The sequence below is a fragment of the Streptomyces sp. AM 4-1-1 genome (genome assembly GCF_029167625.1).
GTDB lineage: Bacteria > Actinomycetota > Actinomycetes > Streptomycetales > Streptomycetaceae > Streptomyces.
This window is the reverse complement of the sequence record NZ_CP119145.1, coordinates 2,583,680-2,814,365: the sequence shown is the minus strand read 5'-3', so window position 1 is coordinate 2,814,365 and position 230,686 is coordinate 2,583,680. Positions and strand designations below refer to the sequence as shown.

At 70.7% G+C, this 230,686-nt stretch carries 194 protein-coding genes, 3 tRNA genes, 5 pseudogenes, 1 CRISPR repeat array and 1 riboswitch (1 of these 204 only partly in view); of the genes and pseudogenes, 132 read left to right on the top strand and 70 right to left on the bottom strand.

The features are described from left to right. The 7 genes in view from PZB75_RS11875 to PZB75_RS11845 are tightly spaced (each overlapping or abutting the next) and all read left to right on the top strand, a layout consistent with a single transcriptional unit that may run on beyond the window. On the top strand, window positions 1-3,612 hold the 3' portion of the coding sequence (locus tag PZB75_RS11875; protein WP_275535275.1) for a non-ribosomal peptide synthetase/MFS transporter. The gene continues 2,613 nt to the left of window position 1, outside the view; only the last 3,612 of its 6,225 coding nucleotides appear in the window; its start codon lies beyond the left edge, outside the window; the stop codon is at window positions 3,610-3,612. Next, window positions 3,609-5,399: a class I adenylate-forming enzyme family protein gene (locus tag PZB75_RS11870; protein WP_275535274.1), complete on the top strand. Its 1,791-nt coding sequence runs from the start codon at window positions 3,609-3,611 to the stop codon at window positions 5,397-5,399. The genes PZB75_RS11875 and PZB75_RS11870 overlap by 4 nt, the downstream gene beginning before the upstream one ends. Next, on the top strand, window positions 5,396-8,653 hold the full coding sequence (locus tag PZB75_RS11865; RefSeq protein ID WP_275535273.1) for an amino acid adenylation domain-containing protein: 3,258 nt from the start codon (window positions 5,396-5,398) through the stop codon (window positions 8,651-8,653). The genes PZB75_RS11870 and PZB75_RS11865 overlap by 4 nt, the downstream gene beginning before the upstream one ends. After that, the gene (locus PZB75_RS11860) at window positions 8,650-8,856 is read left to right on the top strand and encodes an MbtH family NRPS accessory protein (RefSeq protein ID WP_275535272.1); all 207 of its coding nucleotides are present in this window, start codon (window positions 8,650-8,652) and stop codon (window positions 8,854-8,856) included. Before PZB75_RS11865 ends, PZB75_RS11860 begins: the two co-directional genes overlap by 4 nt. Beyond that, window positions 8,853-9,266 carry an acyl carrier protein gene (locus tag PZB75_RS11855; protein ID WP_275535271.1) on the top strand — a complete coding sequence of 138 codons (414 nt, stop codon included), beginning with the start codon at window positions 8,853-8,855 and terminating at the stop codon, window positions 9,264-9,266. The genes PZB75_RS11860 and PZB75_RS11855 overlap by 4 nt, the downstream gene beginning before the upstream one ends. Further along, the gene (locus PZB75_RS11850) at window positions 9,259-10,857 is read left to right on the top strand and encodes a condensation domain-containing protein (RefSeq protein WP_275535270.1); all 1,599 of its coding nucleotides are present in this window, start codon (window positions 9,259-9,261) and stop codon (window positions 10,855-10,857) included. Before PZB75_RS11855 ends, PZB75_RS11850 begins: the two co-directional genes overlap by 8 nt. Then, entirely contained in the window at window positions 10,854-12,896 is a 2,043-nt protein-coding gene (locus tag PZB75_RS11845; protein ID WP_275535269.1) for a N,N-dimethylformamidase beta subunit family domain-containing protein, read from the top strand. The genes PZB75_RS11850 and PZB75_RS11845 overlap by 4 nt, the downstream gene beginning before the upstream one ends. A 55-nt stretch (window positions 12,897-12,951) precedes the next feature. Here the strand turns inward: PZB75_RS11845 and PZB75_RS11840 are convergent, their stop codons facing one another. Continuing rightward, window positions 12,952-14,160 (bottom strand): hypothetical protein, encoded by a 1,209-nt coding sequence (locus PZB75_RS11840; RefSeq protein WP_275535268.1) that lies wholly within the window; start codon window positions 14,158-14,160, stop codon window positions 12,952-12,954. Window positions 14,161-14,524: 364 nt separating this feature from the next. Here PZB75_RS11840 and PZB75_RS11835 point away from each other — a divergent pair, with 364 nt between their 5' ends. The 4 genes from PZB75_RS11835 to PZB75_RS11820 all read left to right on the top strand — a co-directional run bounded on the left by PZB75_RS11835 (window position 14,525) and on the right by PZB75_RS11820 (window position 17,535). After that, a complete protein-coding gene (locus PZB75_RS11835; protein WP_275535267.1) occupies window positions 14,525-15,058 on the top strand; it encodes a hypothetical protein in 534 nt (177 codons plus the stop codon). Window positions 15,059-15,145: 87 nt separating this feature from the next. Next, window positions 15,146-15,676: a GNAT family protein gene (locus tag PZB75_RS11830; RefSeq protein WP_275535266.1), complete on the top strand. Its 531-nt coding sequence runs from the start codon at window positions 15,146-15,148 to the stop codon at window positions 15,674-15,676. 75 nt (window positions 15,677-15,751) lie between these two features. Continuing rightward, a complete protein-coding gene (locus tag PZB75_RS11825) occupies window positions 15,752-16,447 on the top strand; it encodes a formylglycine-generating enzyme family protein (protein ID WP_275535265.1) in 696 nt (231 codons plus the stop codon). 344 nt (window positions 16,448-16,791) lie between these two features. Next, window positions 16,792-17,535, top strand: a complete 744-nt coding sequence (locus tag PZB75_RS11820; protein ID WP_275535264.1) for an FCD domain-containing protein — start codon at window positions 16,792-16,794, stop codon at window positions 17,533-17,535. Window positions 17,536-17,542: 7 nt separating this feature from the next. Here the strand turns inward: PZB75_RS11820 and PZB75_RS11815 are convergent, their stop codons facing one another. Next, on the bottom strand, window positions 17,543-18,310 hold the full coding sequence (locus PZB75_RS11815) for an HAD family hydrolase (RefSeq protein ID WP_275538677.1): 768 nt from the start codon (window positions 18,308-18,310) through the stop codon (window positions 17,543-17,545). Between the two features lie 165 nt (window positions 18,311-18,475). Between PZB75_RS11815 and PZB75_RS11810 the strand changes: the two genes are divergently transcribed. After that, window positions 18,476-18,700: a hypothetical protein gene (locus PZB75_RS11810; RefSeq protein WP_275535263.1), complete on the top strand. Its 225-nt coding sequence runs from the start codon at window positions 18,476-18,478 to the stop codon at window positions 18,698-18,700. A 278-nt stretch (window positions 18,701-18,978) separates the two neighbouring features. Continuing rightward, window positions 18,979-21,561 (top strand): bifunctional FO biosynthesis protein CofGH, encoded by a 2,583-nt coding sequence (locus tag PZB75_RS11805; RefSeq protein ID WP_275535262.1) that lies wholly within the window; start codon window positions 18,979-18,981, stop codon window positions 21,559-21,561. 209 nt (window positions 21,562-21,770) lie between these two features. Here PZB75_RS11805 and PZB75_RS11800 read toward each other — a convergent pair whose 3' ends face one another. Both PZB75_RS11800 and PZB75_RS11795 read right to left on the bottom strand, forming a co-directional pair. Beyond that, complete coding sequence (locus tag PZB75_RS11800; RefSeq protein WP_275535261.1) at window positions 21,771-22,910, bottom strand: serine/threonine dehydratase; 1,140 nt, start codon at window positions 22,908-22,910, stop codon at window positions 21,771-21,773. Window positions 22,911-23,156: 246 nt separating this feature from the next. Next, window positions 23,157-23,609, bottom strand: a complete 453-nt coding sequence (locus tag PZB75_RS11795) for a MerR family transcriptional regulator (RefSeq protein ID WP_275535260.1) — start codon at window positions 23,607-23,609, stop codon at window positions 23,157-23,159. Window positions 23,610-23,766: 157 nt separating this feature from the next. Between PZB75_RS11795 and PZB75_RS11790 the strand changes: the two genes are divergently transcribed. Further along, window positions 23,767-25,104 carry an MFS transporter gene (locus PZB75_RS11790; RefSeq protein WP_275535259.1) on the top strand — a complete coding sequence of 446 codons (1,338 nt, stop codon included), beginning with the start codon at window positions 23,767-23,769 and terminating at the stop codon, window positions 25,102-25,104. A 756-nt stretch (window positions 25,105-25,860) separates the two neighbouring features. On the opposite strand, the gene PZB75_RS11785 is transcribed toward PZB75_RS11790, so the two are convergent. Both PZB75_RS11785 and PZB75_RS11780 read right to left on the bottom strand, forming a co-directional pair. After that, window positions 25,861-26,211, bottom strand: a complete 351-nt coding sequence (locus PZB75_RS11785; protein ID WP_275535258.1) for a hypothetical protein — start codon at window positions 26,209-26,211, stop codon at window positions 25,861-25,863. 504 nt (window positions 26,212-26,715) lie between these two features. Further along, a pseudogene (locus tag PZB75_RS11780) lies at window positions 26,716-26,838 on the bottom strand (sigma factor-like helix-turn-helix DNA-binding protein); the annotation flags it as partial. On the opposite strand from PZB75_RS11780, the gene PZB75_RS11775 reads away from it, so the two are divergent. Both PZB75_RS11775 and PZB75_RS11770 read left to right on the top strand, forming a co-directional pair. Next, window positions 26,806-27,192: a hypothetical protein gene (locus PZB75_RS11775; RefSeq protein WP_275538927.1), complete on the top strand. Its 387-nt coding sequence runs from the start codon at window positions 26,806-26,808 to the stop codon at window positions 27,190-27,192. The pseudogene PZB75_RS11780 and the gene PZB75_RS11775 sit on opposite strands and share 33 nt — an antisense overlap. Next, the gene (locus tag PZB75_RS11770; protein WP_275535257.1) at window positions 27,189-28,553 is read left to right on the top strand and encodes an MFS transporter; all 1,365 of its coding nucleotides are present in this window, start codon (window positions 27,189-27,191) and stop codon (window positions 28,551-28,553) included. Before PZB75_RS11775 ends, PZB75_RS11770 begins: the two co-directional genes overlap by 4 nt. Window positions 28,554-29,006: 453 nt before the next feature. On the opposite strand, the gene PZB75_RS11765 is transcribed toward PZB75_RS11770, so the two are convergent. Both PZB75_RS11765 and PZB75_RS11760 read right to left on the bottom strand, forming a co-directional pair. Next, complete coding sequence (locus PZB75_RS11765; protein ID WP_275535256.1) at window positions 29,007-29,780, bottom strand: calcium-binding protein; 774 nt, start codon at window positions 29,778-29,780, stop codon at window positions 29,007-29,009. A gap of 182 nt (window positions 29,781-29,962) precedes the next feature. After that, window positions 29,963-30,505 (bottom strand): DoxX family membrane protein, encoded by a 543-nt coding sequence (locus PZB75_RS11760; RefSeq protein WP_275535255.1) that lies wholly within the window; start codon window positions 30,503-30,505, stop codon window positions 29,963-29,965. A gap of 589 nt (window positions 30,506-31,094) precedes the next feature. Between PZB75_RS11760 and PZB75_RS11755 the strand changes: the two genes are divergently transcribed. Further along, window positions 31,095-32,126, top strand: a complete 1,032-nt coding sequence (locus tag PZB75_RS11755) for an IPT/TIG domain-containing protein (protein ID WP_275535254.1) — start codon at window positions 31,095-31,097, stop codon at window positions 32,124-32,126. 101 nt (window positions 32,127-32,227) lie between these two features. On the opposite strand, the gene PZB75_RS11750 is transcribed toward PZB75_RS11755, so the two are convergent. The 5 genes from PZB75_RS11750 to PZB75_RS11730 are packed head-to-tail and all read right to left on the bottom strand — an operon-like array spanning window position 32,228 to window position 33,834. Further along, on the bottom strand, window positions 32,228-32,419 hold the full coding sequence (locus PZB75_RS11750) for a DUF397 domain-containing protein (protein ID WP_275535253.1): 192 nt from the start codon (window positions 32,417-32,419) through the stop codon (window positions 32,228-32,230). After that, window positions 32,416-32,613 (bottom strand): DUF397 domain-containing protein, encoded by a 198-nt coding sequence (locus PZB75_RS11745; protein ID WP_275535252.1) that lies wholly within the window; start codon window positions 32,611-32,613, stop codon window positions 32,416-32,418. Before PZB75_RS11745 ends, PZB75_RS11750 begins: the two co-directional genes overlap by 4 nt. Further along, entirely contained in the window at window positions 32,610-32,807 is a 198-nt protein-coding gene (locus tag PZB75_RS11740; RefSeq protein WP_275535251.1) for a DUF397 domain-containing protein, read from the bottom strand. Before PZB75_RS11740 ends, PZB75_RS11745 begins: the two co-directional genes overlap by 4 nt. Continuing rightward, on the bottom strand, window positions 32,804-33,010 hold the full coding sequence (locus PZB75_RS11735; RefSeq protein ID WP_275535250.1) for a DUF397 domain-containing protein: 207 nt from the start codon (window positions 33,008-33,010) through the stop codon (window positions 32,804-32,806). Before PZB75_RS11735 ends, PZB75_RS11740 begins: the two co-directional genes overlap by 4 nt. Next, window positions 33,007-33,834, bottom strand: coding sequence for a helix-turn-helix transcriptional regulator (locus PZB75_RS11730; RefSeq protein ID WP_275535249.1), 828 nt, complete (start codon window positions 33,832-33,834; stop codon window positions 33,007-33,009). The genes PZB75_RS11735 and PZB75_RS11730 overlap by 4 nt, the downstream gene beginning before the upstream one ends. A 123-nt stretch (window positions 33,835-33,957) precedes the next feature. Between PZB75_RS11730 and PZB75_RS11725 the strand changes: the two genes are divergently transcribed. The 3 genes from PZB75_RS11725 (at window position 33,958) to PZB75_RS11715 (ending at window position 36,306) form a co-directional block, all read left to right on the top strand. Continuing rightward, entirely contained in the window at window positions 33,958-34,311 is a 354-nt protein-coding gene (locus PZB75_RS11725; RefSeq protein ID WP_275535248.1) for a hypothetical protein, read from the top strand. Between the two features lie 116 nt (window positions 34,312-34,427). Further along, a complete protein-coding gene (locus tag PZB75_RS11720; RefSeq protein ID WP_275535247.1) occupies window positions 34,428-34,817 on the top strand; it encodes a VOC family protein in 390 nt (129 codons plus the stop codon). A gap of 367 nt (window positions 34,818-35,184) precedes the next feature. Continuing rightward, on the top strand, window positions 35,185-36,306 hold the full coding sequence (locus PZB75_RS11715) for an ADP-ribosylglycohydrolase family protein (RefSeq protein ID WP_275535246.1): 1,122 nt from the start codon (window positions 35,185-35,187) through the stop codon (window positions 36,304-36,306). A 122-nt stretch (window positions 36,307-36,428) separates the two neighbouring features. On the opposite strand, the gene PZB75_RS11710 is transcribed toward PZB75_RS11715, so the two are convergent. The 3 genes from PZB75_RS11710 to PZB75_RS11700 form a co-directional block, all read right to left on the bottom strand. Then, window positions 36,429-36,635 (bottom strand): DUF397 domain-containing protein, encoded by a 207-nt coding sequence (locus tag PZB75_RS11710; RefSeq protein ID WP_275535245.1) that lies wholly within the window; start codon window positions 36,633-36,635, stop codon window positions 36,429-36,431. Between the two features lie 186 nt (window positions 36,636-36,821). Continuing rightward, window positions 36,822-37,691 carry a helix-turn-helix transcriptional regulator gene (locus PZB75_RS11705; RefSeq protein ID WP_275535244.1) on the bottom strand — a complete coding sequence of 290 codons (870 nt, stop codon included), beginning with the start codon at window positions 37,689-37,691 and terminating at the stop codon, window positions 36,822-36,824. A gap of 324 nt (window positions 37,692-38,015) precedes the next feature. After that, window positions 38,016-38,738 carry a GPP34 family phosphoprotein gene (locus PZB75_RS11700; RefSeq protein ID WP_275535243.1) on the bottom strand — a complete coding sequence of 241 codons (723 nt, stop codon included), beginning with the start codon at window positions 38,736-38,738 and terminating at the stop codon, window positions 38,016-38,018. Between the two features lie 179 nt (window positions 38,739-38,917). On the opposite strand from PZB75_RS11700, the gene PZB75_RS11695 reads away from it, so the two are divergent. Then, the gene (locus tag PZB75_RS11695) at window positions 38,918-41,812 is read left to right on the top strand and encodes a hypothetical protein (protein WP_275535242.1); all 2,895 of its coding nucleotides are present in this window, start codon (window positions 38,918-38,920) and stop codon (window positions 41,810-41,812) included. Between the two features lie 282 nt (window positions 41,813-42,094). Continuing rightward, window positions 42,095-44,038 carry an MFS transporter gene (locus PZB75_RS11690; RefSeq protein WP_275535241.1) on the top strand — a complete coding sequence of 648 codons (1,944 nt, stop codon included), beginning with the start codon at window positions 42,095-42,097 and terminating at the stop codon, window positions 44,036-44,038. A gap of 232 nt (window positions 44,039-44,270) precedes the next feature. Here the strand turns inward: PZB75_RS11690 and PZB75_RS11685 are convergent, their stop codons facing one another. Together PZB75_RS11685 and PZB75_RS11680 are read right to left on the bottom strand one after the other, a co-directional pair. Next, the gene (locus tag PZB75_RS11685; protein WP_275535240.1) at window positions 44,271-44,450 is read right to left on the bottom strand and encodes a hypothetical protein; all 180 of its coding nucleotides are present in this window, start codon (window positions 44,448-44,450) and stop codon (window positions 44,271-44,273) included. A gap of 369 nt (window positions 44,451-44,819) precedes the next feature. Further along, entirely contained in the window at window positions 44,820-45,647 is an 828-nt protein-coding gene (locus PZB75_RS11680) for an SAM-dependent methyltransferase (protein WP_275535239.1), read from the bottom strand. A 193-nt stretch (window positions 45,648-45,840) separates the two neighbouring features. On the opposite strand from PZB75_RS11680, the gene PZB75_RS11675 reads away from it, so the two are divergent. Beyond that, window positions 45,841-46,386 carry a hypothetical protein gene (locus tag PZB75_RS11675; protein WP_275535238.1) on the top strand — a complete coding sequence of 182 codons (546 nt, stop codon included), beginning with the start codon at window positions 45,841-45,843 and terminating at the stop codon, window positions 46,384-46,386. Window positions 46,387-46,558: 172 nt separating this feature from the next. Further along, a complete protein-coding gene (locus tag PZB75_RS11670; protein WP_275535237.1) occupies window positions 46,559-47,047 on the top strand; it encodes a hypothetical protein in 489 nt (162 codons plus the stop codon). A 467-nt stretch (window positions 47,048-47,514) separates the two neighbouring features. Here the strand turns inward: PZB75_RS11670 and PZB75_RS11665 are convergent. Beyond that, window positions 47,515-47,587, bottom strand: a tRNA-Arg gene (locus PZB75_RS11665). Window positions 47,588-48,006: 419 nt separating this feature from the next. Further along, window positions 48,007-48,396 carry a DUF4259 domain-containing protein gene (locus PZB75_RS11660; RefSeq protein ID WP_275535236.1) on the bottom strand — a complete coding sequence of 130 codons (390 nt, stop codon included), beginning with the start codon at window positions 48,394-48,396 and terminating at the stop codon, window positions 48,007-48,009. Window positions 48,397-48,660: 264 nt separating this feature from the next. Here PZB75_RS11660 and fxsA point away from each other — a divergent pair, with 264 nt between their 5' ends. The 5 genes from fxsA to fxsT all read left to right on the top strand — a co-directional run bounded on the left by fxsA (window position 48,661) and on the right by fxsT (window position 57,277). Continuing rightward, window positions 48,661-48,849 (top strand): FxSxx-COOH cyclophane-containing RiPP peptide, encoded by a 189-nt coding sequence (gene fxsA, locus PZB75_RS11655; protein WP_275535235.1) that lies wholly within the window; start codon window positions 48,661-48,663, stop codon window positions 48,847-48,849. A gap of 16 nt (window positions 48,850-48,865) precedes the next feature. Further along, window positions 48,866-50,143, top strand: a complete 1,278-nt coding sequence (locus PZB75_RS11650; protein WP_275535234.1) for a radical SAM protein — start codon at window positions 48,866-48,868, stop codon at window positions 50,141-50,143. Beyond that, window positions 50,140-51,201 carry an HEXXH motif-containing putative peptide modification protein gene (locus tag PZB75_RS11645; RefSeq protein WP_275535233.1) on the top strand — a complete coding sequence of 354 codons (1,062 nt, stop codon included), beginning with the start codon at window positions 50,140-50,142 and terminating at the stop codon, window positions 51,199-51,201. Before PZB75_RS11650 ends, PZB75_RS11645 begins: the two co-directional genes overlap by 4 nt. A gap of 107 nt (window positions 51,202-51,308) precedes the next feature. Beyond that, the gene (locus PZB75_RS11640) at window positions 51,309-52,700 is read left to right on the top strand and encodes a TIR-like protein FxsC (protein WP_275535232.1); all 1,392 of its coding nucleotides are present in this window, start codon (window positions 51,309-51,311) and stop codon (window positions 52,698-52,700) included. A gap of 545 nt (window positions 52,701-53,245) precedes the next feature. Beyond that, complete coding sequence (gene fxsT, locus PZB75_RS11635; protein ID WP_275535231.1) at window positions 53,246-57,277, top strand: FxSxx-COOH system tetratricopeptide repeat protein; 4,032 nt, start codon at window positions 53,246-53,248, stop codon at window positions 57,275-57,277. Window positions 57,278-57,370: 93 nt separating this feature from the next. On the opposite strand, the gene PZB75_RS11630 is transcribed toward fxsT, so the two are convergent. Next, window positions 57,371-58,648, bottom strand: a complete 1,278-nt coding sequence (locus tag PZB75_RS11630; RefSeq protein WP_275535230.1) for a M6 family metalloprotease domain-containing protein — start codon at window positions 58,646-58,648, stop codon at window positions 57,371-57,373. A 672-nt stretch (window positions 58,649-59,320) separates the two neighbouring features. Between PZB75_RS11630 and PZB75_RS11625 the strand changes: the two genes are divergently transcribed. After that, entirely contained in the window at window positions 59,321-59,989 is a 669-nt protein-coding gene (locus PZB75_RS11625) for a TetR/AcrR family transcriptional regulator (RefSeq protein WP_275535229.1), read from the top strand. Between the two features lie 234 nt (window positions 59,990-60,223). Continuing rightward, the gene (locus tag PZB75_RS11620; RefSeq protein WP_275535228.1) at window positions 60,224-61,768 is read left to right on the top strand and encodes an MFS transporter; all 1,545 of its coding nucleotides are present in this window, start codon (window positions 60,224-60,226) and stop codon (window positions 61,766-61,768) included. A 244-nt stretch (window positions 61,769-62,012) separates the two neighbouring features. Here the strand turns inward: PZB75_RS11620 and PZB75_RS11615 are convergent, their stop codons facing one another. Then, the gene (locus PZB75_RS11615; protein ID WP_275535227.1) at window positions 62,013-62,525 is read right to left on the bottom strand and encodes a MarR family transcriptional regulator; all 513 of its coding nucleotides are present in this window, start codon (window positions 62,523-62,525) and stop codon (window positions 62,013-62,015) included. A gap of 154 nt (window positions 62,526-62,679) precedes the next feature. Between PZB75_RS11615 and PZB75_RS11610 the strand changes: the two genes are divergently transcribed. After that, entirely contained in the window at window positions 62,680-63,462 is a 783-nt protein-coding gene (locus PZB75_RS11610) for a class III extradiol ring-cleavage dioxygenase (protein WP_275535226.1), read from the top strand. A gap of 412 nt (window positions 63,463-63,874) precedes the next feature. Then, entirely contained in the window at window positions 63,875-64,873 is a 999-nt protein-coding gene (locus PZB75_RS11605) for a sigma-70 family RNA polymerase sigma factor (RefSeq protein ID WP_275535225.1), read from the top strand. 365 nt (window positions 64,874-65,238) lie between these two features. Here the strand turns inward: PZB75_RS11605 and PZB75_RS11600 are convergent. Then, window positions 65,239-66,192: pseudogene (locus PZB75_RS11600) on the bottom strand (YafY family protein); the annotation flags it as partial. Between the two features lie 61 nt (window positions 66,193-66,253). Between PZB75_RS11600 and PZB75_RS11595 the strand changes: the two are divergent. Further along, window positions 66,254-67,915 (top strand): MFS transporter, encoded by a 1,662-nt coding sequence (locus PZB75_RS11595; protein ID WP_275535224.1) that lies wholly within the window; start codon window positions 66,254-66,256, stop codon window positions 67,913-67,915. Window positions 67,916-68,174: 259 nt separating this feature from the next. Here PZB75_RS11595 and PZB75_RS11590 read toward each other — a convergent pair whose 3' ends face one another. Both PZB75_RS11590 and PZB75_RS11585 read right to left on the bottom strand, forming a co-directional pair. Continuing rightward, window positions 68,175-68,945: a DUF6227 family protein gene (locus PZB75_RS11590; protein WP_275535223.1), complete on the bottom strand. Its 771-nt coding sequence runs from the start codon at window positions 68,943-68,945 to the stop codon at window positions 68,175-68,177. 260 nt (window positions 68,946-69,205) lie between these two features. Further along, on the bottom strand, window positions 69,206-70,354 hold the full coding sequence (locus PZB75_RS11585; protein ID WP_275535222.1) for a P1 family peptidase: 1,149 nt from the start codon (window positions 70,352-70,354) through the stop codon (window positions 69,206-69,208). 250 nt (window positions 70,355-70,604) lie between these two features. Here PZB75_RS11585 and PZB75_RS11580 point away from each other — a divergent pair, with 250 nt between their 5' ends. The 9 genes from PZB75_RS11580 to PZB75_RS11540 all read left to right on the top strand — a co-directional run bounded on the left by PZB75_RS11580 (window position 70,605) and on the right by PZB75_RS11540 (window position 78,495). Next, window positions 70,605-71,249 (top strand): sigma-70 family RNA polymerase sigma factor, encoded by a 645-nt coding sequence (locus tag PZB75_RS11580; RefSeq protein WP_275535221.1) that lies wholly within the window; start codon window positions 70,605-70,607, stop codon window positions 71,247-71,249. Between the two features lie 178 nt (window positions 71,250-71,427). Beyond that, window positions 71,428-71,637 (top strand): hypothetical protein, encoded by a 210-nt coding sequence (locus tag PZB75_RS11575; RefSeq protein WP_275535220.1) that lies wholly within the window; start codon window positions 71,428-71,430, stop codon window positions 71,635-71,637. 611 nt (window positions 71,638-72,248) lie between these two features. Further along, window positions 72,249-72,374 (top strand): hypothetical protein, encoded by a 126-nt coding sequence (locus tag PZB75_RS11570; protein ID WP_275535219.1) that lies wholly within the window; start codon window positions 72,249-72,251, stop codon window positions 72,372-72,374. 482 nt (window positions 72,375-72,856) lie between these two features. Continuing rightward, window positions 72,857-74,032 carry an MFS transporter gene (locus PZB75_RS11565; protein ID WP_275535218.1) on the top strand — a complete coding sequence of 392 codons (1,176 nt, stop codon included), beginning with the start codon at window positions 72,857-72,859 and terminating at the stop codon, window positions 74,030-74,032. Further along, a complete protein-coding gene (locus PZB75_RS11560; protein WP_275535217.1) occupies window positions 74,029-76,338 on the top strand; it encodes a molybdopterin oxidoreductase family protein in 2,310 nt (769 codons plus the stop codon). Before PZB75_RS11565 ends, PZB75_RS11560 begins: the two co-directional genes overlap by 4 nt. A gap of 6 nt (window positions 76,339-76,344) precedes the next feature. Beyond that, window positions 76,345-76,944, top strand: a complete 600-nt coding sequence (locus PZB75_RS11555) for a 4Fe-4S dicluster domain-containing protein (RefSeq protein ID WP_275535216.1) — start codon at window positions 76,345-76,347, stop codon at window positions 76,942-76,944. Further along, window positions 76,941-77,666 (top strand): Rieske (2Fe-2S) protein, encoded by a 726-nt coding sequence (locus PZB75_RS11550; protein ID WP_275535215.1) that lies wholly within the window; start codon window positions 76,941-76,943, stop codon window positions 77,664-77,666. Before PZB75_RS11555 ends, PZB75_RS11550 begins: the two co-directional genes overlap by 4 nt. Then, window positions 77,663-78,031, top strand: coding sequence for a DUF6755 family protein (locus PZB75_RS11545; protein ID WP_275535214.1), 369 nt, complete (start codon window positions 77,663-77,665; stop codon window positions 78,029-78,031). Before PZB75_RS11550 ends, PZB75_RS11545 begins: the two co-directional genes overlap by 4 nt. 236 nt (window positions 78,032-78,267) lie before the next feature. Then, window positions 78,268-78,495: a hypothetical protein gene (locus PZB75_RS11540; protein ID WP_275535213.1), complete on the top strand. Its 228-nt coding sequence runs from the start codon at window positions 78,268-78,270 to the stop codon at window positions 78,493-78,495. A 30-nt stretch (window positions 78,496-78,525) separates the two neighbouring features. Here PZB75_RS11540 and PZB75_RS11535 read toward each other — a convergent pair whose 3' ends face one another. Further along, window positions 78,526-79,056 (bottom strand): RcpC/CpaB family pilus assembly protein, encoded by a 531-nt coding sequence (locus PZB75_RS11535; protein WP_275535212.1) that lies wholly within the window; start codon window positions 79,054-79,056, stop codon window positions 78,526-78,528. Here PZB75_RS11535 and PZB75_RS11530 point away from each other — a divergent pair. Then, a complete protein-coding gene (locus tag PZB75_RS11530) occupies window positions 79,055-79,321 on the top strand; it encodes a hypothetical protein (protein ID WP_275535211.1) in 267 nt (88 codons plus the stop codon). The two genes, PZB75_RS11535 and PZB75_RS11530, sit on opposite strands and share 2 nt — an antisense overlap. Window positions 79,322-79,648: 327 nt before the next feature. On the opposite strand, the gene PZB75_RS11525 is transcribed toward PZB75_RS11530, so the two are convergent. The 4 genes from PZB75_RS11525 to PZB75_RS11510 form a co-directional block, all read right to left on the bottom strand. Next, window positions 79,649-80,530, bottom strand: a complete 882-nt coding sequence (locus tag PZB75_RS11525; protein WP_275535210.1) for an S-methyl-5'-thioadenosine phosphorylase — start codon at window positions 80,528-80,530, stop codon at window positions 79,649-79,651. 304 nt (window positions 80,531-80,834) lie between these two features. Next, a complete protein-coding gene (locus tag PZB75_RS11520) occupies window positions 80,835-81,212 on the bottom strand; it encodes an FmdB family zinc ribbon protein (protein WP_275535209.1) in 378 nt (125 codons plus the stop codon). A gap of 66 nt (window positions 81,213-81,278) precedes the next feature. Further along, entirely contained in the window at window positions 81,279-82,562 is a 1,284-nt protein-coding gene (locus PZB75_RS11515) for an MFS transporter (protein WP_275535208.1), read from the bottom strand. A gap of 716 nt (window positions 82,563-83,278) precedes the next feature. Continuing rightward, window positions 83,279-85,093, bottom strand: coding sequence for a potassium/proton antiporter (locus PZB75_RS11510; protein WP_275538676.1), 1,815 nt, complete (start codon window positions 85,091-85,093; stop codon window positions 83,279-83,281). A gap of 272 nt (window positions 85,094-85,365) precedes the next feature. Here PZB75_RS11510 and PZB75_RS11505 point away from each other — a divergent pair, with 272 nt between their 5' ends. Further along, window positions 85,366-88,113, top strand: coding sequence for a penicillin acylase family protein (locus PZB75_RS11505; RefSeq protein ID WP_275535207.1), 2,748 nt, complete (start codon window positions 85,366-85,368; stop codon window positions 88,111-88,113). Between the two features lie 93 nt (window positions 88,114-88,206). Here PZB75_RS11505 and PZB75_RS11500 read toward each other — a convergent pair whose 3' ends face one another. Then, a complete protein-coding gene (locus PZB75_RS11500) occupies window positions 88,207-88,788 on the bottom strand; it encodes a 5-formyltetrahydrofolate cyclo-ligase (RefSeq protein WP_275535206.1) in 582 nt (193 codons plus the stop codon). A 106-nt stretch (window positions 88,789-88,894) separates the two neighbouring features. Here PZB75_RS11500 and galU point away from each other — a divergent pair, with 106 nt between their 5' ends. The 7 genes from galU (at window position 88,895) to PZB75_RS11465 (ending at window position 94,425) form a co-directional block, all read left to right on the top strand. Beyond that, window positions 88,895-89,797 (top strand): UTP--glucose-1-phosphate uridylyltransferase GalU, encoded by a 903-nt coding sequence (gene galU / locus PZB75_RS11495; protein ID WP_275535205.1) that lies wholly within the window; start codon window positions 88,895-88,897, stop codon window positions 89,795-89,797. Window positions 89,798-89,800: 3 nt separating this feature from the next. Beyond that, entirely contained in the window at window positions 89,801-91,111 is a 1,311-nt protein-coding gene (glp, locus tag PZB75_RS11490; RefSeq protein ID WP_275535204.1) for a gephyrin-like molybdotransferase Glp, read from the top strand. A gap of 121 nt (window positions 91,112-91,232) precedes the next feature. Continuing rightward, window positions 91,233-91,730 carry a cyclic pyranopterin monophosphate synthase MoaC gene (moaC, locus tag PZB75_RS11485; RefSeq protein WP_275535203.1) on the top strand — a complete coding sequence of 166 codons (498 nt, stop codon included), beginning with the start codon at window positions 91,233-91,235 and terminating at the stop codon, window positions 91,728-91,730. Beyond that, on the top strand, window positions 91,727-92,287 hold the full coding sequence (locus tag PZB75_RS11480; RefSeq protein ID WP_275535202.1) for a MogA/MoaB family molybdenum cofactor biosynthesis protein: 561 nt from the start codon (window positions 91,727-91,729) through the stop codon (window positions 92,285-92,287). Before moaC ends, PZB75_RS11480 begins: the two co-directional genes overlap by 4 nt. A 17-nt stretch (window positions 92,288-92,304) precedes the next feature. Further along, the gene (locus PZB75_RS11475) at window positions 92,305-92,910 is read left to right on the top strand and encodes a GNAT family protein (protein ID WP_275535201.1); all 606 of its coding nucleotides are present in this window, start codon (window positions 92,305-92,307) and stop codon (window positions 92,908-92,910) included. A gap of 162 nt (window positions 92,911-93,072) precedes the next feature. Further along, entirely contained in the window at window positions 93,073-94,266 is a 1,194-nt protein-coding gene (gene glpR / locus PZB75_RS11470) for a gephyrin-like molybdotransferase receptor GlpR (RefSeq protein ID WP_275535200.1), read from the top strand. Between the two features lie 85 nt (window positions 94,267-94,351). Then, window positions 94,352-94,425 (top strand) — tRNA-Ala (locus tag PZB75_RS11465). A gap of 163 nt (window positions 94,426-94,588) precedes the next feature. Here the strand turns inward: PZB75_RS11465 and PZB75_RS11460 are convergent. From PZB75_RS11460 to PZB75_RS11450, 3 genes are all read right to left on the bottom strand, one after another. Next, window positions 94,589-95,053, bottom strand: a complete 465-nt coding sequence (locus tag PZB75_RS11460) for a hypothetical protein (RefSeq protein ID WP_275535199.1) — start codon at window positions 95,051-95,053, stop codon at window positions 94,589-94,591. 61 nt (window positions 95,054-95,114) lie between these two features. Then, window positions 95,115-96,944: an alpha/beta hydrolase gene (locus PZB75_RS11455; RefSeq protein WP_275535198.1), complete on the bottom strand. Its 1,830-nt coding sequence runs from the start codon at window positions 96,942-96,944 to the stop codon at window positions 95,115-95,117. A gap of 8 nt (window positions 96,945-96,952) precedes the next feature. Next, a complete protein-coding gene (locus PZB75_RS11450) occupies window positions 96,953-97,408 on the bottom strand; it encodes a hypothetical protein (RefSeq protein WP_275535197.1) in 456 nt (151 codons plus the stop codon). A 540-nt stretch (window positions 97,409-97,948) separates the two neighbouring features. On the opposite strand from PZB75_RS11450, the pseudogene PZB75_RS11445 reads away from it, so the two are divergent. Further along, window positions 97,949-98,593, top strand: a pseudogene (locus PZB75_RS11445) (acyltransferase family protein); the annotation flags it as partial. Between the two features lie 28 nt (window positions 98,594-98,621). After that, window positions 98,622-98,795, top strand: a complete 174-nt coding sequence (locus PZB75_RS11440; RefSeq protein ID WP_275535196.1) for a hypothetical protein — start codon at window positions 98,622-98,624, stop codon at window positions 98,793-98,795. Window positions 98,796-98,918: 123 nt separating this feature from the next. Here PZB75_RS11440 and PZB75_RS11435 read toward each other — a convergent pair whose 3' ends face one another. Next, entirely contained in the window at window positions 98,919-99,407 is a 489-nt protein-coding gene (locus tag PZB75_RS11435) for a GNAT family N-acetyltransferase (RefSeq protein WP_275535195.1), read from the bottom strand. Window positions 99,408-99,457: 50 nt separating this feature from the next. On the opposite strand from PZB75_RS11435, the gene PZB75_RS11430 reads away from it, so the two are divergent. After that, window positions 99,458-100,255 carry an exodeoxyribonuclease III gene (locus PZB75_RS11430; RefSeq protein ID WP_275535194.1) on the top strand — a complete coding sequence of 266 codons (798 nt, stop codon included), beginning with the start codon at window positions 99,458-99,460 and terminating at the stop codon, window positions 100,253-100,255. A gap of 90 nt (window positions 100,256-100,345) precedes the next feature. Here PZB75_RS11430 and PZB75_RS11425 read toward each other — a convergent pair whose 3' ends face one another. Further along, the gene (locus PZB75_RS11425) at window positions 100,346-100,978 is read right to left on the bottom strand and encodes a MerR family transcriptional regulator (RefSeq protein ID WP_275538675.1); all 633 of its coding nucleotides are present in this window, start codon (window positions 100,976-100,978) and stop codon (window positions 100,346-100,348) included. 167 nt (window positions 100,979-101,145) lie between these two features. Between PZB75_RS11425 and PZB75_RS11420 the strand changes: the two genes are divergently transcribed. From PZB75_RS11420 to PZB75_RS11405, 4 genes are all read left to right on the top strand, one after another. Beyond that, a complete protein-coding gene (locus PZB75_RS11420; protein WP_275535193.1) occupies window positions 101,146-102,699 on the top strand; it encodes an NAD(P)/FAD-dependent oxidoreductase in 1,554 nt (517 codons plus the stop codon). Further along, on the top strand, window positions 102,696-103,736 hold the full coding sequence (locus PZB75_RS11415; RefSeq protein WP_275535192.1) for an alpha/beta fold hydrolase: 1,041 nt from the start codon (window positions 102,696-102,698) through the stop codon (window positions 103,734-103,736). The genes PZB75_RS11420 and PZB75_RS11415 overlap by 4 nt, the downstream gene beginning before the upstream one ends. Further along, window positions 103,733-104,617 (top strand): SDR family oxidoreductase, encoded by an 885-nt coding sequence (locus PZB75_RS11410; protein WP_275535191.1) that lies wholly within the window; start codon window positions 103,733-103,735, stop codon window positions 104,615-104,617. Before PZB75_RS11415 ends, PZB75_RS11410 begins: the two co-directional genes overlap by 4 nt. Before the next feature lie 140 nt (window positions 104,618-104,757). Next, a complete protein-coding gene (locus tag PZB75_RS11405) occupies window positions 104,758-104,952 on the top strand; it encodes a hypothetical protein (RefSeq protein ID WP_275535190.1) in 195 nt (64 codons plus the stop codon). Window positions 104,953-105,133: 181 nt separating this feature from the next. Here the strand turns inward: PZB75_RS11405 and PZB75_RS11400 are convergent, their stop codons facing one another. After that, window positions 105,134-108,787 carry a S41 family peptidase gene (locus tag PZB75_RS11400; RefSeq protein WP_275535189.1) on the bottom strand — a complete coding sequence of 1,218 codons (3,654 nt, stop codon included), beginning with the start codon at window positions 108,785-108,787 and terminating at the stop codon, window positions 105,134-105,136. A 508-nt stretch (window positions 108,788-109,295) separates the two neighbouring features. Between PZB75_RS11400 and PZB75_RS11395 the strand changes: the two genes are divergently transcribed. Both PZB75_RS11395 and PZB75_RS11390 read left to right on the top strand, forming a co-directional pair. Next, window positions 109,296-109,868: a TetR/AcrR family transcriptional regulator gene (locus PZB75_RS11395; protein ID WP_275535188.1), complete on the top strand. Its 573-nt coding sequence runs from the start codon at window positions 109,296-109,298 to the stop codon at window positions 109,866-109,868. 123 nt (window positions 109,869-109,991) lie between these two features. Beyond that, on the top strand, window positions 109,992-112,226 hold the full coding sequence (locus PZB75_RS11390) for an MMPL family transporter (RefSeq protein ID WP_275535187.1): 2,235 nt from the start codon (window positions 109,992-109,994) through the stop codon (window positions 112,224-112,226). Window positions 112,227-112,505: 279 nt separating this feature from the next. Here the strand turns inward: PZB75_RS11390 and PZB75_RS32030 are convergent, their stop codons facing one another. Continuing rightward, window positions 112,506-112,847: an SsgA family sporulation/cell division regulator gene (locus PZB75_RS32030; protein WP_343286227.1), complete on the bottom strand. Its 342-nt coding sequence runs from the start codon at window positions 112,845-112,847 to the stop codon at window positions 112,506-112,508. Between the two features lie 190 nt (window positions 112,848-113,037). Here PZB75_RS32030 and PZB75_RS11380 point away from each other — a divergent pair, with 190 nt between their 5' ends. The 6 genes from PZB75_RS11380 (at window position 113,038) to PZB75_RS11355 (ending at window position 118,937) form a co-directional block, all read left to right on the top strand. Continuing rightward, window positions 113,038-114,111, top strand: coding sequence for an energy-coupling factor ABC transporter permease (locus PZB75_RS11380; RefSeq protein WP_275535186.1), 1,074 nt, complete (start codon window positions 113,038-113,040; stop codon window positions 114,109-114,111). A 1-nt stretch (window position 114,112) separates the two neighbouring features. Continuing rightward, window positions 114,113-114,877 carry a cobalt ECF transporter T component CbiQ gene (gene cbiQ / locus PZB75_RS11375; RefSeq protein ID WP_275535185.1) on the top strand — a complete coding sequence of 255 codons (765 nt, stop codon included), beginning with the start codon at window positions 114,113-114,115 and terminating at the stop codon, window positions 114,875-114,877. Beyond that, window positions 114,865-115,776, top strand: a complete 912-nt coding sequence (locus PZB75_RS11370; RefSeq protein WP_275535184.1) for an ABC transporter ATP-binding protein — start codon at window positions 114,865-114,867, stop codon at window positions 115,774-115,776. Before cbiQ ends, PZB75_RS11370 begins: the two co-directional genes overlap by 13 nt. A 156-nt stretch (window positions 115,777-115,932) precedes the next feature. Further along, window positions 115,933-117,093 (top strand): serine hydrolase domain-containing protein, encoded by a 1,161-nt coding sequence (locus tag PZB75_RS11365; RefSeq protein ID WP_275538674.1) that lies wholly within the window; start codon window positions 115,933-115,935, stop codon window positions 117,091-117,093. Then, complete coding sequence (locus PZB75_RS11360; protein WP_275535183.1) at window positions 117,090-117,884, top strand: SDR family NAD(P)-dependent oxidoreductase; 795 nt, start codon at window positions 117,090-117,092, stop codon at window positions 117,882-117,884. Before PZB75_RS11365 ends, PZB75_RS11360 begins: the two co-directional genes overlap by 4 nt. A 93-nt stretch (window positions 117,885-117,977) precedes the next feature. Further along, complete coding sequence (locus tag PZB75_RS11355) at window positions 117,978-118,937, top strand: D-2-hydroxyacid dehydrogenase family protein (protein WP_275535182.1); 960 nt, start codon at window positions 117,978-117,980, stop codon at window positions 118,935-118,937. A gap of 64 nt (window positions 118,938-119,001) precedes the next feature. Here PZB75_RS11355 and PZB75_RS11350 read toward each other — a convergent pair whose 3' ends face one another. The 10 genes from PZB75_RS11350 to PZB75_RS11300 all read right to left on the bottom strand — a co-directional run bounded on the left by PZB75_RS11350 (window position 119,002) and on the right by PZB75_RS11300 (window position 130,667). Further along, complete coding sequence (locus PZB75_RS11350) at window positions 119,002-119,487, bottom strand: EamA family transporter (protein WP_275535181.1); 486 nt, start codon at window positions 119,485-119,487, stop codon at window positions 119,002-119,004. A gap of 95 nt (window positions 119,488-119,582) precedes the next feature. Next, entirely contained in the window at window positions 119,583-119,834 is a 252-nt protein-coding gene (locus PZB75_RS11345; protein WP_275535180.1) for a hypothetical protein, read from the bottom strand. A 30-nt stretch (window positions 119,835-119,864) separates the two neighbouring features. Further along, window positions 119,865-120,266, bottom strand: coding sequence for a hypothetical protein (locus PZB75_RS11340; protein ID WP_343286226.1), 402 nt, complete (start codon window positions 120,264-120,266; stop codon window positions 119,865-119,867). A gap of 278 nt (window positions 120,267-120,544) precedes the next feature. Beyond that, a complete protein-coding gene (locus tag PZB75_RS11335) occupies window positions 120,545-120,718 on the bottom strand; it encodes a hypothetical protein (RefSeq protein ID WP_275535178.1) in 174 nt (57 codons plus the stop codon). 417 nt (window positions 120,719-121,135) lie between these two features. Further along, complete coding sequence (locus tag PZB75_RS11330) at window positions 121,136-122,377, bottom strand: helix-turn-helix transcriptional regulator (RefSeq protein WP_275535177.1); 1,242 nt, start codon at window positions 122,375-122,377, stop codon at window positions 121,136-121,138. 528 nt (window positions 122,378-122,905) lie between these two features. Beyond that, a CRISPR array of direct repeats spans window positions 122,906-123,299; the repeat unit is 28 nt; unit sequence GGACCACCCCCGCACGCGCGGGGATCAC. 119 nt (window positions 123,300-123,418) lie between these two features. After that, on the bottom strand, window positions 123,419-125,050 hold the full coding sequence (locus PZB75_RS11320; RefSeq protein ID WP_275535176.1) for a penicillin-binding transpeptidase domain-containing protein: 1,632 nt from the start codon (window positions 125,048-125,050) through the stop codon (window positions 123,419-123,421). Window positions 125,051-125,304: 254 nt separating this feature from the next. Next, window positions 125,305-125,793 (bottom strand): hypothetical protein, encoded by a 489-nt coding sequence (locus PZB75_RS11315; RefSeq protein WP_275535175.1) that lies wholly within the window; start codon window positions 125,791-125,793, stop codon window positions 125,305-125,307. A 181-nt stretch (window positions 125,794-125,974) separates the two neighbouring features. Continuing rightward, on the bottom strand, window positions 125,975-127,804 hold the full coding sequence (locus PZB75_RS11310) for an alpha/beta hydrolase (protein ID WP_275535174.1): 1,830 nt from the start codon (window positions 127,802-127,804) through the stop codon (window positions 125,975-125,977). A gap of 9 nt (window positions 127,805-127,813) precedes the next feature. After that, complete coding sequence (locus PZB75_RS11305; protein WP_275535173.1) at window positions 127,814-128,272, bottom strand: hypothetical protein; 459 nt, start codon at window positions 128,270-128,272, stop codon at window positions 127,814-127,816. Between the two features lie 628 nt (window positions 128,273-128,900). Further along, window positions 128,901-130,667, bottom strand: a complete 1,767-nt coding sequence (locus tag PZB75_RS11300) for a phospholipid carrier-dependent glycosyltransferase (protein ID WP_275535172.1) — start codon at window positions 130,665-130,667, stop codon at window positions 128,901-128,903. 53 nt (window positions 130,668-130,720) lie between these two features. Between PZB75_RS11300 and rsmI the strand changes: the two genes are divergently transcribed. From rsmI to PZB75_RS11275, 5 genes are all read left to right on the top strand, one after another. Beyond that, the gene (gene rsmI, locus PZB75_RS11295) at window positions 130,721-131,617 is read left to right on the top strand and encodes a 16S rRNA (cytidine(1402)-2'-O)-methyltransferase (protein ID WP_275535171.1); all 897 of its coding nucleotides are present in this window, start codon (window positions 130,721-130,723) and stop codon (window positions 131,615-131,617) included. A 158-nt stretch (window positions 131,618-131,775) separates the two neighbouring features. Next, window positions 131,776-132,156, top strand: a complete 381-nt coding sequence (locus PZB75_RS11290; protein WP_275535170.1) for a hypothetical protein — start codon at window positions 131,776-131,778, stop codon at window positions 132,154-132,156. A gap of 146 nt (window positions 132,157-132,302) precedes the next feature. Further along, entirely contained in the window at window positions 132,303-133,169 is an 867-nt protein-coding gene (locus PZB75_RS11285) for a TatD family hydrolase (protein WP_275535169.1), read from the top strand. A 292-nt stretch (window positions 133,170-133,461) separates the two neighbouring features. Then, a complete protein-coding gene (gene rsmA, locus PZB75_RS11280) occupies window positions 133,462-134,442 on the top strand; it encodes a 16S rRNA (adenine(1518)-N(6)/adenine(1519)-N(6))-dimethyltransferase RsmA (protein WP_275535168.1) in 981 nt (326 codons plus the stop codon). Then, window positions 134,439-135,353, top strand: a complete 915-nt coding sequence (locus PZB75_RS11275) for a 4-(cytidine 5'-diphospho)-2-C-methyl-D-erythritol kinase (RefSeq protein WP_275535167.1) — start codon at window positions 134,439-134,441, stop codon at window positions 135,351-135,353. The genes rsmA and PZB75_RS11275 overlap by 4 nt, the downstream gene beginning before the upstream one ends. A gap of 228 nt (window positions 135,354-135,581) precedes the next feature. Here PZB75_RS11275 and PZB75_RS11270 read toward each other — a convergent pair whose 3' ends face one another. After that, window positions 135,582-136,286: a lipoprotein gene (locus PZB75_RS11270; RefSeq protein WP_275535166.1), complete on the bottom strand. Its 705-nt coding sequence runs from the start codon at window positions 136,284-136,286 to the stop codon at window positions 135,582-135,584. Window positions 136,287-136,456: 170 nt separating this feature from the next. Between PZB75_RS11270 and PZB75_RS11265 the strand changes: the two genes are divergently transcribed. The 11 genes from PZB75_RS11265 (at window position 136,457) to PZB75_RS11215 (ending at window position 152,131) form a co-directional block, all read left to right on the top strand. Beyond that, the gene (locus PZB75_RS11265; RefSeq protein ID WP_275535165.1) at window positions 136,457-138,289 is read left to right on the top strand and encodes an ABC-F family ATP-binding cassette domain-containing protein; all 1,833 of its coding nucleotides are present in this window, start codon (window positions 136,457-136,459) and stop codon (window positions 138,287-138,289) included. Window positions 138,290-138,511: 222 nt separating this feature from the next. Next, a complete protein-coding gene (locus PZB75_RS11260; protein WP_275535164.1) occupies window positions 138,512-140,485 on the top strand; it encodes a PQQ-binding-like beta-propeller repeat protein in 1,974 nt (657 codons plus the stop codon). A gap of 121 nt (window positions 140,486-140,606) precedes the next feature. Continuing rightward, entirely contained in the window at window positions 140,607-142,517 is a 1,911-nt protein-coding gene (locus PZB75_RS11255) for a PQQ-binding-like beta-propeller repeat protein (protein WP_275535163.1), read from the top strand. A gap of 256 nt (window positions 142,518-142,773) precedes the next feature. After that, window positions 142,774-143,535, top strand: coding sequence for a LuxR C-terminal-related transcriptional regulator (locus tag PZB75_RS11250; protein ID WP_275535162.1), 762 nt, complete (start codon window positions 142,774-142,776; stop codon window positions 143,533-143,535). A gap of 306 nt (window positions 143,536-143,841) precedes the next feature. After that, a complete protein-coding gene (gene galT, locus PZB75_RS11245; RefSeq protein ID WP_275535161.1) occupies window positions 143,842-144,885 on the top strand; it encodes a galactose-1-phosphate uridylyltransferase in 1,044 nt (347 codons plus the stop codon). A gap of 83 nt (window positions 144,886-144,968) precedes the next feature. Next, window positions 144,969-145,925 carry a UDP-glucose 4-epimerase GalE gene (gene galE / locus PZB75_RS11240; protein WP_275538673.1) on the top strand — a complete coding sequence of 319 codons (957 nt, stop codon included), beginning with the start codon at window positions 144,969-144,971 and terminating at the stop codon, window positions 145,923-145,925. Beyond that, window positions 145,922-147,109 carry a galactokinase gene (gene galK / locus PZB75_RS11235; protein ID WP_275535160.1) on the top strand — a complete coding sequence of 396 codons (1,188 nt, stop codon included), beginning with the start codon at window positions 145,922-145,924 and terminating at the stop codon, window positions 147,107-147,109. Before galE ends, galK begins: the two co-directional genes overlap by 4 nt. Before the next feature lie 299 nt (window positions 147,110-147,408). Beyond that, a complete protein-coding gene (locus PZB75_RS11230) occupies window positions 147,409-148,212 on the top strand; it encodes a response regulator transcription factor (RefSeq protein WP_275538672.1) in 804 nt (267 codons plus the stop codon). A gap of 93 nt (window positions 148,213-148,305) precedes the next feature. Further along, entirely contained in the window at window positions 148,306-148,830 is a 525-nt protein-coding gene (locus PZB75_RS11225; RefSeq protein ID WP_275535159.1) for a PadR family transcriptional regulator, read from the top strand. Further along, a complete protein-coding gene (locus PZB75_RS11220) occupies window positions 148,827-149,507 on the top strand; it encodes an ABC transporter ATP-binding protein (RefSeq protein WP_275535158.1) in 681 nt (226 codons plus the stop codon). The genes PZB75_RS11225 and PZB75_RS11220 overlap by 4 nt, the downstream gene beginning before the upstream one ends. A gap of 206 nt (window positions 149,508-149,713) precedes the next feature. Continuing rightward, entirely contained in the window at window positions 149,714-152,131 is a 2,418-nt protein-coding gene (locus tag PZB75_RS11215; RefSeq protein ID WP_275535157.1) for an ABC transporter permease, read from the top strand. A 43-nt stretch (window positions 152,132-152,174) separates the two neighbouring features. On the opposite strand, the gene PZB75_RS11210 is transcribed toward PZB75_RS11215, so the two are convergent. Further along, window positions 152,175-152,672, bottom strand: coding sequence for a MarR family transcriptional regulator (locus tag PZB75_RS11210; protein ID WP_275535156.1), 498 nt, complete (start codon window positions 152,670-152,672; stop codon window positions 152,175-152,177). Between the two features lie 87 nt (window positions 152,673-152,759). On the opposite strand from PZB75_RS11210, the gene PZB75_RS11205 reads away from it, so the two are divergent. Beyond that, a complete protein-coding gene (locus PZB75_RS11205; RefSeq protein ID WP_275535155.1) occupies window positions 152,760-153,557 on the top strand; it encodes a trans-aconitate 2-methyltransferase in 798 nt (265 codons plus the stop codon). Window positions 153,558-153,569: 12 nt separating this feature from the next. On the opposite strand, the gene PZB75_RS11200 is transcribed toward PZB75_RS11205, so the two are convergent. The 3 genes from PZB75_RS11200 to PZB75_RS11190 form a co-directional block, all read right to left on the bottom strand. Then, window positions 153,570-154,172, bottom strand: coding sequence for a Uma2 family endonuclease (locus PZB75_RS11200; RefSeq protein ID WP_275538671.1), 603 nt, complete (start codon window positions 154,170-154,172; stop codon window positions 153,570-153,572). A 143-nt stretch (window positions 154,173-154,315) separates the two neighbouring features. Next, complete coding sequence (locus PZB75_RS11195; RefSeq protein WP_275535154.1) at window positions 154,316-155,005, bottom strand: TetR/AcrR family transcriptional regulator; 690 nt, start codon at window positions 155,003-155,005, stop codon at window positions 154,316-154,318. Then, complete coding sequence (locus PZB75_RS11190) at window positions 155,002-155,982, bottom strand: fatty acid desaturase (protein ID WP_275535153.1); 981 nt, start codon at window positions 155,980-155,982, stop codon at window positions 155,002-155,004. Before PZB75_RS11190 ends, PZB75_RS11195 begins: the two co-directional genes overlap by 4 nt. Before the next feature lie 253 nt (window positions 155,983-156,235). On the opposite strand from PZB75_RS11190, the gene ppc reads away from it, so the two are divergent. Further along, a complete protein-coding gene (gene ppc / locus PZB75_RS11185) occupies window positions 156,236-158,965 on the top strand; it encodes a phosphoenolpyruvate carboxylase (protein ID WP_275535152.1) in 2,730 nt (909 codons plus the stop codon). Window positions 158,966-158,998: 33 nt separating this feature from the next. Here ppc and PZB75_RS11180 read toward each other — a convergent pair whose 3' ends face one another. Then, on the bottom strand, window positions 158,999-159,469 hold the full coding sequence (locus PZB75_RS11180) for a hypothetical protein (RefSeq protein ID WP_275535151.1): 471 nt from the start codon (window positions 159,467-159,469) through the stop codon (window positions 158,999-159,001). 230 nt (window positions 159,470-159,699) lie between these two features. Here PZB75_RS11180 and PZB75_RS11175 point away from each other — a divergent pair, with 230 nt between their 5' ends. From PZB75_RS11175 to PZB75_RS11165, 3 genes and pseudogenes are all read left to right on the top strand, one after another. Continuing rightward, a complete protein-coding gene (locus PZB75_RS11175; protein WP_275535150.1) occupies window positions 159,700-160,539 on the top strand; it encodes a helix-turn-helix transcriptional regulator in 840 nt (279 codons plus the stop codon). Next, window positions 160,536-160,745 (top strand): DUF397 domain-containing protein, encoded by a 210-nt coding sequence (locus PZB75_RS11170; RefSeq protein ID WP_275535149.1) that lies wholly within the window; start codon window positions 160,536-160,538, stop codon window positions 160,743-160,745. The genes PZB75_RS11175 and PZB75_RS11170 overlap by 4 nt, the downstream gene beginning before the upstream one ends. Before the next feature lie 97 nt (window positions 160,746-160,842). Then, a pseudogene (locus PZB75_RS11165) lies at window positions 160,843-161,059 on the top strand (DUF397 domain-containing protein). A gap of 73 nt (window positions 161,060-161,132) precedes the next feature. Here the strand turns inward: PZB75_RS11165 and pth are convergent. The 5 genes from pth to PZB75_RS11140 all read right to left on the bottom strand — a co-directional run bounded on the left by pth (window position 161,133) and on the right by PZB75_RS11140 (window position 165,426). After that, window positions 161,133-161,726, bottom strand: coding sequence for an aminoacyl-tRNA hydrolase (pth, locus tag PZB75_RS11160; RefSeq protein ID WP_275535148.1), 594 nt, complete (start codon window positions 161,724-161,726; stop codon window positions 161,133-161,135). 121 nt (window positions 161,727-161,847) lie between these two features. Next, complete coding sequence (locus PZB75_RS11155; RefSeq protein ID WP_275535147.1) at window positions 161,848-162,435, bottom strand: 50S ribosomal protein L25/general stress protein Ctc; 588 nt, start codon at window positions 162,433-162,435, stop codon at window positions 161,848-161,850. 261 nt (window positions 162,436-162,696) lie between these two features. Continuing rightward, on the bottom strand, window positions 162,697-163,674 hold the full coding sequence (locus tag PZB75_RS11150; protein ID WP_275535146.1) for a ribose-phosphate diphosphokinase: 978 nt from the start codon (window positions 163,672-163,674) through the stop codon (window positions 162,697-162,699). A 122-nt stretch (window positions 163,675-163,796) separates the two neighbouring features. Then, complete coding sequence (glmU, locus tag PZB75_RS11145) at window positions 163,797-165,245, bottom strand: bifunctional UDP-N-acetylglucosamine diphosphorylase/glucosamine-1-phosphate N-acetyltransferase GlmU (RefSeq protein ID WP_275535145.1); 1,449 nt, start codon at window positions 165,243-165,245, stop codon at window positions 163,797-163,799. A gap of 110 nt (window positions 165,246-165,355) precedes the next feature. Further along, window positions 165,356-165,426, bottom strand: a tRNA-Gln gene (locus PZB75_RS11140). Between the two features lie 159 nt (window positions 165,427-165,585). On the opposite strand from PZB75_RS11140, the gene PZB75_RS11135 reads away from it, so the two are divergent. After that, complete coding sequence (locus PZB75_RS11135; protein ID WP_275535144.1) at window positions 165,586-166,932, top strand: histidine kinase; 1,347 nt, start codon at window positions 165,586-165,588, stop codon at window positions 166,930-166,932. Window positions 166,933-167,118: 186 nt separating this feature from the next. Here the strand turns inward: PZB75_RS11135 and PZB75_RS11130 are convergent, their stop codons facing one another. The 3 genes from PZB75_RS11130 to PZB75_RS11120 form a co-directional block, all read right to left on the bottom strand. Further along, complete coding sequence (locus PZB75_RS11130) at window positions 167,119-167,841, bottom strand: DUF981 family protein (protein WP_275535143.1); 723 nt, start codon at window positions 167,839-167,841, stop codon at window positions 167,119-167,121. Between the two features lie 438 nt (window positions 167,842-168,279). Next, on the bottom strand, window positions 168,280-168,783 hold the full coding sequence (locus PZB75_RS11125; protein WP_275538670.1) for an SUKH-3 domain-containing protein: 504 nt from the start codon (window positions 168,781-168,783) through the stop codon (window positions 168,280-168,282). Between the two features lie 184 nt (window positions 168,784-168,967). Continuing rightward, a complete protein-coding gene (locus tag PZB75_RS11120; RefSeq protein WP_275535142.1) occupies window positions 168,968-169,504 on the bottom strand; it encodes a YwqJ-related putative deaminase in 537 nt (178 codons plus the stop codon). A gap of 240 nt (window positions 169,505-169,744) precedes the next feature. Here PZB75_RS11120 and PZB75_RS11115 point away from each other — a divergent pair, with 240 nt between their 5' ends. From PZB75_RS11115 to mfd, 7 genes are all read left to right on the top strand, one after another. Next, a complete protein-coding gene (locus PZB75_RS11115) occupies window positions 169,745-170,722 on the top strand; it encodes an SMI1/KNR4 family protein (protein WP_275535141.1) in 978 nt (325 codons plus the stop codon). Window positions 170,723-170,729: 7 nt separating this feature from the next. Further along, entirely contained in the window at window positions 170,730-173,351 is a 2,622-nt protein-coding gene (locus PZB75_RS11110; RefSeq protein WP_275535140.1) for an SUKH-4 family immunity protein, read from the top strand. 318 nt (window positions 173,352-173,669) lie between these two features. Beyond that, complete coding sequence (locus PZB75_RS11105) at window positions 173,670-174,566, top strand: cellulose-binding protein (protein WP_275535139.1); 897 nt, start codon at window positions 173,670-173,672, stop codon at window positions 174,564-174,566. A gap of 254 nt (window positions 174,567-174,820) precedes the next feature. Further along, complete coding sequence (locus PZB75_RS11100; protein WP_275535138.1) at window positions 174,821-175,468, top strand: class I SAM-dependent methyltransferase; 648 nt, start codon at window positions 174,821-174,823, stop codon at window positions 175,466-175,468. A 505-nt stretch (window positions 175,469-175,973) separates the two neighbouring features. Beyond that, window positions 175,974-176,762, top strand: coding sequence for an ABC transporter ATP-binding protein (locus tag PZB75_RS11095; protein ID WP_275535137.1), 789 nt, complete (start codon window positions 175,974-175,976; stop codon window positions 176,760-176,762). Further along, window positions 176,759-179,335 (top strand): FtsX-like permease family protein, encoded by a 2,577-nt coding sequence (locus PZB75_RS11090; protein WP_275535136.1) that lies wholly within the window; start codon window positions 176,759-176,761, stop codon window positions 179,333-179,335. The genes PZB75_RS11095 and PZB75_RS11090 overlap by 4 nt, the downstream gene beginning before the upstream one ends. Before the next feature lie 531 nt (window positions 179,336-179,866). Further along, window positions 179,867-183,445, top strand: a complete 3,579-nt coding sequence (gene mfd / locus PZB75_RS11085; RefSeq protein ID WP_275535135.1) for a transcription-repair coupling factor — start codon at window positions 179,867-179,869, stop codon at window positions 183,443-183,445. Window positions 183,446-183,505: 60 nt separating this feature from the next. Here mfd and PZB75_RS11080 read toward each other — a convergent pair whose 3' ends face one another. Further along, window positions 183,506-183,955: an ATP-binding protein gene (locus PZB75_RS11080; RefSeq protein ID WP_275535134.1), complete on the bottom strand. Its 450-nt coding sequence runs from the start codon at window positions 183,953-183,955 to the stop codon at window positions 183,506-183,508. Window positions 183,956-184,112: 157 nt separating this feature from the next. Between PZB75_RS11080 and PZB75_RS11075 the strand changes: the two genes are divergently transcribed. The 3 genes from PZB75_RS11075 to PZB75_RS11065 all read left to right on the top strand — a co-directional run bounded on the left by PZB75_RS11075 (window position 184,113) and on the right by PZB75_RS11065 (window position 186,342). Continuing rightward, window positions 184,113-184,655: a UTRA domain-containing protein gene (locus PZB75_RS11075; protein WP_275535133.1), complete on the top strand. Its 543-nt coding sequence runs from the start codon at window positions 184,113-184,115 to the stop codon at window positions 184,653-184,655. Further along, on the top strand, window positions 184,652-185,428 hold the full coding sequence (locus PZB75_RS11070) for a GntR family transcriptional regulator (RefSeq protein ID WP_275535132.1): 777 nt from the start codon (window positions 184,652-184,654) through the stop codon (window positions 185,426-185,428). Before PZB75_RS11075 ends, PZB75_RS11070 begins: the two co-directional genes overlap by 4 nt. Window positions 185,429-185,553: 125 nt before the next feature. Next, window positions 185,554-186,342 carry an HNH endonuclease family protein gene (locus tag PZB75_RS11065; RefSeq protein WP_275535131.1) on the top strand — a complete coding sequence of 263 codons (789 nt, stop codon included), beginning with the start codon at window positions 185,554-185,556 and terminating at the stop codon, window positions 186,340-186,342. A gap of 160 nt (window positions 186,343-186,502) precedes the next feature. Here the strand turns inward: PZB75_RS11065 and PZB75_RS11060 are convergent, their stop codons facing one another. Continuing rightward, window positions 186,503-187,303: a hypothetical protein gene (locus PZB75_RS11060; RefSeq protein WP_275535130.1), complete on the bottom strand. Its 801-nt coding sequence runs from the start codon at window positions 187,301-187,303 to the stop codon at window positions 186,503-186,505. 125 nt (window positions 187,304-187,428) lie between these two features. Then, window positions 187,429-188,262 carry a DUF4190 domain-containing protein gene (locus PZB75_RS11055; RefSeq protein WP_275535129.1) on the bottom strand — a complete coding sequence of 278 codons (834 nt, stop codon included), beginning with the start codon at window positions 188,260-188,262 and terminating at the stop codon, window positions 187,429-187,431. A gap of 207 nt (window positions 188,263-188,469) precedes the next feature. Here PZB75_RS11055 and PZB75_RS11050 point away from each other — a divergent pair, with 207 nt between their 5' ends. The 3 genes from PZB75_RS11050 (at window position 188,470) to PZB75_RS11040 (ending at window position 193,189) form a co-directional block, all read left to right on the top strand. Beyond that, window positions 188,470-190,845 carry an N-6 DNA methylase gene (locus tag PZB75_RS11050; protein WP_275535128.1) on the top strand — a complete coding sequence of 792 codons (2,376 nt, stop codon included), beginning with the start codon at window positions 188,470-188,472 and terminating at the stop codon, window positions 190,843-190,845. Window positions 190,846-190,943: 98 nt separating this feature from the next. Next, window positions 190,944-191,654, top strand: a complete 711-nt coding sequence (locus PZB75_RS11045) for a hypothetical protein (protein ID WP_275535127.1) — start codon at window positions 190,944-190,946, stop codon at window positions 191,652-191,654. Beyond that, window positions 191,651-193,189, top strand: coding sequence for a serine/threonine-protein kinase (locus tag PZB75_RS11040; protein WP_275535126.1), 1,539 nt, complete (start codon window positions 191,651-191,653; stop codon window positions 193,187-193,189). Before PZB75_RS11045 ends, PZB75_RS11040 begins: the two co-directional genes overlap by 4 nt. Before the next feature lie 43 nt (window positions 193,190-193,232). Here PZB75_RS11040 and PZB75_RS11035 read toward each other — a convergent pair whose 3' ends face one another. Next, window positions 193,233-194,126 carry a class I SAM-dependent methyltransferase gene (locus PZB75_RS11035; RefSeq protein WP_275535125.1) on the bottom strand — a complete coding sequence of 298 codons (894 nt, stop codon included), beginning with the start codon at window positions 194,124-194,126 and terminating at the stop codon, window positions 193,233-193,235. A gap of 513 nt (window positions 194,127-194,639) precedes the next feature. On the opposite strand from PZB75_RS11035, the gene PZB75_RS11030 reads away from it, so the two are divergent. From PZB75_RS11030 to PZB75_RS10955, 16 genes are all read left to right on the top strand, one after another. Then, window positions 194,640-194,993: a Hint domain-containing protein gene (locus tag PZB75_RS11030; protein ID WP_275535124.1), complete on the top strand. Its 354-nt coding sequence runs from the start codon at window positions 194,640-194,642 to the stop codon at window positions 194,991-194,993. 15 nt (window positions 194,994-195,008) lie between these two features. Then, window positions 195,009-195,458, top strand: a complete 450-nt coding sequence (locus PZB75_RS11025; RefSeq protein ID WP_275535123.1) for a hypothetical protein — start codon at window positions 195,009-195,011, stop codon at window positions 195,456-195,458. An 8-nt stretch (window positions 195,459-195,466) separates the two neighbouring features. Further along, a complete protein-coding gene (locus tag PZB75_RS11020) occupies window positions 195,467-196,000 on the top strand; it encodes a HEAT repeat domain-containing protein (protein ID WP_275535122.1) in 534 nt (177 codons plus the stop codon). Window positions 196,001-196,640: 640 nt separating this feature from the next. Beyond that, window positions 196,641-197,297, top strand: coding sequence for a SurA N-terminal domain-containing protein (locus tag PZB75_RS11015; RefSeq protein ID WP_275535121.1), 657 nt, complete (start codon window positions 196,641-196,643; stop codon window positions 197,295-197,297). A gap of 35 nt (window positions 197,298-197,332) precedes the next feature. Continuing rightward, window positions 197,333-198,364, top strand: coding sequence for a nucleoside triphosphate pyrophosphohydrolase (locus tag PZB75_RS11010; RefSeq protein ID WP_275535120.1), 1,032 nt, complete (start codon window positions 197,333-197,335; stop codon window positions 198,362-198,364). 199 nt (window positions 198,365-198,563) lie between these two features. Next, window positions 198,564-199,316, top strand: a complete 753-nt coding sequence (locus PZB75_RS11005; protein WP_275535119.1) for a DUF6879 family protein — start codon at window positions 198,564-198,566, stop codon at window positions 199,314-199,316. Next, on the top strand, window positions 199,313-200,155 hold the full coding sequence (locus PZB75_RS11000; RefSeq protein ID WP_275535118.1) for a helix-turn-helix transcriptional regulator: 843 nt from the start codon (window positions 199,313-199,315) through the stop codon (window positions 200,153-200,155). The genes PZB75_RS11005 and PZB75_RS11000 overlap by 4 nt, the downstream gene beginning before the upstream one ends. Window positions 200,156-200,375: 220 nt before the next feature. Continuing rightward, the gene (locus PZB75_RS10995; protein ID WP_275535117.1) at window positions 200,376-200,519 is read left to right on the top strand and encodes a hypothetical protein; all 144 of its coding nucleotides are present in this window, start codon (window positions 200,376-200,378) and stop codon (window positions 200,517-200,519) included. Beyond that, a complete protein-coding gene (locus PZB75_RS10990; protein WP_275535116.1) occupies window positions 200,516-201,691 on the top strand; it encodes a methyltransferase domain-containing protein in 1,176 nt (391 codons plus the stop codon). Before PZB75_RS10995 ends, PZB75_RS10990 begins: the two co-directional genes overlap by 4 nt. Window positions 201,692-202,053: 362 nt before the next feature. Continuing rightward, window positions 202,054-203,346: a cytochrome P450 gene (locus tag PZB75_RS10985; protein WP_275538669.1), complete on the top strand. Its 1,293-nt coding sequence runs from the start codon at window positions 202,054-202,056 to the stop codon at window positions 203,344-203,346. Between the two features lie 211 nt (window positions 203,347-203,557). Further along, window positions 203,558-204,568, top strand: a complete 1,011-nt coding sequence (locus PZB75_RS10980) for a transglycosylase family protein (protein ID WP_275535115.1) — start codon at window positions 203,558-203,560, stop codon at window positions 204,566-204,568. A 320-nt stretch (window positions 204,569-204,888) separates the two neighbouring features. Further along, window positions 204,889-205,063, top strand: a riboswitch (cyclic di-AMP (ydaO/yuaA leader). 4 nt (window positions 205,064-205,067) lie between these two features. Beyond that, window positions 205,068-205,808 carry a transglycosylase family protein gene (locus PZB75_RS10975; protein WP_275535114.1) on the top strand — a complete coding sequence of 247 codons (741 nt, stop codon included), beginning with the start codon at window positions 205,068-205,070 and terminating at the stop codon, window positions 205,806-205,808. A gap of 435 nt (window positions 205,809-206,243) precedes the next feature. Continuing rightward, window positions 206,244-207,530 (top strand): phosphopyruvate hydratase, encoded by a 1,287-nt coding sequence (gene eno / locus PZB75_RS10970; protein WP_275535113.1) that lies wholly within the window; start codon window positions 206,244-206,246, stop codon window positions 207,528-207,530. 170 nt (window positions 207,531-207,700) lie between these two features. Then, a complete protein-coding gene (locus PZB75_RS10965; protein WP_275535112.1) occupies window positions 207,701-208,171 on the top strand; it encodes a septum formation initiator family protein in 471 nt (156 codons plus the stop codon). Between the two features lie 97 nt (window positions 208,172-208,268). Continuing rightward, window positions 208,269-208,802 (top strand): DUF501 domain-containing protein, encoded by a 534-nt coding sequence (locus PZB75_RS10960; RefSeq protein WP_275535111.1) that lies wholly within the window; start codon window positions 208,269-208,271, stop codon window positions 208,800-208,802. Continuing rightward, window positions 208,799-209,755 (top strand): Ppx/GppA phosphatase family protein, encoded by a 957-nt coding sequence (locus PZB75_RS10955; RefSeq protein ID WP_275535110.1) that lies wholly within the window; start codon window positions 208,799-208,801, stop codon window positions 209,753-209,755. Before PZB75_RS10960 ends, PZB75_RS10955 begins: the two co-directional genes overlap by 4 nt. A gap of 528 nt (window positions 209,756-210,283) precedes the next feature. Here the strand turns inward: PZB75_RS10955 and PZB75_RS10950 are convergent. Continuing rightward, window positions 210,284-211,132 carry a LysR family transcriptional regulator gene (locus PZB75_RS10950; RefSeq protein ID WP_275535109.1) on the bottom strand — a complete coding sequence of 283 codons (849 nt, stop codon included), beginning with the start codon at window positions 211,130-211,132 and terminating at the stop codon, window positions 210,284-210,286. Window positions 211,133-211,809: 677 nt separating this feature from the next. Here PZB75_RS10950 and PZB75_RS10945 point away from each other — a divergent pair. From PZB75_RS10945 to PZB75_RS10895, 11 genes and pseudogenes are all read left to right on the top strand, one after another. Beyond that, on the top strand, window positions 211,810-212,535 hold the full coding sequence (locus PZB75_RS10945; RefSeq protein ID WP_275535108.1) for an alpha/beta hydrolase: 726 nt from the start codon (window positions 211,810-211,812) through the stop codon (window positions 212,533-212,535). Further along, on the top strand, window positions 212,532-214,103 hold the full coding sequence (locus PZB75_RS10940) for an amino acid adenylation domain-containing protein (protein ID WP_275535107.1): 1,572 nt from the start codon (window positions 212,532-212,534) through the stop codon (window positions 214,101-214,103). Before PZB75_RS10945 ends, PZB75_RS10940 begins: the two co-directional genes overlap by 4 nt. Next, window positions 214,100-214,363 carry an acyl carrier protein gene (locus PZB75_RS10935; protein ID WP_275535106.1) on the top strand — a complete coding sequence of 88 codons (264 nt, stop codon included), beginning with the start codon at window positions 214,100-214,102 and terminating at the stop codon, window positions 214,361-214,363. The genes PZB75_RS10940 and PZB75_RS10935 overlap by 4 nt, the downstream gene beginning before the upstream one ends. Next, window positions 214,360-215,517: an acyl-CoA dehydrogenase gene (locus tag PZB75_RS10930; RefSeq protein WP_275535105.1), complete on the top strand. Its 1,158-nt coding sequence runs from the start codon at window positions 214,360-214,362 to the stop codon at window positions 215,515-215,517. The genes PZB75_RS10935 and PZB75_RS10930 overlap by 4 nt, the downstream gene beginning before the upstream one ends. Window positions 215,518-215,531: 14 nt before the next feature. After that, on the top strand, window positions 215,532-216,722 hold the full coding sequence (locus PZB75_RS10925) for an acyl-CoA dehydrogenase family protein (RefSeq protein WP_275535104.1): 1,191 nt from the start codon (window positions 215,532-215,534) through the stop codon (window positions 216,720-216,722). Further along, on the top strand, window positions 216,716-217,234 hold the full coding sequence (locus PZB75_RS10920; protein ID WP_275535103.1) for a flavin reductase family protein: 519 nt from the start codon (window positions 216,716-216,718) through the stop codon (window positions 217,232-217,234). The genes PZB75_RS10925 and PZB75_RS10920 overlap by 7 nt, the downstream gene beginning before the upstream one ends. A 43-nt stretch (window positions 217,235-217,277) precedes the next feature. Then, window positions 217,278-217,694 (top strand): aspartate 1-decarboxylase, encoded by a 417-nt coding sequence (panD, locus tag PZB75_RS10915; RefSeq protein WP_275535102.1) that lies wholly within the window; start codon window positions 217,278-217,280, stop codon window positions 217,692-217,694. Between the two features lie 26 nt (window positions 217,695-217,720). Continuing rightward, window positions 217,721-218,290: pseudogene (locus PZB75_RS10910) on the top strand (SDR family oxidoreductase); the annotation flags it as partial. Then, window positions 218,214-218,453 (top strand): SDR family oxidoreductase, encoded by a 240-nt coding sequence (locus PZB75_RS10905; protein ID WP_275535101.1) that lies wholly within the window; start codon window positions 218,214-218,216, stop codon window positions 218,451-218,453. The pseudogene PZB75_RS10910 and the gene PZB75_RS10905, both read left to right, overlap by 77 nt. A gap of 51 nt (window positions 218,454-218,504) precedes the next feature. Further along, window positions 218,505-219,317: a phytanoyl-CoA dioxygenase family protein gene (locus PZB75_RS10900; RefSeq protein WP_275535100.1), complete on the top strand. Its 813-nt coding sequence runs from the start codon at window positions 218,505-218,507 to the stop codon at window positions 219,315-219,317. Beyond that, entirely contained in the window at window positions 219,314-220,423 is a 1,110-nt protein-coding gene (locus PZB75_RS10895; RefSeq protein ID WP_275535099.1) for a zinc-binding dehydrogenase, read from the top strand. Before PZB75_RS10900 ends, PZB75_RS10895 begins: the two co-directional genes overlap by 4 nt. Before the next feature lie 82 nt (window positions 220,424-220,505). On the opposite strand, the gene PZB75_RS10890 is transcribed toward PZB75_RS10895, so the two are convergent. Next, entirely contained in the window at window positions 220,506-221,309 is an 804-nt protein-coding gene (locus tag PZB75_RS10890) for a helix-turn-helix transcriptional regulator (protein WP_275535098.1), read from the bottom strand. 247 nt (window positions 221,310-221,556) lie between these two features. Between PZB75_RS10890 and PZB75_RS10885 the strand changes: the two genes are divergently transcribed. The 3 genes from PZB75_RS10885 to PZB75_RS10875 all read left to right on the top strand — a co-directional run bounded on the left by PZB75_RS10885 (window position 221,557) and on the right by PZB75_RS10875 (window position 226,575). Next, window positions 221,557-222,750 carry an MFS transporter gene (locus tag PZB75_RS10885; RefSeq protein WP_275535097.1) on the top strand — a complete coding sequence of 398 codons (1,194 nt, stop codon included), beginning with the start codon at window positions 221,557-221,559 and terminating at the stop codon, window positions 222,748-222,750. An 808-nt stretch (window positions 222,751-223,558) separates the two neighbouring features. Further along, complete coding sequence (locus PZB75_RS10880) at window positions 223,559-224,950, top strand: NAD(P)/FAD-dependent oxidoreductase (protein WP_275535096.1); 1,392 nt, start codon at window positions 223,559-223,561, stop codon at window positions 224,948-224,950. Between the two features lie 320 nt (window positions 224,951-225,270). Next, window positions 225,271-226,575 (top strand): cyclopropane-fatty-acyl-phospholipid synthase family protein, encoded by a 1,305-nt coding sequence (locus tag PZB75_RS10875; RefSeq protein WP_275535095.1) that lies wholly within the window; start codon window positions 225,271-225,273, stop codon window positions 226,573-226,575. A gap of 166 nt (window positions 226,576-226,741) precedes the next feature. On the opposite strand, the gene PZB75_RS10870 is transcribed toward PZB75_RS10875, so the two are convergent. Further along, the gene (locus tag PZB75_RS10870; RefSeq protein ID WP_275535094.1) at window positions 226,742-229,267 is read right to left on the bottom strand and encodes an ABC transporter permease; all 2,526 of its coding nucleotides are present in this window, start codon (window positions 229,265-229,267) and stop codon (window positions 226,742-226,744) included. Between the two features lie 275 nt (window positions 229,268-229,542). Next, window positions 229,543-230,313, bottom strand: a complete 771-nt coding sequence (locus tag PZB75_RS10865) for an ABC transporter ATP-binding protein (RefSeq protein ID WP_275535093.1) — start codon at window positions 230,311-230,313, stop codon at window positions 229,543-229,545. Window positions 230,314-230,686 lie beyond the last annotated feature (373 nt).

Sequence of the window (230,686 nt, the reverse complement as noted above, 5' to 3'; positions counted from 1 at the left end):
TACGGGCCCACCGAGGCGGCCGTCGACGTCACCAGCTGGGAGTGCGTCGGGCCGCTGGACACCGTGCCGATCGGCATGCCCGTCGACAACACCCGGCTGTACGTCCTCGACGCCGACCTCAGGCCCGCCCCGGTGGGGACCCCCGGCGAACTCCACATCGGCGGGACGCAGGTCGCGCTCGGCTACCACCGCAGACCCGGACTGACCGCCGCCCGCTTCGTCCCCGACCCGTACGGCCCGCCGGGCTCCCGGCTCTACCGGACCGGCGACCTGGCCCGCCGCCGCGCAGACGGCCGGCTGGAGCACCTGGGGCGGATCGACCAGCAGGTGAAGATGCGCGGCCTGCGCATCGAACCCGGCGAGATCGAGGCCGCGTTGCGGGCCGAACCGTCGATCGCGGCCGCCGCCGTCGTCGTACGCGAGGACAACCCCGGCGACAAGCGGCTCGTGGCCTACCTGGTGACACGGCCGGAAGGGGAGCGGGCGGAGGGGGAACACGCGGGGGAGGACAGGCCCGTGGAGGGGGAGCACGCCGGGCCCGATCCCGCCGAGCTGCGTACCGCACTGCGGCGCACCCTGCCCGACTACATGGTCCCGACGGCCTTCGTCGTCCTGGACGCCCTGCCCCTCACCCCGAACGGCAAGCTCGACCGCCGCGCCCTGCCCGCGCCCCAGGCACGCCGAGCGATCGGCGGCGCCCTCGCCGCGCCCGGCACCGACACCGAGCGGGTGCTCGCGGACATCTGGGCCGAGGTGCTGAAGCTGCCCGAGGTCGGCATCGACGACGACTTCTTCGACCTCGGCGGTCACTCGCTGCTCGCCACCCAGGTCGTGGCCCGCGCCCGCAAGCGGCTGCCCGACGTGGGCGCCCGGCCGGTCAGCGTCATGGACCTCTTCACCTGCCGGACCGTCCGCGCGCTCTCCGCCCTGGCCGACCTGGACGAGTCCGAACGCGGCCCGAGCCGGTTGCTCCACCGCCTCACCCGGCCGGTGCCCGAGAGCGAACGCACCCTGTCCCTGGTCTGCGTGCCGTTCGGCGGCGGCAGCGCGGTCGTCTACCAGCCGCTCGCCGACGAACTGCCCGCCGGCTACGACCTGTGGTCGGTCGCCATCCCCGGCCACGACATCGGCGTCACCGAACGACATCTGCCGTTCGAGGAGTTGGCCGAGAGCATCGCGGCGGAGGTACGGGAGCGGGTCGGCGGGCCCGTCGTCCTGTACGGCCACTGCGGGGTCGGCAGCGCGCTCGCCATCGCGGTGTCCCGGCTCCTCGAAGCCTCGGGGCGGGAGCTGGAGGCCGTGTACATCGGGGCGCAGTTCCCGTTCGCCCGGCCGCGCAGCAAGCTCCTGGGCGCGCTCAGCCGCATCTCCGCGCTCGAACCGCTGCTGGGCGACCGGGTGTACGTCAACTGGCTGCGTTCCATGGGCGCGGAGGTGGGCGAACTCGACGAGACGCAGACCCGGTTCATCATCGGCAACATGCGACGCGACTCCAAGGCGGCCGAGGAGTACTTCACCACCGTGCTCGCCGAGGTGGAGGCGGGCGGGCCCCGGCTGCGGGCACCGGTCGTGTCGGTGATCGGCAACCGCGACCCGGCGACCGACTTCTACGAGGAGCGGTACCTGGAGTGGCGGATGCTCGCCGAGCGGTCCGCGCTGGCGGTGCTCGACGAAGGCGGGCACTTCTTCCTGAAGTACCGGGCCAAGGAACTCTCCGAGATCGTCACCCGCACCCACCCGGCCGTCCTGGCGGGGACCACGGCCACCGATCTGCCCCCGCAGGCGGACGACGGGCCGTGGTGGTTCCACGGGGTGAGCGACGAGGAGCCCCGGGAGGCTGTGGCGGAGGAGGAGGACACGACGGTCGCGGGGGACCCGGCCGGCGGTGACGGTCGTGACGACGGTGGCGGCGGTGACGACGGTGACGGGGGTACGGGCACGGCCACGGCTACGGAGGCGGACAGCGGCAGTGGCGGTGGGAAGCCGGGCCGCCGCCGGTCCGCCGGAGTGACCGGAGCGGCCGCCGGAGTGGGGAGAGGGTCGGCCGCCTCCGGGCCACCGCCCGGCATGGGCCGCTTCCTGGTGGTCGCGTTCGGCCAGTTGCTGTCCATCACGGGCTCGGCGCTCACCGAGTTCGCGCTGCCGGTGTGGATCTACATGGAGACCGGCTCCATGGGCAAGTACGCGCTGTACGCCGTCATCGGGATGCTGCCGGGCATCCTGGTGGGACCACTGGCCGGGGCGATCGTCGACCGGCTCGACCGGCGCCGTGTGATGCTCATCAGCGACCTGGTGGCGGGCGGCACCCAGGCCGCGCTGCTCTCCCTGCTGCTGTCCGGCAACCTCGCCTCGTGGCACATCTACACCCTGCTCGCCGTGCTGTCGGTCGCGCTCACCTTCCAACGGCTGGCGTACGCCTCCTCCGTACCGCAACTCGTACCGAAGCAGTATCTGGGGCACGCCAACGGCATCGTCCAGATGGCCTTCGGCGTATCGCAGTTCGTCGTGCCGCTGGCCGCCGTCGCCCTGATGGCCGCGGTCGGACTGCGCGGCGTCCTCATCCTCGACGTGGCCAGCTACGCCATCGCGATCGGTGTGCTGGCGTTCGTGAAGTTCCCGAAGACCCTGCCGTGGAAGCGGCGCGAGTCCCTGGTGACCGAGATCCGGCACGGCTTCTCCTACTCCTGGCGCAACCGGGGGTTCAGGGCGATGCTGCTCTGGTTCGCGGCGCTGAACATCTTCCTGTCGCCGCTCTTCCTGCTGATCACCCCGCTGGTGCTGTCCTTCGACACGCTCGCCGCCGTGGCCAGGGTCGCCGTCGCCGGAGGCGCGGGCGCCATCATCGGCGGCATCGCGATGGGTTTCTGGGGCGGGCCGAAGCGCCACCGGTTGCGCGGCATGCTCGGCCTGGCCGGTGCGCTGGCGGCGACCAGCGCGCTGGTCGGGGTGCACGCGAATCTGTGGGTGATCGGGGCGGGGGCGTTCGGGATGTCCTGCGCGCTCTCCATGGTCAACGGCGTCTACACGACGATCGTGCAGGTGAAGGTCCCGCAGCGGTTCCACGGCCGGGTGTTCGCGCTGAACACGTTGGTCGCGTGGTCGACCCTGCCGATCGGGCACGGCATCATCGCCCCGGCCGGCTCGGCGCTGTTCGGCCCGATGCTCGACGAGGGCGGGCCACTGGCCTCCACGGTCGGCGCCGTCATCGGGACCGGGCCGGGGCGCGGCATCGGCTTCATGTATCTGCTGTTCGGCGCGGCGATGCTCGTCCTCGTGGTGGTGGGGCTGCGGCTTCCGGTGCTGGCGAAGTTCGACGAGAACGTGCCGGACGCGCTGCCGGACGACCTGGTCGGGATACAGGAGCGCGAGCGCCGGATCGCGGAGGCGGGAGCGGGAGCGGGAGCTGGTTCGGGCTCGGGCTCGGGCTCGGGCTCGGGTACGGGTTCGGGAGCTGGTGCGCGTCCGGGTGTGGGCTCGGGTACGGGTACGGGTACGGGTGTGAAGCCGCTGGTGGCGGTCGGTGCCGGGCCCGGTGCCAGGACCAGGGCCGGGGCCGGGGCCGACCCTGGACCCGGTGGCGCAGTCGACACAGGCGAGGGGGACGGCGCATGACCCCGGCACCGCGCCGCCGCGCCCCGGCCGCGCCTCCCGCCCCGACCTGGCTCCCCGAGCTGCTGGCGCACCGGGCCGCCACCGATCCCGGGCGCACCGCGTTGATCTGCGGTCCGCACATCCTCACCTTCGGGGACTGGCGGGCCCGCTCCGACGCGCTCGCCGCCGGACTGCGTGCCCGGGGCCTGGTCCCGGGCGCACGGGTCGCGCTGCGATACGGAAGTGGTGACTGGGTCGACTACGCGGTGGCGTACTGCGGTGTGCTGCGCGCCGGTTGTGTCGCCGTACCGGTGTCCGACCGGCAGGCTCCGGCGGCACTGGACCATGTGCTCGCGGACAGCGGTGCGGTGGCGTTGCTCCACCGGGCGGGCTCGCCGCCGCCGTCGCGGGGTGGGGCGGAGGGCCCGGGAGCGGGGGAGACGCTGTGGACGGCCATCACGGAGGAGATCGAAGCGGCGGCCGGCGGTACCGGGCTGACGCCCACCACCGGCTCCGGCCCGTCCCACACGCCCGGTTCCGGCCCGGCTCAAGCGGCCGAGTCCGGCCCGTCCCACACGCCCGGTTCCGGCCCGGCTCAAGCGGCCGAGTCCGGCCCGTCCCACACGCCCGGTTCCGGCCTGGCTCAAGTGGCCGAGTCCGGCCTGTCCCACACGCCCGGTTCCGATCCCAGCTTGGCTCCCGCTCCCGCTCCCGCTCCCGCCCCCGCCCCCGTCCTCGCTCTCGCCCCCGTCCTCGCTCCCGACGGGCTCGCGCAGATCCTCTACACCTCGGGCACCACCGGCACCCCGAAGGGCGTCACCGCCACGCACGCGAATCTCGTGCACGGCTGCACCCTCGACGAACGCCGTCGGCCGCTGCGGCACTCCAGTCACTTCCTGCACGCGTTCCCGGTGGGCACCAACGCCGGACAGACCATGCTGATCAACGCCCTCAACGCGTCGGCGACCGCTGTGGTCGCGCACCGGTTCACGCCAGGACGCTTCGCACGGCTCATCGAGGAGTACGGGGTCGGCAGCGTCTTCGTCGTCCCGGCCATGGCCATCGAACTGCTCGGCTCCGAAGCCGCCCGCAGGTATTCCACCGACAGTGTGCGACTGGTCGGTTCGACGGCCGCCGCGCTGCCCCAAGCGGTCGCGGTCGGCCTCTCGCACGCCTTCCCGCAGGCCCAGATCGTCAACTACTACACCTCGACGGAGGCGGCCCCCGCGCAGATCACCCTGCTCTTCGACCCGGAGCGCCCGGAGTCACCCGGGCGTCCGGCCTCGTTGCGCGATCTGCGGATCACGGCGGCGGACGGAAGCCCGCTGCCGCCCGGCGAACCGGGCGAGGTCTGGCTCCGTACCCCCGCCTCCCCCCGCACCTACCTCGGGGACGACCGGGCCGGGGCGGAGGTGTTCCAGGGCCGTTGGGTCCGGATGGGCGACCTCGGGCGGCTCGACGAGGACGGCTATCTGCATCTGCTGGACCGGGAGCGCGATGTGGTCAAGTCCGGTGCGTACAAGGTCTCCACGCTCCAGGTCGAGAACGCCCTCCACGCCCATCCGGCGGTGGCCGACGCGGCGGCGTTCGGCATCCCGCACCCGGTCCTGGGGTCGGTCGTCGCCGCCGTGGTCGTGCCCTGCGGTGAGGTGACCGTACCGGACCTGCGGACGTTCCTCCTCGACCGGCTGGCCACCTACGAACTGCCCGCCCGACTGCTCTTCCGGCCCACCCTGCCGCGCAACGAGGGCGGCAAGATCCTCAAGCGCGAACTGCGCCAGCTCCTGGACGACGAGGCACCACGATGACCACGATCCCCCAAGACACGACGGCTGCCGTCCCGCTCAGCCCCGCCCAGCACGGCATGTGGGTCACCGAACGGGTGCTGCCCGCCGGTTCCGCGCACCATCTCGCCGTGACCGTACGGTTCGACGGGCCCCTGGACGGCGAGGCGGCCGACGCGCTGGCCGCCGCGTGCGCGCGGGTCGTCGCGCGTCACCCGGTGCTGACCGCTCGGGTGGACCCGGACGGCCCCGCGCTCGCCCCGGGCACCGGACCGTCGCCCGTCCTGGCGCGGCTCGCCCCCGTACCGGACCAGGAGCAGGAGGACACCGCGCTGCGGGCGGAGACCGTCCGCCCCTTCGACCTGAGCCGTGGCCCGCTGGTGCGGTTCGCCCTGGTCGGGACCGGACCCGAACGGCATGCGCTGCACGTGGTCGCGCACCACCTGGTGTTCGACGGCATGTCCAAGGACATCCTGGTCTCCGAACTCCGGGACGCGCTCGCGCAAACGCCGGGACACCCCGGGCCGATCGAGCCGGCCGCCGGACGCGGGGAAGAGGACGGGAACACCGCCGTCGAGGCCGCGGCCGCCTTCTGGGCCTCCCGCCCGTACGACCCCGCCCCCGCCGCACCGCCACTGCCCGGCCTCCGCGCCTCGGTGCGGGACACCACCGCCCCCGCCCCGGGCGACGCCGTGCCGTTCACCCTCGACCCCCAGCAGCACGCGCGTCTCTCCGAAACCGCCGAAGCGCTCGGCTTCACCCGCTTCGAACTCCTCCTCGCCGCCTGGCACACGCTGCTCCTGCGGTACGGCGATCCGGCGCCCGTGACGGCCCTTGAGCTGTCCACCCGACGTCCCGAGGACACCGGACGCATCGGTCTGTACGTCAACGAGCTGCCGGTCTTCACGCATCCCCGCGCCGACCGGCCGTTCGCGGAGTTCGCGCGGGAGGTACGGGCCGAGCTGCGCGCGCTGTACGCGCACCGGACCGTACCGCTCGGCCGTGCGGTACGCGGTCTGACCCCGCGTACCGCCGTCACACCCCTCTCGCTCAGCTACCGACGCCGCACCACCCCGGACGAGGGCCCACGGCTCCCGGGCGGCGCGGCGGCGACGGTCGAGTGGATCGCGTTCACGCACACCGCGCGCAACCTCGCACACCTCCAACTGGTCGACGAAACCCACGGATTGACCGGCTCGCTCCAGTACCGTACGGACGCCTTCGCGCCCGGTGCGCCCGACCGGATCGTGGATCACTTCCGTACGCTGCTCGGCGCCGCGCTCGCGGCCCCGGACACCGCCCTGGCCGAACTGCCGCTGCTCGCCGGGGCCGAGCTGGAGCGCGCGCTGGGGGCCGACCGCGTCACTGCGGCCGCCTGCTCACCGGACACCACCGTGGTCGGACTGTTCCTGGCACGGGCCGCCACGACGCCGGGGGCCGTGGCCGTCGTCGGAGTGGACGGCCAGGAGCTGACGTACGGGCGGCTGCGCGCGGACGTGGTCCGGTTCGCGGACCGGCTGACCGCGCTCGGGCTCGGCCCCGGTGATCTGGTCGGCATCGAACTCACCCGCTCGACGGACCAGTTGGTGGCCGTGCTGGGAGTCCTGGCGGCGGGGGCCGCCTATGTGCCGCTCGACCCGGAGTACCCGGCCGAGCGGCTGGCCTTCGTCCGCGCCGACGCGGGCCTCGCCGCTCTCGTCACCCCTCTCGGCACCCACCTGGTCACCCATGAGCCGGCCCCGGACGGGCTGATCGCGCTCGCCCCGGAACCGGTCGGCGGAATCCAGGACGGTACGGACGCCCCGCCGGGCGACGAGCCGGCCGCGCCGCCCGGCCCCGCGCCCGACGATCCCGCGTACGTCATCTACACCTCGGGCTCGACCGGTACGCCCAAGGGAGTCGAGGTGCCGCACAGCGCCCTCGCCAATCTCCTCGCCGCGATGAGCGACAAGCTGGGCACGGGGGCGGCCGACCGATGGCTCGGGCTGACCTCGCTCTCGTTCGACATCTCGACCGTGGAACTGCTGCTGCCGCTCACCACCGGAGCCCGGGTCGTGCTCGTCCCGGAGGCCCATCAGCGTGACGGGGCAGCCCTGTTGAAGCTGATCGACACGCAGGGCGTCACGCATGTGCAGGCCACGCCGAGCAGTTGGCGGCTGATGCTGGGAGCGGGGCTACGGCGACCCGAACTGGTCGCGGTCGCGGGCGGCGAGGCACTGCCCGGTCCGCTGGCCGAGGAACTGGGCGCGGCGACCGGCAGGCTCGTCAATGTGTACGGGCCGACCGAGACCACCGTGTGGTCGACCCTGACGGACCTCGCACCGGGCGCACCGGTCACCATCGGCCGCCCACTGGCCGCCACCCGCGCCCAGGTCCGCGACGCCCACGGGCAGCCGGTCCCGGACGGCATCACGGGCGAGCTGTGCCTGGGCGGCGCGGGGGTGGCGCACGGATACCGGGGACGGCCGGGGCTCACGGCCCGGCGCTTCGTCCCGGACCCGTACGGCCCGCCCGGATCGCGCCTCTACCGTACGGGCGATCTGGTACGCCGACTGCCGGACGGGCGACTGGAGTTCGTGGGACGGCTCGACACCCAGGTGAAGCTGCGCGGACACCGGATCGAACTCGGGGAGATCGAGGCCCGCCTCGGCGAACACCCCGGGGTGTCCCAGGCCGTCGTCGTACTCGACAACGGTCCCGAGGACGCGGACGAGGTCGCGGCCGTGGGCGGGAAGGGCGGTCCGTACGAGGACGGCCCGTACGGGGGCGGCGAGGACCAGGCCCGGCTGATCGCCTACACCGTGCCGTACACCGCCGACGGTCTCGCCACGGGTCCGTCCCCCGACGAACTCCGCGCGCATCTGGCCCGTACCCTGCCCACCGCCATGCTGCCCACCGCCTGGGTGTCACTGAGCGCCTTCCCGCTCACTCCCAACGGCAAGCTGGACCGGGCCGGTCTGCCCGAGCCGCCCCGCGTCCGGGTACCCGCCTCGGATCACCCAACTGCCGCACCACCGCAGCCGTTGGCGTCCGACACTCTGCTCGACGGCCCCACCGCCGTCGTGCGTGACATCTGGCAGCAGGTGCTGCGGCTCGACGACATCGGCCCCGACGAGGACCTGTTCGATCTCGGCGGTCACTCCCTGACGATCACCGCCATCGCCGCACGCATCCGCAAGCGACTGGGCGTCGAGGTACCGCTCGATGTCTTCTTCGACACTCCCACCATCAACGGCGTGGCCGCCGTGGTGACCGAACTCCAGCAGGAGGACCGATGAGCGATCCCACGCAGTACCAGGTGGTCGTCAACGACGAGGAACAGCACGCCCTCTGGTCGGCGAGGACCGAACCGCCCCCGGGCTGGCGGCCGGACGGTTTCACCGGTACGGAGGAGGAGTGCATGGCGCACGTGGACGAGGTGTGGCCCGACATCCGCCCGCTGAGCCTGCGCCGCCGGCTCGCCGAGGAGGCCGGACGATGACCGTGTGGCCGGGACTTGAGGACACCGACGTCCTGCGCAGCCGGGTCGCGGCGCTCATCGCGCGGGTCAGCGACGGCGAGCTGACCGAGACGGAGATCCTCGCGGCGGGCGGTTCGCTGACCGCGCTCGGGGTCACCTCGCTGACGTTCCTGCGGCTGATCGACGCGGTCGAGGAGGAGTTCGGGGTCATGTTCGACCTCGACGGGCCGACGCCGTTCATGGACGACCTCGACGGCCTGGTGAACCACCTGGAGGAGCAGGGGGTGGGCTCGGGTATGGGCTCAGGTACGGGACGGGCTGGTGGCGCGGGAGTGGGTTCGGGAGTGGGCACGGGTCCGGCCGGGGGAACGGGAGTGGGTACGGGTCCCGCCGGGGGCGCCGGTACGGGTCCGGGGGGCGGGGATGGCTGAGGCGGGCCCGGCGACGGCCGCCCGGCTCGCCGTGGGCTTCCACGGCGAACGGTCCGGGCGGGCCCCGCTGACCTGGGGGCAGCGCGCGATCTGGCACGCCGTCCTGCGTACCGCCCCCAACGACCACTACTTCAACATCGGTCGCGTACTGCCCCTGGCCGACCGGGGCCGACCGGCCACGGCCACCGAGGCGGCGCAGGCTCTGGCAGACCTGATGGGTCGTCACGAATCCCTGCGTACGCGCCTTTCGTCGTCCGGAGGCGACCTCGCGCAGGAGCTGTCGGCGAGCGGAACACTCTCCGTGACCGTCGTCGACGCGGCCGGTCCGGAGGCGGCGGAGCGCACCGCCGGTGAACTGCTCGACCGGCTGTCCGCCACCCGCTTCGACTACGCGGGGGAGTGGCCGTTGCGCGCCGCCCTGGTGACCAGCGGCGGCCGGGTCACCCATGCCGTGCTGGTGCTCTGCCATCTGGCCGCCGACGGACACGGCGTCGAAGTGCTCGTACGGGATCTGCGGCTGCTGGTCAGACGCGGCTCCGCCGGTCGCCCGCCCACCACCACGCCCCTGGAGCTGGCCCGCGAACAGCACGGCGAGACCGGGCGGCGGCGGGGGGCGGCGGCGCTGGCGCACTGGGAGTCCGGCTACCGGGCGGCGCCGCCGACGATGTTCCCGCAGCCCGTCGCCGAGCCGAGAAGTCCCCGGTTCTGGACGGGCCGCATCGAGTCCACCGCGCTGAACCGCGCGGTGGGCGCGGTCGCCGCCGCCCACCGGGTCAGCGGGTCCACGGTGCTGCTCGCCGCGTGCGCCGCCCTGGTCGCGGCCGGGGCGGGACACCGGACGGCGGCGGTCATGCCGATCGTAGGCAACCGGACCGCAGCCGCCCACCGGGACCTGGTGTCCACGCTCTCGCAGGACGGCCTGTTCCTGCTCGAACTCGGCCTCGCCGCCCCTGAAGACGGGCCGATGGATATCGCGAGGCTTCCGGGGCGGGAGCAAGTGCCGGGGGTCGCCGGGGAGTCGGCTCTCGGGCAGGAGACCGGAGCACGTATCCCGGGGGAGGCGGACGGCCTCCGGCCGTTCACCGATCTGCTGCCCGGCGCCTACCGCGCGGCCCTGCGCACCTACCGGTCCGCCGGGTACGACCCGGTGGAGTGGGACGCGCTCGGGGCGCGGATGCGGGACGAACGCGGCACCGAGGTGCACCCGTACTGCTGCTTCAACGACATGCGTCTCGTGGAACGCCCCGCGCCCTCGGGGCCCCCGCCCACCCGGGACGAACTGCGCGGGGCGATGCGGTCGACCCGGTTCGGTTTTCCCGCCACCCAGGAGTTGGTGGCGTGCCGCTACTGCCTCCACATCACGGAGGTGGGGCCCGCGCTGGCGGTCGCGCTCACCGCCGACACCGCGTATCTGCCGCCCGACACGATCCGTGCCCATCTGTACGCGATGGAGCGCCTGATCGTGGCGAGCGCGGTGGGGGACGCACCCCGTCTGGCCGACCTGCCGGGCCTGCTGACGGAGGCCCACTTCCCGGATTCGCCGGAGGAGAGGCGGTCCGGCCCGTCCCGGTCGGGAGAGGCCCGGTCATGACGGCCGGGGCGGGCGGGGCCGGGGCGGACAGGTCGGGGGCGGACGGGCCCGTACGAGCCTGGGCCGACCGCACCTCCTGCGTACAGGGCGGACGCCTGGCGTTCCAGCTGACCGGCGTCCGGTCCGGCACGGTGGTCGTCACCGACGCGGTCACCGACGAGGTACGTCTCTCGGCGCCGGTCACCGCGCCCACCTGGACCCTGGACGTCCCGGCCGACTGGCCCAGCTCCCTCTACCGCGCGACCTTCCACGGTCCCGGGGGACCATCACCCTTCACCACCCGCGTCCCCACCACCCCGATCCCGATCCCCACCCCCACCCCCACCCCCACCCCCGAGCCTGAGCACGAGGTCTGGTTCGTGGTGCGGGCCGCGCGTCCCGGCGCCGGTTCCCCGATCCTGGTCTCCGTCCCCTTCGCCACCTGGCGCGCCTACACCCACGCCGGGCAGCCCGGCCGGGGCCTCTACTACACCGAGCAGCCGGACCGGGCCGCCAGGGTCTCCTTCGCGTCACCGGGCGGCGGGCCGCCCCCCGAACGCTGGGAGGAGGGGCTGCTGCGCTGGCTCCCGGGGGCAGGCTACGACGTCGACTTCTGCTCCGGGCTCGACCTGCACGACGGAGACGAACTCCTCAGCCACTACCGGCTGTTGGTGGTCAACGGGCATGACGAGTACTGGTCCTCGGAGATGCGCGACAGCGTCGAGGCGTTCGCGCGGCGCGGCGGCAACCTGGCGTTCTTCGCCGCCAACACCGCCTGGTGGCAGATGCGCCTGGAGGACGACCGGCGCACGATGGTGTGCCACCGGGACGCCGTCACCGACCCGCTGACCGCGACCGATCCGCGCCGGGTGACCGTCGAATGGTCCAGCTCCCCCGTCGACCGCCCCGAGAACACCATGACCGGGGTGAGCTTCCGCCGGGGCGCGGGCGCGTGGGGCGAGGGCATGGCGGTGATGCGGAAGGACGCGTACACGGCACGTTTCACCGGGCACTGGGTGTTCGACGGCACGGGCCTGACGGACGGCGACTCTTTCGCGCGGGGTGCGTTGGGGTACGAGACGGACGCGTGCGCGCTGGAGTGGACCGGGGACGTGCCACGGGCGACCGGCACCGACGGGACACCGGCCTCGTTCGTCGTGCTCGCCACCGCGGATCTACGGCACTGGCGGGCGTACGGGCAGGGAGGCGCCGCCACGATGGGGGTGTTCCGGCTGGGCGCGGGGACCGTGTTCAACGCCGCCACCATCAACTGGGGCAGCGTCCTCGACGACGACCCCGTCGTGGACCGCATCACCCGCAACGTCCTCGACCGGCTGAGCGGGTCCACCCCCGGAGACGCGTGGGAGGTCGCGGGCGAACCCGACGACGTGCGTGCCCTGGCCGTCTGTGAGGGCGTGCTGTTCGGCGTGGACGGTGACGGCGCCCTGTTGTGCCGTGAACCCTCGGGCCAGAACCTCCCCTGGCGTCGGATCGGTCAGGCCCCGGGCGTGCGATGCCTCGCCTCCGCGCGGGAGGCGGCGGGCGCGCTGCCGCTGGAGCTGTACGCGGCCACGGACGACGGCAGGCTGCTGCGCCGCGACCCGGTGGCGGGCCCCGCCGAGTGGCACGAGGTCACCACCGTGCCGCCTGGCACGGCCGCGCTGGCGATCTGCGACGCCGGGGTGTTCGCCGTCACCCCGCACGACGACACCCTGTACCACCTGTCCGCGCTCGCCCCGTCCTCCCCGCCCGCCGCACCCGCCGCGCCTTTCGCGCTGGAACCTGCCTGGCCCTGGCGGGCGTTGGGTGACGCGGGCGGTGCGGTCGCGCTCACCACGATGAACAGCAGGCTGTGGGCGGTGACGGCGGACGGCCGGCTCCGCACCCGGCTCCCGTCGGCCGCGCCCTCCGGCGACGGGGAACCGGCGGGCACCGGCTTCACGGACTGCGCGTCGCCGGGCCCCCCGGGCGGCTGCCAGGCACTGGCCGCCCGCGCGGGCACGCTGTACGCGACGGGGAGCGGCGGCCCCCTGCGGTTGCGGAGGGGGCCGGTCCTGTGAGGGGCGGTCGGTCACCGGCGTACCCGCCCGGTGGCCGGCGCCCGGCAGTCGTTGGTCAGCCGGTGCGGATGTAGCAGACGAAGTCGCCCGTCAGATGGTTCGTCCCCGGGTTGGACGTCGGGTCACCGTCCGTCACGATGCTGAGCCCGGCCGAACTGGTGAGGAAGGTGTTCGCCGGACGGGCCTCCGCGCGCCAGGCCGCGGGCGCCTTGGCGAAGACGGCCTGGCACCCGTCCTCGCCCGACGCGAAGGCGTCCTCCGAGGTGATCGGGTCCGTGGTCGTTCTGTCCACCTTCGTGCTTCCGAGCACCCGCAGCGTGTGGGGTGAGCCGCAGTCCGTCCTGCGGATCAGGGAGTCGGAGTCGAGACCGGTGTCGGTGGTGCCGCAGTCGCCCGCCGCCGTCCTGTGCAGATCGGTCAGCACGGTGGTGGCCTTCGGCGCCTTTTGCGCGGAGGGGATCGTGTACGCGACCGGCTTGCCGTGGTCGGTGAGGGTGTACTCGGCCCGCAGCGTGCGTACATCCGCCAGGATGTGCTTCTTGTGCAGTGCGTCGAGCAGGGGGCCGAGATCGGCGCTCGCCCGGGTGATCCGGCCCTCCTCGTTCAGCACCACGCTCAACGGCAGGCGCTTGTCGACCTGAGTGGACGTCAACGTGTCGGCGTTGCGCACCGCGTGCGGGAGGAGCATTTCGGCGCTGCTGCCCGACATGGTGACGTCGTAGTGCCGGGACCCGTCGGCCTCCTTCTTCGGCTGCCCGGTGGGAATCGCACGGCCGACGGCGTCGGCGAGCGTACCGGCGTACGGAGTGGAGTCCCCCGCGTGATCGAGCACCGCTGCGGCCGATTCGGCGAAGTCGGAGGTCCCTTCGTAACGGAGCCAGTGACCCGGCGACACCTGGTACAGCACGTCGGACTTCTGGACCAGGACGGGCTGATGCCCGGTCGTGCCGGCCTTCCCGATCAGTTCGGCGGCCTTCGCCGGGAACCCGGCGGGGACGGTGGTGGCGATGTCCGCCTGGGCGGTGTGATGCGCGTAGTCCAGGCTGCCGACGGTACGTTGCACGGCCTCGCCCGCCGCTGATCCGTAGACCAGGGTGGAGACGAAGCGGGCCGTTCCGCTGTTCCGGGTGGCCGTGCTCGCGGCGATCAACTGCTTGGCCGGTGCCTGGCCGTAGACCTCCTGGGCCGCCGACTTCGTCGCGCCGTCCTCGTTCTCACCCCCGGCCGTGCAGGCCACCGCCCCCAGCAGCAACGGCGTCACCATCAGAACCGCACTTCGAACCACTGTCGTACGCAACGTCCCCACCCATTGTTCAGTTCCTGTACGCCGATTGTGCGGGCCGGCCGGGCGGGACACCAGCAACGGATGATCACGCTTGTGACATACGGCGGTGCCCCCGCCCGCCGACGCGCACGGTCCTCGGAACGCGTACCGGCGGCCCTGACGATCCCAGCCGCGCGGCCGCACGCACCCCGCACGCACCCCGCGCGCCCCACGCACCCCGCGCGCCCCACGCGCCCCATGCCGCCCACGCGGCCCCACGCCGTTCCGGCCTTCCCGGCGCCACCGCTCGTGCACCATGCTGACCCCTCGGCCACAAGGTCGCACCGCCACCCTTGGGGGAACCATGCACAGCCGCACCGCTACCACCTCCGCCACCTCCGCCACCTCCACCGCCGTCACCGCAACCGCCCTGCTCGTCGGCGCCGCGCTTCTCGCCCTCACGGGCTGCTCCAGTGACAGCTCGGATCACGCGTCCGGGCAGGCGTCCGACCACCCGGCGGGCCACACGTCCGACCCCACCCCGGACTCGAAGCCGTCGGTCACCGGTTCACCGGTCATCGAGTCACCGGCCACCGCCCCGTCGGCCACCGGGTCGGTGGACAAGGACAAGGCACGCCGGGCGGCCGGTGTACCGAAGGACCCGACGGGCGAGAACCGCACCGGCTACCTCGCCGCGGTCAAGGCCGTCGACCCGTGGTTCGTCACGGCCAAGGGAGACGAGGACGCGATCGACAACGGGGTGAACCAGTGCGCCGGGGTCCACGGCAGCAAAGCGGTCTGGTTGGCGCAGCAACGGTTCGGCACACCGGACCGACCGGTCACCGACGCCGAGGCGAAGAAGCTCAACGCGGCCGTGAAGAGGTACATCTGTCCCTGACCCGCTGCCCGCCCGGCCCGCCCCGCCACGTGCCCCGGCGGCGGTAACTCGGTTGCCGTGCGGCGAAGGGGCGGATAGGAACAGCGGATGCTGCGTGGAAACAAGATCGGGCTCCGGGCCCGGCACGAGTCGGACGTATCCGTCCTGCACACCGAGCTGTACGACGACGTGGCGACGCGTTCGAGGGCCGACTCGCGGCCCTGGCGTCCCATCCCCCGGGATTCGGCGGTGTCTCCGTACGTGGTGACCGGACCCGACGAAGACGCGGCCCGCTTCTCCGTGGTGACCCTGGACGGGGAGACACTGGCGGGGGAGGCGCTGTTGTGGGGGATCGACACCCACAACAGGAGCGCCCACCTCGGGATCGCGCTCCTGCCCGCGTTCCGGGGACAGGGATTCGGGGTGGACGTCGTCCGTGTGCTCTGCGACTACGGCTTCGCGGTGCGCGGCCTGCACCGGCTCCAGCTCGAAACACTGGCCGACAACGGGGCGATGATCGGCGCGGCGGAACGGGCCGGGTTCGGCAGGGAGGGAACACTGCGCCGTTCGGCGTGGGCCGGCGGCGAGTTCACCGACGAGGTGATCTACGGCCTGCTCGCCGACGACTGGCGGAAGTGAGGTGGCTCGGGCCCACGGGGCCCGTGATCGGTGTACTCGCCCACGTGGCGAGCCCGTTGGTGCGATCTTTGACTCATGGACGTGAGCGCGCACACCGGGATGATCCTCGTACCCGAGGGTCGGGTGACCCTGTCGGACCGGCGGACGCGCCGGAGTTGGACGGTCGAGCAGGCGTCGTACCGGCTCGGGGCCGTCCCGGTCACCCAGGAGCGGTACGAACAGGTCACCGGCCGACGGCCGAGCGACGCACGGGGTGATCTGCTGCCCGTCGAGGGTGTCTCCTGGCTGGACGCGGTCGAGTTCTGCAACTCCCTTTCGCACCAAGAGGGGTTGACGCCCGCTTACCACCACCGCACCGCCACGGCCGGTGTCGGCGCCACCGCCGAGGGCGTCGAGTGGGACCCGTCCGCCGACGGCTACCGGCTGCCGACCGAGGCCGAGTGGGAGCACGCCTGCCGGGCCGGTACGACCGGGGCGCGGTACGGGCAGCTCGACGAGATCGCCTGGCACCGCGGCAACTCGGGCGAACGCGTCCACGAGGTGGGCGGCAGGCGGCCCAACGCGTGGGGTGTGTACGACATGCTGGGCAACGTCTGGGAGTGGTGCTGGGACGTCTACGACGCCGAGGTCTACGGCACCTACCGGGTACTGCGCGGCGGTGGCTGGTTCGACGAGCACTGGAGCTGCCGGGCCTCGGTGCGCCGCCGCAGCCACCCGACCTTCCGGATCGACGACGTCGGTTTCCGAGTGGCGCGCTCCGTCCCCGGCTGAGCCCGCCCGACACCGAGCCCGACACCCCGCCCCACCCCGATCCGTCCCGACCCCCGGCCCGCCCGCCCGCCGAAGCCCGAACCCCGGCCCGGCCGAGCCCGCCGAAGCCTGATCCCTGCCCCATCCGCGCCCACCGGGCCCCGGCACCCCGATCCGTCCCGACCGGCCGCCCACGCCTGCTCACCCACCCTCCGACCACGTCCGGAGCGCGGCCGCCCCACCCCTCCGACCAGGCCCGGAGCGAGGCCCACCCACCGCTCCGACGAGCGGCCGACCCCGGCCGATGAGCGCGATTCGGTCGCCCGAGCCGTGTGCGACAGGTCCGGTCTGATGTACTGGACAACGTGTCCACGCAGCCCGAAGCGCCCGATTTCACCACCCTCCTGCGCCCTGTCGTACGGGAGTCCTCGGTCAGCGAGGTCGCCAGGCTGCTCCTCGACCACCTCGCCGAAGGCAACCTGAAGCCCGGCACCCGCCTCCCCGCCGAACGGCAGCTCGCGGACGCGCTCCACGTCGCCCGGTCGAGCGTTCGGGGCGCGCTCTCCGCGCTGGACGTGCTCGGCGTCATCGAGGTCCGGCCGGGCTCCGGCTCGTACGTCCGCGAGGGCACGTCGGAGTTCCTGCCGCGCGCCATTAGCTGGGGCATGATGCTCGGCACGCGCCACACCCGGGACCTGGCCGAGGTCCGTACGTTCCTGGAGGGCGTCTCCGCCCGACTGGCCGCCGACCGGGCCGACGCGGACGACGTCGAACGCCTCGAAGGCCATCTGAACCGGATGCGGGAGGCGGGCACGGACGTCAGGGCGTTCGTCGAGTCCGACCTCGCCTTCCACCTCGACCTGGCGGACATCAGCGGGAACGCCGTCCTCGGCGACATCCTGCACTCCGTCCGCGCTCTGCTCCAGGGGTGGACGGAACACGCCGGGGGCATCGAGGACGCGGTCGCCGAAACCCTGCGCGAGTACGGAGCGGTCCTCGACGCGATCCGCGCCCACGACGCCGAGGCGGCGGACGCGGCGATGGTCGAGCACATGCGCCGGGCGGGCGACCGGCTGAATCCGTCCCCGCGCGCCGACACGGAGAACTGACGCCCCGTCAGCGCACCTGGCGCGTGTCTCCCGCGTACGGGCCGAGCCCCGCACCCGTACCCGCCGCCGTACCCGTACCGGTATCGGGGGTACCCGCCTGTCCCGGTACCGTCGGCGTCACCACGTCCGCCTTCCGCTCCTCGCGCACCAGCGCCGCCAGCTCGGTCAGTGACCGAATCCGCCAGTCGGCGCCCGTCACCACGTCCGGGTGGTCCGCCCACCAGTGCCCCCACGGTCCCCGCCTGAGATGCGCCGTCCGCAGCCCCGCCGCCCGCGCCGGGAGCAGGTCCTCGCTCGGGTGGTCGCCGACGTACACCGTGTCGTGCGGACCGGCCCCGGACACCTCCTGTACGAGGTCGAAGAACGCCGCGTCCGGTTTGGCCACCCCCCACTCGCCGGAGGTGACGACCAGGTCCGCGGGCAGATCGAGCCCGCGCAGCAGCGCGCCCGCCCGGTCGGTCCCGTTCCCGGCGACCACCACGCGCACCCCGAGCCTCCGCAGCTCGGCGAGGCTGGGGCGGACATCCGGGTACAGGTCGGTCTCGTCCAGGTACTCACCGCGCGCCGCCGCCTCACGGGCGTGGCACGCCTCGCGGATGTCCATGTCGGGGCGGAGCACGCGCAACGCTTCGGTGTGGTCGCGGCCCTGGACGACCGCGGCGCCGACGAGGGCGCTGACGGTGTGCGACGGGACGCCCAGCCAGTCGGCCCAGGAGGACCAGTACCGGTCGTCGCGGATGAGTGTTTCGCCGATGTCGAAGACGATCGTTTCCATCACCGGGCCGAGCTTACGGGGACAAGGGCGACTTAACGGACAGGGCGGGGCTGTCGCGGAGCCGTTCTCCCCGTCCGGCCCCTCCGGCCTGCCCCACCCCCACGGCCCGCAGCCATCCGTGACCCACCGTGTGTTCGGGCGCGCGGCCCGGGGAAGGTGCCGGACATGGATACCGCCAAGCTCGAACTCGCGGCTCAGCGCTGCGTGGAAGCCGAAGAAGCACTCAAGGCCGCTCAGGAGGACCTCCGGGCCGAGGCCGTGTCCGCGTTGCGGCAGGACGGCGACCGCGCCGGACAGGAAGCGGAAGTGACTCGTATCACCGGGTGGACGAGCGAACAGCTGAACTCCCTGGAAGCGGCCGCCGCGCAGGACGTGCCGAACGGGCGGTAGCGGCCCCGGCCGGGGAGGCCGCCGGCCCCGGCCCGGAGGCTCGGCCATCGGCCTGCCGGGCCCGCCTCCCCGCCCGCGCTCAGCCTCCACCGCCGCCCCGCGCCCCGCCCCTGCCTCCGCCCGCGCACCCCCGCCACACCTCACGTACCGCCCGCCCCCGCGCCACCCACGCGCCGCGCCACACCCCACCCGCACTCCACCCACACCCCGCCCCCCGAGCCGCCCCGCCCACCGGAGTGCCTGGTCACAGGCCGGGGCCGCGCTCGTATGCTCGATCCATGACCGATCCTCAGCGCGGACGCCCCACCTCCAACGCCATGCGGCGTGCCCTCAGGCGGGCACGCGACGGTGTCGCTCTCGACCGGGAAGAGGCCGCCGTCCTGCTCCAGGCGCGCGGCGACGATCTGACCGACCTCGCCGGATCGGCGGCCCGGGTGCGGGACGCCGGTCTTGAGGCCGCGGGCCGGCCAGGTGTCATCACGTACTCCCGCAAGGTCTTCATCCCGCTGACCCGGCTCTGCCGTGACAAGTGCCACTACTGCACGTTCGTCACCGTGCCCGGCAAGCTCCGCAGGGACGGCCACGGCATGTTCCTGTCGCCCGACGAGGTCCTGGGCATCGCCCGCGAGGGCGCGGCGCTCGGCTGCAAGGAAGCCCTGTTCACGCTCGGCGACCGGCCGGAGGACCGCTGGCCCGAGGCGCGCGAGTGGCTGGAGGCCGAGGGGTACGACGACACACTCGCGTACGTACGGGCCATGGCCATCCGGGTCCTGGAGGAGACCGGCCTCCTCCCGCACCTCAACCCGGGTGTGCTGAGCTGGACCGACCTCCAGCGGCTGAAGCCCGTCGCCCCGTCCATGGGCATGATGCTGGAGACCACCGCGACCCGCCTGTGGTCCGAGCCCGGCGGCCCGCACCACGGCTCGCCCGACAAGGAGCCCGCCGTCCGGCTGCGGGTCCTGGAGGACGCGGGCCGCTCCAACGTCCCGTTCACCACCGGCATCCTCATCGGCATCGGCGAGTCGTACGAGGAACGCGCCGACTCCCTCTTCGAGCTGCGCCGGACGGCCCGCGCCTACCACGGCATCCAGGAAGTCATCGTCCAGAACTTCCGCGCCAAGCCCGACACGGCGATGCGCGGCATGCCCGACGCCGAGCTGGAGGAGCTGGCCGCCGCCATCGCCGTGGCCCGGCACATCCTCGGCCCCTCGGCCCGCATCCAGGCCCCGCCGAACCTCGTCGACGCCGAGTACGCCCTGCTCATCGGCGCCGGGATCGACGACTGGGGCGGGGTATCGCCGCTGACCCCCGACCACGTCAACCCCGAACGCCCCTGGCCGCACATCGACGAACTCGCCGCGAGGACCGCCGAGTCCGGCTTCACCCTGCGTGAACGCCTCACCATCTACCCGGAGTTCATCCAGCGCGGCGAACCCTGGCTCGACCCCCGCCTCCTCCCGCACGTCCGCGCGCTCGCCGACCCGGACACCGGCCTCGCCCGCGAGGACGTCGAACCGGTCGGCCTGCCCTGGCAGGAACCCGACGAGGGCTTCACCGCCACCGGCCGCACCGACCTGCACACCACCATCGACACCGAGGGCCGCACCTCCGACCGACGGGACGACTTCGACGAGGTGTACGGGGACTGGGAGGCGCTGCGCGAGGCCGCCGCGCCCGGCATGGTCCCGTCCCGGATCGACGGGGACGTACGGACCGCGCTCGCCACCGCCGCCGACGACCCGACGAAGCTCACCGACGACGAGGCACTGGCCCTGCTCCACGCCGACGGGCCCGCCCTCGACGCGCTCTGCCGGATCGCCGACGAACTGCGCCGTGACGTGGTCGGTGACGACGTCACGTACATCGTCACGCGGAACATCAACTTCACCAACGTCTGCTACACCGGCTGCCGGTTCTGCGCCTTCGCCCAGCGCCGCACCGACGCGGACGCGTACACGCTCTCCCTCGACCAGGTCGCCGACCGGGCCGCCCAGGCGTGGGACGTCGGCGCCGTCGAGGTCTGCATGCAGGGCGGAATCCACCCCGACCTGCCGGGCACCGCCTACTTCGACATCGCGCGGGCGGTGAAGGAGCGCGTCCCGGGCATGCACGTCCACGCGTTCTCGCCGATGGAGGTCGTCAACGGCGCCACCCGCACCGGCCTTTCCATCCGCGACTGGCTGATTTCCGCGAAGGAGGCCGGACTCGACTCCATCCCCGGCACCGCGGCGGAGATCCTGGACGACGAGGTCCGCTGGGTCCTCACCAAGGGCAAGCTCCCCACGGCCACGTGGCTGGAGGTCATCAGGACGGCGCACGAGGTGGGACTGCGCTCCTCGTCCACGATGATGTACGGGCACGTCGACCAGCCCCGCCACTGGCTCGGCCACCTGCGGACCCTGGCCCGGCTCCAGCAGGAGACCGGTGGTTTCACGGAGTTCGTGACCCTGCCGTTCATCCACACCAACGCCCCGGTCTACCTGGCGGGCATCGCCCGCCCCGGCCCGACCGACCGCGACAACCGGGCCGTCACCGCCATGGCCCGGCTCCTCCTGCACCCGCACATCACCAACATCCAGACCAGCTGGGTGAAGCTCGGTGCGGAGGGTGCGGCGGAGATGCTGCGCTCGGGTGCGAACGACCTCGGTGGCACGTTGATGGAGGAGACCATCTCCCGTATGGCGGGGTCGAGTTACGGCTCGTACCGCTCGGTCCGGGACCTCGTCGAGATCGCCGACCTGGCGGGCCGACCGGCCAAGCCGCGTACGACGCTGTACGGGGAGGTCCCGGCGGAACGGGTGGAGGCGGCACGGGCTTCGGACGGCCACCTTCCGGAGTTGCTGCCGGTGCTGGGGGACTGACGGGGACCGACCGCCTGGGCGGACAGGCCCGACCGGTCGGCGCGGTCGGTCCGGTCGGCCCGCCCGGCCCGGCCGGCCCGGTCGGTGAGTCCTGGCACCGACCGGCCGACAGCCTCCGAGACCGGTCGGTCAGCCGGTCAGCCGGTCAGCCGGTCAGCCGGACAGCTGGTCAGCCGGACAGCTGGCCAGTCGGTCAGTGGGTCAGTCGATCAGTTGCCGGGAGGAGCGACGAGCGTGGTCACGTCGGTGTTCGCGCCGCACACCACCACACAGACCTTCTCGCCGACGCCCGGCCGGTAGCCGTACCCGGCCGTGGCGGGGCGGTCAGCCGGACCCCGGTCGGCCGGACCCCGATCGGACAGATTCTGCTCGTACGGATTCTGCTCGGACAGATCCTGATCGGGCGCGCCCCGGTCGGGCACGTGCCGGTCCGCCCGGCCGATCGGCGCGGTGAGCGCGGCCAGAGCGGTCGCGGCGCCGTGCTCGGCCGCGATACGCCGCTGGTCCCACAGCGACCGGCGGGCGCGGACGATCTCGGCGTCCGGCACCAGCACGGAACGCACGCCGTCCTGCCGGGCCGCGTGCAGGGCCATGGCGGAGGTGCGACGGGCACCGAGGGAGTCGGCGGCGATCGAGTCCACGGTGACGTCGACCGGGCGGCCCACTTCCAGGGCGGCGTTGAGCGCGCGGCAGTTCTCCGGCTCGACGGCGACGGTCCGGATGCCGTGGTGCCGGGCGGCGGCGGCGACGCCGGCGAACAGCCCGCCGCCGCCGACCGCGACCACCACGGTGTCCAGGCCGGGAATCCGCTGGTGGATCTCCTCCAGCAGCGTTCCGGCCCCGGCGGCGATGAGCGGATGGTCGTACGCGTGCGAGGCGAGCGCGCCGGTCGCGGCGGTGAACTCCTCGCACGCCGCCAGGGCCTCGGCGTACTCCGTGCCGATCAGCCGTACCTCGGCGCCGTAGCCGCGGAGCCTGGCCACCTTCACCGCCGGGGCGGTGGTGGGGAGGAAGACCGTGGCGCGAACCCCCTGCTGCTGGGCGGCCCAGGCGCACGCCAGACCCGCGTTCCCACCGGAGGCGATGGTCACCCCGGCCTCGGGAAGGGTGCCGGCCTCGCGGTGGGCCTGGACGAAGTTCTGCGCGCCGCGAGCCTTGAACGATCCGGTGTGCTGCATGAACTCCAGTGCCAGCCACACCTCACCGGGCTGCCCGGCCCGGTCGTCGAGCGGGCCTTGGTGGGTGGTGCGGATGGCGCCGGGGTCCATCGGGGTCAGGGCGACGGGACGGACGCGTCCGGCGATCCGGTCGGTGGCCGACTTGATGTCGCCGTACGTGAGTTGGTGCATTGCGTCGCTCCTGCGATGAGAGGGCCCGGATGAAAGGACCGGATGAGAGGACCCGGAGGAAAGGGACGGGTGGGAGGGGCCGGATGAGAGGGCGGATGGGGGTGTCGTGACCGGACGACGCGGCGACCGGCCCGCCGGGGAAGGTTCCTCCCGTGTTCGCCATTCGTGCCGACCCACGTCCTGCCCCTGCCCCTGCCACATCCCGCCCCCCACCTCTGCTGCCCACCCCTCCCCGTCCCCTGCCGCTCACTCGCCCCGTCCCGGCGGCGGCAGGAAGTCCGTCGTGTGCGGGGTGCCGCTGAGCGCGGCGTCGACCCGCCCCCGGACGTAGGTCCCGGTCATCGGGCAGTCCAGGGCCTTGTCGGTACGGCAGCCGAGCATATGGGTGAGGACGGCCACGGCACGGTCGAGCTTCTCGATCCGTTCGAGCATCGCGTCCCGCTGCGCGGTGATCAGCCCGAGCCGGTCGGCCACCTTCTCGCTGTCGACGATGGCACTGGTCTCCGTCAGCGTGAGCATGCCGTCCTCGTGCCAGAGCTGCGCGTACGCGAGCCGGGCCAGATCCTCCCGGCTGTACTGGCGTACGCGCCCCCGGCGCTCGCTGTGCCGGATGAGCCCGCGCTCCTCGTAGAACCGCAGGGCCGCGACCGTCAGGCCGAACGCCTCGGCGACCTCGCTGATCGAGTACAGATCCTTCACGGACACCTCCGTCGGCTTGCGCTCAAGCGTACTTGAGCGTGGAAGCTGACCGAGTCGCCCGCCCCCGCACGTGGTGTCGCCCACCGCCCGAAGCACTGTCGCCCACCACTGGACGCACTGAGAACACCGAGAACACCGAGAACACCGAAAGGTCGCCGTGTCCGTTCGCGCCCCGGCATCCGCCTCCCGCACCCCGTCCCCCTCCCCGCCGCACACCACCGGCGGACCGCCGCGCGCGACGGCCTCGGCCGTGGTCCTGGTGACCGGTTTCGTGCTGCTCAGCTTCAACACCCGCGTGGCGTTCGGACAGCTCGGCCCGCTGGCCCCGGTGGCCGGGTTCGGGACCGGGACGGTCACCCTGCTGGGCCTGCTGCCACCGCTGTGCATGGGCGTCTTCGCACCGCTGGCGACACTGGTACGCCGACGGCTCGGCGAGGAGAGGGGCCTGTTCTGGGCCAGTGTGCTGCTGCTCGCGGGAGCGGTCGTACGCGTACTCGGCCTGCCCGGTCTGTTCGTCGGCACGGTGATCGTGAGCATCGCGACGGCGATCGTGAACGTACTGATCCCGGTGTTCGTCCGCAGCCGGTTCGCGCACCGCCGCGTCGGCGTGATGATGGGCGTCTACGCGCTGTCCATGGGCGCGGGCTCGGCGCTGGTCGCGGCGCTGATGGTGCCGGTCTGGCAGGCGAGCGGGCACTCCTGGCAGACCGCGATGGGCCTCGCCGTGATCCCGTCGGCACTCGCGGCGGTCGCCATCGCACCACAACTGCGCGCACCGGACGGCGCGGCCCGGTCCGGTGCGTCCCCGACGAGACCGCGGCCCCAGCCACCCCAGCCGTCCCAGCCACCCCAGCCGTCCCAGCCGTCCCAGCCGTCCCAGCCGCCCCAGCCGAGCGGACCGTCCGGACCCACCCCCGCCGAACGGACCGGCGGCGTCCTGCGGACGGGACTGGCGTGGAGCCTGGTGGCGTACTTCGGCTTCCAGACGCTGCTCTTCTACACGACGCTGGCGTGGCTGCCCGCGATCCTGGTGGACGCGGGCGTCGCCGGGACGACGGCGGGGACCATGCAGTCGCTGTTCATCGTCGGAGTCGCCGTCGGCGGTTTCGTCCTGCCGGTACTGGCCGCGGCCCGCGAGGACCAGCGCCCGCACCTCGTGGGCATCGTCCTGATCTGCGCGACGGGTTACGTGGGCCTGCTGGCCGCCCCCGGTTCCGTACCGGCGCTGTGGTCCCTGCTGCTCGGCGCGGGCCTCGGCGGCGGCCAGGCGGTCGCCGGGGTGCTGTACGTCAAGCGGGGCAGGGACCACGAACACGTGGCGGCGCTCTCGACGGCGGCGCAGACCGGCGGCTATCTGATCGCCGCCACGGGCCCGTTGACGGCGTCCGTACTGCATACGGCGACGGGTACGTGGAAGGCTCCGCTGCTCACGTTCCTGGGCGTGCTCGCGCTGAGCCTGACGACAAGCCTGCGCGCCGGCCACGACAAGCCGTGAACGGGGCCGGGCCGTCCGCGCGGGGCGGACGGCCCGTAAACGGGGCGGCGGCGGAAGGAACGACAGCGCTGGGCCGTGGAGGGGGCATATTTCCCGTGCGCGATGAGGGCCGACGACCGCCAAGGTCCGAGTGCTGTCGCCGCGCGTCCATGTCTTGGCCTCCTACGGCCGTCGCGGGCGACGGCTTCTGACTTCGCCGCGCATCGAGACGTGCTCCGACGCCCATGCCCTCCGTGTTCGTGACCCAGCTCGTCCCCCGGCCGAGCAACTTCGCCACCCGCGTGGCCGCCTGCTCTCCGCGTGATCGCGATCGCGGAGAAGGCGCTGCGAGTAGACGAGATCGAAGGCCGACAGGTTGGCCATCAGCTCGTTCGCGCCCTCCGCGCCAACCGGCCGAACCTCCGTATAAGGGAGTCGAGTTACGGCTCGTAGTGCTCGGTTCGGGACCTCGTCGAGATCGCCGACCCGGCGGGCCGCCCGACGAAACCGCGTACGACGCTGTACGGGAAGGCATCGGCGGAGCGGGTGGAGGCGGGCACGGGCCTCGGACGAAACACCTGCCGGATCTGCTTCCGGTGCTGGGGACTGACGGGGGCAACACCGCCCAGAGACGTCGGGCACACCCCACGGATGGGGCAGGCACGCCCGTGATCGGCGTACCTGTCCGAGCCCCGCAGATTTCATTTTCTGTTCACGGATTCTTTTAACGCTTTTGAGCTGAAGCCAGGATTGCAGTCCTGTATTACAGGGCTGTAATTACAGCCCCCACCTGCAGAATCTGTATGATGCGCTGGGGGTGTAGTCGATGGTCTCGCCCGGATCGAGCCTGCTCAAAGACGCCCCGTTGGAGCCCCACACGCTGAATGCGCGGTTGGAGCGGTTGCGAGCCGTATCGATGCCGCTGATCCACACGGTACCGACGCTGCAAGCCGGGATGACGATGTCGGGGTCAATGTTCCTGATGTTGCCACTCGACTCGATCAGACAGAGCCGCCCGCTGTTGCATGTGGTGTCGGCCTGCGCGGGAGTTGCGGTCATCGCGCCACTCGCCAGTATCCCGGCTGCGGCAGCGGTCAGGAGGGCGGTGCGCTTTTTGCGTACGTTCACTGAATGCTCCTCGGAGATGCCGACAGGAAGGAAGCCCCCTCCGGTGCGGGTGCTCGGTGCTCCGGGGGAGTGCCCTGCGCATGACGATAGAGGTGATCATTGGCGACTGCTCGGAGAGAGTGAAAATATATTCGGAGGTCTTGATTCCGTTAATTCTCATATGTGGTCTGGTCAGGTGAATTAACCAGCCTGCGGTCTTTGTGATCGTGGCCATGTTGAATTGTGGTTTACCGTTCGCGCCATTCTGATCAAGCCAGACTGCTCCGGCTCTGCGGGGTGGGGTGCCGCTGCGTCGAACGGCCTCGGCCGGACGCCTCGGGTGGACGTCGCGCCGGTGGACAACACCCGCGCGTGGATCGTGCTGCCGGGGACCGATCCGGCCCTGCCACCCACCTTCCCGGTGCGCTCGCGCGTCGGCCGCCACAAGCCGCATACCGTCGGCCCACCGGCGCCGGACGTCGCTTCCGTTATCGCTGTGCTTTCGTTCCGAGGGGTCAGGTCGGTGCGCAGGGCGGCTCGGGCCCGGTGCAGCCGGGACTTCATCGTGGCTGTGCTGAGCCCGAGGGACCTGGCCACGGCGCTTCCTGCCAAGCCTTGGACGTCACACATGATCAGCACCCGGCGCTGCCGCAGGATTTCAGCGCACATCCCAATCTCACTCTGTCACCTCTTCTGTACGACAATCCCGAGATGGAACTGCAACTCATCGACCGCCGCGCAGACGTCGCGACCTTCGGAGCCATGCAGGTGCTTCCCTTCCCACGGGACCCGCGAGTGGTACTCACGATCGAGCCGGGTGTCCTCATGCGGGCTCGCGGCCGTGGAACGCTTCACTACCGGGTCGAGTACGAGGTTCACGACGCGACCGCACGGATGCCGCAACTCTTCGTCCGGGTGCCCGACAGCGGACCACACCCGACCTTCGACGCACCCGGTGCTGCGCTCGCGGACAATATTGTGCGAGAGCTGGCCTACCAGTGACCACAACCAACCAGAAGCCAGCGACCAGATCCATCTCACTGCCCGTCGCGTCACGATGGCTGATCCTGCTGATCGCCGTGTTCGCCGTCCTCGTCCTGACCCGCTCGATGAGCGAAGGCATCTACGACATCGCGTTCGCCAACCTGGCACTGGACCTGACAGGACTGGTCAGCACCGTCGGCCTGGTCTACTGCGTGGGCTACGGCGTCGAGGTCGTCGCCTCCATCGCAGCCGGCCCCCTCCTGGACCGGGGCAACCCGAAGACAGTCCTGGTCGCGTCATACCTGATCAAGATCGGCGTCTTCGCTCTCATCGGGCTCGGTTCGACGTTCCTCTCCTCCCACCTCTGGGCCATCGTCGTCGCGGCCGCAACGGTCGACCTCGTCCACCACATTGGGGAAATGGCGCTGTTCGTCCTCCTGCCAAGAGTCCTCGACGCCACGAGCCTCGTCCGCGTACAGGGCATCGCCGGAACCATCCGATCGGCCAGCGAACTGCTCTCACCCGTCGTTGCCGGCCTCGTCATCACCCTGATGCCCGGCTCACGCGCACTCCTGGTCGCTGCCAGCCTCCAGGTACTCGCCCTTGCGGTCTTCGTCGTCTTTATCGCAGTCGCCGCCCGCAGGCCCGCCACGACACCGCAGGACACCGCCGACGCGGCAGACGAGGAAGCCATACCAGCCGAGCAGGACGAGACACCAGCTAACCTCCCGTCCCGCCGCACGGTGGCAAGAACGATCAACAACAGCAAGGCCTGGCGCCGGTTCACCATCTTTCACGCACTGACGGTGCTTGCCCTCTCCACCGTCATCCTCTCCCTGCTCCCAATGATGCGCGAAACCCTCGACATGTCACCGGCTCGCGCAGGCTCCTTCTTAGCCTTCTCGACCATCGGCGCGATCATCGGCGGTCTCCTCGTCGCCAGAGCCGGACCCGACGGCATCCACACCAGCCTCCGCTGGGCCCCTGCCCTCGCCGGCGCCGGCACACTCACAGCCGCGCTCCTCGGCCAAAACCAGTGGATTCTCGCGGTCGGCCTGATCCTCTTCGGCCTCGGCTTCACCGTCTATCTCCGCTCAGCCGGACTCCTCATCCAGCTAAGCGCACCCTCGACACTCCTTGGCACCTGGTACGGACTCCTCGATGCTCTCATTCGGATCGTCAGCGCCGCAGCGATCCTGGTCACCGGCTTCCTCTTCGACCACCTCGGAGGAAAGGCCGTCTACCTTGCCTTCGGTGTCCTGCTCCTCCTCACGGCCACGCTGTGGTCCAGCTTCGGCAAGCAAGACCATCAAGGTTTGACCCGAACGCCGTTGCACCCGGCCAGCGCCGTCGAGGGGCAGGAACGCCCGGCCAACTGACCTTCTACTGACACCATCCAACTCTCGGGGGACGCGGGGTGTTCGGAGGGTGGCTCCTGCGGTGGCGAGATGATCAGCGAACTGCCGTCGGAAGGCTCGGCGTGGACGATGTAGTTGCTGAGGCTGTCTCGACTGTGCACGCCAGGCCGCGCTGCCGCAGGGCAGCGGTGAGGGTGGCTACCGGTGGTCCTGTTCGGAAGCCGTAGGTGGGAAGGACCACGTGCTGATCCATGCGCGGACGCGCGAGCCCTCCCGCTCGAAGGTGACGAGGACGTTGTCGCAATGCATATGGTTTCTCCGTTGCCGGACGCCCCGGGCCGACGGCGTGAGCCGCCGGTGCGTGGGGCTGGAAAGGGGCGCGGTGGTCCATGAGGATACGGCGATGTCCGGTTGGTGCTGCCGCAACTCGGTGCTACGGGACAGAGCCTCCGGGGCCTGGAGGGCCCGGGGCACCTACTGGAGGACGATGTTGCGGCCCGGTCCGCCGTCGACGACGTCCTTCCCGGGGCCGCCGCTGACCAGGTCGTCGCCGCCCTCGCCGTACAGCATGTCGTCGCCGGGGCCGCCGAGGATGATGTCGCGGCCGTCCCCGCCCATGACGTGGTCGTTGCCCGGCCCGGCGTACACGATGTCCGCACCGCCGTACGCCTCGATCATGTCGTCGCCCCGGCCACCCCACAGCTGCTGGTCGTTGTCGTCGCCCATCAGGTGGTCCATGCCGTCGCCGCCGTCCAGGACCACGCGCCCCATGACCATGTCGTTCCCCGCGTCGCCCCGCACCGTGTGCGCGGAGTGGGCGTGCAGTTCGTCGTCGCCGGGGCCGCCGCTGACGGTGGCGACGCCGGGATCGCTGGTGACGATCTTGTCGTCGCGGTCGCCGAGGAAGACATCGATCCTGTCCGGGCGGGCACTGCCGGTGGGCAGTTCGCAGTAGACGAAGGTCTCGTCCCCGGGTTCGAGGTACGCGCAGTGGTCACCGGGTTCGATCGGGACCACGTCGCGGAAGCCGACCCGCCGGACCTCGGAGCCGATTTCCATGGGAACCACGTGGAGGTCGTTGGCCTGTCCTGGGGCGGCGGTGAAGACGATCGACTGGGTCGCCCAGTTGGCGCCGACGCGGGCCTTCGCCCCGGTGGCGGCGGTGGCGGCGGCTGCCGGGGCGGCGGCGAGGCCGGTGGCGAGCAGGGTCACGGCGATCGCGTGGGCGGTGGCTTTGTGTCGGTTCATGGTTCCTCATCTCGATGTGGTGACCGGTGGGTCGGTCTACTGGCGGGACGGCTGTCGGGGGACCTGGCAGGCGGTCGTGACGGCAGCGTCCTCGTGGCAACGCCTCCCGAACGGGGATCTCGTGGGGTGTTCGAGACGGGCCACCGCGCCGCGGTCGGCGCGCTCCGCTGCCCCGGACGTCCTCACGGCGGCGCCGCCCGGCCCCATTCGTCGGCCGCCACCACGAGACAGGCCGCGATCAGGACGACGTTCTTGATGACGTACTGACCCTCCAGGGTGGGGACCAGCACGCTTCCCTGCCACATCTCCCCCGGGAGCAGCAGGAGCGCGGAGAAGACTCCGGCCATGTGAGCGAAGAACCCCAACAGGGCCAGGCGGAGCAGCACTCCCGTGACGAGGCCGAGGCCGATGGCCGTCTCGGCCGTCGCCAGGACCCGTAGCGCCACGTCCGGCGGCAGCAGACCGAAGGTGAGCTTCGTCGCGGCCCGGACGGCGACCCCCTCGGCGGGGCTGGCCGCGGGGAAGAACTTGAGGACGCCGAACCAGAGGAACACCGCGCCCACGCTGACCCTGAGGAGCCCCGGGCCGCGCACCTGGACCCGGGCGGCCAGAGACCGGGCCGCCAGAGTGGCCCGGGTGGTCCGGGGAGCCCGCCCGTCGTCCTCGGTTCGCTCCGGGGCGAGTCCCCGAGCAGGGCGCGGGCTTCGCTCGCCGACTCTCTCCATCGCCGTACCCACCCTTTCGCACGTGCTCGCATGCGGTCGTCTGAAGGTTCCCGGCCGCCCGGCGGCCGGGAGGAGGAGGCACCCGGCGCCCGGAGCGGGTGGCGCACCGTCCGCTCCGGGCGCCGGGACACCGGTCGGCCCTGACATCCGGTTCGCCCCGGCAGGGCCGGATGGTGCGGCACCGCAGCCCCGGCATGGCCGGATGGTGCGGCACCGCGTCAGCTCGGATTCACGTCCACGCAGGTATCTTCTTGGCTCTTCATGACAACTCCTGTGGGGGTCGTGCCCGCCCGCCCTAAGGCACGACAGGCATGAGCATGTCAAGGGGTGCTCCATGGCCACGGGCTGTCATGGGCGCGACGGAAGCGTACCCCGCCTGGTCTAGACCAAGCCAGTACTCGGACACGAACGGGATTTCCTGCGGGCCGAGTTGCTCAGCAACGGCCGCGCAGAGGGGTAGCCCGGGATGCTTCTCCGGTGGCCGGGCGGAGCCGGGCTCCACGTACCGAATCGCTCCAATTGCGTTGATCCTAGGGTGAATTGGGGTCAGCCCGTGTCCGGAGCGGCGGACGTCCGGGAGGATATCCGCATGTCCATGCTCACTCGATTGGCCGGAGTCGGCCTCGCCGCAGTCCTGTCCGTGACCACCGCCGGAATGACGACCCCCGCCTCGGCGGCACCCGTGCCGGGCCAGCGCGTCTTCCTGACCCTGGGCGGGGATTACCCCACCGAGCAGAACCGGGCCGGCGTGTTCTCGGTGATCTGGACCTCCGGAGATACGGAGGACCTTGCCGGACCCACCCACTTCACCGTCGATCTGCCGCCGGGAGTCACGACCAGCGGCGCGATCTTCGACTCCGCGCCGCACGACTACACCTTCACCCAGACCGTGTCGCCGGACGGCCGGCGCGTGGAGGCCGTCCTCCTCGGCAACCGCCGGGCCGGCCGCGAGGAGTTCATGGAGATACCTGTCACCGCGTTGGGGACCGGCCCCGTCACCGGCGCGATCACCGCCACGGTGGCGAACGCGAACGACCCGTACCCGACCGCGCACATCCGCACCTACGCCCTCGGCCCCTACGGCGGATTGCAGCCGCCGACCATCGGCGGCGGCAGACCTGAGATCAGCACGGTGGACACCACCACCGGCCCGGGTGCGGGCGGAACACCCGTGACCATCACCGGGACCTGGTTGGTCGACGCCATGGTGCTGATCGACGGAGTCCCGGCCCCCGGCACCTGCACCCCTACCACCTGCACGGTGACCACGCCGGGCGGTTCGGGCAGTGCGGCCATCACCGTGGTCGGGCCTGGTGGGGTGTCCGACCCGGCCCCGGTGACGTTCGACTACACCGGCGCCCCGCCGTCCCTTCCGGCCCCGGTCCTCTCCGGAAGCACTCCGGGCGGACCGGTCGCGGGCGGCACCGAGATCGTCATCACCGGTCAGCACCTCGCCTCCGGCACCGTGGCCTTCGACGGCACGCGGGCCCCGCACTTCTCGTGCGGTCCACAACTGTGCACGGCCACCGCACCGGCAGCCGACCACCCCGGGCCGGTGGACATCACGGTGGCAACGGCCGGGGGCACCAGCGCGCCGGTGACGTACACCTATACCTCGTGACCTCGTGCCCACGGTGGCACACGTCTCGGACGTCAGCTCCGTGCGAGGTGTTCCGGGCCGCCCGCGTGAGGCGGACGGCCCGGAACTGATCGACGCGGGGCTCAGTGACTGCCGATGAACGCGATGAAGGAGTTCCAGGCGTCGGCGTGGATGACGAGTGCGGGTCCGGTGGGGGCCTTGCTGTCGCGTACGGGGACGAGACCGGGGTAGTTGTCGGCGATCTCGACGCAGTTGGTGTCGCCGCCGTCGCTGTAACTCGACTTGCGCCATGCAGCGGCAGAAAGATCGGTCACGGAGCCTCCCTCCGTACGCCTTCGATGAACGCGGCCCAGGCGTCAGCGCGGACCATGAGCGCTGGCCCAGCGGGGGCCTTGCTGTCGCGTACGGGAATGAGACCGGGGAAGTTGTCGGCAACCTCGACGCAGTTGTTGAGGCCGCCGTCGCTGTAGCTGGACCTGCGCCATGCGGCGGCGGAGAGATCGGTCAAAGCGCTGTCCTTCGTACGTCGTCGATGAAGGAGTTCCAGGCGTCGGCGTGGATGACGAGTGCGGGTCCGGTGGGGGCCTTGCTGTCGCGTACGGGGACGAGGCCGGGGTAGTTGTCGGCGATCTCGACGCAGTTGGTGCCACCGCCGTCGCTGTGGCTCGACTTGCGCCAGGAGGTGTGGGTGAGTCCGGTCAAAGCGCTGTCCTTCGTACGTCGGCGATGAATGCAGCCCAGGCGTCGGCGTGGACGATGAGTGCGGGTCCGGTGGGGGCCTTGCTGTCGCGTACGGGGACGAGGCCGGGGTAGTTGTCAGCGATCTCGACGCAGTTGTTGTCGCCACCGTCGCTATAACTCGACTTGCGCCAGGACGTAGTGGAGAGGTCGGGCCTGCGGTTCATTCTCTGTGCTCCTTCAGGACGCCCCTGATGAAAGCGATGGAGTCGGACGGGGGCAGCGCCAGATCTCGCAGCCGATCGTAGGACAGACGCGCACGTGTGACGTCGGTCGGATCTTCCATCAGCTCGGAACACCGATTGCCTTCCGTGTAGGCAGCGGCACTTCCGTCCTCCTGCCACAGCAAGGTCATCGAGCCGTCCATCAGGTGATGGGCCCCGGCCGACAGAGGAAGTACCTGAAGCGTGACCATGGGTAGCTCGGCCATCTCGATCAGGTGTTCCAGTTGTGCCTCCCAAGCCTCGGAGTCAGCCACCGGACGGCGCAGCGCGTACTCGTCCATGATGATCCGGGCGGAAGGCGCCGGGTTGCGGTGGAGCAACTGCTGACGTCCTAGACGCGCTATGACCTGCTCCTCCACCTGGTCGGCTTCGCTCTCCGTTTCCTGGTTTCCCGACAACAGTGCGCGAGCCACTTCCTCGGTCTGCAACAGCCCGGGGATTCCCAACGCGAACTTGTACATGATCCGAGCGGTCTGTTCCAGCCGCATGAACTCCTTGTACTTGTCCTTGAAGACCTCACGCCTTGCCACTTTCCACAACTGCACTAGCAGGTCCTGCGACCCGTAGTAGCGGTCCAGGTCCTCCATCACGGCGAGCTTCGACAGCCGCTGACCCACCTCCAGCCGGTACAGATAGCTCTTGTCGTACCGCGTCTCCTCGGCCAGTTGCCCGAGGGACTTCCCCGCCTTTCCCCGTAGGTACCGCAGTGCGCCGCCCAGCGCTGCGCGCCCCGACTCCTCGTCACAGCCTGCGGGTTCTTCGGTCATCGCGGCCCCTTCCGTTGTCCCGTACGCGGGCAGTCGTGCGTCTCTTCCGAGCGTAGGGCGGCGGCGTAATCATTGGGACACGAACGGTAATCATTGCCCGTGTTTGACAGGAGTTGACTCGGTATGACCGCATTCCCGCTTCGCCTTCTTCCGTGGCCCGGTCCGGAGGGCAAGCCCTGCTATCTCAGTACGAACGATCCCGACAGCAGGCTCTCGGTCCTGGCCGACGAGGTGGAGGATGATCAACTGGACTGCGCGGGTGATGTGTTGGGTGGTGCTTCGGCCGTGCTGGCCGATGAGGCGGCGGGGGAGGCGGCCGTGAGGTTCGCCCTCACCAGGACCACCGAGTCGCTGCGTGATGTGCTGCGCGTCGCGCACAGCCGGGGCGGGCGGCTCCAGGCGGCCCCCGTTGCCGCCCCCGCCGCCCCTCCCGTCGCCGCCCCCGCCCCCGCCGCCGTGGCCGGAACGGATCGGTGATCCATCCGGCCATCGGCCGCCCGAGGAGCTGGGGCTACGATTGACGGCAACATCGCGTGTCGGTCACCGGCTGGGTGAGGCATGGAGGTGTCGAGAGATGCCCTCGGAGGCATTCCTTGTCAGTTGATTTGAACCACACGATCGTCCACGCCCGGGACAACCGGGAATCCGCGGAGTTCTTCGCGGAGATGATGGGTCTTGAGATCGCCGGCGAGTGGGGACCGTTCGTCGCGGTCGAGCTGGGCAACGGCGTCACCCTGGACTTCGCCGCGATTCCGGCGGACAGGATCACCCCTCAGCACTACGCGTTCCTGGTGTCCGAGGAGGAGTTCGACGCGGCGTACGCGCGGATCAAGGAGCGCGGTGTCGAGCACTACGCCGACCCGCACCGGCAGTACCCCGACGCGATCAACCACAACGACGGCGGTCGGGGCGTCTACTTCATGGACCCCGTCGGTCACAGTCTTGAACTCATCACCGTGCCGTACGGCGGCCGGCCCTCGTAGGCGCACGGATCGAACGGTCGAGCGGCCACACCCGAGAGGGGTGTGGCCGCGTGGCCGCGCACGTCCCTGCCGGGCCGCGTACGGGAAGCGACTACGGGAAGGGAGCGACCACGGGAAGTACGGGCCCGCGATCCCGCCCCGCGCCACCCTTCCCGCGATCCCGCCCCCGCCCCACCCCTTCCGCGCCCCCGCCCTCGCCCCGCCCCATCCCTCCCGCGACCTCACCCCCGTACCGGACGAGCAAATCGCTTGAAAGCGATCAGAACCGTCACTCCGTGCATACCGTTCCGACCCTCAACCGAACGTTCCCGGTCGATTACAGTGCTGCGCAGATGCTGGGCATGTACGGGCACGGAGGGGGTTCCTGGTGGGCACACCGCCGACCGCTGCTGTCTGGGGCCGTGCCGAACAGCAGGACTTCCGCAGCCGGGTACGCGGCTGTCTGCTGGGCGCCGCCATCGGCGACGCGCTCGGCGCGGGCGTCACGGACCTCACGCTCGAAGAGATCCGGGAGAGCCACGGCGCCGAGGCGGTCACCGACTTCGTGCCCTTCCACGGCAGACGCGGCACGGTCACGGCGATCACCCAGCTCACCCTGTTCACCGTCGACGGACTGATCCGCGCCCAGGTGCGGCGCGACATCGGGGCCTGGCACCCGCCCACCGATGTGCACCGCGCCTATCTGCGATGGGCGGCGACCCAGCACGACTGGGGCCCCGACGAACGCCGTGAGGACAACGGCTGGCTGGCCCAGGAGGAATGGCTGTACGCCCGCCGCGCCCCCGCCAGGGAATGTCTCCTCGGCTTCGGCGATCCCGTCATGGGCACCCTCGACCAGCCCAAGAACCCGGCCGCCCGGGACGCCGCCGCCCTCACCAGATCCGCCCCGTTCGGGCTGCTGGTGGGGTGGGAGCCGCACCTCGTCCTCCAACTGGCCGTCGAGTGCGCCGCGCAGAGCCACGGCCACCCCACCGCCCAGCTCGCGGCGGGCGCCTTCGCCCTCATCGTGCACGGCCTGGCCCGGAGCGGGACCCTGGACGACTCCGTACAGAGCGCCATCGCCCTGGTCGCCGAACGTCCCGGCCACGAACCGGTCACCGATGCCCTGCGGCAGGCGCTCGGCACGGTACGCCAGGGCATCCCGGGCCCCGCCCTCATCGAATCGCTCGGCGCCGGCGACTCCGCCGAGGAAGCCCTCGCCGTCGCCCTCTACTGCGCCCTGGTGGGGGAGGACGTACGGCACGGGCTGCGCCTCGCCGTGAACCACGGCGGCCCGTCCGCCGCCACCGGGGCCCTCTGCGGGGCGCTGCTCGGCGCCCTGCACGGCGAGACCGCGCTGCCGCCCGCCTGGCTGGCCGAACTGGAGGGCCGGGCCACCCTGCTGCAACTCGCCGACGACTTCGCCATGGAGATGACCCAGGGCCCCGCTCTGCACGGCCCGTCCGCCGCGGCCCCCGGCTGGCTGATCCGCTACCCGCGCGGCGCGTGACCGCCCGTGGCGGGGCACGGAACCGCCCGCCGGGCCCAGGTGTGAGGGTCCGGGCATGAGTGAGCCCCCTCGGCCAGGACGGCGGACCAGTCGAGAGGGCTCGCGGGGCGGTGGCCGGTGGATCAGGCGTTGATGGAACCGGCGCCGACGTCCCGCACGAACGCGCTCCACGCGCCGGGCACGAACGTGATCGAGGGGCCCTCGGGGGCCTTCGAGTCACGCACGGCGACGGCCTGCGTCACGGGGGACTTGACCTCGACGCAAGCGCCGTTGCCACCGGAGTACGAGGACTTGGTCCACTTGTCCGTAGCGCCCTGAAGAATAGCCATGTTCACTCCGGTTCAGAGAGGTGTGTGAGCGACACCAACGGCGTTCGTGTTGGCGTGATCGACGCTACTCGCCAACCTGCTCCCATGAGATGGGCGTTCACTCGACCGGGTGGCATATTCCATACAGATCTTCCACCGGAGGGCGGCGACGGTGTACCGTGTCGCCGCCCTTCTCCGGTGGCACTCTCAGGGAGCGGGCTCGCGCGCGTAACCCTTGACGATGTCCGAGATCATGTGACGGGTCTGCTCGACGTTCAGCGCCTGGGCCCGCAAGTGCTCGTACATCACGCTGTACCGCTGCACGTCGTTCGACTTCTCCAGATACAGGTCGCTCGTGACGCCCTCGATGTAGACCACGCTGGAGTCCGCCGCGTCCGGGAACTCCAGAATCGCGTACTGGCCGTTGATACCGGGGTGCGCGCCCATCTCGAACGGCAGCACCTGCACGGTCACATGCGGCAGGTGCGACAGCTCGACGAGCTGTTCCAGCTGCTCGATCATCACCTGTCTGCCGCCCACGAGCCGGCGCAGCGCCGCCTCGTCGATCACCGCCCAGATCCGCAGCGGATGGTCCGACCCGGTGATCCGCTCCTGGCGGCGGGCCCGTACGGTCACCCGCTTCTCGATGTCGGACGGCGAGGTCTCCGGCAACGCGCCGTTGATCAGCGCCTCGGCGTACTGCCGGGTCTGCAACAGGCCGGGGACGACCTGCGGTTCGTACACCCGCAACGACTCGGCGTCCGTCTCCAGACCGATGTAGACGCTGTACGGGATGTCGCCGAAGGCATGCCACCAGCCCTGCTGGCGGGAATCCTTGGCCATCTGCATCAGGGAGTCGACGATGCGGTGGTCCTCGACGTCGTACACCCCGCACAGATCCCGGACATCGCGCTGGCTGATGGAGCGGCGACCGTTCTCCAGGCGGCTGATCTTCGACTGCGAGACGAGCAGGCGTTCCGCCACTTCCTCGGCGGTCATGCCCTTGAGTTCGCGAAGTCGGCGCAACTCCTGCCCCAACCGGCGTCGTCTGACGGTGGGGTTGACGTTGGACGGCACGGAAACGGCACCTCCGGCTGTGTAGCTGTGCGTATCTACTGCTGAGCAGATTGCCACCCCCGGCCCTGGTCGCGCTGGGAAACGGTCACACACAGGCGCACGGGGCAGCCGGTCGGACCGGCTGCCCCGTGCGTGGTGCGGCTCCCGAACCGGGTCCTGGAAGACGCCGGGCCGGTGGTATTCGGTTCTCGGTGCTACGGGTGTTCTAGGGGTAGTGAGGGTGTTGAGCGGTGCTGAACTGTCTCGAAGAAGGTGGTGACGAAGCGATGACGAAGTGGTGGTGAAGGTACTGCCGGGGGTCGAGGGTTACGCGGTGTGCTGTCCTCAGTGGACCGCGGTGCGCACCATGCCATCGCGGCGCGGCTGCGGCTGCGCTTGCGATTGCAACGGCACACCGGCCGCCTGATTACGGCGTGGCTGTGCGGCCACCCCGTTCTGGACGTCCATCACGGCGTGCGCCACGAGTCCGCCCATCGGGTCGTGCCTGATCAGATCCCGGAGCCGGGAGCGCGACGAGCGCCCCTCGTTCCCGGGGTAGAGGTGCTTGCCGAGTCCGACCGCGTGGGCCAGCGCGGCGAGCGCCGCGGTCCGCGGGTCCGGCGGTACGCCGGTGCGGATCGCACTGTCCAGCCGGGTTCTGATCTCCCGGCTGACGGCCGTGTTCGTCGCCTGGTAGCGAGTCGTCGGCAGCACTCCGCACATCTGGCCCGCCACGGCATGAACCATGCCGCACCGCTCCAGATGCGAGAGATACGTCTGGCGCAGCCCCAGCCGGGGCCCGCCGATCCAGTGGACGGCCCGGACCGGGCTGCCGCGACGGCGCAGCAGTTCCAGTGCGGAGTCCAGAGTCGGATCTCCTGTCGGCCGTGGCATCACCACGGCGATACGATCCCCATCAGGGGCTATCCGTCCTGCCAGAGCCAGCTCCACTAGCTGCGCCCCGGCGAGGCCGAGGTCGAGCGACTGCGGCTGCGCTGTGGTACCCGTGGCCGGGTCCAGAGCGAGCAGTAGAAGCTCTTCCGGAATTGTTCTGCGGCTCCTGCCCATCCATGCCTCCCCGCGTGGATGAATGACAGGGTGACCCCTCTCACATTGGTCTGTCGAGGGTGCCTGGGTGCTTTGTACGGGAACCAGTAGCTATGTCGTTCTCGTCTAGCAGTCGGGCCAAGGGTTCACACAGGACACTGGTAGATGGTTCGGACACGGCGGGGACGTACCCGCCGCGCATGGAGGAGGCACCGGTGGCGGGCGAGTCCCCCGACAAGTCGAAGCAGCAGGAGTCGTCGGGGACGACTGCGAGCGAGCGTGATCCGAGGCTTGCCGTGTTCCACGAACGGTCCGCCGGGGCGGAGACCGGGAACGGCGACCGGGCCGGGCGTGGTGAGGCCGAGGTCGAGGCCGGGAACGGCGACAGGGCCGGCAGCGACGACCGGAACGGAAGCGGTGGGCGGAACGGGAAGCTCGGTGCCGATGGCGGTCGCGCGGACGGTGGCGATGGCGGTGAGACGGATGGTGCCGGTGGCGCGGACGGTGCGACCGCCGTGTTCCGTGTACGAACCTCTGGACGCGACGCCGAGGCCCTGACGGGCTCAGGGACCTCTAACAGTACGAACGGCGCGGAGAAGGGCGCCCAGGGGCCCGGGAAGGGCGCGGGCGGGGCTTCGGAGGCCGGGGCTGGGAGCGGGGGCGCCGGTCCTGAGGAGGAAGCGGCGGATTCGGTGGCGCCGGAGGAGCCCGGTGGCTCCGAGGCCGCTGACATGAAGGCCGCCGACGTCAAGGCCGCTGACGTGAAGGCCACTGATGTGAAAGCCGCAGACGTGAAAGCCGCAGACGTGAAGGCCGTCGGCGACGGTGCTGGGGATTCAGATCCGGATCGGAAGGCCGGCGTTGATGCCGACGCCGGTTCCGGCGCCGAATCCCGCTCCGGTGGCGCTTCCCACTCCCGCGACGAGACTCCGGCCGGGGTCAGGGTGCCGAAGTCCCGTGAGGAGACCGGCGCCGAGAAGGCCACCGGGGTTGGCGAGGCCGATGAGGTCAGTGAGCCGGGGCAGGCGGCGGACAAGCCCGCTGGCGACCGCGAGGCCGTCGAGCGCGAGAGTGACCGCGAGGCCGACGACCGTAAGGCCAACGACCGCAAGGCCAACGACCGCAAGGCCGACGCCTCCGAGGTGGAAGAGCCCGAGACCGACGCTCCGCAGGCGGAAGGCTCGAAGGCGGAAGATCCGAAGGCGGAAGGCTCGAAGGCGGAAGCCTCCGGGGCCGACGAGCCCGAGGCGGGTGACGAGCCCGAGAACACCCCCGAGCCGGACGAACCCGCTGCCGAAGAAGAACCCACCGCCGACCCCGACAGGCCCAGCGCGGACAAGCCCGACTCCGGCAAGCCCGACTCCGGCAAGTCCGACTCGTACAGGCCCGACTCCGACAAGCCCGGCCCCGACAGCCCGAAGGTCGACCAGCCCACGGCCGTCTTCAAGGCGTTCCGCCCGGGTGAGGTGGACCAGCCGACGACCGCGCTGAAGATCTCCCCGCCCGGGGCGGGCGCGTCGAAGAGCCGGGAGGGCTCGGGGACCTCGAAGACCCCGAAGGCGTCCGGGACCCCCGAGTCCCCCGCCGAGCGCACCAGCAAGTTCGTGCCGCTCCGGGCGGACGACGTACGGCCCGCCCCCGCGCCCCGTAAGCCCGAGGCGTCCTCCGTACCCACCGCGGCCGGCGCTGCGAAGGCGTCGGCTCCGGGCGCCGCTCCGGAGAAGCCCGCTCCGGGGAAGCCCACCGCCCCCGCGAAGCCGGGCGCCGGATTCCCCGAGGCCGAGCGGACCAGACAGCAGCCGATGCCGCCCAGACCTCCGCTGGATCTGCTGGCGGAGCTGACGAACACCCCTCCGCCGCCGGAGACCCCGGTCCGCACGGCGGTCCGGCGGGTCAAGATCTGGACCCCGCTGGTCCTGCTCCTCTTGATCGTCTTTGCGATCGTGCAGGCGGTCCGCCCGCTGCCGACGCCCGCGCTGTCCATGACGGCGCAGCCGACGTACACCTTCGACGGCGAGAAGCCGACCCTGCCGTGGCCCGACCAGGGCCAGGGCTACATGACGGCGACCGGTCTCGGGACGGTCGACTCGTTCGGCGAGCAGAAGCCCGTACCGATCGCGAGTGTCGCCAAGGCGATGACCGCGTACATCGTGCTCAAGGACCATCCGCTGAAGAAGGGCGAGAAGGGTCCCTCGATCGACATCGACGAGCGGGCCGAGAAGGAGGGCGGACTGGACTCCTCCGAGAACGAGTCCACGCTGAACACCGTCAAGGCCGGTGACAAGCTCAGCGAGTACGACGCGCTCGCAGCGATCATGATCCCGTCGGCGAACAACATCGCGCGGCTGCTGGCGCGCTGGGACGCGGGTTCGGAGGAGGCGTTCGTCAAGAAGATGAACGACACCGCCAAGGACCTCGGCATGAAGAACACCGTCTACACCGACCCCTCGGGCCTCAACGCGACGACGATGAGCACGGCCGAGGACCTGGTGAAGCTCGGCGAGAAGCTGGTGGAGATTCCCGCGCTGATGGCGATCACCAAGCTGCCGGAGTGGAAGGACCCGTCGGGCAAGCCCTGGCGGAACTGGAACTCGCTCGTCCCGTACGACGGCGCACTGGGCATCAAGACCGGCACGACCACGAAGGCGGGCGGCAACCTCCTCTTCGCGGCGCACAAGATGGTCGACGGCACCGACCAGCTGATCGTCGGCGCGGTGCTCGCGCAGCAGTCGAGCACGTCGATCATCGACGCGGTCAACTCCGCGAGCAAGAAGGTCATGATCGCCACGCAGAAGGCGCTCCAGGGCCGGACCATCGTGAAGAAGGGGCAGGTCGTCGGTGCCGTGGACGACGGTCTCGGTGGTACGACACCGGTCGTCGCGACGGGCGACGTGAAGGCGGTCGGCTGGGCCGGGCTCACGGTCAAGCTGGAGCTGTCCGACGGCGGCCAGGCCGTGCCGCACTCGGCGGTCGCCGGAACCCACGTCGGCACGCTCACCGTGGGGGAGGGCGCCAGCCAGGTGAAGGTGGCGGTCGCGCTCCAGAAGGACCTCGCGGAGCCGGGCTACGGCAAGAAGCTGACGCGGATCGGCTGACGCGGATCGGCCGGCCCGGACCGGTTGACACGGATCGGCGGACAGGCCGCGCCCGTACGACGGCCGGACCGATCCGGACTGTTCCGGACCGAGCACGAACGAGGAGCGGCGAGCAGAAACGAGGAGGTGGGCGCGGGTCCGGGCGCCCGCCTCCCCGCTCGGGTACGGTCCCTGGCGCCCGCCTCCCGATCGCGTACGTGTTAGCGTCCCCGGGCAACTCAAGGGCGCCGTGACAGCGTCCACACAGGAACACGGGGACGGCTGAGGACGGGGAAAGTCGTAGTGACCACCGCGAAGCCGAGACCCGGTGAAGAAGCGGCCGACGACATGGGCAGCACCGACAGCGGTGACACCGCGAGCACCGACGGTACCGGCACCGCGCGCACCGACAGCGCGAGCGCCGACGCCGAATCCGGCATCGGTGGCGAAGGCGCCGATACGGGCATATGTACACCCGCCGGGGCCGCCGAGCCCGCCGCACGGGCGGCCCGCCGCCCCACTGACACCACCGTCCGGGCCCGCTGCCGACGACTGTTGCGGCACCCCGTCACCGTCGCCACCGCGGTCGCCGCGGTCACCCACATCCTCTGGTTCTTCTTCTTCGCCAACAGCGGCGGCGACATCGCGGCGCAGGACGCCTGGGCCGAGTTCGTCGGCCGGCACCCCGGGACCGCGTACAACCTCGCCTGGTACGGCGGGATGCACCCCGTCTCGTACAGCGTGGTGTCGCCGTATCTGATGTCGGTGCTCGGGGTCCGCACGACGATGATGATCGTCGGTACGGTGTCGGCTGCCCTGACGGCGATGATCCTGGTCCGGGTGCGGGCCGTCCGCAACCCGATGGCGTGCTCCCTCGCGGGGGTCTTCGCGTTCCTGTGCAACGCGCTGTCCGGGCGGGTGACGTTCGGGCTCGGCATGATGTTCGCGCTGGGCGCGGTGGCGGCCGTCTTCTGCTGGCCGTACCGCTGGCGCCACAAGCGGTGGGGGAAAGCGGTCGTGGCGGCGCCGCTCGCGGCGCTGGCCACGGCGGGCAGCCCGGTCGCCGGACTGTTCCTCGGGGTGGTCGCGGCGGCGCTGTTCCTGAACAAGCGGCGCCCCGGCGCGTACGCGCTGGGACTGCCACCGGTCGTGGTGGTGGCGCTGTCGGCGTGGCTGTTCCCGTTCTCAGGTACGCAGCCGATGTCGTTCGGGACCGCGTTGCTGCCGTTCCTCTTCGCGTTGGCCATCTTCGTACTCGTACCGCGTGACTGGCGCACGGTCCGGACGGCCGCCGCCGTGTACGGCATCGGGACGGGGCTGACGTATGTGATCGACTCGCAGATCGGCTCGAACGTGTCGCGGCTGGCGATGCTGTTCGCCGGGGTCGTCCTGCTCGCCGCCCTGCCGTACACCGCACCACGGAGCCGCCGCTGGTTCGCGTTGCTGATCGTCTTCGCCGGGCTGAACTTCTGGATCGGTTTCAAGAGCGTCGACGACATCGTCCGTACCGCGCCCACCGCGTCCTGGACGCGCGAGCTGGCACCGCTGGTCAACGAGCTCCAGGAGCTCGGTGCGGAACGCGGCAGGGTCGAGGTCGTCCCGGCGAGCAGTCACCGGGAGGCGTCGGCGCTCGTGTCGTACGTCAACCTGGCCCGGGGCTGGAACCGGCAGGCCGACATGGAACGCAACCCGATCTTCTACGACGACACGCTGAACGCGGTCAACTACCGGCAGTGGCTGGACCGCTGGGCGGTGCACTACGTGGTGCTGCCCACGGGCAAGCCCGACATGGGAGCGGAACTGGAGGCCCAGCTGGTACGGCAGGGGCAGCCGTACCTGAAGGAGATCTGGGGCGACGAGAACTGGCGGCTCTACGCGGTCGACCGGCCCGTACCGCTGGCCGACCCACCGGCGACGGTGGACCGGGCGGGCGCGGGCGAGCTGACGATCCACGTGAAGTCGGCGGGACGGGTGCTGATCCGGATTCCGTACTCACGCTGGCTCGCGCTCGTCGACGAGAAGGGCAAGAGCCTGGAGCGACCGCAGGAGACGGAGGAGTCGAAGCGGCGCGAGGACGACAGCACCCCGAAGACGTACGTCAACACGAACGGGTGCCTGGCGAAGATGGACGAGAACCCGGACGGCGACGAGTGGACCGAACTCGTGGCCCCGCGCCCGGGGATCTACCGCCTTGCCGCGCCGTACCAGCTCTCACCGGGGACACCGTGCCCGGAGGAACTGCGCTGAGCGAGGCAGCCGGGGCCGGCGTCGAGGGACTGCGCTGAGCGAGGTGGCCAGGCTGGCGTCGAAGAACTGCGCTGAGCGCGGCGGCCAGGCTGGCGTCGAAGAACCGCGCTGAGCGCGGCGGCCAGGGCCGGCGTCCAGGAACTGCGCTGAGCGAGGCAGTGGGGGCCGGCGTCGAGGGACTGCGCTGAGCGAGGTGGTCGACACCGACACCGGGCCAGAACCCGGGGCCGGCTCAGGCGGCCTCGACCACGTCGGCACGCACGGCGGCGGCCCATTCGACCAGCAGTCGCTGATACTCGGCCTCGTCCTCGGGCGACAGCCCACTGCCCGCCCGCTGCCACAGCGCACGGATCGCGGCGTTCACGACGGCGGGGGGACGAACGGAACCAGGGGTACGAGTAGGTGCGGACATGGTCCAAGAATAAGGGGCCGGTCTGACAATCCCCCCATCGTTTCCTCGGGGTGCGGCCACAATTCACTTGGCGCGCACGGCCGTCCGCCCCCTCCGCCCTTTGCCCTGCCGACCCGCGCCTGCCCAGCGCCGGGCCCGGCTCCGGCGACCGACCTCCGTCGTCAGGGCGGCCGATCCCCGTCGTGCCGGCGGCCGACCTCCCTCGTACCGATGGCCAACTCCCGACGTACGGATGGCCGATCCCCGTCGTACCGGCGGCCGACCTCCGCCCTACCGATGACCGACCCCCGACGTTCCGATGACCGACCTCCGCCCTACCGATGGCCGATCCCAACCCCCGCCCGTCGCCCCGACGGCCGGTCACCCACCTCAGGGCTTGCGCGCAACCCCGCCGAACATGGCCACCTCGTCGGGCACACCGCCGAGGCCGGCGTCGGGGCGCCAGCGGCTGCACGAGACGACTCCGGGAGCGAGGAGTTCCAGGCCGTCGAAGAACCGGGTGACCTGGCCGGGGGTGCGCTGGGTGAGCTTCGGGGTGCCGTGCTCGTTCCAGAACGCCACGGCCGCGTCGACGTCGGGCATCGACGGATCGGTGACCGTGTGGGAGAGGACCAGGTGGCTGCCGGACGGCAGGGCCTCCAGCAGCCGGCCGACGATGCCGTGCGCCTCGGCGTCGTCGTTGAGGAAGATGACGACACCGAGGAGTACGAGCGCGACAGGCTTGCTGAAGTCCAGTGTCTCGGCGGCCCGTTCCAGGATGACGTCGACGTTGCGCAGATCCTCGTCGAGGTAGTCGGTCCGCCCCTCGGGCGTACTGGTGAGCAGGGCGCGCGCGTGGGCGAGTACCAGCGGATCGTTGTCGACGTAGACGATGCGGGACTCGGGCGCGAGCCGCTGGGCGACCTCGTGGGTGTTGTCGGCGGTCGGCAGTCCGGTACCGATGTCGAGGAACTGCCGGACACCGCGGTCCGCGACCAGATGCCGCACGGCCCGACCGAGGAACAACCGGTCGGCCAGGGCGTAGTCGCCGATGCCGGGATGCAGTCGGCGGATCTGGTCACCGGCTTCCTGGTCGACCGCGTAATGATCCTTGCCGCCGAGCCAGTAGTTCCAGATCCGGGCGGTGTGCGGCTGAGAGGTGTTGATCCTGTCGCGCCACTGGGACACGTCGGGGGACGACGACTGCTGCTCGGCCACGGGGGCTCCTCTGGACGGCCGGTGGTCTTCCGGCTGACGACAGGTTCAACAGGCACCCTATACAGGCATGTTGAGCCGGAACGGAAGCCGAAACCCCATCGCCGCTGAGCGACCGGTATCCGTCCAAGGAAGTCCTGATGCCCTCCTGCTGACGCCCTCTTGCGCCCGGCGGTCCGCCTCCCACAATGGTTCGATGGCGGACAGCACATTGTGGGTGGGCGTACTCACCGCTGCGACGGCGCTGGGCGCCAGTCTCGGCACCAGCTTGCTCACGAGCAGGGGAAACGAGAAGGTCGCGCGCCAGCAGGCCCTTGTCAACGCCCGCGCCACACACTTGACCGAGGCGAGGAACCGCCGCCGGGAGGCGTACCGGGAGTTGATCGCACGGGCACATGAACTCTCCCGCATCCTCTGGCGCATGGAGGAAGTGGACCGGGCCACCGACACCAACGAAGCCCGAGCGTTGTTACGGGAAGTGCAGACGGCCTCGCGCCCCGCGTTGAACGACGTGGAGAAGTGCGTGAGGGATGTGCTCCTCGAAGGACCACCGTCGGTCTCCGAGTCGGCGGGAAAGCTGAACACCGTAGCCATAGAGACCCGTTACTACCTGTGCGAACTGACCGACCGGGACGGCCACTACCGCGACCGGTACGAGAGTTCGTACAAGGCGTACGAGGATCAGTACCTGCTCTTCATCGAGCTGGCCCGGCACGCCCTGGAGGTGCCGGACGCGCTGTGAGGCAGGGGGCACGGTAGTGCTCGGGAGCGCCAGGGCCTCCCGTGCCCTGTCAGTGGCCAGGAGCGGCACCAGGGTCACATGCGTGATCGGACAGAAGGACGGACACGCCTGGCTCGACCTTCACCTCGCGCGAGCGCTTCCGGACGGCCGGTGGTGAGGCCAGAATGGAGACATGCCGAACCGAGATGATCTGGAACAGCGCATTCGAGCGCTCTCCGACGATGAGGCGATCCGGGCACTCGCGGAGTTGATGGAGGAGCGTGGTCTGCTCCCCGCCGCCGACCAGTTGCCCTCCACCGAGGCGGAGTTGGCCGCCTCGGTGACCGTCGTGGACGCGGAGGCGTATCTACGTCCGGATCAACCGACACCCAGCGACGGGCAGTTGGCGCGCTCCGCACTGGAGTACGCCGCGGCCCAGCGCGAGGACCTGGTGGAAACGGTCAGCGAGGCCGTCGACTACGCGCGATCACCCGCGGACCACCCGGAGTCGTTCACGCTCCCGGTCGCCGTACTCGTCATCACGCTCCTGCAGACCGAGGTCATCCTGAAGCGGAGCTCGGGCGGCAGATGGAGCCTGACCATCCACAAGCGGGCCCTGCGGGACTCCGCCCTCGGCCGGGTGCTGACGGAGCTGATCTCGCGGATCACGGGCGGCCGGTAGCAGGCGGGCCGCTCAGGGACGGAGCCCGATGTGACCATCTCGGCGCGGGCGCCCTACGAGTGGCACCGTGAGGAATGCGACCACACCGGCCGGACACCGGTCTAGCCCGTCATTGACGCCCGTGAGCGCGCCGATCACCACTACCACGCCGGCCAACGGCTGGACGGTCGCCCCACACAAGATCAAACGCGTGGCCCGAACCGCGGTTCTGGTCGTCAATCCGCAGGAACAGCAACGGCAAGTGACCGTAGCCGGACGGCCCTCCGCTTCGGCGCGGGGCCTTGCCTGTGCGCTCGGGAGGCGCACTGCCTCTCTCATGATCATCTGGGGAGAGTTCGGGGAGCAAGGTCGGGCGCCTATTACGAGCACGGTCAGGACCGTAGTCAAAGCGGAACCCGACGAAGAGGGGCCAGGCAGGGCATCCGCCCTGTCCTGGCCCTTCCCGGTGTCTGCCCTGGCAGACGCTGTGCCCCCGGCAGGATTCGAACCTGCGACACCCGCTTTAGGAGAGCGGTGCTCTATCCCCTGAGCTACGAAGGCGGGGCTTGCGGGAACCTTGGTGAAGACCCAGTAAGAGATCTTCTGCGAGGTCTGCGAGCCCGCTGGTCGGACGCGGTGCGATGCTTTCTGTCCTCTTGTTCGGGCAGACAGCGGGGCGTACCAACGACCGACCAGGGACAGCCTAGCGGATGCGTGCCGGTGAGGGGCTTCCGTATCGGAGTGGGCGCGTGAAACGCGTACCGCGCGCCTCTGATCTGCTGTTTCCGGCTACCAGGCTGACGGTTGAAGGGGGTCGTTGCGTGACTGGAATATGGCTTAATGGCCATTATGGAGCTTTTGCGGATATTTAGGATGGTTTAGGGCGGGAGTGGGGGTGGGAGGTACCGGGACGGGGGTCTGGGAGGCCTGGTGCATCAGCCGGCGCCGGATCGTTGTCTTCTCGGTCGTGTTGTCGTCCGTCAGATGCCAGTCAGCGCGGCAGCCTCCGTGGTGGCCGCCTCGATCAGTTGGTCGAAGGTGCGGTTCAGCACCGACCGCCTTTCCCGCTTGAAGGCCGGCGAAGGTTCCAGGCCGTCGATGGTCTTCTCCCAGACGGCCATGAAGTCCTTCTTCCATCCTTCGATCACGTCGGGGCGCGGCAGATGGGGAGAAGTGTGACCGGCCCGGTAGAGGACGTACAGCAACTCCAGGTGGCAGGGCACGGCGTTGCCCCAGTACTCGTCGGCCTCCAGAGTGACGGGATCGTCGGCCATCGCCTCCGTCACCTCCCCGACGAGTCGGGCGATGACGCCCGACAGGTGATCCGCAGCCGTGTCGTTGTCGAAGTTCCCGCTGCCCCACGTACCCATGGGTCCCCCTCCGGTTGATCTGCTTCGTCTTCGTGCTGTGCTGTGCCATCGAAGCAGGAGGGTCTGACAATCCGGTCGGCGATGGGGCGGCGCTGGGTCGGCGGGCCGTCGGGCGGGTGGACGGGCGGGTGGGCGGGTGGGTGTGGAGAGGGGGCGGGGGCCGCGCCGCGTTGGTGGCGGCTTCGGGTTTCTCGTGGCGGCGGCGAGCGGCGATCACCGGTGCTGTGCTATATGATCCGCCACAAAATGAACGGTAAGGGGATCATGGAGCCAACCACTTCCGGTCCGCTCGTCTCGGTTCTCACGGACGTCAGTGAGCTGAGTGACGCGGAGCTGGCCGAGCTGCCGGACACGGTCTTCGGCGCCATGGTGTCCCGGCTCAGGGACGATGTGCTCCACCCCTCCGCCGAGCCGGTCTCGGCGTTCACCTCGGCGATCGACCAGGCTCGCTGAGCCGGAGCGCCCGAGCGTGAGGTTCCGTCAGTTCCTCCTGAAGCTGCACAGCCGGTGCAATCTGGCGTGCTCCTACTGCTATGTGTACGAGGCCGCCGACCAGAGCTGGCGGGACAAGCCGCGCCGGATGGAACTGGACACCGTGCGACGGGTGGCCGAGCGGATCGCGGAGTACCGGCGGGCCGTGCCCGGGGACGTGTCGGTCACGCTCCACGGCGGTGAGCCGCTGCTCGTCGGGGCCCGGCATCTCGGCGAGACGTTGCGGATTCTCTCCGACGCGCTCGACGGGGATGGGGAGGGGGGCGGGGGCGGACGGGTTTCGTACGGGATGCAGACCAACGGTGTGTTGTTGAGGGACGATCCCGGGCTGCTGCGGGTGCTGCACCGGTACGGGGTACGGGTCGGGGTCAGCCTGGACGGCACGGCCGGCGGGCATGACCGGTACCGGCGGTTCGCGGACGGGCGGGGCAGCCACGGTGTCGTCGCCGATGCGTTGCGTACGCTCGGCTCGGACGCCAACAAGCCTCTGTACGCGGGGGTGTTGTGCACGATCGATCTGGACGCCGACCCCGTCGCCACCTATGAGGCGCTGCTCGAATTCGCCCCGCCCCGGATGGATCTGCTGCTCCCGCACGGGACCTGGGAGGCACCGCCGCCAGGGCTGGCCGCACGCCGGCTGCCGCCGGTCGCCCCGCCCGCCGGGCTCGGTGCGGAGGGCGCGGCGCCGGACCCGGGGCGCGGCGGGGGCACGCCGTACGCCGACTGGCTGGGCGCCGTGTTCGACCGGTGGTACGGGGCGCCGCGCCGGGAGACCGGCATCCGGCTCTTCGAGGAACTGATCACGCTGTTGCTGGGGGGCCGGGCGAGCAGCGAGATCGTCGGCACCGGGGAACCCGACCTGGTGGTCGTGGAGACCGACGGCTCCCTCGAACTCGTGGACAGCCTGAAGGTGTCGTACGAAGGGGCCGCCGCGACCTCGCTCGGGGTGCACCGCGACTCCTTCGCCGACGCGGCCCTGCACCCGGCGTTCCGGGTGCCCGGCCGCTCGCCGGTCTGCGCGGCCTGTCCGCTGCTGCCCGTGTGCGGGGGCGGGCTCCACGCCCATCGGTACCGGGTGACGGCGGACGGGAGTGACCCGTTCGGCCACCCCACCGTGTACTGCGCCGACATGGCCGCGTTGATCGGGCACATCCGGGAGCGGCTCGCCCCGGACGTGCTGGCGTTGAGGGGGTTGAGGGAGTCGCGGGGCAGGGAACGCGGTGGCGGCGGGGCGGGGGAGGTACGAGCGCGGTGAGCGCGGTGGTGCGGCACGTCGTCCCCCGGGAGACGTTTCTCGCCCTGGCCGCGGGGAGGGGCGGCGCCGAGGCCGTCGCCGTGCTGCGGACCGGACAGTTGAGCAAGCGGCGGCTGCTGCTGAGCGCGGTACGGCGGGCCGCCGAGGAGCGTCGGCCGGAGCTGGCGCGCCGGGCGCGGCTGGCGGAGACGTACGAGGAGATCGCCCGGATCGGGCGGCGGTCGCGGCAGGAGTGGGAGTCGGTCCTGCTGAGCCCGTACCTGGATCTGTGGGCGGCCGACGCGCTGCGTGCGCTGCACACGGACGACGGCGAGGCCCCCCGGCTGGGCGGGCTCGCCGAACTCCTCGCCGCCGACGGGCCGGTGCTGCGGCTGGAGTGCGCCGGGCGCGTGCTCACCGTGCGGATCGACGACCGGGGACCGTACCGGGACGCGCACGGCCGACCCGTGCCGGGGCCGCTCGACACCGAGTCGCTGCGCCGCTGGGAACGCGCGCTGGCGGGGGCGTGGCGGGTGCTCGTCGAGCGGCACCCCTGGCACGCGGACGCCGTGGCGGCCGGGCTCTCCACCCTCGTACCGCTGCTGCCGAAGGCGGACGGGACGGCCGTGTCGTCGGTGGTACGGCGTGGGTACGGCGCGGTCGGGGTGTCGCTGCCGCCCGATCCGCAGCGGCTCGCGCTCGCACTGGTGCATGAGTTCCTGCACATCCAACTGGGGGCGCTGCTCGACCTCGTACCGCTGCACGGGCCGGACTCGGGGGAGCGTTACGAAGCGCCGTGGCGCACCGATCCGCGCCCCGCCGGGGCACTGCTCCAGGGGACCTACGCGCATCTGGGTGTGTCGGACTTCTGGCGGGTGGAGCGGGCCCGGGACGCGGGGGCCGACCGGCCGGGTGGGCTGACGCGGGCGTATGCCGAGGGGCAGTACGGACATTGGCGCGACCGGACGCTCGAAGCGGCGGGCACTCTGCTCGCGAGCGGTGAACTGACCTTCGCGGGAAGCGAGTTCATCGGGGCTTTGCGCCGTACCATCGTCGACTGGGGGACGGAGCCGTGCTGAATCCGCCCTGGGTACGGTCGAGTTCGCGCCAGAACACGTCCGTCGGCAGAGTGCGTGCTGCCCTGAGGCAATAAGCGCCCGGTCGGGAGGGTATTCACTTCCTGCCGATGCGCTGTGGGCCTGTCTTCAGCAGCTCAAGTCGTGGGGGCGCGGTGGGGCCGTATTTCTTTCTGAGCTACGCCAGGGTCGATGACAAAGACGCCTACGTGTGTCAGTTCTACGACGACCTGTGCGCGCAGATCGTCGAGTTGGCCGAGGGCGTGCTCCGGGCCCCGGCTTCGGTCGGGTTCCGGGACAACAGCTCGATCCGGATCGGCGAGCACTGGAGCGAGCAGCTGGAGCGCGCGCTCGGCACCTGCCGCGCCATGGTCGCCCTGTACTCGCCCGCCTACTTCCGCAGCGAGTGGTGCTCCCGGGAGGTGAGCGTGATGATGCGCCGCGCCAACCAGTACTTCGCCCGGACCCAGGAGGGCTCGTCGGCGTTGATCCCCGTGCTGTGGCAGCCGGTCGATGTGCCGCAGGAGATCGACCACATCCAGTACGTCACGTCCGGGTTCGGCCCGTGGTACGCGGACGTGGGCCTCCAGCGCATCCTCCAGCGGGAGCCTGCGGGGGACGACTACCGCAACGCGGTACGGCTGATCGCGCGGCGGGTGCTTGAGGTGGTGGCCCACGAGGAGCTGCCGGTGCTCGACGGGATACGGCTGGCGGACGAGCGGTCGTCGTTCCAGCCCCGCACGGAGCCCACCCGGCCGGGCAGCACCGTCCAGTTCTTCGTCGCGGCGGGCACGGCGGAGACACTGCCCGAGGCGCGCAGGGACGCCCCGTACTACGGCCGGGCCGGCATCGACTGGAATCCGTACCACCCACAACAGGAGTACCCGCTGCACCAGTTGGCGCAGCGGCTGGTGACGGCCCAGGGGTACGGCACCGCCTACCGCGAGGTGCGCGGCGGACTGACCCGGCAGCTCAACCAGGCGTGGCAGGACGACCAGGTGGCGATCCTCCTGGTGGACGCGTGGAGCGCGCCGGTCGATCCGTACCGCAGACAGCTGGAGCAGTTCGACCGGACCGAGCACCCGGCGACGGGCGTGCTGGTGCCCTGCCACCCCAGGGAGGAGATCGACCGGGGTGAGCTGTGGATCGGGGTCACGGAGGTCTTCGAGCGCAAGTCGTCGCGGGGGATGCACGATAAGCAGTTCCAACTCCGGGTGTGCCTCGGTGACTTCAAGACGGCGCTGGGGCAGATGGTGTCGGCCGCGCAGAACAACCTGATCCGCAAGCGGCACGCGGCCGTGGCGCCCGGGGGCGCCGGGGAGGGCCCCGCGGCCTCCCGGCCGATCCTGCGCGGGCCCAGCGGCGGCCCCTCGTCGCGCCGCCCGAGACCGGGCGGCGGAGCACCGACCGCGCTTCCCGGCAGCCGGCCGGTGAACCGGCCCCGCTGGTCCGGCGGCCACGGACCGCAAGAACCCCGTGGTGACGGAGGAGCAGGCCGATGAGCGAGGCGACCGAGGCGAACGGCACGGGGGGCGGGCCCACGGGCCGGCCCCACCCGGCGGCGGCCGGCGGGTCCGGGGGAGGGGAGCGCCGGGCCGGCGCGGGGGCGACGGGCGGGAGGACGACCGGCGGGTCGAACCGGGACAGCGGGAGAACGACGGGTGGGAGCACAGCGGGTGCGCCGGGCAGGGGGACGACCGGTGGGGCGAGCTGGGGGGACGGGAGCACGGCGGGCGGGCCGATCCTGGCGGACGGCGGGCCTCGGGGAGCGGCGACCGGGTCCCGGGGCGGGGAGCGGGGGCTCTGGGCCGGCAGTGGAGTGACCGGGGCCGGGGCCGGGGGTGATGCGGGAGGGGTCGGCGGTGCGGCGACCGGAACCGGCGGTGTAGCAGCCGGGATCAGCGGCGTGGTGACCGGGTCCGGGGGCAGCGTGCGAGGAGTCGGCGGTGCGGCGGGCGGGCCCCGTGGTGCGGCGACCGGCCCGAGCCCTGCGATTAGCCCCAGCCCTGCGACCAGCCCCGGGACCGGAGCCAAGGCCGGGGCAGGGGTGAGAGGGGGCGCGGACGGTACCGTCGTCACCTTCTACTCGTTCAAGGGCGGGGTCGGCCGCACCATGGCCCTCGTCAACACCGCCTGGATTCTCGCCAGCAACGGCTTACGGGTCCTGATCATCGACTGGGACCTGGAGGCGCCCGGCCTCCACCGCTACTTCCACCCGCTGCTCGTCGACCCCGAACTCAGCTCCACCGAGGGCGTCATCGACCTCATCAGGGACTACTCGATGCGGGCCGACGAGCCGGGCCCGCAGACCGGGCCCGACGGGGCCGCCGACTGGGCCCGCTGGTTCCGGGACCACTCCGACGTGGACCGGTGCATCACCGGGGTCGCCATGGACTTCGCCGAGGGGGGACGGCTCGACTTCCTGCCCGCCGGTCTCCAGGACGACGGTTACTCCGCCGCCGTGTCCACCTTCGACTGGGACCACTTCTACACCCGGCTGCGCGGCGCCGCGTTCCTCACCGCGCTCCGCGAGGAGCTGCGCTCCCGCTACGACTACGTGCTGATCGACAGCCGTACGGGACTCTCCGACACCGCCGGGATCTGCACGGTCCTGCTGCCGGACATCGTCGTCGACTCGTTCACGCTCAGCGCCCAGTCCATCCAGGGCGCCGCGGCCGTCGCCGAATCCGTGCGCGCCCAGGTCACCGAGCGGCCCATCCGCATCCTGCCCGCCCCGATGCGCGTCGAATACGCCGAGCAGAACAAGCTGGAGGCGGGCCGCGACCTCGCCCGCAGCCGGTTCCTGCCGTTCCTCGACGGCATGACCCGGGAGGAACGCGACCAGTACTGGGGCGATGTGGAGATCCCGTACCGGCCGTTCTTCGCGTACGAGGAGATCCCCGCCCCCGTCGGCGACCGCCCGCACCAGGGCAACAGCCTGCTCGCCGCGTCCGAGCGGCTGACCGGGCGGATCACCCAGGGGCGCGTGACGAAGCAGCGGCCGATGCCCGAGACGATGCGGCGCGCGCTGCTCTCCTCGTACGAGCGGACCAAGGCGCCCATCCCCTCCGACATCTTTCTCAGCTACGCGCCCGCCGACCGGATGTGGGCCGAGTGGATAGCCGCCCGGCTCGCCGGCACCGGTTACCAGGTCGCGCTGAGCGGGGCCGCCGAGCACGCGGGCGCCGACGCGCTGACCGATGTGCGGCGGGCGCTGGACGGGACCGGGCGGATCGTGGCGCTGCTCTCGCCGGACTACGTACGGCTGCCGCACTCCCACGAGATGTGGAAGGCGGTCTCGTCCCGGGACCCGGAGGCGTCGCAGCGGATGCTGATCCCGGTCCGCATCCATGACGCGCCGCTGCCAGCGCCGTTCGCGGACCTCGTCGCCGTCGACCTCGTCGAACGGGACCAGGAGGAGGCGGAGGAGGCCCTGCTGGCCGCCGTGGGGCGGCCGGACAACGCCGCCACCGACACCACCCGGGTCGCCGGCGGCTTCGGTACGAGCATCGGAGCGGGGTCGATCGGCGGCGCCGGGGGGGTGTTCGCGCTCGCCCGTGGCGGCGCCGACGATGACCGTGGCCCGCGCTACCCGGGCATCGTCCCCCGGGTCTGGCACGTGCCGTCGCGCAACCCGTCCTTCACCGGGCGCGGCCGGACGCTGGAGGAGACGCGGGACGGGTTCGCGCTGGGCGGGTCCCGGGGCGGGCCGCCACAGGCCGTGTTCGGGATGGGCGGGGTCGGCAAGACGCAGGTCGCCATCGAGTACGCCCACCGGTTCGCCGCCGACTACGACGCCGTCTGGTGGATCAGCGCCGGTCAGCCCGGCCTCGTACGACAGGAACTCGCCGCACTGGCGGCGGAGTTGGGCCTGCCGACCGGTGACGACGTGGCGACCACGGCGGGCGCGGTGCTGGAGGCGCTGCGGCAGGGGCGGCCGTACCGGCGCTGGCTGCTCGTCTACGACAACGCCGAACGCCCCGACGTCCTGGCCCCGTTGATCCCCGACGGGCCCGGCCATGTGCTGGTGACCTCGCGCAACCGGAACTGGGCACAACTGGCCTCGCAGATCGAGGTGGACGTCTTCACCCGCGACGAGTCGGTGTGGCTGCTGCGGCGGCACAACCCGAACCTGACGTCCGCCGAGGCCGGTCTGGTGGCCGAGGCGCTGGGGGATCTGCCATTGGCGGTCGGACAGGCGGCGGCCTGGCTGGAGCAGTCCACGATGCCCGTCGACACGTATCTGAGCCTGCTGAACAACCAGTTGACGACCATGCTGGAGCAGGAGCCGCCCACCAGCTATCCGCGGTCGGCCGCCGCCACCTGGCTGCTGTCGCTCGGCGCGATCCGCGACGCGATGCCGGCGGCCGCCCAACTCCTCCAGGTCTGCGCGTTCTTCGGGCCGGGCCCGATCCCCATGTGGACGCTGTACGGACGCCGGACGGCGGAGCTGCTGGCCCCCTACGACCGGCGGCTCGGCGATCCGCTGCGGATGGGCGGACTGTTCACCGAGATCAACCGGTACGGCCTCGCCCGCACCGACCAGAGCGACAAGACCATCAGCGTGCACCGGCTGGTCCAGGAGGTGCTGCGTTCCCAGGTGCCGCGCGAGGAGTGGCCGGCCATGCGCGCCCATGTGCACGCGATACTCGCCGAGGCCAACCCGAAGAACACCGAGGACCCGGCCTCCTGGGAGCGGCACGCCGCGCTGCTGCCGCACATGCGCCCGTCGCGCGCCTTCACCAGCCAGGACGACGCCGTGCGCCGCTGGATCATCGACGCGGTCCGCTACCTCTGGCGCCGCTCCGACCACACCGCCGCCCAGGAGACCGCCCAACGGGCCCTGGACGTCTGGATTCCGGTGTTCGGCGAGGACGACGCGCTGGTGATCTACATGCGTACCCAGCAGGCCAACGCGCTCCGCTCCGGCGGCCGGCTCGAAGAGGCGTACGCGCTGGGCCTTGACGTCTGGCGGCGGGCCCGCGAGGCGCTGGGCGACGAGGACCCGTACACCCTGGTCGCGGCCGGGAACCTCGGCGCGGACCTGCGCAGCACCGGCGCCTACACCCAGGCCAGGGACATCGACCGGGAGACCCACACGGTCAGCCGCCGGATCTACGGGACCGACCATCCGCGCACCCTGATGGCCGCGAACAACCTCGCCGTGTCGCTGTTCCTGTCCGGCGACCGCCTCGGCGCCCGCGAACTCGACCGGGAGGTGTGGGAGACCCGGCGCGAGGTGCTGGGCGCCACCCACCCGTACACCCTCACCTCGGCCAGCAACTACGCCCGTGACCTGCGCGAGACGGGTTCGCCCGGACAGGCGCAACGGCTGCTCCAGGAGACCGTGGCGGCGTTCCGCAAGCGGACCGGCGACAAGCACCCGGAGACCCTGAGCGCCGCCCGGAACCTCTCCGCCGTGCTGCGCCGCACCGGTCAGTACGAGGCGGCGCGGGCGCTCAGCACGGATATCTACGAGACGTATCTGTCGGTGCTCGGCCCCGATCACCCGGACACCCTGTCGGCGGCCACCAACCTGGCGTGCGCGCTGGTCGCCACGGGCAACCCGAGGGACGCGCGGACGCTCGCGCAGGACGCCCTCGACCGGCACCGGGCGCAGCTCGGGGAGCGGCACCCGTTCGCCCTGGCCTGCGCGAACAACCTGGCCGTGTACCTGCGGCTGACCGGGGAGGGGGACGCGGCCCTGGAGCTGTCCCGCAGGACGTACCAGCAGTACCGGGAGGTGCTGGGGCGGGCCAACCCGTACACCCTGACCAGCATGATGAACCACGCCACCGACCTGGTCGCGCACGGCGAGCTGACGGAGGCGGTGGGGCTGGAGCGCGAGGCGTACGCGGACTTCGTCCGGGTCCTCACCGCGGACCACTACGACGCGATCGGCTGCGCGTCGAACCTGGCGCTGGACCTGCGGGCGGCGGGGTCGTCGAACGAGGCGGAGGAGCTGCACCACGACGCGCTGCTGAGGTCGATCGCCACGATGGGGGACGAGCATCCGACGACGCTGGCCGTGCGGGCGTGGGCCCGGCTGGACTCGGACATCGAGCCGCCCGCGACGTGAGGCGTGGGGGGTGGAGTGCGGGGTGCGGGGTGCGGGGTGCGGGGGGTCCGAGGTGCGAGGTGTGGGGTGTGGGAGGGGGCCGGGTTCCGGGCGTCAGGGGCGGGTGATCCGGACCCGGTAGTTCCCGTCGTGGTCCTTGGCGAGCACCGAGACCCGTATCCCGTTGTCCCGGTCCGTGAAGGTCTCGCCGGGCCGGAAGGGGGCGTCGGAGAGTTCGGCGTGCACATTGGGCCGCCGGGTGCAGCCGCCGCTGTCCTTGGTGCTGTCCGCCACGGAGACCGGTCCCTGGCCGGTGTCCACATCGGCGCTGACCTTGTAGACGAGCACCCCGGGCCGGCAGACGGCCTCGTCGTTGCCCGCCCGGGTCCGTACCTCCACGGCGTATCCGGACCGTTCGCTCAGCGGTATGAACGCCAGCTTGACCCCGCCCCTGGTGGCCAGCGGGGCGAGGACGTGCTCGACGGCACCCCGCTTCGACGCGCAGCTGATCTGCTGGTCGTCGAGCCAGCCGAGCTTCCACTTGTGCCAGCCCAGCAGGTCGTTGTTGGCCCCCCAGTCCTCGGACATGATGTCCCAGTGCCCGACCGAGCCGCCGCCCTCCAGGGTGTAGAGGTCGGGAAGGCCGAAGACATGGCCGTTCTCGTGCGGCAGGACGCGGTAGCCGGTCGTGGCGTACGACCCCGAGCCGTCGTCCTGGCGGCTGTAGACGAAGGACGTGTTGGCGAGCGGGACACCGTCGGCGGAAGGGGCGTCGTCGTTGCCGGAGAAGGTCACCGACAGGACGGTGTCCAGCGCCGACGGACCGGCGTTCGGGGTGACCAGCACGTTGATCAGGTCGTACGCGCTGAAGTCCACCCTCGGGTCGGCGGTGGCCACGAGGTCCTGGACGAGATGGCGGTACCCCGGTTCGTACGGCGAACCGCGCTCTATCCCGTACGCGGAGAACGGCAGCGGCATCCGCAGCCATTCCTTCACCGGGGCCTCGGAACGGTAGGTGAGGCGCCCGTACGAGCTGGTGCGGAACCAGTCGGAGGTCTGCGGGAAGAACTCCGCGAGCCGGTCGAGCGCGGGTTCGGTGCCCTGCGCGTCCGGGAAGTCGATCATCAGGTTGAGCGCGCGGACCACCCCGGTGGAGCGCGCGTATCCGGAGGACGTCGGCATGCCCTCCGACATCTGCACACCCATGCCGGTCGGGATGCGGCACGGCCCGATGCCCACCCCGTCGGCGGTGGCCACCGGGCCGGCGGTGGTGCGGCTGGGGGCCGGGAGGGTGCTGCTCGCCGTGGCCAGTGTGGCGATGACCAGCGTGGTGGCCGCGGCGAGCGCGACGGGGCGGCGGTGTCTGCGTATCCGGTGGCGGGGCTTCTGCATAGAGGCGCCTTCGGGTCCGCGGCAGTCGGCCGACCGGACTGCGCTCTGCCGATCAGCCTGTGACGGGTGGTGCGGGGCCGCTCGTTGGGTGCGGCCGATCGGACGGTTTTCGTACCGGGCGGAGGGGATGAGCTGACCGTCGCGGAGGGGGTCGGGCGACCGGTGGTGGCGAGGCGGGGCGGGGTGGCGGGCCGGGCGGGGGATGCCCGGTCGTGGTCCGGGGCCGGGGGCGGTTCGGAGGGTGACCGGTCGTGGCTCGGGGCCGGGGCAGGGCCGGTTCGGAGGGTGACCGGTCGTGGCTCGGGGCCGGGGGCAGGGCCGGCTCGGGGAGCGACTGGTGGTGGCTCGGGCGGCACGGTGTTCCGGTGATGCGGACGCTTGGTGATCCAGTTCACACGGGAGGCGGAAATAACCGGGGACGCCTTCCCCGTTTGCACCGGTGTCCCCGTGAAACGGGGAGGTGTTCCCCGGTTGTATCGCCCGGGGACCGCCCTCGTACCGCACACGCAGAACATCGGACCGGGCCCGCGCACCGGCCCGACTGCACCGGCCCGACCGCACCGGAGCGATCGGCCCGGCCGCACCGGAGCGAACGCACCGGAGTGACCGGCCCGCCCGCACCGGGGCGACCGGACGAGAACCGAAGAGAACCGGAAGAGAAGGAGTGCCGCCGTGGAGACCGTCACCGTCACCGGGACCGCAGCCGGAACCGCGCAGCGCCGTGCGGCCCGTCCTCGGGCCGACGCCCTGCGCAACCGGGAGCGGATCGTGACGGCGGCGCGTGAGATGTTCGTCGAGTTCGGACCGGACGTCCCGCTGGACGAGGTCGCGCGCCGGGCCGGCGTCGGCAACGCCACGCTCTACCGGAACTTCCCGGACCGGGCGGCGCTCATCCACGAGGTCGTCCTCGCCGTCACCTCACGGACCACCGGCCGCGCGGAGGAGGCGGCCTCCCAGGAGGCCGACCCGTTCGACGCGCTGAGCCGGTTCGTGCACGCGGCGGCCGACGAGCGCATCGGGGCCCTGTGCCCGATGCTCGCGGGCGGCTTCGACAAGGACCATCCCGAACTGCTCGCCGAGCGCCGACGCCTCGAAGAGGCCGTACAGGGGCTGGTGGGCCGCGCGATGGCGTCCGGGCAGCTGCGCACCGACATCGCCGTCGGTGACGTGATCGTCGCCCTCTCCCAGCTCACCCGGCCGCTGCCCGGCGTCGCCTGTCCGGACATCGACCGGTTCACCCACCGACATCTGCAACTGTTCCTGGACGGTCTGAGGGCTCCGGCCCGGTCCGAGCTCCCGGGGACGGCGGCGACCCTGGCCGACTTGCGAAGTCGGATGTGACGCCCCTGCCGGGCGGCTGAGCATCAGGTCTCCCGCATCCGCGCCTTCCCGTCCGTGTTCCTCCTTCACTTCTTCCTTTCTTCCTGTCCCTGTCCCTCCCTCTTCTTCCTTTCGCTTCCCGTCCCACGTCTTCATCCCATGACCGCCGACGACGGCCGGTGACACCGGTCGGCGCGGACAGACCTTCCCGGAACGACCCCGCGCGCCGACGCGCGCCCTTAGGTGGCTACTCCCATGGCAAAAACAGCCGAGACCCTCGCACCCGATCCCAGCCGCTGGAAAGCGCTGGCCTTCATAGCCCTCGCCCAGCTGATGGTTGTGCTGGACGCCACGATCGTGAATATCGCACTGCCCTCGGCCCAGACGGACCTGGGCATATCCGACGGGAACAAGCAGTGGGTCATCACCGCCTACGCGCTCGCCTTCGGTGGACTGCTCCTCTTCGGCGGCCGGATCGCCGACCTGTGGGGCCGTAAGCGCACCTTCGTCGTCGGTCTGCTCGGCTTCGCCGCCGCGTCCGCGCTCGGCGGTGCGGCGCAGGGCGAGGCGATGATGTTCGGCTCCCGGGCACTCCAGGGCGCCTTCGGCGCACTGCTCGCACCGGCCGCGCTCTCGCTGCTCGCGGTGACGTTCACCGAGGCCAGGGAGCGCGCCAAGGCGTTCGGCATCTACGGTGCCATCGCGGGTGGCGGTGGCGCGGTCGGCCTGATCCTGGGCGGCTTCCTCACCGAGTACCTGAACTGGCGCTGGACGTTCTTCGTCAACATCCCCTTCGCGATCATCGCCGCCGCGGGTGCCTACTTCGTCATCCGTGAGCCGGCCGGGGGACGCAACCGCTCGCCGCTCGACATCCCGGGCGTCGTCCTCTCCACCCTGGGGCTGGTCTCGCTCGTGTACGGGTTCACCCGAGCCGAGTCCGCGGGCTGGTCCGATCCGATGACCATCGGCATGTTCGTCGCGGCCGGGGCGCTGCTCCTGGGCTTCGTCGCCACCGAGGCGCGGGTCGCGTCGCCGCTGCTGCCGCTGCGCGTCCTGATGGAGCGCAACCGGGGCGGGGTCTACCTCTCGCTGGGGCTCGCCGTCATCGGGATGTTCGGCCTCTTCCTCTTCCTGACGTACTACCTCCAGGTCGTGCAGGGCTACTCCCCGGTCAAGACCGGTTTCGCCTTCCTCCCGATGATCGCGGGCATGATCACCGGCTCCACCCAGATCGGCGCCCGGCTGATGACGCGGGTGCCGCCGAGGCTGCTGATGGGCCCCGGCTTCCTGGTCGCGGCGGCCGGAATGCTGATCCTGACCCAACTGGAGATCGGTTCCTCGTACGCCGGTCTGATCCTGCCGGGGCAGCTGCTGCTCGGCCTGGGCATGGGTACGGCGTTCATGCCGGCGATGTCCCTGGCCACGTACGGCATCGAGCCGCGTGACGCCGGGGTGGCGTCCGCGATGGTGAACACCTCGCAGCAGGTCGGCGGCGCCATCGGTACGGCGCTGCTGAACACGATCGCGGCGGGTGCCACCACGGCGTACGTCGCCGACCACGTGGCCGGGGCCTCGGACCCGAAGCTGCTCCAGCTCCAGGCCTTGGTGAGCGGCTTCACCAGTGCGATCTGGTGGGCGGTCGGCATCCTCGTGGCCGCCTCCGTCATCGCGGTGACCCTCATCAACACCGGCCGTCCGGGCGGCGGTGCGAACGGGACGACGTCCGGGACCACCGGGTCCGAGTCGGGCGCGGGGGACGCGGTCGAGGACGAGTACAAGATCCCGGTCATCGCGCACTGAGGACGCCGGGACCGCCGGCCGGGCGGTACGCGAGGACGCCCGGACCGGCGGTTCGGCGGTACTGAGGGTGCTCGGTTCGGCGGTACGGCGGTACTCGGACCGGCGGCCGGGCGGTACTGAGGACGCCGGGACCGCCGGTCCGGCGTTGTTGAGGACGCCCGCTCGGATCGACGGTCCGACGCCTGGCCCGACGGTCACTCGTACGGCCCGACGGTCCGGCGGCCGGTGTCTGCCCTGGTTCCGCTCAGCGGAGCCAGGGCAGATCCGAGTCCGCCCGCTCCGGCTCAAGTCCGGCCGCCATCGTCCGCATGATCTCGCCGAGCGCGCCGATCTGCTCGGGGGTGAGCCGGTCGAACACCGCCTGCCGCACGGCGTCGACATGGCCCGGTGCCGACCGCCGGAGCATTTCGTGACCGTCCTCGGTCAGGACCGCGTTCTGGCCGCGCTTGTCGGACGGGCAGTTCTCGCGCCGTACCCAGCCGTTCTTCTCCAGCCGGCTGACGGCGTGGGAGAGCCGGGAACGGGTGATCTTGGCGTCCTTGGCCAGCTCGGTCATCCGCTTCTGGCGGCGGGGGGCCTGGGAGAGCTGGACGAGCAGTCCGTAATAGATGTGCGGCATACCGGCGTCGCGCTGCAACTGACGGTCGAGATAGTCCTCCAGAAGCATCGTGGCGTGCAGATACGCACTCCAGACCTTCTGTTCTTCGTCGGTGAGCCAACGGGGCCCGCTGGAGGGTGCCGTGGTCATGTACTCCATTGTACGACCTTTTTCTTGAAAGTTTAACTAGATAGAGCTAAGGTCTCCATGTGGTGGGAACTTGAATATTCAATAAACCTGCCATGGTGAGAACCCGCACAAGAATCGCGCAAAGCCTTCGCGTTTCGCTCCGCATCGAACAGGAGTCGAGGCCATGACCGCCACCGAAGGGCGCATGCCCGCCCTGTATCTCTCGCACGGAGCCCCACCGCTCGCCGACGACCCGCTCTGGCCCGGTCAGCTGGCCGCCTGGTCCTCGAAGCTGCCCCGCCCCACCGCGATCCTGATCGTCTCCGCCCACTGGGAGGAGGCCCCGCTCGCCCTCGGCGCCACCCGGACCGTGCCGCTGGTCCACGACTTCTGGGGCTTCCCCGACCGCTACTACCAGGTGCGGTACGCGGCCCCGGGCGCCCCCGAGCTGGCCACGAGCGTCCGGGCGCTGCTGCGCGGGGCGGGTACGCCGGTCCAGGACGTCCCGGACCGGGGACTCGACCACGGCGCGTACGTCCCGCTGGTGGAGATGTTCCCGGACGCCGACATCCCCGTACTCCAGATCTCCATGCCGACGCTGGACCCGCGGAAGCTGATGGGCGTCGGGCGCAGGCTCGCCCCGCTGCGCGACGAGGGTGTGCTCATCGTCGGCAGCGGCTTCTTCACCCACAACCTGGCGGCGCTGCGGCATCCGGGCGGCGCCGCCCCCGGCTGGTCGGCGGAGTTCGACGACTGGGGGGACCGGGCGCTCAGGGCGCGGGACATCGACGCCCTGCTGGACTTCCAGCACACGTCACCGGCCGGGGCGCTGGCGCATCCGCGCACCGAGCACTTCGCCCCGCTCTTCGTGACGCTGGGCGCGGCGGAGGACGAGCTCGACCAGGGGCGCAGCGTCATCGACGGGTTCTGGATGGGGCTCGCCAAACGATCGGTCCAGTTCGGCTGAGGCGCGTGCGCCGGGCGTGCGGGCCGTGCGGTGTGCGGGCGGCGCGCCGCGGTGCGTGAGGCATGAGGTGCCGGGCGCGGGGCACGAGTCGTGACTCAGGAGTCCCGAGTCACGGCTCGGGGAAGTGCGAGTGCATCGGAGTGAAAGGACCACGCGCCGTGTGAGCGCGGTCTCATGCGCCTCGCGGCGACAGCGACTGGCCGCGACGCCCGGAACGTCCCCGACACCCACTCCGACCTGCACACTCGGGCGGATCACCGAATCAGGCGGCCCGTATCCGCGCGGCAGGGTACTGCATGATCGGGGAAATGAATGGGTGGCATGGGAATTCTGTCCGGATTCCAGTCGTTGTTTCCATCGGATGCAGGGCACCCGGGAGGGTGTCGCGACCTACTCAGTTAAGGGAGCACGCATGGCAACCCGTGCCGTCGCCCGTCGTTCGTCCGCCACCGGCGGGACCAACCGGGCAAGCAGTGTTCGCGCCGTGGGCGGGGAGATCGCCGATCGCGACCTGGTCGGCATGTACCTGGACGAGATCGCGCGTACACCCCTGATCGACGCAGCGAAGGAAGTCGAACTCTCGCAGACCATCGAGGCGGGCGTCTACGCCCAGCAGATCCTCGACGGCCAGGTGGAGAGCGAGGCCGGTGGCGCGAAGCCCGAGGAGCTGGAGGCGCTGGTCGCCGCGGGCGAGCGCGCCAAGGACGTGTTCATCCGTTCCAATCTCCGACTCGTCGTTGCCGTGGCCCGTCGTTACCCGCGGGCGGGGCTCCCGCTGCTCGACCTGATCCAGGAGGGGAACGCCGGCCTGGTGCGCGCGGTCGAGAAGTTCGACTACGCCAAGGGCTTCAAGTTCTCCACGTACGCGACGTGGTGGATTCGCCAGGCCATCACCCGTTCCATAGCCGACCAGTCCCGCACGATCCGGCTGCCCGTCCACCTGGTGGAGGAGCTGGGCCGTATCCGCCGGGTGCAGCGCGAGTTCAACCGCGAGCACGGCCGTGACCCGGAGCACGCCGAGATCGCCGCCGAGCTGGACTCCAATACGGCGCGCGTGAGCGACGTGCTGGACTGGGCACGCGACCCGGTCAGTCTCAACATGTCCGTGGACGACGAGGGCGAGACCCAGTTCGGCGACCTGCTGGAGGACACCTCCGCCGTGTCGCCCGAGCAGTCCGTGATGACGCTGCTGCGCAGCGAGGAGCTGGAAGACCTGATCGGCAAGCTCGACAACAGGACCGCGTCGATCATCAAGATGCGGTACGGGATCGAGGACGGCCGGGAACGCACCCTGACCGAGGTCGGCAAGCAGCACGGACTGACGCGTGAGCGGATTCGCCAGATCGAGAAGCACGCGCTGCTCGAATTGAAGCGAATGGCTCACGACACGGGGTTTGACGCGGCGGCGTGACCCCGAGTCACGTAGCCTCCACCTGTGGCCGCTTTTTCCGGCGGCCTCCTGAGCTGAGTCCCGGCGCCCACCCCCCCCGGCGCCGGGGCTCATTTCTTGTGCGGCTTCTTGTGCGGGCCGGGCCCCTGATCGGCGGGGCAGGCGGGTCGGCCGGCGACCGGGCCGGCGGTGAGCGGTCCGGTGGCGGGTGGGTCGGCGGTGAGCGGTCCGGTGGCGGGTGGGCCGGTGGTCGTGGGCGGACCGGTGGTGACCGGGCCGGTCGTGGCAGACAGGCCGGTGGTGACCGGGCCGGTGGTGCCCGGGTCGGCGGTGACCGGTCTGGCGGTGACCGGTCCGGGACGCGCGCCGCTGTCGTCCGCCGGCGTGGCCGCGCGGGTCAGCCTGGTGCCCAGATCGCTGAGATACGCCACCAACTGCGGCGGTCCGTGCACGGTGAAGTCGCAGTCCACCAGCGCCAGCCGGACCGCCAGCCACTCCAGCGAGTCCGCGGTGACCGTCCGCAGTCGGCAGTGCCGCTCGTCGACCGGTTCCGGCGCCCCGATCCTGCCCGGCAGCCGCGCGGTGACGAAGTCCGCCGGGGCCGCGAAGCTCACGTCGACCTCCAGCTCCGGCTGGAGGCGGGTCATGGAACGCGCGAGGAATTCCGCCGCGTCCCCGCTGGGCAGCTCCCGGGGTGTGAACCGGGCCCCCGTCGCGTACGGCTCGCTGACCCGGTCCACCCGGAACGTACGCCAGTCCTCACGCCCCAGGTCGTACGCGACGAGGTACCACCGCCACCCCGTGCTCACCAGCCGGTACGGCTCGACCTCCCGTTTCGTCTCGGCGCCGTCCCCGGCCCGGTACGCGAACCGCAGCCGCTCCCGCCCGGTGACCGTGGACGCCATGACCGTCAGGGTCCGCGGATCGATCGTCGAGCCGTCTCCCCTGGTCAGCGGCACCGTCGCGTTCTGGAGCGTCGACACCCGGTGTCGCAGTCGCGACGGCAGCACCTGTTCCAGCTTGGCCAGGGCCCGTACGGACGCCTCGTCCACGCCCTCGATGGCGTGCCCGGCCCCGGCCCGCAGCCCCACCGCGATGGCCACGGCCTCCTCGTCGTCGAGGAGCAGCGGCGGCATCGCGGTACCGGCCACGAGCCGGTAGCCGCCCACCGCGCCGCGAGACGCCTCGACCGGGTAGCCGAGATCGCGCAGCCGGTCGATGTCGCGGCGAATGGTGCGGGCACTGACGTCGAGGCGTTCGGCGAGTTCGCTGCCCGGCCACTCGCGCGGTGTCTGGAGGAGCGACAGCAGGTTCAGCAGTCGTGCCGGGGTATCGGTCATGACGCCAGGGTGCCTGTTCATTGGGTCATGTTCTGACCTAATGGCTGTTTATGTTTGTCGTATGACTTCTTCCTCTTCTCCACCGTCCACGGCAACCGCTCCCGGGGTGTCCCCGGCCCCGGCGGACCGCCGACGCTGGTTCGCGCTCGCCATCGTGATGACCGCGGCCTTCATGGACCTGGTCGACGTCACGATCGTCAACATCGCCATTCCCAGCATCCAGCGGGACACCGGCGCCTCGTTCAGCTCGATCCAGTGGATCACCGCCGGATACGCCCTGGCCTTCGCCGCCGGACTGATCACGGGCGGCAGGCTCGGCGACATCTACGGCCGCAAGCGGCTCTTCCTCATCGGCATCGCCGGTTTCACCCTCGCCTCCGCGCTCTGCGGTTTCGCCGCGAACCCGGAGATGCTGGTGGCCTCCCGGATTCTCCAGGGCGCCACCGCCGCGATGATGGTCCCGCAGGTCCTGTCGATCGTGCACGCCACCTTCCCGGCGCACGAGCGCGGCAAGGTCTTCGGGCTGTTCGGTGCGATCGTCGGGCTCGGCGCGGTCTCCGGACCCCTGCTGGGCGCGCTGCTCACCGAGTGGAACATCGCCGGCCTGGAATGGCGGCCGATCTTCCTGATCAACCTGCCGGTGGGCATCGCGGGACTGATCCTGGGGCGGAAGTTCATCAGCGAGTCCAAGGCCCCGAAGGCGCTCCGGCTCGACATGGTGGGCGTCACCATGGTGACGCTGGCCCTGCTGATGCTCCTCTACCCGCTGACCAGGGGCCGCGAGCTGGGCTGGCCGCTGTGGGGGTACGCGTCGATGGCGGGCAGCGTCCTGGTGTTCGTGGCGCTCGTGGCGTTCGAGCGGCGGAAGGCGCGCATGGACGGTTCGCCGCTCGTCGAGCTTTCGCTGTTCCGGGTCAAGAGCTTCGCGGCGGGCATCGCCGTGCAGCTGACCTTCGGGATCGGCCTCGGCATCTTCTTCCTGGTGTGGACGCTGTACATGCAGATGGGCCTCGGCTGGAGCGCGCTGCGGGCGGGCACGACCGGTATCCCGTTCTCGGTCGCGGTCTCGTGCGCCGCCGGGATCTCCGTGCAGAAGCTGGTGCCCCGCTTCGGCCGCAAGGTCCTCCAGGCGGGCGCGCTCATCATGATCGCCGGACTGCTGATCTACATCGGTGAGTCCGAGCGGTACGGCATGGACATCACGTCCTGGCAGATGGCGCTGCCGCTGCTCGTCATGGGTGTCGGCATGGGGCTGATCGTGGCGCCGCTCGCGGACGCGGTGCTGTCCGAGGTGCCGAAGGAGCACTCGGGGTCGGCCTCCGGGCTGTTCAACACCGTGCAGCAGATGGGCACCGCGCTGGGCCTCGCCCTGGTGTCGGTGGTGTTCTTCGGAGCGATCGGCGACCACCTGGCACCGCAGGCCATGGGCCCCGCGTACGCGAACGCGTTCGAGCGCTCGCTGTGGTGGGTGGCCGGGGTGCTCGCGGTGATCTTCCTGGTGATGTTCGCGCTGCCGGCCCGGCCGAAGCAGCATGTGGAGGGCGGCGGTGACGACCTTCCGACGGAGGCCGTGGGGCAGGACTCGGACTCGGGCTCTGGTCCTGAGTCGGGTTCTGGCTCGGGCATGGCCGTCGGTACGGGCGCGAGCGCGCGTACGGGTACGGAGGCGACCGTGGGTGACGCGGTGGGCGACGCCACGAAGGACCGGGTGCTGACGCGCTGAACCCCGGACGCGTCCCGTCCGGACCCCACGGACATTACGGACCTCGCTGACGGCACGTCACGGACGAGACGCGTCATCAGGGCGGCCGTGCGCACGGCCAGGATGCCCGCGCCCCTGCATGGGGGCGCGGGCATCCCGCGCGCGTGGCCCCGCGTGGGAGCTACGCGCGTCCGGCGCTGCGTGAGGGACACCCGGCACGACGCTGCCCGCGGGCCCCGGCTCGACGCGTGGCGTCGGGCGCTACGCGCGTCCGGTGGCGTCAGCTGATGCGCGTACGGCTCTCCATGGCCTCGCGGGCGGCCTGCTCGTTCCCGTACACCTCGCACATGTGGCGGCCGTCCGAGGTCGCCGTGTGCTCGACCTCCCACAGGCTCGTCTCGCTGCCGTCGAGAAGCAGGAACGCGTGCTCGTAGAGGGTGAAGCCCGCCTCCCGGCCGTCGACGCGGCACTGACGGCCGAAGATCTGCGTGATGTGGTGCGCGAAGGCGGCCCGCAGCAGCCGGACCGTCTCCTCGCCGGGGCAGTCCGGGTTCTCCGCGCGTCGCAGCACCCGGCGGGCGTGGTCCGCCGAGTTGTCCGGCGCGTACACCCGGGGCAGTGGCGTGGGCGGCACGGACATCAGGACCGTCAGTAACTCCAGGTCCGCCTGGGGGTTCTCGTCCGAGAAGGCGGAGAGGCCGGAGAGGCCGCCGGTCAGCCGGGCGGCGGCGACCTGCGCCTCGCCCTCGTCGTCGTACAGCTCGTGCTGCTGGTGTCGCGACCCGTCTCCCGCGCCCGTACCCGCCGTGTCTCTGCCGCCGCTGTGCACCAGCTCCCACAGCGTCAGCGGGGAGCCGTCGGCGAGCAGATAGGTGTGCCGATAGGTCTCACGGTGAAGCACGGCACTGTGGTGCGAGGAGTGCAGGGAGCTGCTGTGCGCCAGTGCCGTACCGAGCCGTTCGACCGTACTGTCGGGCAGATCGAAGGAGTTCAGGGCGCGTCGCAGGAGTCGTTCGAGGTGTTGCTCGGTTGTCTCGTACGGATCGCTCAAGGTGCTGTCTCCAGGCCGTCGCCGCGTGTTACTTGATGCGTGCATAACGTAGTCCCTGGGTCCGACATCGTGACCGGGGTTGTGAAAAACGTAGGGCACACGCAGAAAGTTCCCCGGTTTCCGTGCGCCGGAGCGAACTCCCGCGCACCGAGGCCGAGTCGGATGCGCCGGACGCGGTGCCGGAGGGGAGGGAGGGGCGTCGGGGACGATGTGCGGGGCGTGGGGTGCCGGGTGAGGAGTGCGGTGCGTGGTGGGCGGTGTCAGGACGGGCCGTAGAGGTCGGTGTACGAGAGGAAGGGGCCGCCGGGGGCCTCGGTGGACTCCGCGGCGCGTACGGCCTTCACGACGGCCCGGCACAGGACGTCCGCACCGGCCGCCAGCACGGCGTTCAGCTCGTGCGGCCCGCCGGCCGGGGTGCCGAGGGGTTCTTCGCCCGTGGCGAGGGCGAAGACGGTGTCCCCGTCGGTGAGCAGATGCACCGGCCGGACGGCGCGCGCCAGACCGTCGTGCGCCGTGCCGGCGAGCTTCTGGGCCTGGGCGCGGCTGAGCCCGGCGTCCGTGGCGACGACGGCGATCGTGGTGTTGAACGGCGGGAGCGGGCGTGCGGCTCCCGCCCGCGCCAGCCGCAGCCGCGCCGCTTCGTGCACCTCGGGCGTGGGCGGTACGGGCGGCCGGTCGGCGCCGTACTCCCCGTACAGCACCCCGGTCCGCGGATCGACCACCGCGCCCGACGCGTTCACCACCACCAGCGCGCCGACCGTGATTCCGGACGGCAGGAGCACGCTCGCCGTGCCGACGCCCCCCTTGAGCTGCCCGGCGACCGCCCCGGTGCCCGCGCCCACCGCACCCTGCGGGACCGGCGCCCCCGGCCGGGTACGCGCGGCGGCCTCCACCGCCGCGCGGCCGGTCGATGCGTCCGGACGGGCCCGCCAGTCGCCGCCCCGGCCGAGGTCGAAGAGGCACGCGGCCGGGACCACGGGCACCACCTGTGCCGGATCGGGCCCGACCCGGACGCCCCGGCCCCGCTCCTCCAGCCAGGCCATCACCCCGGACGCGGCGTCCAGGCCGTACGCGCTGCCGCCGGTCAGCACGACCGCGTCGACGCGCTGGACCAGATTGCGGGGGTCGAGCGCGTCCGTCTCCCGGGTGCCGGGGCCGCCGCCGCGCACGTCGACGGCGGCGACCGCACCGCCCTCCGGTGCCAGCACCACGGTGGTACCGCTCAGCGCGCCCCCGCCCGGGACGCGGGCGTGGCCGACGCGCAACCCGGCGACATCCGTCAGCGCGTCGAGCGGCGGGGTGGACCGGTGGCTGCCGGGGGCGGACCCGTTGTCGGGGACGGACCGGCCGGGGGTGGTCCGGTCGGGGGTGATTCGGTCGGGGGTGGAGCCGTGGTTCGGGGTGGTCATCCTGATGCTCCTCCCGGTGGCGTACGAGAACGGTCTCCGGAACTCCCGTATCGACCGGACAAGTTGAGGGAATCGGAAGCTGGTTGAGGAAAACGCCGGATCTTCCCACCCGAGGGGGCGGCACCGACTCCTGTTCTTCGGTAGGGCGCGCGAGGCGCTCAGGAACCGGTCCGGAGACCTCCTGGACCTCCTGGGCGATCGACGGCACGCGCATGTCGATGTCGACTGTCGAGCAGGGAGCTCATCAGACATGGTCCCATCAAGCGGAACCCTGCGCGGGTTCGACGAAACGGGCGACGGCAGCGGATTCCCGGGCGTCCCCGGGCAGCGGGGCCCGAGGCGGACGGAGGAGGACCGGAGCTGCGGGACCCTTCCGCCCGAGTCCCGTCGCCAGTGGGAGAAGGTCCTCGGCATGCGCCGGACCTGCCTGCTCATCGCGTACAAGTACGTCCCCTGGGACAGGACCGAGGACGTCTGGCAGGAGACCAGGATCTCGATGTGGCGCACCCTGCTGAAGGGGCCTCTGAGGGACCCGGAGAGCTACACGCGGACCGTGTGCCGCAACGAGGGCAGGAAGCAGCTCCGCAAGGACGTGGAGCGCGCGGAACAGTTCATCGGCGACAACGTCGCGCTGCTCGACAGCGGTACCCCGGTCTTCGACACACAGACCGACACCCGGCTCAAGGAGCTCGTCTCGCAGCTCCAGCCGGAGCTGTCCCACCACGAGGCGCTGATCTTCGTCCTGCGCATGGGACTGAAGTGGGACGCACGCTCGGTGGCGGAGGCGATCGACACCACGCCGGGCGCGGTCAAGTCGGCGCTGTACGCGGCCAAGAAGAAGATGAGGAGTCAGGACGTCCGGGACCGTCTGTACCGACGCCTCAATCCCGAGTGACCCCGTGGCTCCGGGTCCCCGGCCTCGCCCGGCTCCCCGGCCTCCTTCGCGGCTCCGTCGCCCGTACGCCTCCGGTGCGCATTCCCGGACGCGTGCGGCGACGGCGCCGAGTGGGGAATCGGTGAGCGATTCCCAGCGGCCCCGCGAGGGGGTCCCGCACCGGAAAAGGAGTGGTGAAGTGTCACATTTCGTTCACCTGGTCATCGCCGTGCTCGGCGCGGCCCGGACCTGGTTCCACCGCCACGTCGACAGAGCTCTCCTCCTACTCGCCCGAGCGGGGCGGGAGACACCTGGCCGGGGGGCGGCGAGTGGGCTCCCGAGCGGGCTGGTCGCCGCGCTCGTGGGTCACGCGCAACTTGCTGATCAGGCACGGAAGCAGCAGTTCTGATCCCAGGGCCTCGATGGGCAGGTCTCGACAAGGAGAGATCGATGCGGAGGTCTCGATGCGGAGGTCTCGATAGGGAGAGATCGATACGGAGAACCTGACCATGCGACGGCCGTGGCCGTATCCGAAGGGTGACTGATCGAAACAACGACAGCGACGACACAGCAGACCCCACGCCATCTGTAACTCGGGGGAGTACGGATGGCCTCCTACGGGGGCGAAACCGGCCGGGCCTCCCTCACGCGAGGGGTGCCCGGCCGACTCCTGTCCGGTGTACGCGCGAACACCGTCCGACGCCCGCCGCCCACCCGGACTCGTACTCCATGGGTGCGGCGATCCCGGCCCCCTTCGAAGAAGGAGCCCGCATGACGAGCATGCCCCAACAGCCCCACGCTCACCACGAACCGACCGACCGCACAGTGAATCCCCGCCGGGTGTCCACTCCCACGCACGCCCCGGCGCCACTCCGCGCAAGGGACGGCGAGCGCGGGGCAAGGCGGGCGGTAGGCCGACCGCGCCGGACCCGCCGCGCCGCCCGTGGCCGTATCCCCGCTGCCCGTATCACCCGCCTCACCCGTATCACCCGCCTCACATTGCGTGTCGGATTGACCGGCATGGGCGCCGCAGGGTTTCTGCTGGGCGTCTTCCTGCTCATCAGCGGACGGGACGGCAGCGCCGATCTGTTCGCTGCGGCGACATCGGCCTGGGGCACAGCGGCGATGATCCGCCCCGGGGCATAGCACTCACCTCTGACGAAACCCCCAGCCCCACACGCTTCACCCCCAGACGCCCCCCAAGCACCCGAATCCCCAAGCGCCCCACCCCACACGTCCCACCACCCCCCCAAGCGCCCCACCCCCGCGCGCCCCGTCACTCCACCTCCCTCACCACCCCGCCCACCCGGCGCTCCGCCTCGCCCCTCCCCGCCCGCCAAGCGCCCCGGCTCACCCCACTCACCCGTCACGCCACCTCACCCCTCCCCGCCCGCCAAGCGCCCCGGCTCACCCCACTCACCCGTCACGCCACCTCACCCCTCCCCGCCCGCCAAGCGCCCCGGCTCACCCCACTCACCCGTCACGCCACCTCACCCCTCCCCGTCCCGCCAACTCACCACGGGGCCCACCCGCCGCGCCACTCCACCCATCCACCACCCCGTGCGACGCGTCCTCCCCGCCAACGAGCAAAACGGGACTAACCACCTATATCGCCATACGGTGGCCAGGTGACCGAGCCACCAGAACCCTCCGCCTCAGCCGCGCAGCCCGGCCCCGGTGCCCGCACCAGGGGCGGGGCGCCCGGCACGCTCACCCCGGACGACCTTCCGGCCGGTACCGGATCGGCGCGACGCCCCCGGGCGCCCCGGTCCGGTCCCCGGAACTCCGTCACCGGCCGGGCGACCGCGGCCGGTGCCGTCGTCTCCGGCCTGCTGATCATCGCCGTCGTGCTCGGCAGCCGACTGCTCCGGGACTTCGACTCCGCCCTCCTCCCGTACGCCGTCGCCAGTGTCTTCCTCGCCTTCGGCGTCGCGTACCGCTACACCGTCTGGATCTCCGCGCCCGGTGCCCGACGCCTCTTCGACAAGGGCTGGGGCAGCTTCTTCTCCCTCGGCAACTTCCGCAGGGCCCCCACCGCACTGCCGAAGATGATCGCCACCTACCTCGGCTTCCAGAAGTTCCTCGGTGCCCGCTCCCACGCTCGCTGGGGCGCCCACCAACTGATCTTCTGGGGGTGCGTCCTGGCCTCCCTGATCACCTTCCCGCTCACCTGGGGCTGGTTCACCTTCACCTCCCCCAGTGGCTCAGGACCCGGCTACGAGATGCGGATCTGGGGCATCAGGCTGATCGGTTTCGACTCACTGAACCTCCTCGGCTGGCTGATGTTCCACGGACTCGACATCGCCGCGGTGCTCGTCATCCCCGGCGCCGGGTACTTCCTCTGGCGCCGGATGAAGGACCGCGGCGCCACCACGGGCCAACGCTTCGCCTACGACCTGGTGCCACTGATCGCGCTGATCGTCATCTCCGTGACCGGCCTGCTGCTCACCTTCTCCTCGCTCTTCCTGCACGGCGGCGGCTACGAGTTCCTGGCGATCCTCCACATGGTGTCGGTGGTCTTCACCCTCATCTACATCCCGTTCGGGAAGTTCTTCCACATCGTCCAGCGGCCCGCCGCCGTCGGAATGCAGCTGTTCAAGTACACCGGCCGGGAGGACCGGGAGACGTTCCTCTGCCGTCGGTGCCACCAACCGATCGACACCGGCCCCTATGTCGAGAACCTTCGCGACACCATGCGCGACCTCCGGCTCGGCTTCGACGAATGGGTCGAATACTGCCCGCGCTGCAAGCGAGTGCTGCGCGGCGGCGCCTACCTCTCCCACGTCAAGAAGGGCTACAAGTGACCGCCGACCCCCGCACGGTCGTCCCCCTCGACCCCGCTCTCGCCCCGCCCGGCACCCGCGCCTTCCGCGACGCGGGCGGCATCTCCGCCGACCGGTGGCACGCCGACCAGAACGGCGAAACGCTCGTCCCCACCCACTGCTGCTTCTGCGGGGTGCAGTGCGGGATGTATCTGCGTGTCGACCGCGGCGGCAAGGTCTTCGGCGTCGAGCCCCGCAACCACGACATCAACCGGATGCGGCTGTGCCCCAAGGGCATCAGCGCCTATCAGCAGGTCAACCACCCCGACCGGCTCACCGCCCCGCTCATGCGCCGGTCCCGGGACGAGCCCTTCCGTGAGGTCTCCTGGGACGAAGCCCTCGACTTCACCGCCTCCGAGATCAAACGCATCCAGGGCAGGTACGGGAACGACGCCTTCGGGCTCCTCGGCGGCGCCACCCTGTTCACCGAGAAGACCTATCTCGTCGGCAAGTTCGCCCGGGTCGCGCTGAAGACCAGACACGTCGACTACAACGGCCGGCTCTGCATGGTCAGCGCGGCCAGTGCCAACAAACTGGCCTTCGGCATCGACCGGGCGGGCAACCCCTTCTCCGACATGCTGCTCACCGACTGCCTGCTGATCGCGGGCTCCAACGTCGGCGAGTGCTTCCCCGTGATGACCCAGTACGTGTGGGGGGCCCGGGACCGCGGCGCCACCCTCATCATCGTCGACCCGCGTGAGACCGCCGTCGCCCGCACCGCCGACATCCACGTCGCCCTCAAACCCGGCACCGACTCGGCCTTCTTCAATTCCGTGCTGAACGTCGTCGTGGAGGAAGGTCTCACCGACAAGGCCTACCTCGCCGCACACACCACCGGATGGGAAGAGGTACGCGCCAAGGTCGCGGAGTACCCCCCGGCCCGTGCCGCCGAGATCTGCGGCATCCCCGCCGAACAGATCGTCCAGGTGGCCCGCGCCTTCGCCCGCGCCCCCAAGGCCATGGCCTGGCACGCACGGGGCGTCGAGCACCACTCGCAGGGCGTCGAGAACTGCCTCACCGTCATCAACCTCTGCGCCGCCACCGGCCACATCGGCAAACCCGGCGCCGGCTACGGCACCCTCACCGGCCAGGGCAACGGACAGGGCGGACGCGAACACGGCCAGAAGTCCGATCTCCTTCCCGGCGGCCGCTCGATCAACGACCCGGAACACCGCCGCCAGATCTGCGAGATCTGGGGCATCGAGGAATCCGAACTCCCCACCGCCGGGACCTCGATGGTGGAAATGGTCTGGCAGATGCAGCGCCGCGAGATCCGCGGCCTCATCGGCATCTGCAACAACCCCTTCGTCTCCCTCCCCAACTACCGGGTGGTGAAGGAGGGGTACGACACCATGGAGTTCCACGCCCAGTTCGACTTCTTCCTCTCCGAGACCGCCGCCAACGCCCACGTCGTCCTCCCCATCACCACCTGGGCCGAGGACAACGGAGTGATGGCCAACGCCGAGGCGCGCGTCGTCAAGCACAACAAGGCCCAGGAACCGCACCCCGGCGTACGGACCGATGCCTGGGTGATGTGCCGCCTCGCCGAACGCCTCGGTGTGGGCGACAAGTTCGACTTCGCCGACTCCCGCGCGATCTTCGAGGAACTGCGCATCGCCTCCGCCGGGACCGTCAACGACTACTACGGCATCACCTATGAACGCCTGGAGGAGACCGGCGGCATCGTCTGGCCCTGCCCCACCACCGACCACCCGGGCACGCCCCGGCTCTTCGAGGACGGCAGGACCTACCACCCCGACGGCAAGATCCACCTCCAGGCCGTCGAATGGCACCAGCCGGCGGACCCGTACGACGACGAGCACCCCATGTCGCTCACCACCGGCCGCACCGTCGCCCACTTCCTCTCCGGCAACCAGACCCGCCGCCTGGGCGCCCTCGTCGAACAGACCCCACGCCCCTGGGCCGAGGTCCACCCCTCCCACGGCTTCCGCAACGGTGAACCGGTCCGTGTCGTCACCCGGCGCGGCAGCGCGGTCTTCCCCGCCCTCGTCACCGAGGCCATCCGCCCCGACACCGTCTTCGTCCCCTATCACTGGCCGGTCCCGGCCGCCGCCAACGTCCTCACCATCGACGCCCTCGACCCCCGCTCCAAGATCCCCGAGTACAAGGTGTGCGCCTGCCGCGTCGAACACGCGGAACGCATCGACGAGGTACCCGCGCCACCCGTGCCCCCCGGCCGGGTCACCTACCCGGAGACCCAGGCATCCCGCACGGACCCGCTGCCCCCCACGGCTCCGCAGGGCCGTGGCACCTCGGAGAGGAACTGACCCCTCATGATGGGCAGAACGATGTTCATCGACCCGGGCCGCTGCATCGGCTGCCAGGCATGCGTCTCCGCCTGCCGCGAGTGTGATTCGCACCGGGGCAAATCGATGATGCACCTCGACTACACCGACGAAGGTCACTCCGTCGCCTCCCTTCCCACGGTCTGTCTGCACTGCGAGGACCCGGTCGCCCCCTGCGCCGAGGTCTGTCCCGCCGACGCGATCCTGATCACCGCCGACGGTGTGGTGCAGCAGGCCGACACCACCCGCTGCATCGGCTGCGCCAACTGCGTCAACGCCTGCCCCTTCGGAGTCCCGAAGATCGACCTTCAGGCGAAGCTCCAGATGAAGTGCAACCTCTGTTACGACCGCACCGCCTACGGCCTCGCCCCGATGTGCGCCACGGTCTGCCCGACCGGGGCGCTCTTCTACGGCACGGTCGAGGAACTCCAGGCCGAGCGGCCCGGGGTCCAGGTCGTCGACACCTTCGCCTTCGGCGAGTCGCAGGTGCAGACCGGCGTGGCCATGGTCGTTCCGGCCGAGAAGGTCCAGTGGCCGGTACCGGGCGGACTTCCGGTCGTCGAGATCAACGGGAAGGACGTCCGATGAGCATCACCGACCAGCAGCCGGGCAGCGACCAGCAGCCCGGGGGCGACCCGCGGGGCGCCCTGCACGACCGGATCGCCGCCGACTCCCTCACCACCCGCCGCGACTACCTCCGTATCGTCACCACCGTCTCCGGGGGTCTCGCGATCGGCGGTCTCGGTGTCGCCGGGGGAGTGCTCCACCGCCACGGCGACACCGAAGCGGCACCCGAACCGAAGCAGATCACCGAACAACTCCTTCCTGGTGAGTCCATCGCCTTCCGCTACCCCGGCGGCGAGGACCGCGCGATCGCCGTCCGCCTCGACGACGGCACGCTCGCCGGATACTCCGCGGTCTGCACCCACCTCGCCTGCGCCGTGCTGTGGCGCAAGGACCGGGGCACCGAGGGCGAGTTGTACTGCCCCTGCCACGAAGGCGTCTTCGACGGCCGCACCGGCGAGGTCCTTGCCGGCCCGCCGCCCCGCCCGCTCCCGAAGGTGGTGCTCACCGAGCAGAAGGACGGCAGCGTGTGGGCCGTCGGCACCACCCGCTCCGGTGAGTCCGTCGAGAAGGGGCTGTGCCGTCAACTGGTGGATCGACAACCCGAGGTGGCGGCCCGTATCGGCTGTCCCGGAGCCAAGGGCCCCGCGGCGGAGGCACCCGCCGCACGCCCCTCGCGCACCACGCCCCCGCACGGTCCCGGGAACGGACCCCTGGAATCCGAGACCCCCGGCAGGTCGGCGTGACCGACTCCCCGCGACCCCCGGGCCCCGACTACCACCCGGGCAGCGCCCATCCCGAACTGAACCGCCCGGTCCACGAGCGCTATCCGCAGATCCGCGCGACCAGCGGTTACGGCGACCCCCGAATCCGGCACACCGGACCAGGCCCAGGAGCGGGCACCGACCAGGAACCCGAGCGCTCCTCGAAGCTCACAGCCCGCCTCAGCCTGGCGCTGACCGTGGTCATCGGCCAGCTCTGGGGGCTGACCGTCATCGTCAACGAGTGGATGGAGGGCCATACCGGAACAGCGTGGTGGGGTGCCGGCTTCCTCTGTCTGTCGTTCCTCGTCGTGCTGGGGCTGTGGTTCCTCGATCCGAAGGACCGCTGAGTCGGGTGAGTCCGGCGAGTTCGCCAAGTCCGGTGAGTCCGGGAGCGCCGCCCACCGGGCCTGCCCGTCCGCCGCCCACCGGGCCCGCCTGGCCGTCGAACACCGGGCCCGCCGGTCGCCGACGCCGCAGGTCCGGCCGCAGCACGGTCGCGGCCCCGACAGCGGCCGACCGCCTGGGACCCCCAGCTGATCGCTCGCCGACCTCGGGCGTTTCGGGGCCGCCGTACTCTGGAGGTATGAGTTCCGCCCCCGCTCCCGTACCCCACGATCCCGAACACCCGGCCGACCAGTCGCCGGAACCGACGCGACCCCGGCCGAGGCCCACGGCTCTGATCTTCGACGACCCACTGGACCAGCAGTCCTCGGACGACACGGACCGCGGGTGGGGCGAGCGGCCCCCGTCCGGTGGCAGCGCCGCCGACCTCGCCCGGTTCCTGGACGAGAAGCCGCCGCACCACGTCTGAGCGCCGACCGGGCCCGTTCCCGGTATGCGATCAGGGGCCGCACAGTGTCACCGCCAGTCGCCCCGACACCGCCGCACCGGCCAGCGCCTTCGCGGTGTCCCGCCCGACGGAGAGCACGACGAGCGCGCCGGATTCCTGAGCGGGGTCATCGGCCACCATCGGTGGCACCTCCGCGACCCGTACGTCCCTCGCCACCACCCGGGCTTCGGCGCCCGTGCCCCCAGCGGCGATCACATCCACGCGGTCGCCCGTCCGTAGCAGCCGGACCGCGGCCGCGTCCGCGATCCGGACCGGCGCCGAGACGAGCCGCGTGGACACCGGCAGCTCCGCGTGCCGACCGCCCTCCGAGGGTGGTCCCCCCGCCCCGGCGGTGCCCGGTGGCCCGCCCGAGCCCCCGGCCGCCGCGCCACCCAGTCCCGAAGCGGCCAGCGCCGCCGCCGTCAGCGCGAGCCCCGCCGCCCAGGTGCACCGCCTCCGGCGCACCGCCCGCCGCAGCCGGTGCCCACCACCTCCCCGCACCCGGATCGGTGCGAACTGGGGGACCCCGCACGGCTCGGGCATGGCAACCGGTGGCCCCGGAAGGGCGGAGCGAAGATCCGGGACCGACTCAGAGACCGTCGACGCAACGGACTTCGACGCAACGGACTTCGACGCAACGGACTTCGACGTAGCGGATTTCCACGTAGCGGCTGTTGACGCAACAGATGGCGACACGGAGGCTGCCGACGCGGAGGCCATCGGAATGGGCGGAAACGCGGACGGGAAGGCTGGCGTGGGCGCGGTCGGGAACGCGGGAGCGGACGGAGACATGGCAGGCACCACCTGACGTGAGCGGACTTGGACGAACGCCCCTCACGATCCACCGTCCGCGAGAATCCCGCTGAGCCCTGTGGACAGACCTGGCGATGTGGACAACTCCCTCACCCACCTGTATGAGTTCACCCACCCGAGTTCACCCACCCGTATGAGTTCACGCACCCGAGTTCACCCGCCGAGCTGACCCACCCGTACGAGTTCACCACCGGGCCCGCCCACGCGTACGGGCGACCAACCCCAGGACCAATCCCACAAGGGGACCCCAGGACGAACCCCAGGACCAATCCCACAGGGGGAGCCTCAGAAGAACCCCACTAAGAACCCCAAACGACTCCCATCAAGGGAGTTCGATCCCCGTGTTGATCCCGTCCAGCGCGTGCGAGCAGGCACAGTCGCGGCTCGCACTCGTCGGCAGTCCCGCCACCGCGTCGAACAGGACCGTGCGCAGCCGGTCCACATTGGCCGCGAACACCTTCAGCACCTCTTCGTGAGAGACGCCCTCACCCGCCTCGGCCCCCGCGTCCAGGTCCGTCACCAGTGTCATCGTCGTGTAGCAGAGCCCCAGCTCACGGGCGAGCACGGCCTCCGGGTGCCCGGTCATCCCGACCACCGACCAGCCCATCGCCGCATGCCAGCGCGACTCCGCCCGGCTGGAGAAGCGCGGCCCCTCCACCACCACGAGCGTGCCGCCGTCGACCGGTTCCCAGGCATGTGCCCGCGCAGCGTCGAGCGCTGCCCGACGGCCCTCGGGGCAGTAGGGGTCGGCGAAGGACACATGCACCACGTTGGGCACCGATCCGTCAGCCCAGGGCTCCCCGTCGTAGTACGTCTGGGTGCGGGTCTTGGTGCGGTCCACCAACTGATCGGGCACGAGCAGCGTCCCCGGCCCGTACTCCGGCCGCAGCCCGCCCACCGCGCAGGGGCCGAGCACCTGCCGCACGCCGACCGAACGCAGTGCCCAGAGATTGGCCCGGTAGTTGATGCGGTGGGGCGGCAGGTGGTGACCGCGCCCGTGCCGGGGGAGGAAGGCGACCCGGCGGCCCGCGACCGCGCCCAGGAACAGGGAATCGCTGGGTTGTCCGTACGGGGTGTCCACACGTACCTCGGTGACGTCCTCCAGGAAGGAGTAGAAGCCCGAGCCGCCGATGACACCGATCTCCGCGCCGTTCTCCGCGCCGGTCGCTGTGCCGACCTCTGTGCCGGTCTGTGCGTTAACCATGCGATCACACTAGCCGGATGTGACACACCGCAGACGGGACGTAACGCGAAGCGGCTCCAGCGCATGCCGATCGAACGAACATGCGCGAAGCGTCACGGCTGCGGGCCCCGACCACGGCCCCCGACCACGGCCCCCGACCCCGGACCCCGGGCCACGTCGAGAGGCCCCGCCCCCACACACCCACATCCCCACACATCCCAGCATCCCCACACACCGAAGACCCCGCCGAGTGGATATGGCTCGGCGGGGTCTTCGGTGAAATGCGAATGCGTGCATGTACGCACGCATGACGTATTGCGTGGCCTCAGGCGGCCGACGTCCCACTCGACGAAGAGGAGGAGGACGAAGACGAAGCCGACGACGAAGAAGACGAACTCGACGACGAAGAGTTCGACGTGGCGGAAGACGACGACGCCGTCGGCTTCGCCCCCGATCCCGACGAGTCCGAGCCCGTCGACGAAGAGGAACCGGACGTCTTCGCGGCAGGCGCGCTGCTCGACGAGGAGCCACGGCTGTCGTTCCGGTAGAAACCGGAACCCTTGAAGACAATGCCGACCGCGGAGAACACCTTCTTCAGGCGTCCCTTGCAGTTGGGGCACTCGGTCAGGGCATCGTCGGTGAACTTCTGCACCGCTTCAAGGCCCTCGCCGCACTCGGTGCACTGGTACTGATAGGTCGGCACTTGTTCCTCCTGGCACTCTCACTCAATGAGTGCTAACGACGCTCTATAGTGACGCATTCCGTTGAATCAGTCCACCGTGACCGGCCCGCGGTGACCGATCCCACGTGCCACCACCCGTTCCGGAGCGCTGGGTGTCAGCCGCGAACGGAGTGTCACCAGGGTCACCAGCGCCAGCGCGGTCCCCACCAGTGGCACCACGAAGCCGGCGCTCGCGCCGTGGGCGTCCGCGAGCCTGCCTGCGACCGTGACGGCCGCCGCCTGCCCCAGCGCCACCGCGCCCGTCAACCAGGTGAACGCCTCCGTCCGCGCGGAACCCGGCACCAGATCCTCGACCAGCGTGTAGCCGCCTATCAGGGCGGGCGCGATGGAGAGGCCGACCAGCAGTCCGAGCCCGGCGAGCAGCGGCACGGAGTGCAACGCCCACAGTCCGGACGCGGTCAGGGTGAGCGCCGCGTACCCGATGAGCAGCCGGCGCCGGGGCCCGCTCTTCCAGGCGACGGCGCCGCAGACGATCCCGGCCAGCATGTTGCCCGCCGCGAACACCCCGTACAGAAGACCGTTCACCCCTGGGCGGCCGATCTCCTCGGAGAACGCGGTCAGGGAGACCTGCATTCCGCCGAAGACCGCGCCGATACCGAGGAAGGCCACCGCCAGCACCCGCACACCGGGCACCGACAGCGCGGAGGTGCGGGGGCCCGCGTCGGAGGCCGCGTCGCGCACGGCGGGCTGGGTGCCGCGTCGCGCGGCGAAGAGCAGACCGCCGACCAGGGTCAGGCCCGCCTCGGCGAGCAGACCGGCGGACGGATGCACTCCGGTGCAGAGCGCCGTGGCGAGCACCGGGCCGACGACGAACGTGAACTCGTCCGTCACGGATTCGAAGGCGGCGGCGGTGGACATCAGCGGCGACGCCTTGCGCCCGGGGGCCGCGCCGAGGATGGCCGCCCAGCGCGCCCGCACCATCGGCCCGACCTGCGGCACGGACGCCCCGGCCGGCACCGCCGCCGCGCACAACGCCCACAGGGGCGCGTCCGCCAGTGCGAGCGCCGTCAGTGCCGTCACGGAAGCCGTGTGCACCAGTACGCCCGGCAACAGCACCGCGCGCTGTCCGAAGCGGTCCGCGAGTTTGCCGGTCTGCGGCGCGAACAATGCCATGGAGACACCGGTGACGGCGGCCACGACGCCGGCACTGCCGTACGAACCGGTGGTGTGCTGTACGAGCAGCACGATGCCGATCGTCAGCATCGCGAACGGCTGTCGTGCCGCGAAGCCCGGCAGGAGGAACGTCCACGCACCAGGGGTGCGCAGCAACTGTCCGTATCCGGGGCGGGGGTCGGAGACCGTGGACGCCACGGTCCTTGCCTTTCTGCCGCCTGGTGGCCGCGCCGCCGCGAGTGGCCCGGCACGCGTGCTGCGTACGGTCCTCCGCGGGAGCTGCCGAGAGCTGTCCTCTGCGCGCGGGACTGCGGTAGATGCCGGGCGCGCGCCGGGAGGGCGGGGCGCCACGACCGCCATACGGTCACGCCAGCTCTGCGTCAGGCAGAGTTGGTCGATCAGTTGGGTGGGTCGATCAGGTTCGACTCATGCTACAGCCGCCACGCGCCGGGTGCCCTTGACCAGCGGTACGTCCCGGACATCCGGGCGCCCGTCCCGCCGTACGCCGTCCCGGACACCGGGGTACTTGCGCTGCGGTAGGTCCCGGACGCCGACGGTCCTTGCTCCCGCGTAGGGACTGGGGCGCCGGGGTCCTCATCCCGTGCCATACGCCGTCCCGGACAGCAGGGGTCCTCGTCCAGCGGTACGCCGCACGCACCGGGGTCCTCGTCCAGCGGTACGCCTCACGCACCGGGGTCCTCGTCCAGCGGTACGCCTCACGCACCGGGGTCCTCGTCCAGCGGTACGCCTCACGCACCGGGGTCCTCGTCCAGCGGTACGCCTCACGCACCGGGGTCCTCGTCCAGCGGTACGCCTCACGCACCGGGGTCCTCGTCCAGCGGTACGCCTCACGCACCGGGATGCTCGTCCAGCCGTACGCCTCACGCACCCGCACCCCCCTCCAGCGGTACGCCTCACGTACCCGCACCCTCGTCCTGCGGTACGTCGTCCGGCCGTGCCGCCCCGCCCGTCGGAGGACCGGAGGGGCCACGGGGTCCGGCGCTCCGGACCTCCACCTCGCGTTCCTTCGGCGTCCGTACGGCCGATTCCCGATCCTTCGGCGCCCGTACCGCCGTCCCCCGCTCCCTCGATTCCCGTACCGCCGCTTCCCGCGCCCTCGTCTCACGGGCCCGCAGCTCACGGACCTTCGCCTCGCGCGCCTTCGTCTCCCGAGCCCTCGCCGCACGCGATTTCGGCTCGGTCGTGATGCCGAGCTTCTTCGCCACCTTCGTCACCTGCGGCGACACCGGCAGCTGGTCCGACCCCGGGCCGCCCACGCCGTTTCCGTCGCCGGTCCCCAGCCAGCCGGCCAGCTTGCCGCCCTCGCCCACGGCCCGCAGCCGTGCCTCCGCCGCGTCGCGCACCGGATCGGTCGCCACCACCAGCAGCTCGTCCCCGCGCCGGAGCACGGTCGCGGGCGCCGGTACGAAGCTCTTCTCCTCGCGTACGACCAGGGTCACCGCGGACCCGGACGGCAGCCGCAGTTCGCCGACCTCCACGCCGTGCATCTTCGACCTCGGCGGGATCGCGACCGACAGCAGATGTCCGCGCAGCCGCTCCAGCGGTGCCGACTCGATGCCGAGATCGGCCGTCTCCGACGGGTCGTCACCGATCCGCAGTGCCTTCGCCAGCCAGGGCAGGGTCGGCCCCTGGATGAGCGTGTACACGATGACGAGCACGAAGACGATGTTGAAGACCCGGGTACTGCCGTCGATCCCGGACACCATGGGGATGGTCGCCAGGATGATGGGCACGGCGCCGCGCAGCCCCGCCCACGACATCAACGCCTTCTCCTGCCAGGGCAGCCGGAACGGCGCGAGCGAGATGAAGACCTCCAGCGGACGCGCCACCACGGTCAGCACCAGACCCACCACCACCGCGGGCCAGAAGTCGTCGATCAGGTCGTGCGGCGTGACCAGCAGCCCCAGCAGCACGAACATGCCGATCTGAGCCAGCCAGCCGAGCCCGTCCGCGAAGCCGCGGGTCGCGGGCCAGTGCGGAAGCTTGGCGTTGCCGAGTGCCATCGCGGCCAGGTAGACGGCGAGGAAACCGCTGCCGTGCGCCATGGCCCCCGCCGCGTAGGCCGACACCGCGATGGCCATGACCGCGATCGGGTAGAGGCCGGACGCGGGCAGTGCCACATGCCGCAGCGCGTACGAACCGAGCCAGCCCACCGCGATGCCGATGGCCGCGCCGATCGCCAGCTCCAGCGCTATCTCACCGACCAGGACGTACCAGTGGCTCACCGGACCGACCGCGGAGAACGCCACCACCAGGATCACGACCGGTGCGTCGTTGAAGCCGGACTCGGCCTCCAGCACACCCGTGATCCGGGACGGCAGCGGCACCTTGCGCAGCACGGAGAAGACCGCGGCCGCGTCGGTGGACGAGACCACCGCGCCGATGATCAGTGCCTGCCGCCACTCCAGACCGACCAGATAGTGCGCCCCGGCCGCGGTGACGCCCACGCTGATCCCCACGCCGACGGTCGACAGCAGCGCGGCGGCGGGCAGGGCCGGCCTGACCTCTTTCCACTTCGTGCCCAGGCCGCCCTCGGCCAGGATCACGACCAGCGCGGCGTAGCCGATGACCTGGGTCAGCTCGGCGTTGTCGAACTTGACGTCGAAGAAGCCGTCCTGCCCCATGGCGATCCCGATGCCGAGATACAGGAGCAGGCTCGGAAGCCCGCTGCGGGACGAGATGCGTACCGCCGCGACGGCGACGAGCAGGACGAGTGAGCAGACGAGCAGGAGTTCGTTGAGCGCGTGGACAGTCAGTGGCCGTTCCTTCCCTGCGTACGCCTGCCGGATCGTCCTCCGGTGGCCGGTACTTCGTTACCTTACCTAATCTTTAACGCTTTCTTGACGCGTTCTGATGTTCGTACGGTGATGCGCCGCTTACGCAAATGGCCGCATCCGCATACCGCGTCCGAGTGGTCTCCGCGCTGCGCCTATGGTTGCTCCAGCACTTTCAGGACCACCCTGCCCCTCGAAGGACAGCGATGCCCGCCAACAAAACCGCCTCTTCCGGCTCTTCCGGTGAGAAGAAGTCCGGTAAGAAGAAGGGGCGACGTGCCCGCCTGATCGTGATCGTCCTGGTGCTGGCGCTCGTCGGGGGTGTCGGATACGGCTCGTACTGGTCCGTGAGCACCGTCCGGGCCTCGTACCCGCAGACGACCGGCTCGATCAAGGTCGCCGGTCTCTCCAAGAACGTCGATGTCAAACGCGACGGTTACGGCGTTCCGCAGATCTACGCGGACTCCGACGCCGACCTCTTCCGCGCCCAGGGCTTCGTGCAGGCGCAGGACCGCTTCTGGGAGATGGACGTCCGTCGGCACATGACGGCGGGCCGGCTCTCCGAGATGTTCGGCTCGGGACAGGTCAAGACCGACGCCTTCCTGCGCACGATGGGCTGGCGACGGGTGGCGCAGCAGGAGTACGACACCGTCCTGACCGAGGAGACCAAGAAGAACCTCCAGGCGTACGCGGACGGAGTGAACGCCTATCTCAAGGGGCGCGACGGCAAGGACATCTCCGTCGAGTACGCCGCCCTCGGGTTCACCAACGACTACAAGCCCGCCGAGTGGTCCCCGGTCGACTCGGTCGCCTGGCTGAAGGCGATGGCCTGGGACCTGCGCGGCAACATGCAGGACGAGATCGACCGCTCGCTGATGACCAGCAGGCTCGACGAGAAGCAGATCAAGGACCTCTACCCGGCCTACCCGAAGGACCACAAGCCGATCGTCGCCGAGGGGGCGATCTCCCCGGAGACCGGCAAGTTCGATCCCGAGGCCGAGGCGTCCACGGAGGGCGGCACCGGCGCGGACATCTCGTCGGACGCCACCGAGGGCCTCCAGTCCCAGCTCGGTGCGCTGTCCGACACCCTCGACGAGATCCCCGCACTGCTCGGCCCCAACGGCAACGGCATCGGCTCGAACTCCTGGGTGGTCTCCGGGCAGCACACGACGACCGGCAAGCCGCTGCTCGCCAACGACCCGCACCTGGCGCCGCAGCTGCCCTCGCTCTGGTACCAGATGGGGCTGCACTGCCGCGCGCTCTCGGACACCTGCAAGTACGACACCGCCGGCTACACCTTCTCCGGAATGCCCGGTGTGATCATCGGCCACAACCAGGACATCGCCTGGGGCTTCACCAATCTCGGCGCCGATGTGACGGACCTCTTCCTGGAGAAGGTCTCCCCGGACGGCTATCTGTACGACGGCAAGGTCAAGGAGTTCACCGTCCGTCACGAGACCATCAAGGTCGCCGGTGGCAAGAGCCGTGACATCACCGTGCGCGAGACGAACAACGGTCCGCTGGTCTCCGACCGCAGCGACGAGCTGGAGAAGGTCGGCCAGAAGGCGCCCGTCACCAACTCCGCCCCCGACCGCGCCGACGGCTACGGGGTCGCGCTGAAGTGGACCGCGCTCGACCCGGGCAAGACCATGGACGCCGTCTTCGAGCTGAACCGCGCCAAGGACTTCACGTCCTTCCGGGCGGCCGCCCAGCACTTCGAGGTCCCCTCGCAGAACATCGTCTACGCGGACACCAAGGGCAACATCGGCTACCAGGCCCCCGGCAAGATCCCGGTGCGCAAGAAGGGCGACGGCACCCTGCCGAGCCCCGGCTGGAGTTCGGAGTACGGCTGGAAGGACAAGCCGATCCCGTTCGACACCCTGCCGTACGAGTACAACCCGAAGCGCGGCTACATCGTCACCGCCAACCAGGCCGTCATCGACGAGGAGACGTACGCCCCGCTCCTCACCAAGGACTGGGGCTACGGCACCCGCAGCCAGCGGATCAACGACCTCATCGAGTCGAAGATCAAGGGCGACGGGAAGATCTCGACCGACGACATGCAGAAGATGCAGATGGACAACAACAGCACGATCGCCGCGCTGCTGGTGCCCAAGCTGAAGGAGATCAGCATCTCCGACAAGAGTGTCCGCGAGGCGCAGAAGCTGCTGGAGGGCTGGGACTACACCCAGGAGTCCGACTCGGCCGCCGCCGCCTACTTCAACGCGGTCTGGCGCAACATCCTGAAGCTGTCGTTCGGCAACAAGCTGCCCAAGGAACTGCGGGTCGAGGGCGAGTGCCTGACGGTCCCGCGCGCCAAGGGCTCGGGTCCGGTGGACGAGCAGAACAAGCTGGTGCGCGAGTGCGGTCAGCGTGACGCCGACTCGGCCCAGCCGGACGGCGGGGACCGCTGGTACCAGGTGGTCGCCAACCTCATGGAGGACGAGCAGAGCGACTGGTGGAAGTCGCCGAGGACCCGCAGGGACCCCGAGACCACCACCCGCGACCAGCTCTTCGCCCGCGCCATGGAGGACGCCCGCTGGGAGCTGACCGCCAAGCTCGGCAAGGACATCACCACCTGGAGCTGGGGACGGCTGCACCAGCTGACCCTGAAGAACCAGACCCTCGGCACCGAGGGCCCCGGCCTCCTTCAGCGGGTCCTCAACCGGGGCCCGTGGAACCTCGGAGGCGGCGAGGCCGCCGTCAACGCCACCGGCTGGAACGCGGCGGGCGGTTACGACGTCGTCTGGGTCCCGTCGATGCGCATGGTCGTCAACGTGGGGGACTGGGACAAGTCCCGCTGGATCAACCTCACCGGGGCATCCGGGCACGCGTTCAACGCCCACTACACCGACCAGACGGACAAGTGGGCCAACGGCGAACTGCTCGACTGGTCCTTCGGTACGAACGCGGTGGGCCGGTCCACCAAGGACACGCTGACCCTCACACCGTAGAACCGGCGGCCCCGGCCGGGACCCGCCCGGGGCCCGGCCTCCGGGACCCGCGGGACCCGCCCTCCGGGGCCGGTCCCGCGGCCGGTCCGCCGCTCACACGCTGAAGCGCCGAGCCCCGGCCGGCGTCACCACCGCGTCCACGGGGTGGTCGTGCGGTTCCTCGGGGACCCGCGCGACCACCTCGTCGTCGTACAGCAGGACGACGAGCGCCGGATGCGCGCCGGCGGCCGCCAGCCGGGCCAGCACCCGGTCGTACGAACCGCCGCCGCGGCCCAGCCGCATACCGCGCCCGTCCACCGCGAGCCCCGGCAGCAGGACCGCGTCCGCGTCGAGCACGGAATCGGGGCCCAGCCGTATCCCGTCCGGCTCCGACAAGCCCCGCGCCGCGGGCACGAGATGGTCAGCGCCCCCGTACAGCGCCCAGTCCAGGTCGTTGTCCGGCAACAGCACCGGCAGCAGCACGCGTACGCCCCGCGCGCGCAGGGCGTCCAGCAGCGCGCGGGTCCCCGGTTCGCTCCCCACCGACACATACGCGGCGACGGTCGACGCACCGGCCAGCTCCGGCAGTCGCAGCGCCTCACGGGCCAGAACCGTCGCGGCCTCTGCCACGTCTTCCCTGGTCAGGAGGCGCCGTGCGGCGAGCAGTTCACCGCGCAGGGTGTTCTTTCGGGACATGTGGGTGTTCACAGGACACTCGCAAATCTCTTGAATTCATTTGTATCAGTACAAAGGTGACCGGAGCTTCGTCTTCATCCCATAGGCACCGGTTATGGTTCTGCGCATGACTAAGTCGCCCCCACGGATCAGCAAGGCCGTCATTCCGGCAGCAGGGCTCGGCACCCGCTTCCTGCCGGCCACCAAGGCCACTCCGAAAGAGATGCTTCCCGTCGTCGACAAGCCCGCGATCCAGTATGTCGTCGAGGAGGCCGTGGGAGCTGGTCTGTCGGACATCCTGATGATCACGGGACGCAACAAGCGGCCGCTTGAGGACCACTTCGACCGCAACTACGAGCTGGAGACCGCGCTCACGCGCAAGGGGGACGCCGAACGCCTCGCCCGGGTCCAGGAATCCAGTGACCTGGCGACCATCCACTACGTTCGCCAGGGCGACCCGCGCGGTCTCGGCCACGCCGTGCTGTGCGCCGCCCCGCACGTCGGCGACCAGCCCTTCGCGGTGCTCCTCGGCGACGACCTGATCGACCCGCGCGACCCGCTGCTCGCCCGGATGGTCGACATCCAGGAACGCGAGGGCGGCAGTGTCGTCGCGCTGATGGAGGTGGACCCGTCGCAGGTCCATCTGTACGGCTGCGCCGCCGTCGAAACCAGCCCCGAGGGTGATGTCGTACGGGTCACCGGACTGGTCGAGAAGCCCGAGCCGTCCGAGGCGCCCAGCAACCTCGCCGTCATCGGCCGTTACGTCCTCGACCCCGCGGTCTTCGACATACTGCGCAGGACCGAACCGGGCCGTGGCGGCGAGATCCAGCTCACCGACGCCCTCCAGCTCCTCGCCCAGGACGAGAAGCTCGGCGGCCCGGTGCACGGCGTCGTCTTCAAGGGCCGTCGGTATGACACCGGCGACCGGAGCGACTACCTCCGTGCCATTGTCAGACTCGCGTGCGAACGTGAGGACCTGGGTCCGGACTTCCGGTCCTGGCTCCGTACATACGTCACCGAGGAGATGTAGACCGTGAGCAGCCCGATCTGGTCGGTGGACGAGCACCTGGACGACATTCTCGAAGCCGTGCGCCCGCTCGAACCCATCGAGCTGCAACTGCCCGACGCCCAGGGCTGCGTCCTCGTCGAGGACGTCATGGTGGAGATCGCCCTGCCGCCGTTCGACAACAGCTCCATGGACGGGTACGCGGTCCGGGTCGCCGATCTGGAGGGCGCCGGCGAGGAGTTCCCCGCCGTGCTCACCGTCATCGGTGACATCGCGGCGGGCGGCCCCGGGCTGGCCCCGGGACAGTCGGTCGGACCGGGACAGGCCGCCCGCATCATGACCGGTGCCCCACTGCCGCCCGGCGCGGAGGCCGTCGTCCCGGTCGAATGGACCGACGGCGGCACGGGAGGGGGACCCGCCCACACCATGCGCGCCCACAGCGGCGCGCCGGAGGGCGCGAGCGGCGAGGTCCGGGTCCACCGCCCCGTCGAGGCCCGCGCCCACGTCAGGGCCCGGGGCAGCGACGTCAGGCCGGGCGATGTGGCACTGCGCGCCGGCGCGATCATCGGCCCGCCGCAGATCGGACTGCTCGCCGCGATCGGCCGCTCCACCGTGAAGGTGCACCCGCGCCCCCGGGTCGTCGTGCTCTCCACCGGCAGCGAACTCGTCCAGCCGGGCGAGCAGCTGACGGACGGCCGGATCTACGACTCCAACAGCTACGCCCTGACGGCCGCCGCCCGCGACGCCGGAGCCATCGCCTACCGGGTCGGAGCCGTCACCGACGACGCGGAGACGCTTCGCGCCACCATCGAGGACCAGCTGATCCGCGCCGACATCCTCGTCACCACGGGCGGCGTCAGCGTCGGCGCGTACGACGTGGTGAAGGAGGCGCTGTCCTCCGTGGGTGACGAGGACGAGCCGGGCAGCGGCATCGACTTCCGCACGCTGGCCATGCAGCCGGGCAAGCCGCAGGGCTTCGGCTCGATCGGCCCTGAGCACACCCCGCTGCTGGCCCTGCCGGGCAACCCGGTGTCGTCGTACGTCTCGTTCGAGTTGTTCGTGCGCCCCGCGATCCGCGCCCTGATGGGCCTGAAGGACGTCCGCCGACCGACCGTCCGGGCCACATTGGAGACCGGCAAGGCCCTGACGTCACCGGCCGGCAAGCGCCAGTTCCTGCGTGGTTCGTACGATGACGAGGCGGGCACCGTCACCCCGGTCGGCGGCTCCGGATCGCATCTGATCGCCGCTCTGGCCCAGGCCGACGCGCTGATCGTGCTGCCCGAGGACGTCACATCGGCCGAGCCCGGCACGGAGACCGAGGTGATCCTGCTCCGCTGACCGCGTCCCGGTGGCGGTACGGTATCTGCCGCTGTGCCTGCCGGGGGCCACCCCCCGGACCCCCGGCCGCACCCCGGTGCGGACCGGGCGGGCAACCGGCGCCCTATCGAGGCGGAGTCCAGTGAGTACGCAGAACAGGCTGACGCACATCGACGAGGCGGGCGCGGCCCGCATGGTCGACGTGTCCCAGAAGGACGTCACCGCGCGCACCGCCCGCGCGAGTGGCCGGGTCCTCGTCTCCCCCCGGGTCGTCGAACTGCTCCGGGGCGAGGGGGTCCCCAAGGGCGACGCGCTCGCCACCGCCCGGATCGCCGGAATCATGGGTGCCAAACGCACCCCCGACCTCGTCCCGCTCTGTCACCCGCTCGCCGTCTCCGCGGTCGGGGTCGACCTGCACGTCGCCGACGACGCGGTGGAGATCACGGCGACCGTGCGGACCACGGACCGCACGGGCGTCGAGATGGAGGCCCTGACAGCGGTCTCGGTCGCCGCGCTCACCGTGATCGACATGGTCAAGGCGGTCGACAAGGGCGCGGTGATCACGGACGTACGGGTCGAGGAGAAGACCGGCGGCGCGTCCGGCACGTACCACCGCACGACCGGGGTGACCCAGGCATGACGGCCTCGCCCCCGCCGCACCCGTCCCCCTCTCCCTCGGCCCCTCACCGCTCCCCGGAGGACGTCCCGTACCGCGCGCTCGTCGTGACCGCGTCGAACCGGGCCGCCGCCGGGGTCTACGCCGACCGGGGCGGGCCGGTCCTCGTCGACGGCCTCGCCGCGCTGGGCTTCCGTACCGACGGACCGACCGTCGTCCCCGACGGCGACCCGGTCGAGGCGGCGCTGCGGGCCGGGGTCGCCGCCGGATACGACGTGATCGTCACCACCGGAGGCACGGGCGTCTCGCCCACCGACCGCACCCCCGAAGCGACCCGACGGGTCCTCGACCACGAGGTGCCCGGCATCCCCGAGGCGATCCGGGCCGAGGGCCGCGCCAAGGTGCCGACCGCGGCCCTGTCCCGCGGCCTCGCGGGCGTCGCGGGGCACACCCTGATCGTGAACCTGCCGGGCTCGACCGGCGGAGTGCGCGACGGACTCGCGGTCCTGACCCGCGTCCTGGTGCACGCCGTCGACCAGCTGCGCGGCGGCGACCACCCCCGACCGGGGAGCACGAGCTGAACGTCCCGACCTGGCCGGTGGTCCTGACGGACGGTGAGGTCACCCTCCGGCCGATAAGGCTGCGTGACCAGGGCGCGTGGCGCGAGGTCAACCGGCGCAACCGCGACTGGCTGCGCCCCTGGGAGGCGACCGTCCCGCCACCCGCCCCCGGCGGCCCGGTGACGCAGCGCCCCACGTACCGCCAGATGGTCCGTCATCTGCGCGCCGAGGCCAACGCGGGCCGGATGCTGCCGTTCGCCGTCGAGTACGAGGGCCGACTGGTCGGGCAGCTGACGGTGGCCGGGATCACCTGGGGGTCGATGTGCTCCGGTCATGTCGGTTACTGGGTGGACCGGAGCGTGGCGGGCCGGGGTGTCATGCCGACCGCCGTCGCCCTCGTGGTCGACCACTGCTTCCGCACGGTCGGCCTGCACCGGCTGGAGGTGTGCATCCGGCCGGAGAACGGGCCCAGTCGGAGAGTCGTGGAGAAACTCGGATTCCGGGAGGAGGGGCTGCGGCCCCGGTACCTCCACATCGACGGGGCCTGGCGGGACCATCTGATCTACGCGTTCACCGCGGAGGAGGTACCGGAGGGGCTGCTGAGGCGCTGGCATCAGCTCCGGCGGGAGAAGTACGGGAAATGATATAAACGTTCGAATGACGCCCTCCGGGCACCGCCTCCCGGCCGATGAATCGCGCTGGAAACCACCAAAACTCGCAAAAGGTACGGGAAGATCGCTCCGATCGCGCGACACACCGGGCCAATTGGCGGATGCCCTTGCGTAAACCCCTCTACGGTGTGAGGCGTGAGCAGCAGCGGCCTCATCTACGCAGTCATCGTCGGGGCCTGGGCCGCCTACTTGGTGCCGATGTGGCTCCGCAGGCAGGACGAGCTCAACGAAGCCCGTCCGACGGAGCGCTTCAGCACCGCCATCCGGCTGCTGTCCGGACGGGCGGCCATGGAGCGCCGGTACGCCAAGGGGCTGCGCGAACGCGCCGCCGAGGAGGCGGGACCCGACGTCGACCCGGACGCGGTCACGGACCGATTGGATTCCGTGGACGTCCGGGCCTTCGCCGCGCCTCCGGCACATACCGAGGTGCGGTTGCAGGACCCGGCGCGCGCCCCCAGGAGCCACCCGGCCCGGAGCCACCCCGACGAACGCGACCATCCCGAGCGGGATCACCTGGACCACCGGGATCACCTGGAGCGCGAACACGCCGCCCGGGAGCGTCCCACGCGGCGCACGCGCCCCGCGGGCATCGACGCCGAGCGAGCCAGGCGCGCGCAGCGCTCGCAGGTGCTCGCCCGACGCAGGCGCACCACCGTGATCCTGTTCCTCGCCTTCACGCTGGGCGCGGTCGTGGCGGCGGTCGGCGGCCTCGGCTTCCTGTGGGCGCCCGCGGTCCCGGCCGTCCTGCTGAGCACGTACATCGTGCATCTGCGGGCGCAGGAGCGGCGCAGGTTCGCCTTCACCATGGACCAGCGCAGGGCCGAGGTGGCGGCGCAGCGACTCCGTGAGAACCGTCCCCGCCGGCACCAGCCCGCCGCCTCGGCCCCGGCCGACCCCGACGAGGAGCCCGAAGGGGGGCGGCCCGAGCCGGTTCCCGCCCCGACGGTCTCCCCGCAGGAGGCGGGCCGCCGCGCCCTGGTCGAGCAGACGGACCACGCGGAATGGGTCGACCAGCAGCGCGACCGGGGCCCGGGGCAGGGCGACAGCTGGGAACCGGTCCCGGTGCCCCTGCCGACGTACGTCACCGCACCGGTCGCCCCCCGCGCCACGGGCGGCGTCGAGGTCGGCGACCCGGAGACCTGGAGCGCGGCCCGCTCCAGCACGGCCGAGCCGACGTCGACCGGCACGAACCACCCCACCACCGCGTACACCGACCCGGCGGCCCCGCCCGCCCGCACCAACCAGCCGCGCCGCAGCCGCGACCGGGGCCGGACGCCGCTCTTCGACCAGTACGAAGAAGGCGACCGCCCCCGCGCGGCCAACGAGTGAATCCCCGCCGACCCGACCGGGCCGACCTGCGGGAAGCGGATTTCCGAGCACCCCGATCGAGGTGCTAGAGTTTCACTCGTTGCAAGGGCCTGTGGCGCAGTCTGGTAGCGCACCTCGTTCGCATCGAGGGGGTCTGGGGTTCAAATCCCCACAGGTCCACCGCAGCGACTGTTCTTGAGTCACATCAGGGACGGTTCACAAGATCCCGGTCAGACAGTAACTGTCTGACCGGGATCTTGTCGTTTCGGCGTCTGCTCGGGTGTGAGTCGGTCTGCCTGGGCGGGGGACTGGGGCCGCGCCGCCCTCCACAGCCGACCTTGCCTCAGCCGGATGTCGGCGCGCTTGCGGCCTCGTCGTGGAAGCACAGGGACACAACGGTGACCTCGATCGCGGACTCGTATTCACTGCCGGCGGGCGTCATGTGCAGACGAAGATCCGCCGACACCTGCCCGTCGCCCGAGTTGGCCACGATCTGGGGTGCCTTGGCCCTGCTGTCGTCCGGGCCGTCCTTGACGATCTTCCAGCCTTTCGACGGGAGCCCCTTCCGCAGCCTGTTCATCGCCGATTCCAGCTCCGTGTCCGGCAGGCGGTAGACGCTCCAAGGGTGGCGTACGCGGAACACGTCATCTTCTGCGGAGTGGTCCGAGCACTTTATGGGGAAAGGCGACGACGGCTGCGCCTTTCCCTTCATGTTCATGATGTCAAGAATTTCACTTGAGGCGACAGTGACTCTTTTTTCGACGGCTGACTGACTCTTGTTCGGGGCCGGATTATTTTTGTCGCTCATCTGAGAGCAACCTCCCAGGAGTAGGGCCGCCATCGCTATTGCAGGCGTACGGACGTACGACCTATTCAATTTTTGTCCATTCATACTGGCCAGTGATTACGTAGGCTTGCTGGCGTAGAGCGAGTGAGTTTTCGTCCCAGAATCCGCTGTGGTCCACCGAATCCGACTCAAGCACGTTCGAACCGAAAGCGGGATCGGTCGGGATGGTCCAGTTGTCGCCGAGGCCGGCGAGCCACCTACCGCCTTCCCGTACAAAGTTGTCGTTTCCTCCGCCGCCCATGGCCCACATGTGGCCCGGCTTGATTCCCAGGTCCCCCGCACGGTCGGCCTGCATGCCAGGGCTGCCCGCGACGAGGACATCGTCGACCGCCAGCGGTCCGCGCGGCCAGTGACCGGACTTCGCGGCGTCCCCGATGACGGTGGTGCCATAGCTGTGCCCGACGGCCGTGGTGTGTCCGGTGCCTCCTGTCGCCTCCACATGGGCGGCTCGGCTGCCGTCGAGAAAATCCCTCAGGACCGGTCCGCCCTCGGCGGCCTGATCATCAAACATGGCTTCGGGGAAAATGTCTCCCTTTTCGCCGGGTGAGGCTGAACGCGGGGCGTCGTAGTCGAACCAGGTGATGGTGGAGATCTTTGAGTCCTGGGCAATTCCGTGGCTTTCCTGCCACAGGATCTTTCCTCGATCGAGATCCCCGCCGATATCCTTCAGCTGTGTACCCGTGCCTGGAATATATATTGCCGTATGGTCGGCGGTGTCCGGATTTCCATTGGCGAGAATGACCCGTCCGTCGCCACCCTTTCCCTGAGAATCGAAACCGAGCAGATATGCCTCGGGCAGGCCGTCCTTTCCGGTCATGTCGAAACGGTTCTGGATCAAGTCCATCCCGTGCAGGCGTCCTTCCAGGCGGTCCTTCTCCTTGTTCCACTCCTTCCACTCCTTCGTCGGAATCGCTGCGCCCTTGACCTCAAGGCCCGTGACAGGGTTGATGTAGGGCTCATAGCGAGTGGGCTCCTTCTTGAGCCAGGTGTCGAGCCGCTCCTGAGTGGCGCCGCGCTGCTCTGCCAGAACGACCCGGTTCGCCTCGTCCCGCACGTCGGCGGGAAGGCCGTTGAGAGCCCCGATGCTCGCGGGGTGCATGGATACACAGGCTGCGCGGTCCTCCACGGAAAGGCCCTTCCACCACTGGGCGTTGGCCTCGGCGGAGCCTTCCTTCGGTGGACCTTCGATGGTGCCGAGATAGGAGACCGCAGCCGTGCGCACACCACTCGTGTCCGATGTGACGTCCGCCCAGTCCCGGTCGGACACCGTCAGGTCGTCGTCGGCCGTCAGGGCACGCAGCTTCGGCGACCACTTCTCGTCCGCCGCTGTCGCTCTCTTCAGAGCGTCTGCGATACGGTCGGCGATCGCCTGCGCACGAGCGTAATGGGGGTTGGGATCGAACTGCGCGGCCTGACGGTTGATTCCTTGGGCCGACGGCACGTCCACGCCGTTCGCCGTACCTCCCCGGGGGACCGTGCCGACGCCTCTGTCCGGGGCCGCTGGGTACGTCACGGAACCGTCGGAGTTCACTGTGAATCTCTCGGCATGCGCGTCGGCCACCGCCGATTCGAGTGTGCGTTTCACGGCGGCCATGTCATAGGCAAAGCCATTGAGCGCGGTACTGATCACTCCGCACTCGGTCTGTGTGTAGTGGAAGTTCCGCGACAGTGCCTGAAGCTGTTTCTGCGCGGCATCCGCGGCGACACCCTGCAGCGACTTGCGCATGCCGGTGGCAACCGTGTTGTCAATGTGCTCCTTGGCCGCCTGGGCCATGAGCGCCGTGGCGCGGTAGCCGTCGGCCGCGTCCTCGAACTCGGAAGGCTCCAGGGCTTTCAGGGTGACGTAGTCCATGGCCGCCGTCAGTGTCCCTTCGCCTGGCCGCCGACGGCATCGGTGTCCGCGTACGTCAGTTGCAGCGTGTGGAAGGCGGCGTTGACCGCCTCGTCGGTCATCAACTGGTCGTGTCCGACCTGTCCCAGAATCCGCTGAAGGGAATCGCACCGTTCACTGAGATCTTCGACGTACCGCTTCCATGAGTCGTAGACCTCTCGTTGAGCGGCGGCGCTCGGACAACCAGGGTTCGCGCCGAGTCCGCTCTGACCGTCCTCCAGCCTGACGAGTGCGGAACTGATGCCTTTGCGTAAGGAGCCGATCCCCTCGCCGGCCGTGACCCACGCCTTCTTACTGGATTTCAGTCCACCGGTCACGGCGCTGGTCGAGAGGGCAGGGTCCACCGGCACCTGGTTGAGCTGCATCCCGGTGGGCCTACCGACGGCTACGTCAGCTTTGATCTCTTCCCACTCGTCCCACGCCATGCGCGGTTCCCCCCTTGTACTATTTACGCCGACACCACTTGGCGTGCGAGACCTATATCGGTTCAGGGACATTATCCCGGGGCGAAGAGCGCGACCCTCGGCCCGCTACTCACGCCGCATGAGTACCCGTACTCATGCGGGTGGAGGGATCAAGCCCAGGCCGGCAATCAGGAGTTCGGTACAGATCAGGCAGGGCATTCCCAGCAGGATTTGCCTGTGTTCCACGGAATCCCGCGGAGTCCTTCGGACGCATGGCGATCAGTCTCGAACCGGCGGGTCGCGGGCGCTCGGTCGCTCGAACCGGGCACCGGCCCCGCTGTCCGGGCCGTGCCACCCCCTACCCGTAGTCCCTGAGAGCTACATGGGGGGTTGGCTCCCTGGCGGGACGACTTGCGTGGGGGGTGGTTCAAGCCTCCGGGGGTCGAGCAGCAGTGATCCGGGAATGGAAGGAACCACCCGTCATGGCCCCCCGCCCCAGTGGAAAACGTCTGCGTCGTGCCGGGCTCGCGGCGTTGGTCACCGCCTCGGTGGCCGTGCCGGTCTCGGGTGCGGGCCGGCACGTCCTACCGGCGGTGGATCGGCGTCCGGATGGGCAGGCTGTTCCGGCCCGGTCACCGTCCTGTTGGCCGTGTGGGGTGTCGTGGTACTCGTCATGCTCTGCGCGGGGGTGGACCAGCGGACCCTGTACGTGCTGTGCTCACTGGTGCTGTCCCCGCTGTGGTTCCTGCTGGTGTTCGCCGCGCTGACGGCACTGACCCCCGCTGGTGGCCCGGCTGCATCCGCTGTGGCCGTTCGCCGTGGTGCTGCACGTCGATCTGATCCGGTTCGGGCTGGACGGACCGCACTGGCTCAACTCCGTGAATGTATTGGCTGGTTGGCTCGTGCCGTACTGCCTGGGCCCGGGGTGGTCTGCGCGGCCGGGCGACCCGCTGGGCCATGTTGATCGGTGGCGCCGCCTGTCGCGCGGGGCTGGTCCTGTGGGCCGGATATCCTGCGGCCATGGTCGGCGTGCCCGGGAACGCCGTCTCCATCCTCGACCCGCCCGACCTCGCCGCCGTCACTTTCGGCATCGCCCAGTGCGGGGCGGCCCTGCTGCTGCTCGGACCGCTGCGCGGGGTACTGGCCCGGCCCGCCGTCTGGGCGGTGGTCGCCGTGGTCAACCTCTCCGCGATGACGGTCTTCCTGCCCGCCCAGGGCGACGGCCGAGGCGCTGGTGATCGGCCTGGTCATCGGTGTCGTCCTCGCGCTGACCACGGGCGGTTACGGCCACGCCCGGTTCGTCGTCGTCCTTGGCGGCGCCGCGGTGCTCGGCGCCCGGCTGCGGGACCGGACCCAGGCGGCGATCTTCGCGTACGAGACGGGCCTGATCCGGCCGAGCGGCCGCTGAGCGGGCATCCCCGCTGGGCCGTATCCCCGCCGAGTCGCTGGGCCGCTGACTCCTGCCGAGTGGTCGCCGAGCCGGGGCCCGGGGCCGGGCCCTGCTGTGCGGTGCCGTCCCGTGCGGCCCGGCTCAGGGGTGCTGGAGCGGTTTGGCGTAGCAGAGGCTGCTGTCGTACATGCGGTAGTGGCCGAACTTCGTGCAGAGGGCGTACCCGGTCGAGAGGTAGAGCGCCACGGCCTCCGGCTGCTGGTTGCCGGTCTCCAGGACCATTCTGGTCCGGCCCGCCGCGCGCGCGTCGGCCTCCAGCAGGGCGAGGATGCGGCGGGCCAGACCCTGGCCCCGCGCCTCGGGTATGACGTACATCCGCTTCAGTTCCGCGTCGCCGTCCGAGTAGCCCTCGGCGTTCTTCCTCTGCGTGCGCCAGCCGCCGGTCGCGACCGGGCTTCCCTGCGCGTCGTAGGCGATCAGGTACAGCCCGTGCGGCGGCGCGAACATCGTCGGGTCGAGCGGTGTGATGTCGCCCTCACCGTCCCCGTACCGCTCGATGTATTCGAGCTGGACCTGGTCGTTGAGCTTGACGGCATCGGGGTGGTCGAATGGTCGCTTTTGGATATCCATGCGGAGGATGGTACATGTATGCGGCATCTGGGTGTCGGTATTGTTCCTGGATGCTCACTGTGACCTCTGTAAATGTAAACGGACTCCGGGCCGCCGCGAAGAAGGGGTTCGTGGAGTGGCTGGCGGGGACCGACGCCGACGTCGTCTGTCTCCAGGAGGTGCGTGCCGAGCCGCAGCAGCTCGCGGCCGAGGTGCGCGAGCCCGAGGGCTGGCACACCGTGCACGCGCCGGCCGTCGCGAAGGGGCGGGCCGGGGTGTCGCTCTACTCGCGGCGGGCGCCGGAGCGGGTGCGGATCGGCTTCGGGTGCGAGGAGTTCGAGACCAGCGGGCGGTACGTCGAGATCGATCTGCCCGGTGTCACGGTGGCGAGCCTGTATCTGCCCTCGGGCGAGGTCGGCACGGAGCGGCAGGACGAGAAGGAACGCTTCATGGAGGCGTTCCTGCCGTACCTGGAGGAGCTGCGGGAGCGGGCCGCCGCCGAGGGGCGCGAGGTGCTGGTGTGCGGGGACTGGAACATCGCCCACCAGGAGGCCGACCTCAAGAACTGGAAGGGCAACAAGAAGAACTCCGGCTTCCTGCCGGAGGAGCGGGCGTGGCTCACCCGGGTGTTCGAGGAAGTGGCGTACGTCGATGTGGTGCGGGCGCTGCACCCCGGTGTGGAGGGGCCGTACTCCTGGTGGTCCTACCGGGGCCGGGCCTTCGACAACGACACCGGCTGGCGCATCGACTACCAGGTGGCGACCCCCGGGCTCGCCGGGCGGGCGGTGAAGGCGTGGGTCGAGCGGGCCGCCACGCACGGTGAGCGGTGGAGCGACCACGCGCCGGTGACGGTCGCCTTCGACCTGTAGGGCGTCCGTGGCGTGTGTCCGCGGGGCGCGCGCCTGTGGGGCGGTGTTCGTGCGGCGGGGCGGTGGCTCCGCCGGTCCGTGGGTGGCCCGTCAGGGTTCTTCGTCCGGGGGCCGGCGCAGCCGTCTGTCCAGGGCCATGGACAGCTCGGCGTCCATCACGCTGCGGGCCAGCGGGCGCAGTTGGGGGGGTTCGGTCTCGGCGGTGTGGGCGTGCATGACCCGGACGAACAGCTCGGCCAGTGCCTCGGCGTGCTCGCGGACGCGGCGGCCCGCCGAGAGGACCGTGGAGAGCGGCACCCCCTGGCGTACCAGCTCGGCCGACACCTCCAGGAGGCGGCGGCTGATGTGCACGATCTCGTCGCCGTCCGTGGCGAGGTAGCCCAGGTCGAGCGCGGTCGCGAGGTTCTCCGGGGTGACCTCGCTCCCGAAGTAGTCGGCGAGCTGTTCGGGGGTGAGCCGGACCGGGGTCTCCTCGGTGGGTTCGCCCAGGCCCAGCACCTCCGCGACGTCCCGGCCGCTCTCGAAGGTGGCGGCCAGGTCCGCGATGCCGTTGAGGGTGTGGCCGCGTTGCAGCAGGCCGGTGATCGTGCGCAGCCGGGCCAGATGGTGGTCGTCGTACCAGGCGATACGGCCCTCGCGGCGGGGTGGCGGGATCAGGCCGCGCTCGCGGTAGAAGCGCAGGGTGCGCACGCTGATGCCGGCCGCGTCGGCCAGCTCCTCCATGCGGTATTCGCGGTGCTCGCGTCCGTCAGCCACAACCGCACTCTATGGCGTACCGCGGGTAACTTTCCTTGGCCGCCCCCTACCGATCGGTACGGCTCTGCTCTAGTCTCCCAACAATGCCAGTGATTGCTGGCATGGTCGTGTGACGTATCTCGGGAGGCGGCGGTATGGCACAGAACGAGCATGTGCGGGTGGCGGTGATCGGATCGGGATTCGGCGGCCTGGGGGCCGCCGTCCGGCTGCGCCGCGAAGGCATCACCGATTTCGTCGTCCTCGAACGTGCCGGCTCGGTCGGCGGCACCTGGCGCGACAACAGCTATCCGGGCTGCGCCTGCGACGTGCCGTCCCACCTCTACTCCTTCTCCTTCGCCCCCAACCCCGACTGGCCACGCGCCTTTTCGGGCCAGCGGCACATCCGGGCCTATCTGGAGGGGGTCGCCGACACCTTCGGGCTGCGCCCGCACCTCAGGTTCGGCCACGAAGTGGCGATGATGCGCTGGGACAACGACGCGCTCCACTGGACGGTCGAGTGCGCCAACGGCGCGACGCTCACCGCCGATGTGGTGGTCTCGGCGACCGGACCGCTCTCCGACCCGAAGACCCCGGACATCCCCGGTCTCGCCGACTTCCCCGGGAAGGTGTTCCACTCCGCGCGCTGGGACCACGACTACGACCTGACGGGCAAGCGGGTCGCGGTGATCGGTACCGGCGCGTCCGCCATCCAGATCGTCCCCGCGATCCAGTCCCGGGTCGGGAAACTGACGCTCTTTCAGCGCACCCCGCCGTGGGTGATGCCGCGCGTGGACCGGGCGATCGGCTCCGTCGAGCGCGGGATGCACCGGCTGCTGCCGTTCACCGTCACCGCCCGTCGTGGACTCCTCTGGGGCATACGGGAGTTGCAGGTCAGCGCCTTCACGAAACACCCGAACGAGCTGGGCGTGGTCGAGCGGATAGCGAAGAACAACATCGCACGCGCGATCAAGGACCCGGCTCTGCGGGCGAGGTTGACACCCTCGTACCGGATCGGCTGCAAGCGCATCCTGCTCTCCAGCACGTACTACCCGGCGCTCGCCCAGCCCAATGTGGACGTGGTCGCCTCCGGACTGACGGAGGTGCGCGGTTCCATGCTGGTCGCGGCGGACGGATCGGAGACCGAGGCCGACGCGATCGTCCTCAGCACCGGCTTCCACGTGACGGACATGCCGATCGCGGACCGGGTCGTCGGCGCGGACGGTGTCCTGCTGTCCGAGGTCTGGAAGGGCGGCATGCAGTCGCTGCGCGGCGCGACCGCGGCGGGCTTCCCCAACTGGATGACGATCATCGGCCCCAACACGGGGCTCGGGAACTCCTCGATGATCCTGATGATCGAGGCCCAGCTGAACTACCTGGCCGACTATCTCCGGCAGTTGGACTCCCTGGGCGGACGGGTGGCGCTCGGCGCGCGGCCGTCGGCGGTGACCGCCTGGAACCGGCGGGTGCAGCAGCGGATGCGGCGGACCGTGTGGAACACCGGGGGCTGCACCAGCTGGTACCTGGACGCCAACGGGCGCAACACCACCATCTGGCCCGGTACGACCGGTGAGTTCCGCAAGGCGACCCGGGCGGTGGACATGGCGGAGTACGAGGTCGTCCGGGCCTCCTCGCCGGACCGGCGCGCGGCCTCCGTGCCGGCGCAGGCCGCGACCACGTCCACGTCCACGTCCGAGGGGATCGCGCGATGAGCGGGCGGTCCCGGCGCACGGAAGCCCCCCTCCGCCCGGAACGCGAACTGATCGTGGTCTCCGCCGACGGTTCCCGGCTCCACGTCGAGACCTACGGGCCCGACGGAGCCCCGGCGGTGGTGCTGTCGCACGGCTGGACCTGCGACACCCAGTTCTGGGCCGCCCAGATCCGCGCCCTGGCCACCGACCACCGGGTCGTCGTCTACGACCAGCGGGGACACGGCCGCACACCCGCCGCCGGCCCCGGGGGCTGCACCACGGACGCGCTCGCCGACGACCTCGAAGCGGTGCTCGCGGCGACCCTCGTACCGGGGGAGAAGGCGGTGCTGGCCGGGCACTCCATGGGCGGCATGACGCTGATGGCCGCCGCCGGACGGGACGGACTGCGGGAGCACGCGGCGGCCGTCCTGCTGTGCAGCACGGGGGCCGCGCGGCTGATCGACGACGCGCTGGTGGTGCCGGTGCGGGCGGGCCGGTTCCGCACCCGGATCACACGGGCGATCCTCGGGTCGGCCGCGCCGCTCGGTCCGGTCACGCCCGTGTCCAAGCGGATTCTCCGTTACGCGACGATGGGCGCAGGGGCCGCGCCGGAGCGGGTAGAGATCTGCGCCCGGATCGTGCACGGCTGCCCACGGGCCGTCCGGGTCGCCTGGGGGCAGGTGCTCGCCGAACTCGATCTCCGGGAGGGCGTACGGGAGTTGCGGGTGCCCACGGCGGTGATCGCGGGCGCGGAGGACCGGCTGACCCCGCCCACCCAGGCTCGGGCGATCGCCGACGCGCTGCCCGAGTGCGTGGGGCTCACCGTGTTGACCGGGGTGGGCCATATGACACCCGTGGAGGCCCCGGAGCTGGTCACCGCGCGGATTCGGGAGCTGGTCACCACGTACCTCACCGCGTCCGACACCGGAGCGGACGGCCGGGCGGTGGACACGAGGACGGCCGCGCCGCCGAGTACCGGTGGCGGGGGCGGCAGGGAAGGCGCGGAAGACGTGGACGGCACGGTCGGCACGGTCGGTATCGAGGAGGAGGTCGCATGAACGGCAGGCGTGGACTTGACGGGCAGGTCGTCGTCGTCACGGGCGCGGCGCGCGGAGTGGGCGAGCTGCTGGCCCGCAAGCTCTCGGCGCGTGGCGCGAAGCTGGCGCTGGTCGGCCTGGAACCCGACGAGCTGAAAAGGGTCTCCGAACGGCTGCACGCGGAGAGCGACCACTGGTACGCGGACGTCACCGACCACGAGGCGATGGCCCGGGTCGCGGCCGAGGTCAAGGAGCGGTTCGGCAAGGTCGACGTCGTCGTCGCCAACGCGGGCGTCGCGTCCGGCGGCCCGTTCGTCGACTCCGACCCGGACGCGTGGCGGCGGGTCATCGAGGTCAATCTGATCGGGGGGGCGGTGACCGCGCGGGCGTTCCTGCCGGTGCTCATGGAGAGCCGGGGGTACTTCCTCCAGATAGCGTCGCTCGCCGCGATCGTGCCCGCGCCGATGATGAGCGCGTACTGCGCGTCGAAGTCCGGCGTGGAGGCGTTCGCGCACAGCCTGCGGGCCGAGGTCGGGTACAGGGGTGTACGGGTCGGGGTCGGCTATCTGTCCTGGACGGACACGGACATGGTGCGGGGCGCCGACCAGGACGGCGTCATGCGCGAGTTGCGGCAGCGGCTGCCGTGGCCGACGAACCGCACGTATCCACTGGGCCCGGCGGTCGACCGGATCGTCGCGGGGGTCGAGCGCAGGTCCGCCCATGTGTACGCGCAGTGGTGGCTGCGGGGCATGCAGTCCGTGCGGGGCGCGCTGCCTCCGCTGATCGGGGTGGTCGGGCAGCGCGAGATGCGGCGCTTCGGGGCCCGGCTGGAAGGCGTCGGGCGGGGGCTCGTGGGGGCCGGGGGAGCGGCCGACCAAGAGGCGCGCACTCTGCGTAAATGATCGAAATGCGGTGGATGTCCTGGCGTGAAATTCTGGACGAGGCCCGGGGGCGTCCGCAGAGCCGCGCCGATCGCCGCAGGTGACCGGTCGGGTCCGGGTGACGTCTCCTTCCCCACAGCACCTCGCTAGGAGTGAACAGCATGGGCATCGCGGACCAGTTCAAGGACAAGGCGCAGCAGCTCGCGGAGCAGGCCAAGAAGAGCGCGGGTGACAAGAAGGGCGCGTCGGGAGAGAAGTCGTCCGGCACGTCGGAGCGGGGCTCCGACCTGACCGAGAAGGGCCGGCAGAAGGCGGCGGACACGGCCAAGCAGGCCCGCAAGCGGTTCGACAGGTAAGGGCCCTCCCTGGTCGAAGAGGGGCCGGTCCCGGTCGGCGGTAAGGGCCGGACCCCGGTCGGTAAGGGCCGGTAGGGCTCGTGAAGCGGAACGTCGAGCGGAGAGGCGCACCCGGTGTCACCGGGTGCGCCTCTCCGTTGCCGTGCTTCTTTTCCGTGCTGCCGTCTGTGTTGCCGGGGGTTCAGTGCGCCGGGCGCGGGGGCAGCGGCGGCCGGCGGCGGCTGGGGGCCGTGGCGTGGGTCGGCGGGGTCGCCGCCGGGTGCGCGGCGAGCAGGTCCAGCGCGATGCGGACGGCGTCGTCCAGGACCGCGTGCCGGCCCTCCGCCCAGTCCAGCGGGGTGCGCAGGGCCTCCAGGTCGGGTTCCACGCCATGGTTCTCGACCGACCAGCCGTAGGTGTCGAACCAGGCCGCGTTCATCGGGACCGTGATCACCGTGCCGTCCCCGAGCCGGTGCCGTCCGGTCATGCCGACCACCCCGCCCCAGGTGCGCTGGCCCACCACCGGCCCCAGCCGCAGCAGCCGGAACGCGGCGGTGATCATGTCCCCGTCCGAGGAGGTCGCCTCGTCGGCCAGGGCGACGACCGGGCCGCGCGGGGCGTTCGACGCGTACGAGACCGGCTGGGCGTTGCGGGTCAGGTCCCAGCCGAGGATCTTCCGGGTCAGCGTCTCGACCACCAACTCGCTGATGTGTCCGCCCGCGTTGCCCCGTACGTCCACGATCAGCGCCGGGCGGGAGACCTCCAGCCGCAGATCCCGGTTGAACTGTGCCCAGCCCGAGCCGCCCATGTCGGGGATGTGCAGATAGCCGCAGTGGCCGCCGCTCAACTCCCGTACCACGTCCCGGCGTTTGGCCACCCAGTCCTGGTAGCGCAGCGGCCGTTCGTCGATCAGCGGCACGACCGCGACCCGGCGCGGGCGGCCCCCGCCCTCCGCGCACCGGAAGGTCAGCTCGACCGTGGTGCCGCCCGCCGCCGCCAGCAGCGGGTACGGTCCCGCGACGGGGTCGACCGGGCGTCCGTCGACATGGGTGAGGACCGCGCCCTCCCGGATGCCCGTACCGGCGAGCGGCGAACGGGCCTTGGAATCGGACGAGTCGCCGGGCAGAATCCGCCGTACCGTCCAATCACCGTCCCGGCAGACCAGGTTGGCGCCGAGCAGACCCATCGCGCGCTGGTAGTGCGGCGGTCCCTCGTTGCGGCGGGCGGGCGTCACGTACGCGTGCGAGGTTCCCAGTTCGCCCAGCACCTCGCGCAGCAGGTCCGCGAACTCGTCGGGTGACGCGACCCGTTCGACGAGCGGGCGGTACTGGTCGAGTACGGCGTCCCAGTCGATGCCGCACATGTCCGGTTCCCAGAAGTAGGAACGGATGATCCGGCCCGCCTCCCCGTACGCCTGCCGCCACTCCGCCGCCGGGTCCACGTCGTGCAGGATGCGGCGCAGGTCGAGGAAGACCGTCGTGTCGGTATCGCCGGGCTCGGTCGCCGGTACGGCGCGCAGCTCGCCGTCGTCCATGACGACCAGCCGGGACGCGTCCCCGCTGACCGCGAACCAGTCGAGGTGGGCGACGAGTTCGGTCCTCCTGGCCTTGGTGATGTGGAAGTGTTCGAGGGTGGGGCGGCCCGACATGTCGGCCGGGTTGGCGAACGTCTCGCCCAGCGCGCCCGAGATCGGCCAGCGCAGCCAGACCAGTCCGCCACCGCTGACCGGGCGCAGCGCGGAGTACTTGGACGCGGCGACCGGGAACGGCGTCACCCGGCTCTCCAGCCCCTCGAACTCGACGGTGACGGCCGGGCCCGTCCCCTCGCCGAACGTCACCCCGGCGTCCAGCGGATCGGCCGGGTCGAGACCCCCCGCCGCCGGGCGCCCGTCGGGCAGCAGCGCGAAGGGAGACGGCGTGGCCGAGGAGAGCGGGACCAGATACGGGCGGCAGCCGAGCGGGAAGGAGAGGTCGCCGGTGTGGACGTCGTACACCGGGTCGAAACCGCGCCACGAGAGGAACGCGAGGTAGCGGCCGTCCTCGGTGAACACCGGATTCTCGTCCTCGAAGCGGCCGTTGGTGACGTCGACGATCGCGGGGGCACCCGGACCCATGATCCGGGCCAGCTTGATCTGGCGCAGTGAACGGCCGACTCCCGGGTGCGACCAGGTCAGCCAGGCGCCGTCCGGCGAGAAGGCGAGGTCGCGGACCGGGCCGTTGACGGACCGGATCAGCTCGCTGACGCGGCCGGGCGCGGTGAGGACCGCGGGGACGGCGGGGTCCGGGGGAGCGCCGGGAGGTGCGGTGGCGGCCCTGGGGCCGGCCGTGTCTCCGGCTGCGGCCGTGTCTCCGGGGTCGGCCGTTTCCCCGGCTCCGGCCGTGTTTGCAGGGCCGGCCGTTTCCCCGGCTCCGGCCGGGCCCGCGGCGCCGGCCGTGTCCCGGTCCGCGCTTGCGGCCGTGTCCGCCATCAGCACCGTCTCCGCACCAGCACCAGCACCAGCACCCGCACCCGCACTCGCGCCCCCCTCCGCACCCGCGCCCGCGCCCGCCTCCGCGCCCGCCACCGCATCCGCCTCTGCCACCGCCACAGCCACCGTCTCCGGTCCCGCCTCCGCCGTGTCGAGCAGCAGCAGCCGCCCGTCGTGCGACGCGATGGCGAGCCGTTCGCCCGCCGGGTCCGCGACCATCTCCTGGACCCGGCCCAGCCGTCCCGACGCCAGTCGGTGCGGTTCACGGGCGCCGCTGGCGCGCGGCAGGTACGCGATCTCGACGGCGTCCTCGCCGTCCGCGTCCGTGACGTACGCGACCTGTCCGCCGCTGCCGAGCATCTCCGGCAGCCGTACCCGTACCCCCGGGGTGTCGGCGATCGTGCGGGCGGGCCCGTCGCGGTGCGTGAGCCAGTACAGGCTGCCGCGCACCGACACCGCGCTCGCCCGGCCCGTCTCGTCCACCGAGAGCGAGTCGACATGGGCGGAGGCCGGTACCTGGTACGTACGCCGGCCGGCCCGTGGCCCGCCGACCCGTACCTCCAGCCTGCGCGGCACCGCGTCCGGCGACTCCAGGTCGTCGACCAGCCAGAGGTCGCCCGCGCACTGGTAGACGACCCGGCGCCCGTCGCTGGACGCGTGCCGGGCGTAGAACGCGTCGTGGTCGGTGTGGCGGCGCAGTCCGGTGCCGTCCGGCAGACAGGAGTACAGATTGCCGACGCCCTCGTGGTCGGAGAGGAACGCGATCCGTCCGCCTACGAACATCGGGGCCTCCAGATGGCCGTCGATGTCCGGCAGCAGCCGTTCGCCGTGCAGCCACAGCCGTCCGGTCGCCCCGCCCCGGTACCGCTTCCAGGCGGCGGGTTCGTGCGGCGGCTTGCCGGTCAGCAGCAGGGTGCGGCGCTCACCCCCTATGTCCGCGACCGCGATGTCGGAGACGGGACCCCATGGCAGCTTGCCGCCGGGGCCGCCGTCGGGCGGCACACCGTACGCCCAGGAGAAGTACGAGAACGGCTGGTTGTGCGAGGACACGGCGAGGATCTGCGCCGCGTCGCCGGGGTCCGGCGTCCAGCCGCACACCCGGGCGTCGGTCGAGCCCCAGTAGGTGAGCCGGCGGGCCGGACCGCCCGCCACCGGAGCGAGATGGATCTCCGGGTCCAGGCTGCGCCAGGTCGTGTAGGCGATGCGGGTGCCGTCCGGGGAGAACCGTGGGTGGCCGACTCTGGTCCGGTCGACGGTCAGCCGCCACGCGCGGCCGGGCCGGTCCCCCTCGGCGGCCAGGGGAGCGACCCAGAGGTCGTCCTCGGCCACGAAGCAGAGCAAGTCCTCGTGGAGGTGCGGGAAACGGAGATACGCGACGTCGTCACTCACCCTCCAATGCTTTCCGCGCCGGAGGGCCCCGGCAACTCCTGGACGCGCCACACGTACGGCGGAACACGCGAACAACTGCCCGCGTCAGCGGTGCGTGCCCCCTTCGCGTCCTCCTCATCAAGGACCATCGGACCATCGAGGACTCGCCACGGACTCGCCACGGAACTCGCCACGGACTCACCGAGGGCTCGCCACGGTCTCATCGAGGGCTCGTCACGAACTCATCGAGGGCTTACCGAGGACTCAACACGGGCGCGTACCACCTCGGTGTTTCCCTTCCCTCCCCGGCCGCGTACCGCCAGGGTCTGCGGCCCGCGCCTCGGCCCGCAGCCAGCCCGCGCGCCCGGCGCGACTCTGTGGTGCAGCCCACAGTCGAAACGAGTCCGTTTCGCTGGACGGCGGAGGTAACGTCGTAGGAGTACGAAACGGTTTCGTTCGGCCGACCGGTGTTCAACCGGCCCGGCCCGCGCGTGCCGGACGCACGGATCAGGGAACGGGAGGTCGGCCCATGGCAGGCAGCAGGCTCACGCCCGAGCGCGAGAGCGAGCTGTACGCGGCGGTGCTCGACCTGCTGCGCGAGGTCGGCTACGACGCCCTCACGATGGACGCGATCGCCGCCCGTACCCGTTCCAGCAAGGCCACCCTCTACCGCCAGTGGGGGAGCAAGCCCGAGCTGGTCGCCAGGGCACTCCGGCACAACAAGCCGGTGAGCCTCGTCGAGATCGACACCGGATCGCTGCGCGGCGACTTCCACGCCGTCCTGCACCGCAGCGACGACTGCCAGATGGAGAAGGACTCCGCGCTGATGCGGGGTCTGAGCCATGCCGTCTTCGAACACCCCGATCTCCATCAGGCCCTGCGTGAACTGCTCATCGAGCCGGAGATGACCGGCCTCGACGTGCTGCTGCGCAGAGCCGTGGAACGGGGCGAGGTGCGTCCGGACAACCCGGCGCTGAAGTACGTGTGCCACATGCTGATCGGTGCGCTCGCCGCTCGGCAACTGATCGACGGACGTCCGATGGACCAGGCGTTCCTCGTCGATTACGTGGACTCCGTGGTGCTCCCCGCCCTCGGAGTCTGACCGTCCCCGCACGGCCCTCTCCCCGCTCTCCCCGCGCAAGCTCGACCTGACACGCCGCTCTCGTCGTCGGGCTGGTTCCGCACGCCCATTTCCACACCACGACCTGACCGGGAGTACGCCTCCGTGGCCACATTCCTCTACAAGCTCGGACGGCTCGCCTTCCGGCGCCGCCGCTATGTCGCCCTCGTCTGGGTGGCACTGCTGGCGCTCGCCGGATTCGGCGCGGCCTCCGCGTCCACCTCCACCTCCAGCTCGTTCTCCATACCCGGCACGGAGGCCCAGAAGGCCTTCGACCTGATGGAACAGCGCTTCCCGGACGCGGCGGCCGACGGGGCGACCGCGCGTGTCGTCTTCAAGGCACCCGACCGCCAGAAGATGACGGACCCGGCGAACAAGGCCGAGGTGCGCACGCTCATCGCCGACCTGAAGTCCGGTTCCGACCAGATCGCCTCGGTGGCGGACCCGTACACGGGCAACGCGGTCAGCAAGAACGGCACCACCGCGTACGTCTCCGTCTCCTACAAGGTCAACTCGATGGAGCTGACCGACGCCACCCGGGACTCCCTGGAGAAGGTGGGCGACGAGGCGAAGGACAGCGGGCTCACCGTGGAGATCGGCGGTGACGCGCTCCAGGTGATGCCGGAGACCGGTGCCACCGAGATCATCGGCGTGGCCATCGCCGCGGTCGTCCTGGTGATCACCTTCGGCTCGCTGATCGCGGCCGGGCTGCCGCTGCTGACCGCCCTGATCGGGGTCGGCATCGGTGTCTCCACGATCACCGCGCTGGCGAACGTGCTGGACCTGGGATCGACCACCTCGACCCTGGCGATGATGATCGGCCTCGCGGTCGGCATCGACTACGCGCTGTTCATCGTCTCCCGCTTCCGCGCCGAACTGGCCGAGGGCCGCGAGCGTGAGGAAGCCGCCGGGCGGGCCGTCGGCACGGCCGGGTCCGCCGTCGTCTTCGCCGGTCTGACCGTGGTCATCGCCCTGGTCGGCCTGGCCGTCGTCAACATCCCCATGCTCTCCAAGATGGGCTTCGCCGCGGCCGGTACGGTCGCGATAGCCGTCCTCATCGCACTCACCCTCGTCCCGGCGCTGCTGGGCTTCGCGGGCAAGCGCGTCCACGGACGCAGGGCCCGCAAGGCGGCCGAGCGGCCGTCCGCCGGTGAGCCGAAGCCGAACATGGGCACCCGGTGGGCGCGGTTCGTGCTGCGCCGCCCGGTGTGGGTGCTGCTCGCCGGAGTGATCGGCCTCGGAGCCGTCGCCGTACCCGCCGCGTCGCTGGAGATGGGCCTGCCCGACGACGGGTCGCAGCCCACCAGCACCACCCAGCGCCGCGCCTACGACCTGCTCTCGGACGGGTTCGGCCCCGGATTCAACGGGCCGCTGCTCGTCGTCGTCGACACCGCCGGCAGCTCCGACGGCAAGGCCGCCGCCAAGCGGGTCTCCGACGAGATCGGCCACAACCCGCACGTCGCCGCCGTCACCCCGGCCGCCTTCAACAAGGCCGGCGACACCGCGATGATCACCGTCGTCCCGAAGGACCGGCCCAGCTCGGCCGAGACCGAGGACGTCGTCCACGAGATCCGTGACGCCGGTCTGCGGGTCAAGAGCGACACCGGCGCCGAGGTGCTGGTCACCGGCGCCACCGCGATGAACATCGACTTCTCGCAGAAGATGAACGACGCCCTGCTGCCCTACCTGGCACTCGTCGTCGGGCTGGCCTTCCTGCTGCTGATGGTGGTCTTCCGGTCGCTGCTGGTGCCGCTCAAGGCGGCCCTCGGCTTCCTGCTCTCGGTCGTCGCGGCCCTGGGCGCGGTCGTCGCGGTCTTCCAGTGGGGCTGGCTCGGTTCGCTGCTCGGCGTCGAGCAGACCGGTCCGATCATGAGCATGATGCCGATCTTCATGGTCGGTGTGGTCTTCGGTCTGGCCATGGACTACGAGGTGTTCCTCGTCACCCGGATGCGAGAGGCGTACGTGCACGGGGAGAAGCCCGGGGACGCGATCGTGACCGGCTTCCGGCACGGCGCCCGGGTCGTGACGGCCGCCGCCGTGATCATGATGGCGGTCTTCGCGGGCTTCATCGGCTCCAGCGAGTCGATGATCAAGATGATCGGCTTCGCGCTCGCCATCGCGGTCTTCTTCGACGCGTTCGTGGTCCGGATGGCGATCGTGCCCGCCGTGCTCGCCCTGCTGGGCAAGCGCGCGTGGTGGCTGCCCCGCTGGCTGGACCGGGCGCTGCCCAACGTGGACGTGGAGGGCGAGGGGCTGCGCAAGGAACTGGGCGCGACGCCCGGCGCGGCCGGTGACGGTGAGGGCGGTTCCGGTGGGGAGCGCGAACTGACCCGCGTCTGAGACCCCGGGGGCGCGTGCGAGCAGAGCGCGCCCCCGGTACGCCGCCGGTCACCCGTGGGGACGGGGTCGGAGGCGGTGCGAAGGCCCCCGTGCGGCACGGGGGCCTTCGGCGTGCTCGTGTGACGTATGTGGCCATGAGGTACGGCGTTGTCGCGCCGACGTGTCGCCGCTGTGCTGCGGTTGGCACGTTGCGCTGACGCCTTGCCGTGACGTGTTGCGGTGAGGCGTTTGCGGTGACGCGTTGAGCCCGGCGGGCCCGAGTCCCGGCCGCGCCGCGCGTCAGACGCTGACGGACTCCTTGTACGTACGGTCCAGAAAGCGGATCAGCGGCCCGTTGTCCAGCTCGATCACCTCGACGCCGTCGGGCGAGTGCAGTTCCACGACCAGTTGGGCCCGGCCGCAGGGCCAGACACGTACCCCGCCCCGCTCCACCGGCGTGCGCAGCCCGTCCTCCAGCAGATCGCGGCCCAGCACCCAGTCGGTCCCGCCGGGAAAGGTGACGTGGACGGTGGGGGGATCGGCGGTGGCGTCGTACCGCAGGGCCACGGGGATCTGACCGCCTTCGTCGGGAGCGTCGGATATGAGCCGGGCTCGGGCGGGCTCTTCGATCACGGGGGGCATCGGACCGGCTCCTCAACTCTGCGGGACTTTGCACTCCAATGTCCCATATTTCGCGGGATCGGCATGAGGAGTGCGGTAGTCAGTTGTGATGGGCCCGCTCTTGCGAACTGTTCGCAATAGAGCCCTATTATTGATGGGTTCATGACCCCGCCTCTCGTGGCGACGGTATCGACGAAGCGGAGCCACACAGATGCACGTACCCGACGGATTCATCAACGCACCCGTCTCCGCCGTCGCCGGTGTCGTCGCCGCCGGGGCGGTGGCCGTCAGCCTGCGGGGCGCCCGGCGCGAACTGGACGAACGCACCGCGCCGCTCGCGGGGCTCGTCGCCGCGTTCATCTTCGCCGTGCAGATGCTGAACTTCCCCGTCGCGGCGGGCACCAGCGGCCACCTCCTGGGCGGTGCGCTGGCCGCGATCCTGGTCGGGCCGTACACCGGAGTGCTCTGCATATCCGTCGTCCTGCTGATGCAGGGCATCCTCTTCGCCGACGGCGGACTCACCGCGCTCGGCGTCAACATCACCGTCATGGGCGTCACCACCACCGTGGTCGCCTACGCGCTGTTCCGGGGCCTGCTGAGCGTCCTGCCGCGCAAGCGCCGCACGCTCACCGTGGCGTCGTTCGTCGCCGCGCTGGTGTCGGTGCCCGTCGCGGCCTGTGTGTTCACCCTCATCTACGCCATCGGAGGGACCACCGACGTACCCGTGAGCAAGGTCCTCACGGCGATGGTCGGCGTCCACGTCCTGATCGGCATCGGCGAGGCGGTGATCACCGCGCTGACCGTCGGTGCCGTCGTCGCCGTACGCCCCGACCTGGTGCACGGCGCGCGCGGACTGACCGCGCCCCTCAAGCTGCGCGTCGACGGTGAGCTGATCGACGCGCCCGCCGCCGCTCCCGCTCCCGCGCCCACGGTCGCCACTGCCGCCCCCGCGCGCTCCCCGCGCACACTGTGGATCACCGGCCTGGTCACCGCGCTCGTCCTCGCGGGCTTCGTCTCCTTCTACGCCTCCGCCAACCCGGACGGCCTGGAGAAGGTCGCCGCGGACAAGGGCATCGACAGGAAGGTCGAGGACCACGCGGCCAAGGACTCCCCGCTCGCCGACTACGGCGTCAAGGACATCACCAACGCCCGTCTGTCCGGCGGCCTCGCCGGGATGATCGGGGTCGGCGCCACGATCGTCGTCGGCAGCGGGGTCTTCTGGGCGGTACGCCGACGCCGCGCGGCCGGGACCGAGACCGGTACCCCGGTCAGGGACGCCGTCTGAGATGGGGGCGGGCCACGCGCACACGCTCTACCGGCACGGCCACACCCCGGTCCACACCCTGCCCCCGCACTGCAAACTCGCCGCCGTCCTCTCCTTCGTGATCGTCGTCGTCTCGACGCCCCGCGAGGCGGTCTGGGCGTTCGCGCTGTACGCCGCACTGCTCGCCGGGGTCGCCATGGTGGCCCGCATCCCCGCCCGGTTCCTGCTGGGACGACTGGTCATCGAGGTGCCGTTCGTGGCGTTCGCGCTGCTCATGCCGTTCGTGGTGCCCGGCGAGCAGATCGAGGTCCTGTCCTTGTTCCACGTCAGCGTGAACGGCCTCTGGGGCGCCTGGAACGTCCTGGCCAAGGGCACCCTCGGCGTCGCCGCCTCCGTGATCCTCGCGTCCACCACCGAACTGCGCTCCCTGCTGCTCGGCCTCCAGCGACTGAGACTGCCCCCGCTGCTCGTCCAGATCGCCTCCTTCATGATCCGGTACGGGGACGTGATCACGGACGAGATGCGGCGGATGTCGATCGCCCGGCGCTCACGCGGTTTCGAGGCGCGCGGAGTACGCCAGTGGGGTGTGCTCGCCAAGACGGCGGGCGCCCTCTTCATCCGCTCGTACGAGCGCGGCGAGCGCGTCCATTTGGCAATGATCAGCCGTGGCTACACCGGATCGATGCCGGTCATCGACGAGATCACGGCGGACCGCAGACAGTGGGCGTACGCCGCTGCGCTGCCCGCTCTCGCCCTCGTCGTATGTCTGCTGGGATGGACTCTATGACCCCGCCGTCCGTGTCTCCCGTCCCCTCGGTCCCTTCCGTACCCCCGGTCGCCGCCGCCGCGCCCGCAGGCCGGCCCGCGCCCGCCGGACCCACCACTTCCGCCTCTTCCGCCTCGTCCGCCGGACCCACCACCCCCGCCGAACCCTCCCCGCCGCCGTCGCTCGAAGTGAGCGGCCTCGCCTACGCCTACCCGGACGGCCACCAGGCCCTGTTCGGGGTCGACCTGACCGTCGGACGCGGCGAACGCGTCGCGGTGCTGGGGCCGAACGGGGCGGGCAAGACCACCCTCGTCCTCCACCTCAACGGCATCCTCGACGCGGGCGCGGGAACCGTCCGGGTCGCCGGGCTGCCCGTCGAGAAGCGCAACCTCGCCGAGATCCGCCGCCGCGTCGGCATCGTCTTCCAGGACCCGGACGACCAGCTGTTCATGCCGACCGTCCGCGAGGACGTCGCCTTCGGCCCGGCCGCCGCCGGAATGCGTGGCCCCGAGCTGGAGGAACGGGTCGTCACCGCGCTGCGGCGCGTCGGCATGGAGGAATACGCGGACCGGCCGCCGCACCACCTCTCGTTCGGCCAGCGCCGCCGGGTCGCCGTCGCGACCGTCCTCGCCATGGAACCGGAGATCCTGGTCCTGGACGAGCCGTCGTCCAACCTCGACCCCGCGTCACGCCGCGAACTCGCCGACATCCTGCGGTCGTTGGACGTCACGGTGCTGATGGTGACGCACGACCTGCCGTACGCCCTGGAGCTGTGCCCGCGAGCCGTCGTGCTCAGCGACGGGGTGATCGCCGCCGACAACCGTACGCAGGACCTGCTCTGCGACGAGGAACTGATGCGCGCCCACCGCCTTGAACTGCCGTTCGGATTCGACCCGGGCTCCGTCACGCCGGGCGTCTGAGCGACCACGCCTTCGAGTGCCCGTTCCGCTGAGCCTCCGTACCCGGGCGGGCCCTGGGCCGGAACGCCCGACCGGCGCCCGGTGGCAACCCCCGTGGCACGGTCCGCCCGCCGGGCGATGCACCATGGAGGGATGAGCGCGAGCGCGGGAACAGGCGTGGATGTACGGGGCACGGTCGCGGCCGGATTCGAGCCGGTCGCGGACGCTTTCGTCCGTAACTTCGAGCACCACGGTGAACGCGGCGCGGCGGTCACCGTCTACCGCCACGGGCACAAGGTCGTCGATCTGTGGGCCGGTACCCGGGACGTCGACGGCGTCGAACCGTGGGCCGTCGACACCGTGCAGATCGTCCGCTCGGCGGGCAAGGGCATCGCCGCCGCCGTACCGCTGCTGCTGCACCAGCGCGGCCAGGTCGACCTGGCCGCCCCGGTCGGCACGTACTGGCCGGAGTTCAAGGCGGCGGGCAAGGAACGCGTCCTGGTACGCCACCTCCTGGCGCACCGGGCCGCGGTGCCCGCGCTCGACCGGCCGCTCACCCCGGGAGAGGCCGCCGACGGGGTGTCCGGGCCCCGGGCGGTCGCCGCGCAGGCGCCGCAGTGGGAGCCCGGCACCGACCACGGCTACCACGCCCAGACGTACAGCTGGCTCGTCGGTGAACTCGTCCGCCGCGTCACCGGCCGGACCATCGGCCGCTGGATCGCCGAGGAGATCGCCCGCCCGCTCGGCCTGGACTTCTGGTTCGGGCTCCCCGAGCACGAGGCGCACCGGATCGGCCGGATCGGACCGGCCGAACCACCCGCCGCCGTGCACAGCGGCGCCCTGCGGATGCGTCCCAAACGCGCGGTCACCGACGCCTACAGCGACCCCGACTCCCTCACCAGCCGCGCCTTCGGGGCCATCGACCCGTTCCCCGACGAGAACGCGCCCGGCTACCGGGCCGCCGAACTCCCCGCGTCCAACGGCATCGCGACCGCCCGCGCGCTCGCCCGCTGCTACGCGGCGATGATCGGCGAGGTCGACGGCCACCGGCTGTTCGCCCCGGCCACCCTCACCCTGGCCCGTACCGAGGAGTCGGCGGGCCCGGACCGGGTCCTCGTCGTCAACACCCGCTTCGGCCTCGGCTACATGCTGCACGGACCGGCGGCCCCGCTCCTCGCCCCCGGCTCCTTCGGCCATCCGGGGCGCGGCGGCTCACTCGGATTCGCCGACCCTGAATCGGGCATCGCGTTCGGCTACGTGACCAACGGCCTCCAGAAGGGCGTCACCGCCGATCCCCGTGCGCAGGCCCTGGTCAGAGCAGTACGGTCAACGGCATGACACCCATCACAGGTTCACGTTTCGACGGATACGGCGTACTCGTCACGGGCGCCGCGCGCGGTATCGGCGCGGCCACCGCCCGCCGGTTCGCCGCCGAGGGCGCCCGTGTCCTCGTCACCGACCTGGACGGTGAACGCGCGGCGGACACGGCGGCGGAGATACGGAAGACGGGCGGCACGGCCGACTCGGTGCCGTGCGACGTGGCCGACCGGACGGCGGTCGAGGCAGCCGTGGCACACGCGGTGCGCGTCTTCGGCTCGCTCGACGTCCTCGTCAACAACGCGTACTCCTGCACCCCCGACACCACCCTCTTCGAGGACGAGCCGGACGAGGGCTGGGAGCGCGACCTGGACGTCTCCCTCTCCGGTCCGTACCGCTGCGCCCGCGCCGCGCTACCGCATCTGATCGCGTCGGGCCGGGGTGCGATCGTCAGCATCGGCTCGGTCAACGGCGAACAGGACTACGGCAATCACAGTTACAGCGCCGCCAAGGCGGGCCTCGCCTCCCTGACCCGCACCCTGGCCGGCCACGCGGGTCCGCGCGGTGTCCGCGTCAACCTGGTCGTCCCCGGCACGGTCCGCACGGACGCCTGGGCGGGCCGCGACGCGGAACTGGACCGGGTGAGCCGCCTCTACCCGCTGGGCCGCGTCGGCGCACCGGACGACATCGCCTCGGCGGTGACCTTCCTGGCCTCCGCGGACGCGGCCTGGATCACCGGTACGACCCTGCGTGTCGACGGTGGTCTGCTGGCCGTCAACCAGGGGTTCCGGCAGGCGATCCAGGGGGAGTAGGAGGCCCGCCCGCCCCGGCCGTCGGCACGTCGGCCTGATCGTCTTCTAAGCTGCGTGGCAGGACGTGTACCCGAGGCCGGTGGGGGACCCACGATGACGTTGCGCTGTGCCGTGCTCGACGACTACCAGGAGGTCGCGCTCTCCGTCGCCGACTGGTCATCCGTCGGGAGTGAGGTCGAAGTGACGGCGTTCCGGCGGCACTTCGCGACGGAGGACGAGTTGGTCGCCGCGATCGAGGGCTGTGAGATCGTCGTCGCGATGCGGGAGCGTACGCCCTTCACCGAGCGGGTCCTCGACCGGTTGCCGAGGCTTCGGCTGCTGGTCACCACCGGGATGCGCAACGCGTCCATCGATCTCGGGGCCGCGGCGCGGCGCGGAATCACGGTGTGCGGGACCGCCAGCGGTTCCGAGCCGGCGGTCGAGTTGACCTGGGCGCTGATCCTGGGCCTGGCCCGGCGGATCGGGGAGGAGAGCGGGGCGCTGCGGGCGGGCGGGCCCTGGCAGAGCACGCTCGGCACCGATCTGCACGGCAACCGGCTGGGGTTGCTCGGACTGGGCAAGATCGGGACGAGGGTCGCGCGGGTCGGTCAGGCGTTCGGCATGGAGGTCACCGCATGGAGCCAAAACCTCACCGCCGAGCGCGCCGACGCGGTGGGCGTCCGACTCGCGGGCAGCAAGGAGGAGTTGCTGGAGACCAGTGACTTCGTCTCGGTCCACCTCGTGCTCGGTGACCGTACGCGCGGACTGCTCGGCGCCGACGAGCTGAAGCGGATGCGGCCCTCGGCGTATCTCGTCAACACCTCGCGGGCGGCGATCGTCGACCGGACGGCACTCGCCGACGCCCTGCGCGGGGGATGGATCGCGGGCGCCGGACTGGACGTGTTCGAGCACGAACCACTGCCGGCCGACGACGAGTTCCGTTCGTTGCCGAACCTGCTGGCCACCCCGCACCTCGGCTATGTGACCGAGCGCAACTACCGCGGCTACTTCACCCAGGCCGTGGAGGACATCGCCGCCTTCCTGGCGGGGAGGCCGGTGCGGACGCTGGGGTGAGGCGGCCGGGCCTGCGACCAGGCCGGGCCGGGCCGGGCCGGGCCGGGGGAGTTTGGCGGGTGGTTCAGTCGGTGTGCAGCATCAGGCCGATGCCGATCACCATCAGACCCGCCGCCGCGAGCCTCGGCGCCCCGAAACGCTCCTTGAAGAACACGGTCCCGATCACCGCTCCCACGATGATCGACGACTCGCGCAGGGCGGCGATCGGAGCCAGCGGCGCCCTCGTCTGGGCCCACAGGACCAGCCCGTACGCCACCACGGACATCGCTCCGCCGGCCAACCCGCGTACCGCGAACGGACGAAGCTCGGTGAGGAGCCGGCCACGGCGGCGGTACAGCGCGTACACCGGGATGGTGAGTCCTTCCAGGATCATCAGCCAGGCGATGTAGCCCAGGGACGAGCCGTGCAGTACGGCTGGGCACCCCAGGTAAGGCCATGCCCCGGCCGCAGGGAAGGGTACGAAGGCTGCTGCGGCGAGACCGACCACCGCACCGCCGGTCGAGATGAGGGTGAAGGAGAGCAGATGGTCCTTGATGCCGTGTCCGAACACTTACGACTTCCAGCGAGGTACGCCACGGGCCCGGACATGCAGAAACCCCGGCCAGCGTCCGAGTGGGAACGCTGGCCGGGGCCGGTATGCGGGTGCTACTCGTCCTTCTTCGGCGGCAGTACGAACCCCCGGGTCGGCCCGCTGTGCCGTCTGGGCGTGGGCGGCTCAAACTCCGCCGCCAGGGCCGCCACTACATCAGCGGTGATGTCCCTGCGGGTCGCGGGGTCGGCCTGGTCGTACACGCGCCACAGGCCTGTCAGGTTCTCCGGGTCCTCTGGCGCGACGACACCGGGGATGCCCACCTGTCGCAGCACTCTGTCGACCTGGCGGGCTTGTTCCGCGTCCATCTGCTCACCCTTCGTTGCGGTCCGCGCAGCCTAGTCGCCGCCTCCGCCGTGGGTTGCGCAGTTGCCGGGGTTGATGGGGCCGCAGCCACCCGGGGGGCAGTGCTGGCACTGGGCGGCGACTGTTACCAGGGACTTGGTGGGGGCCGTCCACAGCTCCGAGTCGGTGTCGTACCCGGCCTGTTCGATGGTCGCCAGCGTGCGTGTGATGACGTGCTGGTCGAAGCGCTCCGGGTCGGGGCGCTCCGGATAGTGGTGGACGAAGTGCCCCAGGCCCTCGCACAGCTTGGCGTAGAGCGCCGTGTGCAGAATCAGCGCGTGCCACCCCTCATCCACCACCTTGGAAGGGGCGATCTTGACCGTGCGGAACCGCGCTGCGGCGTCCACGAACTTGAGTGCTTCTGCGACGATCCGTTCCGCCGTAGGCTGGTCCATGCCGGGGTTGCTGTCGAGGACAGTTGCGGCGACACCTTCGAACCCTGCGGGGGTCAATAAGGCGCGTGCATTTCGCATTGCTGTGCCTTCCTGTTGGGTCGGCCCGTCCCGGCCATCGTCCTTTCCAGGGGGTTGGAGCGGCCGGGACGGGTGGTCTTTGCCGACATCCGCCGAGAATTCGACAGAGGCGGACGTTCAGAGGTGGCCGGCTGAGGGCTGTGCTTCCGTGACGCGCGCGTGGTCCGTGTCCACTGGGCGGAAGAGATCGTGCTCGGGATTCAGCCCTGTGTGGCGTAGGTACCAGGCTTGCGCGGCTTCCTGTTGTCCTGGGCACCGGAGCCCTGACCGCAATCCGTTGCCACGCAGAACGTCTCGAAGGTAAATCCGCCTTCGGTCATATGACGGGTGGTGTTGTCTGCGAAAGCGAATACCGGGTGCTCATGGCGCTTCATCTGGGTCTTCGTCGCTGGGCAGGCGTAGCCTTCGGCTCTCAGCGATTCGCAGCAGACCGGCAGGACTCTCAGCGAGTCGAAGCCCGACGTACCGCACTTCCACATGCGGTGACATGGCGTCGTCCAGTACCTTCTTGGCCTCGCTCAGCGACTCCTCGCCAATGGCTGCCTGGGCGGCGTCGAATTCGTCAGCGAGACGGGACAGGAACCCATCCTTCTCAGATGCACCCAGGAGGCACGCCTTACCGTCATCTGTGGCCCACGGAAGCAATCGGGGCCGGCCGTTCGCATCCATGTGAAATATCCCTCCGCCGTACTGCTGGTGGAGAGAACCTACGGGTCGTCAGTTGCCCAACCCAGATACAACGCGACGTAGTTCGGTGCGAGGGCCGCGCTATGTACTTCGCTTCGTGGTACTTAGCCAGCAATGCCCAGCTGGGCGGCCATTTGACGCATGTCCGCTGTCAGTGTGCGCTTGCGGGTGCGGAGGATATCCGCCATGACCCGACGTGCCATAGGTTGATGAGTCAGCCAGACGTCGGCGGCTTCCCGCAGGGAAATGAGTTCATCCATGGCGTCCTGATGGGACCCCAGCGAGACATAGGCGCTGGCGACATCAAGCCTGTGGCGGTTCCAGTTGTTCGGACTCAAACGCCCGATGTTCTTCGCAGCTTCAGGACTCAGCGGCCCGTCATCGGCCCTCCGGAGTACGCCCCGGTAGTCCCCAATCAGGGCAAGATCTTCAATGGTTTTAGCCTTAGCGGTTGCCGGACCGAAAGCGCTCCAGTGGAACGGGAATTCAGTATGTTCACGACCCAGCGCACCGCCCGCCGTGGCAGCCATCCGTCGGGCGTGATCCGCAACGTCTTGCCGGTTGTTCCGCCGCGCAGCAGCAGCCACCCGCAACCAGAGTTCGCCCCACACGGCCAGTTCTGCGGGGGTCGCCCGGGAAATCCTCGGCTCGATGGCTTCCGCTGTCTTCGCTGCTAGTTGTTCACTCTCCTCGAAGCGGTCCTGCCGCAGCAGCAGCCAGCCCATGCCCACAACTCCCGTCGCAGCCAATTGAGTCTGGCCAGCTTCCCGGGCCAGCCGAATAGCCTCCGCCAAGGCGAAGTAAGCCATGTCGTACTGACGGACCTGAGTCAGGTACTTGCCGGTCAACAGCAGCGCATGCGCACGGGCGATCGTGGCCTGTCGTTGCTCCGTGCCTTCCAGGATCGCCACGGCGGCCTCTGAGGACTGCAACAGGCTGGGCAAGGCGCGCGCCACGGACGTATAGCGATCCGCCTGATAGAGCGCGTGGCCGACCTGTACGCCTTGGAGAACGGCCCGGGGCTCCCTCGCCTCCCCAGGCTCCGACAGAGGTGCGGAGAGGCCCACGGGGGGCATCAGGGCCCGTCGCAGCTCCGCCAGGCTCCGCCGGTTGGCTTCGTCCACTGCTCCGATGGTGGGCCTCGGTGCCTCGCTGGCGAACAGGTCCGACGTGGACACACCCAGCGCGCGGGCAAGGGCCGCCAGCGAGGCCATACTGAGTTCTCCGCCTTGCTCGGCTTTCCGCACGGTAGAGAGAGACAAACGCGACTCTTCCGCAAGGCCCTCTTGACTCAGCCCCGCAGCGCGCCGGAATCGCCTTACGTTGTCGGCCAACCCTGTGGACATCGCCGCATCACCTCAAGGTCCAGCGTACGGCTGCGGCCCTACCTGTCATCCCGCTCCCGCAGAACCAGGGCCTGGGAGCTGACGTCTCGTCAGCTATCAGGAGGAATTGTCGCAACATGGGTACTCGGTTTGCGCAGTTGCCGGTTCTCTCGACTCGTCCGACTCGTCCGACTCGCCTGACGCTGGACTGGGCGTTCCATCTTGCTGCCCTGCGCATGGTGTGGCTGAAGGTGTTGGAGCCGAACCGAGCTGGCATCGCCGCGTACGAGAAGGCAGGGTTCCGCCTATCCGGCCGACTGAGGCAACCGGGATACTGGCTCGCCAAGCCCGTGGATGAACTACTTGTGGACGCGCTGCCCGAGGACTTCCCGGGACCGTCCGCTGCGGAGGCCACTCTCCGGCCGCTGATCCAGCTGACGACCACGAGCGAGCGCTGTTCGCCAGCCTGCGGGAGAGCTTTGGTTCTTCGTTCCCCGCGTATGCGGGGATAACCGCGACGGGCCGCGTGAGGGGCAGGCCCCACCGGGACCGGACCACCCCCGCACGCGGGGATCACTGGTCAGCCCTCGTCGGGCCATACGATGCGCGGGGACCACCCCCGCACGCGCGGGGATCACTTGAGGTCACTGCCCGGCCGGATCTTCCCGCAAGGACCACCCCCGCACGCGCGGGGATCACCTGAGTCTCGCCCCGAGCAACAGATTCGAGCCGGGACCACCCCCGCACGCGCGGGGATCACACGCCGGTCGAGCCGGACACCTCGCCGGCTTTGGGACCACCCCCGCACGCGCGGGGATCACGCGCAGATCGGCACGGTCCCCTACGCGCCCCAGGGACCACCCCCGCACGCGCGGGGATCACGGTTCCGCGCGGAGTCGTTTCCCCTTCTTGGCGGGACCACCCCCGCACGCGCGGGGATCACAGGAACTGACCTGCGGTTTTATGCGGGCGAGTGCCTGTTTTTACTTGCTTTCAGGAATTCCGACATCTCGCCGATCTCTCGCGTTCGGGGATGAGTGCCCCATCGTCCGTCCCGCCCCCTCAGCGCCCCGCCTTCAGTACCGCCGCCACCACCGGTCCCGCCGCGTCGCCGCCGTGGCCGCCCGACTGGACGACCGCCGCTGCCGCGAGGTCGTCGCTGAAGCCGGTGAACCAGCTGTTGGACGTCGACTGGCCGTCGACCTCCGCCGAGCCCGTCTTCGCGCCCTTGTCGCCGCCGACCCCCGCCATCGCGGCCTGGCCGGTGCCCCAACTCGCTGTCTGGCGCATCATGTTCGTCACCTGCTGGGAGACCGAGCTGGGCAGCGACCGGGCGGCGACGGCTATCTGCCGGTCGTCCAGGTCGCGCGGGACGATGATCGGCTGTCGGAACGTGCCGTTGCGGGCGGTGGCGGTGATGGACGCCATGTTGAGGGCGTTCATCTGGATCGCGCCCTGGCCGATGTACTGGGCGGCGGCCTCACCGTCCGTGACCTCCGGCACGCTGCCGTCGTACGTCACCACACCGCTCTGCCAGTTCAGGCCGATCCCGAACACGTCCCTGGCCTCCTTGGCCAGCGCCGAGTCGTCGTCCACGTCGTCGATCTGCTTGATGAAGGCGGTGTTGCAGGACCGGGCGAAGCTCGTGGTGAGCGTGCCGTCGGGGATGGCGAAGTTGTCCAGGTTGTGGAAGGTGCGGCCCTGGTACATGACGTCCTTGGGGCACTCGATCTTCCGGTCGGCGGCGGCCACCCCCTTCTCGATGAGCATCGAGGCAGTCACGATCTTCATCGTCGAGCCGGGTGCCTGCCGGCCCTGGAACGCCGTGTTGAAGCCGGTCGCCGGGTTGTTCGCTACCGCCCGGATCGCGCCCGTGGTCGGTCGGATCGCGACCACCGACGCCTGGCTGAAACGCTTCACCGCCGTCTCGGCCGCCGCCTGCGCGTCCGCGTCCAGCGTGGTCTGGACCTTGCCGGGGGTGCCCTTGGTCAGGGTGAGCAGCGTCTGCTTCGGCGTCGCGGCGTCCGGGCTCTCGATCCAGGTCTCAACCCCGGCCTTGCCCCCCGCGGTCTTGCCGTACTTCTCGCGCAGCGTGTCCAGGATCGACCCCAGGGACGGGTACTTCTCCTTCGTCAGCACCTTGCCGTTGTGGTCCACCGCCTCGATCGCGGGGGTCGTCACCTCTCCGGTCCGCAGGGTGGCGCCCGCCGTCAGCCGGGGGTGGATCACCGTGGGCTTCCAGTCGACGCGTGGGCTGCCGGTGGTCAGGCCGCGCACCACGGTCAGTTCGGAGGCGTACGACATGGGCTTGGACGTGCCGCCGTAGGAGACGGTCGCGTTGACCGTGAACGGCACCTTCGGGCCGACCGCGGGCCCCGGGGTGATCGCCGCGGCGGTGACGTGGGCGTCCTTGGCGAAGCCCGTCAGCAGCGGTTCGGCCTCGACGGGGTTGTTGGTGAGCTGTGACGCCGCGCTCGCGTCCCCGCTCGCCCAGGCCGCCAGGAACTTCTTCGAGGTGTCGGCGATCTCGGTCCCGTCCGGCGGGCCGGTCCGTATCTCGGCCGCCGCCGCCTTGGTGCCCGTACCGCCTCCGTCGCCGTCGGTCCCGAGCACGCTGTACGCCCCGTAACCCACGCCGCCGGCCACCAGTACGAACACTCCGCCGACCACGGCGACCTTCGCTCCAGTGCGCATCCGTGCGGCCCCCCTCCCCAGGAAATCCCCCTCGAACGGGTTCGAGGGGGAGCTGTTTCGCACCCTACGGGACAGGGGTGACAGTGGAGATGGTCGTTACCGGAATGCGATACGTGGTCAGGGCAACCAGCCGGTCGTGTTCGTGTGTCCAGCCAGGTCCGGTGCCGCCACGACCCGTCCGGGGCGGGGGACGGGTGCAGCCCGCTGAGCGGGGCGGTGCGGGACACGCGCCGCCGGGCTGTGGCGGGCCCGGTTCAGGAGTGCTCGACCGTCTGCCCCTCGGGGACCCGGTAACAGCCGGAGGTGACGTCGATGCCGATGCTCGGGGTGGCGCGCCCGCTGTACGCGACGACCCAGACGCTCACCTTTCGGGCGTCGTTGTCCGCGATGAGGTTGAGGTTCTTGTTGGCGCTGTTGTCGCGGTAGGAGTCCTTGACCACCCAGCCACCCGTGCTCAGCTTCTTCTTGAGGTTCGCCATGGCGGTGTCGTTGTCGGCACCGGACGTCGGCAGGAAGTTCCACGGGTGGTGGACCCGGAAGTAGGTGTCCGGGTCCTTGCCCTCACACTCCCGGACGCCCGGCCCAGGTGCGGACGCCTCACCCGGCACCCCCATGAAGTCGTGGAGCCGGCTGGAGACCTCCTTCACGGCGGCGACCGCCTCCGCGGTGCTCGCGGTGCCCGCGTACGGGATCTCCGGGGCCGTCGTGCCGGACGGGGACCTGCTGGTGTCGTTGTCAGTCATGCCACATCCGGTGAGGAGGAGTCCGGTCAGTGCGAGGGCCAGGCAGGCGCCGCCCGGCCGGTACCGACGCGGGGCGGGGAGTGGTGCACGGAGCATGAAGTTCCTCGGTGTTCCTCGGGGTCGGCGGGTCGGCGGGTCGGTGACGGTGCCGCGTGCGGCGATGCCGTCCGGGAGCGGCGCGCTACCGGGGAGCGGTGACGTCCCCGTACTCGCCGACCACGACCAGCGCCTGGTTCTTCAGCGCGGTCGTGCCCCGGGTCCAGTACTGGCTGTGGCCTTCCGATCTCTTCAGGCCATCGGGGCCGCTGCCCTCGGCGTGGGTGTTCATCTGGTTCGCCCCGAAGGCGTCGTCGCTGGGGATGATGAAGGTTCCGCCGCCGATCCTCCACTGGCTGCCGCCATGACCGTAACGGCCGATGTCGGGCACCTTGTCACCGTCGGCCTCCTCGTTCCACACATGCCCCTTCGGTACGTCCATCTCCCCGGCCGAACCGACCTTGACCCCCGGGCTTCCGGCGAAGATCACATCGTCGGCGTTGAGATCGCCCCTCTGCGCCGCGGCCCCGATGAGGGTGCTGCCGTACGAGTGCCCGATGGCCGTCCGGTGCGGTTCCCCGGGGCCGCTGTGGGAGGCGTCGAGGCCGTCCATGAACTGGCGGTAGGCCGGGGCGCCGTCGTAGGCGTAGTGCTCGAAGGGGGCGTCCTTGACGGGGTCCTGCGGAGCGTCGTAACCCAGCCAGGTGATGGTCGACACCGAGGAGCCCGGGGCCGCCTGGTTGGTCTGGCGCCAGAGATCGGTCATCCGGTCGATGTTGCCCCCGATGCCGTCCAGGTCGGACCCTGTGCCCGGCACGTACACCGCCTGGTGCTGCGCCGTGTCCGGGTTTCCGGTGGCGACGATGGCGCGGCCGTGCCCGTCGGGGCTGAAGCCGAGCAGATACGCCTCGGGCAGCCCTTCGGTGCCGGTGAGGTCGAAGCGGTTCCCGATGGCTTCCATGCCGTGGAGGGAGGCGGTGAGGTGGCGGTAGTCGTCGCCGTACTTCCGGTCCCAGTCCATCCATTCGTCGGTATGGACCCTGGCGCCCCCGGCGAGGGTCATCAGGATGGTCCACTCCTTGGCGGGCGGTTTCGGGATCGTGTCCAGCCTGATCCGGTACTCGGCCTGCTTCTCGTCGAACACGATCCGGTTGGCCTCGTCCCTGACCTCGGCGGGCAGACCGTCCAGCTTGCCCACGAGATCGGGGTGGAGGGAGAGGTACGCCTCCCGTTCCTGGTCGGTGAGCCCCTTCCACCAGTCGGCGTTCCGCGCGGGGGTGGCGTCCTTCGGCGGCCCGCCGATGGAGTCGAGGTAGTCCTGGCCGGCCTCCCGTACGCCTCCCATGTCCGACTGGGCGTCGGCGAGGTCGTGCGAGGAGACGGTGAGATCGTCGTCGGCCTTCAGCGCCCGTATCCTCGGCTCCCACTTGGCGTCCGCCTCCGTCGCCTCCCTGAGCGCGGCGGCGATCCGGTCCGCGAGGGCGATCGCCTCGGCGCGGTGGGGGTTGGGGTCGGGGCTCAGCCGGGCGAGGGCTGACTGGGAACCGGGGGCCTGGGGTGCCGCGCCGGCGGTGACCGTGCCGCCGGGGGGCGGCAGCTCGACGCTGTTGCGCGACTGTCCGGCCGGGTAGGTGACGCTGCCGTCGGCACCGACCGTGAACCTGAGCGCGTCCGCGTCACCGAGCGCGGACAGGAGCTTCCCGCGGGCCGTGTCCATGTCGTGGACGAACCCGTTGAGCGCGGCGCTCACCAGCCCGCACTCGATCTGCGTGTAGTGGAAGTTGGCCGACAGCTGCTTCAGCTCCGCGAGCGCGGCGTCCCGGGCCGTCCCCTTGAGGGAACCGCGCATGCCGGCCGCGACGACGTTGTCGATGTGGTCCTTGGCCGCGGCGGCCATGTCGCTGGTCGCGCGGTAGCCGTCGGCCGCCTGCGCGAACTCGGACGGCTTCAGCGCCTTGAGCGTCGCGAGATCCATGACGGCCCGTCACCGCCCCGGACCCTGGCCACCGACAGCGGGCGTGTCGGCGTACCGGCTGTCGATGGCGCCGAACGCCTCCCTGACGGCGTCGTCGGTCAGGAGGAGGTCGTGCCCGGCCTTCTCCAGCGCCTCCTTGACGCTGCCGCAGCGTTCGTCGACGCTCCTGACGTACCGGGACCACGAGTCGTACACGTCCTTCTGGGCCCCGGCGGTCAGGCACCCGGCGGCCTCGGCCCCCTGCTGCCCTTCGGCCAGCCGGGTCAGGGCCTTGCCCAGCCCCTCTTTCAGCGCTCCGACGCCCTCACCCGCCTTGTTCCACGCCTGCTGGGTGGACCGCAGGCCCCCGGTGACACTGCTCGTCGCGGGAGCGGGCCCGTCACCGGGCGGGTACTGGTTGAGCCGCATCTGCGTCCCGTGCCGCTGGGCGGTGTCCTGCTTCAGCTGTTCCCACTCGTCCCACGCCATGCGTGGTCTCCTCCCCCGTGGCCCCCGGACGTGCCCCGGGGAGCGTGGTCCCGCTGTGCCGCGCCCCACGAGAGGGGCGCCGCGGACGGTACGGACGGAAGCCCCGCCCGCCCTGGTGCCCTCGTCGAACGGCCCCGGGCAGCGGCCCCGAGTCATCCGCGCCTGGCCGCAGTGTGGCCCACCCCGGCCTGTGGCCGGAGCCCGGCCCGACTCGAATCGATCGCCCCGCACGGACGCCCTCCGGGCCGTACGGACAGCTCGGACCCTGTGACGCTGTGGAGACCAACGGCGTTATGTGGCACGGGAATTGGCTTGATTGGCTCTGCGGAGACAGGGGTCTTCCGGGTGGTTCGGGCCGGGTGGGGGGAGCGGGGCCGGGCAGATGCCGACGCGGGGCGCGGGGTGGCGGAGGTGCGGGGCGGTGGAGGTGCCGGGTGGCGGAGGTGAGGGGAGGTGCGGGGTGGTGGAAGCGCGGGGCGGTGGGAGGAGGTGCGGTGAGAGGAGGGGCGCGAGTGTGAGGCGGTGAGGGCCAGGCACCACGAGATGGACCGCGACGGGCCCGGCGTCATGTGGTGCCTGCGCGCGACGGGTCCGGCACCATCAGGTGCCGGGACCGTCGTCTCCGCTGCTACACCCAGGTGTCCAGCCACATCCGGTCCCGCCACGACCCGTCCGGGATGGGCGTGCCCGTGTAGATCGGCCAGAAGTAGATGAAGTTCCACACGATCAGCAGCACCAGCACACCCGCCGCGACCGCGCCCCATGTCCTGCGCCGCTCGCCGGTCGGATCGGCCGGTGGCGGGGAGAGGCGCCGGGCGGTGAGGGTGGCCGCCCCCGGGCCCAGCATCGCGCCGATCATCATCGTCACCGCCAGACAGAGGAACGGCACGAACACGACCGCGTAGAAGAGGAAGATCGTCCGCTCCTGGTACAGGAACCACGGCAACCAACCCGCCGCCACCCCACAGGCGATGGCGCCCGCCCGCCAGTCGCGGCGCAGCAGCCACCGCCACAGCACGTACACCAGTGCGAAGCACGACGCCCACCACAGCAGCGGGGTGCCGAGCGCCAGCACCTCACGGGCGCACTTGCCGGTCGCCGACGTCGTGCAGCCGTTCTGCTCCTCGTAGAAGTACGAGACGGGGCGGCCCAGGACGATCCAACTCCACGGGTTGGACTGGTAGGTGTGGCCGGACGTCAGGTTCACATGGAAGTCGTAGACCTGGTTCTCGTAGTGCCACAGGCTGCGCAGCCAGTCCGGCAGCCACGTCCAGTGGCCGCCCTTGCCGTCCTTCTCGGCCCAGTCGCGGAAGTACCCCTTGTCCGTGACGATCCAGCCGGTCCACGACACGAGGTACGTGGCGATCGTGACCGGCACCGTCGAGACGAACGCGGGCAGCAGGTCCCGCTTCAGCACCGCCTTGTACGGCTGCACCGCGCCCGCCGTCCGGCGCGCGCCGACGTCCCACAGCACGGTCATCAGGCCGAACCCGACCAGGATGTACAGGCCGTTCCACTTCGTGGCGAAGGCCAGTCCCAGCGTGACGCCCGCGGCGATCCGCCACGGCCGCCAGCCCAGCCGCAGGGTCTCCGCCACCCGGACGTCCGGCCGCAGCACCCCCTCCTCGTCCACCGGCAGCGCCGCCGCCAGCCGGGCCCGCGACCGGTCACGGTCGATCAGCAGACAGCCGAACGCGGCCAGGACGAAGAACATCAGCACCAGGTCGAGCAGCGCGGTCCGGCTCATCACGAAGTGCAGACCGTCCACGGCCAGCAGCACACCCGCCAGACAGCCCAGGAACGTCGAGCGGAAGAGCCGCCGTCCGATCCGGCACAGCATCAGCACCGACAGCGTGCCGAGCAGCGCGACCATGAACCGCCAGCCGAACGGCGTGAAACCGAAGATCTGCTCCCCGGCCCCGATGATCCACTTGCCGACCGGCGGATGCACCACATAGCCCGGATCGGTGGGGACCGGCACCTGTGACGGGTCGGCGAGGATCGAGCTGTCGATGTCCTTGGGCCAGGCGCCCTCGTACCCCTGCTCGGTCAGGGCCCAGGAGTCCTTCGCGTAGTACGTCTCGTCGAATATCACCGCCTTGGGGCTGCCGAGCTTCCAGAAGCGCAGCAGTCCGGCGATCAGCGTCACCAGCAGCGGCCCGCCCCAGGCCGACCAGCGCGTCAGCCGCGCCGCCCACCCCGGAGGCAGTGCCAGGACCGCCCAGAACTGCGGACCGGGCCGGGTGTACAGCGGGACCAGCCGCTCACGCAGTCCGATCTCCGGCCGGGGCGAGTGGCCGAAGCGGCGCAGCCGCCGCTGCCAGCTGGACGGCTCGTCGCCGTGCTGTTCCCGGGCGTCTTGGCCGCGCTGGGCCTCGGGTGCGGTACTCGTCACCGCGCCATCGTAGGGAACGCGGCTGTGCGCGTGGTGCCTCCCGTGCTGGGAGGATGGCCGATGTGACTGGAACGACTGGAACGCTGGTACTCGCAGGGACCCCCATCGGCGATGTGGCGGACGCCCCGCCACGCCTCGCCACCGAGCTGGCCACGGCCGATGTCGTCGCCGCCGAGGACACCCGGCGGCTGCGCCGCCTCACGCAGGCGCTCGGTGTCCACACCACGGGACGTGTCGTCTCCTACTTCGAGGGCAACGAGTCGGCGCGTACGCCCGAACTCGTCGAGGCGCTGACCGGGGGCGCCCGGGTCCTGCTGGTCACCGACGCCGGGATGCCGTCCGTGTCCGACCCCGGCTACCGGCTGGTCGCCGCCGCCGTCGAGAAGGACATCAAGGTGACCGCGGTCCCCGGCCCGTCCGCCGTGCTCACCGCGCTCGCCCTGTCCGGGCTGCCCGTCGACCGCTTCTGCTTCGAGGGCTTCCTGCCCCGCAAGGCGGGCGAACGGCTGGGCCGGCTCGGCGAGGTCGCGGGCGAGCGCCGCACGATGGTCTTCTTCGAGGCGCCGCACCGGCTGGACGACACCCTGGCCGCGATGGCGGAGGTGTTCGGCGCGGAACGCGGGGCGGCGGTGTGCCGGGAGCTGACGAAGACGTACGAGGAAGTGAGGCGCGGTCCGCTCGGTGAACTGGCGGCCTGGGCGGCCGAGGGCGTGCGCGGCGAGATCACCGTCGTCGTTGCGGGGGCGCCGGACACCGGACCCGACGAACTGGACCCCGCCGAGCTGGTGCGCAGGGTGCGGGTGCGCGAGGAGGCGGGGGAGCGGCGCAAGGAGGCCATCGCCGCGGTGGCGGCCGACGCGGGGCTTCCCAAGCGGGACGTCTTCGATGCGGTGGTGGCGGCAAAGAACGCGGAGCGGAGCGGCCCAGCGGACGGTAAAGGACTATCGTGAAAAGCAAAGCGTGACCCGCGCATCGGTCCCTTTTGCCACGATCGCGCCAAGACCGGTCCATCGTTCGACAGGGCCCGCTGCGTTCCCGCCGGGAAGGGCGTCCACTGGTTGTGGACGTACTCCCCGGAGTGCTTGTCCGACGGACAAGAGGAGCAGGCATGAGCGACATGGCAGCAACCACCGTCCACGAGGCGTATGCCTTCGCGTGCATGAGGTGTGGCTACGGCTGGGAACAGGCGTACGAGATAGAGCATCACGTCGACGGGTCGGGCCACGCCTTCGTGGTCTACACGGCGGACGGGCAGCGGGTTCCGTCCCCTCTCTCCACGCCCACCTGCGTGAACTGCGGGGGGCACGTGGTGCGGATCATGCGGTCCGGCCGGGTGTCGGACGTCCAGCGGCTGATCCACAAGGCCGTGCCGAAGCCGCCGACCGAGGAGATCGGAGTCCGCGACGGCGAGGCCGTGGCGGCGACCGCGGTCCCCGGAGAACCCCGTCACTGGCACTTCTCCGGCCTGAACCCCTTCCACCGCAGGTGACACGGCGCGGGTGACACGGCGCGGATGACGCCGCGCGTGATCCGAGCAGGCGAGGCCGCGCACCTGAGAGCGGTGGGCCGCGGGGGAGCGCGGGGAGCGTGGGGGAGCGCGGGCGTGGCGGTACGGCCCCTCGTACGATCGTGCCCATGAGCCGTACCGAAGCCCCGCCGCTGCCCGAACCCCTGCGGGTGCCGGTCGCCGATTCGCACACCCACCTGGACATGCAGGACGGCACCGTCGAGGAAGGTCTCGCCAGGGCCGCCGCGGTCAATGTGACGACCGTCGTCCAGGTGGGCTGCGACGTGGCGGGCTCCCGCTGGGCCGCCGAGACGGCCGCCGCCCATCCGGGCGTGCACGCGGCGGTCGCGCTGCACCCCAACGAGGCGCCGCGCATCGTGCACGGCGACCCGGACGGCTGGTCCCGCCAGGGCGCCCGCACCCCCGGTGGGCGGGCCGCGCTCGACGAGGCGCTGGCCGAGATCGACCGGCTGGCCGCCCTGGACCAGGTGCGCGCGGTCGGCGAGACCGGCCTCGACCGGTTCCGTACCGGCCCCGAGGGCATGGCCGCCCAGGAGGAGTCCTTCCGGGCCCACATCGAGATCGCCAAACGGCACGGCAAGGCGCTCGTCATCCACGACCGGGACGCGCACGCCGACGTGCTGCGGGTGCTGGCCGACGCGGGCGCCCCCGAGCGGACCGTCTTCCACTGCTACTCGGGCGACGCGGAGATGGCGCGGATCTGCGCGGAGGCCGGGTACTACATGTCGTTCGCCGGCAATGTGACCTTCAAGAACGCCCAGCCGCTGCGGGACGCGCTGGCCGTCGCGCCCATGGAGCTGGTGCTGGTCGAGACGGACGCCCCGTTCCTCACTCCCGCCCCCTACCGAGGACGGCCCAACGCGCCGTATCTGATCCCCGTCACCCTCCGCGCCATGGCCGAGGTGAAGGGGACCGACGAGGACACGCTGGCGGCGGCCGTCGCGGACAACACGGCACGCGCCTTCGACTACTGACGGCCGTCGGGCCGCCCGAACGCCCGCCCGGACGCCCGGATGCCCGGACGTCGGGCGGGGTGTGGGTATCGGGTCGGGCCGTCGGGCTTCGGATGCCGTCCGTGCTGTGGGTGTCTGGCCGTCGGGCTGCGGACGTCGTCCGTGGCGTGGGTGTCGGGCCGCCGGTCGGCGAGCGGTCGGCTCGGGCCGCCCGGCCGGTGGGCCCGGCGGTCGCCGGGCCCACCGGGGACATGGGCCGTCCACGGCCCGGCCAGGGGGACGCCGGGCCGCCCCGCACCCGTACGCTTTACGGGTGAGCACCACAGAGCCCGACGCCCTCCTGGGCCCCGCAGACATCCGCGAGCTGGCCACCACACTCGGCGTACGCCCCACCAAGCAGCGCGGCCAGAACTTCGTCATCGACGCCAACACGGTCCGCAGGATCGTACGGGCCGCGGAGGTGCGCCCGGACGACGTGGTCGTCGAGATCGGCCCCGGGCTCGGTTCGCTGACCCTGGCGCTCCTGGAGGCGGCGGACCGGGTGGTCGCCGTCGAGATCGACGACGTGCTCGCCGCCGCGCTGCCCGCGACCGTCGAGGCCAGGATGCCGGGGCGCGCCGACCGCTTCTCGCTCGTCCACTCGGACGCGATGCTCGTCGAGGAGCTGCCGGGCCCGGCGCCGACCGCGCTGGTCGCGAACCTCCCGTACAACGTCGCCGTGCCCGTCCTGCTCACCATGCTGGAACGCTTCCCGACCATCGAGCGGACCCTCGTCATGGTCCAGGCCGAGGTGGCCGACCGGCTGGCCGCCCGGCCGGGCAACAAGGTCTACGGGGTGCCGTCGGTGAAGGCCAACTGGTACGCGGACGTCAAGCGCGCCGGGTCCATCGGCCGCACGGTGTTCTGGCCCGCGCCCAACGTCGACTCGGGACTCGTCTCGCTGGTACGACGGGCCGAGCCGGTCAGGACCACCGCGAGCAGGGCCGAGGTCTTCGCGGTCGTCGACGCGGCCTTCGCCCAGCGCCGCAAGACCCTGCGCGCCGCCCTGGCGGGCTGGGCGGGTTCCGCCCCGGCTGCCGAGGCGGCCCTCGTCGCGGCCGGGGTGTCGCCGCAGGCCAGGGGCGAGGCGCTGACCGTCGAGGAATTCGCCGCCATCGCGGAGAACAAGCACGGGAGCAGGCCCGGGGACGGGACCGGGAACAGCGGGTCCGAGAGCAGAGGGCCCCGGAGCAGCGGGTCCGAGAACGAGTCCCGGAACGAGCCCGGGAGCAAGCCGCAGGGGAGTGCGTCATGAGCGCCGGCCGTCCGGGCTCCGGAGTCACCGTCCGGGTACCCGCCAAGGTCAATGCGCAGCTCTCGGTCGGCGCCCCGCGCCCCGACGGCTTCCACGACCTGGCCAACGTCTTCCTCGCCGTCGGCCTGTACGACGAGGTCACCGTCGCCCCGGCCGACACCCTGCGCGTCACCTGCTCGGGCCCGGACGCCGGTCTCGTACCGCTGGACGGCACGAACCTCGCCGCCCGCGCCGCCGTCGCCCTCGCCGCGCGCCACGGCATCAGCCCCGACGTGCACATCCACATCGCCAAGGACATCCCCGTCGCGGGCGGCATGGCGGGCGGCAGCGCCGACGCCGCCGCCGCGCTGCTGGCCTGCGACACCCTGTGGGCCACCGGCTCCACCCGGGACGAGCTGCTGGCCATCTGCGCCGAGCTGGGCAGCGACGTGCCGTTCAGCCTGGTCGGCGGCGCCGCGCTCGGCACCGGCCGCGGCGAGCGGCTGACCCCGCTCCCGATCCGGGGGACGTTCCACTGGGTGTTCGCGGTCGCGGACGGCGGGCTGTCCACCCCGGCGGTCTACGGCGAGTTCGACCGGTTGACGGCGGGCACCGACGTACCGGCCCCCGCCGCCGGGGAGGACGTCCTCCGGGCGTTGCGCACGGGCGACGCCGGCGCCCTCGCCGTGGCGCTGACCAACGACCTCCAGGCCGCCGCGCTCTCGCTGCGGCCCGAGCTGGCCGACACCCTCGCGGTGGGCATGTCGGCGGGCGCCCTGGCCGCCGTGGTCTCGGGCTCGGGGCCGACGACGGCGTTCCTGGTCGCGGACCGGTGGTCGGCGGAGAAGGCCGCCGACGAACTGCTGATGTCGGGCACCTGCCGCTCGGCCCGGGTCGCGCTCGCACCCGCCCCGGGGGCGTCCGTCGTCTGACGGGCGGACCGGGCGGGGCGGACGTCCGTGGAGGCGGTCACGGGTACGGGCGCGCGGGCGTCCGTGGAGGCGGTACGGGTACGGGGCCGTCAGCCGAGGCGGTACGGGTACGGACGCGGGGCCGTCAGCCGAGGCGGTAACCAGTACCGGCGCGGGGCCGTCAGCCGAGGGGTACGGGTACCGGCGCGGGGCCGTCAGCCGAGGGGTACGGGTACCGGCGCGGGGCCGTCAGCCGAGGCGCAGGGTCTTCCGCGCCAGCTCGTACGCCGGGAGCATCGCCTCGTGCTCCCCGGTGTCCAGCCCGCCGAGGTGCACCACGACCGGACCGCTCGGGGTGGCGACGGCGAAGGCGCGTTCCTTCTTGGACTCGTCGAGGAGTTCCACGGTGACGGTGTACGTGACCTCGGTCGCCGGAAGCGTGCCCGCCGTGGTCTCCCGGTAGGTGACCGCGCCCGCGCCCTTCTCCGCCGCGACGAACCGCTGAAGCACCTTGCGCGCGGTGTCCGCGCCGGGCTTGCCGGTCCAGACCCGGATGTATCCGATGTTCCCGGCGGGCTTGGCGTCCAGTTCGCAGGCGGCCTCGACCGGGCCCTGGCGGCCCAGCAGCGCGGCCACCTCGGGGTCCGGGTCCATGGTGACCGCCGCCGCCTTCCAGTCGGCCGCGATGTCGAACGTGACGGGCAGGGCGGCGCACGGCGAACCGGGGCCGCCGATGGTGCCACCGCCGACGGCGGCCTTCACACCGGTCTTCGCATCGGCCTCCGCGCCGGCCTTTGCGGCCGGCTTCCCGGTGGCCTTCGCGGACCCCGAATCCGCCGAGGCCGCCGAATCCGCCGGGCCGGTCGAATCCGACGAGCATCCGGCCACCGTCAGCGTCGCCAGCACCGCCAGCGCCGCCGCGGCCGTACCTCGTGTCCACCCGTCGCGTGCCATGCGGTCCCACCCCTGAGGAATTTCGCGGAAGCCCTGATGAGAGGGGTTCCGACCTTGATCGATCCGCCGCACGCTACCGCACCCCCGTGGCGGCCCGGGCCGCCCCCGCGCCGACCCCCGGCCAGCCCTTACCCTTGGACGTCGGTCCATCCCCTCGCAGCAGGAGCGAAATGGCAGTCAACCTGGTCAATGTCGAGTCAGTGAGCAAGGTGTACGGCACCCGTGCACTGCTCGACGGCGTGTCCCTCGGAGTGTCCGAGGGAGACCGGATCGGTGTTGTCGGCCGCAACGGTGACGGCAAGACGACGCTCATCCGGATGCTCGCCAAGCTGGAGGAGGCCGACACCGGGCGCGTCACGCACAACGGTGGACTGCGCCTCGGCGTCCTGACCCAGCACGACTCCCTCGACCCGCGGGCGACCGTCCGGCACGAGGTCATCGGCGATCTCGCCGACCACGAGTGGGCGGGCGACGCCAAGATCCGTGATGTGCTCACCGGTCTTTTCGGCGGGCTCGACCTGCCCGGCTTCGAGCACGGCCTGGACACCGTCATCGCCCCGCTCTCCGGTGGCGAGCGGCGCCGGATCGCGCTCGCCAAGCTGCTGATCGCCGAACAGGACCTGGTCGTCCTCGACGAGCCGACCAACCACCTCGACGTCGAGGGCATCTCCTGGCTCGCCGGACACCTGCGGACCCGGCGCTCGGCGCTGGTCTGCGTCACGCACGACCGGTGGTTCCTCGACCAGGTCTGCACCCGGATGTGGGACGTGCAGCGCGGCACGGTCCACGAGTACGAGGGCGGCTACAGCGACTACGTGTTCGCCCGCGCCGAGCGTGAGCGGATCGCCGCCACCGAGGAGAGCAAGCGGCAGAACCTGATGCGCAAGGAGCTGGCCTGGCTGCGGCGCGGTGCCCCCGCCCGTACGTCCAAGCCCCGCTACCGCATCGAGGCCGCCAACGAGCTGATCGCCGACGTGCCGCCGCCGCGCGACACCAGCGCGCTGATGAAGTTCGCCAACGCCCGGCTCGGCAAGACCGTCTTCGACCTGGAGGACGTGACCGTCCAGGCCGGGGCCAAGGTGCTGCTCACGCATCTGACCTGGCAGCTCGGACCGGGCGACCGGATCGGCCTGGTCGGGGTCAACGGTGCGGGCAAGACGTCCCTGCTGAGGGCGCTGGCCGAGGCGGCCCGCACGCAGGGCGAGGCGCAGCCCGCGGCCGGCCGGATCGTCGTCGGCAAGACGGTCAAACTGGCCTACCTCTCCCAGGAGGTCGCCGAGCTCAACCCGAGGCTGCGGGTGCTGGAAGCCGTGCAGCAGGTGCGCGACCGGGTCGACCTCGGCACGGGCCGGGAGATGACGGCGGGGCAGCTGTGCGAGCAGTTCGGCTTCGCGAAGGAGAAGCAGTGGACCCCCGTCGGTGATCTGTCCGGCGGTGAGCGGCGGAGGCTCCAGATCCTGCGGCTCCTGATGGACGAGCCGAACGTCCTCTTCCTCGACGAGCCGACCAACGACCTCGACATCGAGACCCTGACGCAGTTGGAGGACCTGCTCGACGGCTGGCCCGGCTCCATGATCGTGATCTCGCACGACCGGTTCTTCATCGAGCGGACCACGGACCGGGTGATGGCCCTGCTCGGTGACGCCTCGCTGCGGATGCTGCCGCGTGGGATCGACGAGTATCTGGAGCGCAGGCAGCGGCTGTCCGAACTGCCCTCCGCGGCTTCGGTGTCGGCCGCCGCGGCCAAGGACGAGGCGGCCGTCGCATCCGCCTCGGCCGGGACGGTCTCCCCGCAGGTGGCGCGCGCCGCGAAGAAGGAACTCCAGAAGGTGGAGCGCCAACTCGGCAAGATGTCCAGCCGGGAGACCGAGCTGCACTCGCAGATCGCCGAAAACGCCACGAACTTCGAGAAGGTGGCGAAACTGGACGCGGAGCTGCGTGAACTCGTGGCCGAGCGCGACGAGTTGGAGATGCGCTGGCTGGAGCTGGCCGAGGACGCCTGACGACTGCGTAACGACGGCATCACGGGGCGGTTCTCCCTTGGGAACAGGGGATGGACCGCCCCGGTGTGTGTGGTCCCTCGGGTGGTACAAAGAAGCCCCGCTCGACTGACGCATCGCCGCGGAACCCAGGCCCGATTCGCTCCTTTCCGACGGGGACCCACCTCGGCGGGATCGCGGGGGAGACCGGAACGGGCACCGGACCGCACGAAGGGGGACGTGCTGATGACCCAGCCGCCCGACCAGCAACAGCCGGGGGGCTTCGGGGCCCCTCAGGAGCCGACGGAGTCACCGCAGACCCCGGCCGGACCGCCGCCCGCCCAGCCGCCCGTGCGGCCTCCGGCCGGGCAGTCGCCCGCCGCGCCCACGGGACCGCCTCCCGCCGCGCCCCAGCAGCCGGGATACGGGTATCCGCAGGCGCCGGGCCAGGCCCCGGGACAACCGCCCGCTCAGCCCCCCGGCCCGTACGGTCAGCAGATACCCGGCGGGCCGGCGGGCCCGTACGACCAGCAGCCGGGACCGTACGGTCAGCCGCAGCCGGGACCGTACGGCGCGCCGGCCCAACCAGGCCCGTACGGTCAGCAGCCCGGTCCCTACGGTCAGCCGCAGCCCGGCCCCTACGGCGCGCCGACCCAGCCGGGCCCGTACGGTCAGCCGGCCGGACCCGGCTACGGCTATCCCCCGCAGTACCCCGGCGCACCCGCCCCCGGTGGACCGAACGGCCCCGTAGGACCGAACGGCCCCGGCGGCCGTACCCCCTTCAAGGGCAGGCCCGCGGTGATCATCGGGGCGGCCGTCGCCGCACTGCTGGTCGTCGGCACCGGAGTCTGGCTGGCCACGAGCGGTGGCGACGACGACAAGAAGCCCGTCGCCAAGGAGAGCGCCACCCAGCAGCAGCCGAGTGCGTCCCCCTCCGTGGACGAGGGCGACGGCAGCGGCGACGGCCGTGAGGCCGGCGACGACCTCAACGCGGGCCGCCAGGCCGGTGAGGCGAAGGTCCTCTGGCTCCAGAAGAACGACGTCGACCTTCCGCGCAACGGCGCCGAGGTCTTCGGCCCGTGGGTCGTCGGCGATGTCGTCGCCAAGGCGATGTACCGCCAGGTCTCCGGCTACTCCGTGACCGACGGCAAGCGGAAGTGGACGCTGCCGCTGCCCGCGGACATCTGTGCGGCCCCGCCGCAGGTCACCGCCGACGGCAAGGTGGTCATCGGGCTGAAGAACGGCACCACGGACAAGGCGGACTGCGCCGACATCCAGATGATCGACCTGAAGACCGGCAAGCCGGGCTGGAAGAAGTCGATCAGCAAGACCGGCATCTGGGACATGATGACGGACATCGGGATGGCCATCAGCGGCGACACCGTGACCGTCGGACGTACCAGCAACTCCAACGCGTACCGGGTCAGCGACGGCAAGGAGCTGTTCGGCGCGCAGTCGGGCGGCTGCCAGCGGTTCGCCTACGCGGGCGGCCCGAGGCTGATCGCCGCCTCCAGTTGCAAGACCGCCGATCTCGACAAGCCGCAGCACCAGTTGCAGGACGTCGACCCCGTCACCGGCAAGGCCAGGTGGACGTACCGGCCGCCGGTGGGCTGGGAGGTCGACAAGGTGTACTCGGTGAGCCCGCTCGTCGTCGGACTGACCCAGCGCACGCAGAAGAAGTGGAGCGTCATCGCCATCAAGGAGAACGGCACGCTCCGTTCCCAGATCGACGGCGGCAAGGACAAGTTCTCGCCGCGGTGCGCGGGCCGGTTCGCCGTCTTCGGCAAGACCCTCGAAGGCTGCGTCGGTGTCGCCGCCGACGCCAACACCTTCTACATGTCGACCCAGACCGACACCGCCGGCCGCGGCGGCACCAACAAGGTCGTCGCCTTCAGCCTCAACACCGGCAAGCCCAAGTGGCGGGCCGACGCCCCGAAGGACCGTGTCATCACGCCGCTGCGGATGGAGGGCGGCAATGTGCTGCTCTACGTCGAGGCGTCGTACGACAGGGGCGGAGCGGTCGCCACGCTCGCACCGACCGGCGGCGCACCCGAGGTGGTGCTCCAGCACCCGGACTCGACGGCCGCCATCGAGGCGTCCTTCTACGACCCGGCGATCGTCTACGCGGGCGGTCGCACGTTCATCGCGAGCCACCACATCAGCGCCGCCAACGACAAGGCGGAGCTGGAGACCAAGACGATGATGGCCTTCGGCAACTGACGGCGCTCCCCACGGCCGCCCCGGGCCGCCTGCCGAACGACCGCACGTCGGACGGCCCGTCCGGCGCCGACCGGTCTTCCCCACTCCTTCGCCCCCTTCCGCTCCAAGAGGTACACACGCCATGACCCAGCCCCCCAACGACCCGCCCCAGGAGGGTTTCGGCCCCCCGCAGGACCCGCCCCCCGGTGGGTTCGGCGCTCCGACCCCGCCGCCCTCCGACCCCCTCGCCAAGCAGCCGCCGCCGCCCACCGGCCCGCCCGCCGGCGGCTACGGCACCCCGCAGCCGCCGCAGCCCGGACAGCCGCCGCAGGACCCGGCGTACGGCTACCCGCAGACTCCGCCGCCCCCGCAGCCCGGCTACGGCTTCCCGCAGGGACCGCCGCCCGGTCAGCCCGGATATCCGGGTAGCCCCGGATATCAGGGACAGCCCGGTCAGCCCGGATACCCGGGGCAGCCCCCGCAGCCGGGTTACGGCTTCCCGCAGGGGCCGCCGCCCGGTCAGCCCGGCATGCCGCCCCAGCAGGGGTACGGCTATCCGACCGCCCCCATGCAGCCGCAGTACCTGCCGCCCCAGGGCGGCAACGGCGGCAAGAAGTTCGGCACGCAGGCGCAGATCATCGTCGCGGCGGTGGTCGCCGTGGCCCTGATCGTCGGGGCCGGCATCTGGTACGCCACCGGCGACAGCGGTGACGACAAGAAGTCCGAGGCGGCCACCTCGGCGGGTGCCGACGGTGGGGACAAGAAGGGCGAGGAAGGCCAGGGCGGCGACTCCGGCGGCGCCGAGAAGGCCCCCGCGAACACCACGTCCAAGGTCGGCTTCCAGCTCCCGCAGCCGAAGGTCACCGACGTCACCACCGTCGCGGGCTCCTGGCTCACCGACAAGGCGTACGTGAAGACCGGCGTGTACGAGATCGTCGGTTACGACGTCGCCAAGGGCACCAAGCTCTGGTCGATCCCACTGGCCGGTCAACTCTGCGCCGCCTCACGGCACATGAGCAAGGACTACAAGACGGCCATCGCCTTCGAGCCCGCCCGGCGGACCGCGGCGAAGAAGTACCAGAGCTGCACCCAGGTCGGTGTGATCGACATGACGACCGGCAAGCTGCTCTGGAGCAAGTCGGTCGTCGCCGCCACCAACGGCGACGAGCCCGTCCGGTTCGACGAGATCACCCTCAGCGGCACCACGGTCGCCGCGGGCGGCACCAGCGGCGGCGCCGCGTTCGACCTGAACACCGGCGCCGAGCGCTGGAAGCCGAAGGTCAGCGCCGACCGCTGCTACGACAAGGGGTACGGCGGCGGCGAGGCGCTCGCGGTGGTCCGCAAGTGCGGTACGTACGACAACCCGCAGCTCATCATCCAGGCGCTGAACCCCACCACGGGCGCACCGATCTCGTCGTACAACATGCCGCCCGGCGTCGACTACGCGAACATCGTCTCCACCAAGCCGCTGGTCGTGGCCGCCGACGTCGGTGACACCGCCGGTGACGGCAGCGGGATCTCCGACTTCTTCTCGATCGACGCGGCGACCGGCAAGCTGCTCGCCAAGATCCCGGCCGAGGCGGACAAGTACGCCGGGATGTGCCGCAGCACCGAGGTCGAGTCCTGCCGTCACCTCGCCGTCGGGAACAACCGCCTCTACATCCCGACCGAGGAGCACGACGACACCAACGAGGTCCTGTCCTTCGACCTGGCCACCGGCAAGCTCACCGGCGACAACGCCCCGTCCGGCGACCGCTTCACCATGCGCCCGCTGCGGATGGACGGCGACGACGTGATCGTGTACAAGGAGCCCCCGTACAACCGGGGCGGCCAGATCGTCAGCATCGACGGCAAGACGTTCAAGCAGACGCTGCTGATGGACAACCCGTCCGACCGGGAGATCCGGGACGCGGAGACCAGCTTCTCCGCCAACTACGCGGAAACGCTCTACGGCGAGGGGCGGATGTTCATCTCCGAGACCATGATCAGCAAGCCTCGGCAGAGCACGCTGAGCGCCAAGGAATACCTCGTCGTGTCCTTCACCACGAGCTGACAGGCACCTGGACGGATTCGGCTCGCGCCCGGGTCCGTCCGAGCGGAGCGGGACGGCCCCGCCGGTCGATCGTCACGACCGGCGGGGCCGATCGTTTTGCGCCTGTCATGCCGTCAAGTCGCCCTGAACGAACTGTATTTCGGCATTCTCGACGGCTTCTGCCCGCTACCGGGCACGTGACGCCGGACGAGCGTGTACCTTGCCGGGGCAGGAGGACCGGTGGGCCGGGTCCCGGGGGATGAGGGGCGGTTGCTCGATGGGCGTGCGGCTCATGGTGGTCGACGACCACCGACTGCTCGCCGAGGCACTGGCCTCGGCGCTGAAGCTCCGGGGACACCGGGTGCTCGCGGCGACCGCGCCGACCTCCGGTTCCGCCGAACTCGTGGTCGGCCGGGTCCCGGAGGTCTGCCTCTACGGGACGGCGACGCCCGCCCGGCCGGGCGCCTTCGACCCGATCGTACGGATCAGACGCGAACGCCCGCAGGTGGCGGTGGTGGTCCTCGGGCCGGTGTCCGACTCCTGGGGCATCGCCGCGGCGTTCGCCGCCGGAGCCGCCGGATACGTACGCCACGACGAACGCATCGAGGGCGTCGAGCGCGCGATGCTCAAGGCGCGGGCGGGGGAGTCGGCGGTCGCCCCGCGGCTGCTCCAGGGCGCCTTCGCCGATCTGCTCAACCCGGCGGCGGCCCCGGACGACGAGGGCCAGCGACTGCTGCGGCTGCTCACCCCGCGCGAGGCCGAGGTGCTGCTGCGGGTCACCGAGGGCGAGGACACCCGGCGGATCGCGGCCGGGATGCGCATCGCGCCCAGCACCGCCCGTACGCATGTGCAGCGGGTGCTGGTGAAGCTGGGTGTCGGCTCCCGGCTGGAGGCCGCGGCGCTGGCGGCCCGGACGGGGCTGCTGGAGCGGGCGGGTCTGTCGGGCCGGGCGGGTCCGTCCGGCGGGGTGGGGCAGCCGGACAGGGTGGAGATGCCGGATCGGGCGGGCGCACCGGACCGGACGCGACCGGTCATGTGAGGTGCCGGGTGAACCGGCGCGAGGTGGCACCCGGGCCCGTTGGGGGTGCCGGGTGAGCCGGCGCGGGTGTCGCCGGGCCCGTCGAGCGCTCCGCCACGCGGGCTGAACGCGGAACAAACGCTCGCCCGATGTTTGGAAAACGAACATTCTGCGGGGCCATTCGGGTGCCACTCTGTTCGGCCTCGATCGTTTTCACAGTGAATGACCACTTTCCTCCCCCTGATCGCGATGAGCTGACGCGAACGGGTGATTGACGACCCTGTTTACTTATGGTTCCTTGTGTGTGTTCGTGTTTGGAGGAATCTGGTGAAGAAAACGGTGAGGACCCTCGCCGACGGCCGTCAGCTCATCTACTACGACTCCCGGGACGACGTCGTCCGCGAGGCCGTCGACCGACGGCGGCTCGATCCCGTCTCGACCTCTTCGGAGGTCCGCCGCGATCCGCTCCTCGGTGAGAGCGTCGCCATCGCCTCGCACCGGCAGGGCCGCACCTACCACCCGCCCGCCGACGAGTGCCCGCTCTGTCCCTCCCGGGAGGGACGGCTCAGCGAGATCCCCGACGAGGACTACGACGTCGCCGTCTTCGAGAACCGGTTCCCGTCCCTCAGCGGCGAGTCCGGCCGCTGCGAGGTCGTCTGCTTCACCTCCGACCACGACGCGTCGTTCGCCGACCTCACCGAGGAGCAGGCCGCGCTCGTCCTCGCGGCCTGGACCGACCGCACCACGGAGCTGGCCGAACTGCCCCAGGTGAGGCAGGTGTTCTGCTTCGAGAACCGGGGAGCCGAGATCGGGGTCACGCTCGGACATCCGCACGGGCAGATCTACGCGTACCCCTTCGTCACCCCGCGCACCACCCTCATGCTGCGCTCGATGGAGGCGCACCAAGCGGAGACCGGCCGCAACCTCTTCGACGACGTCGTCCGCCGTGAGGAGGCCGACGGATCACGTGTCGTGCTCGCCGGTGAGCACTGGGTGGCGTTCGTCCCGTACGCGGCGCACTGGCCGTACGAGGTCCATCTGCACCCGCGTCGCCGCGTCCCCGATCTGCGCGCGCTCGACGAGGCTGCCCGCGCGGAGTTCCCCCGGATGTATCTGGAACTGCTGAGGCGGTTCGACCGGTTGTTCGGTCCCGACGAGCCCGCGACCCCGTACATCTCGGCCTGGCACCAGGCGCCGTTCGATGTTCCCGGGCGCGACGGGTTCGGACTCCATCTGGAGCTTTTCACCATTCGGAGAAGCTCGGGCAAGCTGAAGTACCTCGCGGGCTCCGAGTCCGGCATGGGCGTGTTCATCAACGACGTGCCGCCCGAGACCGCGGCCCAGCGACTGCGAGAGGCAGCGAGCCAGTGACGACCGACCCCCACCTCCCCGCCGATACCCCCCACGCCCCCGACCCCGCATCCCGTCGCCCCACCGAGTCCCGGAAGAAGTACCTGGTGACGGGGGGCGCGGGATACGTCGGCAGCGTGGTCGCCGCCCATCTGCTGGAGGCCGGGCACGCGGTGACCGTCCTCGACGACCTGTCGACGGGCTTCCGCGAGAGCGTCCCGGCCGGAGCCGTGTTCGTCGAGGGCCGCGTCCAGGACGCGGCCCGCCGGCTGGACCCCTCGTACGACGCGGTCCTGCACTTCGCCGCCTTCTCCCAGGTCGGCGAGTCCGTCGCCGATCCGGAGAAGTACTGGGTCAACAACGTCGGCGGGACCACCGCCCTGCTCGCGGCGATGCGTGACGCCGGGGTGCGGACCCTGGTCTTCTCCTCCACGGCCGCGACCTACGGCGAACCGGCCTCCACCCCCGTCACGGAGGCCGCCCCGACCGCGCCCACCAGCCCGTACGGTGCCTCAAAGCTCGCCGTCGACCACATGATCTCCGGTGAGGCCACCGCCCACGGCCTGGCCGCCGTCTCGCTGCGGTACTTCAACGTGGCGGGCGCGTACGGCCGTTACGGGGAGCGGCACAGCCCCGAGACGCATCTGATCCCGCTCGTCCTCCAGGTCGCCCTGGGGCACCGCGATTCGATCTCCGTCTACGGCGACGACTACCCGACCCCCGACGGCACCTGCGTCCGCGACTACATCCATGTCGCCGACCTCGCCGACGCCCATCTCCTCGCCCTGGAGGCGGCCACCGCGGGTGAGCACCTGATCTGCAACCTCGGCAACGGCAACGGATTCTCGGTGCGCGAGGTCATCGAGACCGTCCGCGCGGTCACCGGACGCCCGGTCCCCGAGACCGCCGCCCCGCGCCGCGCCGGTGACCCGGCCGTCCTCGTCGCGTCGGCCGCCACGGCCCGCGAACGCCTCGGCTGGCAGCCGGCCCGCGCGGATCTGGCCGCCATCGTCTCCGACGCCTGGACGTTCGCCCGCCGTGAGGAGGTCACCGCCCCATGACCGCGGACGGCCCCGAATCCTCCGGCGTCGCAGAGCTGACCGCCTCCTTCACCGCGCTGTACGGCACCGGGCCGGACGGCGTCTGGGCGGCCCCCGGCCGGGTCAACCTGATCGGCGAGTACACCGACTTCAACGACGGCTTCGTGCTGCCGCTCGCGCTGCCGCACACCACACGCGTCGCCGCCGCCCGCCGCACCGACGGCGAACTGCGCCTCCACTCGGCCGACGTACCGGGCGGTGTGGTCCGCCTCCGCGTCGACGAACCGGCCTCGCGCTCCGAGCACGGCTGGGCCGTCTACCCCGCCGGAGTCGTCCGGGCGCTGAGAGAGGCCGGGCACCCGGTGACCGGCGCCGACCTCCACTTCCGGTCCACCGTGCCGACCGGCGCCGGACTCTCCTCGTCCGCGGCCCTGGAGACGGCCACCGCCCTCGCTCTCGACGACCTCTTCGAACTGGGCCTGAGAAGACCCGAATTGGCGCTGCTCGCCCAGCGCGCCGAGAACGAGTTCGTCGGAGTCCCCTGCGGGGTCATGGACCAGATGGCGTCCGCCTGCTGCACCGAGGGCCACCTCCTGCACCTGGACACCAGAGACCTCACGACCAGTCAGATTCCGTTCGACCTCACCTCGTTGGGCCTGCGGCTCCTGGTCGTCGACACCCGCGTCACCCACCAGCTGGGCGACGGGGCGTACGCCGAGCGGCGGTCCGGCTGCGAGGCGGGCGCCCGGACGCTCGGCCTGCGGACCCTGCGCGAACTGCCCTACGACGAACTCCCCGACGCCCTCGAAAGGTTGACGGCGGCCGGTGCGCACGAGTCCGTCGTGCGGTACGTACGCCATGTGGTCGGCGACAACCGGCGGGTGGAGCGGGTCGTCGCACTGCTCGAAGCGGGTGAGGTACGGGCCGTGGGTCCGGTGCTCACCGAGGGCCACGCCTCACTCCGCGACGATCTGAGGGTCTCCTGCCCGGAGCTGGACCTGGTGGTGTCGGCGGCGAACGAGGCGGGTGCGCTGGGGGCCCGGATGACCGGTGGCGGCTTCGGCGGTTCGGCGATCGTGCTGATCCGCGAGCGGGACGCGGACGCGGTCACAGCGGCGGTCCTGAGGGCGTTCGCCTCGGCAGGGCACCGGCCCCCGGGAATCTTCCCCGCGGTCCCCTCGCCTGGCGCGCGCCGCCTGGTCTGAGCGGCCGTCACGGAAGCACCCCTCGTACTCCCGCCCCGAGCGCCCGCCCGGGGCGGGAACGCGCCGCCCACCGGCGGATCGCGATGTTTGCTGTCGGCTTTTGTCTCAGGACGCGACAGGAAACACACGCCGAACACCCTCGCCGGACAGTTCCGCGAATGGCCTTCCCCCGCCCGGCTCCGCCCGTACCCTGATGCTCGGCACCGGCGGGGGCGGCGCCGAGCGACACACGGCAAGAGCCCGGAGCGCCGGGCACACCGCCCGGGGCGGTCGGGGCAAACACAGCGTGGGGGATGTCCGTGGTTCGCATCCGGGTTCTGGTGGTGGACGATCACCGTATCTTCGCCGAGTCGTTGGCCGCCGCCCTCGCGGCCGAACCGGACGTCGACGTGATGGCGGCGGGCAGCGGCCCGGCCGCGCTGCGCTGTCTGGAACGCGCGGCGGCCGAGGGGCGTGGCTACGACGTGATGCTGGTCGACGCGGAGCTGGGCGGCGGAGCGGCCCCGGACCCCCGAACGGTCCCCGCACCCCGGGCGACCCCGGCCCCCCGAACCGCTTCGGACACCCGAACGGCGCCGGGCGGCGCGGAGGGCGGGCCGCCGACCGTGGCGGACGGCATCTCGCTGGTCGCCGGGGTCCGTACCGGCCGCCCCTCGGTCCGTACGGTGGTGCTCGCCGAGCGGGACGACCCGCGACGGGCCGCCCTCGCGCTCCAGGCGGGGGCTTCCGGCTGGGTCGCCAAGGACTGTTCGCTCCAGCGGCTGCTGGCCGTCATCCGGGGTGTGCTGCGCGACGAGACGCATCTGCCCCCCGCGCTGCTGACGGGCGTCCTGCGGGAACTGACCGCGGCCCGCAGGCACCGTACCGAGAGCGAGCGGCTGGTCGAGTCGCTGACCCCGCGCGAGCGCGAGGTGCTGCGCTGCATGGTGGCGGGACTGGGCCGCAAGGCGGTCGCGGAGCGGCTGTTCCTGTCCCCGCACACCGTGCGTACGCACATGCAGAACGTCCTGGGAAAGCTGGGCGTGCACTCCACGCTGGCGGCGGTCGCCCTGGCCAGGCGGGCCGGTGTCGGCCCGGCGGAACGCCCCGAGGACACGGCCTGAGGGCTGCCCACGGGGCCGTCCGCGTCGCGCTCGCCGAGCAGAGCGCCGAAGGGCTATACATTCGAGGTATACACGACGTGTACAGTGCGCTGCATGTCAATCAGCCATGCCCTGCTCGGACTTCTGGAGTCAGGGCCACGCCATGGGTACGACCTCAAGCGCGCCTTCGACGACCGCTTCGGCCACGACCGCCCGTTGCACTACGGGCAGGTCTACTCGACCATGGCGCGATTGCTGAAGGGCGGCCTGGTGGAGGTCGACGGCGTCGAGAGCGGCGGAGGCCCGGAGCGCAAGCGGTACGCCATCACCGAAGCCGGAGTGACGGACGTCGAGACCTGGCTCACCCAGCCCGAGAAGCCCGAGCCGTACCTCCGGACGACCCTGTACACCAAGGTCGTCCTGGCCCTGCTGACCGGCCGCAGCGCCGAAGGGCTGCTCGACACGCAGCGGGCCGAACACCTGCGCCTGATGCGTGACCTCACCCGCCGCAAGTCCCGGGGCGACCTCGCCGACCAACTGATCTGCGACCACGCCCTGTTCCACCTGGAGGCGGACCTGCGGTGGCTGGAGCTCACCGCCGCCCGGCTCGACCGGCTCGCCACGGAGATCCACACATGACCGACCCCATCCTGTCCGCCACCCGCCTGCGCAAGGCGTACGGCGCGACCCCCGCCCTGGACGGCGCGGACTTCAGCATCCGCTCCGGCGAGGTCGTCGCGGTCATGGGTCCCTCGGGTTCCGGCAAGTCCACGCTTCTGCACTGCCTCGCCGGCATCGTCATACCCGACGGGGGCCGGGTGACGTACGAGGGCCGGGCCATGTCGACGCTGTCGGACGCGGGCCGCAGCAGGCTGCGCCGGGGCGACTTCGGCTTCGTCTTCCAGTTCGGTCAGCTGGTGCCGGAGCTGACCTGCGTGGACAACGTCGCACTGCCGCTGCGGCTGAACGGCGCCAGGCGCAAGGACGCCACGCGCCGGGCCGTCGAGTGGATGGAACGTCTTGAGGTCGCCGACCTGGCGGGCAAGCGCCCCGGCGAGGTCTCCGGAGGCCAGGGCCAGCGCGTCGCCATCGCCCGCGCGCTGGTCGGAGAGCCGCGCGTGCTGTTCGCGGACGAACCGACCGGTGCCCTGGACTCCCTCAACGGCGAGCGCGTCATGGGACTGCTCACCGAAGCGGCCCGCGACACCGGAGCGGCCGTCGTCCTGGTCACCCACGAAGCACGCGTCGCCGCCTACTCGGACCGTGAGGTCGTCGTCCGCGACGGAAAGTCGCAAGACGTGGAGCGCGCCGCGTGAAGAACGCCCCTGCCGGGAACGACCGTGCCGGGAACGGTCCTGGCGAGAACGGCCCTGCCGGCAACGACCGTGCCGAGAAGCACCATCCCGGGAACGACCCTGCCACGAACGACCGTGTCGAGAACGATCCTGCCGGGAACGACCCTGCCACGAACGATCCTGCCGGGAACGGCCCTGCCGGGACCGACCGCCCCGAGAAGAGCCGCATGAAGAACAGCCGCCCGGAGAACAGCCGGGTGAGGAGCGGCCGCCTGAAGAGGCGCCGCATGGCGAGGGGGGACATCCGTACCACCCCGGCCGACTGGGCGCGCGATCTCGCGTTCGGCGTCCGGTTCGCGGTGAGCGGCGGGCGCGAGGGCTGGACCCGTACCCTCCTGACCGCCGTCGGTGTCGGCCTGGGTGTGGCGCTGCTGCTCGTCGCCGCCGCCGTCCCGGCCATCCTGAGCGCCCGGGACGACCGTGGCGCGGCTCGCAACGACTTCGCCTACGGTGAGCCGGTGCTGCGTCCGACCGCCGGGACGATCGTCACGGGCAGGACGGACACCACCTACCGGGGGCAGGACGTCTACGGTCGGCTGATCCAGCCGGACGGCGACCGGCCGCTCCTCCCGCCCGGCCTGGACGAACTGCCCGCCCCGGGCGAGATGTTCGTGTCCCCCGAGCTGAAGAAGCTGCTCGGTTCGCCGGAGGGCGCCCTGCTCAAGGAGCGCATCGGCCACCGCGTCAGCGGCACCATCGGCGAGGCGGGACTCCTCGGCCCCCGGGAACTCGCCTACTACGCGGGCGCCGATGACCTGGTGGCCAACGGTGACAACCCGGCCCGTATCGACCGCTTCGGCAGCCCGTTCCCGTCCACGCCCCTCGACTCGTTCCTGACGCTGTTGGTCGTCATCGCCTTCGTGGTGCTGCTGATGCCGGTGGCGGTGCTCATCGCCACCGCCGTCCGCTTCGGCGGTGAGCGCCGCGACCGGCGGCTGGCCGCGCTGCGGCTGGTCGGCGCGGACGCGCGGGCGACACGGCGGATCGCGGCCGGTGAGGCGCTGTTCGGCGCGCTGATCGGACTCGTCGTGGGGCTCGGTCTCTTCATGGGCGGACGACAGCTCATCGGTACGGTCGAGCTGTGGCGGATCAGCGTCTTCGCCTCCGACGTGTCCCCGGACCCGGTGCTGGCCGCGTTGATCATGGTCGGTGTGCCGGTCGTGGCCGTCGCCGTCACCTTGTTCGCGCTGCGTACGGTGTCCATCGAACCGCTCGGCGTCGTCCGGCACACCGGTACGGTCAAGCGGCGGCTGTGGTGGCGGCTGCTGCTGCCGTTCGTCGGGGGAGCGCTGCTGTCCCCGATGGCGGACGGCCTCGATTCCACCAGCCAGGTCAGCGAGCCGAAGATCGCGGTGGGTGCCGTGCTTCTGCTCGCGGGGGTGTCCGCGCTACTGCCCTGGGCCATGGAGGCCATCGTCGGCCGGGTGCGCGGCGGCCCGCTGCCGTTGCAACTCGCCGTTCGGCGAATCCAGTTGGACAGTGCCGCGTCGGCCCGGATGGTCAACGGCATCACGGTCGCGGTGGCCGGGGCCATCGCCGTGCAGATGCTGTTCTCCGGGCTGGAGAGCCGGTACACGCTCGACACCGGCCTCAGTCCGCTCCGCGGCGAGCTGCGGATCGCCCGGGACTACACCGGTGCGGCCCAGCAGCACGAGGACACGGCCGCCGTCCGGGCCACACCCGGTGTGGCGTCGACCTTGACCTACACGCTCGGCAACGCCCGCAGGCCCGGCACCGACGACCCCGGGGCCTTCGTGATCGTCGGCGACTGCGCGAGCCTGGGCCAGATCGTCGAGACCCCCGGCTGCGAGCCCGGCAGCGTCTACACCGTCGGCACTCCGACGGGCAACGGCCCGCGGCCTGATGACGAGTACGCCCCCGCCGCCGGCGAACGGGTCGACCTGGGGGCCGAGGAGAGCGAATCCGGGAAGGCCGCGCCCGCACTGTGGACCCTCCCGGCCACCACCGCCCCCACCCGGGTGGTGCCCGATCCGGCGGGGTCCTTCACCACCGGCATCTTCACCACACCCGAGGCGATCAAGGTCGGCGACCTGGCGGACGCCGGTACCGAACTGCTGGTGAAGCTGGACCCCTCCGACCGTGACGCGGTCGAGCGGGTCCGCAACACCGTCGCGCGGATCGACCCGTTGCAGCACGTCGAGTACTACGAGGAGACCGAGGAGTTGCCGAAGTTCACGAACATCAAGCGGGGCCTGTTCATCGGCGCGACCGTCACGCTCCTGCTGATCGGCGCGAGCATGCTCGTGACCGTGCTGGAGCAGTTGCGCGAGCGCAAGAAGCTGCTGGCGGCGCTCATCGCCTTCGGCACCCGGCGCTCGACCCTCGGTCTGTCGGTGCTGTGGCAGACGGTGCTGCCGGTGACGTTCGGGCTGGTACTGGCGACCCTCGGCGGTGTGGGCCTCGGCGCGATCCTGCTGAAGATGGCGAGCCTGCCGCTCGCCGTGGACTGGCTCGGCATCGCCGGGATGGCAGGCATCAGCGGCGGCGTGGTCGTGCTGGTCACACTGCTCAGCCTGCCACCGCTGTGGCGCATGATGCGACCCGACGGCCTGCGCACCGAATGACCCGCGGCGCCCCGGGCGCCGAGTTCCTGGTACGGGACGGTCCTCAACCAGGCAGATTGTCGAACGGCGCGGTCAACTGGCGGAGCAGGTCAGCCAGTTGGCCGCGCTGTCCGGCGGAGAGTTCACTCAACAGGGCGCGTTCCTGGGCGAGCAGGCCGGCCAGCGACTGATCGGCCTTGTCGCGGCCCTCGGCGGTCAGCCGCACCAGCACCCCGCGCCGGTCGCTGGGGTCGGGAAGGCGCTCGACGAGATTCTTCTTGGTCAGCCGGTCGATGCGGTTGGTCATCGTGCCCGAGGTGACCAGGGTCTGGGTGAGCAACTGTCCGGGGGAGAGCTGATACGGGGCTCCCGCCCGTCGCAGCGACGTCAGGACGTCGAACTCCCACGGCTCCAGGTGGTGCTCGGAGAACGCGATCCGCCGGGCCCGGTCCAGATGACGGGCCAGGCGTGAGACGCGGCTCAGGACCTCGAGCGGTTCCACGTCGAGGTCCGGGCGCTCGCGGCGCCATGCAGCGACCAGTCGGTCGACCTCGTCCTCCATGCGGATCAGTGTAGAGGGTGTGTCGACGTGAAGTCTCTTGAATTCGAGTGTCTTGACATCAAGATAGCTGGGGCGAATCCTGGCACCATGACCACACCCGACTGGGACCCTCGGCAGTATCTGCGCCACGCCGACCACCGCACCCGCCCCTTCCACGATCTGCTGGCCCGAATCGGTGACCTGCCGACCGTCCCGGCGGCCCGTATCGCCGACCTCGGCTGCGGCGCGGGCAACGTCACGGCCCTCCTCGCCGACCGCTGGCCCACGGCCCGCGTCACCGGCTACGACAACTCCCCGCAGATGCTGGAGCGGGCCCGCGAGCACGCCCGTCCCCTGCTGGACTTCGCCGAGGCCGACGCCGCGACCTGGACGCCGACGGAGACGTACGACCTGATCGTCTCCAACGCCCTGCTCCAGTGGGTGCCCGACCACGCCGATCTCTTCCCCGCCTGGCTGGACGCGCTCACCCCGGGCGGCACCCTCGCCTTCCAGGTGCCCGGCAACTTCGACGCCCCCAGCCACGTCCTGATGCGGCAACTCGCCGAGTCCCCCCGCTGGCGCAGCCGGCTGGGCGGACGACTGCGCCACTCCGACGCCGTGCTCACTCCCACGGCCTACCTCGACCGGCTCACCGCACTCGGCTGCGCGGCGGACGTCTGGGAGGCCACGTACCTTCATCTGCTGCCCGGCGAGGACCCCGTACTCGACTGGGTCAAGGGCACCGGCCTGCGCCCCGTCCTCACGGCCCTCGCGAGCACTCCTGAGGCCCGTGACGCGTTCCTCGCCGAATACCGCGCCCTGCTGCGCACGGCCTATCCGCCGGGCCCGGCGGGCACGGTCCTGCCGTTCCGCCGGATCTTCGCCGTCGCCCGCCGGGAGCACTGAGGGGCGGACGTGTCAGAGCCGGTTCAGCGCGTCCGACGTGATGTCGATGTCGATCTGGAACGGCACATCGGTCTTGACGCGGTCACGGTGGACGCCGGACAGGGCGTACGTCTTGGACAGCGGGTCCAGCTCGTAGACCCGCACGACCGGGTGCAGATCGGTACCCGTCATCTCGACCAGCCAGAAGTTCGGGATGCCCGCCGCCGCGTACTTCTGCGGCTTGGCCTCGCGGTCGCGGGCCTCCGAGTCGGGCGACACCACCTCGATGGCGAGCAACACGTCGGCGGCCTGGAACCGCGTCAGCTCGGGCCCGGTGACGGCTTCGGCGCGCACGACCGACACATCGGGTTCGGGTCCGTTGCGGCGGTCGAGGACCACCGTCATCTCGCGCAACGCCTTGACCGATGAGGGCGCGGAGCTTCGAAGCCCGTTCATCAGTAGATCGATCATTCGGCTGTGGAAAACGCGCTGCGGACTCACAAAGACCAGGCTCCCGTCGAGCAATTCGGTGTGCGGCGGGAGATTGGGCAGAGTGAACAGGTCGTCCACCGTGTATCCGTCCTGCGGCGGCACCGGCCAGCGGCAGCTGTTTCCGGCGATCGGCTCGGCGGTCATGATTCCTCCCATGGACGGAATACTGGGGCCTGAGCTTTCACGGTAGCGGCCATATTCCGGTCGAGTCAGCACAAAGAGTGATGTGAGCCCGAACGATTGACGGGGCGGGCCGCCCACCGGTGCCGGAGCGGCCCGCCGGGGCCTCAGCTCTTGCGGTGGCCGATCAGGCGCGGTCGCGACTCCAGGTTCTCCAGGCCGTGCCAGGCCAGGTTCACCAGATGCGCCGCCACCTCCGCCTTCTTCGGCTTGCGGACGTTCAGCCACCACTGGCCCGTCAGCGCGACACTGCCGACCAGCGCCTGCGCGTACAGCGGGGCCAGCTTCGGATCGAAGCCGCGCGCCTTGAACTCCAGGCCGAGGATGTCCTCCACCTGCGTCGCGATGTCGCTGATCAGCGAGGCGAACGTGCCCGTCGACTGGGCGACCGGTGAGTCCCGTACGAGAATGCGGAAGCCGTCCGTGTACGTCTCGATGTAGTCGAGGAGCGCGAACGCGGCCTGTTCCAGCAGTTCACGCGGGTGCCCCGCGGTCAACGCGCCGGTCACCATGTCGAGGAGCTGGCGCATCTCGCGGTCGACCACCACGGCGTACAGGCCCTCCTTGCCGCCGAAGTGCTCGTACACCACCGGCTTGGAGACCCCGGCCCGCGCCGCGATCTCCTCCACCGATGTGCCCTCGAAGCCCTTGTCCGCGAAGAGCGTGCGACCGATGTCCAGCAGCTGTTCGCGCCGCTCCTTGCCGGTCATCCGCACACGGCGGGCCCGTCGGCCTGGGGAGGGGCGGTTCTTCTTCTCGTTGCCGGTGCTGCCGTCGGTCGCCACGTCCTCAATCATGCAGGGTCGGCGGGAACGGGCTTGCGCCGGGAGTCGATACGGGAGGTGTCCGGCCACCGGACGTCGTACGCCCAGCCCAGCTTCTCGAACCAGCGGATCAGCCGCGCACTGGAGTCGAGCTGCCCCCTCATCACACCGTGCCGGGCGCTCGTCGGGTCCGCGTGGTGCAGGTTGTGCCACGACTCGCCGCACGAGAGCACCGCCAGCCACCAGACGTTCCCCGACCGGTCACGCGACTTGAACGGCCGCTTGCCCACCGCGTGGCAGATGGAGTTGATCGACCAGGTCACGTGGTGCAGCAGCGCCACCCGTACCAGCGAGCCCCAGAAGAACGCCGTCGCCGCACCCCACCAGGACATCGTCACCAGACCGCCCACCAGCGGCGGAATCGCCAGCGACACGATCGTCCAGGTCAGGAAGTGGCGGGAGACCGCCCGGAGCGCCGGGTCCCGGATCAGGTCCGGGGCGTACTTCTGCTGGGGCGTCCGCTCCTCGTCGAACATCCAGCCGATGTGCGCCCACCACAGGCCCTTCAGCAGCGCGGGCAGGGTTTCCCCGAACCGCCACGGCGAATGCGGGTCACCCTCGGCGTCCGAGTAACGGTGGTGCTTGCGGTGATCGGCCACCCACCGCACCAGCGGCCCCTCCACCGCCATCGAACCGGCCACGGCGAGCGCGATCCGCAGCGGACGTTTCGCCTTGAACGCACCATGGGTGAAATAGCGGTGGAAACCGATCGTGATGCCGTGGCAGCCCAGGTAGTACATACCGACGAGCAGACCCAGATCGAGCCAGCTCACCCCGCGCCCCCAGACCAGCGGCACCGCCGCGACCAGGGCCACGAACGGCACCACGATGAAGAGGAGAAGCGCGATCTGCTCGATCGACCGTTTCCGGTCCCCGCCGAGCGTGCCGGGGGGAAGGCCGTCGGTCACCGGTCCTGCGGCGTCGTCGATCACATCGGGACTGGTCGTCATGGGGGAGTCCTCCGCGTGGAGTGGGGAGTGCGGCTGATGACTGACTACGCATCCGTACCCTACGGCTACGTAAGTATGACAGCGCGGAGGTCCGTGGCGCGGAGTCCGAGCCGTCCGAGGGACGGTCGGCAGTGGACGGCCGAGGGCTGCGAGCGGCGCCGGGAGCACGGCCACCTATCCTGGAAGTGCCGGACAGCGCGGTCCGCACTCTTCGCGACGCACCTTCTCATTTCACTGCAAGGAGCCGCACACTGTGAGCAGTGCCGACCAGACCCCCGCCGCCAGCGCCGAGCTGCGTGCGGACATCCGCCGCCTCGGTGACCTGCTGGGCGAGACCCTCGTACGCCAGGAGGGGCAGGAACTCCTCGACCTCGTCGAGCGGGTACGGGCCCTGACCCGTACCGACGGCGAGGCCGCCGCCCAGCTGCTCGGCGACACCGACCTGGAGACCGCCGCACAGCTCGTGCGCGCCTTCTCCACCTACTTCCACCTCGCCAACGTCACCGAGCAGGTCCACCGCGCCCACGAGATGCGCGACCGGCGTGCCGCCGAGGGCGGGCTCCTCGCCCGGACGGCGGACCGCCTCAAGGACGCCGACCCCGAGCACCTGCGCGAGACCGTCAAGAACCTCAACGTGCGGCCGGTCTTCACCGCCCACCCCACCGAGGCCGCCCGGCGCTCCGTGCTGAACAAGCTGCGTCGCATCGCCGCGCTCCTGGAGACCCCGGTCATCGAGGCCGACCGCCGCCGGCACGATCTGCGGCTCGCGGAGAACATCGACCTCATCTGGCAGACCGACGAGCTGCGCGTCGTCCGCCCGGAACCCGCCGACGAGGCCCGCAACGCCATCTACTACCTCGACGAGCTGCACGCCAACGCCGTCGGGGACGTGCTCGAAGACCTCGCGGCCGAGCTGGAGCGGGTCGGCGTCGAGCTGCCCGCGGGCACCCGGCCGCTCACCTTCGGCACCTGGATCGGCGGCGACCGCGACGGCAACCCGAACGTCACCCCCGCCGTCACGTGGGAGGTGCTGATCCTCCAGCACGAGCACGGCATCACCGACGCGCTGGAACTCATCGACTACCTGCGCGGCCTGCTCTCCAACTCCATCCGCTACACCGGCGCCACCGACGAGCTGCTGGCCTCGCTCCAGGCCGACCTCGACCGGCTGCCCGAGATCAGCCCCCGCTACAAGCGGCTGAACGCCGAGGAGCCGTACCGGCTCAAGGCCACCTGCATCCGCCAGAAGCTCGTCAACACCCGTGAGCGCCTGGCGACCGGCACCCCGCACCGCCCCGGCTGCGACTACCTCGGCACCGCCGAACTGATCGCCGACCTCGTCCTCATCCAGACCTCGCTGCGCGAGCACCGCGGCGGCCTCTTCGCCGACGGCCGGATGGACCGTACGATCCGCACGCTGTCCGCGTTCGGGCTCCAGCTCGCCACCATGGACGTACGCGAGCACGCCGACGCCCACCACCACGCCCTCGGGCAGCTCTTCGACCGGCTCGGCGAGGAGTCCTGGCGGTACGCCGACATGCCGCGCGACTACCGGCAGAAGCTCCTCGCGAAGGAGCTGCGCTCGCGCCGCCCGCTCGCCCCGACCCCGGCACCGCTGGACGCGGCGGGCGAGAAGACCCTCGGCGTCTTCCACACCATCAAGGAAGCCTTCGAGCGGTTCGGCCCCGAGGTCATCGAGTCGTACATCATCTCGATGTGCCAGGGTGCCGACGACGTCTTCGCCGCGGCCGTACTGGCCCGCGAGGCCGGACTGATCGATCTGCACGGCGGCTGGGCCAAGATCGGCATCGTGCCGCTCCTGGAGACCACCGACGAGCTGCGCGCCGCCGACGTCATCCTCGACGAGATGCTCGCGGACCCGTCCTACCGGCGGCTCGTCTCGCTGCGCGGCGACGTCCAGGAGGTCATGCTCGGGTACTCCGACTCCTCCAAGTTCGGTGGCATCACCACCTCCCAGTGGGAGATCCACCGCGCCCAGCGCCGACTGCGCGACGTCGCCCACCGCTACGGCGTGCGACTGCGGCTCTTCCACGGCCGCGGCGGCACCGTCGGCCGCGGCGGCGGCCCCTCGCACGACGCGATCCTCGCCCAGCCCTGGGGCACCCTGGAGGGCGAGATCAAGGTGACCGAGCAGGGCGAGGTCATCTCCGACAAGTACCTCATCCCGGCGCTCGCCCGGGAGAACCTGGAACTGACCGTCGCGGCCACCCTCCAGGCGTCCGCGCTGCACACCGCGCCCCGCCAGTCCGACGAGGCGCTGGCCCGCTGGGACGCGGCCATGGACACCGTCTCGGACGCCGCGCACGGCGCCTACCGCAGGCTCGTCGAGGACCCGGACCTGCCGACGTACTTCCTCGCCTCCACCCCGGTGGACCAGCTCGCCGACCTGCACCTGGGCTCGCGCCCCTCCCGCCGCCCCGGCTCGGGCGTCTCGCTCGACGGACTCCGCGCCATCCCGTGGGTCTTCGGCTGGACCCAGTCACGGCAGATCGTGCCCGGCTGGTACGGCGTCGGCTCCGGCCTCAAGGCACTGCGCGAGGCCGGCCTCGACACCGTCCTGGAAGAGATGCACGAGCAGTGGCACTTCTTCCAGAACTTCATCTCCAACGTCGAGATGACCCTGGCCAAGACCGACCTGCGCATCGCCCGGCACTACGTCGACACCCTCGTCCCCGACGAACTCAAGCACGTCTTCGACGCCATCGAGGCCGAGCACGCGCTCACCGTACGGGAAGTCCTCAAGGTCACCGGCAGCACGGAACTGCTCGGCACCAGCCCGGTGCTCCAGCAGACGTTCGCGATCCGCGACGCCTACCTCGACCCGATCTCCTACCTCCAGGTCTCGCTGCTGGCCCGCCAGCGCCAGGCCGCCGAGCGCGGCGACGAGCCGGACCCGCTGCTGGCCCGCGCCCTGCTGCTCACCGTCAACGGTGTCGCGGCGGGCCTGCGCAACACCGGCTGACCCGCACCACCCGCGTACGCGGGGGCGGTTCCCTCACAGGGCGAAGAACGTCGCCACGAGCAGAACCGCCCCCGCGATCCCGGTGCCCCAGGCGAGCCGGGTCAGCCGCAGACCGCCGCCGACGACGAGCCCGGCCAGCAGCAGCGCCCCGCCCAACGGCACCCAGGCGTGCAGGAATCCGGCGACCCCCGTCCGTACGACATCGTCGGTACCGGGCTTCACCACCACGGCCAGCCGCTCACCCTTGCGCGCGGCGACCGACCGCTCGATGTGCACCCGCCCCCGCGCGGCCGACGCGTCGGAGGGGGCGTACGGCCCGGTACAGATGTCCTCCCCGCAGCCGGTGACCGTCATGGTCCCGTGCTCACGCCCCTTCGCCAGGACGACGTGCTGCGCGCTGTCCCACGAGGACAGCACACCCGCGACGAGCAGCAACAACGCGACGGCGCCCATCAGGACGCGGCGAAGGTGGAGCCACGCGCGGTGGGGGGAACTCCGCTTCATGGGCAGCGATCCTTGGACAGACCACGCCACCGGGTCAACTCCGGCCCGCGAAAGGTCCGGAACCACCCGGAAACTGACCGCGCCGGGACGCGTGACCCTCCGGCGGACGCGGATCGGGACGAGATACGGCGTTCCCTCTCGCGATGAGCTAGTACGCGGCTACTGTCAGTAGGATTGGTGCGGGAATCGGCCACGCGCGTGGACACCGCTACTCCGAGAGGCGCATCCGTATGTCCCACCACCGGAGCCTGGACCTGGACCCGTACACCTCCCCAAGGGCCTTCTACGGCTCGGAACTTCGCCGCGAACGAGAAGCGGCGGGTTACTCGCAGGGACAGTTGGGCGAACGTGCCTTCTGCTCCGGCTCGTACATCGGCCAGTTCGAGGCCGCGACGAGACGCCCGCAGCCTGACCTGTCACAGCTGTTCGACGGCATCTTCGGCACGGGCGAACACTTCCAGCGGCTGTGCCGACTCGCCCGTAAGTCGAAGCACGCGTCCTACTTCGCGGACGCGGCCGAACTGGAGAAGCAGGCGAAGACGATCTGCGAGTACGCGCCGATGCTGGTGCCGGGGCTGTTGCAGACGGAGGCGTACGCGAGAGTGCTGGTCAGCGCGGCTCAGCGTTTTGAACCAGAGGTGATCGTGGAGGAGTTGGTCCGGACGCGACTGCGCCGGCAGACAGTTCTGACAGGCCCGACAGCACCGGTGCTCTGGGCGGTTCTGCACGAAGCAGTGCTCCGCGTGCGAGTGGCCAGCGCTTCGGTCATGGCTGAACAGCTGGTCGGTATCGCCGAGACAGTTCGGAACAACCGCCGAGTGATGGTGCAGGTACTTCCCTTCGACGCGGGGGCAGACGCGTTTCTCAATAGCACCACGATCAACATGACGTTCGTCGATGGGCCACCAGTGGCGTATACGGAGAGCGCCTACACTGGCCAACTCATCGAGGAAACGCCGCTGGTGGCCCAATACCAAAGGGCCTACGATCTGACGAAGGCCGCTTCTCTGTCGCCGGAAGCGTCTCTCTCCCTGATCGAATCGGTGGCGAAGGACTACGCGAATCAATGACCATCGCACGTGATCTGAACACGGCCGTCTGGCGCAAGTCGTCCTACAGTAACGGTGACGGCGGTGCCTGTGTCGAGGTCGCAGACGGGCTCCAGGATGTGGTGCCCGTCCGTGACAGCAAGGCCCCCGACGGGCCGGTCATTCTCGTCGCGCACGGCGAGTGGTCGGCATTCGTCGAGACGTTGAAGGACCGATCAGTCGGCTGAGTCGGCTCGTCAACGGCAGTGCAACCGGTGTTCACGTGACCTGTCTCTGGGCGCCGGGCGCCGTCTACCACCCCCCTCGGGAGGACTTCGCGTCATCATGAGAATCGCACTCGACCTGAGCACTGCCGTATGGCGCAAGTCGTCGTACACCAACGGCGAGGGGGGGCAACTGAGTGGAGATCGCTGAGGGCTTCCCCGGCCTCATGCCCGTCCGTGACAGCAAGCGCCCCGACGGGCCCGCGATCGTCTTCGGGACCGCCGGGTGGGTGTCCTTCGTGGCGGCCGTCCGCAGGGGAGCGATCCCCCGGTCCTAGGGCCGACCACCCCACGCACGCGCGAACGAGCCCCGTCACTCGTCCGAGTGCCGGGGCTCCGTGGTGCCGCCGGTCAGGAGTTGTACGCGCTCTGCGCCCGCTCCAGGCCGTCCGCGAGCAGCGCCTCCACCGCGTCGGCCGAGCGGTCCACCAGGTAGGCCAGTTCCTTGCGTTCGGTCGACGAGAAGTCCTTCAGCACGAAGTCCGCGACCTGCATCCGGCCCGGCGGGCGGCCGATCCCGAAGCGCACCCGGTGGTAGTCGGGGCCCATCGACTTCGTCATCGACTTCAGGCCGTTGTGGCCGTTGTCGCCGCCGCCGAGCTTCAGCCGGAGTGTGCCGAAGTCGATGTCGAGTTCGTCGTGGATCGCCACGATGTGGTCGGTGGGCACCTTGTAGAAGTCGCGCAGCGCGGTGACCGGGCCGCCCGAGAGGTTCATGTACGACGTCGGCTTGGCCAGGATCACCCGGCGGTTCGCCGGGCCCGGCGGGCCGATGCGGCCCTCGACGACGTGGGCCTGCGCCTTCTGGGCGCGCTTGAACTTCCCGCCGATCCGCTCGGCGAGGAGGTCGGCGACCATGAAGCCGACGTTGTGCCGGTTGGCCGCGTACTCGGGGCCCGGGTTGCCGAGGCCCACGATGAGCCAGGGGTCGGTGGCGTCGGACATCTGCGTGGGTCTCCTCGCGGGGAGGGGGGAGGGGGAGGGGAGAGAAGGAGCGGGGTAGGGGAACGGGGTGGCGGGCCCACGCTGTGGGCCCGCCACCCCGTCAACCGGAGAGCGGTGCGGCTCAGGCCTCGGTGCTCTCGGCGTCGGCGTCCGCCGGAGCCTCCTCGACCTGCGCGGAGACGACCTGGAGGACGACGGCCTCCGGGTCGGCCTCGGCCAGCACGGAGCCGGCGGGCAGCGGGACGTCCTTGGCGAGGATGGACGCGCCGGCGTCCAGGCCCGCGACGGAGACCGTGACGGACTCGGGGATGTGAGTGGCCTCGGCCTCGACGCGGAGCGTGTTCATCACGTACTCCAGGAGGTTGCCGCCCGGGGCCAGGTCGCCCTCGACGTGCACGGCGATCTCGACGTCGACCTTCTCGCCGCGCTTCACGGTGAGCAGGTCGACGTGCTCGATGTCGCCCTTGATGGCGTTGCGCTGCACGGCCTTCGGGATGACCAGGGCGTTCTTGCCGTCGATCTCCAGGCTGATCAGGACGTTGGCGGTCTTGAGCGCCATCATCAGCTGGTGGCCCGGCAGGTTGATGTGCACGGCCTCGGCGCCGTGGCCGTAGACGACCGCCGGGACCTTGTTGGCGCGACGGGTACGGCGGGCGGCGCCCTTGCCGAACTCGGTACGGACTTCGGCGCTGAGCTTGACCTCGGCCATGACTGCACTCCTCGTAAAGGGTGGCGAAAAACGGACGGTCACCCGGCCCACGACAGGCCTGCTACGAAGAGCGCGTCGATAACGGAGCCCCGTCCCCGTGCCTCACGGGCACTGAGTACGGCCTCCCTCGCCGAGCAACTCGCTGAGTCTACCCGGCGGGGAGGCCGCGCCCAAAGTGGATCTTGCGCCGCGGTCACCACGCGTACCGCGGCACACGTGGTGAGCCGACGGCGACCGGCTACCCGTGGTCTCCGGTCGCTCCTACTGCTGCTCCTCGAAGAGGCTCGTCACCGAGCCGTCCTCGAAGACCTCGCGGACCGCGCGCGCGATCATCGGCGCGATCGGGAGCACCGTGATCTTGTCGAGCTCCTGCTCGCCCGGGGTCGGCAGGGTGTCGGTGAAGACGAACTCGCTGACCTTGGAGTTCTTCAGCCGGTCCGCGGCGGGACCGGAGAGCACGCCGTGGGTGGCCGTCACTATGACGTCCTCGGCGCCGTGCGCGAACAGCGCGTCCGCGGCGGCGCAGATCGTGCCACCGGTGTCGATCATGTCGTCGACCAGGACGCAGACCCGGCCCTCGACGTTGCCGACGACCTCGTGGACGGTGACCTTGTTGGCCACGTCCTTGTCGCGGCGCTTGTGGACGATGGCCAGCGGGGCGTCCAGGCGGTCGCACCAGCGGTCGGCGACCCGCACCCGGCCGGCGTCCGGCGAGACGACGGTCAGCTTCGAGCGGTCGACCTTGGCGCCGACGTAGTCGGCGAGTACCGGCAGTGCGAAGAGGTGGTCGACCGGGCCGTCGAAGAAGCCCTGGATCTGGTCGGTGTGCAGGTCGACGGTGAGGATGCGGTCGGCGCCCGCCGTCTTCATCAGGTCCGCGATCAGACGGGCCGAGATCGGCTCGCGACCGCGGTGCTTCTTGTCCTGGCGGGCGTATCCGTAGAAGGGCAGGATCACCGTGATGGAGCGGGCCGACGCGCGCTTCAGCGCGTCCAGCATGATCAGCTGCTCCATGATCCACTTGTTGATGGGAGCCGTGTGGCTCTGCATCAGGAAGCAGTCGGCGCCGCGGGCGGACTCCTGGAAACGTACGTAGATCTCACCGTTGGCGAAATCGAAGGCCTTCGTCGGCACGAGACCGACACCCAGTTGGTGCGCGACCTCCTCGGCCAGCTCGGGGTGGGCGCGGCCGGAGAAGAGCATCAGTTTCTTCTCGCCGGTCGTCTTGATCCCGGTCACAGCAACAGTCTCCTCAGACGTGTTTCAGCCGCTGCACGCACGTGTGTCCCGATGTGCAACGAGCCAGCCGAAATGGGTGAGCATCTATCACGGTACGCCGTGTCCGACGTGCCTGTTTCCGGTCAGCTTTCGCCGTCGGACTTCTTCGTGGCGGCCTGGGCGGCCTGCGCCGCCGCGCTCCCGGGACGCTTCCGGGCCACCCATCCCTCGATATTCCGCTGCTGGCCCCGGGCGACGGCGAGTGAGCCGGCCGGGACGTCCTTGGTGATGACCGATCCGGCGGCGGTGTAGACCCCGTCCCCGAGAGTGATGGGTGCCACAAACATATTGTCCGAACCGGTACGGCAGTGCGAGCCGATCGTGGTGTGGTGCTTCTTCTCGCCGTCGTAGTTCACGAAGACGCTGGCCGCGCCGATGTTGGTGTGGTCGCCGATCGTCGCGTCGCCGACGTACGACAGGTGCGGCACCTTGCTGCCCTCGCCGATGACGGCGTTCTTCATCTCCACGTAGGCCCCGGCCTTCGACCTGGTGCCGAGGCGGGTGCCGGGGCGCAGGTAGGCGTACGGGCCGACCGTGGCGCCCGGACCGATCTCGGCGCCGTCCGCGACCGTGTTGTCCACGCGCGCGCCGGGGTGCACGGTGGTGTCCTTGAGCCGGGAGTTCGGGCCGACCTCGGAGTCCTCGGCGAGGTGCGTCGTGCCGAGCAGCTGGGTGCCGGGGTGCACGATCGCGTCCCGCTCGAAGGTCACCGTCGCGTCGATCAGCGTCGACGCCGGGTCCACGACCGTGACGCCGGCCGTCATGGCCCGCTCCAGCAGCCGCTCGTTGAGCAGCGCGCGGGCCTGGGCCAGCTGCACCCGGTTGTTGATGCCCAGGATCTCCCGGTGGTCGCCCGCCACGGAGGCGCCGACCCGGTGGCCCGCCTCGCGCAGGATGGACAGCACGTCGGTGAGGTACTCCTCGCCCTGGCTGTTGTCCGTGCGGACCTTGCCGAGCGCGTCCGTGAGCAGCCGGCCGTCGAACGCGAAGACCCCGGAGTTGATCTCCCGGATGGCGCGCTGCGCGTCGGTGGCGTCCTTGTGCTCGACGATCTCGGTGACCGATCCGTCGGCCGGGTCGCGGACGATGCGTCCGTAACCGGTGGAGTCCGGGACCTCGGCGCTCAGCACGGTGACGGCGTTGCCGTCGGTGGAGTGGGCCGAGACGAGCGCGGTCAGTGTGGCGCCGGACAGCAGCGGGGTGTCGCCGCAGACCACGACGACGGTGCCGTCCACGACCCCGCCGAGGGCTTCGAGCCCGATCCGGACGGCGTGCCCGGTGCCGTTCTGCTCCGCCTGGAAGGCGGTGCGTACGGGGGTGTCGCCCGCGGTCAGATGCGCGGTCACCCGCTCGCTCTCGTGGCCGACGACGACGACGAGGTGCTGGGGGTCCAGCTCGCGGGAGGCGGCGACGACGTGTCCGACGAGCGAACGCCCGCAGATGTCGTGCAGGACCTTGGGCGTCTTCGACTTCATGCGGGTGCCCTCACCCGCTGCGAGGACGACGACGGCTGCCGGGAGGTTGGCGCTCACGGGGGTGCCCTTCGGCTTCGGGTGGTGGACATGCGCAGGATACCGGGGGTGTGTGAAGGGGAAACGAGCGCGGGCCCCGACCGGTGAGGTCGGGGCCCGCGCCCGATGAGCTCCCCTGCCAGGATTCGAACCCGGACAAATGGCACCAAAAGCCACTGTGCTGCCGTTACACCACAGGGGACAGCAAAGCCGATCGACTGGACATACCGTCAGTTCGTCGATCGGGCAGACAACACTATGCCGTACCACCGGGCTTCCGTGCGACGGTACTGCCCCGCGGGCCCCGCCGGCTGTCCGGGTGACCCCAAAATGAGATGCGCCCGCCCGTAGGCTGGATGCCATGACCGTGACGGGGGGACACCAGGCACCCGCGGGAACGAGCACCCGCGGCTACTGGTGGTGGATACGGCGGCGCAGTGTCGCCCTGGACGTGGGGCTCGCGCTCCTGTCCGCTCTGGAATGCGTACTGGAAGGGGTGGAGTTCTCCGGGGACACCGGGCTGCCGGTGCCGGTCGGAGTGGTGTTCGGGCTCCTCGCGGGGTCCGTGCTGGTGGTGCGGCGGCGCTGGCCGATCGCCGTGGTGCTGGTGGCGATCGCGACGACGCCCGCCGAGATGGGCTTCCTGATGGGCCTGGTCGGCCTCTACACGCTGGCCGCGTCCGACGTACCGCGCCGGATCACCGTGGTGCTGACGGGGATGTCGCTCGTCGGGACGTTCATCGTCACCTATGTGCGGCTGCGGCAGAGCGTTTCCGAACAGGCCGACTTCGGGCCGGGCGTCTGGTACGTCCCCTCGGTGTCCCTCTTCATGTCGGTGGGCCTGACGGCGCCCGCCGTGCTGTTCGGGCTCTACATAGGGGCGCGGCGCCGGCTGATGGAGAGCCTGCGGGAGCGGGCGGACTCGCTGGAGCGTGAGCTGTCGCTGCTGGCGGACCGGGCCGAGGAGCGCGCTGAATGGGCCCGTACCGAGGAGCGGACCCGGATCGCCCGGGAGATGCACGACGTGGTCGCGCACCGGGTCAGCCTGATGGTCGTGCACGCGGCGGCCCTCCAGGCGGTGGCCCCGAAGGACCCGGCGAAGGCGGTGCGCAACGCCGCGCTGGTGGGGGACATGGGGCGGCAGGCGCTGACGGAGCTGCGCGAGATGCTGGGCGTGCTGCGGGCGGGTGAGTCGCAGGGTGTGACGTCCGCGGTGGCCGTGGTGTCCGGGGCCTCGGGGGAGCGGGTGCCGCTGGCCTCGGTACGAAGGGCCGCCGCCGCGACCGCCGCGGCCGCCACCGAGGAGGGGCCCCGGCTGCACGAGTTGGAGACGCTGGTGGCGCAGTCCAGGGAGGCCGGGATGACGGTGGAGCTGTCGGTGGAGGGCGAGCCGCGACCGTACGCCCCGGAGGTCGAGCAGACCGCGTACCGGGTCGTGCAGGAGGCCCTGACCAACGTCCACAAGCACGCGGCGGGCGCCAAGGCCCGGGTGCGGCTCGCACACCGTGACGCGGAGGTCGCGATGCAGGTGGAGAACGGACCCTCGGACGGTGGCACCGCGGACGCGGGGCTGCCCAGTGGAGGCAACGGGCTGGTCGGGATGCGGGAGCGGGTGCTCGGCCTGGGCGGGGTGTTCGTGTCCGGGCCGACGGACGCCGGGGGCTTCCGGGTGTCGGCGGTGCTGCCCGAGCGGGTGGCGGACGGCTGACCTGGGCGGGTGCCCGCGTCGGCGGGTGCCTGGTGGGGGTGGGTGTCCGGCGTCGGCGGGTGGCTGGTGCGGGTGGGCGTCCGGGCGGGTGGCGGACGGCTGAACTGGAGGGGTGTCCGGCGTCGGTGCGCACCCGACGCCCCGTCGTGGTGGCGTCGCCGGGGCGTGTCGAGGTGTGCGGCGAGGTCACATGGTGTTGACGATCAGGCCGATGTGCGTGAAGTAGTTCAGGCCGCCGAAGAACAGGAAGGCCAGCCCGGCCAGCGTCCAGACGACCCCGATGACGGGCGCGATCCAGCCCCGGGGGCGCAGCAGGGCGAAGGGGAAGAGCAGGGCTCCGATGCCCACGAGGACGTACAGCCCCGACATGAAGCTCGCTTCGAGCATCGGCATGTCCGCGAACTCGCCGGAGATGGGCTCCTCCGGGGGCGCGGCGAACAGCGTGTACTTCCAGCCCGCGGCGGCGATGCCGAAGCAGGCCAGCCCGAGGCCGAAGACGAAGACGGAGATGGGCGAGGCGACGCGGGCCGTGTGCGCGAGACGGTCGGGGGAGTCGGCGATGTCGTGCCCGCGCTTCCAGAGGTAGAAGGAGGCGGCGGAGAGGAAGACGCCGAAGGCGAGCGCGGGCTCACCGAAGATGATGTTGTCGAAGGGGAAGCCCTGCCCGGCCAGCGGCCAGGTGAGCGTCATGTGGAGGCCCGTGACGACGAGCGTGAAGCCGAGTGCCCCGAAGGCGAGCACCCAGCCGTCGGGGGTGACGGTCCGGCGGGTCAGGAGGAGTCGGCCGAGGGCGACGACGAGCAGCAGCCCGGCCCCGGCGGCGACCGACATGATCGTGTTGTAGGTCGGCATCCGGGTCCAGTCGATCTTCAGACCGGAGGCCGCCAGCGGGATCGCGTAAGGGATCATGCGCGGAGAGTAATCATTGGTGCGCGCGGTGTGGGTGATGCGCCCCGGGGTGGTGGGATTGTGGGCACGTTTGGCGGGGCGCGGGGCGCGGGGCGCGGGGCGCGGGGCGCGGGGGCGCCGGCCTGGGCATGGGCGCGGCGCGCGTGCATGGGCGGGACGCTGATCGTGGTGCGCCGGGGCGGGTGCGGGGCTCAGGTCTCAGGGCTCGGCCGACGGTGTCGGCCGGATGCGGGGCTCATGGCTCAGCATGTGGTTCCGGCCGGGCGCGGCTCAGGGCCGAGGAAGCCGACCGGGTTACGGGCCGGGGCGGACGGTGACAGTCGGGGACTGGGGATCACGCGGACAGTAACGGTCGGGGCCCGGGGCTCGGGCGGGCCGTGACAGCCGGAACCCGGGGTCACGGGGTCACAGGGCTACGGGAATTGCGGAGTTACGGGATCACGCCGACGGTGTCAGCCGGGTCGGCAGTGTGCCCGTCATCAGGGCGGTCAGCGCCTGGTCGATGTGCGGCCCGAGGTACCAGTCGCCGGTGTGGTCGATGCTGTAGACGCGGCCCTGGGTGTCGATGGCCAGGACCGCCTGTCCCTCGCCCTCCTCGCCCAGCGGGCTGACCTCGGTCCCCAGAGCCCGGCCCAGGTCGCCCAGCGTGCGGGCGAGGTGCAGACCGCTGAGCGGGTCGATGCGTACCGGGACCGGGGCGATCTGCCGTCCCGGCGCGGGCGCGGTGACGCGCAGCCCGCCGAACTCCGCCCAGGCCTCGACGGCCGCCGGGAAGACGGCGTGTTCGTGACCGCCGGGCGAGGTGTGGGCGCGCAGCGCGTCGGCCCACTCCTCGGCCTGCCGGATGTCCCACCGGCCCGGCTGCCAGCCCGCTTCGCGCAGCGTGGCCTCGACGGGTGCCGGGAAGCGGCTCGGGGGCTGGTGATCCATGACGTCGTCCATCGGCTCGGATCGCCCTCGACGCTTGACGCGGTCGGTGCGGTCGGTTCGGCTGGTGCGGGCGTTACGGGTGGTGCGTGCGGGACGCTCGGTTCGCGGGGGCCGGTCGGCCGGGGCCGTGCGATCGGTCGCGGCGGTCCGGTCGGCGGGGTCGGTGCGGTCGGTGCGGTCGGGCATCTGCGCGTGGTCAGCCCTTCTCGGCGGTGGTGGCCGCGCCCGTGGTGGTGAGGTCGACCGGGCGCACCCCGAAGTGGGCGAGCATCGCCGTACAGGAACGGCAGGGCGGTGCGTAGCTCCCGTGCAGCGGGTCGCCGTCCTCGCGGATGCGACGCGCGGTGAGCCGGGAGTGCTTGAGGGCGCGGCGGGCCTCGCCGTTGGTGAGGGGCTTGCGCCGGGCCCGCTTGGAGCGGCCGGTCTCGGCCGCCGTGAGCTGCCGCGACAGCAGTATGGCCTCGGGGCAGCGGCCGGTGAACCGTTCACGCTGGCCACTGGTGAGGGTGTCCAGGAAGTCCTGGACGAGCGGATGCAGCACGGGCGGCTGGTCGCCCTTGCCCGCCGTACAGGTCAGGGTCTCACCGCGTACGGACAGCGCGGCGGCCACGGCCGGCAGGATGCCGTCGCGGCGGTGGTGCAACTGCGGTGTGAGGCTGGGCTCTTCGCTGCTCCAGCTGAGGCGTGGATCTCCGGATGTGGCGGTCGATGTGACTGGTTGTGCTGTGTGCATGGTGCTGGCGTCCCTCCCGTGCAATCCCCCGAGTTGCGGGGGACAGCCTGCCAAATGCGCCGGGGCATGGGGAAGCTGGGTCGCTGAAACGCGTCTGCGTGTCGCGCGGCGGTACCTCTTCGGTCGCTCGTCCGTCACCCCGTTGTGACGGTTCGTGATGGTGGCGGAGAGGCGGGACCCCCCGCTGCCGCACCGCATAGGCTGTGCGGAATCAGCCGTACGCAGCAAGGGGCAACCGCCATGACGACAGGTCGGCTCGGGCAGCAAGCCGCGCCACCGAACGCGGCCTACGCCGGGCAGGTCGTGCACTTCCCGGACCCGGTCCGGGCGTCCCGCCACCCCAGAGGTGTGCGCGTGGACGAGAACGGCCACCCGGTGTTCTCGCCGTACGCGCGTGCGGCCGCCGAGATCGCGGAGCCCCCCGCGGGCTTCGGCATCGACGAGCTGCGGCTCACCGACTACGTCTCGGCGAACGCGGCGCTGTCGGCCGCCGGGCACGAGCTGTGGGACACCGTCCCGGCGGTCGCGACCCCGCACGGCTGGACCTGGCACCACGTGGCGGGAAGCCGCCGCATGGAGCTGGTGCCGGTCGAGGTGAAGGCGCTGCTCAGACACCACGGCGGTCTGGCGACGACCGAGGTCGACCACGGCAAGCGGGGCACGCGCCCGCTCCAGGAGACCCGGCCCACGCACTTCCGGCTGCCGAAGGGCGCCGTGGCGGTGAGCGAGCAGCAGATCCTCGGCGTCGAGGAGGACCTGGGCTACCGGCTGCCGGGCGCCTACCGGTCGTTCCTGAAGGCGGCGGGCGGCTCGGCCCCGGTCGGCGCCGCGCTCGACGCGGAGCTGGGCCTGCTGGTCGACCAGCCGTTCTTCACGGTGCGCGAGGAGGCCGCCGTGAACGATCTCGCGTACGTCAACAAGTGCCTGCGCGATCATCTGACCAAGGACTATCTGGGCGTCGCCTTCGTGCAGGGCGGCATCCTCGCCGTCAAGGTGCGCGGCGAGAACCCGGGGTCGGTGTGGTTCTGTCCGTACGACGACGCGAGGGACCAGGACGGTCTGAGCGTGCGGGAGCGGGTGGACCGGCTGCTGCTGCCGTGCGGGGCGGACTTCGACGAGTTCCTGCTGCGCCTCGCGGGCAGCCCGCCGGAGCTGGAGACCGTGGCCGACCTGATGGTGGACGGCGGCTTCGCACGGCCCGTCCCGGTGGAGGGATGAGAGCGCGATGGTGACGTTCGCACAGGCACAGGAGCGTGCCGAGGAGTGGGTCAACGGCGATGTGGCCGCGTACCAGCACCGCGAGGTGCGGGTACGCGAGTTCGAGCTGGGGTTCGTGGTGTGGGCGGAGGACCGCGCGGACGGACCTGTCTCGGACGGCGGCCGTCAGCGCCTGGTGATCGCCCGCGACAGCGGTGAGGCCACACTGTGGCCGGGGCTGCCGGTGGGCGAGGTGATCCGGCGGTACGAGGAGGAGTACGCGGTCTCCGACGCCCCGCCGGCCGACGCGAAGCCGCCGCAGCGCGTCGACCTGAACCAGACGTCGTTCCTGCTGACCCCGCCCGAGTGGCTTCAGGAGGCCGCGGACCGGCTGGGCATCCCGGACCACCGGGCGGAGGCGTCCTCGGGCGGACCTTCCGGCGCCGGTACGGGCGCGGGCGCGGGGCCGGACGCCCGGGGCGCGGGTGCGGGACCGGGTGCGGACCCATCCGCTCCTGCCTCCCCCCCTGTCCCTGTCCCTGTCCCCGTTCCCGGAGCGTCTGTTCCGGGGCCTCCGCCTCCGGGGCCTTCCGCTCCAGGTCCGGTTCCGGTGCCTCCACGGGCCCCGGAGTCCGCCCGTGGTCCGGTGGACCATGAGCCCACCGCGTCCGACGGGGTGCCGGCCGGTGCGTCCGCCACGCCGTGGGCGGGTACGGACACCAACGCGGACTCCGGGAGCGCGTCGGTGCCGCTGCCCGCCACCGTCTTCGCGCCTCCGCTCTCCGGGGCGGACGACGACGGCGCACCGCCGCCGGTCGTCCCCTCCGAGGCGCCGACCGCGCTGATGTCGGGCGGGAGCCAGTTGCCGCGCACCTCGGTCACGCCGTCGGTCACGCCGTCGTTCGACCTGCCGGGACCCGGTGCGCCCCCGCCCGGCGGTCCGGCCGGTTCGGGTTCGGGCTTCACTCTGTCACCGCCCGGCGGTCCGGGCGGGGCCGGTTCCCTTCCGTCCGCGCCGGGCGGTCCGGCCGGCCCCGGCTCCCGTGTCCCCGCCCCGGACGCGAGCGACATCGCGGACGCGGCCACCAGTAAGGCCGTGGTGCCACCGCGCGGCGCGCGGGGCAGCGGTTCGACGCCGCCTCCGCCGCCCCCGCCCCCGGGCGTCCCCGGCGCGCCGGGCGCACGCCCCGGTGCCGTACCGCCACCCCCGGGACCGCCCGGTGTGCCCGGCGCTTCCACGGGCGGGCACCTGCCGACCCAGCTCGTCTCCCAGCAGCCCGGCCCGCCCGCGCCGCCCGGCTCGACCCCTCCGCCCGGTGACGGGGCTCACCACGCCGCGACGATGCTGGCCGGCCCCGGCGTCGGTGGTCCCGGCATGCCGCCGCCCGGTCCGGGCGCGGCGCCGGGTGCCCCGCATCCGCCGGGCCCGGTCGGTGCCCCGGGTGGCTCGCAGCAGCCCCCGCCGCCGCCCGGTTCGACGCCGCCGCCCGGTGGCGGGCTGCACCACGCCGCGACGATGCTGGCGTCCCCGGGACCGGTCGGCCCCTCGGCGCCGCCCCCGCCGGGTCCGCCCGGTGCGCCGGGTGCCTCCGGCCCCGTACCACCCGTGCCGCAGGCGCCGGGGCCGCACACACCGCCGCCCCCGGCGTACGGACATCCGCAGCAGCCGGCCGGTCCGCCGACCGTCGGCCCCGGCTACCAGGCCGTGCTGCGTTTCCGCGCGCCCGACGGCAGCGAGCAGCAGCTCATCCGCCGCTCGGCGCCCGGCACCCCGCACCCGGAGTGGCAGATGCTGCACGAGCTGCGGGCGATGAACGTGCCGCCGCAGCAGGTGATCGAGCTGCACACGGAGCTGGAGTCGTGCGAGCTGCCCGGCGGCTACTGCGCGCGGATGATCCGCGAGACCTGGCCGCAGGTCCGGATCACCAGCGTGGCCCCGTACGGCACCGATCACACGAGCCGTCAGCAGGGGATGCGGCATCTGCTCACCCACCAGGGCGAGCTGCACCAGGTCGCGGACGGCCCGGCGCGTCCGGCCCCGGTCCGGGCGCCGCTGCCGCAGCTGCCGCCCGCGCCCGCCGTCCCGCCGGAGGCCGTCGCGGAGGAGCTGCTGCACGCCTTCGGGCCCCAGGGCATCCTCCGCTTCGACCAGCGCGCGGTGTCGCGTCAGGGCGTGCCGGAGATCGTGGCGCGGACGTTGGTGTGGGCGGGGCTGCCCGCCGACTTCGGGCCGTTCTTCTGGGCGCAGCCGGGGCAGCCCGTGGTGCCGACGCTGGGCGAACTGGCGATGCAACGGCAGATCCAGCCGGCGTCCGACGCGGGGTCGTACCTGGTGATGGGGTCCGACTTCGGGCGGGCGATCTGTGTGCAGTACGGCACCGCGAACATCGTGGCCGTGCCGGTGGAGGCCGGGCCCGGCGGACAGCCGGTGCCGCCGCAGTTCGTCAACACGGGGCTGCCGGAGTTCATACGGTCGATGGCGCTGCTGGGCCGGATGTGGCGGCTGCGGTTCGGGCTGAACCCGGAGCAGGCGGGCCGCTGGACGGTCGACTTCCAGGCCCAGCTGGTGGCGCTCGACCCGGCGGCGCTGGCGTCCCCGGAGAGCTGGTGGTCGGTCCTGCTCGAACAGATGTGGGACGGCCTGCTCTGAGCGGTACGAAGGCCACGAGGCGCCCGGCACCCCGGAAGGGTGACGGGCGCCTCTGCTTTTCCGAGCGCTTCCGAGTGCTTCCCCAGTGCTTTTCCAGTGCTTCCGAGCGCCTTCCCGCGCGGGCGTGCGCAGGCGCGGGTACGGCGGCGTGGGGCGTACGGGGCACGGGTAGGGCGTGGGGTGGTGCGGGTAGGACGCGGGTGTGACACCCGTCGCTTCCGTCCGGAAAGCGTCTGATCGATTCCGACTTCTGTCACCAATTGCCGCATCCTTGACCTGTCGCTCAGTGGTCGAGGAGTTCGGAGAGAGGCTTTCAGGATGTGTGCTGCACCGGTGTCCGGGCACGGCTTCGACGGCGTACGGGGGCGTGGTTACCGTCCGGAGCAGGTCGACCGGTTCGTGGCCGGGCTGTCGGCGGAGCGCGACGAGGCGTGGGAACGGCTGACCCGGCTCACCGCACGGGCCGAGGAGCTGGAGGCCGAGTCGGCCCGGCTGGCCGAGGCCGTGGCGTCGCTCGCCCCGCAGACGTACGCCTCACTCGGTGAGCGGGCCCAGCGGATTCTGGCGCTGGCCGATGAGGAGGCCGGGGCCGCGCGCGCCGCCGCCCAGGAGGAGGCGCAGTCGTTGCGGGACGCGGCGGACGCGGACGCGCGAAGCGCGAAGGAGGCCGCCCGAGAGCACGCGAAGAAGGTGTGGTCGGCGGCCGACGCGCAGGCGGAGAAGGTGCTCGCCGAGGCGCGGGACACCGCCGACGGCCTGCTCGGCGCGGCCCTGGACGAGGCCGGGAAGGTGCGCGAAGCGGCGGCGTCGACGATGACGGAGACCCGTCACCGCACGGCGAGCGTGCTGACGCACCAGGAGCAGGAGCACGCCGAGCGGCTGAAGCAGACCGAGCGCGAACTCGCGGAAGCACTCGCGGAGTTGGAAGCGGAGCAGGCGGCGCTCACCGCGCGGGCGGAGGACCGGCTCGACGAGGCCAAGCGGGCGCTCGCGGAGGCCGAGGAAGCGGCCAGGCACCGCCAGGAGGACACCGAGGCGCAGGCCGCCGAGCTGATCGCGAAGGCCAGGGTGCGTGAGGAACGGGTGGTGCGTGAGACGGAACGCGTACTGCGTGAGCACGACGAGGGCCGCGAGGAGGCCCAGGCGCACATGACGCACGTACGCAACTCGCTGGCGGCGCTCACCGGCCGGGTGACCACGCCGGCGGACAGCTGACGAGGACACCGGCCTGCGCGGCGGTGGGTGGTGCGCTGTGCACGGGCGGGGACTCGCGCGAGTACCGGCACCCCGGCTCGACGCAGTTCGGCTGGGCGAGGCGAAGGCAGGGGCCGGGCGGGGACTCGCGCGAGTACCGGCACCCCGGCTCGACGCAGTTCGGCTGGGCGAGGGCGAGGGCGAGGGCGGGGGCGGAAGGGGGGAATCGTGATTCTCCCGGCTCGCCTCAGGGGCCAGGAACTACTGTCGCGAGCATGGTCGAACACGATGTCCTCAGCGCCACCCGCGAGGCTTACGACGCCGCTGCTCCCACCTATGCGCGGCTGTTCCGCGACTCGTTGCGTGACAGCCCCCTGGACCGCGCGATCCTGGGCGCCTTCGCCGAGGTGGTGAGCGCGAGTGGGCACGGTCGGGTCGCGGACCTGGGGTGTGGGCCCGGCCATGTCACCGCTCATCTGGACGCGTTGGGACTGGCGGCGTTCGGCGTCGACGCCTCTTCCGCGATGATCGAGTTGGCCCGGCAGGACCATCCCGGCCTGCGGTTCGACGTGGGCTCGATGGCCGCGTCGGACATCGCCGACGGCGAGCTGGACGGCGTGCTCTCACGTTGGTCCGTCATCCACACGCCGCCGCGCGAACTCCCCGCCGTCCTGGCCGAGTTCCACCGGGTGCTGGCACCCGGCGGCCACCTGCTGATCGGCTTCTCGGCAAGCGACGACCCCTCTCACCCGACGCAGGTCTTCGATCACGCCGTCGCGCCGGCCTATCGGTGGTGGCCCGATCACCTCGCCGCGATGCTGCGCGAGGCCGGGCTGGCCGAGGTGGCCCGGATGGTTCGCGAGCCCCAGCCCACCGACCGGCGGCAGTTCCGGGAGATCCAGCTGCTCGCCCGCAAGGCCTGAGAGCTGTCCTACTCGGACCGACGGCCTACCTCCGAGGCCGGGCCACGCCCCGTCTCCGTACGGGTGACCACGGTCGGTACGTCGTCCGGGGCCGGCCCGTGGAGAACAGGCCCGCGCTCCCCGTCGCCGCCCCGCCTCCCGCGCCGGTCGGGCGCCGGGGAGCGGGTCCGTGCCCCTGAGAGCGGGGCTCTTCCGGAGGCGCGAACCCTTAGGGGAAGCTCCGTACTTCCGCCCGGGGACCGTTCCTCCCGCTGGAGGACGAGGAGCCGGGGCCCCGTTCCCTAGCGTGTTCACGTACCGCTTTTCGTACCGCGCCTGCGGCTGACCGCAGGGGGAGTGGTGGGGAAAACCCCACTCGAAGACTGCGCCGGGCACCAGCGCGCCGGACCCCCCTCACGGACCAGACTCCAAGCGTGAGGAACACGCGTTCCGATCGGCAGCCGTCCACGGCGACCGGCGGTCAGCGGCACCAATCGGCAGTGGCAGACGACAGTAGGAGATGCACGTGACAACGGCTGTGACCATTCCCAGGCACGGGGGCACTGGAGGGCGTACGGCCGTCGCCGCGCGAGCGCGTCAGGTCGTCAAGGCGTACGGGTCGGGGGAGACCCGGGTCGTCGCGCTCGACCACGTCGACGTGGACATCGCCCGTGGGCAGTTCACGGCGATCATGGGCCCGTCCGGGTCCGGCAAGTCGACACTGATGCACTGCCTGGCCGGTCTCGACACCGTGACGTCGGGCGAGATCTACCTCGACGAGACCGAGATAACCCAGCTCAAGGACAAGAAGCTCACCCAGCTGCGCCGGGACCGGATCGGCTTCATCTTCCAGGCGTTCAACCTGCTGCCGACCCTGAACGCGATCGAGAACATCACGCTGCCGATGGACATCGCGGGCCGCAAGCCGGACCAGCAGTGGCTGCACCGGGTCGTCGAGACCGTCGGTCTCGCCGGGCGGCTGAAGCACCGGCCGACGCAGCTCTCCGGTGGTCAGCAGCAGCGCGTCGCCGTGGCGCGGGCGCTCGCCGCCCGGCCGGAGATCATCTTCGGTGACGAACCCACCGGGAACCTCGACTCGCGGGCCGGCGCCGAAGTGCTGGCGTTCCTGCGGAAGTCGGTCGACGAGCTGGGCCAGACCATCGTGATGGTCACCCACGACCCGATGGCCGCCTCCTACGCGGACCGGGTGCTGTACCTCGCGGACGGCAGGATCGTCGACGAGATGTACAACCCGACGGCCGATCAGGTCCTGGACCGCATGAAGGACTTCGACGCGCGGGGGCGTACGTCGTGACTGTGTTCAAGACCTCGCTACGCAACTTCCTCGCGCACAAGGGACGGATGGCGCTGTCCGCCGTCGCGGTCCTGCTGTCGGTGGCGTTCGTGTGCGGCACGCTCGTCTTCACCGACACCATGAACTCCACCTTCGACAAGCTCTTCACCCTGAGCGCCGCCGACGTCACCGTCCAGCCGAAGGCCGCCGAGAACGTCGACTCCCCGCCGGACAACGGCCTGCCCGCCTCGCTGCCCGGCGCCGCCGTCCAGCGGGTGCGCGGGACGGACGGGGTGAAGCTCGCCGAAGGCGCGGTCTCCAGCATGTCCGTGACGGTCGTCGACAGCCACGACAAGAACATGGGATCGGACTCCGGAGCGCCGACGATCGCGGGCAACTGGACGCAGAACGAACTGCGTTCGATGGAGATCACCTCCGGTCACGCGCCGAACGGACCGTCCGAGATGATGGTCGACGCCGACACCGCGAGGAAGCACCACCTGAAGCTCGGCGACGAACTGCGCACCATCGCCGTCACGGGCGACATCAGGGCGCGGATCAGTGGCATCGTCACCTTCAAGGTGACCAACCCGGGCGCCGCCATCGTCTACCTCGACACGGCCATCGCCCAGGAGAAGCTGCTCGGCCGCCCCGACGTCTTCTCGCACATCAACGTCACGGCCAACCCGGGCGTGAGTGACGAGCAGCTGAAGAAGAGCGTCGCGGCGACCCTGGGCGCCGGCGCGTACAAGGTCAAGACGCAGCAGGAGACGGCGGACGACGGAGCCGACTCCATGGGCTCGTTCCTCGACGTGATGAAGTACGCCATGCTCGGCTTCGCCGGGATCGCCTTCCTGGTCGGCATCTTCCTGATCGTCAACACCTTCTCGATGCTGGTCGCCCAGCGCACCCGGGAGATCGGCCTGATGCGGGCCATCGGCTCCAGCCGGAAGCAGGTCAACCGGTCCGTGCTGCTGGAGGCGCTGCTGCTCGGCATCGTCGGATCGATCCTCGGCGTCGCCGCCGGGGTCGGCCTCGCGGTCGGCCTGATGAAGCTCATGGGCGCCATGGGCATGGAGCTGTCCACGGACGACCTCACGGTGGCCTGGACGACCCCGGTGGTCGGTCTCGCGCTCGGCGTCGTCGTCACCGTCCTCGCCGCGTACATACCGGCCCGCCGGGCGGGGAAGATCTCGCCGATGGCCGCCCTGCGCGACGCCGGGACCCCGGCCGACGGCCGCGCCGGCCGGCTCAGGGCCGTACTGGGTCTGGTCCTGACGGGTGCCGGGACCGCCGGGCTGCTCGCCGCGACCCGGGCGGAGGAGGCGGGCGAGGGTTCGCTCTACCTCGGCCTGGGCGTGGTCCTCACACTCATCGGGTTCATCGTCATCGGTCCGCTGCTCGCCAGCGGCGTGGTCCGGGCACTCAGCGTGGTCGTGCTGCGGTTGTTCGGCCCGGTCGGACGGCTGGCCGAGCGCAACGCCCTGCGCAATCCGCGCCGCACCGGGGCGACCGGCGCGGCCCTGATGATCGGGCTCGCCCTCGTCGCCTGCCTCTCCGTCGTCGGCTCCTCGATGGTCGCGTCGGCCACCGACGAGCTGGACAAGTCGGTCGGCGCGGACTTCATCGTCCAGTCCTCCACCGGCCAGCCGATCGTGCCGCAGGCGTCGGACGCCATGAAGAAGGTGCCCGGCATCGAGCACTTCACCGACTACAAGTCCGTCAGCGCCGTGCTCACCGCCCCCGACGGCACATCGCTGGACGAGAGCGTCGTCGCCGCCGACCCCACGTACAAGGACGACCTGCGCCGCAAGACGGTCGCGGGCGATCTGGCCGACGCGTACGGCGAGGACGCCATGTCGGTCGGCGACGGCTACGCGACCGAGCACCACATCACGGTCGGCGACCGGATCACGGTGGCGTTCAAGGAAGGCACGACGGCGAAGCTGAAGGTCGCCGCGATCACCTCGGACGAGGCCGTGGTCGACAAGGGCGCGATGTACACCAGCATCACGACCGCCGAGAAGTACGTCGCCGCCGACAGGATGCCGCCGAACGTGATCATGTTCGCCAAGGCGCGGGACGGCAAGGAGAAGGAGACCTACGCCGCCCTGAAGGACGCGCTCGCCGCGTACCCGCAGTACTCGGTGAAGAACCAGGCCGACTTCAAGGAGGAGCTGAAGGACCAGATCGGTCAGCTGCTCAACATCGTCTACGGCCTGCTCGCCCTCGCGATCATCGTCGCGGTCCTCGGTGTGGTGAACACCCTGGCCCTGTCGGTGGTGGAGCGGACCCGCGAGATCGGCCTGATGCGCGCCATCGGCCTCTCCCGCCGCCAGCTGCGCCGTATGATCCGCCTGGAGTCGGTGGTCATCGCCCTCTTCGGCGCACTGCTCGGCCTCGGCCTGGGCATGGGCTGGGGCACGACGGCCCAGAAGCTGCTGGCCCTGGAAGGGCTCGGCGTCCTGGAGATCCCGTGGCCGACGATCATCACCGTCTTCGTCGCCTCGGCCTTCGTCGGCCTGTTCGCCGCCCTGGTCCCGGCGTTCCGGGCGGGCCGGATGAACGTGCTGAACGCCATCGCCTCGGAGTGAGACCCGGTCGGCGGGGCCGCTGAGGCCCGGCGCGACCGCCATCCGGCCCCGGGACGTCCGAGAGGACACCCGGGGCCGGTGGCGTTTCGGGCTCGCGGGCCGACGGGCGCGCGGGCGGCGGGCTCGCGGGACTCGCGGGAATCCGGGCTTCGGCTTTCGGGGCTTCCGGGACACCGGGGATGCGCGGACCGGGGAGGCGGGAGCTGGTCGGAATGCGGTGGTGTGCAGTAGTTACGCAGTGGTACCAGGTGGTGCGTAGTGGTGCGAGGTGGTACGCGATCCCGCGCGGCGGGTGGTACGTGGTGGCGGGGCGACGCCGCGTACCGGATGCCGCGAACGCGGTGGCACGCGGGTGGTACGCGGTCGGCGGCGCCCCCGTCCGTGCGGCTCGGCGCGGATCGGGGCGCGACTGTCGTACCGGAGCCGTACGCTGGAAACCCCGGCCCGTGAGACGTGTCGGGCCCTTCGCGTTGGTCCTGGCGGCAGCCGGCTGTCAGACCCCACCCTCGTTACCCGGACGGAAACACCTTCATGAGTCTGCACGGTCTGCTGGACGCCGTCGTACGTGACCCGGCACTCACCGAAGCGGTGGAGGCCGCAGCGGGCGGCCACCGCATGCACGTCGACCTGGTCGGCCCGCCCGCCGCCCGCCCCTTCGCCGTCGCCGCCCTCGCCCGCCCCGGCGGGCCGGGGGACACCGACCCGGCGGGCACGGGGGCCGGTGCCGGGCGGACCGTGCTGGCCGTCACCGCCACCGGCCGGGAGGCCGAGGACCTGGCCGCCGCGCTGCGCACCCTGCTGCCGCCGGACACCGTCGCCGAGTACCCCTCCTGGGAGACCCTGCCGCACGAGCGGCTGTCACCCCGCTCGGACACCGTGGGCCGCCGCCTCGCCGTGCTGCGCCGCCTCGCGCACCCGAGGGCCGACGATCCGGAGACCGGCCCGGTCAGTGTGGTCGTCGCGCCCGTCCGTTCCGTACTCCAGCCGCAGGTCAAGGGGCTCGGCGACCTGGAGCCGGTGGCGCTGCGCACCGGGCAGACCGCCGACCTCGGCGAGACCGTCGAGGCACTGGCGGCGGCCGCCTACTCGCGGGTCGAACTGGTCGAGAAGCGCGGCGAGTTCGCCGTACGCGGCGGCATCCTGGACGTCTTCCCGCCGACCGAGGAGCATCCGCTCCGGGTGGAGTTCTGGGGCGACGACGTCGAGGAGATCCGCTACTTCAAGATCGCCGACCAGCGTTCCCTGGAGGTCGCCGACCACGGACTGTGGGCCCCGCCCTGCCGTGAGCTGCTGCTCACGGACCAGGTGCGCGAACGGGCCGCCGCCCTCGCCGAACGCCACCCCGAGCTGGGCGATCTGCTCGGCCGGATCGCCGAGGGCATCGCCGTCGAGGGCATGGAGTCCCTGGCCCCGGTCCTCGTCGACGACATGGAACTGCTGCTGGACGTGCTGCCGGACGACTCGATGGTGCTGGTGTGCGACCCGGAGCGGGTCCGCACGAGAGCGGCCGACCTGGTCGCCACCAGCCACGAGTTCCTTCAGGCGTCCTGGGCGGCGACGGCCGGTGGCAGCGACGCCCCGGCCCCCATCGACGTCGGCGCGGCGTCCCTGTGGGGCATCGCGGACGTCCGTGACCGGGCCCGTGAGCTGAACATGATGTGGTGGACGGTGTCGCCGTTCGCCGCCGACGACGAGCTGGACGACGACACGCTGAAGCTGGGGATGCGCGCCCCGGAGACGTACCGGGGCGACACCGCCCGCGCCCTCGCCGACACCAAGGGCTGGATCGCGGACGGCTGGCGCACGGTGTACGTCACCGAGGGGCAGGGGCCCGCCGCCCGTACCGTCGAGGTGCTGGGCGGCGAGGGCATCGCGGCCCGCCTCGACCCGGACCTCGCGGAGATCTCGCCGTCCCTCGTCCATGTGTCGTGCGGCGCGATCGACCACGGTTTCGTCGACCCGGGACTGCGGCTCGCCGTCCTCACCGAGACGGACCTGACCGGGCAGCGCACCGCCACCAAGGAACTCGGCCGGATGCCCACGCGCCGGCGCAAGACCATCGACCCGCTCACCCTGGAGACCGGCGACTACATCGTCCACGAGCAGCACGGCGTCGGCCGCTACATCGAGATGGTGCAGCGCACGGTCCAGGGCGCCACCCGTGAGTACCTGCTCGTCGAGTACGCCCCCGCCAAGCGCGGCCAGCCCGGCGACCGCCTCTACATCCCCACCGACCAGCTGGAACAGGTCACCAAGTACGTCGGAGGCGAGGCCCCGACCCTGCACCGGCTCGGCGGCGCCGACTGGACCAAGACCAAGGCGCGCGCCAAGAAGGCGGTCAAGGAGATCGCCGCGGACCTCATCAAGCTGTACTCCGCGCGGATGGCCGCTCCCGGCCATGTCTTCGGCCCCGACACGCCCTGGCAGCGGGAGCTGGAGGACGCCTTCCCGTTCACGGAGACGCCCGACCAGCTGACCACCATCGCCGAGGTCAAGGAGGACATGGAGAAGTCCGTCCCGATGGACCGGCTGATCTGCGGCGACGTCGGCTACGGCAAGACGGAGATCGCGGTCCGCGCCGCGTTCAAGGCGGTCCAGGACGGTAAGCAGGTCGCCGTCCTCGTGCCGACCACCCTGCTGGTCCAGCAGCACTTCGGTACGTTCACCGAGCGGTACTCCCAATTCCCGGTGAATGTACGGGCGTTGAGCCGCTTCCAGTCCGACTCCGAGTCGAAGGCGACCCTGGAGGGGCTGCGCGACGGGACGGTGGACCTGGTCATCGGCACCCACCGGCTGTTCTCGTCCGAGACCAGGTTCAAGGACCTGGGCCTGGTCATCGTCGACGAGGAACAGCGGTTCGGCGTCGAACACAAGGAGCAGCTGAAGAAGCTCCGGGCCAATGTGGACGTCCTCACCATGTCCGCGACCCCCATCCCCCGTACGCTCGAAATGGCCGTCACCGGCATCCGCGAGATGTCGACGATCACCACGCCCCCCGAGGAGCGGCACCCCGTCCTCACCTTCGTCGGCCCGTACGAGGAGAAGCAGATCGGCGCGGCCGTCCGGCGTGAACTGCTGCGCGAGGGCCAGGTGTTCTACATCCACAACCGGGTCGAGTCCATCGACCGGGCGGCGGCCCGCCTCCGCGAGATCGTCCCCGAGGCGCGCATCGCGACGGCCCACGGCCAGATGTCGGAGGCGTCCCTCGAACAGGTCGTCGTCGACTTCTGGGAGAAGAAGTTCGACGTGCTGGTCTCCACGACGATCGTCGAGTCCGGCATCGACATCTCGAACGCCAACACGCTGATCGTGGAGCGCGGCGACAACTTCGGCCTCTCCCAGCTCCACCAGCTGCGCGGCCGTGTCGGCCGGGGCCGGGACCGGGGGTACGCGTACTTCCTGTACCCGCCGGAGAAGCCGCTCACCGAGACCGCGCACGAGCGGCTGGCGACGATCGCCCAGCACACCGAGATGGGCGCGGGCATGTACGTCGCGATGAAGGACCTGGAGATCCGCGGCGCCGGAAACCTCCTCGGCGGCGAACAGTCCGGCCACATCGCGGGCGTCGGCTTCGACCTCTACGTCCGCATGGTCGGCGAGGCCGTCGCCGACTACCGCGCCGCGCTGGACGGCGGGACGGAGGAGGAACCGCCGCTGGAGGTCAAGATCGAGCTGCCGGTCGACGCGCACGTCCCGCACGACTACGCCCCGGGCGAGCGGCTGCGCCTCCAGGCGTACCGCTCCATCGCTTCCGCCAACTCGGAGGAGGACATCAAGGCGATCCGCGAGGAGCTGACCGACCGCTACGGCAAGCTCCCGGAACCGGTCGAGAACCTGCTCATGGTGGCGGGCCTGCGGATGCTGGCCCGTGCCTGCGGTGTCGGTGAGATCGTCCTCCAGGGCCCCAACGTCCGCTTCGGGCCCGTGGAGTTGCGGGAGTCGCAGGAGCTGCGCCTGAAGCGCCTGTACCCCCGTACGGTGATCAAGTCCCCGGCGCACCAACTGCTGGTCCCCCGCCCGACCACGGGCAAGGTGGGCGGAAAGCCGGTGGTGGGCCGCGAACTGCTGGCGTGGACGGGGGAGTTCCTGACGACGATCCTGGGGTCGTAGGCGGGGTTGCGCACGGAAGCAGGGTCGGCCGTCGACGGCCGACCCTGCTTCCGCTACGGATCAGATGACAGGCGTGGCCACCCGCTCATGGCCCTGAGGGCTCCGGAGGAATGCCCCCGAAGCGGTCTGTGCGACTCTGAGGTCCAACCACACGGTCTTGCCGACGACGTGCTCGGTGACTCCGAACTCGTCTGCCAGTTCATTCACCAAAAACAGTCCACGTCCCGAGCATGCCTGCCGGTCGGGTGACCCGACCACGGGGCGGCCGGGCCCGCTGTCACGGACTTCGAGTCTGACTCGGTCCGCTGTTGCGTTGAGGTGCACGGAGAACTCGCGACCCGGCGGTACCCCATGGATCAACGCGTTGGTAGCGAGTTCTGAGACGCACAGTTCTATGTCGTCGATCAGATCGTTGAACCCCCACTCGGCAAGCGTACTGACGACGAATTCCCTTGATGCCCCGACGGAGGTCCGTCGTCGGGGGAAGCGCCGTTGCTGTGACAGAGACACGGAGGGGCACCCGCCTTGCTCTCGGTTCCTTGAGATGCGAGAACCATATTGCTATTCACGAAAAGCGGCAAGGTAAGTAGTGTCTGTGTCATGCGAACGCGTCATCTAACGTGGGAACGGCAAGGTCGGACGGGCGTTGGCTGTAGAGGAGCAGGCCGTGAGCGGCAGAGAAAGGATCAGCACCTCGGTGTCATATCTGGCACCACGCGTTGAAGGGCGGGGCGATGCCTGGGCCGCTGAGGCTGCGGCTGAGGGGCGTCGGGGAAGCCAGCGCATCGTTCGGGCCGGTGAAGTGGCGGCCCCGGACACGGTGGCGGAGCTGTTGGGCGTTCCCCCCGGGCGGCGGGTCGTCGCGCGCCGCAGGGTCATGTATCTCGACGGTGAGCCCTGCGAGTTGACGGACACGTACTATCCGCTCGAAATCGCTCGCGGCACTGCGCTGTCCGGTACCACCAGGATCAAGGGCGGTGCGGTGAGGTTGCTTGCTGAGCTTGGTCATGTAGGTGTCCGTGCCGGCGAAGACATCGATGCCCGGATGCCGACCGAAAGCGAACGGGAGGTCCTGGAGCTGGCAGTGACCGATCCCGTACTTCAACTGACTCGCCTCACGGTGGACAGGGATGACCGGCCGATTCAGGTCGACGTCATGGTCATGGTGCCGAGGCGTCAGGGGCTGCACTACGAGATCCGGATCGGATGACTGTGCCCACAATCGAACCCGACGGCCCCGACGGACGTTCTCTGCACGAGCGGATCGCCGCCGATCTACGCGAAGAGATCATGAACGGCGATCTCGCGCCCGGCTCCAGGGTGCCGTCCACATCACAGCTCAAGGCGCGGTTCGACGCTTCGAATGCGACGGTGCAAAAGGCGCTGCAACTTCTCAAGGGCGAGCGTCTGGTCATCGGCCGGGCGGGAGCGGCTGTCCTGGTGCGAGAGCATCGGCAGCAGACCGTGAGGCCGGCTTCCTCCATGGCGCCTGCTGCCGACGGCGAGCCCTATCGCTGGTTGAGCGAGGTGGCGAAGAACGGTACTCGGGCACACAGCACACTTCTTGAAGTCGCTGAGGTCGAGCCACCTGCTGATGTGTCCGCAGCCCTGGATCTGCCCGAAGCCGGTACGGCGCTTCTCCGCCGTCAGATCCTCATGATCGGCGATGAGCCACTGGAACTGGTCGCCTCCTACTATCCGTGGGAAATCGTTCGCGGTACGTCGATGACGGAACGTCGCAAAATCCCGGGCGGAACACCTACCTTGCTCACAGGGCTGGGATATCCACCAAAACTCAGCGTGGACCGCGTCTCCGCACGGGTTCCGACTCAGGAGCAGTATCGTGCGCTTCGGCTGCCGGGTGATTTGCCCGTGCTGAGAACCCTGCGTGTGGTCTACAGCGACGACGAACGGCCCATTGAGGTCACCGTCATGGTCAAGGCCGGTCACCTGTACGAGTTGCAGTACGAGTTCGCGCCGTAGCGGACGCCTTCCGACGGCCGCTGGACGATGGTCGGGTAGGTCTGGAACGGGTGTTGAGCGGGCAGATGTTCGTGGGATCGTAGGATCTTCCCGGTTCGGCTTTCTCCCCGTCAGGACGGCCTCGCGTGATATCTGCCCGTACGTACCGGAAGGCCCTGCCCGCGCTCGGGCTGGCCGTCGTGCTCTCCCTCACCGTCGGATGCGATCCGGACGACAGCCTCGGTGGCGCCTCCCCGAGTGCCGGCGGGGGCGCCGTGTCCGGCGGGCGGAGCGCCCAGGGGTTCGGGGCGAGCCCGTTGGACAATCCGGACGGGACCAAGCCGGGGCTCGCGCCGCTCACCAGCGACGCGGACAAGTCCGCCGCCCGGAAGATCATCGAGAAGGTCGCCACGAAGGGGCGGGGGCCGAAGACCGGGTACGAGCGGGACAAGTTCGGCTACGCCTGGAAGGACTCGGTCGACGGCATCCCGCTCTCCCGCAACGGCTGCGACACCCGCAACGACCTGCTGGCCCGGGACGGCAAGGAGGTCAAGCACAAGGCGGGCTCCAACTGCGTGGTCGTCTCGATGACCCTCAAGGACCCGTACACCGGCGCCACCATCCGCTGGAGCAAGCAGCAGGCCACCAAGGTGCAGATAGACCACGTCATGCCGCTGTCCTACGACTGGCAGATGGGCGCCGCGCGGTGGAACGACGCCAAGCGCCAGCAGATCGCCAACGACCCGTTGAACCTCATCCCGGTCGACGGCCCGGCCAACAACGCCAAACGGGACGCGGGACCGGCCACCTGGCTGCCGCCGTACACGCCGGTCCGGTGTTCGTACGCGCTGCGGTTCGCGCAGGTGTCGCTCAAGTACGAGCTGCCCGTCACGACCGCCGACAAGAAGGCCATGCTGTCGCTCTGCGGTGGGTGACGGCTGTCGCGTCCTGAGCACGCGGCCGTGTGCCCGGACCCGAAGGTGCGTGCCGGAACACAGGTGCGTGCCGGAACACAGGTGTGCGCCGGAAGGGCCACCCCCCTCCGGAGGCCCTTCCGGCGCACACGTTCATGACCGCGCCCCGGGGCGCGGAGGGTCAGCCGGTCGGATTGCCGAGGTCGACGATGTCCTTGGCGGCGGGCTTCTTCGCCACCACGGGCTTGTCGAAGTCGGAGAGCTTCATGGTCATCGGCTCCTTGCCGCCCGTCGTCCGAAGCATGAGTAGGTACGGCTTGCCCTCGGTGGCGATCGCAGCCGTGTAGGTCTCCGCCCCCTCCTTGTCGATGAGCTTCAGGGCCGACTTCCCGTCGACGGTCGTCTCACCGGCCTTGCGGGTGGACCCGCCGATACCGGTCTTGAATTCCCCGAGCATCGACTTGAGATCACAGAAGCCCAGCATGTCCTTGCTGTCCGGGTCGTCGGGCTTCGACTCGATCCACTTCCCCGCGAGTGTCTTGACCACCAGGTCGGCTTCCTTCTTCGACTGGTCCTTCGACTGACTCCGCAGCAGCGCCTCGTCGAAACTCAGGTAGACCCTGCTGCCGACCTTGACGAGTTCGGAGGAGCCCTCGCCCACCATGGACATGGTGCCGGTGCAGTCGCCGTCGACGCTGGTGAAGAAGTCCGCCTTGATCTGTCCGTCCGTCGTCTTCACGTCGACGACGAGACGCATCGTCTTCGCGGCCTTCGTGGCCTTGACGGACTTGTCGGCGACCCGTGTACCCGACATGTCCGCGAACGGGGCGGGCTTGGGTTCGGCGGACTTCGGCTTTTCGGAGGCCGCTGCCTCGGGCTTCGACTTCGTGGAGTCCGTGCTCGTGGACGAGCCGCAGGCCGTGAGGGTGAGTGCGGAGACGGCGCAGAGGGCGGCGGTCGCGGCACGGGTGAGGGAACGCATGGAAGGACTCCGGGAGAGGGGATGGGAGAAGAAGGAAGAAGAAGCAGGTGAGAAAGGAGCGGGGAGGCGACTTCGTGGGGCGGTCGGGGAGGAGGAGTGGAGGACCGGTGGGCCGTGAGCTCGGGTCAGAGCTTCAGCTCCCACTGATGCGCCTCGTAGTCGAACCCGGGACTGACCTCGACGGTCAGGTTCTTCGCCGCGCTGGGGGTGTCGAACGCGTATCGTACGGTGACCTTCTTGCCGGGCAGAACGCTGCCGCTGAAGCCCTCGCCGACCGTGTCGTCGAAGATCTGCTCGGCCGTCACCCCGTCCTGACCCGCGCGGGCGTCCACGGTGGCGAGGGTGGCGTCGAACTTCTTCTTCCCGGCGTTCTCGATCACGACGTCGACCTTGTACGCCTTGTTCCCCTCGGTGTGGCCGGCGGCGTACTCGGAGGGGGAGTAGGCGGACGGCTCGCTCACGGTGACCTTGAGGTCATCGTCGTAGATGGCCGTATCGCCGCCTCCCAGCGCCTTGATCTCCGCGCCCTTGTCGCTCTCGTCGTCGGCCTTGGCGGCGTCGCCCTTGTCGCCCGCGGCGGGCGAGGCGGACGCAGTGGTGCGCGTGGTGGCCTTGTCGATCTCGTCCACCGCGTCGCCCACGGCCTTGAACGTGATCACCGCACCGACCACCGACAGGATCAGCGAGAGCACTCCCAACACCACGCCGAAGGTCGCCACACCCTTGTTGGTGGCCTCCCCGCGCTTGGCCCGACCCAGGCCCGACAGGCCCAGGACCAGGGCGATGAGCCCCAGGATTCCGGCCAGCCAGAAGAGGAAGGGGATCACTCCGGAGACGGCACCGAAGATGCCCAGCAGAAGCGCCGTGATCCCGAGCCCGTTGCGGGCGGGCCGCTGTCCCGGTGCGTGGGCGGGACCGTACGGCGACTGGGGCTGCGGCGGCTGTGTGTACTGGGACATGGCTGTGCCCTCCGACGGAAAGATGGAAGCGCTTGAGCGGATTCACGAACCGCCTGACGTAGCGGCAGGTCAATAACAACAGAAGCTGTGAACCGAGTCAACATCACATTGATTGATCGAGCTGGATCACGCTGTGAACCGGGACCTTACGTTCCGGTCGGTATGCTCGCCGCCATAAGCCGCGCGGATGGGACAGGGAGACAGCCAGTGCCGGAGAACTCGACAGAGGTGACCGCGGCCGGAATCGCGCGACTCGCCGGAGTGGGACGTGCGGCCGTCAGCAACTGGCGCCGCAGGCACGCCGACTTCCCCAAACCGGTCGGAGGCACCGAGACCAGCCCCTCCTTCGCCCTGCCCGATGTCGAACAGTGGCTGCGTGACCAGGGGAAACTTGCTGTGGTCCCCCTCCGTGAGCGGGTCTGGCAGCAGCTCGCCGGTCATCCCTCGGGGCCGGCCACCGCACTGGTCCACGTTGGCTGCGCGCTCCTTTTCGTGCGGGACAGGCCCACCGCCTGGCTGGAGCTCAGCGCGGTCTCGGACGAACAGATGGCGCGGGTGCTGCCCCGCGCCCTGGAAGACGTCCTCACCGCACGCCTCGGTCCCGACACCGGGACCGCCCGGACCGTTCACACGGGAGAAGTCGGCCCCGGTGTTCACAGCCCCTCGCGGCTGGTGCCGTCCGTACACGGCGGCGTCGGAGCCGCACCGCCCGTTCACCCGGCCACCGGCCCCGGGCGGGCCGTTCACACCCCTGGTACGGGTGAACTGCTCGCCTCTGTCCCCCTGCTGCGCGGGGCCGCCGAACTGGCCGCCGAGTCCGGCGCCCGGCAGACCTTCGAGTTCCTGCTGAGCCGCCAGCTCGACGCGAACCCGCGCCAGTACACACTCACCCCACCAGGACTCGCGGACCTGATGGCCGAGTTGGCCGAGCAGCGGGGGGCGGCCGTGGCGAACGGACCGGCGAGCGCGGCGGGCGCGGAGCCCGGGAAGCAGCCGCCCCGGACCGTTCTCGACCCCGCCGCGGGCACCGGCGCCCTGCTGCGGGCCGTCAGTCGGCCGTCCGCCCTGTACGGGCAGGAGAGCGACCCCGACCTCGCCGCGCTCGCCGCCCTCCGTCTCGCCCTGCACACCGACGCGGACGGCTGCGCGCTCGGTGTGCGGACCGGCGACACCCTGCGTGCCGACGCGTTCCCGCAGCTCACGGTCGACGCGGTGCTGTGTCACCCGCCGTTCAACGAGCGCAACTGGGGCCACGACGAACTGGCCTACGACCCGCGCTGGGAGTACGGCTTCCCCGCCCGTACCGAGTCCGAACTCGCCTGGGTGCAGCACGCCCTGGCCCGGCTGAGCGAGGGAGGCACGGCCGTCCTGCTGATGCCGCCGGCCGTCGCGTCCCGCCGTTCCGGCCGCCGTATCCGCGCCGATCTGCTGCGCCGGGGCGCACTCCGGGCGGTCATCGCGCTCCCGGCGGGCGCCGCACCCCCGTACGGCATTCCGCTGCACCTCTGGGTGCTGCGCAAGCCGGGGACCGGACAGCGCCTCTCGCCCGAACTCCTCCTCGTCGACGCGGCGGAGTGCGGTGAGGCGTCCCCCGCCACGCCGTCGGGCGGTCGCGACCGGCTCGACTGGCAGGCCGTGCGCACCGCCGTGCTCGACGCCTGGCAGACCTTCGACCGGGCGGACCACGGCAGCCTGAAGGACGAGCGCCCGGACGGCCCCGCCCGCCCCGACGACCTCACCCGCCCCGGCGACTCCGGGCACGGCGACTCCGGGCACGGCGAGCGCCCCGGGGCCGCCGCTCCGGCGCGGCCGTGCGCCGCCCGCGCCGTACCCGTCATCGAACTCCTCGACGACGACGTCGACCTGGCCCCCGCCCGCCATCTGCCGTCCCCGGAGGCCGCCGGGGGACCGGCCGAACTCATCGGCGTACGGGACCGGCTGGCCGAGACCCTGCGGCTGTCCGCCCGTCTCACCCCGCCCCCCGTCGACCTCGCCGAATCCGCCGCCCACTGGCCCCTCACCACGGTCGGCGAACTCGCCCGTTCCGGCGCCCTGCGACTACGGTCCGGCGGCGCGGGCAGCGGCGCGGGCCCCGTCCTCACCGAACACGACGTTCTCGGCGGTACGGCCCCGAGCGGCACCCTGCCCCCCGCCCCCGCCTCCACCGAGGGCCCCGGCGACGAGGCGGTCCTCCTCGAACCCGGCGATGTCGTCTTCCCGGTGCTCGGCGGCGGCACGGCGACCCGGGTGATCGACGACGCCATCGCGGGGGCCGCACTGGGCCGCAACCTCCAGCTGCTGCGGCCGGACCCCGCCGTCCTGGACCCGTGGTTCCTCGCCGGATTCCTGCGGGGCACCGCCAACAAGCGGCAGGCCAGCAGCTACGCCTCCAGCGCGACCCGGCTCGACGCCCGCCGCCTCCAGCTGCCCCGGCTGCCGCTGCCCGAACAGCGGAGGTACGGGGCGCAGTTCCGCGCCCTCGCCGCCTTCGAGGACGCCCTCCGCGCGGCGGGGCGGCTCGGCGGGCAACTGGTCCAGGGCATGTACGACGGGCTGACGGACGGCACGGTCGCCCCGAAGTGACCTGAACCACAACGGTTCCGTATATCCGGGGACCATCTGTCGGCGCCGATGTATACGCTCAGTGCACACGTTCGACATACGCCTCCCAGGAGCAGCACATGCACGGCTACGGCTACCCGCCGCAGCAGCCATTGCGACGTCGTCCGACCAACGCGACGCTCATCTGGCTGCGGGTGCTCTTCGTGACGCTGGCTGTCATGAGCTGCAGCTTGTTCAGTTGGGCGGCGATGCTGAGGCTCGCGATCGTCACCCGTAGAGGGCGGGACTGGGGCGCGTTCGCCGCCGTGCTGGCGCTCAACGTGGGGCTGGTCGCGTTCATCGGCGCCGCACCCGAGGACGCGGAAGGGCAGATCAGTGACCGGGACGGGGTGATCCTCTGCATTTGGATGCTCACCGTGCTGGGCGTGGTCATCGGGTATTACCTGCACCAGGAGATAGACCACTACGGCCCCGGCCCCGGGCGCCCGATGGGCCCGCTGATGAACGGGCAGCCGGGACTGCCCGGCCCCTACGGCTCGTTCGCGCAGCCGCCGTACACCGGACATACCGCACCGGGAATCCCGTACGACGGCATGGGCCAGGCCCGGCACACACCCGGCTACGGCTACCCGCCGACCGCCGCGCAGGCCACCCCGTTCCCGAACACCGCTCCTTCCGTACCCACTCCGGCCCCAGACCGTCCCACCCCGCTCGCCCCCTCCGAGCCGGTCCGCCCCACCCCCCTCGCCCCGCCCCAGCGGATCGACCAGGTCCGGGCCGAGCTGGACGAGCTGAGCGACTACCTCCGCAAGGACGGCGACAGCCGGTGAGCGGACGCATCGTCGCCGGGCGGTACGAACTGGCCACCATCCTCGGCCAGGGCGGCATGGGCCAGGTCTGGACGGCGTACGACCAGCGCCTCGACCGCCGTGTCGCCGTGAAGCTGCTCCGCCCCGACCGGGTCGCGGGCACCGACGACGCCGAGGAACTGCGCCGCAGGTTCGTCCGCGAATGCCGGGTCACCGCGCAGGTCGACCACCCGGGGCTGGTCACCGTCCACGACGCGGGCAGCGACGACGACGACCTCTTCCTGGTCATGCAGTACGTCGAGGGCGCCGACCTCGCCGACCATCTCGCCGAGCACGACCCGTACCCCTGGCAGTGGGCCGTCGCGGTCGCCGCCCAGCTCTGCGCGGTGCTCTGCGCCGTGCACGCGGTGCCGATCGTGCACCGCGACCTCAAGCCCCGCAACGTGATGGTCCGCCCCGACGGCACGATCACCGTCCTCGACCTGGGCGTCGCCTCCGTCCTGGACAGCGACACCACCCGCCTCACCCACACCGGCTCACCCATCGGCTCCCCGGCGTACATGGCACCCGAGCAGGCGATGGGCGGCGCCGTCGGCCCGTACACCGATCTGTACGCCCTCGGGGTGCTGCTCCACGAACTCCTCAGCGGGGACGTGCCGTTCGCCGGTTCCACCGCCCTCGGTGTCCTCCACCGCCACCTCTACGAACCGCCGCTCCCGGTCCGTCAGCTCAGGTCCGAGATCCCCGATCCGCTCGAAGCGCTGGTGCTGCGCCTGCTCGCCAAGGACCCGCAGCACCGCCCCGCCTCCGCGCAGGAGGTGTACGAAGCGCTCGTCCCACTGCTGCCCGCGCGCGGCGCCCCCGGCGGGCCGCTCGACCCGACCCGGCCCTTCCTGCGTCCGCACGCCCCCTGGCCGGACCGGGCCGCCACCCCGGCGTCGGTGCCCGGCCCCGTACCCGTCCCGCAGGCCGTCGGCACCCCGCCGCGCCCGGACGTGGCCCGCGCTGTCGACGACGTGAAGAGACTCCTCGGCGAGGGCCGCATCACCCAGGCCATCGACATCCTCGGCGCCATCCTCCCGGCCGCCGCCGCCGAACACGGCGAGCGCTCCCCGGTCGTGCGCATCCTGCGCAAGCAGTACGCGGCGACACTGATGGACGACGGGCAGTACCGCCGAGCGCTGCCCGAACTGCGCCGCCTCACCGACGACCGGACGGCGGAGGCGGGCCCGTCCGACGGCCAGACGCTCCAGTTCCGGTACGACGCGGCGCAGTGCCTGGAGCAGTTGGGCGAGGCGGCGGCCGCGCTCACGGAGTACCGCTCGGTGCTCCCGTACTACGAGAACCAGTACGTGACCGGACCCGACCCGGCCCGCGCCTTCGACATCCGTCACCGCATCGGCCACCTGCTGATCGCGGTCGGCGACCACGTCGCCGGTATGCGGCAGTTGGAGGTCCTGTGCCACGACGCGGAGCGGGCGTACGGTCCGCACCACCCGCTCCCGGTGGAGCTGCGGCGGCAGTTGGGCCGCCAGCAGGAGGTCCGGGGCGGCTGACCGTTCGCCGCCTCCGGGTCCCTTTGCCCAGGGGTGTGTGACCTCAACCGGCGCGGAGATACGCGGTGGTGGCCACCCGCCCCAGCATCCGCAGCCGCGACACCCCACCCGCCAGATGTCTGTCGGCGGCGTCCTGCACCCCGGGCGACGCCTGTCCGCCGTAACCGTCGAGGACCACGACCGCGCCGGAGGCCGCGATCTCCTCGGCCCACTCCAGATCGGCCGCCACCCCGACCCGCGAGTGGTCACCGCTCACCACGATCACCCCGTACTCCCGGTCGGCGACCGCGGTGCGCACCGCCGTGTCACCGGGAAGGCCGCCCAGGAGGCGGGCGCCGAGCCCCGCGCCACTGCCGAAGGCGACCCCGCCGAGCGCCAGATTGGCCCGTACGACGTCCTCGCGCTGATCGGCGTCGGTCGCGGGGCCGACGATCGTGAGCCGCGGTTCGGCCCCGGCCCGGTGCATCATCCGTACCAGCGCCGCCGCGAACAGGCCGTGCGCGGGGCCGATTTCGAGGATGTCGCCGCCCGGCGGGGAGAGCAGCGGTACGGTGGCGAGCTTTCCGCAGACATCGGAGGTGGAACCGGGCAGCCGCCCGATCCCCAGCGCTTCGAGCGCCACGACCGTGCGGTAGGCGGAGGTCACTTCGCGGCGGGCGTGCTCACCGCCACCCGTCGTGGTCCGCACCTCCCGCACCAGGGTGTCGATCTCGGTCGCGGTGGGCATCCGCTGGGTGCCCCGGTCCGCGCCGTCGAGCAGCAGCGTCAGCCCGTACTGCCGCCGCCGCAGATCGGCCACCTCGTGGTGGAGCGCGTCGAGATCGTTCTGGACGGCATGGGTGGTGCGCTCCATACGCTGGTCGACGTGCCGGCCGACCACGGAGAAGGCGGGGCGCAGGACTCGCTCCGCCAGACGGTTGCGCAGAAGAGAGGGCATGCCGGGGAACGTACGCGGCCCGGCCACCGGGCGGGCCACGTGCGGGTGCCGTCCGGATGAAGCCGGGATGTCACTCGGGCGACGGGCGGAACGCGGCCCTCGTGGTGTCGCCGCCGGTCGTGGCACGAACGCGGGGCTGTGCGCGCCACGACCGGAGCTGCCTCGGCACCTCCGTTCCGGACGTGCCACGACCGGTAGCGAAGCCGTCACTGGGCGGTCGGGCCCGCCGCGGTGACGGCACGCGATCCGGCCGGTGCTACCGGGGAGCGGGCAGCGCCGCTCCGGTGAAGGACGGCGCCGCGGAGCCGGACCGGAGCCCCGCGAAGGCCGTGCTCAGGTGGTAGAACATGGTCTGGTTGCTCGACGTGCGGTAGAGAGCTGGATGCCGTTGCGGGCCGTCACGGCGGTGAACGCGCCGGTGAACCCGGTGCCCGGGAGTGGCATCCAGCCCTTGAAGTCGCCGTTGGCCACCGGGCCCAGACCGCCGTCGACTGCGTGAACACCGTGGCCTCGATGAACAGCTTCACGGCCAGTACCGAGGTCGAGATGGCCGACGGCACCCGCAAACCCATCGAGAACGTCGAGTCGGGCGACGAGGTGGTGGCCACCGACCCGACCACCGGCAGAACGTCCGAACAGAAGGTCACCGCCACCATCGTCGGCAAGGGCGAGAAGCACCTGGTCGAACTGACGGTGGACACGGACGGCGACAAGGGGGCCGCCACCGACCGGTTCACGGCCGCGGAGGGCCACCCGTTCTGGTCCCCTGACCAGAAGAAGTGGCAGAAGGCCGGCGAACTGAAGCCGGGCCAGTGGCTCCTGACGGGCGCCGGAACGTGGGTCCAGGTGGACGCGGTCCGCGCCTAGACGCAGCAGGCGGCGGTGTACAACCTGACCGTCGACGGGGCGCATACGTACTATGTGCTGGCGGGCAAGACGCCGATTCTGGTCCACAATTGCAACGAGATCTTCTATCGCGCAATGAGCGAGAAGGAATTCAACCAACTGGGACCTAATGGCGGGATTACTGTAAAGGGTACGGAAAATTTTGTCACGCAGTCTCGTGAGTACCTTGAAGGCCTGAGTTCCAGGACAGCACGCAGAGGGGGCAGGAATGCCGATAAATATACGGCTCTGGTCCGCTTTGAGATGTCCCCAGGTGCCCGCGATGCGTTGGTGTCAGCAGGTAAAACTCCGGGGGAAATTGGTCAGGACATTAACGCCGTGCATCTGAAATCGGAACGCGGGGCTGATGCTTTCGGCCTGAGGCCTGGATCGGTCGGAGTATTCAATTCAAGGATTGCCCGCTTTGGAAGGGTGGATGACTGGTGACTCCTCCGATGGCCGAACGACCTGAAGCCGATCTAGTGGAAACACTCGTGAATGGTTTTCTCACAGAACGAGACGCTAGGTCCATTGCGGAGCTGAATCCTGGGCTCTGTGGCGTCATCGTCTCCTGGATTCGCGAAGCGGCACGCGTGGGAAGTTGGACCAGGGTTGAGAAGTTTGCCAACTTGGCGGCCCCTCTTCAAGTAGCGGGTCTCGGTGAGGTTCTCCAGGAGATCCTTGATTCAAATGCCGCGGGATTGAACAAAGAAGATCTCGTAGACATTCTGGGTGATATTCGGGAAGTGGATGCAGTCGGCTGCCTGTATCGGGTGGCAGAAGATTCAGTGAGCGAAGATGCTCCGGCGTACTGGTTGTGCCAGAAAGTCATCTCCTCTCTGAAAGAGATTGGCACACCAGAGGCTGTCGATCGAATTCGCCAGATGGTGACCCAGCCATGGCCCGACGCCGTTCGATGGCATGCGGCTGTCGAACTGGGAGTCGAAGATGATCTTGGGTTCGATGAAGATCGAATGTTGGGTCAGTGAGCAGCCCAGGTGTTATCGAGGTCAAGAAGCGCCGATAGCACTCATGGTGGGTGAAGTTAATTCTCGGCAGGCGCGTCCTGGCCGTCAGCGGTCGCCTCGACACCTCAAGTCAAGGGGTTGTGATGGGATTCGAGGCATGCAACGTTCGAAAGGGCGTAGGGGCCCTGGAATTATCCACTCTGGCGGGCGGAATTTTGGCTCGTGAAGACGAGATACAAGAACAAGGGAGCGTCGGCGCGAACGAGTGCACCAGCCGTGGGCGGCGCGATGGCCGGTGGGACACACCGTGGCTCAGATTGCCAACGGCCCGTGCTGGGGTGCGGTCGTCCGCGCCCGGAAACCATGGAAGAACAGCCAGGCGGAAGCAGTTGACGGCTGCGTCGGCCAAGCACTCTCAGTGTTGCAGCAGCGACACATATCATCTCTACGCGCTCCCCTCCCGGCCCGTGTACTCTCGCCGCCGAGCCCCCGCCCAGCCCTCGGTTGTCACACCGACGGGCCAGGAGCAGCCCCGACCGCCCCACACCCCCAACTCTCCCCGAATCGTTGGTCGAATCAGTGGCCCAGCCCACCTCCACTGCCTAACATCGATCAACGCAAGGTCTTGTGCACAGCCGCACAATCTCCCCGGGAGGCTCCTTTGCACCGCCGTCGTCGCACCGCGCTCGCCGTTTCCGCCGCTCTCGTCGTGGCGGTCCCGATCCTCTCCGCCTGCGGCAGTCAGGCCCATCCGGGAGCCGCGGCCGTCGTCGGTGGTGACCGGATCGAGGTGTCCGCCCTCCAGGCGCAGGTGGCGCGGGTGCGCGACGCGCAGCGGGACGCCCCGGAGTCGGCCCAGCTCGTCAGCAAGTCCGGGCAGCTCAGCCGGGCCAAGCTGCACGAGATGATCTTCGATCGGGTGCTGGACCGGGCCGCGAAGGACGCGGGCGTCACCGTCAACCGCAACGACGTCCAGCAGATGCGGCAGGCCGCCGTTTCGCAGTCCGGAGGCGAGGACCAGCTGCGGTCGACGATGCTCCAGCAGAGCTGGGTCGCCCCGGACCAGATCGAGGGCGTCCTGCGCGAGCAGGTCCTGCTCTCTAAGCTGGCCCAGGCGCTCGGCGCCGACCTCCGGTCCCCGGCCGGACAGCAGACCGTGGGTAACGCGCTCGCCGCCGCGTCGAAGTCGCTCCACATCGACGTGAACCCGCGCTTCGGCAACTGGGACGAGAAGCAGAGCCAGCTCGCCAACCACGAGATCCCCTGGATCACCCAGGTCACCAAGCCCGAGCGGCAGGGCGTGGAGGCGGGCGCGTAGGGGAAGGCCGGCGGAGGCCGGGGTAGGTTCGGGGGGTGAACGCTGAAGCCCCCGGCGACCCCGGCCGTATCGTCCTGCTCACCGCCAGCCACCGGGTCGCCCCCGGACTGCTGTCCTGGCCCGCCTGGCAGACGCTGCGCGCGGCGGACCGGGTGCTGTGCCCGGAGCGCGACAACCCGCAGTTGCCGTTCCTCCGCGAGGCGGGCGTCACCGTCGAGCACACCGCGCCCGTCGCCGAGGAGCTGGTCGACGCCTGTGCGGGCGGCCGGACCGTCGTGGTGCTGGTGGGCGGCGAGGGCGACCGCCCGCTGACCGACGGGCTCGCCGGACTCGGCGGGTCGGGGCGGGTGCGGATGCCGGACCTGGAGCTGCTGCCCGGTTCGTACGACCTGCCGGGCGCCCGCCTCCTCGACGTGGTCCAGGTCATGGACCAGGTCAGGGCCGGGTGCCCGTGGACGTCCGAGCAGACCCACCGGAGCCTGGCCAAGTACGCCATCGAGGAGATGTACGAACTCGTCGAGGCGATCGAGGACGGCGACCGGGAGGCCCTGCGCGAGGAACTGGGGGACGTGCTCCTCCAGGTCGTGTTCCACGCCCGGGTCGCTCAGGAGGACGAGGACGAACCGTTCTCGGTGGACGAGGTCGCGGCCACCCTGGTCGAGAAGCTGATCCACCGCCACCCGCACATCTTCGGCGACGAGACCGCCGAGACCGCCGAGGACGTCCACGAGCACTGGCTGCGCACCAAGGCCGTCGAGAAGCAGCGCGATTCGGTGACCGACGGCGTCCCGCTCGGCCAGCCCGGCCTGGCCCTCGCCGCGAAGCTCGGCGGCCGGGCCCGTAGCGCGGGCCTCGACGTCCCGCTCCCCACCGGCGGCCCCGGCGGCCCCGGCGGCCCCGACGACAGCGTCGATGGCGGCGGCAGTGACAACGGCATCGGCATCGGGTACGAACTGCTCGCCCTCGCCGTGGCCGCCGAGCGGGACGGCGTCGACCCGGAGGCCGCCCTGCGCGCCGCCGCCCGCACTTACCGCGACGCCATCAGGGCGGCGGAGGGCACGGGCTGAGGAGGACGTGACGTGGGTCCGGGGAGCCGGTCCGATCCGGCTTCGCCGCACCTCCCTGGCCCCCGGTTCCACGGCACGTGCCCGGGAACCGGGCGTCTGCGGACCGCATCCCGGGAATCATCGCGAATCACACGGGACAGGGCGGCCGTGCCCGTCCCATCCTGGTCGGGAACTGTCCGGTGGTGAGAGGGGAACGGCCATGGCACGACGGCTCCGGTTCATCGGTACCAACTCCGGCAACGACGGCTGCCCGACCTTGTACGAGGACCTGGACACCGGGGACGTTCTCGTGCAAGGAAACGCGGTGACCGACCCCGACGATGTGGCGCAGCTTCGGAACGTCAAGGAGGGGGAAGGATTCGTTGCCGTACCGCGCGTGTTGCTGGCCGACTTCGCGCCCAGGGACGTGGAGAGGACGTCTGTGCTGATCAGCTTCGATGAGTTCGGGGGCATGTTCCGGACGTTCGAGCACACCGCTTGGCGCCTTGAGACCCGTCGTCGCTACCGGTCCGACGAGGAGACCGAGACGTACCGGCGTTTCGTCCGGGGCGAGGACGCCGACTGGGACCTGAACGATCCCTGGTGTGTGTCCCGGCGCGAACAGTCCGCCCTGGGGAAGCGCTTCGAGCGTGTGCGAATCATGGATGATCCGTCCACCCCCGGCCAGCGGTACCTGCTCGACAACGCCCGTCGCAACAGTGCGGTGGGTGAGGACATCCGCAATCTGTGGCGTTCCGAAGCCGAGCGGCTGCGACTTCCCGACAGCGACCTCTGGCTCTTCGACTCCAGGGTGATCGCCCGGCTCCGCTTCGACGACGACGACCGGATGACCGGCGTCGAACTGGTCACCGACCCTGTGGAGGTCGCACGCGCCTGCCAGGTCCGGGATGCCGCGTGGCACCACGCCGTTCCGTACGAGACCTTCGCGGAACAGGTGCAGACCGCCGGGTGAGCACCGACTTCCAGCAGGCGAGAGTTGCCCTCGGGTCGCGGCTACGGGAGCTGCGCACCGACCGGCGCCTGACGGGCCGCCAGCTGGCGGCCCGCCTCGACTGGCCTCAGTCCAAGATCAGTAAATTGGAGACCGGGCGTCAGACCGCGACGGCGGACGATCTGCTGGCGTGGGCGGACGGTACCGGTCATCCGGAGGCCGCAAAGGAACTGATCACTCGGCTCCGAAGCCTGGAGTCCCGGTCCCGGGCCTGGCGCAGACAGCTGTCAGCGGGCCACAAGCCGGTTCAGGACACGCTGACAGCCGAGTACGAACGAACGACGACGTTCCGCGTCTGGCAGGGCTCCACGGTCGTGGGAATGCTCCAGACCGCCGAATACGCCCGTCACGTGTTCACCCGCTACGCGGACCTCCACCAGTCCGTACGCGACACCGAGGAAGCCGTACGGGCCCGGGTGAAGCGTCAGGAGATGCTGTACGAGCCTGGGCGGACATTCCACATCGTGATGTGGGAGGCAGCGCTCCGCGCGCTGGTGTGTCCTCCTCCCGTGCTCGCCGCACAGCTCGACCGTCTGGTGGGCGTTCTCGGGCTGGACACCGTTTCTCTGGGCATTGTCCCGTTCGGCGCCCCTCTCGGGCTTCCGCCGGCCAACGGATTCTGGCTGTACGACGACCGATTGGTGATCGCGGAGGACTGGCACGCGGAACTCTGGCTGGACGACGAGGACAGTGTCGGGGTCTATCAAAAGGTGTGGCGAGCGCTCTCCGATGCGGCGGTCCACGGTGCGGATGCCCATCGCGTGATCGCTCGCGCCAGACGAGCCCTCGACGCTGCCTGAGAATCCGGCAGAAGATCACGGACCGCTCCGGGAATCCTGGCGAATCAGCCCCGACAGGGCCGGGCAGGCGGCCGTAGCGTCCTCCTCAAGGACGGCTCGCACGCGCTGGAGACAGGGACCGGTGACCTGGGACCCCGAGCGCGGTCGATTCCGTCCCGGCCGGTCGGCAGCGGGCCGGTCGGCCGAGGCAGCACCCACCATCACGAGAAGGAGCACGTTCATGGCGGGACAGCACAGTGGCGGCACGGGTTCGGGCCAGGGCGGAAGCCAGCAGGACGACAGCAACTTCGGTGCCAAGCACGGCGGTGGGGGCTCCGGTGACGGAGACGTGAACCGCGACGACTCCCGGCCCACCAAGAAGTGAGCGAGCGCGACGTGACGGAGGCCGGCCCGGAGCTGCTGGCCTCCCAGCTCATGTACATGAAGGCCCTTCCGGCCGAATGGCTCCCGGCCTACCGAGCCGTGCCCCGGGAACTGTTCGTCCCTGACGTGATGTGGCCAGGGGTGACGGACGGTACCGGTGGCGCGGAAGCCATCGACCGGCGTGAGAACCCGGACGCCTGGTTCCGCGCGGTGTACTCGAACACGTCCCTCACCACTCAGTGGGACGACGGCGCGCACACGGGCACCCGTCGGGGAAACAGCCCCACGTGCAGTAATTCGCAGCCCTCCATGGTGTTCTCCATGCTGGCCGCTCTCGATGTCCAACCGGACTCCAAAGTGCTGGAGGTGGGCACGGGCACGGGCTGGAACGCGGTTCTGCTGTCCGAACGGGTCGGTTCTGAGAACGTGTTCACCATCGAAGTCGACCCGCAGAACGCGACCGGTGCACGCGAACGGCTGAACGCCGCCGGGTACGACCCGGTGACCGGGGTCGAGGACGGCTCCCAGGGTCGGCCGGCATCCGCTCCTTACGACCGGGTACTGATCACGGCTTCCCTCCGGGAGATCCCGCCGGAGCTCGTCCGGCAGACCAGGCCCGGCGGACGCATCGTCGCCCCGTACGCCACGGAATACGGCGGGGAGGCCGTCGTCCGGCTCACAGTCCAGGAGAACGGGAACGCCACGGGTCCGTTCGTCGGACCGTCCGCGTTCATGCGTCTGCGGCAGCAACGAACGTTCCGTACCCATACCCGGGAGTACCTGGGCGGGCCGTGGCCGGCCGACGGGCGCCGCTCCCGGACGGATCTCTCCCCGGAGGACGTGGCCGACTGGCTCCCGATGTTCGCCATCGGGCTACGGACGCGGGGAATGTTCCCCTGGGCGCAGCCCTACTGTGACGGGTCCTACACGCTCTGGCTTCGCGACGACAAGGTCACCTCCTGGGCCACGGCCGACTACGAACCGGGCAAGGACGCGTTCGAGGTCTACCAGGGCGGTCCCCGTGATCTGTGGGGGGAGCTGGTGTCCGCGTACGCCTGGTGGGCCGAGCAGGGGCGACCCGGGTTCGAGCGGTTCGGGCTCACGCTGACGCCGGAGGGGGATGCCTGGGCGTGGCTCGATTCCCCGGAGTACCCGGTCCTCGTGGTCGGCTGAACCACCGGCGAACGGTCCCGCCCATCGCCAGGTCAGAGTGGAGAGCGGGACCGTTCGCGTGGGCACGCGGGCGGTGCTTCCCGCGCTGCCCCCGGTGTGAGGACCGGCGGGGCCGCGCGTACAGGGGTGACGGTTACTGTCGGAGAATGCACGACCAGCCGTCCGCCGCCGAACCAGCCGAGCCAGTCACGTCAGCCGAACCAGCCGAACCGGCTGGATCAGCCGAACCAGCCGCATCAGCCGTACCGCCGTCAGCCGTGCCGCCTTCCGGCCCCGACGCCTGCCCCCACACCCACCCCGGTCCCTCCGGCACCCCCGGACTTTCCGGCACCCCCGGCCCCTCCCGCACCCCCGGACCCGCCATCACCCCCGGACCCCCCGCCACCCCCGAACTCTTCACCTGGGAGTTCGCCACCGACCCGTACCCCGCCTACGCCTGGTTGCGCGAGCACAGTCCCGTGCACCGGACATCACTGCCCAGTGGTGTGGAGGCGTGGCTCGTGACCCGGTACGCCGACGCCCGGCAGGCGCTCGCCGACACCCGGCTCTCCAAGAACCCGGCGCACCACGCCGGGCCCGCGCACGCCAAGGGGAAGACCGGCATCCCCGGCGAGCGCAAGGCGGAGCTGATGACGCATCTGCTGAACATCGACCCGCCCGACCACACCAGGCTGCGCCGTCTCGTGTCGAAGGCGTTCACCCCGCGCCGGGTCGCGGAGTTCGCGCCCCGGGTGCGGGAGCTGACGGACCGGCTCATCGACGGGTTCGGGTCGGAGGGAGAGGCGGACCTCATTCACGACTTCGCCTTCCCCCTCCCCATCTACGCGATCTGCGATCTGCTCGGTGTGCCCTCGGAGGACCAGGACGACTTCCGGGACTGGGCAGGCATGATGATCCGCCACGGTGGCGGGCCGCGAGGAGGAGTGGCCCGGTCGGTCAAGAAGATGCGCGGCTATCTCGCCGAACTGATCCACCGCAAGCGGGAGGACCTGGGCGACGAGGGCGGGGACGACGATCTGATCTCCGGTCTGATCCGGGCCAGTGACCACGGCGAGCACCTCACCGAGAACGAGGTCACCGCGATGGCCTTCATCCTTCTCTTCGCGGGGTTCGAAACGACCGTGAACCTCATCGGCAACGGCGTGTACGCGCTGCTGCGCCACCCCGGGCAGCGCGAGCGGCTGCAACGCTCCCTGGCCGCGGGGGAGACCCAGCTCCTGGAGACCGGTGTCGAGGAGCTGCTGCGGTACGACGGACCGGTGGAGCTGGCGACCTGGCGGTACGCCACCGAACCGCTGACCCTCGGCGGACAGCGTGTCGAGGCCGGTGACCCGGTCCTGGTGGTGCTGGCGGCCGCCGACCGGGACCCGGCGCGTTTCGACGACGCCGACACGCTCGACCTCGCGCGGCGTGACAATCAGCACCTCGGATACGGGCACGGCATCCACTACTGCCTGGGAGCACCGCTCGCCCGGCTGGAGGGACAGACCGCGCTCGCCACGCTGCTGACACGCCTTCCGGACCTGCGACTTGCGGTGGAACCCGCCGATTTGCGCTGGCGTGGCGGGCTCATCATGCGTGGACTTCGTACGCTTCCGGTGCAGTTCACCCCCGAGCGACACACCGCCGAAGGTGACGCAGCGTCAACTCTGTGACGTTGACGTGATCTGTGCTGCATCGACTTGTGACAGACGTTCGACTCCCGCTACGTTCACCGTTCGACTCGTCAGTCGTATGACACGCGTCTCATGGCGTGCGTCGTACGGCGGCCGGGTCTCGACCGAAACGTCAGTCGGACATCAGTCGGACATCAGCATCGTCGGACATCAGCATCTGTCGGACATCAGTCACACGGAAGGCAACCGCATGGGCTCCGCGAACGGCAGACACCGCCGCCCTCGCCAGGCACCCGCCATCGTCGTCGCGGCGGGGGTGACGGGATCGGCCATCGCGATCCCGCTGCTCGGCGCGGCGGGCGCGCACGCGGCGGACGCGACGACCTGGGACCGGGTGGCCGAGTGCGAGAGCGGCGGCATGTGGAGCGCCGACCTCGGCAACGGGTACTACGGCGGGCTCCAGTTCTCGCAGGAGACCTGGGAGTCGTACGGCGGCCGCGCCTACGCCCCCCGCGCCGACCTCGCCAGCCGCTCGCAGCAGATATCCGTGGCCGAGAAGGTGCTGGACGCCAAGGGCCCGCAGGCGTGGCCCAGCTGCGCGCCGATCGCCAAGCTGACCAAGGGCGGCGCGGCGCCGGGTGTCGATCCGGGGAACGCGCCGTCCCCGGGCGCGACCAAGACCGCCGAGCCGGGCGCCGGCCGGGCCGGTGGCGGTTCGTCGTCGGCCGATGACGCGGGTACGGGTGTCGACTCCGACGCCCCCGACGCCCCCAGTGCCTCTGGTACTCCCGGCGCCGGTACGGGCGCGTCCGCCGGTCCGGGTTCCTCCGACCCGTCCGGGGCGGCCTCGGCCACCACGCCGTCCGCTGACGGGGCGACCGACGGAACGACTGGCGGGGTGACCGGCGGGACGACGGACCCGTCCGGCGCGCCCGACGCCTCCGGGGAAGCGGGCGGGAAGCACCGCGGTCCCCTCGACCCGGCCGAGAGCGACCCCGCCCGCACCTCGGACGAGGTCACCGACCGTGACTCCGGCCGGCACGCCTCCAGGGGCGAGGGCGAGGCCCGCGACGGCGAGGCCGTGGCCAAGGCGGAGGACTACACCGTCCGCCCGGGCGACAACCTCTGGGCCATTGCTGATGCACAGAAGGTGCCCGGCGGCTGGACTTCGGTCTACGAGGCCAACAAGGACACGATCGGCGCCGATCCGGATCTGATCCTGCCCGGCCAGAGCCTCGATCTGGAGCCGGAAGCGAGCTGACGGCCCGGTGGCGGCAGCTGATCGACGGCTGTTCGACGGCTGAAACGCCCCCAAAAGTAGGCCGTTTGAGAGGCCTATGTCCGCTTATGTGTAAGTGAGACATGGGTCTCTTCGCATCATCTGGCGTGTTGTGATCGACATGCCCATGCGCATCCCCTCCCACCTGCGGAAACAGTGCATCCGCAGGTGCAAGTAAGGGGTTTATGTCCCGTATGTCCGTCGTTGTGTGTCGGGGTTGCCTGTGTTTACGGTCGGAACCGCTCGCACCGCGGGCCCCGTCGATCGTCACGCCGAATCCTGCCGTCGGTCGAAGGGAACAGACGCGTAAAGCGCCGTAGGCAGGAGCGGGGGACCCAGGTAGGCGCCGGGCCCGATCGTCTCGACAGGAGACGCTCAGGACCGGCTTGGGGTGAAGCCGCGAGTCATGACTCGCGGCCGGGCGACTCATCAGCCCGAACCCGACAGCTCACCTCGTAGGCGTCGGTGAGGAGACAGTTCCATGCTGCTTAACAGCAAGGGCAAGCACCGCCGCCCGTCCAAGGTCGTCCGTGTCGCCACGCTCGCCGGCGTCGCCGGTGCCGCCGTCGCCGTTCCGCTGATGGGCGCGACCGGCGCCTCCGCCGCCTCCGTCGGCACCTGGGACGCCGTCGCCAAGTGCGAGTCCGGCGGCAACTGGTCCATCAACACGGGCAACGGCTACTACGGTGGCCTCCAGTTCTCCCAGTCCAGCTGGGCCGCCGCCGGTGGCACGCAGTACGCCCCCCGGGCCGACCTGGCCACCAAGTCCCAGCAGATCGCCACCGCCGAGAAGCTTCTCGCCATGCAGGGCCCCGGTGCCTGGGCCTGTGCCGGCGCGGGCAACCTGAGCAACGACGGCGTCGACCCGGGTGTCAACACCGGCTCCGGCTCCAGCTCCGCGAAGAAGAACAACGACCAGCGGCAGCAGAGCAGCCAGTCGCAGCAGAACACCCGCCCGCAGCGGCAGGCCCAGCCCGAGCGCACCGAGGCCCCCGCCGCCTCCCGTTCGGACCGTGGCCAGGCCCCCGCCAAGACCTCGAAGGCCCCCAAGGCCGTCGAGAAGGGTGACGGCGAGTACCAGGTCAAGGCCGGTGACACCCTCGGCAAGATCGCCAAGTCGCACCACGTCAAGGGCGGCTGGCAGCACCTGTTCGAGCTGAACAAGGACATCGTCAACGACGCCGACCTGATCTACCCGGGCCAGCAGCTCCACCTGAAGTAAGCGGCACGGCGACGCGGCTCCACCTCCTGTGGTGACGGCGGCGGCACAGGATCACTCTCCTCCCGGAGCCTTCCCCGGCCCGGTGCGCACCCCCATGCGTGCCGGGCCGGGGTCTTCGCTTCCGGGCGGGCGGCTGGTCCTCGGCCGATCCCGTCCCGGGCCGGACCTCGGGGCCGACGCTGCTCGCCGCCGATCGGGACCGCGCGCCACACCTCGTACCCGAACCCGCTCACCCGTGCCCCGTACCGTTCAACTGATGTAGTTACCGACCGGTAAGTATTGGGCTTTTTGTCCCGCTTCACGGCCCTTCAGCCCCTTTTTCGTCCCAGCGGACGGGCGGTCGGCCGATTGCCGGGGCCCGGCCGGTTAGGCTCTTGGCGCAAGACCTGAAGCGGTCCTGCGCCAACAGCGTCATATCCCAGAAGGAGATGCCTCGTGCCGTCCATCGACGTCGTCGTAGCCAGGGAAATCCTCGACTCCCGGGGCAACCCCACGGTCGAGGTCGAGGTCGGCCTCGACGACGGCAGCACGGGACGTGCTGCCGTTCCGTCCGGCGCCTCCACCGGCGCGTTCGAGGCCATTGAGCTTCGTGACGGCGACCCCAACCGCTACCAGGGCAAGGGCGTCGAGAAGGCCGTCCTCGCCGTGATCGAGCAGATCGGCCCGGAGCTCGTCGGTTACGACGCCACCGAGCAGCGGCTGATCGACCAGGCGATGTTCGACCTGGACGCCACCGAGAACAAGGGCTCGCTCGGCGCCAACGCCATCCTCGGCGTCTCGCTGGCCGTGGCCCACGCCGCCTCCGAGGCGTCCGACCTGCCGCTCTTCCGCTACCTCGGCGGCCCGAACGCGCACCTGCTGCCCGTGCCGATGATGAACATCCTCAACGGTGGGTCGCACGCCGACTCCAACGTGGACATCCAGGAGTTCATGATCGCCCCGATCGGCGCGGAGTCCTTCTCCGAGGCCCTGCGCTGGGGCGCCGAGGTCTACCACACGCTGAAGTCCGTGCTGAAGCGCAAGGGCCTGGCCACCGGCCTCGGCGACGAGGGCGGCTTCGCCCCGAACCTGGAGTCCAACCGCGCCGCCCTCGACCTCATCCTTGAGGCCATCAAGGAAGCCGGCTACGCCCCGGGCAAGGACATCGCGCTCGCCCTCGACGTCGCCGCCTCCGAGTTCTACAAGGACGGCTCGTACGAGTTCGAGGGCAAGTCCCGCTCGGCCGCCGAGATGACCGAGTACTACGAGGAGCTCGTCGCCGCGTACCCGCTGGTCTCCATCGAGGACCCGCTGTTCGAGGACGACTGGGCCGGCTGGAACGTCCTCACCGAGAAGCTGGGCAGCAAGATCCAGATCGTCGGCGACGACCTCTTCGTCACCAATCCGGAGCGCCTGTCCCGCGGCATCGAGGAGAACTCCGCGAACGCCCTGCTCGTGAAGGTCAACCAGATCGGTTCGCTGACCGAGACCCTGGACGCCGTCGAGCTGGCCCAGCGCAACGGCTTCAAGTGCATGATGTCGCACCGCTCCGGTGAGACCGAGGACGTCACCATCGCCGACCTCGCCGTCGCCACCAACTGCGGCCAGATCAAGACCGGCGCCCCGGCCCGCTCCGAGCGCGTCGCCAAGTACAACCAGCTGCTGCGCATCGAGGAGATCCTCGACGACGCCGCGGTGTACGCGGGCCGCTCGGCCTTCCCGAGGTTCCGCTCCGAGGGCTGACAGCTTCCCCCGGACGCCTCGGCAACCGCCGTGCGGTCGCTTCGCGCACCGCTCCGCGCGCGCCCGGCGCACCACCCGGTGGCCGCCGAAGGTCCATGCCTCCGTCCGTCCCCGCACTCGGTCCCGTACCGTGTGCGGGGACGGATGTGCGTAACGGGGAGGCGTGTGACATGGCCGCGAAGGACCGGGACCGGTTCTCCACCGCGACCCGGCTGCGACTGCTCGGCGAGCAGACCGCCGCCCGCGTCTACCGGTCCCAGAGCCGCCGTCAGGACCGCCGCTCCCGCCTCACCGGCCGGGCCGCGTTCCTCGCGCTGATCGTCTGCTCCCTCGTGGTCGCGCTCGCGTACCCGATGCGGCAGTACGTCTCCCAGCGCGACGAGATCGCCGACCAGGAGCGGCTGGCGCAGCAGGCGGCCGAGCGCACCGAGGAGCTGCGTGACGAGAAGGCACGGCTCCAGGACAACGCGTACGTGCGGCGGCTGGCCCGTGAGCACCTGCACTACGTCCTGCCCGGCGAGACCGGTTACACGGTGATCGACCCCGACGCGGTCAAGGAGCGCACCGGTGAGTCGGACACGGACGACCGGCCGTGGCACTCGAACCTCTGGGACGGCGTCGACTCCGCGGACCGCGACTGACCCCCCTTCTCACCCGATCGGTGATCAACGTTCTCCCACCCGGTCAACGAGCACCGATCAACCGACCCCGAGCACTCCGAACAGATCCAAGGCAGGCATGGACACGCCCCCTCCCCAGACCGAATCCACCGCGCCCACCGACGCGGACATCGCCGCGTTCCGGCAGCAGCTCGGCCGCCCGCCGCGCGGGCTGCGCGCCATCGCGCACCGCTGTCCCTGCGGCAATCCGGACGTGGTCGAGACGTCGCCGCGGCTGGAGGACGGCACGCCGTTCCCCACGACGTACTACCTGACGTGCCCGCGCGCCGCGTCCGCGATCGGCACGCTGGAGGCGAACGGGGTGATGAAGGAGATGACGGAACGTCTCCGGTCGGACCCCGAGCTGGCCGCCGCCTACCGCGCGGCCCACGAGGACTACCTCGCCCGCCGCGACGCCATCGAGGTCCTGGAGGGCTTCCCCAGCGCGGGCGGCATGCCGGACCGGGTGAAGTGCCTGCACGTCCTGGTCGGCCACTCGCTGGCCGCCGGACCGGGTGTGAACCCGCTGGGTGACGAGGCCGTCGCGATGCTGCCCGAGTGGTGGCGCAAGGGCCCCTGTGTGGCCCCCTGCGAGCCGGAGGCGTCGGCATGACCAGGGTCGCCGCCATCGACTGCGGTACGAACTCGATCCGCCTCCTCGTCGCCGACGCGGACCCGGCGACCGGGGAACTGACCGACCTGGACCGCCGGATGCACATCGTCCGTCTCGGACAGGGCGTGGACCGCACCGGCCGGCTCGCACCGGAGGCGCTGGAGCGGACCTTCGCCGCCTGCCGTGAGTACGCCGAGGTGATCAAGGAGCACGGCGCGGAGAGGATTCGTTTCGTCGCCACCTCCGCCTCGCGCGACGCGGAGAACCGGGACGAGTTCGTCCGGGGCGTCGTGGACATCCTGGGCGTCGAGCCCGAGGTGATCAGCGGTGACCAGGAGGCGGAGTTCTCCTTCATCGGCGCCACCAAGGAGCTGACCGGCCGCGACGACCTGGCGAAGCCGTACCTGGTGGTGGACATCGGCGGCGGCTCCACGGAGTTCGTGGTCGGCGACGACCGGGTGACGGCGGCCCGGTCCGTGGACATCGGCTGCGTACGGATGACGGAGCGCCACCTGGTCCACGAGGGCACGGTCTCGGACCCGCCGACGCTCGGCCAGGTCACCGCGATCCGCGCGGACGTCGAAGCCGCCCTGGACCTCGCGGAGGAGACCGTCCCGCTCACCGGGACGGCCACCCTGGTCGGCCTGGCCGGGACGGTGACGACGGTCGCCGCCATCGCGCTGGACCTGGCGGAGTACGACCCGGCCGCGATCCACCACTCCCGGGTCACCTTCGAACAGGTCCAGGACATCACCGGCCGCCTGCTCACCTCCACCCACGCCGAACGCACCGCCATCCCCGCGATGCACCCGGGCCGGGTCGACGTGATCACCTCGGGGGCGTTGATCCTCCTGGAGGTGATGAAGCGGACGGGCGCCCGAGAGGTGGTCGTCAGCGAGCACGACATCCTGGACGGGATCGCTTGCAAACTGGCGGAAGACATCGAACGGTGACACGCCAGCCTGGCTGATCGAGTAGGTCCGGTCCCGGTCGGCGGGAGCGGCCGGTCGATCGCTCAAGGAGACGCGGGAGCGGGACCGGGGCCTGGTCACGTGAAGCTGGGGCGGGATCTCCTCCTGGCCCCACGTGTGACCAGCCAAACGACGACGTGTTCACCCCATGTGAGGTCACCCCTGTGAAGTTGCTCCGGGGCGCCACCGACCACCGCGCGGTGCTGCCGCGCGGTGGTCGGTGGCGAGAAGGCCGATAGGGTCGCTGGGCGCCGGCCGCCGGCCCCCGATGTTCCCGCGCCGTCCAGGTCCACCGAGTGCGCCTGCGGCTGTTGCCGGCGGGCATGTCATGGGCGGACCAGGCTCGCGTACGTCGTCGATGACTACGTACTGCCTCAACTCGCCTGGGGAAGAGCCTCGTTCAGCACGCCTCATTCGAAGGGGCGCGGGTGGACTGTGAGTCTGGGCAGGGGCGAGGCCAGGGGTCCACAGCTGCCGTTTCGTGATGTCGTACATCCGCCACGCGATCGGTCAGCAGTGTTCCGCTGCGCGCCAGGCTCGGTCGGCGAAGCGTACGGCCTGCGGATGTGCGCCCTGTGAGGGGTGGGCAAGATGGGCGCGCACGGTAGGGGCGCCGACCAGCGGGACGAGGTGGACACCGGGGTGGAGGTAGCGCCGGGCAGCGGAGACCGGGGCCGTGCCTACACCCAGGCCGGCGGCCACCTTCTCCAGCCACTCGTCGAAGTTGCGGCATTCGGCACCGACCACCGGCTGTGCGCCGTCCTGCCACATGTCGGGAAAGGTGGTCCCGCTGACGGTGTTGATGACCAGGGGCCAGTCCGCCAGCTCCGCCCACTCCAGGTGCGGGCGTTCGGCCAACTGCCAGTTCGCGGGGACGGCCGCTATCCGCGGCTCCTCATGAAGAAACACACCACGCAGTCCTTTGGGAAGCGTCTTGCACCGCAGAAGCCCCAAGTCAACGACGCCTGTGTCGAGTCCGGCCAGACGGGTGTCGCACCGGACGAACTCGACTTCGATGCCAGCCTCCTCCGCGAACCGGGCAGCCAGTCGGGACAATCCATCGGGCAATCCCCAGCTGAACCCGATGCGCAGTTTCTCCCCTTCACGCAGATTCGTCAGGACCGAGTCGAGCTGTTGAAGCAACGGCGCGACGGCGTCACGCATCATGCCTCCCTTTTCGGTTAACTCGGTCCTGCGGGTGGTGCGTTCGAAGAGTCGGACGCCCAGCTCCGCTTCCAATGTCCGGATGTTGCGGGTCAGGGTCGGCTGGGCCAGATGCAGCCGTCGGCCGGCGGCGGTGAAGCCGCCATCCTCGGCGACTGCCAGAAAACAGCGTAGGTGTCGCAGGTCGATGTTCATTCTTTCAGCGTATAGGTGCTTCAATAAAATCATTTCTCCAACCCCGGCGTGCTGTCTAGTCTTCAGGTGTTGCCGAACGGACATCGCGACCGTCAAAAAACGTGCAGCGGGTCCGCAGCCCAAGTGCTTCAGGTGCCGGGTCATGCATTGGGGGACAGTATGCAGGATTTTTGATGCACGCGCCTTTACTGGCAGAGTGAAAAATCTACCAAAGAGAAGGTAAAAGAATTCGGCTGTCGCCGCACGGCCGGGCCCGTGCGGCGACGGGGCGATGTGCAGTCAGGCCCCGGCGGTCTGTGGGCGCAGGACCACGGGTGCGGGCCTCGGAAAGCATGGTCCTGGCACCTGATGCGTAACCTTTTCAGCCCCGGTCGCCTGAACCCCGCTGGTCTCCCGCGCGCTTCCGTTCTGTGTGGCACCTTCGGTGTGCTCTTCCCCGGTCCGTTTTTCTGTGTCGATTTTTCGGAACCGGGCTCCAAAGGCTGTGTATGTCGGAATGGGCTACCCCTTGCCCTGCGGTGACGATTTCGGTAATGGGCGCATCGCTCCGCGCGTATGAAAGTTCATCGGTCAACATTATTCCCTGTTGTTCGAATGCCCATTCTGGTGCCCAAAAGGCCGGAAAGGATCTTGACGTGCCGATCGTTGATACTTGCAATGGTCCCATCGAATACGTCATGAAACATGGTGACCCGGACCTGGCTCCCCTGGTCTTTCTGCACGGCGGCCTCGGCTGCGTCGCCGCATGGGGACGCTTTCCCGCCCAGCTCGCCGCCGCCACCGGACGGCGCGCCCTTGTCTACTCCCGGCACGGCAACGGCGGTTCGGGTCCCGCTCCACAGCCGCTCACCGCCCGCTATATGCATGTGCATGCTCAGGAGGTACTGCCCGAGATCCTCGGCACACTGGGCATACGCCGACCGGTGCTGGTCGGACACAGCGATGGCGCCTCCATGGCCCTGTTGTACGCATCCGCGTTCCCGGTGGAAGCCGTCGTCGGCATGGGGCCCCACATGTACTTCGAAGAGCAGAACCGCCTGGGCATCGAGGCCGCACGGGCTTCCTACGAAGCCGGGCCGCTCGCCAAGAAGATGGCCCTCGTGCACAACCACCCCCGCGCGGTCTTCGACCGCTGGAGCGAGGTGTGGCTTTCGCGCAGATTCCGCGACTGGTCCATCGAGAACGATCTCGATGTCACGGCGCCGGTCCTGCTGATTCAGGGCGATGCGGACGAATACGGCTCGCTCGACCAGATCGACTCCGTACAGCGATCGGTGCGCGGCCCCGTTCAGCGTCTCGTCCCCGAAGCGTGTGACCACTACCCGTACCTCTTCTGCCCCGACCTCGTCATCGAGACCACCCGTGACTTCCTCGTCGCGCATCGCGCCGAGGCAGCCCGATGACCGACGCCACCACGACGACGCACCTCGACGCGCTGCTGGCCCGTTCTGCCCATCGCCACCCCAACCGCCCCGCTCTGGAAGGATGCGGCGAGATCTGGACCTACGCCCGGCTGGATCGCGCCGTCGATGCGCTGGCCGCACGTCTGGCCGCCATCGGCGTCGCACCGGGCGATCGGGTCGGCGTCTATGCGGCCAAATCCCCGGCTGCGGTCATCGCCCTTTACGGGGCGCTACGAGCCGGCGCGGTGACCGCACCACTCGACATCACTGATCCGCCGGAGCGAACCGCCCGTATGGTGCATAACGCCGGGTTGTCCTTCCTGCTGACCACCGACCGCTCTCTGGCCGCCGGCCGCCGGGCCGCCGCCAACATCCGCGGCGGCACCCCGGCCGAGGAAGGCGCCTTGGGTCACGGCCTGAACTGGCTTCGCATCCTCACCACTGATCAGCGACCCGCGCCCCTGCCGACACCCACCGACCGCGGCGGCTACATCCTCTTCACCTCCGGAAGCACCGGCTGGCCGAAGGGCGTCCTGCTCTCACACGAGAACGTTGCTCACTACGCTTGGTGGGCCGCGGCGGAATTCGGCCTCACACCCGACGACCGGATCGGCTCCCAGGCCGCTCTCACCTTTGACCTGACCACCTTCGACCTGTTCAGCGCGGCTGCCGCCGGTGCCTGTACTGTCCTTATGCCCGATCTGTTGCGCGCCTTCCCGCGCGACGTGGTCAGCTGGCTGAGCGAGCAGCGGGTCACTGCTTTCGTGGCCGTGCCGTCCCTCTACCACAACATGCTTGAGCAGGGCGGCCTCGGTGAAACCCCGCCGACTGACCTACGAATAGCCGCCTTCGGCGGAGAGGCTTTCGCCCCGCCGATACTGGAACGGTATCTGCGCCTCATGAACGGCGTGCCCTTCTACAACCTTTACGGACCCACCGAGACCAATGCCTGCACCTACTACCGCGTGCCCGCCGACTGGACCGCCGAGCAGGAACTGACCATCGGCCGCGGCATCGGCGGCGTCCACCTCGACGTACTTGACGACGACGGTCGGCCTACCGACGGGGAAGGCGAGATCCACATCGCTGGACCCAGCGTGTTCCAAGGCTATCTGCGCGGCGGTGAACTGAGTGACCCCACCGTCAGCGTCACTTTCCGGGACGGCGTCACCCGCCGCGCCTACGCCAGCGGCGACATCGGGCGGATCACCGCAGACGGCAGGGTCTTCCTGCGCGGCCGACGCGATTCCCAGGTCAAGCGGCGCGGACACCGCATCGACCTGCTGGACATCGAAAACGCTGTCCTTGAACTGCCCGGGGTCGCCACCGCGGCCGTGGTCGCCAAGGAGGCCGAGTACGCCGGCCAGATCTGGGTCTACGCCCGGACCAACGCAACGGAACGACAGGTCCTGTCCGGCCTTCGGGACATTCTCCCTCAGCGGATGCTCCCCGATCGGGTCGTCCCTCTCACCACCCTGCCCACCACCACCAGCGGGAAAGTCGACCGCCGAGCCTTGAGCAGCGCCACCTTCGATGGACCAGCACCCCTTGAGGAGAGCCGTACATGAACAGCGTCGAAGACCTCTGCGCCCTCATCAGCAGCCGTATCACCTGGAGCCGCGGCGAAGAGTCGCAGTCGCTGGACGCGGACACCCCGCTCCTGGAAATGGGCCTGATCGACTCACTGGCCATCATGGAGATCGTCGCGGCCCTGGACAAGGAAGCCGGTGTTTCACTGCCCGAGACCGAGATCGTCGCCGCCAACTTCCGTACTCCCGGGGCCCTCTGGGCGACTCTCGGGAACCTCACCGCTAAGGGCCGCGAATGAGCGCCGTCACCGGTCTGCCGCGCACCGGGGACCCACACACCGAGCAGTTCGTCGGCTACTACCGCGACCTGGCTGCGCCCGTTTGGGAACAGGTCGCGGACAAGGATTTCGTGGTGCAGTGGCAGACCATGGCCGACCTCGGCGTCCTCCGGCTCGCAGACCCCGGTACCGAAGGCCCCGGCCCGGTCACACGTTCCCTCGCCATGATCGAAGGTATTGGACTCGCCGGAGTCGACCCCGGTATCTGCTACGCCCTGGCCTCCCAGATTTTCGGCATGCAGTTCCCGCTCCGCGCAGCGCTTGCTTCGGACGCCCGGGGCGTCCTCAACGGCGTTGAGGACGGCAGGGCGCTGCTCTGCCACGCGTTGACAGAGCGCGGAGGTGGAAGTGATCCGCTGTCCATGGCGACACGGGCACGGCGTGAGGGCGACGGCTTCGTGCTCGACGGCGCCAAGACTTTCATCACCGCCGCACCGATCGCTGACCACGCCATTGTCTTCGCCCGCACCGCCGAGGGGCGTTCCCCGTTCGCCCTGTCCGCGTTCCTCTTCCCTCTGGACCTACCCGGGGTACGGAGAGGCGAGACCTTCACCAAGACCGCACTCCCCACCGTTCCGATGGGCGAACTGCTCTTCGACGACGTCCGGCTGCCGGCCGACGCGCTGATCGGAGAGGAAGGCTCCGGTCTAGCCGTGATGGCCTCCACCACCGCATGGGAACGCTCGGTCATCCTGGGGTACGCCCTCGGCCCCATGCACCGCACCTTGACGCGCACGATCGACTGGGCATGCGGCCGGGAGCACTTCGGACGCCGTATGGGCGCCAGCCACCAAGTCGCCGGCCGTCTCAGCGACATGGCGCTGGGACTGCACCGCTCACGCGTCCAGCTGTATGCCATGGCCGCCCGGCTCGACACCGGCATACCGGCCCGACAACTGGCTGCCGCGGCCGCCCTCACCAAGATTTCCGTCTCCGAAGACTTCGTACGCCTCACCGAGCACGCCACCGCCCTGTCAGGTGTACGGGCCTTCCTCACCGGCTCCGAACTGATGGCCGACCTCGCTGGCCCCATGGCGGCCCTCACCTACGCCGGCCCCAACGACCTGCTGCGCGTAGGTATCGCCCGCCAACTCGGCCTAGCCGTCGAGAACTGACCCGGAGGACACCAATGACGCTGCCGACACACCTGGGCGACATCCTCAAACTCGCGGCCGAGACCGGAGCGGCCCTTGCCCCGCTTGCCGCCGACGTGGACGCCGGCCACTCCAACGGACATGAGACCTACGATATTCTGCGCAATTCTGGCCTTCTGGCGCTGCTCGCCCCGCGGGACGTCGGCGGCGCGGGTCTGGGCTTCGGCGACTACTGGCGGGTGCTGGCCGAACTCGGTGCCCGTAACGGCGCCGCGACCCTCGGCTTCAACATGCACAACGTAGTGATCGGCGCGCTCGCGGACACGGTGGGCACCCGCCTGCCGCCAGCGGCTGAACGGTTTCGCACCTGGATGCTGGATGAGGTCGTGCACGGCCGCAAGCTCTTCGCCTCTGCCACCTCAGAAACCGGCCGCGGCGCCAAACTCCGCGGCATGGGCACCCGCTACCGACTCTCCGACGACGGCGAGAGCTATCTGCTCACCGGCAGGAAGTCCTTCGTGTCGCTCGTCGGCGCGGCCGACTACTACGTCGTCGCGGCCGCGGCCGACGACGGCACCGAGGACACCGGGGATATCTCGCACTTTGTCGTCGCCTCCGACGACCCAGGCGTCACCTTCGGCACCGTGCACAGCATGTCGGCGATGTACGGCACCAGCACCGCCGCCATGTCCCTTGACGCGGTGGCAGTGCCCCGCTCACGCCTCTACCTCGGTGTTGAGGGCATGTCCCTGTTCAAGGTCGTACGCGAACCGCATTGGATGATCGCTGGCTACACCGGTGCCTACTTGGGTATCGCGGAAGCCCTCTTCCAACAGGTCGTCGACCACGTCACCGCCGTCCCCGTCCGCGCAGCGTCACCGGTGCTCCAGCAGGAACTGGGACGGATGTCGGCCCGGCTGCGGGCGGCCCGCGCGCTGGTCCACGAGGCTGGCGACCTGGTCGACGCCGAACGCGGCAGCCTGGAGGCGAATGCCGCGGTGCACGCGGCCAAATTCGTCGTCGGCGAGGTCGGTCAAGAGCTGGCCCAGGATGCCGTGCGTCTTTGCGGCTCGGCAGCCGTGAGCCGCAGCCACCCGCTTGAACGCCTCACCCGCGAGGTGGCGTTCGCCCATGTGATGCCAGCCAAGCCCCACGAGTGCCTGGAGTACCTCGGCAAGGCCGCCGTCGGTGTCAATCTCTACGACGCCCGGGCCTTCTCGTGGTGATCCTGACCGCGGACGAGACAACGGCCGACCGGGACGTCTTCCGGGCTCTAATGGGCTCCCACCCCAGCGGCGTCACCGTCATCACCACCAGCGACGATCAAGGAACACCACACGGTTTCACCTGCACTGCCCTGTGCTCGGTCTCCCTCCGCCCGCCGCAGCTCCTGGTGTGTGCCTCGAACTCCGGCAGCACCCTGCCGGTGATCACCGCACGAGGGGCGTTCGCCGTCAATTTCCTGCACAGTGCCGGACGCCGCGCCGCCGAGGCCTTCGCCGGACCGGTGGCAGAGCGCTTCACCACAGTCCCCTGGGAGCCGGCCCCCGCCACCGGCCTGCCGGTCCTGCCGCAGGATGCGCACGCCATCGCGGAATGCCGCGTCACCCAGCTGGCGTCAGCCGGTGACCACACCGTTGTCATCGGCGAGGTGCTGCACACCCACCTGCCTGGCCCGGCCGACGCCGACGCGCCCCTGCTTTACGTCAAGCGCCGCTACGCAACCTGGCCGTCCTGATCACCACATCCGCTGCCCCCGACAATCCGATGCGAGGAACACCGTGTACCGCACCATGATGAAGTCTAAGATCCACCGGGCCACCGTCACCCAGGCCGACTTGCACTATGTCGGCTCGCTGACTGTCGACTCCGAGTTGATGACGGCCGCCGACCTGCTACCCGGCGAAAAGGTTGACATCGTCGACATCGAGAACGGTTCCCGGCTGTCCACCTACGTCATCGAGGGGCAGGCCGGCTCCGGGGTGATCGGCATCAACGGCGCAGCCGCCCGGCTGATCAGCCCCGGCGACCGGGTCATCGTCATTGCCTACGCCGCCATGAAGGACGAACAGTCCACCTCCTTCGTCCCCAGGGTCGTCTTCGTCGATGAGCACAACGCCGTCGCCGAGGTCGGCGGTGACCCGGCCGCGGTGCCTGAAGGCTCCAACCTGCTGCGTGGCGATCTGGCCGCCAACTGATCCGCTTCTAGGTGAATTGAGCCACTATGACGACGTCCGTGGTCAGCGGCGGCACCCGTGGCATTGGGCAGGCACTGAGTCTGCGGCTCGCCGCACTCGGGCACCAGATGATTGCCCTCTACCGCGACGACGACCGCGCCGCACAGCAGACCGTACAGGCCGGTGACGGGCGGATCGAGGCGATGCGCTGCGACCTTGCTTGTCCAGAGGAGATCCGCTCTGTGTGTGCCCGCATCAGCGCTGAACACGACGCACCGACCGTCCTCGTCAACAACGCTGGCGTCAACCGCGACCGGCCTTTCTTGGCCATGACCACCGAAGATTGGGACATGGTCCTGGCCACCAACCTCTCGGCCCGTTCCACCTCAGCCGCGCCCTGACCCCCACGATGGTCTCGGCAGGAGGCGGCAGCATAGTCAACGTCTCGTCCACCACAGCCATCCGGCCACGGCCGGACGGTGCCAACTACTGCGCGAGCAGGGCGGGTCTGCTCCAGCTCACGAAATGCATGGCCCTGGAATGGCCCCGTACATCAGGGTCAACGCCCTCCTCCCGGGATTCACCGACACCCAAGAGGTCGTCGAACGCTACCGGCTTGACACGCCCGAACGGTGGGCAGCCGTCGTCGCGGCCATTCCCGGGCAGCGGCTGGGTTCGGTCGAGGACATCACCGACACTCTCGAATTCCTCGTCTCCGTACGCAGCGGCTACATCACCGGCCAGCAAATCGTTGTCGATGGCGGCCATTTCATGGGCTGATGGTCCTCGTTGCACACCAGATGACCCCTCATTCTCAGGAGATGCACAAGCATGCGACTGAATCAGTCACAAGTCGACGCCTACCGCTCCCATGGGTTCCTGTTGCTGGAATCCCTGTTGAACCAGCAAGAAGTGGAGGCACTGCGGCTCGCCTTCGCACGTGACAGCAAGGTCCCCGGACCACAGGTCGTGACGGAGGGGGACGGGGCAGAGGTCCGCGCGGTCTACTCCTCGCACCAGCGGCAACCGGAGTGCGCGGGGCTCACCCGTGACCCGCGCATTCTCCAGCCCGTACAGCAACTGCTCAGTGATGACGTATACATCTACCAGTTCAAGATCAATGCCAAGGCGGCCTTCGGCGGCGACAAGTGGGCTTGGCACCAGGACTACCTCGCCTGGCGCCTCGCCGACGGACTGCCCGCACCCAGGCAGGTCAACGTCGCCGTCTTTCTCGATGAGGTCACCGAGTTCAACGGGCCGGTTATCTTCCTTCCCGGCTCACATGGCGGCGGGCTCGTCCGTGAGGGACGTGCGGACGCTGCCAGGTCCGAACAACATCTCGATCCCGACGACATCTCCCTGGGCCCCCAGCAGCTCGCCGAATGCGTCGACCGCCACGGTATGACAAGTCCCAAGGGATCGGCCGGCTCCGTGGTGTTCTTCTCGCCGGAGATCGTGCACGGCTCGGCGCCGAACATGTCGCCGTTCACGCGCAGGCTTTTGATCGCGACTTACAACGACGTCACGAACCTGCCGCGGCCGGCTGGCGAAGCCCGCCCCGACTATGTTGTGTGCCGGAACACCGAGCCGCTGCGCGCACTGCCCGCGCCTTTCTCCGAGACCCTGGCGGCGGTGACGGTATGACTACGCCCGAGACCGGCCGCGCCGTCGTCCTGGAACGTTTCGGAGAGCCGCCGCGGCTACGGACGTTCACCCTTCCGCCGGCCCCTGACGGCGGGATGATCGTGAAGTGCGGCTATGGCGGGATCTGCGGCACTGATCTTCATCTGGGTCAGGGCCACCTGGACATTCCCCTACCACTGGTCCTGGGTCACGAAGGACTGGGTGTCATCGCAGAGTTGGGAGCCGGAAACCACCATGACGCCACCGGCGCGCCGTTGGCCGTCGGCGACGCGGTGATGTGGGCCTCCTCCATCGCCTGCGGTGTCTGCCCGCCCTGCCGACTGCATCGTGAACCGACCCTGTGCGAGAACCGGCGTACCTACGGCGTCAACCGTTCGCTCGCCGACGGCCCGGAACTGTCCGGCTCCTGGGCCGACCACATCGAGTTGCAACGCGGCACCGCCGTGGTGAAGATCGCCAGCGACATCGACCCGCTCGCAGCCATGTCCCTGGCCTGCGCCGGGCCCACGGTGGCCCACGCGCTGTACGAGCGCCGACCCGTACGGCTCGGTGAGGTCGTGGTGGTGCAGGGCAGCGGTCCGGTAGGCCTGGCAGCCGCTGCCTTCGCCCAACTGGCGGGGGCCACCAAGGTTATTGTCGTCGGCGGCCCTGCCGGGCGGCTGGCTCAGGCCGCCGCAGCCGGTATCGGCGACGCGCACCTGGACATCGTCGGCGCCTCCGACCCCGAAGAAGTCCTGCGCGAGGTGCGGGCGGCCACCGGTGGTGGCGGAGCGGACCTGGTGATCGAGTGCGCCGGGGTTCCGGCGGCCGTGGGGCAAGGCCTCACCCTGGCCCGGCGCGGCGGCAGCTATCTGATAATCGGCCAGTACACCGACGCGGGGGACACCCTCGTCAACCCGCACCAGATAGTCCACCGGCAACTGGACGTCATTGGCTCCTGGGCGTTCACGGGGGCCCACCTGGTGGAGTACGTACGGCTATTGCCGGCGCTCCTCGCGCGCTTCGGCCTTGCGAGCCTGGTGACAGCTTTTCCCCTGGACAAGCATGCCGACGCCCTGACGGCGGTCGCCTCTGGCTCGGTACTGAAGGCAGTCCTGACCAACTGAGTTGAGGGACCGGCGCCGGGCAGTGGGCCCGGCGCCGTCAGACCGTCCGCCGCCCCGTCCGCTCCTGTCCGCCGTCCCGTCCTCAGAGAGCGCTCACCGCCGACTCGGTCCGCGGATCGTCGGGGAGATAGGCCAGGAGGTGGTGTCCCGGCTCGTCGACCGCGGCGAGTTTGACGTACCGCAACCGCAGGTCCCCGGCCACGGGATGCCTGAAACGCCGCACGGCGGGGTGGAACCCCGCGGTTTCCCGGGCGCCGTACCAGCGGGCCGCGTCCCGGTCGGCCAGCAGCTCCGCGGTGATCTCCGCGTACCGTCCGTCCTCCGGATGGCGGGCTGCCCTCGCGCGGAACTGCCCCAGCAGGCTTCTGGCTTCAGGCTCCCACTCGGCCAGCAGGCTACGGGCAGGCGGCCAGCGGAACACCAGCCACAGCAGATTGCGCTCCTTGGGTGTCAGCCGCGCCGGGTCGGTCAACAGCGCCGCGTAACCGATGTTCCAGGCCAGTAGGTCCCAGTGCGGGTCCAGAACCACCGCGGGGTTCGGCGCAAGTGCCTCGACCAGCGACAACAGGTTCCGGGACACCCAACGCGGGGCGGACGCGGCCGGCACGGCGCGTTCCACGAACGACAGGACGTGCTCGGTCTCGTCCTCGTCCAGCAGAAGGGCACGCGCCACCGACCGCAGTACCTGTTCCGTCGTACGGACCCGGCCCTGCTCCAGCCACGCGTACCAGGAGCTGCTGATCCCGGCCAACTCGGCGACCTCACCGCGTCGCAGACCCGGTGTACGGCGCCTCGGCGAGCCGGGCAGCCCCACCTCACCCGGGGTCAGGCGTTCGCGCCGGGAGCGAAGGAAGGCACCCAGTTCCCGGCCCGGTCCGTTCTCCACGGCATTCACCGGGACGGCGCCCGCCCGCGCCCCTCCAGGCCCCACACCGTGCATCCCGGCGGCTCCTCCCGTGTGTCCTTCCTTTTCTTCCCGGCCGGAACTCTGCGGAGCGCCCGGCAAGGTGTGAGAAAGGGTAATCGGCTGAGGGCAGGCCCCGGGCCGCAGTGATGGTGAGCTGGAGATACCGGACCCCGGAAGACCCGTAAAAGATCCAAGAGGGCCGACTTACCAGAGAAAGGAGCACCTCGTGGACGCCACTGCTCCCGCGACCGCCGGCACCTCCGCACAGTCCGATGGACTTCCTGTCACCTCCTTGCGATTGCTGCGCACCGCGGGCTTCGTCAGCAACTTCGACCGCTTCTGCATCACACCCATGCTTCTGCTCATCGGCACCCAACTGGGCGTCTCCCTGCCGACCGTGATGCTCGCGGCCAGCGGCTACTTCCTGTGCTACGGACTGATGCAACCTGTCTGGGGCCTGGCCAGCGACCGGATCGGCCGGGTGGGGGTCATGCGGGTCTCACTGACCGGGGCGGCCGTCGCCTCCCTGTGCTCGGTGCTCGCACCCGATGCGACGGTGCTGATCGTGGCCCGCGCTGCCGCGGGCGCCTTCTTCGCCGCGTCCATCGCGGCATCCATCACCTACATCGGTGACACCGTCCCCGCTGCGGTGCGGCAGCGGCCGCTCAGCCAACTGATGACCGCTTTCGCCCTGGGCACAGCAGTGGCCACTGTTGTCGCGGGGGCGCTGGCGCACTACGTCAGCTGGCGGTTGGTGTTCGCACTCCCCGGGGTGCTGGCCGTGTACCTGGCCGTCGCCCTGCGCAGGTTGCCGGAGCCCCCGCGTGAACCGGCAGGTTCTCTGCTCACCCCGATCCGCGTGGTGCTGCGCTCTCGATGGCAGTGGTACGTGATGGCCGTCGCCATGCTGGAGGGAGCGGTCCTGCTGGGTTTCCTGACCTACGTCGCGCCTGCCCTTGAGGCACAGGGCGCCTCGGCCGCACTGGCGGGCGCGGTTTCCGCGCTCTACGGCGTCGGCTCCATGGCAGCGGCCCAATCGGTCAAGCGCCTGGTCGGCCGGTGGTCACCGGCGCGGCTCATCGTGACCGGCGGAGTCCAGATGGCGGCGGCCTTCGGACTCGCCGCAGCCAGCCGGACGGTCCCGGCACTGGTGGTGACCGCCCTGCTGCTGGGTGGCGGCTGGTCGTTCATGCACTCCACGATCCAGTCCTGGGCCACCGTCCTGTCACCGACGGCCCGCGCCACCGGCGTCGCCATGTTCGGCCTCGCCCTCTACGTCGGCAGCGCGCTGGCCAGCACACTCGCCGCTGTACCCGCCGAACACCACGCCTACCAGAGCCTGTTTCTGACGGCCGCGATCCTGACCGTCCCACTGACCCTCGCCGCCGCAGTGGGCCGCGCCCGCTACAGCCGCCGCTGAGGCCGGCCGCCGGACCCAGGCGATGACGCGTGTCGCAACCAGGTCCGGTCCAGCCCCGCCCCGGTCCGGCGGGCCCGGACCGGGGCGGGCAGCGGATGTCTCAGGCGGGTTCCACGGCGAACGGGCCGCCGGGGCGAAGGCCAGGGCGGCGAAGCACTCGCCGACGCGGCGGTGGGCCGCTGCGTTGAGGTGGCGTTGGTGCTCGGTTACGGGCCGGTCGGCCGTCTGGTCGGTGCTCTGCGGAGCGGGGCGCTGTAGGGCGGGGCGACCGTTGTCCGTCGTCCCGTCCGTCCCTGCGATGGGCCCGTCCCCGGTGAGCGAGTGAGGGCCGGGCCCATTGGGGTTCCGGGGGCCGGGGAGGGCGCATGCCATGGAAGTGTCAGGCGGCAGCCGCCTGCGCACGCTCATGCGAAGGTTTCCGCGCACTGTTGAGCTTGTATTCGGCGGGTTCGGCGCGGGCCTCGGCGGGGTGCCGCGAACAACTTCGTGAAGTTCTTCACAAGGAAATGGCCCCTCCCGGGCGGGCTTCCGCGCGGAAGGTGCCCTCCGGGCCGTCCGTCGGAGGCTTCGGAGGGTGTCGAGTCAGGTTTCGGGGGCGTTGCGGAGGCGTGGCGCCAGGGTGTGGTTCAGGCGGCGAGTTGGATCGAACCCCAGCTCACAGGGTGTGGGAAACGTTCGCCACCCGCCTCTGGTTCCCTCCGGGTTCATGATCTCCATCACGAGGGCGGCGCAGTGTAGCAGAGGGTGGGTCAAACCTTGTGAAGGGGCTCACGAGGTACCCCCCCGAGGGGGGTGGATACTCGATGCCATGAGCACCACGGAGCGTCCCAGGATCCTCGTAGTAGGCGGTGGGTACGTAGGCCTGTACGCAGCTCGTCGCATTCTGAAGAAGATGCGGTACGGAGAGGCGACCGTCACGGTCGTCGACCCGCGCTCGTACATGACCTACCAGCCCTTCCTCCCCGAAGCCGCCGCCGGCAGCATCTCCCCGCGGCATGTCGTCGTCCCGTTGCGACGCGTGCTGCCGAAGGCGGAGGTTCTGACCGGTCGGGTCACCACCATCGATCAGGACCGCAAGGTCGCCACGGTCGCGCCGCTCGTCGGCGAGGCCTACGAGCTGCCCTTCGACTACCTGGTCATCGCGATGGGCGCCGTCTCCCGTACCTTCCCGATCCCCGGCCTCGCCGAGCAGGGCATCGGTATGAAGGGCATCGAGGAGTCGATCGGCCTGCGCAACCACGTCCTTGAGCAGCTGGACAAGGCCGACTCGACGACCGACGAGGACATCCGGCGCAAGGCCCTCACCTTCGTCTTCGTGGGCGGCGGTTTCGCCGGTGCGGAGACCATCGGTGAGGTCGAGGACATGGCCCGCGACGCGGCGAAGTACTACACGAACGTGAAGCGCGAGGACATGCGCTTCATCCTCGTCGACGCCGCCGACAAGATCCTTCCCGAGGTCGGCCCGAAGCTGGGCGCGTACGGCAAGGAGCACCTTGAGGGCCGCGGTGTGGAGATCTACCTCTCCACGTCCATGGACTCCTGCGTCGACGGTCACGTGGTGCTGAAGAACGGCCTGGAGGTCGACTCCAACACCATCGTGTGGACCGCCGGTGTGAAGCCGAACCCGGTGCTGGCCCGCTTCGGCCTGCCGCTCGGCCCCCGTGGTCACGTCGACACCTCCGAGAAGCTCCAGGTGCAGGGCACCGACTACATCTGGGCCGCGGGCGACAACGCCCAGGTGCCGGACCTCGTCGGCCGCAAGGCCGGCAACCCGAACGCCTGGTGCCCGCCCAACGCCCAGCACGCGCTGCGTCAGGCGAAGGTCCTCGGTGACAACGTCATCTCCGGGATGCGCGGCTTCCCGCAGGCGGACTACAGCCACGCCAACAAGGGCGCGGTCGCGGGTCTCGGTCTGCACAAGGGCGTCGCGATGATCGTCGTCGGCAAGATGAAGATCAAGGTGAAGGGCCGCCTCGCCTGGTACATGCACCGTGGCTACCACGGGATGGCGATGCCGACCTGGAACCGCAAGATCCGGATCTTCGCCGACTGGACCCTGGGGATGTTCCTCAAGCGCGAGGTCGTCTCGCTCGGCGCCATGGAGACTCCGCGTGAGGAGTTCTACGAGGCCGCCAAGCCCGCCCCGGCCCCGGCCGCCCCCGCCGTCAAGTCCGAGGGCGAGAAGGCGAACGCCTCCTAGCGCCGCTCCCGGCGCCGGCGCGCTGAGCGGTACGAGGCGGTGCCGAGCGGCACGAAGCAGTAGAGAGCGGTACGAAGCAGTAGAGCAGGACGCGACCGAAGGGGTCGTCCGCCATCCGTGGTGCGGGCGGCCCCTTCGGCGTATCCCCGCTCCCCGGGGGGCTTTGCCGTTTTGTTGCCCGGTGGCGGAATGGTGTTCGGACCGGAGACTGTTGAGCGAGACATGGCTCGCCGAGACGCCCGGGGCGTCGCGGCGTGCTTTTAGGCATGTTTGGTCATGCTTGGGCTTATTTGGGAAACACCACCACGGAGGTGTGCGCCATGCCAGATGCCGCGTTGCGGCTGACCGCTCTCGCCGAGGAGTTGCTGGGAGAACCCCTACCGGTCCGTGTCCGGGCCTGGGACGGCAGCGAATCCGGACCGCCTGATGCCCCCGTCCTCGTCATCCGCCACCGCCGCGCACTGCGCAGACTCCTCTGGAAGCCGGGCGAGCTGGGTCTGGCCCGCGCCTGGGTGGCCGGTGAGATCGACGTCGAGGGCAATCTCTACGAAGCACTGGACCAACTGGCCGGTCTGCTCTGGGACCGCGGTCCCGACGCGAACGAATCCATCCATCCGGCACGCGACCCGAAGGTCCGCGCCTTCGCCCGCGGCCTCGTCCAGCTCGGCGGATTCCTGCCGCCGCCCCCGCCACCTCCCGAGGAGGTCCGCCGCCGCACCGGCGCGTTGCACACCAAGCGCCGCGACAAGGAGGCCATCAGCCACCACTACGACGTGGGCAATGACTTCTACGAACTGGTCCTCGGCCCGTCCATGGTCTACTCCTGCGCCTACTGGGAGAAGGACGGCACCCTGGAGGACGCCCAGCGCGACAAGCTCGACCTGGTGTGCCGGAAGCTGGCACTGAAGGAGGGCGACCGCCTCCTCGACGTCGGCTGCGGCTGGGGCTCCATGGCCATGCACGCCGCCCGTGAGTACGGCGCCCAGGTCACCGGAGTGACCCTCTCCACCGAACAGGCCGCGTACGCCCGAAAGCGCATCGCCGAGGAGGGCCTGACCGACCGGATCGAGATCCGGGTCCAGGACTACCGTGACGTCCGGGACGGCCCGTACGACGCGATCTCGTCGATCGGCATGGCCGAGCACGTCGGTTCGATCCGCTACCGGGAGTACGCCGACGACCTCTACGCCCTCCTCAAGCCCGGCGGCAGGCTGCTGAACCACCAGATCGCGCGCCGGCCCGAGAAGGACGAGTCGGCCTACGAGATCGACGAGTTCATCGACGCGTACGTCTTCCCCGACGGTGAACTCGCCCCGGTCGGCCGCACCCTCGCCACCCTGGAGGAGGCCGGGTTCGAGGCCCGGGACGTCGAGGCGATCCGCGAGCACTACGCGCTGACCCTGCGCCGCTGGGTCGCCAACCTGGAGCGGCACTGGGACCGCGCGGTACGGATGACCTCGCCCGGCCGGGCCAGGGTCTGGCGGCTCTACATGGCCGCCTCCGCGCTCTCCTTCGAGCACAACAAGATCGGCGTCAACCAGATCCTCGTGGTGCGCCCGGCCGACGGCGGCTCCTCCCGGATGCCACTGCGCGCACGCGACTGGACGGCGTCCGGCACCGGCTGATCCGGGGGCCTCGGCGATCCGGGTGATCCGGGGGACCTCGGCGATCCGGATGATCCGGTGATCCGGTGATCCGGTGATCCGGCGGAGACCCCGGGGCGCGGGGAGGGCCGGCAGCCGCGACGAACGCGACTGCCGGCCCTCCCCGCGAGCTGTCCCGTACCGCTCGTCACTCCGTCTTGATCGCGGTCAGCATGTTCAGCTTCGCGGCGTTGCGGGCCGGCCACAGCGAGGCCAGCACCCCCACCACACCGGCGAGCACCAGGAAGAGCGCGATCCGGCCCCACGGCAGGACCAGTGCGTAACCCGGGATCTCGGACCTGATGGACTGGCCGATCGCCCAGCCCAGGAAGGCACCGAGGCCGATCCCGATCACCGCGCCGAAGAGCGAGATCACCACGGCCTCCAGCCGGATCATGCGCTTGACCTTGCCGCGGTCCAGGCCGATCGCCCGCAGCATCCCGATCTCCTGCTGACGCTCGAAGACCGACATCGCCAGCGTGTTGACGACTCCGAGCACCGCGATGATCAGGGCCATCGCCAGCAGTCCGTACATGATGTTCAGGACCGTGCTGATGACGCCGCCGAACATGTTCCGGAGGTCCTGCCGGTCCATGATGCTCATCGCCGGGTTGTCGCCCAGCGCGTCGACCAGCGCCTGCTCGTTCGCCTCGGACGCGCCGCCGTCCGTCTTCACCCACACTTCGGGGACGTCCGGGTGGGGCGTGTGCGGGGCGACGGTGGCGGTGGAGATCAGGACCGACGAGAGGAACTGGTTCTCCTCGAAGACCGCGCCGACCGTGATGCTGCCCTTCTTCTCGTCGCTGAACGTGATCGGAAGGGTGTCACCGGTCTTCCACCCCTTGGCCTTCGCGATCTTCTCGTCGACCGCGATCCGTCCCTCGCCGAGCGACGCCAGCGAACCGGACACGGTCCGCAGGTCGAAGAGCCGTTCCACATCGCCGGGCGTCACCGCCGCGGCGGACTCCCCGTCGTCACCGAGGGAGAGCGAGGTGAGCTGGCGCGGCGAGACCGCCGACACCCCGTCCGCCTTCTCCAGGGCGGTCAGCGCCGACGGGTCCAGTGTGCCGCCGCCCGCCATCGAGACCATGTAGTCGGCCTTGATGTTGTCCGTCGTCATCCGGTCGAGGGCCTGGCCGAGGGTGACACCGAGCACCGAGAGACCGGTGACCAGGGTGAGTCCGATCGCCAGGGCGGACGCGGTGGCTCCGGTACGCCGTGGATTGCGGACCGCGTTCTGCGCGGCGAGCTTCCCGGACACCCCGAACAGCCGCTGCATCGCCGGGCGGGCCAGCGCGATCACCGGTCGCGACAACAGCGGGATCAGCACGATGATGCCGATCAGGGCCAGGAAGGCCCCGCCGCCGATGAGCGTCCGGCCGCCCTTGCCGGCCGCCGCCGCGCCACCGACGATCGCCGCCGCGCCGAGCAGCGTGAGCACGCCGCCGATCGAGTTCCGTACGACCAGTGATTTGGTGGTCGCCACCGAGTGCACGCTGCTCATCGCCGCGATGGGCGGGATCTTCGCGGCCCGGCGGGCGGGCAGCCAGGCGGCGAGCACGGTGATCAGGACACCGACACCGAGCGCGGCGCCGACCGCGGTGAGCGAGACCACCAGCGGTCCGGCCGGGATCTTCGCGCCGAACACGCCCATCGCGGAGCGCAGTCCGACGGCGAGGCCGAGGCCGAGCAGGAAGCCCACCACCGACGCGAGCAGGCCCACGACCAGTGCCTCGATCAGCACCGAGCGCTTGACCTGGCGCCGGGAGGCGCCGACCGCCCGCAGGAGGGCCAGCTCCTTGGTGCGCTGGGCGACGAGCATGGTGAACGTGTTGGCGATGAGGAAGGTGCCGACGAAGAGCGCGATGCCGGCGAAGACGAGCAGCACCGTGTTGATGGTGCTCATCTCCCTCTCGATCGACTCGGCGTTCTCGTCGGCGAGCGCCTTGCCCGTCCTGGCGTTCGCGTGCTCCGGCAGCAGCGGCTTCACCGCGGCGAGCAGTTGCTGATCGGTGGCGCCGGGCGCGGCGGCGACGTCGATGTCCTCGAAGTAGCCGGGGCGCAGGAAGAGTTGCTGGGCGACGGCGGTGTCGAAGAGGACCAGGCTGCCGCCCGCGTTGACCGCGCCGTCGTCGGTGGTGAAGACGCCGGCGAGGGTGTACTCCTTCACCGGACCGTTCGTGGCGACCCGTACCGGATCACCGACCCGGTACTTGCCCCTGCTCGCGGTCTCCTTGTCGAGCGCGACGGCGTCGGCGGAGGCGGGGCCCGTACCGTCCACGAAGGTGTACAGGGCGTCCGCGCCGTTCTCACCGGGCGAGTAGTTGGACCCGGTGTTGGACCAGCCGTTGCCGATCAGCTTGCCGTCGGGGTCGGCGACCCCCGCGAAGCCGGAGACCCGCCCGGTGGCGGCGGCCACGCCGTCCAGGCCCTGGATCTTCTTCAGGGTGGGGGTGTCGATGCCGGACTTCGGGTCGTCGCGGTCGACGTAGCTGGTGACGCCGACCGCGATGTTGTCGTAGCTCTTGGCCGACTGGTTGCGGAAGGCGTTGCCGAGCGTGTCGGTGAAGACGAGGGTGCCGGAGACGAAGGCCACACCGAGCATCACGGCGAGCACGGTCATCAGCAGCCTGGCCTTGTGCGCGAGCACATTGCGCAGGGCGGTACGGAACATGTCTGTCAGTCCTGGGATGGGTTCCGACGGGCCGGAAACGGGAGGGGGAGAAGGGGGAGAGGAGGGAGGGGGCCGGGGAGGGCCGGGGGCCGGGAGGAGAGGGCGTTCACGGGCAGGGTGCCGGGGGCCGGGACGAAAGGGAGTTCACGGGCCGGGAGGCCGGGGCCGCGGGCGGGAACGCGGAGACGCGGGAACGTCCCTGGGCGGGGTGGCGTGGGGCCGGGGAACGTCCGGGTGGGGCGACCGGCGTGGGGCTCCGCGGAGCTGCGGGCCGTTCAGCTCGTACGGCCCTTGGCGTCGAACGCCTTCATCCGGTCCAGGACGCCGTCCGCGGTGGGGTGCATCATCTGGTCCACGACCCGGCCGTCCGCGAGGAAGACGACCCGGTCCGCGTAGGAGGCGGCCATCGGATCGTGGGTCACCATGACGACGGTCTGGCCCAGTTCGCGTACGGAATTGCGCAGAAAGCCCAGGACCTCGGCGCCGGAACGCGAGTCGAGGTTACCGGTGGGCTCGTCGCCGAAGATGATCTCGGGCTGGGAGGCCAGGGCGCGGGCCACGGCCACGCGCTGCTGCTGACCGCCGGACAGCTCGGTCGGGCGGTGCTTCAGCCGGTCGGCCAGGCCGACCATCTCGATGACCTGGCGCAGCCAGTCCGCGTCGGGCTTGCGGCCGGCGATGTCCATGGGAAGCGTGATGTTCTCCAGCGCCGTCAGCGTCGGCAGCAGGTTGAACGCCTGGAAGATGAAGCCGATCTTGTCCCGGCGCAGCTGGGTCAGCTGCTTGTCCTTGAGCGTGCCCAGCTCCGTCTCACCGATCCGCACCGAGCCGCTGCTGAAGCTGTCGAGCCCGGCCACACAGTGCATGAGGGTCGACTTGCCGGAGCCGGACGGGCCCATGATCGCGGTGAACTCGCCCTGCGGGAAGTCCACGGTGACCTGGTCCAGGGCCGTGACGCGGGTCTCGCCCTGCCCGTACACCTTGGACAGGTCCGTGGCGCGTGCGGCGACCGCGGTGGTGCGGCGGGCGGTGTAGGTGGTCGTCACGGGGAACACTCCTGTTTCGGGACCGACGACCGCGGTCCGCTCCGGCTGCTTCCGAGCAGCGTCGGCGGCCTTCGATCGGCTTCGACGGGGACTCCTCCATCGTCACCGCTCACCGGCCGCGAGTCGTCAGTCGCGGTGCCCGTTCCCGTGGCCCTCTCGAGTCGCACGGCCGGGACCGTTCGTCCTCCTCTGGTATGACGGCACCCCTGAGGCGACCCGGCCCGGTCCGGCCCATCACCCGTGAGAGTGACCGGCGCACCGTGAGGGCGAATCCTCCCGATACGGCAGGCGACTTTCCGTCAATCCTGATTGCCGCTCTGTGAGCACCGGTACCCCACCAGGCATGTGCCGATGTCGTTTCCGAGTGTCTGAC

Excerpts from the sequence above, each read along its gene's own strand:
- PZB75_RS11870 (WP_275535274.1), top strand. The coding sequence starts at position 3,609 with ATGACCCCGGCACCGCGCCGCCGCGCCCCGGCCGCGCCTCCCGCCCCG.
- PZB75_RS11865 (WP_275535273.1), top strand. The coding sequence starts at position 5,396 with ATGACCACGATCCCCCAAGACACGACGGCTGCCGTCCCGCTCAGCCCC.
- PZB75_RS11860 (WP_275535272.1), top strand. The coding sequence starts at position 8,650 with ATGAGCGATCCCACGCAGTACCAGGTGGTCGTCAACGACGAGGAACAG.
- PZB75_RS11855 (WP_275535271.1), top strand. The coding sequence starts at position 8,853 with ATGACCGTGTGGCCGGGACTTGAGGACACCGACGTCCTGCGCAGCCGG.
- PZB75_RS11850 (WP_275535270.1), top strand. The coding sequence starts at position 9,259 with ATGGCTGAGGCGGGCCCGGCGACGGCCGCCCGGCTCGCCGTGGGCTTC.
- PZB75_RS11845 (WP_275535269.1), top strand. The coding sequence starts at position 10,854 with ATGACGGCCGGGGCGGGCGGGGCCGGGGCGGACAGGTCGGGGGCGGAC.
- PZB75_RS11840 (WP_275535268.1), bottom strand. The coding sequence starts at position 14,160 with ATGGTGACGCCGTTGCTGCTGGGGGCGGTGGCCTGCACGGCCGGGGGT.
- PZB75_RS11835 (WP_275535267.1), top strand. The coding sequence starts at position 14,525 with ATGCACAGCCGCACCGCTACCACCTCCGCCACCTCCGCCACCTCCACC.
- PZB75_RS11830 (WP_275535266.1), top strand. The coding sequence starts at position 15,146 with ATGCTGCGTGGAAACAAGATCGGGCTCCGGGCCCGGCACGAGTCGGAC.
- PZB75_RS11825 (WP_275535265.1), top strand. The coding sequence starts at position 15,752 with ATGGACGTGAGCGCGCACACCGGGATGATCCTCGTACCCGAGGGTCGG.
- PZB75_RS11815 (WP_275538677.1), bottom strand. The coding sequence starts at position 18,310 with ATGGAAACGATCGTCTTCGACATCGGCGAAACACTCATCCGCGACGAC.
- PZB75_RS11810 (WP_275535263.1), top strand. The coding sequence starts at position 18,476 with ATGGATACCGCCAAGCTCGAACTCGCGGCTCAGCGCTGCGTGGAAGCC.
- PZB75_RS11805 (WP_275535262.1), top strand. The coding sequence starts at position 18,979 with ATGACCGATCCTCAGCGCGGACGCCCCACCTCCAACGCCATGCGGCGT.
- PZB75_RS11800 (WP_275535261.1), bottom strand. The coding sequence starts at position 22,910 with ATGCACCAACTCACGTACGGCGACATCAAGTCGGCCACCGACCGGATC.
- PZB75_RS11765 (WP_275535256.1), bottom strand. The coding sequence starts at position 29,780 with ATGAACCGACACAAAGCCACCGCCCACGCGATCGCCGTGACCCTGCTC.
- PZB75_RS11760 (WP_275535255.1), bottom strand. The coding sequence starts at position 30,505 with ATGGAGAGAGTCGGCGAGCGAAGCCCGCGCCCTGCTCGGGGACTCGCC.
- PZB75_RS11755 (WP_275535254.1), top strand. The coding sequence starts at position 31,095 with ATGTCCATGCTCACTCGATTGGCCGGAGTCGGCCTCGCCGCAGTCCTG.
- PZB75_RS11735 (WP_275535250.1), bottom strand. The coding sequence starts at position 33,010 with ATGAACCGCAGGCCCGACCTCTCCACTACGTCCTGGCGCAAGTCGAGT.
- PZB75_RS11730 (WP_275535249.1), bottom strand. The coding sequence starts at position 33,834 with ATGACCGAAGAACCCGCAGGCTGTGACGAGGAGTCGGGGCGCGCAGCG.
- PZB75_RS11725 (WP_275535248.1), top strand. The coding sequence starts at position 33,958 with ATGACCGCATTCCCGCTTCGCCTTCTTCCGTGGCCCGGTCCGGAGGGC.
- PZB75_RS11710 (WP_275535245.1), bottom strand. The coding sequence starts at position 36,635 with ATGGCTATTCTTCAGGGCGCTACGGACAAGTGGACCAAGTCCTCGTAC.
- PZB75_RS11700 (WP_275535243.1), bottom strand. The coding sequence starts at position 38,738 with ATGGGCAGGAGCCGCAGAACAATTCCGGAAGAGCTTCTACTGCTCGCT.
- PZB75_RS11695 (WP_275535242.1), top strand. The coding sequence starts at position 38,918 with ATGGAGGAGGCACCGGTGGCGGGCGAGTCCCCCGACAAGTCGAAGCAG.
- PZB75_RS11685 (WP_275535240.1), bottom strand. The coding sequence starts at position 44,450 with ATGTCCGCACCTACTCGTACCCCTGGTTCCGTTCGTCCCCCCGCCGTC.
- PZB75_RS11675 (WP_275535238.1), top strand. The coding sequence starts at position 45,841 with ATGGCGGACAGCACATTGTGGGTGGGCGTACTCACCGCTGCGACGGCG.
- PZB75_RS11670 (WP_275535237.1), top strand. The coding sequence starts at position 46,559 with ATGCCGAACCGAGATGATCTGGAACAGCGCATTCGAGCGCTCTCCGAC.
- PZB75_RS11660 (WP_275535236.1), bottom strand. The coding sequence starts at position 48,396 with ATGGGTACGTGGGGCAGCGGGAACTTCGACAACGACACGGCTGCGGAT.
- fxsA (WP_275535235.1), top strand. The coding sequence starts at position 48,661 with ATGGAGCCAACCACTTCCGGTCCGCTCGTCTCGGTTCTCACGGACGTC.
- PZB75_RS11640 (WP_275535232.1), top strand. The coding sequence starts at position 51,309 with ATGCGCTGTGGGCCTGTCTTCAGCAGCTCAAGTCGTGGGGGCGCGGTG.
- PZB75_RS11630 (WP_275535230.1), bottom strand. The coding sequence starts at position 58,648 with ATGCAGAAGCCCCGCCACCGGATACGCAGACACCGCCGCCCCGTCGCG.
- PZB75_RS11620 (WP_275535228.1), top strand. The coding sequence starts at position 60,224 with ATGGCAAAAACAGCCGAGACCCTCGCACCCGATCCCAGCCGCTGGAAA.
- PZB75_RS11615 (WP_275535227.1), bottom strand. The coding sequence starts at position 62,525 with ATGGAGTACATGACCACGGCACCCTCCAGCGGGCCCCGTTGGCTCACC.
- PZB75_RS11610 (WP_275535226.1), top strand. The coding sequence starts at position 62,680 with ATGACCGCCACCGAAGGGCGCATGCCCGCCCTGTATCTCTCGCACGGA.
- PZB75_RS11605 (WP_275535225.1), top strand. The coding sequence starts at position 63,875 with ATGGCAACCCGTGCCGTCGCCCGTCGTTCGTCCGCCACCGGCGGGACC.
- PZB75_RS11595 (WP_275535224.1), top strand. The coding sequence starts at position 66,254 with ATGACTTCTTCCTCTTCTCCACCGTCCACGGCAACCGCTCCCGGGGTG.
- PZB75_RS11585 (WP_275535222.1), bottom strand. The coding sequence starts at position 70,354 with ATGACCACCCCGAACCACGGCTCCACCCCCGACCGAATCACCCCCGAC.
- PZB75_RS11580 (WP_275535221.1), top strand. The coding sequence starts at position 70,605 with ATGGTCCCATCAAGCGGAACCCTGCGCGGGTTCGACGAAACGGGCGAC.
- PZB75_RS11570 (WP_275535219.1), top strand. The coding sequence starts at position 72,249 with ATGGGCGCCGCAGGGTTTCTGCTGGGCGTCTTCCTGCTCATCAGCGGA.
- PZB75_RS11555 (WP_275535216.1), top strand. The coding sequence starts at position 76,345 with ATGATGGGCAGAACGATGTTCATCGACCCGGGCCGCTGCATCGGCTGC.
- PZB75_RS11550 (WP_275535215.1), top strand. The coding sequence starts at position 76,941 with ATGAGCATCACCGACCAGCAGCCGGGCAGCGACCAGCAGCCCGGGGGC.
- PZB75_RS11540 (WP_275535213.1), top strand. The coding sequence starts at position 78,268 with ATGAGTTCCGCCCCCGCTCCCGTACCCCACGATCCCGAACACCCGGCC.
- PZB75_RS11530 (WP_275535211.1), top strand. The coding sequence starts at position 79,055 with ATGGCAACCGGTGGCCCCGGAAGGGCGGAGCGAAGATCCGGGACCGAC.
- PZB75_RS11535 (WP_275535212.1), bottom strand. The coding sequence starts at position 79,056 with ATGCCCGAGCCGTGCGGGGTCCCCCAGTTCGCACCGATCCGGGTGCGG.
- PZB75_RS11525 (WP_275535210.1), bottom strand. The coding sequence starts at position 80,530 with ATGGTTAACGCACAGACCGGCACAGAGGTCGGCACAGCGACCGGCGCG.
- PZB75_RS11505 (WP_275535207.1), top strand. The coding sequence starts at position 85,366 with ATGCCCGCCAACAAAACCGCCTCTTCCGGCTCTTCCGGTGAGAAGAAG.
- PZB75_RS11500 (WP_275535206.1), bottom strand. The coding sequence starts at position 88,788 with ATGTCCCGAAAGAACACCCTGCGCGGTGAACTGCTCGCCGCACGGCGC.
- galU (WP_275535205.1), top strand. The coding sequence starts at position 88,895 with ATGACTAAGTCGCCCCCACGGATCAGCAAGGCCGTCATTCCGGCAGCA.
- PZB75_RS11480 (WP_275535202.1), top strand. The coding sequence starts at position 91,727 with ATGACGGCCTCGCCCCCGCCGCACCCGTCCCCCTCTCCCTCGGCCCCT.
- PZB75_RS11460 (WP_275535199.1), bottom strand. The coding sequence starts at position 95,053 with ATGAGCGACAAAAATAATCCGGCCCCGAACAAGAGTCAGTCAGCCGTC.
- PZB75_RS11455 (WP_275535198.1), bottom strand. The coding sequence starts at position 96,944 with ATGGACTACGTCACCCTGAAAGCCCTGGAGCCTTCCGAGTTCGAGGAC.
- PZB75_RS11450 (WP_275535197.1), bottom strand. The coding sequence starts at position 97,408 with ATGGCGTGGGACGAGTGGGAAGAGATCAAAGCTGACGTAGCCGTCGGT.
- PZB75_RS11435 (WP_275535195.1), bottom strand. The coding sequence starts at position 99,407 with ATGGATATCCAAAAGCGACCATTCGACCACCCCGATGCCGTCAAGCTC.
- PZB75_RS11430 (WP_275535194.1), top strand. The coding sequence starts at position 99,458 with ATGCTCACTGTGACCTCTGTAAATGTAAACGGACTCCGGGCCGCCGCG.
- PZB75_RS11425 (WP_275538675.1), bottom strand. The coding sequence starts at position 100,978 with ATGGAGGAGCTGGCCGACGCGGCCGGCATCAGCGTGCGCACCCTGCGC.
- PZB75_RS11420 (WP_275535193.1), top strand. The coding sequence starts at position 101,146 with ATGGCACAGAACGAGCATGTGCGGGTGGCGGTGATCGGATCGGGATTC.
- PZB75_RS11415 (WP_275535192.1), top strand. The coding sequence starts at position 102,696 with ATGAGCGGGCGGTCCCGGCGCACGGAAGCCCCCCTCCGCCCGGAACGC.
- PZB75_RS11410 (WP_275535191.1), top strand. The coding sequence starts at position 103,733 with ATGAACGGCAGGCGTGGACTTGACGGGCAGGTCGTCGTCGTCACGGGC.
- PZB75_RS11405 (WP_275535190.1), top strand. The coding sequence starts at position 104,758 with ATGGGCATCGCGGACCAGTTCAAGGACAAGGCGCAGCAGCTCGCGGAG.
- PZB75_RS11395 (WP_275535188.1), top strand. The coding sequence starts at position 109,296 with ATGGCAGGCAGCAGGCTCACGCCCGAGCGCGAGAGCGAGCTGTACGCG.
- PZB75_RS32030 (WP_343286227.1), bottom strand. The coding sequence starts at position 112,847 with ATGCCCCCCGTGATCGAAGAGCCCGCCCGAGCCCGGCTCATATCCGAC.
- PZB75_RS11380 (WP_275535186.1), top strand. The coding sequence starts at position 113,038 with ATGCACGTACCCGACGGATTCATCAACGCACCCGTCTCCGCCGTCGCC.
- cbiQ (WP_275535185.1), top strand. The coding sequence starts at position 114,113 with ATGGGGGCGGGCCACGCGCACACGCTCTACCGGCACGGCCACACCCCG.
- PZB75_RS11370 (WP_275535184.1), top strand. The coding sequence starts at position 114,865 with ATGGACTCTATGACCCCGCCGTCCGTGTCTCCCGTCCCCTCGGTCCCT.
- PZB75_RS11360 (WP_275535183.1), top strand. The coding sequence starts at position 117,090 with ATGACACCCATCACAGGTTCACGTTTCGACGGATACGGCGTACTCGTC.
- PZB75_RS11355 (WP_275535182.1), top strand. The coding sequence starts at position 117,978 with ATGACGTTGCGCTGTGCCGTGCTCGACGACTACCAGGAGGTCGCGCTC.
- PZB75_RS11345 (WP_275535180.1), bottom strand. The coding sequence starts at position 119,834 with ATGGACGCGGAACAAGCCCGCCAGGTCGACAGAGTGCTGCGACAGGTG.
- PZB75_RS11340 (WP_343286226.1), bottom strand. The coding sequence starts at position 120,266 with ATGGACCAGCCTACGGCGGAACGGATCGTCGCAGAAGCACTCAAGTTC.
- PZB75_RS11335 (WP_275535178.1), bottom strand. The coding sequence starts at position 120,718 with ATGAAGCGCCATGAGCACCCGGTATTCGCTTTCGCAGACAACACCACC.
- PZB75_RS11330 (WP_275535177.1), bottom strand. The coding sequence starts at position 122,377 with ATGTCCACAGGGTTGGCCGACAACGTAAGGCGATTCCGGCGCGCTGCG.
- PZB75_RS11320 (WP_275535176.1), bottom strand. The coding sequence starts at position 125,050 with ATGCGCACTGGAGCGAAGGTCGCCGTGGTCGGCGGAGTGTTCGTACTG.
- PZB75_RS11315 (WP_275535175.1), bottom strand. The coding sequence starts at position 125,793 with ATGACTGACAACGACACCAGCAGGTCCCCGTCCGGCACGACGGCCCCG.
- PZB75_RS11310 (WP_275535174.1), bottom strand. The coding sequence starts at position 127,804 with ATGGATCTCGCGACGCTCAAGGCGCTGAAGCCGTCCGAGTTCGCGCAG.
- PZB75_RS11305 (WP_275535173.1), bottom strand. The coding sequence starts at position 128,272 with ATGGCGTGGGACGAGTGGGAACAGCTGAAGCAGGACACCGCCCAGCGG.
- rsmI (WP_275535171.1), top strand. The coding sequence starts at position 130,721 with ATGGCCGATGTGACTGGAACGACTGGAACGCTGGTACTCGCAGGGACC.
- PZB75_RS11290 (WP_275535170.1), top strand. The coding sequence starts at position 131,776 with ATGAGCGACATGGCAGCAACCACCGTCCACGAGGCGTATGCCTTCGCG.
- PZB75_RS11285 (WP_275535169.1), top strand. The coding sequence starts at position 132,303 with ATGAGCCGTACCGAAGCCCCGCCGCTGCCCGAACCCCTGCGGGTGCCG.
- PZB75_RS11275 (WP_275535167.1), top strand. The coding sequence starts at position 134,439 with ATGAGCGCCGGCCGTCCGGGCTCCGGAGTCACCGTCCGGGTACCCGCC.
- PZB75_RS11270 (WP_275535166.1), bottom strand. The coding sequence starts at position 136,286 with ATGGCACGCGACGGGTGGACACGAGGTACGGCCGCGGCGGCGCTGGCG.
- PZB75_RS11265 (WP_275535165.1), top strand. The coding sequence starts at position 136,457 with ATGGCAGTCAACCTGGTCAATGTCGAGTCAGTGAGCAAGGTGTACGGC.
- PZB75_RS11260 (WP_275535164.1), top strand. The coding sequence starts at position 138,512 with ATGACCCAGCCGCCCGACCAGCAACAGCCGGGGGGCTTCGGGGCCCCT.
- PZB75_RS11255 (WP_275535163.1), top strand. The coding sequence starts at position 140,607 with ATGACCCAGCCCCCCAACGACCCGCCCCAGGAGGGTTTCGGCCCCCCG.
- PZB75_RS11250 (WP_275535162.1), top strand. The coding sequence starts at position 142,774 with ATGGGCGTGCGGCTCATGGTGGTCGACGACCACCGACTGCTCGCCGAG.
- galK (WP_275535160.1), top strand. The coding sequence starts at position 145,922 with ATGACCGCGGACGGCCCCGAATCCTCCGGCGTCGCAGAGCTGACCGCC.
- PZB75_RS11225 (WP_275535159.1), top strand. The coding sequence starts at position 148,306 with ATGTCAATCAGCCATGCCCTGCTCGGACTTCTGGAGTCAGGGCCACGC.
- PZB75_RS11220 (WP_275535158.1), top strand. The coding sequence starts at position 148,827 with ATGACCGACCCCATCCTGTCCGCCACCCGCCTGCGCAAGGCGTACGGC.
- PZB75_RS11215 (WP_275535157.1), top strand. The coding sequence starts at position 149,714 with ATGAAGAACAGCCGCCCGGAGAACAGCCGGGTGAGGAGCGGCCGCCTG.
- PZB75_RS11210 (WP_275535156.1), bottom strand. The coding sequence starts at position 152,672 with ATGGAGGACGAGGTCGACCGACTGGTCGCTGCATGGCGCCGCGAGCGC.
- PZB75_RS11205 (WP_275535155.1), top strand. The coding sequence starts at position 152,760 with ATGACCACACCCGACTGGGACCCTCGGCAGTATCTGCGCCACGCCGAC.
- PZB75_RS11200 (WP_275538671.1), bottom strand. The coding sequence starts at position 154,172 with ATGACCGCCGAGCCGATCGCCGGAAACAGCTGCCGCTGGCCGGTGCCG.
- PZB75_RS11195 (WP_275535154.1), bottom strand. The coding sequence starts at position 155,005 with ATGATTGAGGACGTGGCGACCGACGGCAGCACCGGCAACGAGAAGAAG.
- PZB75_RS11190 (WP_275535153.1), bottom strand. The coding sequence starts at position 155,982 with ATGACGACCAGTCCCGATGTGATCGACGACGCCGCAGGACCGGTGACC.
- PZB75_RS11180 (WP_275535151.1), bottom strand. The coding sequence starts at position 159,469 with ATGAAGCGGAGTTCCCCCCACCGCGCGTGGCTCCACCTTCGCCGCGTC.
- PZB75_RS11175 (WP_275535150.1), top strand. The coding sequence starts at position 159,700 with ATGTCCCACCACCGGAGCCTGGACCTGGACCCGTACACCTCCCCAAGG.
- PZB75_RS11170 (WP_275535149.1), top strand. The coding sequence starts at position 160,536 with ATGACCATCGCACGTGATCTGAACACGGCCGTCTGGCGCAAGTCGTCC.
- pth (WP_275535148.1), bottom strand. The coding sequence starts at position 161,726 with ATGTCCGACGCCACCGACCCCTGGCTCATCGTGGGCCTCGGCAACCCG.
- PZB75_RS11155 (WP_275535147.1), bottom strand. The coding sequence starts at position 162,435 with ATGGCCGAGGTCAAGCTCAGCGCCGAAGTCCGTACCGAGTTCGGCAAG.
- PZB75_RS11135 (WP_275535144.1), top strand. The coding sequence starts at position 165,586 with ATGACCGTGACGGGGGGACACCAGGCACCCGCGGGAACGAGCACCCGC.
- PZB75_RS11130 (WP_275535143.1), bottom strand. The coding sequence starts at position 167,841 with ATGATCCCTTACGCGATCCCGCTGGCGGCCTCCGGTCTGAAGATCGAC.
- PZB75_RS11125 (WP_275538670.1), bottom strand. The coding sequence starts at position 168,783 with ATGGACGACGTCATGGATCACCAGCCCCCGAGCCGCTTCCCGGCACCC.
- PZB75_RS11120 (WP_275535142.1), bottom strand. The coding sequence starts at position 169,504 with ATGCACACAGCACAACCAGTCACATCGACCGCCACATCCGGAGATCCA.
- PZB75_RS11115 (WP_275535141.1), top strand. The coding sequence starts at position 169,745 with ATGACGACAGGTCGGCTCGGGCAGCAAGCCGCGCCACCGAACGCGGCC.
- PZB75_RS11110 (WP_275535140.1), top strand. The coding sequence starts at position 170,730 with ATGGTGACGTTCGCACAGGCACAGGAGCGTGCCGAGGAGTGGGTCAAC.
- PZB75_RS11105 (WP_275535139.1), top strand. The coding sequence starts at position 173,670 with ATGTGTGCTGCACCGGTGTCCGGGCACGGCTTCGACGGCGTACGGGGG.
- PZB75_RS11100 (WP_275535138.1), top strand. The coding sequence starts at position 174,821 with ATGGTCGAACACGATGTCCTCAGCGCCACCCGCGAGGCTTACGACGCC.
- mfd (WP_275535135.1), top strand. The coding sequence starts at position 179,867 with ATGAGTCTGCACGGTCTGCTGGACGCCGTCGTACGTGACCCGGCACTC.
- PZB75_RS11070 (WP_275535132.1), top strand. The coding sequence starts at position 184,652 with ATGACTGTGCCCACAATCGAACCCGACGGCCCCGACGGACGTTCTCTG.
- PZB75_RS11060 (WP_275535130.1), bottom strand. The coding sequence starts at position 187,303 with ATGCGTTCCCTCACCCGTGCCGCGACCGCCGCCCTCTGCGCCGTCTCC.
- PZB75_RS11055 (WP_275535129.1), bottom strand. The coding sequence starts at position 188,262 with ATGTCCCAGTACACACAGCCGCCGCAGCCCCAGTCGCCGTACGGTCCC.
- PZB75_RS11045 (WP_275535127.1), top strand. The coding sequence starts at position 190,944 with ATGCACGGCTACGGCTACCCGCCGCAGCAGCCATTGCGACGTCGTCCG.
- PZB75_RS11035 (WP_275535125.1), bottom strand. The coding sequence starts at position 194,126 with ATGCCCTCTCTTCTGCGCAACCGTCTGGCGGAGCGAGTCCTGCGCCCC.
- PZB75_RS11030 (WP_275535124.1), top strand. The coding sequence starts at position 194,640 with ATGAACAGCTTCACGGCCAGTACCGAGGTCGAGATGGCCGACGGCACC.
- PZB75_RS11020 (WP_275535122.1), top strand. The coding sequence starts at position 195,467 with ATGGCCGAACGACCTGAAGCCGATCTAGTGGAAACACTCGTGAATGGT.
- PZB75_RS11005 (WP_275535119.1), top strand. The coding sequence starts at position 198,564 with ATGGCACGACGGCTCCGGTTCATCGGTACCAACTCCGGCAACGACGGC.
- PZB75_RS10995 (WP_275535117.1), top strand. The coding sequence starts at position 200,376 with ATGGCGGGACAGCACAGTGGCGGCACGGGTTCGGGCCAGGGCGGAAGC.
- PZB75_RS10980 (WP_275535115.1), top strand. The coding sequence starts at position 203,558 with ATGGGCTCCGCGAACGGCAGACACCGCCGCCCTCGCCAGGCACCCGCC.
- PZB75_RS10975 (WP_275535114.1), top strand. The coding sequence starts at position 205,068 with ATGCTGCTTAACAGCAAGGGCAAGCACCGCCGCCCGTCCAAGGTCGTC.
- PZB75_RS10965 (WP_275535112.1), top strand. The coding sequence starts at position 207,701 with ATGGCCGCGAAGGACCGGGACCGGTTCTCCACCGCGACCCGGCTGCGA.
- PZB75_RS10960 (WP_275535111.1), top strand. The coding sequence starts at position 208,269 with ATGGACACGCCCCCTCCCCAGACCGAATCCACCGCGCCCACCGACGCG.
- PZB75_RS10955 (WP_275535110.1), top strand. The coding sequence starts at position 208,799 with ATGACCAGGGTCGCCGCCATCGACTGCGGTACGAACTCGATCCGCCTC.
- PZB75_RS10950 (WP_275535109.1), bottom strand. The coding sequence starts at position 211,132 with ATGAACATCGACCTGCGACACCTACGCTGTTTTCTGGCAGTCGCCGAG.
- PZB75_RS10945 (WP_275535108.1), top strand. The coding sequence starts at position 211,810 with ATGAAACATGGTGACCCGGACCTGGCTCCCCTGGTCTTTCTGCACGGC.
- PZB75_RS10940 (WP_275535107.1), top strand. The coding sequence starts at position 212,532 with ATGACCGACGCCACCACGACGACGCACCTCGACGCGCTGCTGGCCCGT.
- PZB75_RS10935 (WP_275535106.1), top strand. The coding sequence starts at position 214,100 with ATGAACAGCGTCGAAGACCTCTGCGCCCTCATCAGCAGCCGTATCACC.
- PZB75_RS10930 (WP_275535105.1), top strand. The coding sequence starts at position 214,360 with ATGAGCGCCGTCACCGGTCTGCCGCGCACCGGGGACCCACACACCGAG.
- PZB75_RS10925 (WP_275535104.1), top strand. The coding sequence starts at position 215,532 with ATGACGCTGCCGACACACCTGGGCGACATCCTCAAACTCGCGGCCGAG.
- PZB75_RS10905 (WP_275535101.1), top strand. The coding sequence starts at position 218,214 with ATGGCCCCGTACATCAGGGTCAACGCCCTCCTCCCGGGATTCACCGAC.
- PZB75_RS10900 (WP_275535100.1), top strand. The coding sequence starts at position 218,505 with ATGCGACTGAATCAGTCACAAGTCGACGCCTACCGCTCCCATGGGTTC.
- PZB75_RS10895 (WP_275535099.1), top strand. The coding sequence starts at position 219,314 with ATGACTACGCCCGAGACCGGCCGCGCCGTCGTCCTGGAACGTTTCGGA.
- PZB75_RS10880 (WP_275535096.1), top strand. The coding sequence starts at position 223,559 with ATGAGCACCACGGAGCGTCCCAGGATCCTCGTAGTAGGCGGTGGGTAC.
- PZB75_RS10875 (WP_275535095.1), top strand. The coding sequence starts at position 225,271 with ATGCCAGATGCCGCGTTGCGGCTGACCGCTCTCGCCGAGGAGTTGCTG.
- PZB75_RS10870 (WP_275535094.1), bottom strand. The coding sequence starts at position 229,267 with ATGTTCCGTACCGCCCTGCGCAATGTGCTCGCGCACAAGGCCAGGCTG.